Here is a 225,493-nt window from a genome sequence, read left to right as displayed (position 1 = left end):
GCGATGGTCCCTGTCCACATGCACGGTGGGAATCATGCCCAATGCGGGTGTAGTCCGCGAAGCTCCTTCCGTGGTCGAAGCCGAGGCCGGTCGGATTTCCTCGGCATGAGGCATCGATGCGTGGGATCGGACGTCCGTCCGAGCTGTTCGAGGTCGCGCCCGGGAGCCGAGGTCCGAGGGGCCGGCAGTCCGCCCTTGACCCGGACCCCGGGGTCCGGGTCTAGCGTCAGGGGGACGAGGAGGTGCCCATGCGTGCAGGTGAGGCGTCAGCGGCCGCCGGAGTGACGATCAAGGCGCTGCGGTACTACGAGGACTGCGGACTGATCAGCCCCGGCCGCTCGGCCAACGGCTACCGCGACTACACCGCGGAGGACGTCAGGCTGGCGGAGGAGATCCGCAGCCTCGGGGCGCTCGGGCTCGCCCCCGGGGAGACCCGGCCCTTTCTCTCCTGCCTGCGCGCGGGACATGACGAGGGCGACCACTGCGCCGAGTCGCTGGCCGCCTACCAGCGGAAGATCGACGCGCTCGACCTGCTCGTCACCCGGCTGACCCGCAGCCGGGACCGGCTGATCCGCCGCAGGGACGCGGCGGCCCGGCGAGGCTTCCCCACCACCACTGCCACCGAACCGCCCAAGGAGCTTGACGCGATGCTGCCCCAGGCCGACCCCCTGCCCGCCGACCTGCCCGCCCCGGTGGACGACGGCGCCGCCGCCCATCTGCCCGGCCGTGCCCTTCCCGCCCTGTCCTTCACCGCCACCGACGGCAGCGACATCCGCCTCGACGCGGTGTCCGAAGGGCGCTGGGTGCTCTTCCTGTACCCGCTCACCGGAGACCCGGCCGCCGACATCCCCGAGGGCTGGAACGACATCCCCGGCGCCCGGGGCTGCAGCCAGGAGGCCTGCGACTTCCGCGACAACCTCGACGCCCTCAGGGCCTCGGGCGTCGACCGGGTGCTGGCCCTGTCCTCGGACCGGGCCGACTACCAGCGAGCGCTCGTGGACCGGCTGCACCTGCCCTACCCGATGGTCTCCGACCCCCGGCTCACGCTCGCCGACGCACTGGGGCTCCCGACGTTCGAGGCCGACGGCCAGACGCTCTACCGGCGCCTCACCCTCGTCCTGCGCGGCGCCACGATCGAGCATGTCTTCTACCCGGTCTTCCCTCCGGACACCCACGCCCACGAGGTGGCGCGGTGGTTCCGCGGCCGCCGCGACGCGTGACCGGCGCCCGCCGGGGCGCCGGCACCGGCCGGGTGACGGCGCTTCAGGCCGCTGCCGCGCCCGCTGCGCCTGCGTCCGGCGGAGTCTCGGGGACGGGACGTCCCGCCGCGGGGAGCACCCCGGAGGGTTCCGCGGCGGCATCGGTTGTCATTCCCCGGGCCGAGAAGCGGAGGATCGTCCTCTACCTCAGGACGATGCCCGGGCCGGATCCCGCTCCGTAGTCTGGCACCGCCGCTGACCTGCCGCGGCGATGCCCAACCACGGACTCCGGATCGGTCACACGTGCTCACTCTTCCCAGGCGCCGCCGCGCCGTCTTTCTGGCCGCGGCGGCGGCCCTCGCCGCGGGTTCGCTGAGCGGCTGCACTCGCGACGCCTCCGAGGCGCATGCCGCCGACGACCCCGCCGCCCGCGCCGACCTGCGCGCCTTCTACGGCCAGAAGCTGACGTGGGAACCCTGCGGGGAGGAGGAGTGCGCCACGCTCAGGGTCCCCATGGACTACTCGGCGCCCGGCGACGGCAGGACGTTCACGCTCCCCCTGATCCGGGTCACCGCGACCGACGAGGACCGCCGCATCGGGTCGCTGGTCTTCAACCCGGGCGGGCCGGGGGAATCCGGGGTCGCCCTCCTCCAGGGCGGCGGGGCGGAGTCGTTCACCGAGCGGATACGGGCCCGCTTCGACATCGTCGGATTCGACCCGCGCGGTGTGGCGGGCAGTGAGCCCGCCGTGGACTGCGGCCCCGAGGACGAGGTCTACGCGGAGGACGGCGACACCGGACCCCAGCCGCTCCACCCCGCGACCGAGGAGCAGCGCCGCACCGCCCTGGCCACCGCGGGGAGCACGGTCGCCGCCTGCAAGAAGCACAGCGGCTCGATCCTGCCGCACGTGGGGACGGCCGACGCCGCGCGCGACATGGACGTGCTGCGCGCCGCGCTCGGCGACGACAGGCTGAGCTATCTCGGATGGTCCTACGGGACGTCGCTGGGCACCAGCTACGGCGAGCTGTTCCCGCGGCGGGTGCGCGCGATGGTGCTGGACGGGGCCGTCGACCCCTCGCTGGACTGGGCCGAGCGGGCCGGCAGCCAGGCCGCCGGATTCCGCAAGGCGGTCGACGACTACGCCGAGTACTGCGCCGAGGTGGTGGGGGACGCCTGCCCCGCGGACACCCCCGAGGGCATCCGCGCACTGCTCCGGGACCTCTACGCACGGACCGCGAAGGAGCCCCTGCCGGTCGCGGACAGCGAATGGGGCCTGGACGCGCCCACCCTGCACAGCGCCCTCGTGACGTCGATGTACACCCCGGAGGACCAGTGGGAGGCGCTGTCCAGGGCTCTGGGCGACGCGGCCGACGGTGACGGGACGGGGCTCGCGGGCATAGCCGCCGGCGAGGAGGAGGACCCCGGCGAGGAGGTCGCCGGGGAGGAGGAGACCGGGGAGGAGGTCGCCGGGGAGGGGGAGCAGGCCGAGGAGGAGGGCCACCCCGACAACTCCGACGTGGCCATCGCCGCGGTCGACTGCCTCGACATCCCCCACCCCGAGAACCCGCGCGAGTACTGGAAGGCCCTCGACCGGGCGCACCTCGCCGAGGGCGACTTCGGATCCGAGAGCGTGATCGCCGCGCTCGGCTGCCGGGGCTGGCCGCACCGCGGGCCCGGCCCGCACCGGGTGGCCGCCGAGGGGCTCCCTCCGGTCCTCGTCGTGGGGACCACCGGCGACCCGTCCACGCCGTACCACGAGGCACAGTCCCTGGCCCGCCAGCTGACCGGGGGCATGCTGCTGACCTTCGAGGGACTCGGGCACACCGCCTACGGGCGCGGCAGCAGCTGTGTGGACGACGCCGTGGACGGCTACCTCCTCGACCTCGCACCGGTGGAACCCGGAGCGACCTGCTGAGTCCGGGCACCGCCGCACGCGGCATGCCCTCGGGCGCGCAGGCCCCCGCCTTCCGGACGTCGTCCGGAAGGCGGGGGCCTGCGCGCCGACCGTCCGGCCGGCGTGCCCGCCCGGCCGCGGGGGCGCCCGCGGGTCAGGCGCCCACGTAGGCCGCGAGGTGCTCCCCGGTGACGGTGGAACGGGCCGCGACCAGGTCGGCGGGCGTGCCCTCGAACACGATCCGGCCGCCGTCGTGGCCGGCGCCCGGCCCGAGGTCGATGATCCAGTCCGCGTGGGCCATCACGGCCTGGTGGTGCTCGACCACGATCACCGACTTGCCCGCGTCGACGAGCCGGTCCAGGAGGCCGAGTAGCTGCTCCACGTCGGCGAGGTGCAGGCCGGTGGTCGGCTCGTCGAGCAGGTAGACGCCCCCCTTGTCCGCCATGTGGGTGGCCAGCTTGAGCCGCTGGCGTTCGCCGCCCGACAGGGTGGTCAGCGGCTGGCCGAGGGTCAGGTAGCCGAGTCCCACGTCCGCGAGCCGTGCGAGGACCCGCTGCGCGGCGGGCGTGCGGGCCTCGCCGTCGGCGAAGAAGGCGGCCGCCTCGGACACGGGCATGGCCAGCACCTCGCTGATGTCGCGGCCGCCCAGGCGGTACTCCAGCACCGCCGCCTGGTAGCGCCTGCCCTCGCACTCCTCGCAGGTGCTCGCGACGCCGGCCATCATCGCCAGGTCGGTGTAGACGACCCCGGCGCCGTTGCAGCCGGGGCAGGCGCCTTCCGAGTTGGCGCTGAACAGCGCCGGCTTGACGCCGTTGGCCTTGGCGAACGCCTTGCGGACCGGCTCCAGCAGGCCGGTGTACGTCGCCGGGTTGCTGCGCCGCGAGCCGCGGATCGGGGACTGGTCGACGGAGACGACCCCCGCCTCGGCCGGGATGGAGCCGTGGACCAGCGAGCTCTTCCCCGAACCTGCCACGCCGGTGACGACGGCCAGCACCCCGAGCGGGACGTCGACGTCCACCCCGCGCAGGTTGTGGGTGGTGGCGCCGCGGATCTCCAGCGCCCCGGTCGGTGTGCGGACGTCCTTCTTGACCGCCGCCCGGTCGTCGAGGTGGCGGCCGGTCGGGGTGTCCGACGCGCGCAGCCCCTCCACCGTGCCCTCGAAGCAGACCGCGCCGCCGCCCGTCCCGGCACCGGGACCGAGGTCGACGACGTGGTCGGCGATCGCGATGACCTCCGGCTTGTGCTCCACGACCAGGACCGTGTTGCCCTTGTCCCGCAGACGCAGCAGCAGCTTGTTCATGCGCTGCACGTCGTGCGGGTGCAGGCCCGCCGTGGGCTCGTCGAAGACGTAGGTGACGTCGGTGAGCGAGGAGCCGAGGTGGCGGATCATCTTGACCCGCTGCGCCTCGCCGCCGGAGAGGGTGCCCGCCGGGCGGTCCAGCGACAGGTACCCGAGGCCGATCTCCCCGAAGGAGTCCAGGGTGCCCTGGAGCGCGGCGAGCAGCGGGGCCACCGAGGGCTCGTCGAGGCCGCGGACCCACTCCGCGAGGTCGCTGATCTGCATCGCGCAGGCCTCGGCGATGCTGACGTCCCCGATCTTCGACGAGCGGGCGCCCTCGCTCAGCCGCGTGCCCCCGCACTCGGGGCACGGGGTGAAGGTGACGGCGCGCTCCACGAAGGCCCGGACGTGCGGCTGCATCGCCTCCTTGTCCTTGGACAGGAAGGACTTCTGGATCTTGGGGATCAGGCCCTCGTAGGTGAGGTTGACCCCCTCGACCTTCACCTTGGTCGGCTCACGGTGGAGGAGGTCGCGCATCTCCTGCTCGGTGAAGTCGCGGATCGGCTTGTCCGGGTCGAGGAAGCCCGACTCGGCGTAGACCCGCACCGTCCAGAAGCTGTCCGACTTCCAGCCGGGGATGGTGAAGGCGCCCTCGGCGAGCGACTTGGAGTCGTCGTAGAGCTGGGTCAGGTCGATGTCGGAGACCGTCCCGCGGCCTTCGCAGCGCGGGCACATGCCGCCGGTCCGGTTGAACGTCGCCTTCACGGCCTTCTTGTCGCCGCGTTCGACGGTGATCGCACCGCTGGCCCGGACGGAGGGGACGTTGAAGGCGTAGGCGGACGGCGGGCCGACATGGGGCCGGCCGAGGCGGCTGAAGAGGATGCGCAGCATCGCGTTGGCGTCGGTCGCGGTGCCGACCGTGGAGCGCGGGTCGCCGCCCATCCGCGACTGGTCGACGGCGATGGCCGTGGTCAGCCCTTCGAGGACGTCGACCTCGGGCCTCGACAGGGTCGGCATGAAGCCCTGGACGAAGGCGCTGTAGGTCTCGTTGATGAGCCGCTGGGACTCGGCGGCGATGGTGTCGAAGACGAGCGAGCTCTTGCCCGAGCCGGAGACCCCGGTGAACACCGTGAGGCGGCGCTTGGGGATCTCGATGCTGACGTCCTTGAGGTTGTTCTCCCTCGCTCCGTGCACACGGATGTGCTCGTGGCTGTCGGCGAGGTGCGGCGCGGACGGCCGTCCGTCCGTGCTCGCGGCCTTGCTCATCGTCTCTCCATCCGTCGTGACATCGGGTGGTGGTCGCCGGGGCCCGGGGCGGCCTCCGCGCCGTGGCGGGAGGCCGTTCGGGGCGGCCTGCCGCGGGGGGGCGCCGGGGCCCGCGGCCCGGAAGGCTACCCGAGGGGGCGCCCGGCGCGCGGGGATTTCCCGCCGTCTCAGGCCCCGGCCCGCTGGGTGAACCGCAGCATGTTGCCGGCCGGGTCGCGGAAGGCGCAGTCGCGGACCCCGTAGGGCTGGTCGATGGGCTCCTGGAGCACCTCGGCGCCGGAGGCCCTGACGCGCTCGAAGGTGGCGTCGCAGTCCTCGGTGGAGAAGATGACGGCGCGCAGCATGCCCTTGGCCAGCAGTTCCGCCATCGCCCGCCGGTCCGCGGGCGAGGCGTTGGGGTCGGCGAGCGGCGGTTCGAGGACGACCTCGACGTCCGGCTGGGCGGGCGAGCCGACCGTCACCCACCGCATGCCCTCGAAGGAGACGTCGTTGCGGACCTCCAGTCCGAGGACGTCGCCGTAGAAGGCGAGGGCCTTGTCGTGGTCGTCGACGGCGATGAAGCACTGCGAGAGTTTGATGTCCATGCCCCCGACGGTACGAGGGCGGACCGGTCTCGCGCTTCTCCGATCCTGACCGGTTGCCCGGTCCGGGTGGCGTGCCGGGCTACTCGGCCCCGGTCGCCGGCCTGGTGCGCACCGGACGGGTGTGGATCTTGGCGATGCAGGCGGGGATCGGGGCACCCGCGTCGTGGCGGCGGGCCCGGTAGGCGCTGGGGGTCTCGCCGACGAGTTGGGTGAAGCGTGAGCTGAAGGACCCCAGGGAGGTGCACCCGACGGCGAAGCACGCCTCGGTCACGCTCGTGTCGCCGCGGCGCAGCAGGGCCTTGGCGCGCTCGACGCGGCGGGTCATCAGGTAGTTGTAGGGCGTCTCACCGAAGGCGGCCCGGAAGCTGCGGGAGAAGTGCCCGGGCGACATGAGGGCGACGCGGGCGAGAGCGGGGACGTCCAGGGGCTGGGAGTAGTCGCGGTCCATGGTGTCGCGGGCGCGGCGCAGCCGGGCGAGGTCCTCCAGGTCCATGCCCCCAGGATCCCACGGCCCCGATCACGGCCCGACCGCGGCCGGGGCCCGGTGCGCCGGGCCGCCGTGGCCGGATTCCGACGCGGGGCCGGGGGCGGCGTTGCCGCATCCGGCCGGACCGGGGTAGCGTCCCGCCCCATGATCACCGGAACGGCTTCGCGCCACGCACGGACAGGCGATCCGGTGGAGCTCTGAGCCCACCGCGGGGGCGTGCACGGCCCCCGGCACCCGCTCCGCGCGGACCTCCCGTGCCCCTGCACCCGACGCCCTGCAGGAACCGCACGAGACAGCGAGGTCAGCGCTCCATGACAGCCACGTTCAACCACACCATCATCGCCGCCCGGGACCGCCACGAGTCCGCCCGCTTCCTGAAGGAGCTGCTGGAGCTCACGGAGGCGCCCTCCTGGGGGCCGTTCGCCAATCTCCTGCTCTCCGGGGGCGTACTGCTGCAGTTCGCCGAGCCGCCGGTGGAGGAGATCCAGATGCAGCACTACGCCTTCCTGGTCGACGACGAGCTGTTCGACCGCGCCTACGCCCGGCTCTGCGAGCAGGGGGTGGAGCACTGGGCCGACCCGCAGATGCGGCGCCCCGGGGAGACCAACGAGGGGCACGGCGGCCGGGGCGTGTACTTCAAGGACCCGGCCGGGCACGCGATGGAGCTGATCACCCGGCCCTACCTGTAGCGGGACCGCCCCGTCCCCGCGGCCCGTGCGGGGACCGCCCGTGGAGGCCGCGGGGACGCGGCGGCTCAGGCGGCGGACTCCAGGCAGAGGTTCCAGCGGCCCGGGGTGCCGGTCAGGGTGATCGTCGACAGGGGGCGGACCTCCACGTGCCAGTACATCGAGGGGTGCGCCCGCAGGGCGTAGACGAAGGCGGCCCGGACCACGGCCGGTTCCGCCACGGCGACGATCGCGCCGCCGACGTCCGCGGGCCGGGTGTCCAGCCAGCCCCCTATGCGGGAGATGAAGGCGAGCAGCGGCTCCCCGCCGTGCGGGGCGCTGCGGGGGTCGGTCAGCCAGGTGTCGACCGCGTCCGGCTCGCGGGCGGTGACCTCCGCGAGGGTCCAGCCCCGCCAGCGGCCCATGTCGCAGTCGCGCAGGGCGGGCTGGGCGAGCGGCGCGAAGCCGAGGGCGTCGCCGGTCGCCCGGCTGCGTGTGGTCGGCGAGCAGTAGCGCAGCTCGGCGGCGCTCAGCGGGACGAGGGCGTGCGCGGCGAGCTGGACCTCGTGCCAGCCTGACTGGTCCAGCGGCCGGTCGTCGTCGAACCGCTCGGTGAGCACCGTGGAGCTGCGCGCCGCGGCGACCAGGGTGACCCGGACACTCATGGCGTGATGGTGCTGGCCGCGAGGCCGCTGGTCAAGGGGTCGGGAGCGTCCTGGGCGGCCCGGCCCCGGCTGCGCCCGGCCGCCCGCTCAGTGCGGTGGCGCGCCGTGGGCCGCCTCCAGACGGTGCATGCCCTCCGCGATCTCGGCGGCCCCGGAGACGCCGGCGAAGCTCAACCGGACGTGCCCGGCGGGGGGTTCGGCACTGAAGTAGGGACGCCCGGGGGCGATCGCCACGCCCGCCCGCAGGGCTGCCCCGACGAGGGTGGCTTCGTCGGTCCCCTCGGGCAGCCGCAGCCAGAGGTGGAAGCCGCCGGAGGGGACGTGCGGCAGGTCGAGGCCGGGCAGCCGCAGCCGGAGCGCCGCGGTCATCGCGTCGCGCCGGGCCTTCAGCTCGGCGGAGACCGTGCGCAGGTGGCGGGTCCAGGCCGGTCCTCCGACGAGCTCCAGGGCGGCCTCCTGGAGCGGCCGGGGGACGAAGAAGGTGTCGACGACGTGGATGGCGCGCAGCCGCTCCAGGACGGGGCCGCGGGCGGCCAGCATGCCGACGCGCAGGCTGGGCGAGGTGACCTTGGTCAGGGAGCTGACGTGGACGACCACGCCGTCGGGGTCGTCGGCGGCCAGGGGCTCGGGCAGGGGCCCCGCGTCCTCGTGGGCGAGGCGGCGGGCGAAGTCGTCCTCGACGACGAAGGCGCCTGCCGCGCGGGCGATGCGCAGGACCTCGCGGCGGCGGGCGGGCGCGAGCACGGCCCCGGTCGGGTTCTGGAAGAGCGGCTGGCAGACGACGACCCGGGCGCCGGTGGCGTGGAAGGCCGCGTCGAGGAGTTCGGGGCGGAGCCCGTCGGCGTCCACCGGGACCGGGACCGGCCGCAGTCCGGCCGCGCGGGCGATGGCCAGCATGCCGGGGTAGGTCGGCGATTCGACGAGTACGGGGGCGCCGGGCGGGGCGAGCGCGCGCAGCGCCGCGGCGAGCGCCACCTGCCCTCCGGAGGTGACGAGGACGTCGGCCGGGCCGACGCCGCCCCCGACGGCGCGGGCGAACCACTCCCGCAGTTCCGGCAGTCCGTCCACCGGCGGGCGGGCCCAGGCGCCCGGGCGCCGCCCGGCCCGGCCGAGGGCCGCCGCCATGGCGCGTTCGGGCTGGAGCGCGGAGTGGAGGTAGCCGCCGTTGAACTCGACCACTCCGGGTGGCGGCGCGGCCAGGGTGACCAGCACACCGGAGGCGTCGACGGCGCGGGGCACGACCTCGGTGGCGGAGTCCGCGCTCAGGGCGACCTCCTGCCAGGAGGTGTCCCCCGGCGGCGGGGCGGAGGCGGGTTCGGCCCGGAAGGCGCCCGCCCCGGGCCGGGTGACCACGAGTCCCTCGGCGGCCAGGCGGGCCAGGGCCCGCGAGACGGTGACCGGGGAGACGCGATGGCGCTCGACCAGCACTCTGCTGGACGGCAGCTTCTCACCAGGTGAGTAGCGGTGAAGGTCGCTTTTCAGAATGTTCGCGAGCTCCACCACACTGCTACTCTCGTTCATGACAGTACAGAATAGCGCTATTGCTTCTCCCGGGATAGCGGTCGGCGGCGGTACCGCGCTCGCGGGCCTGGGGGTCCTCCTCTTCTCCCTGACCTTTCCCGCCACCGTCTGGGGCCTGGACGGCTTCGGCCCCTGGTCCCTGGTCCTGCTCCGCGGCGTCCTGGCCGCGCTGCTGGCGGGCGGCTTCCTGCTGGCCCTGCGGGTGCCGGTTCCCGAGCGGCGGCACTGGGGCGGCCTCGCGGTCGTGGGCGCCGGGGTCGTGATCGGCTTCCCGCTGCTGACCACGCTGGCCCTCCAGACCTCCACCTCCTCCCATGCGGCGGTCGTGGTCGGGCTGCTCCCCCTGACCACCAGCGTGATCGCCGTGCTGAGGACCCGGCGGCGCCCCTCGCGCGCCTTCTGGGCCGCAGCGGTCGCCGGCGCCGCCGCCGTGATCGCCTTCACCGTGCAGCAGAGCGGGGGCGCCCTGCACACGGGCGACGTCTACCTGTTCGCCGCGCTCCTGGTGTGCGCGGCCGGGTACACCGAGGGCGGCCGCCTGGCGGCGCTGATGCCCGGCTGGCAGGTGATCGGCTGGGCCCTCGTGCTCTGCCTGCCCCTGTCCGCCGTCGGCGCGGCCGCGGCCCTGGCCGTGGAGCCGGTCGCGCTCACGCCCCGGGGGGTGGCGGGGCTGCTCTGGGTCGCCGCGGTCTCCCAGTTCCTCGGCCTGTACGTCTGGTACCGGGGGATGGCGGGCATCGGGATCGCCCGCGCCAGCCAGCTCCAGCTGGCGCAGCCGCTGCTGACGCTCGTCTGGTCGGTGGCGCTGCTGGGCGAGGAGCTCTCCGCGGCGGCCCCGCTGACGGCGGGGGCCGTCCTGGTGTGCATCGTGGTCACCCAGCGCGCCCGCGCCTGAGCCCGCACGGCGTGCGGGCGCGCGGCCGCGGTACGGCCGGTTCGCGCCGGTACGGCCCGCCGCCGCCCCGGAGTGTCCGCAGGCCGGGGGCCCGGGGACCGGCCGGGGATGCGCCCTCCACCCCCGGCCGTAGACTCGAAACGACCCGCCGTTTTCCGACCCCCCGCTTCGAGGAGGGCGCTTTCGATGCAAGCGAACGTGGGCGACACGCTGCTGGTGCACGGCAGGATCGTGGGACAGCACGACAAGGTCGCCGAAGTCCTCGAGGTGCTCGGGCAGGAGGGGAACCCTCCCTTCCGTGTCCGCTTCGACGACGGCCACGAGGCCGTGCTGTCACCGGGCCCCGACTGCACCGTCCAGCACCACGAACACGCCTGAACCGCCGCACGGGGACCCCGGCAGGGGGCCTCGCACCTGACGGGCAGGGCGCCGCCGCGAGCGGTGCCCTGCCCGTTCAGCGCCTGCCGCGCGCCCGCCGGGTGTAGTGGTCCGCCACCACCCGGGACATCGCCCCGACCGGGTCCTCTCCGACCTCCCTGGCGGAGAAGAAGCAGTGGCCGCCCACTTCCGGGTACCGGGCCGCGAACTCCAGGTGGCGGGAGAGTTCCGCCGGGTCCTGCCATGCCGCCGGCTGCCCGGCGGCGCCGGCCTTGTACAGCGCCTCCCCGATGTACAGGTCGACCCCCGTGCCCGACACCGTCTCCGCCCACCAGGGCACCAGCACCTCGTAGTCGGCCGGGGCGAACCCCCGGTGCCAGTAGAGCTGCGGCACCACGTAGTCGATCCAGCCGTTGCGGACCCAGGCGCGGGTGTCGGCGTAGAGGTCGTCGTAGGTCTGCACCCCGGCCGCCGTCCGGGAGCCGAGCGGGTCGGTCGACGCGTTGCGCCAGACGCCGAAGGGGCTGATGCCGAAGCGGACGCCGCCGCGTACCGCACGCAGCCGTTCCGCCATGCCGCGCACCAGCAGGTCGGTGTTGGCGCGCCGCCAGTGCGCGCGGTCCGGGTGCCCCCGGCCGTGCAGGGCCCAGGCCTCGTCGTCGTCGAAGCGCTGACCGGCCACGGGGTAGGGGTAGAAGTAGTCGTCGAAGTGGACCGCGTCGACCTCGTAGCGGTGCACGGCGTCCGTCATCGCCAGCTGCACGAACTCCCGGACCTCGGGCAGGCCCGGGTTGTAGTAGAGCTTCCCGCCGTAGGGGACCACCCACTGCGGGTTGAGGCGCGCCGGGTGGTCGGGCGCCAGGCGCGAGAGGTCGGTGTGCACCGCCACCCGGTAGGGGTTGAACCAGGCGTGCAGCTCCAGGCCCCGCGCGTGCGCCTCCGCCACCGCCGTGCCGAGCGGGTCCCAGCCCGGGTCGCGCCCCTGGGTCCCGGTCAGGAAGCGGCTCCACGGCTCGTAGGGCGAGGGCCACAGGGCGTCGGCGCACGGCCTGACCTGGAGGACGACCGCGTTCAGCCGCCGCTCCGCGGCCGTGTCCAGGTGGGCGAGCAGCTCGGCCCGCTGGCGGGCGGCCGGCAGACCGGGCGCCGAGGGGTAGTCGCGGCCCGTGACGGTGGCCAGCCACATGCCCCGGAACTCCCGGCCCGCACCGCGCCCGCGCCGCCGGTGGCCGTGACCGTGCGCGTGACCGTCTCCGCGACCGTGCCCGGGCCCGGCGGCCGCGTCGCCCGCCGCCGCCAGGGCCGCGAGCGCGCCCACCGCCGCCACGAAGCCCCGTCTTCCGATGTGTGCCATCCGTCCGCCTCCGCCGTCCGCAGGGTGTCCCGTGCCAGGTTCCCCGCACTCCCCGGGGAGCATGCCCGCCCCTGGCGGCCTGTGATCCACACATCCGGAGTAACGTCAGGGGGTCGGCGGGCGCCGGAACCGTACGGGGGACCCGCTGGACGACGGACCATCGAAAGGCATGAGGTGACGGAGTCAATGGCTGACATCGCACGCGTCGGAGTGGTGGGCTGCGGCCAGATGGGCGCAGGCATCGCTGAGGTGTGCGCCCGCAGCGGCCTGGAGGTGCGGGTGGCCGAGACCACCGGCGAGGCGCTGGAGATCGGCCGTACCCGGCTGTACGGCTCCCTCTCCAAGGCGGCGGAGCGGGGCAAGATCACCGAGGAGGAGCGGGACGCCACGCTGGCGCGGCTGTCCTTCACCACCGACCTCGGCGAGTTCGCCGACCGCGACCTGGTGATCGAGGCCGTGGTGGAGAACGAGCAGGTGAAGACGGAGATCTTCCAGATCCTCGACCAGGTGGTCACCCGTCCCGACGCGATCCTCGCCTCCAACACCTCCTCCATCCCCCTGGTGAAGCTGGCCGTCGCCACCTCGCGGCCGGACCAGGTGATCGGCATCCACTTCTTCAACCCGGCCCCGGTGCAGCGGCTCGTGGAGCTGATCCCCGCGCTCACCACGTCCGAGGAGACCGTCAAGCGCGCCGAGGCCGTGGTGCAGCAGGTGCTGGACAAGCACCCGATCCGCGCCCAGGACCGCTCCGGCTTCGTGGTGAACGCCCTGCTCATCCCCTATCTGCTGTCGGCGATCCGGATGTTCGAGTCGGGGATCGCGAGCCGTGAGGACATCGACAACGGCATGGAGATGGGCTGCGCCCACCCCATGGGCCCGCTGAAGCTGTCGGACCTGATCGGGCTGGACACCGTGGCCTCGGTGGCGGACTCGATGTACGCCGAGTTCAAGGAGCCCCTGTACGCCGCCCCGCCGCTGCTGCAGCGCATGGTCGACGCCGGGCGCCTCGGCCGCAAGAGCGGCTCGGGTTTCTACGTCTACTCCTGAGCCCTCCGGCCCCCGCGCCCGCGGGCGCGCCGCCGCCCCCGGGGCGCCGCCACCGCACGGCGCCCCGGCGGTTCAGCCCAGCACGAGGTGGTGCAGCAGCAGGAGCCCGGCGGCGCTGTTCGCCGCCGGGACCTCGCCCCGTGCGACCAGCTCGGGCACGGCCTTGAGGGGCACCCAGTCCCTGCGGGAGGACTCGAAGGCGTCCTCCGGGCAGCCGATCAGGGCGGCCTCCTGGGTCCAGTAGAGGTGGTGCCGGGCGTCGCTGAGGCCGTTGGACGGCTCGACGGTCAGCAGGTGCCGCAGCGGACCGGGGCGCCAGCCGGTCTCCTCCTCCATCTCCCTCGCCGCCGCGGCGGCCGCGTCCTCGCCGTCCTCCACGACTCCGGCGGGGAGCTCCCAGCCCCAGCTGCCGGTGATGAAGCGGTGCCGCCACAGCATCAGCACCTCGTCGGCCGTGTTGACCGCCGCCGCCACGGCGACGGCGCGCTGCCGTATGACGTAGTGGTCGAGGTGCCGTCCGTCCGGGAGCACGACGTCGGCGAGGTTCACCCCGAACCAGGGGTTGCTGTACACAGTGCGTTCGCTTGCTTTCGTCCACTGCATGGTTCTGCCACCTTCCTGGAGGTCGGTGACAACATGGCAGCAGGACGGAGGTCAGAGCGGAACGCGCAATGTGGCCTCGATGGAATCGGCGGCGGCCGCGGCGGCGGCGGACCCGCTCCCGGCCAGTTGCTCCCGCACCGCCGTGAGCCGGTCCCGGAGCCGCCTGGACTCCATCCCGCGCGCCTGCTCCACCATCGCGGCGGCGGTCTCCGCGGCGCGGTCCGCCTCACCCCCGAGGAGCTCGATCTGGGTGAGCACGGCGAGCCGGTGCACCCGGCCGCGGTCGTGCGCCGGGGTGCGCACGGCGGCTGCCGCGTGCTCCCGGGCGGGCCCCAGCTCGCCCAGCCGGAGCAGGGCCTCGGCCACCTGCACGTCGACCAGCCCGGGCTGGACGTACCCCGTCTCGTCCGGCTCCCGGCCCGGCCGGATCCGGCCCGCCTCCGCCTCCGCCCGCCGGATGCACCGCGCCGCCTCGGCCGCGTCACCGAGGTGGGCGTACGCCTTGGCCTGCATCGCGTGGAGGTCGGCCGCCAGCGCGGGGGTGATCAACCGGCCCGCCGAGCGCAGCGCGGCCTCCGCGAAGGCCACCGCCTGGCGGTACTCCGCCGTGAACAGCGCCTGGTTGACCAGCAGGGCCACCACGTAGGCCCCCAGCCCCCGGTCCCCGCTCGCCTTGGCCAGCCGGAGGGCCTGGTGGAAGTAGCGCTGAGCCGGGCCCTGGGCGTCGGAGTCGTAGGCGCAGATCCCGGCCACGGCCACCAGCCCGCCGGCCGCACGGTGCAGGGCACGCCCCAGGGCGTCGTCGTAGGAGCCGCGCAGCAGCGGGGCGGTCTCCGCGTGGAGGAAGCCCACGACCCGGGCGCGGGTGGCGATGCCCCCGGCCCGCCGGTACATCGACTCGTAGTGGGCCCGGGCGGACCGGAGCAGCTCCACGTCGGCCGGGCAGACCCGCCGGGGCCCGTCGCCGGAGACGTCCGCGTCCTCCGGAGGGTTCTCCCACTCCCACACGGGCAGCACCGCCGGAGTGCCCGTCACCGCGGGGACCTCGTCGGTGTGCGCCCGGCGCTGCGCGTCCGAGCGCCACACCGCGCTCGCCCGCTCGACGAAGCCGGACAGGCGGGCGTCGCCGCCCGGTCCGGCTCCACCGGCCAGGCCCACGTCCGCGAGCGCGACGGGGCGTCCGAGCCGTGCGGCGAGTACCTCGCAGATCAGGTCCGGCACCTGGCCGCGCGGCCGCTGCCCCTTCAACCAGCGCGCCACGGCGGTGTGTTCGTAGCGCAGGGCCAGACCCCGCGCGCTGCCCGCCCCGTTGACGCGGGCGGCCAGACCGGCGTGCGAGAAGCCCGCTTCGGCGAGCAGGGCGTCGAGCAGGACGTTGGGCTGCATGGGCCCCTCCGGATCCCTCGGTCCGACTCAGCTTGACATCCTCCCGGGCCTGAAGGCCCGGGATTCCCGCCTGCTCCCACATTCGCTGTGTGGGTCGCCTCGGGCGGGTTCCTGCTTCGCTGCGCGGTGCGGGCACGGGTGCCCGTCTTACCTGCGCTCCGCAGGCTGACACCGCCAGTCCGGCGGCCTTGGCGACGTTGACCGCCGCGTTGATGTCCGGTCCAGGACCGCCCCACACGCCTGGCATGTCCACTCGCGGACGTTCAGCGGCTTGGGGCCGTCCTTGACACCGCACTGCGAGCACACCTGGGAGGTCGGCTCGAAGCGGCCGATCCGGATGAAGGTCCGCCCGTACCGGGCGGCCTTGTACTCCAGCATGGACACGAACGCCGACCAGCCGGCGTCGTGCACGGACTCGGCCAGGCGTGTGCGCGCGAGTCCCTTCACCGCCGGGTCCTCCACGGCGACCGCTTGGTTCTCGCGGATCAAGCGCGTGGAGAGCCGGTGGCGGAACTCGCGGCGTGCGTCGGCTACCCGCGCGTGTGCGCGGGCGACCTTGGTCCGGGCCTTGTTCCGATTGATATCCGCAGAGGCCGAGCAGTCGTCTACAACCTGCACGCGCACGTGGTGTTCGTCACGAAGTATCGGCGTGGCGTCATGAACGACGAGATGCCGACGCGCTGCGAGGAGGTCATGCGCAAGGTGTGCGAGGACTTCGGTGCGGAGCTGAAGGAGTTCAACGGCGAGGCCGACCACGTCCACCTGCTTGTGCACTGCCCGCCGAAGATCGCGCTCGCCAGCCTGGTCAACAGCCTCAAGGGCGTCTCGTCGCGCCGTCTGCGCGCGGAGTTCACCGGCCGGGTCAACCGGGCGATCACGCACGGCCGGTTCCGGTCGCCCCCGTACTGCGCCGGCTCGTGCGGCGGGGCGCCGCTCCAGGTGGTCAAGGACTACATCGCGCAGCAGAAGCGCCCGAACTGAGCGCGGCCGGCTGTGGGCTCGGGCAGGCAATGCAGACCCGTGCCCACAGCTGAGGTCAGAGCAGCCCTGAGACGCGATCCACCCCCGACCCGAAGGCCGGGGCACTCTCGCAAGATCAGAGGTAGGGGAGGACGATTCGCACGGGGTGTGAAACACCTGCCGGTTTCCGGCACTTGCGCACCCTCCCGCCGCGCGCGGGGCGGCGGTTGACTGGGTGCCCTCGCAAGAGGCAGCCGGGCCGCCCGCTCCCCCTCGTACAGCGGCGGCCTCCCCGCGCCGCCCGACCGCCGATCGGCCCGACACCCGGCGGCGGGCGGGGCGGCGCCGGCTGCGGGACCCGGGCGGTCCCCACCGGGGACGGGCACCCCTCCCTGCCCGCCCCCGCCGGAGGGGGAGCGCCCCGGCACGGCCTCGCCGGGTCCGCTCTCCCTCCGCATCCCCTCCGGCCGCGGGGCCGGCCGGCACGGCCCGGCGCGACCGCGACCGCGCGGGGCGCGTGCCGGGTGTCCGGACATGCCGGAGGGGGCGCGCCCGTGTACGGGCGCGCCCCCTCCACCGGTCTCCCGGGTCAGGCGCCGCGCAGCGACGCCCCCGTGCGCTCGGCCGCCAGGGCCACGGCGGCGTCACGGGCCGCCGACGCCTCGTCGACGGTCAGCGTGCGGTCCGCGGCGCGGAAGCGCAGCGCGTAGGCGAGGGACTTGCGGCCCTCGCCGATCTGCTCGCCGGTGAAGACGTCGAACAGCCGGAGGGACTCCAGCAGGGGGCCCGCGCCCTCGCGCAGCGCCGCCTCGACGTCCGCCGCCGGGACCTCGTCCGCGACGACGAGGGCCACGTCCTGGGTGGCCACCGGGAAGGTCGAGATGCCCGGCGCGCGCACCGCACCGCCCGAGGCCGACTCCAGCAGGTCCAGGTCCAGCTCCATCGCGCAGGTGCGCTCCGGCAGGTGCAGGGCCTTGACCACGCGCGGGTGCAGCTCCCCGGCGTGCCCGACGAGGACCTCCTCCCCGCCCCGCACCGCGTACAGGGCGGCGCATCGGCCGGGGTGCCAGGGCGCGTGCCGGTCGGCGCGCACCACCAGCTCCGCGCCCGCCTCCCGGGCGAGCAGGCGCCCCGCCTCGACCGCGTCGGCCCAGTCGGCCGGGCGGCCCGCGCCCCACCAGCCGTCCTGCTCGCGCGCGCCGGCCAGGACCACGGCGGCCCGTCGCGGCTGCTGCGGCAGGGCGGCGTCCAGCTCGGCGATCTCCGCCGCGGTGGGGCGGCGGTCCACGGAGGGCAGGGGCGCGCGGCGCTCCTCACCGGTCGGGCGGAAGACCAGGCCGGTCTCGAAGAGGGCCAGGTCGTGGCTGCCCCGGCCGTCGTTGCGCCGCAGGGCCCCGAGCAGGCCCGGCAGCAGCGTGGTGCGCAGCGCCGGCTCCTCGTCGGAGAGCGGGTTGACCAGGGTGACCACCCGGCGCCGGGCGTCGTCCGCCTCCAGGCCGAGCCGGTCGAAGACCTCCTCGCCCAGGAAGGGGTAGTTCGGCGCCTCGACGTAGCCGGCGCCCGCCAGGGCGCGGCCGGCCCGGCGGTGCAGGCGCTGGCGGGCGGTGAGCCCGCGGCCCGGCGGCGGGGTGGGCAGCGTGGAGGGCAGGTTCTCGTAGCCCTCCAGCCGGATGACCTCCTCCGCGAGGTCGTTCGGCGTGGCGAGGTCGGGGCGCCACGAGGGCACGGTCACCGCGAGCTCGTCCTGCCCCTGGACGTCGCAGCCGACCTCCTGGAGGCGGCGGACGACGGTCGCGCGGCCGTAGCCGAGGCCGGCGACGCGGTCCGGGTGGTCGGCCGGCATGGTGATCGTGCGGGGCGCGGTGGGCGCGGTGATCTGGGTGACGCCGCCCTCGGCCGTGCCGCCGGCGAGGAGCACCAGCAGGTCGACCGTGCGCTGGGCCGCGGCGGCCGCGGCCTCCGGGTCCACGCCCCGCTCGAAGCGCCTGGACGCCTCGGAGGAGAGACGGTGGCGGCGCGCGGCGCGGGCGACGGCGACCGGGTCGAAGTGCGCCGCCTCGATGACGACCTCGGTGGTGGCACCGGCGGTGCCCTCGTGGTCGGCGATCTCGGTGTCGGCGCCGCCCATCACGCCCGCGAGTCCGATCGGGCCGCGGTCGTCGGTGATGACCAGGTCCTCGGCGTCGAGGACGCGGGTGGTGCCGTCGAGGGTGGTGAGCTTCTCCCCCTGCTCGGCGCGGCGGACCCCGATCGGCCCCTGCACGAGGGTGCGGTCGTAGGCGTGCAGCGGCTGGCCGAGCTCCAGCATCACGTAGTTGGTGACGTCCACGGCGAGCGAGATCGGGCGCATGCCCGCCTTCTGGAGGCGGCGCTTGAGCCAGATCGGCGAGCGCGCCTCGGGCTCCAGGCCCACCACCGTGCGGGCGGTGAAGCGGTCGCAGCCCACGGGGTCGGCGACCGCGACCGGGTGCCCGTAGGCGTTGGGCGCGGGCACGTCGAGGAGCGCCGGGTCGCGCAGCGCCAGGCCGTAGGCGGTGGCGGTCTCGCGGGCGACGCCCCGCATCGACAGGCAGTAGCCGCGGTCCGGGGTGACGGCGATGTCGAGGACCTCGTCGACGAGCTCCAGCAGCTCGATCGCGTCCGTGCCGACCTCGGTCTCGGGCGGCAGCACGATGATGCCGTCCGTGCCGTCGTCGCCCATGCCGAGCTCGTCGCCGGAGCAGATCATGCCGTGGGACGTCTTGCCGTACGTCTTGCGCGCGGAGATGGCGAAGTCGCCGGGCAGCACGGCACCGGGCAGGACCACGACGACCTTGTCGCCGACGGCGAAGTTCCGGGCGCCGCAGACGATCTCCTGCGGCTCGCCGGTGCCGTTGGCCGCGCCGACGTCGACGGTGCAGAAGCGGATCGGCTTCTTGAAGCCCTCCAGCTCCTCGATGGTGAGCACCCGGCCCACGACGAGGGGGCCCTTGAGCCCGGTGCCGAGCTGCTCGACGGTCTCGACCTCGAGCCCGGCGGAGATGAGTCTGGCCTGGACGTCGCGGCCGGTCTCCGTCTCCGGCAGGTCGACGTACTCCCGCAGCCAGGAAAGCGGGACCCGCATCAGATCTCCATCCCGAAGGGCCGGGTGAACCGGACGTCACCCTCGACCATGTCTCGCATGTCTTCGACGTTGTGGCGGAACATCAGCATCCGTTCGATGCCGAAGCCGAAGGCGAACCCGCTGTAGCGCTCGGGGTCCACCCCGCAGGCGACGAGCACCTTGGGGTTGACCATCCCGCAGCCGCCCAGTTCGATCCAGCCCTCGCTGGAGCAGGTGCGGCAGGGGCGGTCCGGGTTGCCGACGGACTCGCCGCGGCACACGTAGCAGACCATGTCCATCTCCGCGGACGGCTCGGTGAAGGGGAAGAAGTTCGGCCGCAGCCGGGTCTTCATGCCCTCGCCGAACAGGGCCTGGACCATGTGGTCCAGGGTCCCCTTGAGGTCCGCCATCGTCAGGCCCTCGTCGACCGCGAGGAGCTCGACCTGGTGGAAGACCGGGGTGTGCGTGGCGTCCAGCTCGTCGGTGCGGTAGACGCGGCCCGGGCACACGACGTAGACGGGCGGTTCGCGGTCCAGCAGCGAGCGCGCCTGCACCGGGGAGGTGTGGGTGCGCAGCACGACGCCGGAGTCGGCGCCGCCCCGGGCGTCCTTCACGAAGAAGGTGTCGGCCTCCCCGCGGGCGGGGTGGTCGGGGCCGATGTTGAGGGCGTCGAAGTTGAACCACTCGGCCTCGGCCTGGGGGCCCTCGGCCACCTCGTAGCCCATGGCCGTGAAGATGTCCTCGATCCGCTCCATCAGCGTGGTGAGCGGGTGCCGGGCGCCGGCCGGTACGCGGTCGTACGGCAGGGTGACGTCGACGGCCTCCTCCACCAGCACACGGGCGTCGCGCTCGGCCTCCAGCTCGGCCTGGCGGGCGGCCAGCGCCTTGCTGACGGCGCCGCGGGCCTGGCCGACGCGCTTGCCGGCCTCGGCCTTGGCATGCGGCGGGAGGGCGCCGATCTCGCGGTTGGCGAGCGAGAGCGGCGAGGTGCCACCGGTGTGGGCGGTCTTGGCGTGGGCGAGCGCGTCGAGCGAGTCGGCGGCGGCGAAGGCGGCGAGCGCCTCGTCGCGCATGCGCTCGATCTCTTCCGGTTTCAGTGCCTCGACCTCGACAGGGTCGTACGACTTGTTGGGTGCGGACATCTCTTCCCGTACTTCCGAATGGGTGGCTGGGGACCCCGCACGTCGACCGGGGACGACCGAGGACGCAAAGGTGCCGAAGGCCGAGTCTAACGGGGTGGGGAGCTGCGGCTGAGCCCGCGGGCCGCCCGGCGCCTACTGGTGGAGGTGGGCCGGGGTGCCGACGGGCAGGGTAAATCGGAACTGGGCGCCGCCGCGGGGGGCGCGGCCCACGGTGATCGTCCCGCCGTGCGCCTCGACGATCCCCTTGACGATGTAGAGGCCCAGGCCGGTGCCGCCGCGCTTGCTGCCCCGCCAGAAGCGGGTGAAGACGCGGCTCATCGACTCCTCGGGGATGCCGGGGCCCTCGTCGCTCACGGTGACTGCCGTGCCCTTCTCGTGGTCGTCCGCCGCTGTCGGCGCCACCTCGATGGTGACGGTTCCCTCGCCGTGGCGCACCGCGTTTTCCAGCAGGTTGCCGAGGACCTGGTCGACCTTGTCCGGGTCGGCCCACAGTCCGGGCAGGCCGGGCCTGATGCGCAGCGCGAACCGGCCGGGGGCCTGGCCCCCGGCGAGGTGCGCCTGCACGTGGCGCTCCACGGCGGCGGGCAGGTCGACGATCTGCCGCCGCACCTCCAGGCGGCCCGAGTCGATGCGGGAGATGTCGAGGAGTTCGGCGATCAGGCGGGAGATGCGGCCCGCGTCGGCGTCGACGGTCTCCAGCATCAGGCGCTTCTGGTCGTCGGTGAACCGCTCCCACTTGGCGAGGAGGGTGGCGGTGAAGCCCTTGACGGAGGTCAGCGGGGAGCGCAGCTCGTGGGCGACGGTGGCGATCAGCTCGGCGTGGCTGCGCTCGGTGCGGCGGCGGGCCTCGGTGCCGCGGAGGCTGACCACCAGCCGGCGGAGCGGGCCGGTGGGGGTGTCGCGGACGTAGCGGGCGGAGACCAGGACCTCCCGGCCGCCGGGGAGCAGCAGGTTGCGCTCCGGCTGGGCGACGCGGGTGGCGAGGCCGCCGTAGGGGTCGGTGAGGGCCCACCAGCGGCGGCCCTTGAGGTCCTCCAGGGGGAGGGCGTGCTCCAGGGCCGCCCCGAGGGCCCTGGCCTTGGGCACGGCGGTGATCCGGACGGCCGCCTCGTTGAAGCAGACGACGCGCCCGGCCTCGTCGGCGACGACGAGCCCGTCGGGCAGGTCGTCGGGGTCGAGGCCGTACGCGGACGCCCCGGTGCGGACGGCGTCGCGGCACAGCACGGCGTCCGGCGTCGGACTGGGCCTGCTGGTCCCCACGGTCATGCCCCGTACCCCGCCTCTCCGCTGCCGAGTGGGCCCGAGTCCGTCACCCTACTAGCTGAAAGTGACCCGGCGGACCCCCTGAGCGAGTGGTCCCCCGAACGGTCCCGCGCCGCCGGTGTACGGCGGCGGCGCGTCGCGCGTCCCGGGGCACCCGTCGGGCCGGGTCCTACGCCCTGCGTCCGGCACGCTGGGCGCGCGCCGAGGCGTAGAGACATACGGCCGCGGCGGTGGCCAGGTTCAGCGATTCCGCCTTTCCGTGGATCGGGACGCGGACGACGGCGTCGGCCAGCGCCCGGGTCTCCTCGGGCAGGCCCCAGGCCTCGTTGCCGAAGATCCAGGCGGTGGGGCCCGCCATGGTCCCGGCGTCGAGTTCGTCGTCGAGGTCGTCCTCGCCCGCGCCGTCGGCGGCGACCACCCGTACGCCCGCGGCCTTGAGGCCGGCGACGGCCTGCTCCACGGGGACGCCGACGGCGACGGGCAGGTGGAAGTGCGAACCGACCGAGGCACGCACGGACTTCGGGTTGTAGAGGTCGACGGAGGCGTCGGTGAGGACGACCGCGTCGGCGCCCGCGGCGTCGGCGCAGCGCAGCACGGTGCCCGCGTTCCCGGGGTCGCGCACGTGGGCCAGCACGGCGACGAGCGCGGGGCGGGCGGCGAGGATGGACTCGAAGGGCGAGTCGAGGAAGCGGCAGACGCCGACGAGCCCCTGGGGGGTGACCGTCTGGGACACCTCGGCGAGCACCGTGTCGGCGGCGAGGTGGACGCGGGCGCCCTCGGCGCGCGCGGCGGCCACGATGTCGGCGTGGCGCTCGGCGGCCTCCGCGGTGGTGAAGAGCTCCACCAGGGTGGGCTCCCCGGTGGGTCCTCGGTGGGCGACGGCCTCGCGGACCGCCTGCGGCCCCTCGGCGATGAACAGCCGCTCCTTGGTGCGGAAGTTCCGCTTGGCGAGGCGCCGGGCGGCGGTGACGCGCGGGGACCGCGGGGAGATCGGCTCGGGGGTGGGCATGTGCGCCTGTGGCTCTCTGACTCGGTCGGCCGGGCGGGCGGCTGCCGGGGCCCGGTGCGCCGTCCGAGCGGGCGGACGGGCGCTGCGCGGGGGCGCGGGGCCGGCGCCGGCGGCCGTCGGCCGGGGCGGGCGGCGGATGGCGGCGGTGAAACGCGGCGGACCCGCAGGCCGTCGGGGGCCTGCGGGTCCGGTCGGCTCGACGAGCGTCAGGCGGCCTTGGGGGCGTTGACGTCGCTCGGGAGGGCCTTCTGGGCGACCTCGACCAGGGCGGCGAACGCGTTGGCGTCGTTGACCGCGAGCTCGGCCAGGATCTTGCGGTCCACCTCGATGTTGGCGGCCTTCAGACCCTGGATGAAGCGGTTGTAGGTGATGCCGTTGGCGCGGGCAGCGGCGTTGATGCGCTGGATCCACAGCTGACGGAAGTCGCCCTTGCGCTTCTTGCGGTCGTTGTAGTTGTAGACCAGGGAGTGGGTGACCTGCTCCTTGGCCTTGCGGTACAGGCGCGAACGCTGACCGCGGTAGCCGCTGGCCTGCTCGAGGATCGCCCGGCGCTTCTTGTGGGCGTTGACTGCCCGCTTGACGCGTGCCACTTGTTAACTCCTTGTAGCGGGGCCGTGGTCGGTTGTCACACGGCCCGGAAACGAATGGGTCCCGGTCCCGGCGTCCCGTCCCCCGGTGCGGGGGACGGAGGACGTCACTTGCCGAGAAGCTTCTTGATCTTCGCGGCGTCGCCCGGGGCCATCTCGGCGTTGCCGGTCAGGCGGCGCGTCAGACGGGACGACTTGTGCTCGAGCAGGTGGCGCTTGCCGGCGCGCTCGCGGAGCACCTTGCCGGAGCCGGTGATCTTGAAGCGCTTCTTGGAACCGCTGTGCGTCTTGTTCTTCGGCATCGCGCCGTTATCTCCTCATCAGTGGCGCTCCCCCGGTGCGTGCACCGGACAGCGGGAGCGTCAGATCGTCTATGGGGTTCCGGGGCGGAACCGCGGGGCCGCCGGGGCGGCCCCCTCGGGTCACGCCTCGGAGCTGGTGTCGTCCGGGGCGTCGGTGCTCTGGTCCTGCGAGCCCTGACGCTCCGCCTTGCGTGCGGCCTGGGCCTCACGCGCCTCGGCCATGGCCTCGGTCTTCTTCTTGTGGGGGCCCAGAACCATGATCATGTTCCGGCCGTCCTGCTTCGGGTTCGACTCGATGAAGCCGAGGTCCTCGACGTCTGCCGCGAGACGCTGGAGCAGACGGAAGCCGAGTTCGGGGCGGGACTGCTCACGACCACGGAACATGATCGTGATCTTGACCTTGTCGCCCTGCTTGAGGAACCGGACGACGTGACCCTTCTTGGTGTCGTAGTCGTGCGGATCGATCTTGGGCCGGAGCTTCATCTCCTTGATGACCGTGTGCGCCTGGTTCTTGCGCGCCTCACGGGCCTTCATGGCCGACTCGTACTTGAACTTCCCGTAGTCCATGAGCTTGCACACGGGCGGGCGGGCGTTCGCCGCGACCTCGACGAGGTCGAGGTCGTACTCCTGCGCAAGCTCCAGGGCCTTGGCAAGCGGAACAATCCCGACCTGCTCGCCGCTGGGACCGACAAGTCGCACCTCGGGAACGCGAATCCGGTCGTTGATGCGGGGCTCGGCGCTGATGGATCCTCCTCAGTAGCACCACACGACAGCCTGGCAGACAGCCGCGTACGTCTGTTTCGACAGACCAACCGCGCCGGAACACGAAAAATGCCCCGGACGGGACACAGGCGAATGCTCCGTCGGTACCGGAACACCGCCGCGGTCGCCGCGGGGCGTGCATCGGGCGGCGATCCATCGTCCGTACGGAACGATGGGCACCACCTGACCGGTGACCCGCCGCCCGGAGGGCGGCCAGGTGGGAGATCGGAGCCTCCACTTGTGGGCGGGACATGCAGATGTCCAGCCGGTCGTCACCCCAGGTTAGCAGTTCCCCGGGGAAGCTCCCAACCGGCGGCCGGGGGCGGCTGCCGGACGGCGGGGCCATATCGTGGCCCCATGAGCGACGCGACCTCCCCCAACGAATCCGCCGGATCCCCCGGGTCCCCCGACTTCGAGGCCATGGCCCGTGACATCGCGGAGGTCCCGGCCGTCGAGGTGATCGTCACGGTGGCGGTCAACCTGATGAGCGCCGCCGCGGTGAAGCTGGGCCTGACCGACGACGCCGAGGACCACAAGGACCTCGACGAGGCCCGCAAGCTGGTGCACGCGCTGGCCGGGCTGCTGGACGCCAGCACCACGGAGATCAGTTCCTTCCACGCGGCCCCGCTGCGGGACGGGCTGAAGTCCCTGCAGCTGGCCTTCCGCGAGGCCTCGATCGTGCCGGACGAGCCGGGCCGGGGACCGGGCGAGAAGTACACCGGCCCGGTCTACGGCTGAGGTCCGCCCGTGACGCGGCCGGGGCACCGCCCCGGCCGCGTCACGGGCGTGCGAACAGCGCGGTGCCCGGCGCGGACGTCCCCGGCGGCAGCAGGGCCAGGTCCAGGCCCCGCACCAGCCGGGCCCTCAGCACCTCGTGGGCGGCCAGCGCCCCGGCCACCCGGCGGCCCGCCTCCTCGGGCGCCGCGCCGTCGGCCAGCACGAGGGCGAGGGTGCCGTCCGCCTCCCGCGCGGGCACCAGATGGGCCCGTACCACGTCGGGCTCGGCCGCAAGGACCTCGCGCACGGCCCCGGTGACGGCCGGGTCGGCCAGCGGGTCGGCGCTGGTGCGCCCCTCCGCGAGCGCCAGCAGTGCGGGTCCGGTGAGCTGGTAGGCCACCGGGCCCGCCAGGTCGAGGACGAGCGTGTCGGCCTTCTCGTGGGCGGCTGCCGCCAGAGCCTGGTGCAGCGGCACCGCCACGGGGCGCGCGGACGGGTCCCAGCGGGCCAGGGAGGCGAGCGAGGTGAACGCGGGCAGGGCACGGCGGCCCTGGGCCGTCAGCGTCGGCACCGCCATGTCGCTGGTCTTCTCGCGGCGCAGCCCCTTGTCGTCCACCTCGACCTCGCCGAGCACGGCGACGACCGGGACCAGGAGCCGGGCGTCGCGGAGGGCGGCCAGCAGCCGCGGTTCGGCCGCCGGGTCCTCGGCCCAGGCGGCCAGCGCCGCCTCCAGGGCCGGATCGGCGGTGCCGTCGTCGTCGGGGAAACCGGGGTCCGGGATGTTCTTCAGCGCCACGCCACGAGCCTATCCCCCGGTACCCGGCGTCCCGCACGCGCCCGGCCGGCCCGCGCCACCGGTGGGGCGCCCGCCTCAGCCCTGCCGGCCGCTCCGCCAGAGGACCACGGCCGCGGCGAGCACGAGCACGCCGAGGGCGCCGGCGGCCGGGGCCAGCAGGCGGCCCGGGTGGCCGTCCTCGTCCTCGGGGTCGGGGCCCGGGCCGAAGTACCGCTCGCGGTAGCCGGAGGAGGCGGCGGAGGCGTTCCGGTCGCCGGGGCGGAGCGCGGCACCGGCCTCCAGGGCCGCGGCCGGGTCCACGAAGCCGTAGCCGCGGGCGTCGTCGCGTCCGCCCTCGGGGGCGTTGCGGGCGGTGTCCCTCAGCAGGGTCTTCACCTGCGCCGGGCTGAGGTCCGGGTACGCGGAGCGGACCAGGGCCGCGGCGCCCGAGACGAAGGCGGCGGCGGCGCTGGTCCCCCAGCCCTCGTAGTACTTGCCGTCCGGGTCGGCGATCACCACGTCCACCCCCGGTGCGCTGACGGTGGCGTACCAGCGGCGCGTGGAGAAGGAGGCGTGGGTGCCGAACCGGTCGACCGCGGTGACGGCGATGACCCCCGGATAGGCCGCCGGGTAGGAGACGCGGTCGCCCTTCTCGCCTCCGTTGCCCGCGGAGGCCACGACGACGGCCCCCTTGGCGAGCGCGTACTGCACGGCGGCGTCCTCGGCGGCCTCCGGGTGAGCGGACTCGCTGTCGTCGCCGAGGGAGAGGTTGATGATGTCCGCCCCCTGGTCGGCGGCCCACCGTATGCCCTCGGCGAGGGCGCTCCCGCGCGAGCTGCGCGCCCGGTCGCGGGCGTCGTCGGCGCCCTCCAGGATCACCCTCACCGGGAGGATCTTCGCCTCGGGGGCGATGCCCATGACACCGGAGGCCCCGTCGGGCCCGTGCCCGTGGGCCGCGATGATCCCGGCCATGGCCGTGCCGTGGCGCGCCCAGGCCCGGTCGCCCCGCTCCGCTCCGAAGCCGACGAAGTCCCTGCCCGGCAGCACGGAGCCGGCCAGGTCGGGGTGCCGGTCGTCGACACCGGTGTCGAGGACGGCCACGGTGACGCCCTCGCCCCGGGTGGTCTGCCAGGCGCGCTCGGTGTGCAGGGCCTCCAGGCTCCACTGCTGGGCGCGGACGGTGTCGGCGTGGGCGGGGGGCGCGGCCGGGAGCAGGGCGAAGGCCGCGGCCGCGAGCACCGCCGTGAGGCGCCGGGTGCGGGGGGCGGGACTCATCCGTCCTTCTCCGTGTCCGGGGCGGTGGTGGCGGTGCGCAGCCCGCCGCCGATGCGCTCGGCGATGCCCTGGGCGTCGTGGGCGAGCCCGGCCTGGGCCGCGGTGCTGGTCGCACCGGCCTCGGTGGCCTCGGTCGCGGGCCGGGGGTCCTCGATCCGCCGTCCGTCGGCGAAGCCCGAGACCGCGAAGACGACGACGGGGGCGTCGGTCTCGATCCGGATCGTCCAGCTGGCGCGCTGCCCGCTTCCGAAGCCCTCGGCGACGGTGCCCTCGGCGGGCAGCGTGCGGGGCATCAGGTCCCGCCGCTTGCCGAGCCCCTCGGTGGTGAAGCGGTTGTGGAGCGCGAGCATGGCCTCGCCGTCCGCCTCGGTGAAGACCATGCCGACGGTCGTCACGCTGCTCGCGGTGGCGTCGCTGTAGGTGGCCCGGACCACCCGCTCGCAGCCGACCGGCCGCAGCGCGGTGGCGAGCAGCGGGTCGAGCGCGGCGGCGCAGTCGGTGTCGGGGGCGACGGCGACGCGGTTCCAGACCCGGTCGGCCCCGCCCGGGCCTGCGTCGTCGCCCTTGAGGGTGGGCGGGAACAGCGCGTCCACCGGCCGGTTGTGCCACAGCTCGCGCACCCCGGCGTAGGCGTCCCGGCGGGCGGCCTCCGGTCCGGAGGCACCGGTCAGCCAGGTGCCGGCGGCCGCGCCGCCGAGCAGGCCGAGCCCGAGGACGACGCAGGCGACGGCGGCCGCCGTGCGGCCGGGGCGCCGGGAGGGCACCGGCCGCAGCCTGGTGGTCTGCTCCGCGGGGGTCTCGGGGGGCGGCCAGGCGTGGGCGGGCGGGCGGGGGGCGGCGGGCCAGGGGGCCGGGCCGACGGCCCCGACGGGATGGCGGGCGGCCTGGGGGTGCCCGGTGGGCGGGTGCGGACGGGCCGGGGCCGCGGCGCGGGGTGCCGGAACGGGGGCCGCGCCGGGCGGGGCCCACGGGGCGGGCGGGGCGGGGGCCGCATCGGGCGGCGTGCGCCGGGGCGGGGAGGCGGGCTGCGGGGACACGTGCGCCGGGCCGGCGTGCCCCGGGGCGGCTAGGCGCGGGGCCTCGGCGGCAGGGGGCGGCGCTGCGGGCGCAGGGGGCCCGGGCGGGGCGGCCGGGGAGGGTGCGGGGGACACGGGCGCGGATCCGGGGGCCGCGGCGGGCGGCACCGGACGCGCGGCCCGCGGGGCGGCCGGGCGCGGGGCCTGGGCGGCGGCCGGGCCTCCGTGCGGGGGGCCGGTGGGCCCGGCGGGCTCCCGGGAGGGTGCGGGGGGCGCCGGGGAGGGACGCGGCACCGCGGTGCGGCGGCGCAGCGGAGTGGTGGGGGCGGAGCGGACCTCCCCGGCGCCCCCGGCAGGAGGCGGCGCGGACGGGCGGGGCGGGAGCGGCGCGGCGTCGGCGGGGGCCGGGGGCTGCTCGCCCGAAGGGCGCTGCGCCTCCGTGCTCATGCCGCCCCCGTAGTCCTTCGCGTGCTCCCCGCCCCCGGACGACCGGTCGGCGCAGGCCCGTTCGCCAGCTCGTGCGGGTCACTCTAACGGGCTGCACCAGGGCGGTCGTCCATCCGGCCTGGTCCGGGCCGATCTGCCCCGAACATCCCCTCACGGCGTCCCTCGGGGCCCGTCCCGCGCTTCCCGCCGGGTCGGCGCGGAGGCCGTGGTCCGGTGCTCCGCACGGTGAGGGGCGGCCCCGCAGCGGGTGCGTGCGGGCGGCACGGCCGCCGGGATTGCGGGCGGGGCCTTACCCCCCGGTAACGGTGTCTGGCAAGCTCGGCCCATGACTCCCCGTTCCGCAGACCGGGCCCGCTACGACACGGCCACGGCGCATCTCGACGCCCCGCTCGCCCTCGTCGACCTCGACGCCTTCGACGCCAACGCCGCCGACCTCGTCCGGCGCGCCGGAGGGAAGCCGGTCCGGGTGGCGAGCAAGTCGGTGCGGTGCCGGGCGCTCCTGGAACGGGTGCTGGCCCGGGAGGGCTTCGCCGGGGTGATGGCCTTCACGCTCGGTGAGTCCCTGTGGCTGGCGCGCGCCGGGTTCCGCGACGTCCTGCTGGCCTACCCCTCCGCGGACCGGGCCGGCTTCGCCGAGCTCGCCGGGGACGCGGAACTCGCCGCCGAGGTGACCGTGGTCGTCGACGACCCGGCGCAGCTCGACCTGATCGACGCCTCCCGGCAGGGCGGGCGCGCGGAGGTCCGGGTGTGCCTGGAACTGGACACCTCCCTGCACCTGCTGGGCGGACGCCTGCGGGTGGGCGCCCGCCGCTCCCCGCTGCGCGGCCCGGCCGAACTGGCCGGACTCGCCCGCGCGGTGGCCCGCAGGCCGGGTTTCCGGCTGGTGGGCCTGATGGCGTACGAGGGCCATGTGGCGGGCGTCGGCGACGCGGTGCCGGGGGCGCCGCTGCGCTCCCGCGCCGTGCGGGTCCTTCAGCGGGCGGCCCGCAGGGAGCTGGCGGAGCGGAGGGCGGCCGTGGTGGCCGCGGTCAGGGCGGTGGAGCCGGGGCTGGAGTTCGTCAACGGAGGCGGCACGGGCAGTGTGCAGCACACGGCCGCCGAGGAGTGCGTGACGGAGGTCGCGGCCGGTTCGGGGCTGTTCCTCCCCCGGCTCTTCGACCACTACACGTCCTTCCGGGGCCGCCCGGCGGCCCTCTTCGCGCAGCCGGTGGTGCGCCGGCCCGGGGTGGGCGCGGTGACGGTGCTGGGCGGGGGCTACCCGGCGTCCGGCCCGGCGGGCGCGGACCGCTCCCCCGTCCCCTGGCTGCCGGAGGGGCTGCGCTACGACCCTCGGGAGGGCGCGGGCGAGGTGCAGACGCCGCTGCTGGGTCCGGCCGCCGACGACCTTCTGATCGGCGACCGGGTGTGGTTCCGCCACGCGAAGGCCGGGGAGGTGTGCGAGCGCTTCGGGACGCTCCACCTGGTGGAGGGCGACCGGGTGACGGGCAGCGTCCCCACCTACCGGGGCGAGGGGCGGACCTTCCTGTAGTGCCGCGGCACCACCGGGCGCGCCGGGCCGCACGGTGCGGCCCGGCGGCCGGGGCGGGCCCGCCGGGCCCGGAGCCGGGCTCCGGGCCCGGCGGGGCGGCCTACAACGGGGTGACGTAGGCCCCGGAGATACCGCCGTCGACCAGGAAGTCCGTGGCGTTCACGAACGAGGAGTCGTCGCTCGCCAGGAAGGCGACCGCGGCCGCGATCTCCTCCGCCTCGGCGAAGCGCCCGAGGGGGATGTGGACCAGCCTGCGGGCGGCCCGCTCGGGGTCCTTGGCGAACAGCTCCCGGAGCAGGGGGGTGTTGACCGGGCCCGGGCACAGGGCGTTGACCCGGATCCCCTCGCGGGCGAACTGCACCCCCAGTTCCCGGGACATCGCGAGGACCCCGCCCTTGGAGGCGGTGTAGGAGATCTGGGAGGTGGCGGCGCCCATCCGGGCCACGAAGGAGGCGGTGTTGATGATGGATCCGCGTCCCTGCCGGCGCATGTAGGGGATGGCGGCCTTGCAGCACAGGTACACCGAGGTCAGGTTGACCTCCTGCACCCGCTTCCACGCCTCCAGCCCGGTCTCCAGGATCGAGTCGTCGTCCGGGGGCGAGATGCCGGCGTTGTTGAAGGCCACGTCGACGCTGCCGTAGGTCTCGTAGGCGGTACGGAACAGTGCCTCGACCTGTTCCGCGTCGGTGACGTCCACACGGGCGAACGTCCCGCCGACCTCGTCGGCCGCGGCCTTTCCGGCGGTCTCGTCGATGTCGCCGCACACGAGGTGCGCGCCCTCGGAGGCGAGCCGGCGCGCGGCGGCCAGGCCGATGCCGCTGCCGGCTCCGGTGACGACGGCGGTGCGGCCGACCAGGCGGCGGCAGAGGGGTGTCTCGGTCAAGGGTCAGTCCTCCGTGCTGATGAAGACGTTCTTGGTCTCGGTGAACGCGGCGAGGGCGTCGGGGCCCAGTTCCCGGCCGATGCCGGACTGCTTGAAGCCGCCGAAGGGGGTCCAGTAGCGGACGCTGGCATGGGAGTTGACGGAGAGGTTGCCCGCGGCGACGGCCCGGCTGACGCGCAGCGCGCGGCCGACGTCCCGGGTCCAGACGGAGCCGGAGAGGCCGTAGTCGGTGGCGTTGGCCAGGCGGACGGCGTCGGCCTCGTCCTCGAAGGGCAGGACGGCGGCGACGGGTCCGAAGACCTCCTCGCGGGCGGCGGGGGCGTCCGGCGCCAGGCCGGTGAGCACGGTCGGGGGGAACCAGAAGCCGGGGCCCGCCGGGGCGGTGCCTCGGATGGCCTCGGCGTCCCCGGGCACGTAGGAGCGGACGCGTTCCAGCTGGCTCTTGGAGATCAGCGGGCCCATGTCCGTGCGCTCGTCCAGCGGGTCGCCCACGGTCACCGAGGCGACGGCGGGCGCCAGCAGGTCGAGGAAGCGCTCGTACACGGAGCGCTGCACCAGGATGCGGGTGCGGGCGCAGCAGTCCTGGCCGCTGTTGTCGAGGAAGGACATCGGGGCGGCGGCCGCGGCCTTCTCCAGGTCCGCGTCGGCGAAGACGATGTTGGGGTTCTTGCCGCCGAGTTCGAGGGTGACCCGCTTGGTCCGCTCGGCGCACAGGGCCATGATCCTCCGCCCGACGGCGGTGGAACCCGTGAACACGATCTTGGCCACGCCCGGGTGGCGGACCAGCGCCTCGCCCGCGATGTCGCCACGGCCGGGCAGCACCTGGAGGAGGTGCTCGGGCAGTCCGGCCTGGAGGGCCAGCTCCGCGAGCCGCTGCGCGGTCAGCGGGGTGGCCTCGGCGGGTTTGAGCAGCACGGCGTTCCCGGCCGCGAGGGCGGGGGCGGTGCCCCAGGCGGCGACGGGCATGGGGAAGTTCCAGGGCGCGATGACGCCCACCACGCCGAGGGGTTCGAGGAAGGTGACGTCGAGGCCGCCGGGGACGGGGATCTGGTGTCCGGTCAGGCGCTCGACGCCGCCCGCGCAGTAGTCGAGCAGGTCGCGGACGTTGCCGGCCTCCCAGCGGGCGTTGCCGAGGGTGTGGCCGGCCTCCGAGACCTCCAGGCGGGCCAGCTCCTCGGTGTGCGCGTCGACCACGGCGGCGAAGCGGCGCAGCAGCCGGGCGCGGTCGGCCGGTGCCGCCGCGGCCCAGGTGCGCTGCGCGGCCGCGGCGCGGGTGACGGCGGCGTCCACGTCGGCGGCGGTGGCGCCGGGGACGGTGGCCACGAGCTCCTCGGTGGCCGGGTTGAGGACGTCGAGGGTGTAGGGCTGGGACACGGGCTGCCTCACATGCGTTCGAAGGAGCGGCGGAGCTCCCAGTCGGTGACGGCGGCGTCGAAGGCGTCGAGTTCGACGCGGGCCATGTTGCGGTAGTGGGCGACGACCTCGTCTCCGAAGGCGGCCTTGGCGACGGCGCTGGTCTCCCAGAGTTCGGCCGCTTCGCGCAGGGTGGTGGGGACGTGGGCGTGGTCCTCCGCGTAGGCGTTGCCGGTGCAGGGCTCGGGGAGCTCCAGGCGCTGCTCCACCCCGTGCAGGCCGGCGGCGACGAGACCGGCCACGGCGAGGTAGGGGTTGACGTCGCCGCCGGGGAGGCGGTTCTCGAAGCGCATCGAGCGGCCGTGGCCGACCACGCGGAGCGCGCAGGTGCGGTTGTCGTGCCCCCAGGCGGCCGCGGTCGGGGCGAAGGATCCGGGCTGGAAGCGCTTGTAGGAGTTGACGTGCGGGGCGTAGAGGAGGGTGAACTCCCGCAGGGCGGCGAGCTGTCCGGCGAGGAAGTGGCGCATCAGGGGCGACATCCCGCCGGGGCCGTCGCCCGCCATGGCGTTGCGGCCGTCGGCGTCCTGGAGCGAGAGGTGGATGTGGCAGGAGTTGCCCTCGCGCTCGTTGTACTTGGCCATGAAGGTGAGGGAGTAGCCCTCCTGCGCGGCGATCTCCTTGGCGCCGGTCTTGTAGACGGCGTGCTGGTCGCAGGTGACCAGCGCCTCGTCGTACTTGAAGGCGATCTCGTGCTGGCCGGGGTTGCACTCGCCCTTGGCCGACTCCACGGTCAGCCCGGCACCCGTCATCTCGTTGCGGATGCGGCGCAGCAGCGGCTCGATGCGGCCGGTGCCGAGGACGGAGTAGTCGATGTTGTACTGGTTGGCCGGGGTGAGGTCGCGGTAGCCGCGGTCCCAGGCCTGTTCGTAGGTGTCCCGGAAGACGATGAACTCCAGCTCGGTGCCCACCTGGGCGGTGAGCCCCCGCTCGGCCAGCCGCTCCAGCTGGCGGCGCAGGATCTGGCGGGGGGCGGCCGCGACCGGGGCGCCGTCGTGCCAGGCGAGGTCCGCGACGACCAGGGCGGTGCCCTCGTGCCAGGGGGTGGGGCGCAGCGTGCCGAGGTCGGCGTGCATGGCGAAGTCGCCGTAGCCGCGCTCCCAGGAGGACATCGCGTAGCCGTCGACGGTGTTCATCTCGGCGTCGACGGCGAGGAGGTAGTTGCAGCCCTCCGTGCCGTGGTCGACGACCTCGTCGAGGAAGAAGCGCGCGGCGAACCGCTTGCCCTGGAGTCGGCCCTGCATGTCGGGGAAGGCGAGGACGACGGTGTCGACCTCCCCTCTGTCGACCCGGGCGCGGAGGTCGGATAGTGAGAGCGGTGGTGTGCGGTGTGCCACGGGGTGACGCCTCCTAGGGTCAGCCGGAGGTCATAAGGTATTGCGGAAGACCATTGATTGGGAAGGGGAACCGGCGAGGTGACCGAGAGCAGCGGAGCGGGTGCACCCCGCGCGGGCGCGGAGGCGGCGGGCGGCGGCGCGGACGGCGCACCCGACCGGCTCACCCCCGTGCTGAGGCCGGTGCGCGCGGGCAACGGCTTCGAGGAGGCGCTGGAGCAGATCCTCCAGCTGCTGCGCCTCGGCCTGGTCTCCGGCGGCGAGCGGCTGCCGGCCGAGCGGGAGCTGGCCGAGCGGATGGGGATCAGCCGGGTGACGCTGCGCGAGGTGCTGAAGGTCCTGACGGAGGAGGGCCTGGTCGAGAGCCGCCGGGGACGCTACGGCGGGACGTTCGTCCGGGAGCGGCCGGTGCGCCCCGGGGAGCAGGAGCTCCAGCGCCGGATGGCGGGCGTGGACGTGGAGGACACCCTGCGCTTCCGCGAGGTGCTGGAGGTCGGCGCGGCGGGACTGTGCGCCGCGCACGGGCTCACGGACGCGCAGGCCGGACGGCTGCGCGCGGCGCTCGCGGCCACGCACGACGCCCCCCTGGCCGACTACCGCAAGCAGGACACCCTGCTGCACCTGACGCTGGCCGAGCTGTCCGGTTCGGCCTCCCTGACGGCCGGGTACGCGGCGGTCCGCGCCTCCCTGAACGACCTGCTGGACTGCATACCCCTGCTGGTGCGGAACCTGGAGCACTCCCAGCACCAGCACACCGCGCTCGTGGACGCCGTGCTGGAGGGGGACGCGGACGCGGCGCGCGAGGTGATGCGGGAGCACTGCGAGGGGACGGCGGCGCTGCTGCGCGGCTTCCTGGGGCGCAGCTGAGCCGTCGCGCGCCCGGACCCCGGAGGGCGGCCGCGGGCCGCGGGGGAGCCGATCCGTAACGCCTCTTTTACGCACGGGTCTTGCGCCGCCGCACCACGACCGCAATGGTGTCCGCACGAACCTTTGAGTTGAGCCAGGAGCGTCCCATGGCGGAAGGCACCACCTCACCCAGCGCACCCCCCTCCCCCTCGCCCGCCGGAGTCCCCGGCCCGGAGGGGGACTCCTACCTCCGGCGGCGCGCCCTGCGCCGCGGCAGCGCCGGCTGGCTGCTGCTGACCGGTCTCGGCGTCGCCTACGTCGTCTCCGGCGACTTCTCCGGCTGGAACATCGGCCTGTCCAAGGGGGGCTTCGGCGGACTGGCCGTCGCGGCCCTGCTGATGGGCGCCATGTACGCCTGCCTCGTCTTCGCGCTCGCCGAACTCTCGGCGATCCTGCCCACCGCGGGCGGCGGCTACGGCTTCGCCCGGCGCGCGCTCGGCCCCTGGGGCGGGTTCCTCACCGGCACCGCGATCCTCATCGAGTACATCCTCGCGCCCGCCGCGATCTCCATCTTCATCGGCGACTACGTCGAGTCGCTGGGGCTGTTCGGTCTGGAGTCCGGCTGGCCGGTCTACCTGGCCTGCTTCGCGGTCTTCATCGGCATCCACCTGTGGGGCGTCGGCGAGGCCCTGCGCTTCAGCCTCGTGGTGACGGCCGTCGCCGTGGCGGCGCTGCTGATCTTCGCCGTGGGCGCCTTCACCGAGTTCGACGCCTCCGGCCTGAACGACATCCCCGCCGACCCGGACGCCTTCGGCTCCTCCTCCTGGCTGCCGTTCGGGCTGCTGGGCATCTGGGCCGCCTTCCCCTTCGGCATGTGGTTCTTCCTCGGGGTGGAGGGGGTTCCGCTCGCCGCCGAGGAGGCCAAGGACCCGGTGCGCTCCATGCCGAGGGCGCTGTCCATCTCGATGGGCGTGCTGGTGCTGCTCGCGGCCGTCACCTTCGTCGCGGCGAGCGGCGCACGCGGCTCGGCCGCCATCCAGGAGGCGGGCAACCCGCTGGTGGTCGCGCTCCAGGGCGACGGGGGGCCGACGGCGCTCAGCCGCTTCGTGAACTACGCCGGCCTGGCGGGCCTGGTGGCCTCGTTCTTCTCGCTGATCTACGCCGGCTCCCGGCAGCTGTTCGCCCTCTCCCGGGCCGGCTACCTGCCCCGGTTCCTGTCGCTCACCAGCCGCCGCAGGGCGCCCTACCTGGGGCTGCTCATCCCCGGGGCGATCGGCTTCGCCCTCGCCGCGGGGACCGGCAACGGCGCCCGGATGCTGAACATCGCGGTCTTCGGCGCCACCATCAGCTACGCCCTGATGGCCCTCTCCCACATCGTGCTGCGGCGGCGCGAGCCGCAACTGCACCGCCCCTACCGCACACCCGGCGGGATCGCGACCTCCTCCACCGCCCTCGTCCTGGCCCTGTCGGCGCTGGTGGCGACCTTCCTGGTGGACAGGGAGGCGGCCTTCACCGCGCTCGCCGTCTACGCCGTCGCCCTGGCCTACTTCGCCTTCTACAGTCGGCACCGGCTCGTCGCCGGCGCCCCCGAGGAGGAGTTCGCGGCACTCGCCCGGGCCGAGGCGGAACTGGAACGCAGCTGACCCGCACGTACAGGAGGATTCGTGGACCGACCGCTGATCGGAATCAGCACCTACCTGGAGACCTCCGCCCGCTGGGGCGTGTGGGACCTGCCCGCGGCGCTGCTGCCGGCCGCCTACCCGGCGCTCGTGGCGGCGGCGGGCGGGCTGCCCGTGATGCTCCCGCCCGGGCCGCCGGGGACCGCGGCGGAGGTGGTGGCCCGGATGGACGGCGTCCTCGTCGCGGGCGGTCCGGACGTCGACCCGTCCTGCTACGGCGCCGCCCGCTCCCCCCGCACCGGGCCGCCCGCACCGGAGCGCGACGCCTGGGAGCTGGCGCTCGTCCGGGGCGCGCTGGAGCGCGGCACCCCCCTGCTCGGCGTCTGCCGCGGAATGCAGCTGCTGAACGTGGCCCTCGGCGGAACGCTGGTGCAGCACCTGGACGGGCATGCGGGCGGGCCGGACGGCTCCACGACGGGCGTGTTCGGGGAGCACACGGTCACCCCGGTGCCCGGCACCCGCTACGCCGGGCTGGTACCGGAGCCCTTCGGCGTGCCGACCCACCACCACCAGGCCGTGGACCGCCTCGGCGAGGGCCTGGTGGCCTCCGCCCACGCGGAGGACGGCACGGTCGAGGCGGTGGAGCCGCCGCCCGGTTCCGGGCGGGGCTGGGTGCTGGGCGTGCAGTGGCACCCGGAGATGGGCGGGGACACCCGGGTGGCGGCCGCGCTGGTCGCCGCGGCCCGCGAGGCGGCGCCCGCCGCCGTGCGTCCGCAGGCGCCCGTCGGCCCCCGCTCCTGACCGACCCCGTCCGCAGGTGCCCGGCGTGCCGCCCGGGCATCTGCGGACGGCCGCCGCCCCGGCCGCCGCTACCCCCGGGTCAGGCCCAGCAGGTCCCTCGCCGGGCCCGTCGGCCGGTGCCCGTGCGGCCACACCGCGCGCAGGTCGCGGTCCAGGCGGACCCCCTCCACCGGGATCCCGACCAGACGGCGCGAGGCCCTCTCCTCGGCGACCGCCAGCTCGCTGAGGACCGCGGGGCCCGCCCCGCTCACCGCAGCGGCCTTCACGGCCGTCGTGGAGGCCAGTTCGAGCAGCGGCGCGGCCAGCCCCCCGTGGGAGGAGAGCGCCGAGTCCAGCACCTGCCGGGTCCCCGAGCCGCGCTCGCGCAGCACCAGCGGTGTGCCCGCCAGCTCCTCGGGGGTCAGGGGCGCCCGGCGCCTGCGCGCCCAGGGGTGGCCCGGCGCGGCCACGACGAGCAGCCGGTCGTGGCCGATGACGGTCCCGTCCAGCCCCTCCGGCACGGCGAGCCCCTCCACGAAGCCCAGATCGGCCTCACCCGCGAGCAGGCGCTCGGCGACCGCAGCGGAGTTGCCCGCCTGGAGCGAGACGGCCGTGTCGGGCCGCGCGGCGCGCAGGGCGATCAGCCAGCCGGGCAGCAGGTACTCGGCGATGGTCATGCTGGCGGCGACGCGCAGCCGGGAGTCGCGGCGTCCGCGCAGGGCCTGCGCCCCGGCGTCGAAGGCCTCCGCCGCCTCCACCACACGCCGGGCCCAGTCCGTGACGAGCGCCCCGGCCTCGGTGAGGCGGGAGCCCCGCGGAGAGCGCTCCACCAGCGCCACCCCGAGCTGCCGCTCCATCGAGCGGACGCGGCTGCTCGCCGCCGGCTGGGTGATGCCCACCTCGCGGGCCGCGCGCCCGAGGCTGCCGTGCCGGGCCACGGCGAGCAGCAGCTCCAGCGCCCCCAGGTCGGGTACGCGGTGGGCCAGCGGCACCCGCTCCTCTTCGCTCATAAGACCAGCTTATGAGGCGATAGCGACGGAGTCCCTGGTGGGGGCCCCGTCCGCCCGCGACAGTGGCCGTATGACCGCCCTCGCGCCCGCCTCCGCACGTCCGCTCCCCGCCCTGCCGAGGGCCTCCCGGTCGCCCTCGGTCCGCCATCTCAGCCCCCAGTGGTACGCCGCGGTGATGGGCACCGCGGCCGTGGCCGGGGCGGGGGCCGAGCTGCGGGGCGGCCTTTCCGGCGGCGGTTCCGTCCGCTGGGCTCCGGTGGCCTCCGCCCTCCTCGGCGGGGTGTGGGTGCTCGCCGCGGCGGCACTGTGCGTCCTGCTGGGCGCACGGGCCGTGCACTGGGCGCTCCACCGGGACCAGGCCCGGGCCCATCTGCTCGACCCGGCCGTCGCCCCGTTCCACGGCTGCCTGGCGATGGCGCTGCTGGCCGTCGGGGCGGGTGCGCCCACGGCCGGGCAGAAGGTGCTGGGACCGGCCGCGCTCCCGGTGGCGGCCGTGCTCTTCGCCACCGGCACGGCCGCCGCCCTGGTGGTCGCGGTCGCGGTGCCCTATCTGATGGTGGTACGGCACCGGGTGGCGCCCGAGGACGCCTCGCCCGTGTGGCTGCTCCCGGTGGTGGCGCCGATGGTGGCGGCCTCGTGCGTACCGCTGCTGGTGCCCCACGCCCCGCCCGGGCAGGGGAGGGAGGCGCTGCTGCTGGCGGGTTACACGCTGTTCGGGCTCAGCCTGCTCGCGACGGCGCTGATCCTTCCCGTGGTCTTCGCCCGCCTGCTGCACCACGGGCCCCCGGCGGCGGCCGCGGCGCCCTCGCTGTTCCTCGTCCTCGGCCCGCTGGGGCAGTCGACCACCGCGGTGAACAAGCTGGCCGACGTGGCCCCGGGCGCCGTGGACGCCTCCTACGCCCGGGCGCTGGAGGCCCTGGCGGTCGTCTACGGTGTGCCCGTCACCGGCTTCGCGCTGCTGTGGCTGGGGCTGGCCACCGCCGTGGTGGTGCGCGCGGTCCGCGGGGGGATGCCGTTCACGCTGGGCTGGTGGGCGTTCACCTTCCCCGTGGGCACCTGTGTGACGGCGGCGTGGGCGCTGGCCGGGCACACCGGGCTGGTGGCGTACCGGGGGCTGGCCGTGGCGCTGTACGGGGTGCTGGTGGCGGCCTGGGCCGCGGCGGGTGCGCTCACCCTCCGGGCCCTGCTGCGGGGCGAGCTGCCCGCAGCGCCTCCCCCAGCACCCGGGGAGCCTGCACCAGCGACGGCCCGTACCAGGTGAGGCACCTGCCGTCGACGAACGCGGCGGGCGTACCGGGGAACGCCTCGGGGCCGTCGCCGGGACCGAAGGCGTAGGGCTCGTCGGGCAGCACCACCAGCTCGGCACCGCAGGCCGCGAGCCCCTCGATCGGCACCTTCGGGTAGCGCTCGCCGTGGCCCGCGTAGACGTTGACCGCGCCGAGCCGGGCGAGCAGGTCCCCGGCGAAGGTGTCCCGGCCCAGGACCATCCAGGGCCGCCGCCAGATCGGGACGACCACGGGGACGGCAGGGGCGGCGGGAAGCGCGGACCAGGCGTCCTCGGCCCGGTCCAGCCAGGCGGACCGGGCCAGGCCGCAGCCCTCGACCAGGATGCGCTCCAGCTCCCGGAACGCCTGCTCCAGGGTGCGGACCTCGGTGACCGCCACGCGCAGGCCGGCCGCGCGCAGGGCGTCGAGGTCGGCCGGGCGGTTCTCCTCCTCGTTGGCGACGACCAGGTCGGGGCGGAGCGCGGCGACCGCGCGCACGTCGGGGTTCTTGGTGCCCCCGACGCGGACGACGTCCAGGGCGGCGGGGTGGGTGCACCAGTCGGTGGCGCCGACGAGCAGCCCGGGGCCGCTGACGGCGACGGCCTCGGTCAGCGACGGGACGAGGGAGACGACCCTCGGGGCGGCGCCGTGGCGGGCCACGTCAGGTCCGGGGCGCCGGGGCGGCGGCGAGGTGCCCGGCCACGGCGACGACCAGGATGCGGGTGTCGGCCGTGGTGGCGCGCCAGCGGTGGCGCACGCCCCCGGACAGGAACAGGGTGTCGCCTGGGCCGAGCCGGTAGGCGCGGCCCTCCGCCTCCACCTCGGCGGCGCCGTCGGCGACGTAGAGCAGCTCGTCGTTGCGGTGCTGGAACTCGCCCTCGCTCTGGTGGTCGCCGGTGTACTCCACCGCGTTCAGCTGGTGGCGCCCGCGGACCAGGGAGCGGACGCCCGCGGGCCCGCCGGGGTGGGCGTCGTCGGGGGCGCGGACCAGGTCCACGGTGCGGGTGGTGTCCGAGGCGGCGAGCAGCACGGCGACCGTCGTGTCCAGGGCGGCGGCCACCCGCTGGAGGGAGCGGTCGCTGGGGCGGGCCCGCTCGTTCTCGATCTGGCTGAGGAAGGGCACGGACAGGCCGCTGCGCGCGGAGACGGCGGCCAGCGTGAGCCGCAGCACCCGCCGGCGCTTGCGCACGGCCGCGCCCACCCGGAGAGGTTCCTCTCTCTCCTTGGTGTCCTTGCCGTCCTTGTCGTCCATCGCCGGGCTCCCCTCCCCTGGGTCCTGTCTCACCATACGCAGCAACCGCCCCCCGGCACTCGCCGAGAACGGAGCCGGATCGGCGGAGACGGGGGTGCGGGGGTCGCAGGGGGCGCACGGGCACCCGCGCGCCGGGGGCGCGGGTGCTCCGGCGGACGGCCGCGGGGCGGCCTCGCCCCGGCCGCGGCCGGGGCCGGGTGTCGGCGGGGTACGGCATCATCGTCCGTGTGACGCGACGCCTGATGCTCCTCGACACGGCCTCCCTGTACTTCCGCGCCTTCTACGGCGTCCCCGACTCGGTGCGCGCCCCCGACGGCACCCCCGTCAACGCGGTGCGCGGCCTGATGGACTTCATCGCCCGGCTGGTGCAGGACCACCGCCCCGACGACCTGGTGGCCTGCTGGGACAACGACTGGCGGCCGCAGTGGCGGGTGGACCTGATCCCCTCCTACAAGGCCCACCGGGTGGCCGAGGAGCAGCCGGGGGACCCCGACGTGGAGGAGGCACCGGACGCCCTGGAGGCGCAGGTGCCGGTGATCCGGGAGGTGCTGGCGGCGGTCGGCATCGCCCGCGTCGGCGCCGACGGCTACGAGGCGGACGACGTCATCGGCACCCTCACGGCGCGGGCCGAGGGCCCGGTCGACATCGTCACCGGGGACCGGGACCTGTTCCAGCTGGTGGACGACGCGCGGCGGCGCCGTGTGCTGTACCCGCTCAAGGGCGTCGGCACCCTCCAGGTGACCGACGAGGAGTGGCTGCGGTCCCGGTACGGCGTCGACGGCAGCGGCTACGCGGACCTGGCGCTGCTGCGCGGCGACCCCAGCGACGGGCTGCCGGGCGTGCCGGGCATCGGGGAGAAGACGGCGGCGAAGCTGCTGGACGCCTACGGGGACCTGGCCGGGATCCTCGCGGCCGCCGGGGACCGCACCTCCGCGCTCACCCCGGCGCAGCGCAGGCGCCTGGAGGAGGCGCGCCCCTACCTGGCCGTCGCTCCGGCCGTGGTCGGGGTGGCACGCGACGTCCCGCTGCCGGAGTTCGACCCGGCCCTGCCCGCCGCTCCGCGCGACCCGGCCGCCCTGGAGTCGCTCGCGGCCCGGTGGGGGCTGGGCGGCGCCGTCGTGCGGCTGCTCTCCGCCCTGGAGGGGTGAGGCCGCGCGGCTCCCGGGCGGGGCCCGGCCGGGGAGGCGGGGCGGGCCGGACGGCGCCCGCTCCGGCGGAGTGCTAACTTAGGCAAGCCTAAGCAGCTGCGCACCAGGGGAGAGAGCACGTGGCAGATCAGCCGGCCCGCAAGGCACCGCAGGTCCACGAGGCGACGGTGCTGCGCACCGAGCGGCTCACCCCGCACATGGTCCGGGTGGTACTGACGCTGCCCCCGGACACCGCCTTCGCCCTGGGCCCCTTCACGGACCACTACGTGAAGCTCGTCTTCGCGCCGGAGGGTGTGCGCTACCCCGAGCCCTTCGACCTGGACCGGATCCGCGCCGAGTTCCCCCGGGAGCAGTGGCCCGCCAACCGGACGTACACCGTCCGTTCGTGGCACGCCGCCCAGCGGGAGCTGGCCGTCGACTTCGTCGTCCACGGCGACGAGGGGCTGGCCGGTCCGTGGGCGGCGCGGGCCCGCGCCGGTGAGACGGTGCGCCTCCTCGGTCCGGGCGGCGGCTACGCCCCGGACCCGGAGGCCGACTGGCACCTGCTCGCGGGCGACGAGAGCGCCCTGCCCGCCATCGCGGCCTCGCTGGAGCGGATGCCGGACGGTGCGGTGGTGCACGCCTTCGTGGAGGTGGCGGGACCGGAGGAGGAGCAGAAGGTCGTCACCCCCGACGGGGTCGAGATCCGCTGGCTGCACCGCGGCACCCGCCCGGTGGGCGAGGCTCTGGTGGGCGCGGTGACGGCCCTGGAGGCGCCGCCCGGTGAGGGCTCGGCGTTCGTCCACGGCGAGGCGGGCTTCGTCAAGGAGCTGCGGCGGCACCTGCGCCGGGAGCGGGGGATCCCGCGCGAGCGGCTGTCGGTCTCCGGGTACTGGCGCCTGGGCCAGACCGACGAGGCGTGGCGGGCGGTCAAGCGCGAGTGGAACGAGCAGGTGGAGCGGGAGCAGGAGGCGGCCGGCTGAGCCGTGCGGGCCGCCCGGCCGCCGGGCGCCGCTGCGGGGGCCACCGCGTGGCGTGCTCGTGACACCATGCGCGGCAGTGGACCAATCCGTTCGGGGTCCGGCTCCGAATACGGGGTGACTCATGTCCGCAGCCGTGCGCACCGTGGAGGAACGCCCGCGTGAACGAACCCGCCCCCATCGGCGGCCCCGCCCTGGCGGGGCCCGATCTCCAGGAGCTGCTCGCCCTGGTGGCCCGCGGCGACCAGGACGCCTTCGCCGAACTCTACGACGCCGTGAGCGGCACGGTGCTCGGCCTGGTGCGCGCGGTGCTGCGGGACCCCGCGCAGTCGGAGGAGGTCACCCAGGAGGTGCTGGTCGAGGTGTGGCGCACCGCCGCACGCTTCAAGCCCTCCCTGGGGTCCGCCCGGACCTGGATCCTCACCCTGGCGCACCGGAGGGCGGTGGACCGGGTGCGCTCGGCGCAGGCGGCCACCGACCGGGAGCACCGGGCCGCGCTGCTGGAGCGGACGCCCGCCTACGACGAGGTGACCGAGCAGGTCGAGGCGCGCCTGGAGCGCGAGCAGGTGCGGCGCTGCCTCGGCGGCCTGACGGAGCTCCAGCGCCAGTCGGTGACCCTCGCCTACTACCGCGGGCTCGCCTACCGTGAGGTCGCCGAACTGCTGGCGGTGCCGCTCGGCACGGTCAAGACACGGCTGCGCGACGGGCTGATCCGGCTGCGCGACTGCCTGGGGGTGAGCGTGTGAACACGGCGGACCTGCACATGCTGACCGGGGCCTACGTGCTGCACGCACTGTCCCCCGAGGAGCACGCGGACTTCGAGCGGCACCTGCGCGCCTGCCCTTCCTGCGCGCAGGAGGTGCGCGAACTGGCCGCCACCGCCGGGAAGCTGGCCGCGGCGGTCGAGGCGACCGCGCCGGCCGAGCTCAAGCCGCGGGTCATGGCCCGGATCGCCGCCGAGCGGCAGGAGCCGCCGGTGGTGGCGCGCCAGGCGCGCCGGGTGACCCGCCTGGGGCGGCGGGCGGTGCCGCGCCTGGTGCTGGCCGCCTGCGTGGCCGCCGCCGCGGCCTTCGGCGGGATCGCCGTCTGGCAGCACCAGCAGGCCGAGGACGCCCGTGCGCAGGCGCAGCGGGCCGAGCAGCGGGCGGACGAGCTGACCGCGGTGCTGGCCGCTCCCGACGCGGTGGTCAGCGGAGGGGAGCTGGCGGACGGGGCCCGGGCCACGGTGGTGGTCTCCCGCAGCCGGAACCAGGCGGTGTTCGTGGCCTCGGGGATGCCCGAACCGCCGGCGGGCTCGGTGTACCAGCTCTGGTACGACGACGAGGGCGGCATGCGGCCCGCCGGGCTGATGGACCCCTCGCAGACGGCGCAGGTGCTGCTCATGGACGGTCCGCTCGACGGCGCCACGGGCATGGGGGTGACCGTCGAGCCCGCGGGAGGCTCGCCGCAGCCGACCTCGGCGCCCGTCGCGCTGATGTCCTTCCCCGCCTGACGGCGCCGGCCCCCGGCCGGGGCGGGCCCCCCGGCCGGGCCGCGGGGCCCGCCGGGATCACCTGCGGGCGGCGCCGCCCGCGGCCCGCCGCGGGGGCAGCGGGAGGAAACCGCTGGTCCGGGCGGCGTACGCGGCGTAGCCCGGCCGGTCGGCCATGTGCCGCTCCAGCAGCCGCTTGCCGCTCCCCCGGGTGAGCAGCAGGCTCATCACCACGGGGCTCACCAGGCAGGCGGCGGCCGCGGCGGGGGCGTCGGCCACGAAGAGGAACAGGCCCCACCAGAGGAGGAAGTCGCCGAAGTAGTTGGGGTGGCGCGTCCAGGACCACAGGCCGCGGTCCATGATCCTGCCCCGGTTGGCGGGGTCCGCCTTGAAGCGGGCGAGCTGGGCGTCGCCGACGGCCTCGAAGAGCAGGCCGGCCAGCCACAGCGCGCAGCCCGCCCACACGGCGGCCCCGGCCGGGCCCCGGACGTAGGAGGCCGCCTGCACCGGCAGGGAGACCAGCCACACCAGCCCGCCCTGGAGCAGGTACACCATCCGCAGCGCGTACAGGTTCCGGTTGCCCGGGGCGCGGGAGAGCAGGCGCTCGTAGCGCGGGTCCTCGCCGTGGCCCCTGCCCCGGCGGGCGATGTGCACCGCCAGGCGCAGGCCCCACACGCAGGTCAGGACGGTCACCAGCACCCGGCGCAGGGCGTCTCCCTCGCCCGCGGAGGCGGCGAGGGAGACCAGCGCCACGGCGGCGAAGCCGATCCCCCAGGCGACGTCCACGATCCGGTGCAGCCCCCGGCGCACGGCGACGGCGAAGGTGGTCAGCATCACCGCCAGAGCGGCGGCGGCACACAGTCCGAGTCCCTGGGCGAAGGCCGCCCACGCGAAGCCGTTCACGGCGCGTACCACTCCCCCGGCGTCGCGGGCATCCCGGAGCCGCCGTCCTCCGCCGGCCGGACCGCCAGGATCTGGTCGACCCCCATCCGCCGCTCCTCGAAGGCCAGCCCGCCGCCGACGAGGTAGAGCCGCCAGACCCGGGCGGTCTCCTCGCCGACCAGCGCGGAGAACTCCCCCCAGCGCTCCTCCAGCGTGTCCCGCCAGGCGCCCACCGTGCGCGTGTAGTGCTCCCGCAGCGACTCCACGGAGCGCACCTCCAGCCCGGCGCCCTCCAGCAGGGAGACCGTGTCGCCGACCGGACGCATGTGCATGTCGGGGGCGATGTACGACGCGATGAACGCACCGCCGCCGGGTGCGCGCGCGCCCCGGGACATCTGCTGCACCAGCACACGCCCGCCCGGCCGGAGCATCCCGTGCAGCAGGGCGGTGAAGGCGGGGTACTCGGCGTCGCCCACGTGCTCGCCCATCTCGATCGAGGAGACCGCGTCGTACCCGCCGCCGTCCAGGTCGCGGTAGTCGCGCAGACGGACGTCGACCAGCTCCCCCAGCCCCCGTTCGCGCACCTGGGCGCGGACGTGCTCGGCCTGTTCCGCGGCGAGCGTCACCGCGGTGACGCGGACCTTGTACCGCTCGGCGGCGTACAGCGTGAGGGATCCCCAGCCGCAGCCGACGTCCAGCAGGCGGTCGCCGCCCTGCAGCCCGAGCTTGCGGCACACCAGCTCCAGCTTGGCGTGCTGCGCCCCGGCGAGCGTCTGCTCCGGTTCCGTCTCGGACCAGTAGGCGCAGGAGTAGGCCAGGGTCTCGTCGAGCAGCAGGGAGTAGAAGGCGTTGGACAGGTCGTAGTGGTGGCTGATCGCCGCACGGTCGCGGGACCTGCTGTGCAGTGCCCCGGTGAGCCTGGCCTCCGCGGCGGGGGCGGGCGGACGGGGGCCGAGGGCGCCGAGGCGTGCGGCCGTGCGCAGGGCACGGGCGCGGTCGCCGGCGGAGAGCCGGGGCGGTGCGAGGGCGCGGTGCCGGGCGGCGGCCCACATCGTGCGCAGGGCCTCCGCCAGGTCGCCCTCGACATCGAGTTCCCCGGTGACATAGGCCCGGGCGAGGCCGAGTTCGTCGGGGTGCCACAGCAGGCGCCGCAGTGCCCTGCGGGAGCGGAGCACCACGACGGGGCCGTCGCCGGAGCCCGCGGTCGAGCCGTCCCAGGCGCGCAGCCGCAGGGGCAGGCGGCCGCCCAGGAACTCCTCCACCAGGGGCAGCAGCCGCTGCGCGGCCCCCTGCCCGGTGCCCGCGCGTGCCGTGGTGGTCGCGGTCATGCCGTCTCTCCCTTCGTGAGCCGGATCTGCTGCACATCGAGGTAGCCGGAGCGGAACCCGGCCTCGGAGTAGGCGAGGTAGAAGGTCCACATCCGCCGGAAGGTCTCGTCGAAGCCCAGTTCCCCGACCTGCTCGTCCCGTTCCGTGAAGCGCTCGCGCCACAGCCGCAGGGTCTCGGCGTAGTGGGCGCCGAAGCCGTCGCGGCGGGTGGTGCGCAGGGCGGTGGCCGCTGTGCTCTGCTCGACGGCCTCGACCGAGGGGATCTGCCCGCCGGGGAAGATGTACTTCTGTATCCAGGTGTGGGTGTCGCGGGAGGCCAGCATCCGCTCGTGGGGCATGGTGATGGCCTGGAGGGCCGCCCTCCCTCCGGGCACGAGGAGCCGGTCCAGGGTGGCGAAGTACTCGGGCCAGAACTCCGCGCCGACGGCCTCGATCATCTCCACGCTGACGACGGCGTCGTAGACGCCGGCCACCTTGCGGTAGTCGCGCAGCAGGACGGTGGCCCGGTCCTCGAGACCGGCCTCGCGGAGGCGGCGCTGCGCCAGCCGCTGCTGCTCCTCGGAGAGGGTGACGGTGACGACGCGCGCACCGCGGGCGGCCGCCCTCAGGGCCAGCTCGCCCCAGCCGGTGCCGATCTCCAGCAGCCGGGTCCCCTCGCCCACCTCGGCGAGGTCCAGCAGCCGGTCGACCTTGCGCCGCTGGGCCGCCGGGAGCAGCGCCGCCTCGGCGGGGAAGCCGCGGAAGAGCGCGGAGGAGTAGGTGAGGGTCTCGTCGAGGAAGAGCGCGAACAGCTCGTTCGACAGGTCGTAGTGGTGGCTGATGTTGGCCCGTGTGGCGTCCGCGGTGTTGCGGTGCCGGGCGGGCTGCTTCGGCGCCCAGGCGGCGCGCAGCCTCTGCAACTGCGGGGGCACCAGGGTCCCGGCGTTCCCGGCGAGCACGGTGAGCGCCGCGACCAGGTCGGGGGCGTCCCACTCCCCGGCCATGTACGACTCGCCGAAGCCGATGAGGCCCCCCGCACCGATGCGGCGGAAGAAGGCCCCGGGGTCGTGTACGTCGAGGAGCGGTCCGCCGAGGCCCAGCGGGCGGGAGCGGCCGGCCAGTCGCAGCCTCAGCGGAAGGGAGCGGACGGCATGGCGCACGATCCGCTCGGCGGCCGCCGTGCGCAGCCGGGACGCCTTCGGCAGCGTGGCGACGTCCGGCCACCGGGCCGCGTCGACGCGGTCGGTGCGCGCGGGCGCGGGGACGACGGGAACGGTCACTGGACACCCTCCTGGGGCAGATGGCGGGGACGGGGCCTGACGGGCAGGCCGCGCAGGTACAGGCGTATGCCGTGGAAGCGGATGGCGGCGGACACGGCGAGGGTCGACAGCGGGCGGCGGAGAAGACAGCGCAGCAGACCAGCGGCGGTACCCGGGGTCCTCCTGCCGCGCACGGTGGCGGTGAAGGGCCGCTCGGACCCCTGCTCCAGATGCACCGTCAGCTCCAGCTCCCGGCCGGGCTCGGGCAGCCGCATGCGGTAGCGGCCGTCCACGTCGAAGAAGGGGGAGACGTAGAACTCCTTGTCCACCGAGGCCCGGTGGGCTCCGTCGGCACGCAGCAGGTAGCAGTGGCGCTCCCCGTAGGTGTTGTGGACCTCGGCGACGGTGCACAGCGGCGTGCCGTCGGCGCGGCGGCACCAGTACAGGGTCAGCGGGTTGAAGACGTGCCCGAGGACCCGGCCGTGGGCGAGCATCAGCACCCGGGCGTCGCCGAGTTCGATGCCGCGGGCGGCGAGGAAGTCGGCCAGTCCGGCCCGGATGGTCGGAGCGGTCCCGCCGAAGTGGTCGCGGGCCTCGAAGCGGGCGAAGGGGCGCAGCGGCGGCGGCAGCCGGGGAGGCTCGTCGGGGTCGAGCAGCCAGAGGTAGGTGCGGTGGCGCAGGGCGTAGCGGGTGGGGCCGGTGCGCACATGGGTGACCGTGCAGGGGTAGAGGGCGGCGCTCACCAGGTGACACCCAGGGCCCGGGCAGCCAGGACCCCCGAGCGGCAGCCGTCCTCGTGGAACCCCCAGCCGTGGTAGGCCCCGGCGAAGGCGGTCACCGGGCCGCTGAGGCCCGGCAGCCGGCGCTGGGCGGCGACCGACTCGGGGGTGAAGACGGGGTGCTCGTACTCCATGCGGGCCAGTACCCGGTCGGCGGGGACGCCGTCGGAGCCGTTGAGGGTGACCACATGGCGCTCGGGGGCGTCGATCCGCTGGAGCCGGTTCATGTCGTAGCTGACCCGGACGGCACCCGCTCCGGCCTCGCAGCCGGGCATCGAGAAGTTCCAGCTGGCCCGGGCGCCGGGGGCACGGGGCAGCAGGGAGGCGTCCGTGTGGAGCACGGTGGTGTTCCGGGAGTAGGTGAACGCGCCGAGGGTGCGGCGCTCCTCCCCGCTCGCGTCGGCGAGCAGCCGCAGCGCCTGGTCGGGGTGGGTGGCGACGACCACGCCGTCGTAGGAGCGCGTCACGCCGTCGTCGGTGGTGACCTCGGCGCCTCCGGGGTACCGGCGCAGGACGCGCACGGGCGCACCGGTGCGCACGGCGGTCAGCTGCTTGGCGATCCGGTCGACGTACTCCCGCGAACCGCCGGTGACGGTGCGCCAGACCGGGGAGCCGGTAATGCCGAGCATCCCGTGGTGGTCGAGGAAGCGGAACAGGTGCAGGGCCGGGTAGCGCAGTGCGGTCTCGGCGTCGCAGGACCACACGCAGGAGACGACCGGGGCCATGAAGTGGGCCCGGAAGTACGGGGAGAAGCCGGCGTCCTCGATGAACCGGCCCACCGTCAGGCCCTCGTCGCCGCCGCCGTCGAGGAGGCGGCGGGCCCTTCGGTGGAAGCGCGGCACCTCGGTGAGCATCCTCAGGTAGCGGGGGCGCAGCGCCTGCCCGGGGCGGGCGAAGAGTCCGGCGGGGCCGCGCGCTCCGGCGTACTCCAGCCCGCAGCCCTCGCAGCGCACGGACATGCTCATCTCGGCGTCCTGGGTGGCCACTCCGAGCTCGGAGAAGAGCCTCAGCAGCAGGGGGTAGGTGCGCTCGTTGTGGACGATGAACCCCGAATCCACCCGGTGCAGCCGTCCTCCGGCGCCCGGCACCTCGTGGGTGTGGGCGTGCCCCCCGAGACGGTCGTCGGCCTCGAACAGGGTCACGTCGCAGGCGCGCTGGAGGACGTATGCCGCGGTCAGTCCGGCGACCCCTCCGCCCACCACGGCGACGCGCCGCCGCTGTGTCGCTGTCATTCCCGCTCCCTCCGGACGGCCGTCGGCCGCCCCTCTCCCCTTGTTCGGAGCGGGGCGGACGATCGGATTGGTCGGGAGGGGATCTTTTTGCGCCGCGCGGCCCGGGGGCCCGGGGATCCCGGGGTCCGGGGCGGGAGCCGCCGCCCTCGCGCGGAGGAGCGGGGCGCTCGTGGACAGCGTCCGGCAAGCGGCGGATGATGGAAGGAAACAGGACGAAGAGGAACGAAAGGCGCGTGTTCCGTGATGTCCGAACACCCTGACTGCGCCCTGGTCCGCCGGGGCTACGTAGCGTTCAGCGAAGGCGACATGGAGACGCTGAACTCACTGATGACCGCCGACGCCGTCTACCACGTGCCGGGGCACAACCCGCTCTCCGGGCACCACAAGGGCCGTGAAGCGGTCCTCGACCTCTTCCGCCGCATGGGAGAGGAGACCAAGGGCACCCTGCAGATCCAGGTGGAGGCCGTCCTCACCGACGGGCGGGGCCATGTGATGGCCTTCCACACGGCCCGCGCCGACCGGGGCGACCGGGGGATCGAGGTCCGCGAGGGCCTGTTCTTCACGATCATGGGCGGCAAGGTCACCGACGTCGACCTCTGCACCGAGGACCTCGACCAGGTCGACGCCTTCTGGAGCTGAGCCCCGCCGCACCCCGGGCTCCGGCGGCCGGGAGCGTCCCTCCGCCGCCGGGCGCACCCCGGCCCGCGGGCCGGGGTGCGCCCGGCGGGGACCGCGAAGCCCCCGCTCAGCCCACCGAGCTGTAGGCGACCACCCCGCGCAGCATGCCGTCGACGGCCTTGCGGGCGTTCTTCGCGACGGTCCCGCCGTCCGCCGGCGCGGCGGCGGCGATCTGGCCGAGCACGTCGATGACCTGCTTGCACCAGCGCACGAAGTCGCCCGCGGGCATCTCGGCCTCGCGCAGCACCTCGTCCAGGCCCCGGCCGGAGGCCCACTGGTGCGCGGCCCAGGCGAACCCGAGGTCGGGCTCACGCTGCCCGACCCCTTCGGCCTGGTTGATCCTGAACTCCTCCTCCAGCGCGTCCAGCCGGCCCCAGATGCGGACCATCTCGCCGAGCGCGGCCTTCGCCGCGCCACCGGGGACCTTGGGCGCCACGGCGTCGTCCGCCTGACGCGACTCGTACACCAGCGCGGAGACGCAGGCGGCGAGTTCGGCCGGGCCGAGGCCCTCCCAGATCCCTTCGCGCAGGCATTCGCTGGCCAGCAGGTCCAGCTCGCCGTAGAGGCGGGCCAGGCGCCTGCCGTGCTCCGTGACCTCGTCCGCGCGCAGGTAGTCCAGCTCGGTCAGCAGGGCGACGATCCGGTCGAAGGTCCGGGCGATGGTGTTGGTCCGGCCCTCGATGCGCCGTTCGAGCTGGCGGGTGTCACGCTGGAGGCGGTGGTAGCGCTCGGCCCAGCGGGCGTGGTCCTCGCGCTCGTCGCAGCCGTGGCAGGGGTGGGCGCGCAGTTCGCTCCGCAACCGGCCGATCTCCCGGTCGTCGGCCGCCGCCGCGCGGCCCCTGCGGTGGCGGTCCGGCACGATGTGGCCCGCCTTGGTGCGCAGCGCCGAGGCCAGGTCGCGGCGGGACTGCGGCGAGCGGGCGTTGAAGGACCGGGGGATGCGCATCCGTTCCAGCGCCTCCACCGGCACCGGGAAGTCCATCGAGGCCAGGCGCTTGACCTGACGCTCTGCCGTCAGCACCAGCGGGCGCGGGCCGTCGTGGTACTCGAAGCCGCGCTGGCCGCCCGTGCGCCCCGCGGGCAGGCCCGGATCGAGCACCAGCGCCAGGCCGGCGAACTTCCCGGTCGGCACGTGGATCACATCGCCCGGGCGGAGCTTCTCCAGCGAGGCGGCCGCGGCCGCCCTGCGCTGGGCCGCCCCCTGGCGGGCCAGCTCGTTCTCCCGGTCCTTCAGCTCGCGGCGGAGGCGGGCGTACTCCTCGAAGTCGCCCAGGTGGCAGGTCATCCCCTCGCGGTAGCCGGACAGCCCCTCCTCGTTGCGCTGGACCTGGCGGGAGATGCCGACGACCGAGCGGTCCGCCTGGAACTGGGCGAAGGAGGTCTCCAGCAGCTCGCGCGAACGGTGCCTCCCGAACTGGTGGACGAGGTTGACCGCCATGTTGTACGACGGGCGGAAGCTGGAGCGCAGCGGGTAGGTGCGGGTGCCCGCGAGGCCGGCGAGCGCCGCCGGGTCCATCGCCCGCTGCCACAGCACCACGGCGTGGCCCTCGACGTCGATGCCGCGCCGCCCGGCGCGGCCGGTCAGCTGGGTGTACTCGCCGGGGGTGATGTCCGCATGCTGCTCGCCGTTCCACTTCACGAGCTTCTCCAGGACCACCGAGCGGGCGGGCATGTTGATGCCCAGCGCCAGGGTCTCGGTGGCGAACACGGCCTTCACCAGGCCGCGCACGAACAGCTCCTCCACGACCTCCTTGAAGGTCGGGAGCATGCCCGCGTGGTGGGCGGCGATGCCGCGCTCCAGGCCCTCCAGCCACTCGTAGTACCCGAGGACGTGCAGGTCCTCGCCGGGTATGGCGGCCGTGCGCTCCTGGACGATCCGGCGGACCTCGGCGCGGGCGGCCTCGTCGTTGAGCCGCAGGCCGGAGTGGAGGCACTGCTGGACGGCGCTCTCGCAGCCGGCGCGGCTGAAGATGAAGGTGATCGCGGGCAGCAGTCCCTCGGCGTCGAGGCGGTCGATGACCTCCGCCCGGCCCGGGGTCCAGATGCGGCTGCGGGCGCGCCGCTCGCGCTCCCGGTCCGCCTCACGGACCACCCTGCCCCGGCGCCGGTCGCGGGGGTTGTAGGAGCGCGAGTTCTCCATCCGGGCCAGGCGCACCAGATCGGGGTTCACCTCGCGGCGGCCGCGCCCGCGGCCGCCGTGGTCGGTGCTCTCCTCGAAGAGGTCGTACATCCGGCGGCCGGCCATGACGTGCTGCCACAGCGGGACGGGGCGCTCCTCGGAGACGATCACCTGGGTGTCGCCCCGGACGGTGTCCAGCCAGTCGCCGAACTCCTCGGCGTTGGACACGGTCGCCGAGAGCGACACCAGGGTCACCGAGTCGGGCAGGTGGATGATCACCTCCTCCCAGACCGCGCCGCGGAAGCGGTCGGAGAGGTAGTGCACCTCGTCCATGACCACGTAGCCCAGGCCGCGCAGCGACTGGGAGCCCGCGTAGAGCATGTTCCGCAGGACCTCGGTGGTCATCACGACGACGGGCGCCTCGGAGTTGACGCTGTTGTCGCCCGTGAGCAGCCCGACCTTCTCGGCCCCGTACCGCTTCACCAGGTCCGTGTACTTCTGGTTCGACAGGGCCTTGATCGGGGTGGTGTAGAAGCACTTGCGGCCCTGCGCGAGGGCGAGGTGGACGGCGAACTCGCCGACGATGGTCTTGCCCGAGCCGGTGGGCGCCGCCACGAGGACGCCCTTGCCGGACTCCAGGGCCTGGCACGCCTCGATCTGGAAGGGGTCGAGGTCGAAGTCGTACAGGGCACGGAAGGGGGCCAGCGCGGTGGCCTCCTCCCGGGTACGGACGCGGGCGGCGGCGTAGCGCTCGGCGGGGGAGAGATCCTCGGTCATCTTGCTTCCGAGCCTACCCGCCACCTCGGACAGTCAGCGGATCTTTAACGACGTCCCGTCCGCCCCGGACGCGCACCGTTCCGGCACCGGCGGGGCGGGGGCCGCGACACGGCAGCCGGGAAGCGGTCTGGCGGTATCCGGCCAACGACGCCCGGATAGGCCGGAGACAGGCTGCACCCCCCTCGGCGAAGATCGTCTGTGACCGAACGAACTCACTGGCGGGACGACACGCCCCGCCACGAGGGGGAAACCATGCGTATCCACAGGAAGATCACCTCCGCCGCCGTTGCCGCAGGCGCGGCCCTGACGGGAGTGGTGGCCACTCCGGCGCCCGCCTCCGCGGCCGCAACGACCAAGTGCTCCTCCACACAGCACAGGGAAGTCGACACGGTCGGCCCGAACCTCGACATCTACGTCAAACTCTGCGTCGTCCGCGACGCGTCCAACCGCTACCACGCGCAGGCGGTCGTGAGCTGGAAGGACGGCGGCGGTGGCGCCTGCTGCGGTATGGAGAAGGTCCTCGTCGAGGTCCGGCTGGAGCGCCGGGACGCGGTCCAGCGGAGGACCTCGGGGAACCTGCAGGCGTCCATGAGCGGATTCTCCGACGGGACGATCCGGCTGAAGACGAGCACGTACACCTCAAGCTCGCCCGGCGGATGGACGGCCGACGGAAAGGTCGTCTACAACATCCAGAACGACGGCGCCGGCGACCGGACGTGGCAGCTCGGCGGATCACCGTCGATCTAGGAACCGCCGCAGCCTCCGCTGCACGGGAGGAGCCCCGGGCCCGCCGTGAGGGGCGGGACCCGGGGGTCTCTCAGGTCACGTCGTCGTAGCCGGTGGAGCGGCGCGGCTCGCCGCCCGGCTGCTCCGGCAGGGAGCGCTGCCCGGGCAGCGGCTCGGCTTCGCCGACGGCCACCGGGGCGAGGTCCAGCTGGGACGCCTCGTCGTCGGAGAGGCCCGCGTCGGGGTCGCTGCGGCGACGGCGCAGGTCGTTCACCAGGGAGACACCGACGGCCATGAAGTACAGCAGCGCGAGCGGGCCGGCCAGCAGGAGCATGGAGATCGGCTCACCGCCGGGCGTGGCGATCGCGGCGAAGGCGGTCAGGCCGATGATCATTCCGCGCCACCAGCCCAGCATCCGCCGACCGCTGAGGACTCCGGTGAAGTTCAGCAGAATGAGCAGGAGCGGGAGTTCGAAAGCGGCACCGAAGACCACGATCATCCGCGTGATCAGGTCGAGGTAGTCGTCCAGCGGAAGCAGGTTCTGGGCGTTGTCCGGCGTGAAGCTGAGCATGATCTCCGCGGTCTGCGGAAGGATCGAGTACGCCAGGTAGGAGCCCGCGGCGAACAGCGGGACACCGACGGAGGCGAAGACGAGGGAGTAGCGCTTCTCCTGCCGGTGCAGCCCGGGGGCGACGAAGGCCCAGAGCTGGTAGAGCCAGATGGGCGTGGCGAACAGCACGCCCGCCATCAGGGAGACCTTCAGCGTGATGGTGAACGGCGACAGCAGGCCGTTCGTCGTCATCATGGCGCACGGATCGCCGTTCTTGGTCGTCACGGCGCCGTCGACGCATCCCACCGATTCAAGGATCGGCCGCATCAGGAACTCGAAGATGTCCTTCTGGAAGAAGGCGGCGATCACCACCGCGACAACGATGGCAAGGACCGACCTCAGCAGGCGGTTTCGCAACTCACGCAGGTGATCCGCCAAGGGCATGCGGCCCTCGGCGTCCTCGTCCTGCTTGCGGGCAGACTTGAGCAACCCACGTTCCTCGTCTCGTGCGGTGGCGGAGGGCGGCTCAGCTCTGGGTCGTGCGGTTCGTCTCGCCGACCGGGCGGGAGCTGGTCACGTCACCGGGCGCGGCCTGGATCGTGCGGTGTGACGTCGACTGCTGGGAAGGGTCCTGCTCGGCAGTCTGCTGAGCAGTCTGCGACGGCTCGTCGTCCTTCTTCATCGCCTTGGCCTCGCTCTTGAGGATGCGCGCGGACTTGCCGAGCGAACGGGCCATCTCGGGCAGCTTCTTCGCACCGAACAACAGGAGGATGACGGCGATGATCAGAACGATCTCGAGAGGCTTCAGATTGCCGATCATGGGCGACTTCCTTCTAACCGTGGCGGCTTCGGCTGGTACCCGGCGGTCGGACGCCTGTCCGGTCACCGCGCATGCGCTGCGATCGTAACCCGTCGGGGTAAACGAGGGGCAATGCCCGCACGTCCTCCCGGCCTCCCCTCCCTGCAGGGGAGCGGAGAGCGACGCATTCAGCGTACCCCCCGCCCCACGCCCCCGAGGAGACCTCCTCCAGCCGGATCCGCGGGGCCCGGGGCGGAGGGGGTTCCCGCCGGAGGGTCAGCGCAGCGACTCGCCGGTGTGCGCGAGGTCCGTCGCGGCCCGCTCCAGGTCCTGTGCCGCGCGGTCGATGCGGGCGGCGGTCCGGGCGACCTCGTCGCCCAGGCGCCTGGCCTCGACGAAGACGCTGATACCGAGGACGCCGAGCACGGCGATCCCGAGGAAGCCGAGGGCGACGGCGAGCATGGGCCAGAACATGCGACGAGCCTAGACCCTGACCGTCCCGGGCCGCGCAGGGCACCGGACCGGGCGGCCCCGGAGAGGACGCGGGGGTCAGCCCGTGTGGAGCCGGAGCGTCCGCACCCCGCCGCCCGTGAGCAGCTCGACGATCCGCTCCCCCGCCGGCTTGCGGACGGCCGCACCGCACTCGGGGCAGGTGAAGGAGTAGAAGGTGGTGCGGCGGCTCCCGCCGATCGCCAGGCGCAGTGCCCCGGCGGACAGCTCGAAGCGCCCGCGGCAGTCCGGGCAGGCGGCCTTGAAGAGCACCGGGCCCACCGTCTGGGGCGCCTGGGCGGCACCGGGAACGAATGACATGCGCAACGCAGCTCCTCAATCCCGGTCGTCGTACGCCGCCAGCGCCTCCCGCGCCGCGGTACTGGCACTGGCCGCCAGCTCCGGCGGCGACACGATCCTGCCGTCCCGGCCGAGCCGCAGCGCCAGCCTGCGCAGCGAGGCGGGGGCCGGGGTGCGCAGCGTGATCCGCAGCCCGCCGTCGGGCAGCTCCTCGGCGCTGTCGTGCGGGTAGTACTCGGCGACCCAGCGGCCGCCGGGGCCGACCTCCACCACGACCTCCGGGTCCTCGGCCGAGGGCTGGACGAGCCCTTCGGACAGGTCCCGCAGCTCGATCTCGGGCGGTGCCGCCGCTTCGTCCAGCAGCCGGATCTCGGCGACCCGGTCGAGGCGGAAGGTGCGCCGCGCCTCGGACTGGCGGCACCACGCCTCCATGTAGGTGTGGCCCACGGCGAACAGCCGGATCGGGTCGACCTCGCGCTCGGTGAGCTCGTCCCGTGCCGGGGAGTAGTAGCGCAGCCACAGCCGGCGGCGCTCCGAGATCGCCCGGTCGACCTCGGCGAAGACGCCGCCCTCGGACTCGAAGGTCACCGAGAGCCGGGAGCTGGCGCCGGCCGCCTCGCCCGCGGCGCCCTCGATCTTGGCGGTGGCCCGCAGCAGGGCGTCGCGGTCGCCCTCGCGCAGGCCGGGCAGTGTGGCGACCGCGCGGGCGGCGACCAGCAGGGCGGTGGCCTCGTCGGCGGCCAGGCGCAGCGGCTCGGCGGTGGACTCCCCCGAGGCGTCGGGATTGCGCCACCAGATGCGCTCGCCGTCGGTGTCGATGTCGAGCAGGTCGCCGCCCCGGAAGCTGGTGCCGCACATCGGCAGCACGTCCAGGTCGGAGATGAGCTCGTCCTCGGTGATGCCGAAGGCGCGCGCGACGTCGGCGATGTACGCTCCGGGGCGCTCGCGCAGATAGGTCACCAGCGAGAGCATCCGCCGGGTCTGGTCGATGGCGTTGGCGGCCACGTCGTACGCCTCTCTCTCAGCCCTTGGCCACGGCGCGCAGCCGGTCGACCACGTCGGCCCGCAGGTCCGCGGGTTCCAGCACGACGGCGTCCGGCCCGAACTCCACCAGCCAGGCGTCCAGCCCGTGCCCGTACGGAATCTCCAACTCGTCCCACCCGCCGCCGAGTTCCCGGACCGCGACGGCACGGGCGCGCAGGGGGTAGCCGCAGCCGGAGCGCAGCCGGATCAGCGCGGTGCGGGTGGCGGTCTCGCCGGCCCAGGTCGCCACCGTCTCGCGGACCGTGACGACGTCGGGCACGGGTGCGGTGTACCCGCCCGTGCGGGCGCGGACCCTGCCGGTGATCCGGGACAGCCGGAAGACGCGCTCCGCACCGCGGTCGCGGTCGTGACCGGCCAGGTACCAGTGGCCGCGCCAGCACTCCAGGGCCCAGGGCTCGACGGTGCGCTGCTCGGGGCGGGCGGCGTTGGCCTTGCGGTAGGCGAAGACGACCGGGCGGCGGTCGCGGCAGGCCAGCATCAGCGGCTCGAAGGCGGCCTCGTGGACGGGGATGCGGGGCTCCAGGGCGCCGGGGCGCTCCTCGTAGGAGTCCTCGGTCTCGGGCATTCCCGCGGCGCGGAGCTTCTGGAGGGCCCCGCTGGCCGCTCCGGCGAGCCGGGCCTGCTGCCACACCCTGGCGGCCAGGCCGAGCGCGGCGGCCTCCTCGGCGTCCAGGGTGATCGGGGGGAGGCGGTTGCTGTCGCCGCGGGCGACGTAGCCGATCTCCCCGTCGAGGGCCTCCACCGTCTCGATGACGAGGCCCAGCTCGCGCAGGTCGTCCTTGTCACGCTCGAACATGCGGTTGAAGGAGTCGTCGGTGGACGCCTCCAGGTACGCCTCGATGGAGCCCCGCAGCTCGCGCTTGCTGAGCGGGCGCCGGGTCCCCAGCAGGCACAGCGCCAGGTTCATCAGCCGCTCGGCCTTGGCAATGGCCATCGACGCCCGCCACCTCTTCCGCTCACGTCCCCTACGAGCGACGACCGTACCGTCCCGGCGTGTCCGGACCAAAGCGAGGGCCCACGCCTGGGGCGTGGGCCCTCGTCGCGGTGCGCCGGCCCGCTCGACGGCCCGTCAGGGGCCCGTCGCCAGCGGTCAGACGGCGACCAGGTCGCAGACGAAGATCAGCGTCTCACCGGGGGCGATGGCGCTGCCGGCGCCGCGGTCGCCGTAGGCCAGGTGCGCCGGGATGGTCAGCTGGCGCCGGCCGCCGACCTTCATGCCCTGGACGCCCCGGTCCCAGCCGGCGATGACCTGGCCGGTGCCGAGCTGGAAGCGCAGCGGGGTGCCGCGGTTCCAGGAGGCGTCGAACTCCTCGCCGGTGGAGAAGGCCACGCCCACGTAGTGGACCTGGACGACGTCGCCCTTCTTGGCCTCCGGGCCGTCGCCCTCCCAGATGTCCTTGATCTCCAGGTCCTTCGGCGGCTCGCCGCCCGGGAAGTCGATCTCGGGCTTGTCGATGCTCACGGGAATGGTGCTCCTTGTGTCTCTCAGTTGAGCAGGCCCGGTCAGTCTCTCAGAAGCGGACCGGTGGCGCGTTGCGGTGCGCGGGGGTGGCGCGGACCCCGCCGTGCGCCCCCGCGGGCGGTACGCGCGGGGGCCACGGGGCCGGGCGCGGTGCTCGCGCCGTCGGGCCCCGTGGCCCCGGGGTTCAGGAGGCGGCCAGGATGTCCACCGAGAACACCAGCGTGGAACCGGCCGGGATGCCCTGCTGCTCCGCGTCGCCGTAGGCCTGGTCCGGCGGGATGACCAGCAGCACACGGCTGCCGACCTTCTTGCCCGCCAGGCCGTCCTGCCAGCCCGGGATCACCTGGGAGAGCGGGAAGCTCACCGGCTCGTTGCCGCGGGCGTAGCTGCTGTCGAACTCCTTGCCGCCCTTCCAGAGCACGCCCTTGTAGGCCACGGCCAGGGTGTCGGACTTCTTCACCTCGGGGCCGTCGCCCTCGATGACGTAGGTGGAGACCAGCTCGGTCGGGGCGTCCTTGTCCGGGACGGTGATCGAGGGCGCCTTGCCGTCGGTGTTGGTGCCCACCTTGGGCAGGTCGATGTTGTCCTGGGCGACCTCGGTGCCCTCGGCGACCTTGGGGATGGTGGTGGCCTTCAGGATGTCGACGACGAAGACCAGCGTGGCGTTCGGCTTGATCTGGCCCTGGCCCTGCTCGCCGTAGCCGAGCTCCGGCGGGATGGCCAGCTCGACGCGGCTGCCCACCTTCTGGCCCTCCAGGCCCTGGTCCCAGCCCTTGATGACCTGGCCCGCGCCGACGGTCAGGTTGAAGGGCTCCCCACGGTCGAAGCTGTTGTCGAAGGGCTCGTCGGAGTCCCAGGCCTGGCCGAGGTAGTTGACCTCGATCTGGTCGCCCTTCTTCACCACTGCGCCGTCGCCCTCGCTGATGACCTCGGTCTTCAGCTCCTCGGGCGGGTCGCCCTCCCCCTTGGCGAGGGTCGGCTTCTCGCCGAACGCGGCACCGGCGGTGATGGCGGGCAGGCCGCCCGCGGGCGAGACGGAATCGGATCCCTTGCCTTCGCTGCCGCACGCCACTGCCGACAGCAGCAGCAACGGGGCGACGAGAAGGCCGGCTAGTCGGCGCACGTGTTCCTCAGATCTCAGACGGCACGGTCGGTCGGTCCGGGACACTCTAGGACGTGCCAGGGGCCCCGCACGAGAAACGTACGGGGCCCGGGTGACGTTCCGACCCTGCGTGCTACATCCCGGCGATCAGCTTCTCCACGCGGTCGTCGACCGAGCGGAAGGGGTCCTTGCACAGGACCGTGCGCTGGGCCTGGTCGTTCAGCTTGAGGTGGACCCAGTCGACGGTGAAGTCCCGCCGCTGCTCCTGGGCGCGGCGGATGAAGTCGCCGCGCAGCCGCGCCCGGGTGGTCTGCGGGGGCACCGACTTCCCCTCGAAGATCTTCAGGTCGTTGCAGATGCGGGCGGCCTGGCCCTTGCGCTCCAGGAGGTAGTACAGCCCGCGGCGCCGGTGGATGTCGTGGTACGCGAGGTCTATCTGCGCCACCCTCGGGTGCGACATGGTCATGTTGTGCTTGGCGCGGTAGCGCTCCAGGAGCTGGTACTTCATGACCCAGTCGATCTCGGTCCCGATGCGGTCCAGGTCCTCGGCCTCGATGGCGTCGAGGGTGCGGCCCCACAGCTCCAGGACCTGGGCCACCGTCCCGGTGCGGATGCCCCGGCGGTCGACGAAGTCCACCGCCTTCTCGTAGTACTCGCGCTGCACCTCCAGGGCGGAGGCCTCCCGGCCGGAGGCCAGGCGGACCTTGCGGCGGCCGGTGGTGTCGTGGCTCACCTCGCGGATCGCCCGGATGGGGTTCTCCAGGGTGAGGTCGCGCATCACGGTGCCGGCCTCGATCATGCGCAGCACCAGGTCGGTGGCGCCGACCTTGAGCAGCATGGTCGTCTCCGACATGTTGGAGTCGCCGACGATCACATGGAGGCGGCGGTACCGCTCGGCGTCGGCGTGCGGCTCGTCGCGGGTGTTGATGATCGGCCGCGAGCGGGTGGTGGCCGAGCTGACGCCTTCCCAGATGTGCTCGGCGCGCTGGCTGACGCAGTAGACCGCGCCCCGGGGGGTCTGGAGCACCTTGCCCGCGCCGCAGATCAGCTGCCTGGTGACCAGGAAGGGAATGAGGATGTCGGCCAGCCGGGAGAACTCCCCGTGCCGGGCCACCAGATAGTTCTCGTGGCAGCCGTAGGAGTTGCCCGCGGAATCGGTGTTGTTCTTGAAGAGATAGACGTCGCCCGCGATTCCCTCCTCGTGCAGGCGGCGCTCGGCGTCCACGAGCAGGCCTTCCAGAATGCGCTCGCCGGCCTTGTCGTGGGTGACCAGCTCGGTCACGTTGTCGCATTCCGGCGTTGCGTATTCCGGATGCGATCCCACGTCCAGGTACAGGCGGGCGCCGTTCCGCAGGAACACATTGCTGCTGCGGCCCCATGACACGACACGGCGGAAGAGGTAGCGCGCCACTTCGTCAGGTGACAGTCGGCGCTGTCCCCTGAACGTGCACGTGACGCCGTACTCGTTCTCCAGCCCGAAAATGCGGCGGTCCATGTCTGAACATTACGCCTCACGGCCGGAGCTGAAACCGGGTTGGACGGCCCCGTTCCGATCAATTTGCGCTGCGCCTGCTCCGGCGGCCCCGTCCGGCGCGGGAAGGGCGGCCTCCCGGGCCGGGGCGGCCAGCACGCCCTGAGTGGCCGTCAGCACGAGCAGGGCCGCGAATCCGCCCGCCGCGGCGACCGCGAAGCTCCAGGGGGTGCCGCCGAGCTCGACCGCGGGCCCGGCGACGGCGGTGCCGAGCGCGGCGCCCACGCCGAAGGTGGTCACCAGCCAGGAGAAGGCCTCGGTGACCGTGCCGCGGGGCGCGTGCCGGTCCACGACGATGAACGCGCAGGCGATGGCCGGGGCCAGGAACACCCCGGCGAGCGCCGCGAGCGCGGTCATGGCCGCCACGCCCGGGGTGAGGACCAGGGGCAGGTAGCCGAGCGCCAGCAGGGCGGTGATGATCCGCAGCCGGCGCTCCGGCGGGCCGGCCCACTGCCGTGCCCCGTAGAGCACGCCGCCGACCAGCGCGCCGAGCCCCAGGGCCGCCATCAGCCAGCCGTAGACGCTCTGGCGGCCGTGGTCGTCGGCGTAGGCGACGCCCGCGACGGTGATCGAGCCGAGCGCGAGCCCGACGAAGAGGAAGGCGCCGAGGAGGGCGAGGAGGCCGGGCGAGCGCAGGGCGCCCAGCCAGTGCGCCTCGCGGGGCGCCGAGCGCCAGGTGCGCGAGGGCTCGGAGAGGACCACCGACAGGGCGCCGAGCAGGCCCAGGGCGTTGATGACCAGGAGGGCGGCCGCCGGCGACCAGAGCGATACCAGCAGGGTGACCAGCAGGGGGCCGACCGTGAACATGACCTCCTGGGCGACGGCGTCCATGGCGTAGGCCCGGTGGACGCGGTCCTCGCGCCCCAGGATGCCCGGCCACAGCGCCCGCAGCCCGCCCTCCAGCGGAGGGGTGAACAGGCCGGCCACCGCGACGGCGGTGTAGGCGAGGAGGAGGGAGCCGGTGCCGACGAGGGCGAGGAGCGCCATGCCGCACGCGGAGACCAGGGCGGCGGGGAGCTGCACGCGGGGCTGGCCGTGGAGGTCGACGGCCCGCCCGAGGAGCGGCTGGCCCACCGCGGTGGCCAGGCCGTAGACGGCCGCGAGGGCGCCGGCGAGGGTGTAGCTGCCGCCCTCGGCCCGGGTGAACAGCACGATCGCGATGTGCCCGGTGGCGTTGGGCAGGCGGCCCAGCAGCGTGCCCGCCAGCAGGCGCGCCGCGTGCGGCGCCCTGAGTATGTCCGCGTACCCGGCGGCCATCGGTCCTGCCCTTCTCCCCCGGACCACGCCGGAGTTTTACGTATAACGCGTTCCTTCATACGTACCATGACCCCAGTCCGCGGGTCCACCGCGCCGCCGCCCCGGACGAGCCGATCCCGCGCGGCCGAGGACGGGCACCCATGGCAGACTCCACCGGCCGCCCCCCTGCCGCCGGAGCGCCCGCACGCCCCACCAGCAAGGACGTGGCGCGGGCCGCCGGGGTCTCCCAGGCCACCGTCTCCCTGGTACTGGGCGAGAAGTGGCGGGGCCGGGTCTCGGAGCGGACCGCCGAGCTGGTGCGGGCCGCCGCCCGGGACATCGGCTACCGCCCCAACCTCGCCGCCCGCAACCTGCGCCTCGGCCGCACCCGGACCGCGCTGCTCGTGGTGCCCGCGCTGACCAACGAGTTCTTCGCCCGCGTCTACACCGGGGCCGCGGCCGTCGCGGCGCGCCACGGCTTCGGGGTGGTCCTCTACCCCTCGCCCCAGGGCACCGGCCTGGCCCGGGACCCCTTCGCCTCGGCCCGGGCGGCTCTGGACGGGGTGATCGCCTCCTCCATGGCCGCCGACGCCCTCAGCGCCATCCGCGGCACCGACCTGCCCCTGGTGATGCTGGACAGCGCCCCCGGAGCCACCGGTGCGGCCGCCCACGTCAACCTCGACGTCGCCGACGGCATGCGCCGGATCGCCGGGCACCTCCTCGGGCTCGGCCACCGGCGGATCGTGCACCTCGCCTCCGCCGTGCCCTCCTGGACCTTCGACGTCCGGGCCGCCGCCCTGCGCGAGGCGCTGGAGGGCGTGTCCGGCACCTCGCTCGGCACCGTCCGGGCGCCCCTCGAGGTCGACGCCGGCCGCCGGGCGGCGGAGCAGGCCCTGGCCTCCCCCGGAACACGGCCCACGGCTCTCGTCTGCGACGACGACATCCTCGCGGCGGGCGCGTGCAAGGCCGCCCGGCGGCTCGGGCTGCGGGTGCCCCACGACCTGTCGGTGACCGGCTTCGACGACGTGGCGCTCGCCCGCGCGCTGGAGCCGGAGCTCACCACCGTGCGGCTGCCCGCCGAGGAGGTCGGGGAGCGCGGTATGAAGGCCCTCCTGGACGTCCTGGAGGGCCGTCCCCCCGCCCTGGACCAGCTGCCGGTGAGCCTGGTCCCGAGGGGCTCCACGGCGCCGCCCCCGGCCCTCTGAGGGCTCCGCGGCCGGAGCCCGCCCGGGTGCGCGTGTGCCCCGGGCCCCGTACGTACGGGGCCCGGGGCACACGCGCACCCGGTGGGTGGGCCTACCGGGCCGACTCCCCCTCGTCCGGGTCGTCGGAGGGCGCGTCCGTCGGGGTGGTGGCCGCCTCCTCGGCCGCCAGCAGGCGCTCCAGCTGCCGGCCGACGATGCGCTTGAACTTCCGCTGCTGCGGCCGGGTGCGGTCCAGCACCGCGACCTCCAGGCGCTCCGCGGGGATCTCCCGGTCGCTGCCGTTGGCCTGGCTGGACAGCGCCTGGACCGCGAGCTTCAGCGCCTCCGCAAGGGACATCCCGTCGCGGTGGCGCTGGTCCAGGAAGCCGCTGATCTGCTCGGCGTTGCCGCCGACGGCCACCGAGCCGTGCTCGTCCACGATGGAACCGTCGTGGGGCAGCCGGTAGATCTGGTCGCCCTCGGGCTGGTCGCCGACCTCGGCCACCACCAGCTCCACCTCGTAGGGCTTCTCCCCCGCGCTGGAGAAGATGGTGCCCAGGGTCTGCGCGTAGACGTTCGCCAGGCCGCGGGCCGTCACGTCGTCGCGGTCGTAGGTGTAGCCCCGCAGGTCGGCGTAGCGGACGCCGCCGATCCGCAGGTTCTCGTACTCGTTGTACTTGCCCGCGGCGGCGAAGCCGATGCGGTCGTAGATCTCACTGAACTTGTGCAGGGCACGGGACGGGTTCTCGCCGACGAACACGATGCCGTCGGCGTATTGCAGCACCACGAGGCTGCGACCGCGCGCGATGCCCTTGCGGGCGTACTCCGCCCGGTCGGCCATCGCCTGCTGAGGCGAGACATAGAACGGTGTCGACACCGGCTATCCGTCCCTTTCTGTCGAAGGCGAAAACATCAGAGCAGCGCGGCGCGGGGGCCGTCGGGGTGTGCCAGGCGGCCGTCGAGGACGGCGCGTGCGAGGTCCGACGTCTCCGCGTCCGCCAGCCGGCGGTAGCCCTCGTCCGTGATCACCGTGACGATGGGGTAGATCCGCCGGGCCATGTCCGGCCCGCCGGTCGCCGAGTCGTCGTCCGCGGCGTCGTAGAGCGCCTGGACGACCAGCGTCGTCGCCTCCTGCTCGGTCAGGTCGTCGCGGAAGAGCTTCTTCATCGAGCCGCGGGCGAAGAGGGAGCCGGAACCGGTCGCCGCGTATCCCTGCTCCTCGGAGCGGCCGCCCGTGACGTCGTAGGAGAAGATCCGGCCGCGCTGCCGGTCGAGGTCCCAGCCGGCGAACAGCGGCACCACGGCCAGGCCCTGCATCGCCATCCCGAGGTTGCTGCGGATCATCGTCGACAGCCGGTTCGCCTTGCCCTCCAGGGACAGCTGCGCCCCCTCGACCTTCTCGAAGTGCTCCAGCTCCAGCTGGAAGAGCTTGACCATCTCCACGGCCAGGCCCGCCGTGCCGGCGATGCCCACCGCCGCGTACTCGTCGGCGGGGAAGACCTTCTCGATGTCGCGCTGCGCGATCATGTTGCCCATCGTGGCGCGGCGGTCGCCCGCGAGCACCACTCCGCCCGGGAAGGTGGCGGCCACGATCGTGGTGCCGTGCGGGGCCTCGATGGCGCCCTGCACCGGCGGCAGCACGCGCCTGCCGGGAAGCAGCTCGGGCGAGTGCTCCCCCAGGAAGTCCATGAAGGACGACGAGCCGGGCGTCAGGAAGGCAGCCGGTAGACGCCCGGTGCTACGAGTGTTGGCTTCCACGCGTTTCCCTCCAGGTGTGCGATGGCCCGCCGCAGGGCGCCGGGGTCGTCCCCCCACGTGCCGCCGGCCGGATTGCAGTCGATGCACCGTATGCCACGGACCCTACCCGCCCCGTGGCGGTGATCCACATGTTCGGACGAAGCCGCGGGAAGCGGTCCGCGGACGGTGCCGAAACGGTTCGGAGACCGGGCGCGACCGATCGGACCGGCACCGGGAAGCGGTCCGGATCCGACACGGTCCGGGAGCCCGCGCACACGGCGCGGGCCGGGGCCCGGATACGCCGCGCGGCCTGGACCCGCCAGGCCGCGCGCCGTGTACCGCACCCTCGGAGGAGCCGCCCGTGGGCGCCCTCCGCTACTCGCCGCCCTTCTGCACGAAGGAGCGCACGAAGTCCTCGGCGTTCTCCTCCAGGACGTCGTCGATCTCGTCGAGGACCGAGTCCACGTCGTCCGAGAGCTTCTCCTGGCGCTCCTGGAGGTCGCCCGCCGCCTGCGCCTCCTGCGCCTGCTCGTCGGTCTCCTCGGTGGAACGCGTGGCCTTCTGCTGTCCGCCGCCGGTGTCCTTGGTCGCCATGTCCCTCACCCCGCTCGTTTCGCCCTGACGTGGGTTCGTTTCGGTCAAGATCAGACCCTACAAGCCGGGCCCGGTGCCGGCCCCGCGCTTCACTCAACGTCCGGGGACCACCATGGTCATTCCCGGTTCTGAGCGTCTTCAGCCCCGGATCAGCTGCCCGAGAGGACCTTCACCAGGTCCTCGGCCGTGCGGCAGCGGTCCAGGAGGTCCTTCACGTGCTCGCGGGTGCCGCGCAGCGGCTCCAGCGTGGGCACCCGCTGGAGCGAGTCCCGCCCCGGCAGGTCGAAGATCACGGAGTCCCAGGAGGCCGCGGCCACGTCGTCGGCGTACTGCTCCAGGCAGCGGCCCCGGAAGTAGGCGCGGGTGTCCTCGGGAGGGCTGCTCTCGGCCCGCCGGACCTCGGGCTCGTCGAGCAGCCGCTTCATCCGCCCCCGGGCCGCCAGCCGGTTGTACAGGCCCTTCTCCGGGCGCACGTCCGCGTACTGGAGGTCGACGAGGTGGAGGCGGGCGGCGTCCCAGTCGAGGCCGTCCCGGCGCCGGTAGCCCTCCATCAGCTCCCGCTTGGCCACCCAGTCCAGCTCGCCGGCGAGGCTCATGGGGTCGCTCTCCAGCCGGTTGAGGGTGTCCTCCCAGCGGGTGAGCACGTCCATGGTCTGCTCGTCGGCGTCGGCCCCGTAGCGTTCCTCCACGTACTTGCGCGCGAGCTCGAAGTACTCCATCTGGAGCTGCACCGCGGTCAGCATCCGGCCGCTGCGGAGCGTGACCAGGTGCCGGAGGTCCGGGTCGTGGGAGACCTGGTGCAGGGTGCGCACCGGCTGCTCCACGGCCAGGTCGACGGTGACGAAGCCGTCCTCGATCATGGACAGCACCAGCGCCGTGGTGCCCAGCTTGAGGTAGGTGGAGATCTCCGAGAGGTTGGCGTCGCCGATGATCACATGGAGGCGCCGGTACTTCTCCGCGTCGGAGTGGGGCTCGTCGCGGGTGTTGATGATCGGCCGCTTCAGCGTGGTCTCCAGCCCCACCTCGACCTCGAAGTAGTCGGCGCGCTGGCTGATCTGGAAGCCGTGCTCGTGGCCGTCCTGGCCGATGCCGACCCGGCCCGCACCGGTGACGACCTGCCGGGAGACGAAGAAGGGCGTCAGGTGGCGCACGATGTCCGAGAAGGGCGTCTCCCTCTTCATCAGGTAGTTCTCGTGCGTGCCGTAGGAGGCGCCCTTGTTGTCGGTGTTGTTCTTGTAGAGGTGGATCGGCTGGGCGCCGGGCAGCTGGGCCGCCCGCTCGGCCGCCTCCGCCATGATCCGCTCCCCCGCCTTGTCCCAGAGCACGGCGTCGCGCGGGTTGGTCACCTCGGGCGAGCTGTACTCCGGGTGGGCGTGGTCGACGTAGAGGCGGGCGCCGTTGGTGAGGATCACGTTGGCGAGGCCGATGTCCTCGTCGGTCAGCTGGCTGGAGTCGGCCGCCTCCCGGGCGAGGTCGAAGCCGCGGGCGTCCCGCAGCGGGTTCTCCTCCTCGAAGTCCCAGCGGGCTCGCCGCGCCCGGTGCATCGCCGCCGCGTAGGCGTTGACGATCTGGGACGAGGTGAGCATGGCATTGGCGTTCGGGTGGCCGGGGACGGAGATCCCGTACTCCGTCTCGATGCCCATTACTCGCCGTACGGTCATGCGGCCCTCCTTGCCCGGCGGCGCCCCCTTCGCGGGGTGACGCTCAGATACCGCTGCTCTCCGGTGCGCGTGCGGAGCTCTTCCCCGCCGCGCCGCTCGGCGATACCGGAGAGCCTATTGCGCCGCTGCACGGGAGGGGAGATCGATTGCGTCATTGCTGGTGGTACGGGGTCACCTGGCCGGAAAGCGGCCGGCTGCGGATGCTGGGAGTCCTCCCGCCCCCGCGCGAGCGGGGACGGGGGACGGGCATCCGCAGCCGCCGTCGCCCTACAGGTACTGGCCGGTGTTGGCCACCGTGTCGATGGACCGGCCGGTGTCGGCGCCCTGCTTTCCGGTGACCAGGGTGCGGATGAACACGATCCGCTCGCCCTTCTTTCCGGAGATGCGGGCCCAGTCGTCGGGGTTGGTGGTGTTGGGCAGGTCCTCGTTCTCCTTGAACTCGTCCACGCACGCCTGGAGCAGGTGCGCGACGCGGATGCCCTTCTGGTCGTGGTCGAGGAAGGCCTTGATCGCCATCTTCTTGGCCCGGTCCACGATGTTCTGGATCATCGCGCCGGAATTGAAGTCCTTGAAATAGAGGACTTCCTTGTCACCGTTGGCGTAGGTGACCTCCAGGAAGCGGTTCTCCTCGGATTCCGCGTACATCTGCTCCACGACCGACTGGATCATGGCGCCGGCGGCCGCCTCCCGGGACCCGCTGTGCTCGCCGAGGTCGTCGGCGTGGAGCGGGAGGCCCGGGGTGAGGTACTTGGCGAAGATGTCCTTGGCGGCCTCCGCGTCCGGACGCTCGATCTTGATCTTCACGTCGAGCCGGCCGGGGCGCAGGATCGCGGGATCGATCATGTCCTCGCGGTTGGAGGCACCGATCACGATCACGTTCTCCAGCCCCTCGACGCCGTCGATCTCGGCGAGGAGCTGGGGGACGATGGTGTTCTCCACGTCCGAGCTGACGCCCGAGCCGCGGGTACGGAAGAGGGACTCCATCTCGTCGAAGAAGACGATGACGGGCGTGCCCTCGCTCGCCTTCTCCCTGGCCCGCTGGAAGACCAGGCGGATGTGCCGCTCGGTCTCGCCGACGTACTTGTTGAGCAGCTCGGGGCCCTTGATGTTCAGAAAGTAGCTCTTGCCCGCGGGCTGTCCGGTGACCTCGGCGACCTTCTTGGCAAGGGAGTTGGCCACCGCCTTGGCGATGAGCGTCTTGCCGCAGCCGGGCGGGCCGTAGAGCAGGATGCCCTTGGGCGGCCGCAGCTCGTGCTCCTTGAACAGGTCGGGGTGGAGGTAGGGGAGCTCGACCGCGTCCCGGATCATCTCGATCTGGCCGCCGAGGCCGCCGATCCGGTCGTAGTCGACGTCGGGGACCTCCTCGAGGACCAGCTCCTCGACCTCGCTCTTGGGGATGACCTCGTAGACGTATCCCGAGCGCGGCTCCAGCAGCAGGGCGTCGCCGGGGCGGATGGTGGTGTCCAGCAGCGGCTCGGCGAGCCTGACCACCCGCTCCTCGTCGGTGTGCCCGATCACCAGGGCGCGCTCGCCGTCCTCCAGGATCTCCTTGAGGGTGACGATGTCGCCGGCGCGCTCGAACTCCATGGCCTCGACCACGTTGAGCGCCTCGTTGAGCATCAGCTCCTGGCCGCGCCGGAGCTCGTCGAGCTCCACCCCGGGGCTGACGTTCACCCGGAGCTTGCGGCCCCCGGTGAAGATGTCGCACGTGCCGTCCTCGTTGGCCTGGAGGAAGACGCCGAAGCCCGCGGGGGGCTGCGCAAGGCGGTCCACCTCCTCCTTGAGGGCCACGATCTGGTCACGGGCCTCACGGAGCGTGTTGGCGAGCCGCTCGTTCTGCGCGGACACGCCGGCCAGGTTGGTCTGCAGCTCGACGATCCGCTCTTCGAGAATCCTCGTATGACGCGGAGAGTCGGCGAGCTTGCGGCGCAGGACGGCGATTTCCTGCTCGAGATAGGCAACCTGACCGGCGGGGTCCTCGGACCCGCGACCGGGCCGGATGCCGCGGTTGATGTCGTCGTCGTGGGCTGCCACGGTCCTCACCTCCTCCAAGGGGAGCTGGACGCTTCCTGACCCTACCTGTGTGGGTGGTGATTGAAACCCCTAGATCACAAAGACGGAAGGGGTGTGTCCGATCTTCACCCTTGCGCTCTCCCCGTGTCAGGGGGAATACCCAGGAGATACCCACCCCGCACCACCGGAAAGCCGTCGGTTGTATGGTCGAAGCGTTCAACACCCGTCAGAGCTGGCGCGACTTGCTTCGTTTCGCCGCACCGACGAAGGAAACGGCAGGAGAGATGACCGTGCAGCACGAGGTTCCCACCGACGGCGCCCAGGAGGCGCTCGAGGTCTGGATCGACCAGGACCTGTGCACCGGGGACGGTATCTGCGCGCAGTACGCGCCCGAGGTCTTCGAGCTGGACATCGACGGGTTGGCCTATGTGAAGTCCGCCGACGACGAGCTGCTCCAGGCCCCCGGCGCCACGACGCCCGTCCCGCTCCCGCTGCTCACGGACGTGGTGGACTCGGCCAAGGAGTGCCCGGGCGACTGCATCCATGTGCGTCGGGTTTCGGACAGGGTCGAGGTCTACGGCCCCGACGCCGGCTGAGACCCCGCGGCGGACGGGCGCACCGGCCCGTCACCGGGCGTGAGGCGTCACTCCGCGTGAGCTCTCAGACACCGAGCGCCGCGGGCCCGGCGGCGCGTATGAACGTCCCGCCCCGCCAGCTCCATTCCGCCTCCTCGCGTATGTCCGGGCAGCAGCCGGGCACGGCGGCCGAGGAGTAGCCGAGCAGGGTCGCGGTGACCGATCCGCCGTCGACCGCGAGCGCGTCGACGCTGAACTTGTCGGCGGGCGGCACCAGGGTGGCCACGGTCCGGGGTGTGCCGTCCCGGGTGGCGGCGAGGACGTACAGGCCGTGCGGCGGGGTGCCGGAGCCCGCGTCGCAGCGGGCCGCCACGACCGTCTCCGGCCGGCCGTCCCCGTCCAGGTCCCCGGTGGCCCGCGCGGTCACGACACTGCCCAGGTCCCCGCAGACGAGCGGCAGCTCGACGGCGTCGGGGTCGGGTGCGGCCGGTGCCGCGGCACCGGGCGCGGTCCCCGCGGCGGCCGCGAGGGGCTCCGGGGACGCGGTGGCGGCGTGGGGCTGGAACAGCCCCGCGGCCGCCACGACCGCGGCCATGGCCGTCGCCGTGAGGAGCCAGTGCGCCGGGCGGGCGTGGGTGTGCGCGAGGTCCGGGACGACGGGGGTCTGCACGCCGGGGGTCTCCTGAGGGGTCGTGCGGAGGGGGTGGCCAGCATCGTGCCACACGTCACACGCCCGCGGAACAGGGGGGTCCGTGTCCGTTCGGAAGGGCCGCGGCGCCGTCCCCGGTCCGGCGGCGGCGCCAAGACGGCGGCGCCGCAGCCGAGTTCCCCCGGTTCGGGCGGAACCCGGCGGCGGCGCCGGGGGGTTGTGCGTCGGTCTGCGGAGGCGTCAGCCCTTGTTCGGGCCCTCGTAGTCCTCGCCGTAGGCGCCCTTGGCCGGGCGGCGGCGGCGCATCGGCGGCTCCACCCCGTCGGCGAGGCGGCGGGCGGTCACCAGGAACCCGGTGTGCCCGATCATCCGGTGGTCCGGCCGCACGGCCAGGCCCTCGACGTGCCAGTTGCGGACCATCGACTCCCAGGGCTGCGGCTCGGCGAAGCAGCCGATCTCCCGGATGGACTCCACGGTGCGCGCCAGCTGGGTCGTGGTGGCCACGTAGCAGCAGAGGATGCCGCCGGGCACCAGGGCCTTGGAGACGGCCTCCAGGCACTCCCAGGGGGCGAGCATGTCCAGGATGACCCGGTCGACGTCGGCGTCGCTGAGGTTGTCCTGGAGGTCGCCGACCGTGAGCTGCCACGCGGGGTGCGGGCCCCCGAAGTAGCGCTCCACGTTCTGCTGCGCGATCTCGGCGAAGTCGGCACGGCGCTCGTAGGAGTGGAGCATGCCGTGGTCGCCGATGGCGCGCAGCAGGAAGGCGCTCAGCGAGCCGGAGCCGACACCGGCCTCCACGACGCGCGCGCCGGGGAAGATGTCGGCGAAGGCCAGGATCTGCCCCGCGTCCTTGGGGTAGACCACGGCGGCGCCGCGGGGCATGGACAGGACATAGTCGGGGAGCAGGGGGCGCAGCGCGAGGTAGGCCACGTTTCCCGTGGTACGGACGACACTGCCCTCGGGAGCGCCGATCAGCTCGTCGTGCGGGAAGGAACCCTTGTGGGTGTGGAAGTTCTTCCCGGCTTCGAGCGTGAACGTGTAGTGGCGTCCCTTGGGGTCGGTGAGCTGGACCTGGTCCCCGACCTTGAAGGGCCCGCGACGGCGGGCGGCACCGGTCGGTTCGGACATGTGACCAGAGTACCGGGGTCAGGACGAGGGTCGTGCCATGGCCTGGACGAAGGCCCGCTCGACGTCCGCGGTGGAGAGCACCCCGTAGATGGCCCCGTCCTCCTCGACGACCAGGTACTCGGTGGCCGGGGTCGCACGCAGGTGGTCCAGGAGCGCCTCGCCCGCGAGGCCGGCGGGCACCCGCATGCCCTCGGCGAGGTCCTGGGCGAGGGTCCCGGCGGCCACCCACGGGCGCCGGTGCTCGGGAACGCCCACGATGCCCGACTCGCGCACGATGCCGGTGGCCTCGCCCTGGCCGTCGACCACCACCAGGGCCCGCGCGCCGGCCTCGTTGGCGCGGCGCAGGGCCTCGGACAGGGGCGTGCCCGTCTCCACGGGCACGGCACGGCGGGTGAGCGCGCGGGCGGCCAGCTCGGGCAGGTGCTCGCGCAGCCGCGCCATGCGCAGGCTGTTCCCGGCTCCGGTCCAGATGATCGCGGCGAGGATCGCGGCGAGCAGGGCGTCGGTGACGGTCTCCATGCCGCCGACCTCCTGCCCGCCCCCCAGGGCCCCGGTGTGGGTGACCAGGGGCAGCCCGACGAGCACGGCGACGGCCAGCGCCCGGCCGACCCAGGCGGCGGCGACGGTGCCCGCCATGGGCTTCCCGGTGATCTTCCACACCACGGCGCGCAGCATCCGGCCCCCGTCCAGCGGGAGGCCGGGGAGCAGGTTGAAGGCGGCGACGATCAGGTTGGAGATCATCAGCCCCGCGAGCAGCACCCCGGGGACGGTGCCGGGCTCCACGGCGGCCATGGCGAGGTAGAAGACCCCGGCCAGGACGAGGGAGAGCAGCGGCCCGACGAAGGCGAGGACGAACTCGCGCCCCGGTGTCTCGGTCTCCTTCTCGATCTCGGAGACGCCCCCGAAGAACTGGAGCTGGATCCGGCGGACGGGCAGCTTGAAGCGCAGCGCGGCGACGGTGTGCGCGAGTTCGTGGACGAGGACCGAGGCGTAGAAGGCGACGGCGAAGAAGAGCGAGACGAGGTAGCGGGCGCCCCCGAGGTCGGGGAGCACGCGGTCGAGCTGGCCGCCGAAGACCCAGGTGATCAGTGCGGCGACGACGAACCAGCTGGGTGCCACGTACACGGGCACGCCGAAGGGGCGGCCCATGAGGATGCCGCCTCCGGGGGCGGCCCGGCGCTTGGCGCCGCCGTCCGGTGCCGCGCCGCCCTCGCCGCTCGCGGCGCCCGACCGGGCCCGCGGCCGCTCGCGCTCGCCGCCGGTGTCGTCCTGTTTCACGGGGTCCCTTCGTCGGTGGTGCTGATCGCCGGGTCGGTGGTGCCCGCCGCCGGTCGCCGCCGCTGCGGCCGGGTCTGCTCCTTCGAGCATGCCCGGGCGAAGGGCCTGTCATCGATGGTATGCCGATCGCTGTCGTCGGCGGGCCGTAGGGTCTTACCCCATGAGTACGAGTCAGCCGTCCACCGGCGGCCTCCCCGCGGAGGGCGGGGAGCAGGAGCAGCAGGCCGGGCCGCCGTCGGTCCCGGCGCAGCAGGGCGGCGGCACCGCCCCGGCGGCCCCCGGCCGGGCCCCGGCCGGGCCGACGTCGCTCTCGCCGTCGCGCGCGAACGACTTCATGCAGTGCCCGCTGCTGTACCGGTTCCGGGTCATCGACCGGCTCCCGGAGCGGCCGAGCGAGGCCGCGACCCGCGGCACGCTGGTGCACGCGGTCCTTGAGCGGCTGTTCGACGATCCGGCCGCGGAGCGGACGGCGGTGCGGGCGCGGGAGATGGTTCCGGGCCAGTGGGACCGGCTGCTGGCCTCGCGGCCGGAGCTGGCCGGGCTCTTCGCCGAGGACGCGGGGGGCGAGCGGCTCGCGCGCTGGCTGGGCGAGGCCGAGCGGCTGGTGGAGCGCTGGTTCTCGCTGGAGGACCCGACGCGGCTGGAGCCGGCCGAGCGGGAGCTGTTCCTGGAGGCGGAGCTGGACTCCGGCCTGCGGCTGCGCGGGGTGATCGACCGGGTCGACGTGGCGCCGACCGGCGAGGTGCGCATCGTGGACTACAAGACCGGCAAGGCGCCGCGCCCGGAGTACAGCGAGGGCGCGATGTTCCAGATGACCTTCTACGCGCTGGTCGTCTGGCGTCTCAAGGGGGTGCTGCCGCGTCGGCTCCAGCTGGTCTACCTGGGCAGCGGCGACGTGCTGACGTACGACCCGGTCATGGCCGACCTGGAGCGGATGGAGCGCAGGCTGCTGGCGCTGTGGGAGGCGATCCGGGAGGCCACCCGCACGGGCGACTGGCGGCCCCGGCGGACGAAGCTGTGCGGCTGGTGCGACCACCAGACGTTCTGTCCCGAGTTCGGCGGCACTCCCCCGGTCTATCCGCTGGGTGTCTCCCCGGCCGGATCCGCCCGGGACGGTGAGGGCAGAATGGGCCCGGTCTAGAGAAGGAGTTCCCGTGGCGATCCGCGTCCTGCTGGTGGACGACCAGCCGCTGCTGCGCACCGGCTTCCGCATGATCCTGGAGGCGGAGCCGGACCTCGCGGTGGTCGGCGAGGCCGGTGACGGCCTGCAGGCCCTCGACCAGGTGCGGGCGCTCCAGCCCGACGTGGTGCTGATGGACATCCGCATGCCGCGGATGGACGGGGTGGAGGCGACCCGCCAGATCACCGGGCCCGGCCGGGACGGCCCGGCGAAGGTGCTGGTCCTGACCACCTTCGACCTGGACGAGTACGTGGTGGAGGCGCTGCGCGCCGGCGCCAGCGGGTTCCTGCTCAAGGACGCCCCGGCCAACGAGCTGGTGCAGGCGATCCGGGTGGTCGCCGCGGGCGAGGCGATGCTGGCGCCCAGCATCACCCGGCGGCTGCTCGACAAGTACGCGGACCACCTGCCCTCGGGCGAGGAGGCCGTGCCGGACACGCTGAACACGCTGACCGACCGCGAGGTGGAGGTCCTGAAGCTGGTGGCGCGGGGCCTGTCGAACGCGGAGATCGCGGCGGACCTCTTCGTCAGCGAGACCACGGTCAAGACGCACGTCGGGCATGTGCTGACCAAGCTCGGCCTGCGCGACCGGGTGCAGGCGGCGGTCTACGCGTACGAGAGCGGGCTGGTGCGTCCCGGAGCCCAGTGAGGCGCCGGGGCACGGGCAGGGGAGCGAAGCCGGGGCCCGGCGGGGAAGGTGTCCTTCCCCGCCGGGCCCCGGCTCTGTGCGGGAGGCCGTTCAGCTCTTGCGGATCTCCCAGAAGCGGAAGATCGTCGACGCGTCCAGGGTCCACTCCAGCCCGGTGACGCCCGCGCGGGCCACCGCGTACTGCTTGCCCTGCCACAGCGGCAGCAGCGGGACGTCCTCGGCGACGATGTCCTGCAGCCGGCCGAAGTCCGCCTCGATCGCGGTCCGGTCCGTCATGGCGGAGGTCCGGGGGATGATGTCCCCGGTGATCTTCTTGTTCTCGTAGCGGTTGGCGAGCACGTTGTCCGGGCCGAAGAACGGCTGGGTGAAGTTGTCCGGGTCCGGGTAGTCGGGGACCCAGCCCTTGACGTAGACGCCGTACTTCCCGGCCTGGACGTCCTTCTCGTACTGCTTCAGAGGCACGGATTCGACCGAGGCGTCGAAGAGCCCGCTGGCGTTGAGCTGCTCGGCGAGCGTGCGGAGCGTCTGGTCGGTGGCCGGGCCGTAGCGGACCGGGGTGGACCAGAGGGTCAGCCGCACCTTCTCGGTGATGCCGGCGTCCCGCAGCACCTCGCGGGCCTGGTCGGGCTGCGGGGTGCCGCCGTAGCGGTCGAAGAAGGCGGTGTTGTGGGTGCCGATACCGGCCGGGACGATCGAGTACAGGGAGGTGGCCGTGGACTGGTGGACGTCCCTGACCAGGGCGTCGCGGTCGACGAGGTAGGCCACGGCCTGCCGCACGGCCGGCTGGCCGGCGATCGGGTCGTCCATGTTGAACACCAGGTGCTGGACCTCGGCGCTGGTGCCCTCCACGATCGAGATCCGGGTGTCGCCCGCGGAGCGGGAGCCCTGGAGCTCGGCTATCTGGCCGGCCCCGAGGCCGCGGTAGGCGACGTCGACGTCGCCGTTCGTCAGCGCTTCGGCGAGGCGCTCCTGGTCCCCGTGGAAGAAGCTGAGCGTGATGCCGCCGTTCTGCGGCTCGGCGCTGCCCTTGTACTCGGGGTTGACCGAGAAGACGGCGCGGTCCTCGTCGAAGGAGTCCAGCCGGTACGGCCCGGATCCGACGGCCTTGCGGTCGGTGCGCAGCTCTCCGGCCTCGTACTCGCGGTGGTCCACGATGGAACCCGCACCCGAGGCGATCTTGCTGGGGAAGGTGGCGTCCGGTGCCTTCAGGTGGAAGACGACCGTCCTGTCGTCGGGCGTCTCGATGCGGTCGATGGAGGTGAGCAGCGGCACGGGGCCGCTGTCGCTGTCGATGCCCAGCGCGCGCTCGAAGGAGAACTTCACGTCTTTCGAGGTCAGCTTGTTGCCGTTGCTGAAGGTGAGGCCCTCGCGGAGCGTGCACTGGTAGACCGTGCTGCCGCCGGCCTCGAAGGAGCAGGTCTCCGCGGCCTCCGGCTGCGGGGTGGTGCTGCCCTTGGGGAAGCTCAGCAGCGACTGGAAGACGTTGTTGAACAGCAGCCACGAACCGGGGTCGTAGCCGTCCGCGGGGTCGGTGGCCAGGACCTCGTCGGACATGCCGACGACGATCCGGGACTCTCCGCCGCCCGCGTCGCCGCCGCGGTCGGTGCCGCAGCCGGCCAGCAGGACGGCGGACAGGCCGACGGCGAGGGGCGCGGTGCCCTTTCTGAATGTTGCCTTCACAGAACGTGCCTCTTGGTCTCTCAAGCCGGCCGCCCGGTTCGCGCGGCCGCGTGACGGGGGGTCAGACCTCGCCGCGAGCCAGCTCCCACAGCTGGAGGTCGGAGCTCGCGTTGAGGGTCCACTCGACGCCCGTGAGGTCGTCACGGGCGGCGACGTACTGCTTGCCCTGCCACAGCGGCAGCACCGGGACCTCGTCGGCGACGATGTCCTGGATGCGCTGGAACGCCGGGGCCGCGGCGGCGCGGTCCGCCTCTCGGCGGGACTGCGGGATGAGCGTGCGGATCTCCTGGTTCGCGTAGGGCGAGTTGAGGAAGTTGCCCTCGTCCAGGAAGGGGGCGGTGTAGTTGTCCGGATCCGGGAAGTCGGGGAACCAGCCGAGCCCGTAGACGGCGAAGTCGCCGCGCTTCTGGGCCGCGCGGAACGTGGACCAGTCGGAGCCCTTGACGGTCACGTCGAAGAGCTTGGTGGCGTTCAGCTGGTCGCGCAGGGTCTCGAACTCCTTGGCGGTGCCGTCACCGTAGTGGTCGGTGGTGAAGTTCAGCTCCAGGCGGACCGGGGTGTCGACTCCCGCCTCGGCGAGGAGGGCGGCGGCCTTCTCGGGGTTCGGGTCGCCGTAGGTGTTGTAGAAGGCGTTGGTGTGGGCGCCGATGGTGCGGGGGATCAGCGAGTACAGCGGCTCGGCGGTGGAGCCGTAGACCTGGCTGACGAGCCGTCCCCGGTCGACGACGGCGGCCATCGCCCGGCGGACCGCCTTGTCCTTCACCGAGGGGGCCTCGGTATTGAAGGCCAGGTAGCGGATCTCCAGGCCGGGCACCTCGGTCAGCTCGACGCCCTCCTTCGGGCTGAGCGACAGGTTCTTGATCATCTCGGGCGACATGGAGCGGGTCATCATGTCGATCTCACCGGCCTCCAGGGCCCGGCCCATCGCCTCGGCGCTGTCGAAGGAGCGCAGCTCGACGCGGTCGTTGCGGAGCTTGACGTCGCCCTTGTAGTGCTCGTTGCGGGTGAAGACGATCCTGGTGGCCCGCTCGCCCTCGGTCTCGGCGCGCATCGTGTAGGGGCCGCTTCCGTCGACGGCCAGGCCCTCGCGCAGCCTCTGCCCGTCGTACTTCTCCGGGCTGACGATGGCGGCGACCGGCGTCGACAGCTTGTAGGGGAAGGTGGCGTCGGGGGTGGAGAGGTGGAAGACGATCTCGTCGTCGCCCTTGGTCTCGATGGTGTCGATGGTGGACAGCAGGGCCGCGGTCCCGTTGCCGGCGTCGATGTCGAGGACGCGCTCCAGGGAGAACTTCACGTCCTCGGCGGTGACGGGGGTCCCGTCGGAGAAGCTGAGGCCGGGGCGGAGCTTGCAGCGGTAGCTCTCGCTGGCGGTGTCCGTGAAGGAGCAGGACTCCGCGGCGTCCGGGACGGGAGCGCCCCCGCCGCGCGGGGTGTGCATCAGGGTCTGGACGCTCTGCCGCAGCACGTTCCAGGCCCCGGTGTCGTAGGCGTAGGCCGGGTCCAGGGGAGCGGGCGAGTCGGCATCCGCCGTGAAGCGGTCGGTGGTCCCCACCACGATGGTGTCACCGCCACCGGAGCCGGCGCCCTCCGTACTGCCGCAGGCGACGAGCACGGGGGCGAGCAGGCCGGTCAGGGCCAGCGGCACCAGGGTCTTGCGGTTCATCGTGGACTTCTCTCCTCGTCCGTCCGGCACTGGGTGCAGCGCCATGCGCAGATCGCTCCACCGTCTCCGCCCGGTCGGGGCGGCACGATCGGGCCGGTTGCACAAGCGATCGGGCCGGTGTTCTCCGGTGGCCTGGTGGGCCTTCGGGACGCCACGGCATGGCGGCGGAGTTCTCGCGACGAGATTAGTAGGCGGCGCCAGGAAAGCGTGAACGGGCCCGAGTTGGCCCGTAATCGCTGAGTGATCACGCCCGCCTACCCGGAGACACCCGCGACGAGGATGATTCATACGCTCACCCATCAAAACGGTCACCCGGCGGCCCCCGGATCCCCGGACAACGCCCTCGTGGACGTACCACGGATGCACGGGGAGTGAGCAATGTCACGCCCATGGGCTCGTACGGTGATTACCTATCGGCCATCTGGAAGATGGCGGAAATCCCATGGCGGCCGCCCGGAGTTCCCGGTGAATTCATCCTGCACGGACCGTGTGCTTTCAGCGCCGGGCGGTGATGAGGGTCCGCAGGAACAGCAGGTCCACTTCCTCCAGGGACGCCACGACGGTGCGGCCCGCCGCGGGCTGGATGGGCGCGAGGGAGGGCACCGCCACGACCCGGCACCCGGCCGCCTCGGCCGAGGCCACCCCGGTGGCCGTGTCCTCGACCACGGCGCACCGCGCGGGCTCCGCGCCGAGCCCGCGGGCCGCGAGGAGGTAGGGGTCCGGGTGGGGCTTGGTGCGGGGCACCTCGTCGCCGGCCACGGAGAGCGCGAAGCGGTCCGCGCCGAGCGAGTCCAGGACCCGGTCGATGATCCGCCGGTGCGAGGCGGAGACCAGGGCCGTGGGGACGTTGTGGCGGGAGAGCTCCCCGAGCAGCCGCTCGGCACCCGGCATCAGGGGCACGCCGAGGCCGATGCGCTCCTCGAAGCGGTCGTTGAGCAGCACGGTCAGCTCCGGGAGGGTGATGTCCGCGCCGGTCGCCTCGATCAGGTAGCCGGCACTGCGGGTCATCGGCCCGCCGACCACCACGTCGCGCCATGCCTCGTCCAGCCGGTGCCCGAGGCCGGCGAAGACCTCGACCTCCGCCTCCCACCAGAAGCCCTCGGTGTCCACGAGGGTCCCGTCCATGTCGAGCAGGACGGCCTGCAGGGCCGCCCCGTCCGCGGGACGGGTCAGGGACGCGGGGACCGTGCTGGTCATAGGCACACCTCCGGGAGGGACGAGAAGGCCGGCCACCCTCCCCCGCGGCGTGACCGCGGTGGCAGGTGACCGGCCTGCACTGGACCGACCAGTGTACGACTCGTCCGATCAGCGTGCGTTGAAATACTTCGCCTCGGGGTGGTGGATGACGATGGCGTCGGTGGACTGCTCGGGGTGCAGCTGGAACTCCTCGGACAGGTGGACGCCGATGCGCTCGGGCCCCAGCAGGGAGGCGATCTTGGCGCGGTCCTCCAGGTCGGGGCAGGCGCCGTAGCCGAGGGAGAAGCGCGCCCCGCGGTACTTCAGGGCGAACATGTCCTCCACCTGGTCCGGGTCCTCCCCCGCGAAGCCGAGTTCGGCGCGCACCCGGGCGTGCCAGTACTCCGCGAGCGCCTCGGCGAGCTGCACGGACAGGCCGTGGAGCTCCAGGTAGTCGCGGTAGGCGTCGGCGGCGAACAGCCGGGCGGTCTCCTCGCCGATCCGGGAGCCGACCGTCACCACCTGCAAACCGACCACGTCCGTCTCCCCGCTGTCCTCGGGGCGGAAGAAGTCGGCCAGGCACAGCCGCCGTCCGCGGCGCTGGCGGGGGAAGGTGAAGCGGGTGCGCTCGGCCCCGCTGTCGTCCAGGATGATCAGGTCGTCGCCCTTGGAGACGCAGGGGAAGTAGCCGTGCACCACGGCGGCCTCGAGGAGGTTGTCGGTCTGGAGCCTCTCCAGCAGCCCCCGCAGCCGCGGGCGCCCCTCGGTCTCGGCCAGCTCCTCGTAGCTGGGCCCGTCGCCCTTGCGGTTCTGCTTCAGCCCCCACTGCCCCTTGAACAGGGCGCCCTCGTCCAGCCAGGACGCGTAGTCCCTCAGCTGGATGCCCTTGACCACCCGGGTGCCCCAGAAGGGCGGGGAGGGGACCGGGTTGTCGGTCGCGACGTCGGACCGCCCCGGGCTCTCCGGCTCGCCCTCCTCCGCCACCGCGGCGCCGCCGGCCCGCACCCGGCGCTGCTTCAGCTCCGGCAGTGCGGCACCGGGGGTGCCGCGCTTGACGGCGATGAGGGCGTCCATCAGGCGCAGGCCCTCGAAGGCGTCGCGGGCGTAGCGGACCTCCCCCTCGTAGATGTCGTGGAGGTCCTGCTCCACGTAGGCGCGGGTGAGGGCGGCTCCGCCGAGGATGACGGGGTAGTCGGCGGCCAGGCCGCGCTGGTTGAGTTCCTGGAGGTTCTCCTTCATGATCACCGTGGACTTCACCAGCAGGCCGGACATGCCGATGACGTCCGCCCGGTGCTCCTGCGCGGCGTCCAGGATCGCCGAGACGGGCTGCTTGATGCCCAGGTTGACCACGGTGTAGCCGTTGTTCGACAGGATGATGTCGACCAGGTTCTTGCCGATGTCGTGCACGTCCCCGCGCACCGTGGCCAGCACGATGGTGCCCTTGCCCGCGTCGTCGGTCTTCTCCATGTGCGGCTCCAGGTGGGCCACCGCGCTCTTCATCACCTCGGCCGATTGCAGCACGAACGGGAGCTGCATCTGCCCCGACCCGAAGAGCTCGCCGACGACCTTCATCCCCTCCAGCAGGGTGTCGTTGACGATGTCCAGCGCCGGCCGCCCGGTCAGCGCCTCGTCGAGGTCGGCCTCCAGGCCGTTCTTCTCGCCGTCGATGATCCGGCGCTGCAGCCGCTCCTCCAGCGGCAGCGCGGCCAGCTCCTCGGCCTTGCCGGCCTTCAGGGAGGTGGCCGTGGCCCCCTCGAACAGCGCCATGAGCTTCTGCAGCGGGTCGTAGCCCTCGGAGCGCCGGTCGTAGATCAGGTCCAGGGCGGTGTCGACCTGCTCCTTCTCGAACCGGGCGATCGGCAGGATCTTCGAGGCGTGCACGATCGCGGAGTCCAGACCCGCCTTGACGCACTCCTCCAGGAAGACGGAGTTGAGCAGGATCCGGGCGGCCGGGTTCAGCCCGAAGGAGATGTTCGACAGCCCCAGGGTGGTCTGCACCGCGGGGTGGCGCCGCTTCAGCTCCCGGATCGCCTCGATCGTGGCGATGCCGTCGCCGCGGGACTCCTCCTGCCCGGTGCAGATCGTGAACGTCAGGGTGTCGATGAGGATGTCCGACTCCTCGATGCCCCAGTTCCCCGTCAGGTCCGCGATGAGCCGCTCGGCGATCGCGACCTTCGCCTCCGCCGTCCGGGCCTGGCCCTCCTCGTCGATCGTCAGCGCGATCAGCGCCGCGCCGTGCTCCTGCGCCAGCCGGGTCACCCGGGCGAACCGGGAGTCGGGGCCGTCGCCGTCCTCGTAGTTGACGGAGTTGATGACGGCGCGGCCGCCCAGCTTCTCCAGCCCCGCCCGGATGACGTCGACCTCGGTGGAGTCCAGGACGATCGGCAGGGTGGAGGCCGTCGCGAACCGGCCCGCCAGCTCCTCCATGTCGGCCACCCCGTCCCGGCCGACGTAGTCCACGCACAGGTCCAGCATGTGCGCGCCCTCGCGGATCTGGTCGCGGGCCATCTCGACGCAGTCGTCCCACCGGCCCTGGAGCATCGCCTCGCGGAACTTCTTCGACCCGTTGGCGTTCGTCCGCTCCCCGATCGCCAGGTAGGCGGTGTCCTGGCGGAACGGCACCGACTGGTACAGGGACGCGGCGCCCGGCTCGGGACGCGGGTCGCGGCCGCCGGGAGCCACCCCCCGGACCCGCTCGACCACCTGCCGCAGGTGCTCCGGCGTCGTGCCGCAGCACCCGCCCACCAGCGACAGGCCGTACTCGCGCACGAAGCCCTCCTGCGCGTCCGCCAGTTCGGCGGCGGTCAGCGGGTAGTGCGCCCCCTGCTTCGTCAGCACCGGCAGACCGGCGTTCGGCATGCACGACAGCGGCACGCGGGCGTGGTGCGCGAGGTACCGCAGGTGCTCGCTCATCTCCGCGGGGCCCGTCGCGCAGTTCAGGCCGATCATGTCGATCCCCAGCGGCTCCAGGGCCGTCAGCGCCGCGCCGATCTCCGAGCCCAGGAGCATCGTCCCGGTGGTCTCCACGGTCACCGAGCAGATCAGCGGCAGCTCCAGGCCCAGGGCCTCCATCGCCCGCCGCGCTCCGATGACCGAGGACTTCGTCTGGAGCAGGTCCTGGGTGGTCTCCACCAGCAGGGCGTCCGCCCCGCCCGCGATCAGGCCCTCGGCGTTGCGCTGGTAGGCGTCGCGCAGCGTCGTGAAGGCGGCGTGGCCGAGCGTGGGGAGCTTGGTGCCCGGCCCCATGGATCCCAGCACCCAGCGCTGCCGCCCCGTCGAGGCGGTGGCGGAGTCGGCCGCCTCCCGGGCGAGGCGCGCACCGGCCTCGGACAGCTCCAGCACCCGCTCGGGGATGTCGTACTCGGCGAGGGCGGCGAAGTTCGCGCCGAAGGTGTTGGTCTCCACGCAGTCGACGCCGGCGGCGAAGTACTCCTCGTGGACCGAGCGGACGATGTCCGGCCGGGTGACGTTCAGGACCTCGTTGCAGCCCTCCAGGTTCTGGAAGTCCTCCAGGGAGGGGTCCTGCGCCTGGAGCATGGTGCCCATCGCCCCGTCGGCCACCACCACCCGGGTGGCGAGCGCTTCGCGCAGCGCGTCGATGCGGCTGCGGCTGTCGGCGGACGGGGTCGGCAACGAGGCCATGGATGTACTCCCTGGGATGCGACGGCTGTCGGCTTTGCGCCCTCGGCGGGAGGACGCACGCAGCCAGAGTAGCCGCGGCGTCCCGTTCGTCGTCGATGCGTCCCACGAGACGGACGGAACCAATCATTCCGGCTTTCCGTCGGCCACTGCGGCGGGGGATACTCGCCATGCGGCGACCAAGGTCGACATCGACCGATAGTGTTCAGCATTGTCGAACGCTGCTTGTCGCACCCCACGCGGCGCACCGAAGTGGAGAGAAGGGCCGGTCCCGATGGCGAAGAACATCCAGTCCCTGGAGCGGGCGGCCGCGATGCTGCGGCTCCTCGCGGGCGGCGAGCGCCGGCTGGGGCTGTCGGACATCGCCTCCTCGCTCGACCTCGCGAAGGGGACCGCCCACGGCATCCTGCGCACCCTCCAGGCCGAGGGCTTCGTCGAGCAGGACCCGGCGTCCGGCCGCTACCAGCTGGGGGCGGAACTGCTGCGCCTCGGCAACAGCTACCTCGACGTCCACGAGCTGCGGGCGCGCGCCCTGGTCTGGACGGACGACCTGGCGCGGTCCAGCGGCGAGAGCGTGCACCTCGGCGTGCTGCACCAGCACGGGGTCCTCATCGTCCACCACGTCTTCCGGCCCGACGACAGCCGCCAGGTCCTGGAGGTCGGGGCCATGCAGCCGCTGCACTCCACCGCCCTCGGCAAGGTCCTGGCCGCCTACGACCCCGTCGCCCACACGGAGGCCGTCGAGGTGGAGCGCGAGGCCTTCACCCCGGCGACCGTCACCGGCCTGGACGACTTCGAGTCGGTGCTGGACCTCACCCGCGCCAAGGGGTGGGCCTCGGACGTGGAGGAGACCTGGGAGGGCGTGGCCTCGGTCGCCGCCCCCATCCACGACCGCCGCCGGATGCCCGTCGGGGCGGTGGCCGTCACCGGCGCCGTGGAGCGGGTCTGCAACGGCGGGGAGCTGCGTTCGGAGCTGGTGGCCGCGGTGCGCGACTGCGCCCGCGCGGTCTCCCGCGACCTGGGCGCCGGCCGCTTCTGACCTGCGGCGCCGCCGGCGCGACCACCGTCCACCAGGCCCGCCCCGGGATGCCGGGGGCGGGTCTGGCGTGTTTCGGGCGGGCGCCCGCACCCCGGCGGGCGCATCATCGGATAACGATCCGGGTTTCGGCCGTACAACCCTTGACGTTGTCTTCACCCCAGGGCAAAACTGCCGTTCATCGGTCGGCATTGTCGAACACCTAACGGCAATACGCGTTAGAGTGTGACGGCGCCAAGGGCCGGAAATCGCCCTCACCTGAGGGCGCGGACCACCGGAGGGACCCGGGGTTCGCCTTCCCCTGGACGAAGGACAAAGGAGTCGCGGGTGTCCAGCTCCGACATCTTCATCGGCGAGACCATCGGTACCGCCGTACTCATCCTGCTCGGTGGCGGCGTGGTCGCCGCCGTCGTACTCAAGCGCTCCAAGGCGCAGAACGCGGGCTGGCTGGCCATCACCTTCGGGTGGGGCTTCGCGGTCATGACCGCCGTCTACATGACGGGAGCGCTCTCCGGCGCCCACCTCAACCCGGCCGTCACCCTCGGTATCGCGATCAAGGACAACGACTGGGGCAACGTCCCGGTCTACTTCGCCGGACAGCTGCTCGGTGCCATGATCGGTGCGGTCCTGGTCTGGCTCGCCTACTACGGCCAGTTCCGCGCGCATCTCACCGACCCCGAGGTCATCGGCGAGCCGATCGACGAGAAGGCCATCGAGGGACCGCACGACGAGAGCGCCTCCGCGGCCGGTCCGGTCCTCGGCGTCTTCTCCACCGGTCCCGAGATCCGCAACGTCTGGCAGAACCTCGCGACCGAGATCATCGGCACCCTGGTGCTGGTCCTCGCCGTGCTCACCCAGGGCCTCAACGACAGCGGCAAGGGCCTCGGCCCGGTCGGCGGGCTCATGGTCGCCCTGGTCGTCGTCGGCATCGGCCTCTCGCTCGGCGGCCCCACCGGCTACGCCATCAACCCGGCGCGAGACCTCGGACCGCGCATCGTGCACGCCCTGCTCCCGCTGCCGAACAAGGGCGGCTCCGACTGGAGCTACTCGTGGATCCCCATCGCCGGACCGCTGGTCGGCGCGGCGCTCGCAGCGGGTATCTACAACCTCGCGTTCGCCTGACGCACAGCAGCCGTACGAGCCCCACACCACGAGACCTGAGCAGGAGCACACCGTGACCGACGCACACACCACCGGCCCCTTCATCGCGGCCATCGACCAGGGCACCACCTCCAGCCGCTGCATCGTCTTCGACAAGGACGGCCGCATCGTCTCCGTCGACCAGAAGGAGCACGAGCAGATCTTCCCGAAGCCGGGCTGGGTCGAGCACGACGCCACCGAGATCTGGACCAACGTCCAGGAGGTCGTGGCGGGAGCGATCGAGAAGGCCGGCATCACCTCCGCCGACGTGAAGGCGATCGGCATCACCAACCAGCGCGAGACCACGCTGCTGTGGGACAGGAACACCGGCGAGCCCGTCCACAACGCCATCGTCTGGCAGGACACCCGCACCGACGCCCTCTGCAAGGAGCTCGGCCGCAACGTCGGCCAGGACCGCTTCCGCCGCGAGACGGGCCTGCCGCTGGCGTCCTACTTCGCCGGTCCCAAGGCCCGCTGGCTGCTGGACAACGTCGAGGGGCTGCGCGAGCGCGCGGAGCGCGGCGACATCCTCTTCGGCACCATGGACTCCTGGGTCATCTGGAACCTCACCGGCGGCACCGAGGGCGGCGTCCACGTCACCGACGTGACCAACGCCTCGCGCACCATGCTGATGAACCTGCACACCATGGAGTGGGACGACAAGATCCTCCAGTCCATGGAGCTGCCCGCCGCGATCCTTCCGGAGATCCGCTCCTCGGCCGAGGTCTACGGCCTCGCCAAGGGCGGCGCCCTCGACGGCGTGCCCGTCGCCTCCGCCCTGGGCGACCAGCAGGCCGCGCTCTTCGGGCAGACCTGCTTCGCCGAGGGCGAGGCCAAGTCCACCTACGGCACCGGCACCTTCATGCTGATGAACACCGGCGACACCCCGGTGAACTCCTACAACGGCCTGCTCACCACCGTCGGCTACCGCATCGGCGACCAGAAGCCCGTCTACGCCCTGGAAGGCTCCATCGCCGTCACCGGGTCCCTGGTGCAGTGGATGCGCGACCAGATGGGCCTGATCAACTCCGCCGCCGAGATCGAGACCCTGGCGCTCTCCGTCGAGGACAACGGCGGCGCCTACTTCGTCCCCGCCTTCTCCGGCCTCTTCGCCCCCTACTGGCGCTCCGACGCCCGGGGCGTGATCGCCGGACTGACCCGGTACGTCACCAAGGCGCACATCGCCCGTGCCGTGCTGGAGGCCACCGCCTGGCAGACCCGCGAGATCACCGACGCAATGACCAAGGACTCCGGCGTCGAGCTCACCGCGCTCAAGGTCGACGGCGGCATGACCTCCAACAACCTGCTGATGCAGACCCTCTCGGACTTCCTGGACGCTCCCGTGGTGCGCCCCATGGTCGCCGAGACCACCTGCCTCGGCGCCGCCTACGCCGCCGGCCTGGCCGTCGGCTTCTGGCCCGACACCGACGCGCTGCGCGCCAACTGGCGCCGTGCCGCCGAGTGGACCCCGCGCATGGACGCCGAGACGCGTGAGCGCGAGTACAAGAACTGGCTCAAGGCCGTGGAGCGGACCATGGGCTGGCTCGACGAGGAAAACTGACGAGGAGCAGCAACAATGACCACCCTGCAGAGCGCCCCTTCCGGGGCGCGCCCGGCCTCCGGCTCGGTGTCCTCCTTCAAGGCCGCGAGCCGCGCCGAGACCCGGGAGCAGCTCTCCACGGCGACCTACGACCTCCTGGTGATCGGCGGCGGCATCCTGGGCATCTCCACCGCCTGGCATGCGGCGCAGTCCGGGCTGCGGGTGGCTCTGGTGGACGCCGGCGACTTCGCCGGCGCCACCTCCTCCGCCTCCTCCAAGCTCCTCCACGGCGGCCTGCGCTACCTCCAGACGGGTGCCGTGAAGCTGGTGGCGGAGAACCACTTCGAACGCCGCGCGGTCTCCCGCCAGGTGGCGCCGCACCTGGCGAACCCGCTCACCTTCTACCTGCCCGTCTACAAGGGCGGCCCGCACGGCGCCGCCAAGCTGGGCGCGGGCGTCTTCGCCTACTCCGCGCTCTCCGCCTTCGGCGACGGCGTCGGCCACCTGCTCAGCCCGGCGAAGGCGGCCGCCGACGTACCGGAGCTGCGGACCGACGGCCTGAAGGCCGTGGCCGTGTACGGCGACGACCAGATGAACGACGCCCGCATGGCGCTGATGACGGTCCGCGCGGCCGTCGAGGCGGGCGCCACGGTGCTCAACCACGCCGAGGTCACCGGTCTGCGGTTCACCCGCGGGCGGGTGACCGGCGCGGAGCTGAAGGACCGCACGGACTCCACCGAGTTCGGCGTGGACGCCCGGCTGGTGCTCAACGCGACCGGTCCCTGGGTGGACCACCTGCGCAGGATGGAGGACGCGGGCGCCGCGCCGTCCATCCGGCTCTCCAAGGGCGCGCACCTGGTCCTGAAGCGCACCTCCCCGTGGCGGGCCGCGCTCGCCACGCCGATCGACAAGTACCGCATCACCTTCGCCCTGCCGTGGGAGGACATGCTGCTGCTGGGCACCACGGACGAGGAGTTCGAGGGCGACCCGGCGGACGTGTCGGTCACGGACGGGGACGTGACCCAGATCCTGGACGAGGCCGCGTTCTCCATCCGCGACCAGCAGCTGTCCCGTGACCTGATCACCTACTCCTTCGCCGGGCTCCGGGTACTGCCGGGCGGCCCCGGCGACACCTCCAAGGCCAAGCGGGAGACCGTGGTGACCGAGGGCCGCGGCGGGATGCTGTCGGTGGCGGGCGGCAAGTGGACGACCTTCCGCCACATCGGCCGGACCGTCATGAACAAGCTGGCGGCGCTGCCCGGACGCCCGCTCGCCGAGGACATGGAGCCGGTCTCCCGGCTGCCCCGCAAGCTCCCGCTGCCCGGGATCGCCAACCCCGACGCGGTCGCCCACCGCCTGCTCGTCGACGGCGGCACGCCCGGCCCGCGGATGGCCGCCGACACGGCCCGCCACCTGGCCACGCACTACGGGTCGCTGTCCTTCGACATAGCCCGGCTGGCCTCCGAGGACCCGGCGCTGGCCGAACGGATCCACCCCGACGCGCCCGAGATCTGGGCGCAGGTGGCCTACGCCCGCGACCGGGAGTGGGCCGAGACGGCGGACGACGTGCTGCGCCGCCGCACCACGCTCACGATCCGGGGCCTGGCCACGGACGAGATCCGCGGCCGGGTGGAGGGGATGCTCGCCGGGAAGTAGGGTCCGGCCGCCCCGTCGGAGGGCGGGGCGGCCGGCGCGCGGCCGGGCCGCGGGGTGGACGCCCCCGCAGCCCGGCCGCAGGGCCGTCCCCGTGGCCCGTCCGGCCCGCGCCGCTCATCCGCCCGCCGGGCCGAACTCCCCGCCGCCCGGCGGCGTTCGCCCACCTCGCGCCGCAGCGCATACGGGGAGGACGCCGTCCGGGCCGCCGGCGTTCAGCCCCCGGCCGAAGTTCACCCGGCTGTGCAAGGGGGCTGCGGCGGGGTACCCGGAAAGCCGTAAGGTTGGGGCCGTACACGAGGGAACTTCGGAAGGAGGCCTGGGTGATCGAGCTCGAGGGGGTACCCGAGCTGATCGACCCGGTCATGGTGGCCGCGTTCGAGGGCTGGAACGACGCCGGCGACGCCGCCTCCACTGCGGTCGCGCACCTGGACAGGGAGTGGAAGGGAGAGGTGTTCGCGGCGCTCGACGCCGAGGACTACTACGACTTCCAGGTCAACCGGCCGACGGTGTACCTGGACGGCGGGGCGCGGAAGATCGTCTGGCCGACGACCCGGCTGTCCGTGGTGCGGATCGGCGGGGACAAGCCGCGCGACCTGGTCCTGGTCCGGGGCATCGAGCCGTCCATGCGCTGGCGCTCGTTCTGCAACGAGATCCTGGGCTTCGCCCACGAACTGGGCGTGGAGATGGTCGTGATCCTCGGCGCGCTCCTCGGCGACACGCCGCACACCCGGCCGGTACCGGTGAGCGGCATCACCTCGGACCCGGCCCTCGCCCGCACCATGGACCTGGAGGAGACCCGCTACGAGGGCCCGACGGGCATCGTGGGGATCCTCCAGGAGGCGTGCACCCACGCCGGCGTGCCGGCGGTGAGCCTGTGGGCCGCGGTGCCGCACTACGTGTCCCAGCCGCCGAACCCCAAGGCGACCCTGGCGCTGCTGAACCGCCTGGAGGACCTGATCGGCCTGCGCATCCCGCTCGGCGAACTGCCCGAGGACGCCCGCGCCTGGCAGCTGGGCGTCGACCAACTGGCCTCCGAGGACAGCGAGGTGGCCGAGTACGTGCAGACGCTGGAGGAGGCGCGGGACACCGCGGACCTGCCCGAGGCGTCCGGCGAGGCGATCGCCCGCGAGTTCGAGCGGTACCTGAGGCGCCGTGACGGCGGCGGACCCGGGGGCGGCCCGGGGGGCCACGCCACGGACGGCACGGACGCGGGCGGATCGTACCTGCGGGACCCGTCGAGCGGTCGCACGAGGCCGCCCTCGCCGCCCCGGCCGGACACCGGTCCGGGCGGCGGGCAGGAGCCGGGCCCCGCACGCTCCGACCGGCCCGGCACCCCCTCCGAGGGGCCGGAGGCACCGGAGGACGGCGGGACGGACGCGGATCCCCCGGCCGAGGACTGAGGCCGCGCGCCGGGCACGAGCGCCCGGGAACGCACGGTCCCGACAGCACTGTGGGGCGGCACCGTCGACGGTGCCGCCCCACAGTGCTGTCGGGACCGTGCCCGGCGGATCCCGCTCGGCGCCCCCGCCCCGAGGGCGGGGGCGCCGTGTGCCGGACACGAGCTAGAGCGCCACCCCGAGCAGGGCGTCGACCGTCCGGGAGACGACTCCCGGAGCGCCCTCGTCGGTGCCGCCCCCGCGCTCCTGGAGCGCGGCCCAGCGGTCCACGGCCCGGAGCGCCGCCGGGGCGTCCAGGTCGTCGGCGAGCGCCGCGCGGACCTCCTCCACCAGGGCGTCCGCGGGCGGTCCGTCCGGCCGGGACACGGCGGCGCGCCAGCGGGCGAGGCGCTCCACGGCCTCGTCCAGCACCGCGTCCGTCCACTCCCAGTCGGAGCGGTAGTGGTGGGCGAGGAGGGTCAGGCGGATGGCCGCCGGGTCCACCCCCTGGCGGCGCAGCGCGGAGACGAAGACCAGGTTTCCCTTGGACTTCGACATCTTCTCGCCGTGCAGCGCCACCATCCCGGCGTGCACGTACGCCTTGGCGTAGGGGTGCTCGCCGGTCAGGGCGTGGGCGTGCGAGGCCCCCATCTCGTGGTGCGGGAAGGCGAGGTCGGAGCCGCCGCCCTGCACGTCGAAGCCCATGCCGAGGTGGTCCAGGGCGATGGCGACGCACTCGATGTGCCAGCCCGGCCGGCCCGGGCCAAGGCTGCGGCCGTCCCAGCGGGGCTCGCCCTCCCGGGCCGCCATCCAGAGCATCGGGTCGAGGGGGTTCTTCTTGCCGGGGCGCTCGGGGTCGCCGCCGCGCTCCGCGGAGAGCAGCCGCATCGCCTCGGCGTCGAGGTGGGAGACCCCGCCGAAGTGCGGGTCGGACTCCACGGAGAAGTAGACGTCGCCGTCGAGTTCGTAGGCGGCGCCCGCGTCCCGCAGCCGCTCCACGAGCGGCACGATCCCGGGTATCGCCTCGACGGCGCCGATGTAGTGCTGCGGGGGGAGCATCCGCAGAGCGGTCATGTCCTCGCGGAACAGGGAGGTTTCACGCTCGGCGAGTTCCGTCCAGTCCTGCCCGTCGCGGTTCGCGCGTTCGAGGAGGGGGTCGTCGACGTCCGTCACGTTCTGGACGTAGTGGACCTGCCGCTTGGTGTCGAGCCACACGCGCTGTACGAGGTCGAACGCGTTGTAGGTCGCCGCGTGCCCCATGTGCGTGGCGTCGTACGGCGTGATGCCGCACACGTAGATACGGGCGACGGGACCGGGGTCGAGGGTCACAGGACCGCCGGTCGCGGTGTCGTGGATCCTGAGGTCGCGGCCCTTGCCGGGCAGGGCGGGGACCTCGGAAGCGGGCCAGGCATGCATGCGTCGAGCCTAACCGGACGGATGTTCCGGATACGAACCGGATCTCTGCTCTTGGCCGGTTGGGCGTCCTTGCGCCGGGTGCCCGCGTGTGCATCGGCTCCGCGGCCCCCCGCGGGCGCCTCAGACCGGCGGCCAGGGGATCGCCGGCCACCTCCCGGAAGGCACCGGATGGGTGCCCGAGGACAGCAGCTCCGCCACGCGCACCCGTACGGCGGCGGTCTCCGCCTCGGTCAGCAGCTCCGCCAGACGGGTGGCGAGAGGTGCCTTCCCCGCCAGGTTCGCCGCGAGGGACTCCAGCACGCCGCGGGCCTCGCCCGTCAGCGGCTCCCCCGCCCAGCCCCACAGCAGGGTGCGCAGCTTGTCCTCGGCGTTGAAGGTCACCCCGTGGTCGATGGCGTACAGGGCTCCGTCCGCGGCCGGGAGCAGGTGGCCCCCCTTGCGGTCGCCGTTGTTGATCACGGCGTCGAGAACCGCCAGGCGGCGCAGCCTCGGGTCGTCGGCGTGGACCAGCAGCGCGGTGCGGCCCTCGCCGACGTCGGCGAAGCCGACGGCCCTCCAGCCCTCCCCCGGCTCCTCGCCCTCGACGAGCGCCAGCAGCTCGGCCGCGGGGTCCGCCTCCACCCAGAGCTGGACCATGCCCTGTCCGTAGGGTCCGTCGCGGAGCACGGTCGGCGGCACCAGGCCCCACCCGGTGGCCTCGGAGAGCTCGTAGGCGGCCACCTCGCGCTGCGCCAGGGTGCCGTCGGGGAAGTCCCACAGCGGGCGCTCTCCGGCGACCGGCTTGTAGACGCAGTGCGCCGTGCGCTCCTCGTCGGAGACCGAGCAGTAGAGCACCGCGTTGGACGCCTCGCGCACCCGGCCGAGGACGGTCAGCTCGCCCTTCGCGAGCAGCGTGAGCGCGTCCGCGCCGCTCACGCCCCCCGTCGGTATCCGTTCTGGCGCGGGCATACGTGTCCTTCCGGATCCAGGGGCAGACTGCACAGGGGGCACGGCGGGCGCCCGGCGTTCACCACGTCCAGGGCGCGCTTGGCGAAGGCGCGGGCCTGGGCCCCGGTCAGCCGGACCCGCAGCATCGGCGGGCCGTTCTCCTCGTCCTGGAGCAGCCGCTCCTCGGCCTCCGCGAGATCCTCCTCGGAATCCGCGTCCAGCTCGACGAGCGCCTGCGCCTCGACGATCATGCGCTGCTCCTCGCCGTCCCAGGCGAGTGCCATGGTGCCGACCCGGAACTCCTCCTCGACCGGGTTGTCGAGCGGAGCGGTGTCGGCGACGTCCGCGGGAGCCATCGCGGGCACCGGCGCGTTCCCGCCGGTGCGGCGGACCACCTCGTCCAGGAGCTCGTCGATCCGCTCGGCCAGCGCGGCCACCTGCGTCTTCTCCAGGGCGACGCTGGTCACGCGCCCTGCGGCCGATGCCTGCAAGAAGAACGTACGGCGTCCAGGCAGACCGACCGTGCCGGCCACGAAGCGCTCCGGCGGGTCGTAGAGGAACACCTGACGGGACACGTCCTGTCTCCCTTGGGGTCGGTGTGCGGATTCGGTCTTCGGTCGGCCGCGGCCGTCCGGTCACGGATGGTACGAGGGCACCCGCCCCCTGGGGACCGCGGCCCGTCCACCCTACTGCGGGGAGCGATCACGGTGCGCCCGCGCCGCCCCCGACGACGGCCTGGCCCCGCTCCTCGGTGCGCGTCTCGGCGCGGTCGTCGCCCGGGGCGAAGGAGGACAGGTCACCGGTGTCCCCGAGACGCAGCAGGAAGGGCCGGGTGCGGGTGTAGCGCACGGCGGTCACCGAGCAGGGCTCCACGTGCAGCCGCTGGAAGAGGTCGAGGTGCATGCCGAGGGCGTCGGCCACCAGGGACTTGACGATGTCGCCGTGGGAGCACATCAGGTACACGGCGCCCTCGCCGTGCGCCGCCTCGACGCGGGCGTTCCAGTCGCGGACGGCGTCGACGGCGCGGGCCTGCATGGCCCGCATCGACTCGCCGCCGGGGAAGGCGGCCGCGGAGGGATGGTGCTGCACGACCTCCATCAGCGGCTCGTCGGAGAGTTCCGCGAGCTTGCGGCCGGACCAGTCGCCGTAGTCGCACTCGCCGATGCGCTCGTCGGTCTCCAGGGTGAGCTCCGGCCGGGCGTCGAGCAGCGGCCGGAGGGTCTCCCGGCAGCGCTCCAGGGGGCTGGAGACCGCGGCGGCGAGCGGGACTCCGGCGAGCCGCCCGGGGAGGGCGGCGGCCTGCGCGGCGCCGCGGGCGTCGAGGTGGACGCCGGGCATCCGCCCGGCGAGCACTCCCTCGGTGTTGGCGGTGGAGCGTCCGTGCCGTACGAGGATCAGCGTGGCCATGGCCGCCAGCCTAAGGCTTCGGGCCCGGCGGGTGGTGCCGGGTCCGCCTCCGGGCGGGGGCGGACGCGCCGCGGGGGCCGGGGTGTGCCCAGCGGGAGGCGGGGGAAGAATGCGTCGGGTGATCGTGGACTGCGCCATCTACCGGGACGGACGCCGCACCGAGGGCCCGTCGGACCTCGCCGCCGCACTGGCGGACGCCCGGGCCGCGGGCGACGCCTTCCTCTGGATCGGGCTGCACGAGCCGACGGAGGACGAGTTCGACCACGTCTCCGCGGAGTTCGGACTGCACCCGCTGGCCGTGGAGGACGCCCTGAAGGCGCACCAGCGGCCGAAGCTGGAGGTGTACGACGACTCCCTGTTCGTGGTGCTGAAGCCGGTGGTCTACGAGCCCGAGGGCGACACCGTCCGCGCGGGCGAGCTGATGGTGTTCATAGGCGACTCGTTCGTCGTCACCGTCCGGCACGGCGAGGGGGCGCCGCTGCACGCGGTGCGGGAGCGGCTGGAGGCCGAGCCCGCCGTGCTCCGGCACGGGCCCACGTCCGTGCTGTACGCGATCAGCGACGCGGTGGTCGACCACTACATCGACGTCGCCGCGGAGCTCCAGGTGGACCTGGAGGAGATGGAGGCGGAGGTCTTCGCCCCCGGCAGCAAGGACGCCAAGAACACCGCGGCCCGCATCTACACCTTCAAGCGCCAGGTCCTGGAGTTCCGCCGGGCCGCGGGGCCGCTGGCCTCGCCGATGGACCGTCTCGCGGGTGCGGGCGTGCCCTTCGTCCACGAGCACGCCCAGCCCTTCTTCCGGGACGTGAGCGACCACCTGACGCGGGCGAACGAGCAGGTGGAGGGGCTCGACCGGCTGCTGTCGGACATCCTGTCCGCCCACCTCGCGCAGATGGGGGTGCGGCAGAACGACGACATGCGCAAGATCTCGGCCTGGGCGGCCATGGCCGCCGTGCCGACGATGGTCGCCGGGGTGTACGGCATGAACTTCCGGCACATGCCGGAGCTGGACGAGGGGTGGGGCTACCCGGCGGTGCTGCTGCTGATGGCGGGCGCCGTCGTCGGGCTCCACCGGCTGTTCAAGCGCCGCGGCTGGCTGTGACGCCGTGCGCGCTCACGCCCGGGAGCGCGCACGGGTCCTGCCCCGGCGGGGCTCCGTCCTCAGACGGCGGGGGCCGGGGTCGGGGGTCCGTCCAGGGCCCCGCGCCGCTCGGGCATGGCGAGGGAGACCATCCGGTGCCAGCCGCCCAGGCGCTCGTAGGCGTACATCGCCTGGATGCCGGCCGCCAGGGCCGCCGACTTGGCGCGGGGCCACGTCAGCAGCCGGCCGAGGTGCGCCATGGTCGCCAGGCTGACGTCCCGGTAGATCCGGATCTCCGCCAGTGCGCTCTCCCGCAGGACCCGCTGGATGGTGCGCCCGTGGCCCGCGGCTGCCAGGCGCAGCAGCTCCTCGTGGCAGTAGGCGAGGTGGTTGTCCTCGTCGGCGGAGATCTGCCGGATGGCCTTGCCGACCTCGGGGTGGTCGCCGAAGTGGCGCACCAGCATGACCATCTGGTCGGCCGCCCGCTGCTCGGTGACGCGGCTGTGCGAGAGGTAGACGACGATGTCCTCCTCGCTCAGGGGCTCGTCCCTGCGGAGCTTGTCGTGCGCCAGACCGATGCCCCGGCGCTCCAGCAGCCTCGTGTAGTCGGTCTCCGGGGGGACGGGCACGGGTTCGAGGTGCCGCTTCCGCAGCAGCGCGTTGAAGATGCGTCCGTGCTTGTCCTCGTCCGCCCCGTGGCGGGCGATCTTCGGCGCGAGTTCGCGCATGCTCTCGGGGACGAGGGCGGCGATCCGCGCGTTCTCCCAGCCGCCCTGCGCCTCGCCGCTCGCGGCGATCGAGCAGAAGAGCCGGTAGCTGTCGTCGTTGTCGACGATCTCCTGGAACAGACTGCGTGCCGAGAGCATCCGTGCCACCTCCAACAAGGCCGTTGCAGGCCGAGTCAACGGCGGCTCGGGCGGCGCGGCAACAGGGGAGGCGGCGGCTCTCGGCCGAACGGGTGAGAGCCGCCCCGGTCCGGGCAGTAACCCCGAGGGGCGTCGCGCGTTGTACCGCGTGACGGCCGTGGCGGGGAAGACCCCCGAGCCCCCACCACGGCCGCTGAGACCTCAGGCCACCCCGGCCCGCTCCAGGGCCTCGACACCGGCCCGCAGCGCGGTGACCCGCTCGTCGAGGGTGAAGCCCGCGGGGGCGAGCGTCAGCGTGGTGACGCCGGCCTCCGCGTACGCCTGCATCCGGTCCGCGATGCGCTCCACGGGTCCGAGCAGCGAGGTCTGGTCGATCAGCTGGTGGGGGACGGCCGCGGCCGCCTCCGCCTTCTCGCCCGCCAGGTAGCGGTCCTGGATCTCGGCCGCCTCCTTCTCGTACCCCATGCGCCGGGCGAGCTGGTTGTAGAAGTTCTGCTTGCGGCTGCCCATGCCGCCGACGTAGAGGGCCGTGTACGGACGGAACATGTCGGCCAGGCCGGGAACGTCGTCCCCGACCGCGAGGGGCAGGGTCGGGCAGACGTCGAAGCCGTCCATCGTCAGCCCGGCCTTCTCCCGGCCCGCGCGAAGCGGCCGCAGCGCGGTCTCCTCCAGGTGCTCGGCGGAGGGGAAGATCAGCAGCGCACCGTCGGCGATCTCACCGGTCTGCTCCAGGTTCCTCGGCCCGATCGCCGCGATGTACAGCGGGATGTGCTCGCGCTCGGGGTGGACCGTCAGCTTGATGGGCTTGCCCGGTCCGTCGGGCAGCGGCAGCGTCCAGTGCTCGCCCTGGTGGGTCAGCCGCTCGCGGCTCATCGCCCGGCGCACGATCTCCACGTACTCGCGGGTGCGGGCCAGCGGCTTGTCGAACCTGACGCCGTACCAGCCCTCGGAGACCTGGGGGCCGGAGACGCCGAGGCCGAGGCGGAAGCGGCCACCGGAGAGCGAGTCGAGCGTGGCGGCGGTCATCGCGGTCATCGCGGGCTGGCGGGCGGGGATCTGCATGATGGCGGAGCCGACGTCGATGCGCTCGGTCTGGGCGGCGACCCAGCTGAGCACCGTGGGCGCGTCGGAGCCGTAGGCCTCCGCCGCCCAGCACACGTCGTAGCCGAGCCTGTCCGCCTCCTGGGCGACGGCGAGGTTGTCACCGTCCATCCCCGCGCCCCAGTAGCCGAGGTTGATGCCGAGCCGCATGACCGCTCCCTCTTACTGATCAGTAGGATCTCTCCCCGGGGACTGTAGCGCGCCGCACCGGTGACCGGCAGGGGGACGTTGTCCACAGGGTCTCTCAGCGTGCGCCCCTGGCCAGTAATCTCAGCGCCCATGGAGCAGAGGCATCTCGGCCGCACCGGCCTGCGCGTGTCCCGGATCGGGCTCGGCACCCTCACCTGGGGCCGGGACACCGGCGAGCACGACGCCGCCGACCTGTTGAAGACCTTCTGGGAGGCCGGCGGGACGCTCGTCGACACCGCGGACGTCTACGGCGGCGGCGAGGCCGAGTACCTGCTGGGCAGGCTGGTGGAGCGGCTCGTCCCGCGCGAGGACCTCGTGATAGCGACGAAGGCGGGCAGCGTGCGCGACCCCGACCGGCGCTTCGACGGCTCCCGCGGCCATCTGCTCGCCGCACTCGACGCCTCCCTCGCCCGGCTGGGCACCGACCATGTGGATCTGTGGCAGGTGCACGCCTTCGATCCCGGGACACCGCTGGAGGAGACCCTCCAGGCACTGGACATCGCGGTCACCACGGGGCGCGCCCGGTACGCGGGCGTGTCGAACTTCTGCGGCTGGCAGCTTGCCAAGGCCGCGACCTGGCAGCTGGCGGCCCCCGGCGCCCGGACCAGGCTGGCGAGCACGCAGATGGAGTACTCGCTCCTCCAGCGCGGGGTGGAGCGGGAGGTGCTCCCGGCCGCGCTGGACCTGGGTCTGGGGCTGCTGCCGTCGTCGCCGCTGGGGCGCGGGGTGCTGACCGGCAAGTACCGCACCTCGGTCCCGGCCGACTCGCGGGGCGCCTCGGAGCACCTGGCCCCCTTCGTCGAGCCCTATCTCGACGAGGCGGCGGCGGGCGTCGTGGACGCGGTGGCGACGGCCGCGGACGGACTCGCGGCCACCCCCCTGGAGGTCGCGCTGGCGTGGGTGCGGGACCGGCCCGGGGTGGCGGCCCCGATCGTCGGCGCGCGCAACGCGCGGCAGCTCGCCGCGGCGCTGTCGGTGGAGGCGCTTAGTCTTCCTGACGAGATCCGCCGGGCGCTGGACGATGTCTCGGCCCCCGTGCACCGCTATCCCGACCAGGACTGGAGCACGCTGTGACCGCGTCCACCCCGCACTCCGCCGACGCGAGCGGCGCCGACGGCGACCCGCCCCCCGGCGGCCCCGCTCCCGACGCGGCGGGCGCCGTCGCCGGGGAGGACGGCGGCGGACCGGGCTCCGGGACGGCCGGTGCCTCGGCCGGCTCCGGCGCGCCGGAGCCGGCCGGGGCACCGGAGGCCGGGCCTCCCGCGCCGGACGGCGCCGGGGACACTCCGGGCCCCGGGGCGGCCGAGACCGGGAGCGAGGGCCCCGGGGCGGACCCGGACCCCGCCGGTGGCGGCACCGAGGGCACCGGCAGTGAGGCGCAGGCCGAGCTCGCCGCCCAGCGCGCCCTGCGCGAGCGCATCGCCCGGCGGAAGGCCGAGCGCGGCGGGCCCGTGGAGAGCGGGGCGAAGCTCAGCGGCCAGGCCGCCGACCTGCTCGCCGCCGTCCGGGCGGTGGAGGGCGGCACCTCCTCCGGTTCTGACTTCTTCGACGACGCCCCCGCGGCCGCCGCACCGCGGCCCGCCGCGGAGGCGCCCCGGCCGTCCGTCCCGCGCGCCGCCCCGGCCGCTCCGGGACGGACGCCCCCGGAGGCGCTGGAGGCCGTTCGTGCGCTGCTGGCCCGCGGCGGCGCCCCCGAGACCCTGGCCGGACCGGTCGCCGAGACCCTCGGGGACGGCGCCGCGGGGCTGCTCGCCGAGGACCCCTGGCTGGTGCTGTCCGTGCCCGGGGTACGCCCCGAGCAGGCCGACGCCTTCGCCCGGGCGCTGCTGGGCCCCGGCTGCGGACCGGACGACGAGCGGCGTGCCGCCGCGCTGGTGGCCTGGCTGCTGGAGCGGGCCGCCGCGCACGGGCACACCGTGCAGGAGGTCTCCGCGGTCCGCGCGGGGCTCGCCGGGCTCGGCGTGCCGGACGAGGACGCCGCGGTCGCCGCGGCGGTCGAGGCGGGTGCGGCGCTCGTCCTGCAGGACGGAACGGGCGCCGACACCGCAGAGGAGCCGGAGGAGGCGCACCCGACGGCACCGGAGGACCGGCAGGAGGACCGGCCCCCCGTCCCGGTGCTGCTCGGGCTGGACCGCTACGCCATGGCCGAGGAGAGCCTCGCCGACGGTCTGGCCCGGCTGGTGCGCACCGGGCCCGGCGATGCCTGGGAGGGCCCCGACCTGGTCCGCGCGGCCGCGGGCAGCGGCCTGGTCGTCCACACCGGCGGGGAGGCCGCCCGGGCCGAGCCCGTGGCCCTGGTGGCGGGCGCCCGGGAGCGGGGGCTGCGCGCCCTGGTCGCCGTCCACAGCCGCAGCGGCTGCCGCCGTCTGGGCCCGCGGGACGGTGCGGTGACCGTCGCGGACCTGCTGAGCGGTGCCGCCGGCCCCGGGCGGGACGAGGACGGCGCGCTCGCCCTGGACCTGCTGGCCGTCCTGGACGCGCCCCTGCTCGACGTGGAGAGCGCGGCCGCGCTGGTGGAGGCGCTGCCGGACGGCTGCCGACTCGTGCTCAGCGGCGATCCGCACGTCCTGGGCGCGGCGGGCCCGGGGCGCGTCTTCGCGGATCTGCTGGCCGCCGGGGTCTGCCCCCGGGTCGACTCGCGCGTCCCGGACCCGGGGCCGCTCGGCGAGCTGGTGTCGGGCATCGGGATCGGCGAGCTGAACCAGGTCGACGCCCCGGGGAAGGAGATCGCGATCGTGCCCGTGCGGGAGGCGGCCGAGGCCGTGCACCGCACGGTGCAGCTGGTCGCCGACTCGGTCCCCCGGGCGATCGGCGTCCCCGCGGACCGGACCCAGGTGCTGACGGTGGGGCACGGCGGCCCGGCCGGGACCAGGGCGCTGAACACGGCGCTGAAGCAGCACCTCAACCCCGGTCCGGGCAGGTTCGGCGGCTTCGACCCCGGGGACCGGGTCGCGCTCGCCGAGGCACCCGGGCGGACGGTCGCCGCCACGGTCGTCTCCGCCTCCCCCGAGGGCCTCCGGCTGGACGGCGAGGGGGGCGCGGTGACGGTCCCGAGGGACCGGGTGGCGTCGGTGCTGCGCCACGGGTGGGCCATGACGGTCCACCAGGCGGCCGGGATGCGGTGGCCCGCGGTGGTCGTGGTGCTGCCGGGCGACGCGGCGGCGGGGCTGAGCAGGCCCTGGGTCTACACGGCCTTCGGGCGCGCGGAGCGGCATCTGTCCGTGGTGCACGGGGTCGACCGGGCGCTCCCCGGCGCGGTGGCCGACGTGGCCGCCGAGCCTCGCCGGACCCGCCTCGGCGTGCTGCTCCGGGGCCTGCTGGCGGCACCCTCCCCGTCCTGACGTCCGGCCGCCGGGCGGGTGCGGGCGCTGGCCCGGACCCGCCACGCGGACACCCGCCCCCGGCGCCGGGCGGGTGCGGGGCACTGCCCGGGGCCGGGGGCGGGTGGGCGCGAGGGGTTCAGCCGGCTTCGCCGTCGTCCTCGTAGCCGGCCGCCTCCTCCTCGTCGAACACGGCGCTCACGTCGAAGCGGCACACCACCCGTTCCGGATCGGCCTGGTCGAAGGGGGTGGTCAGCCACTCCCCCGGCTCGGGGAGGTCGTCCGCCGCGCAGACCCAGAGCGTCGAGTCGCCCTCCTCCAGGCCGAACTCCCGGTGGCGGGAGGCGATCTCGTCCGGCTCGAACTCCCCGAAGAGCACCCCCAGCGCCGCGTGGACGCTGGCACCGACGACCGGCGCTCGGCCGGGGCGGTCCTGGGCGTCGGGGTCGAGGTCGGCGATGCGCTGTGCCTGCGCCAGCAGCCTCTTGGACTCGACCACCGCGTAGTCGCGGCGGATGAGGACGCTGAGCGCGTTCGGCTCCTCAGGCCCCCCGTAGGGCGGAAGCGAGTCGTCCGCGCCGGGGATCTCGAAGGGGGTCACCTCGTCGTAGCGGTCGTAGAGCCTCTCGTCGTACGCCTCCGCCGCCGTGGCGAGCGCGTTGAACGCGTCGTAGACGGCCGGGTCGTCGTCGCCCGTGCGGTTCTCGACCGCCTCCAGGTGGCGGTCCAGTGCGGCTTTGACCGCCTCGGCGGCGGCGCGTACCTCGGCAGCGGTGGGCTGCGCAGCATCAGACATAGTGCGCACGCTATCCGTACCGGGCCGCTGCCCGCACAATAGATGCGATGCCGGAATACGAATTTACCGACGTGTACGTCCCGCGCGGGGTGTCCCGCAAGGAGGCGACGCGGCTGCTGACCGACCATGCGGAATACGGACACTGGGAGTTGGACAGACTGACGCTGCTGCGCAACGGCAGCCGCCGTGTGCGGCTGCGGCGCCGCATCATCCGCCAGGTGCGCGGCATCTGGTGATCCCGCCCGGCCCCGGAGCCGGGCCGGAGCGGGCCCCCACCTGCGGGGACCCGCTCCTTGCCGTGTCCGGCGCGGTGGGGTTACGCGGCGGAGCGGGCGCGGCGGTACAGGATCGCACCGGCCAGCAGCAGGCCCGCACCGACGGGGGCGGCGACCCCCAGGGTGTCCATGCCGGTGGAGGCGAGCTGCTCGTCCCCGTGCGGCGTGACGGTCTGCGCGCCCGGGGTGTTCGGGACGCCCGGCGCCTCCGGTGTGACGGGGGTCTCGGGCGTCCCCGGGTTGCCGGGGGTGCCCGGCTCACCGGGGGTGCCCGGGTTGCCCGGAGTACCCGGCTCGCCCGGCTCACCGGGGTTGCCCGGAGTACCCGGCTCACCGGGGTTGCCGGGGGTGCCCGGGTTACCGGGGTTGCCCGGCGTGGTCCCCCCGGGAGCATTGGCGCAGTCGTTGCCGAACGCCGGGTTCAGCAGGCCGCCGATGGTGATGCTGTTCCCGCAGGCGTTGACGGGGACGTCCACCGGTGCCTGGACGTTGTTGCCCGAGCCCACGCCCGGCGAGTTGCTGGTGGAGCCCTCCGCGTGCGCACCGCCTCCGTGGCCGCCCGCCCCGGAGCCGCCCCGCGAGACGTTGGCGCACGAGTTGCCCATGGCGGGGTTGAGGAGCCCCACCACGCTGACCGTGTTGCCACAGGCGTTCACCGGCACGTGGACCGGAGCCTGGACCGAGTTGCCGGACAGTACGCCCGGCGAGTTCGACGCCCCGCCCGTCGCGCTCGAGTCCGCCTGCGCGTACCCCCCGCCGAGCGCGAGCACGCCGCCCGCGGCCGCCACGGTGATCAGGCCCTTGCGCGTGACCTGTCGCATGTCTGATGCCCTGCCTTCCGACTGTCAGGAATCCCCCGGTCCCTGTCCGGGGAGGAACAAGCGGGCGGCTCCGGGGTGCATGGCACGCACTCCGAAGCCGCCCGCGGACCGGACCCGGGCACCTTCGGAGGCCGGGCCGGAACGTCTGACGAACGTCAGGCGTTGACGCAGGTGTTGCCGAAGGCGGGGTTCAGCAGGCCGATCACGTTGACCGTGTTGCCGCACACGTTCACCGGAACGTGGATCGGCGCCTGGATGGCGTTGCCGGAGAGCACGCCGGGGGAACCGACGGCGGCACCGTGGGCACCCGAGTCGGCCATGGCCACACCCGCACCAGCGAGCACCAGACCACCGGTGGCAGCCGCAGCAGCGACGACCTTCTTGATCATTATTCCTCCTTGTTGGCAAAACGGCCCCAACCTCGGACCGCACCACCTGTAACGAGGAGGCCGGAGGGGAGCTACGAGCCGAAACCTCCTTTCACTCTTTCCGGTGGGTGATGAACAGGTGGACGAAGCGCGCTCAGCACTGGTCGATGAAGCGGTCCAGGACGCGCACCCCGAAGGTCAGGCCGTCGACGGGGACGCGCTCGTCCACGCCGTGGAACATTCCGGCGAAGTCCAGCTCGGGCGGGAGCTTCAGCGGGGCGAAGCCGAAGCAGCGGATGCCCAGGTCGTCGAAGGACTTGGCGTCCGTGCCGCCGGAGAGCATGTACGGCACGGCACGGGCGATCGGGTCCTCGGCCCGCAGCGCGGTCTGCATGGCGTCCACGAGGTCGCCGTCGAAGCTCGTCTCCAGCGCCTTGTCGGCGTGCACGTCCTCGCGGCGCACCCGGGGTCCGAGCAGCCGGTCGAGGTCGGCGAGGAACTCCTCCTCGTAGCCGGGCAGGAAGCGGCCGTCGACATGGGCGGTGGCCTGCCCGGGGATGACGTTCACCTTGTAGCCGGCGCCGAGCATCGTCGGCGCCGCGGAGTTGCGCAGCGTGGCGCCGACCATCTTGGCGATGCCGCCCAGCTTGGCGAGGGTGGCGTCCATGTCCTCCGGGTCGAGCGGGGTGCCGAGGGCGTCGGACAGCTCGTCCAGGAAGGAGCGGACGGTCTTGGTGACCCTGATCGGCCACGTGTGGCGCCCGAGGCGGCCCACGGCCTCGCAGAGCTCGGTGAGGGCGTTGTCGTCGTTGGTCATGGAGCCGTGGCCGGCGGTGCCCTCGACGGTGAGGCGCATCCAGTGCATGCCCTTCTGGGCGGTCTCGACCAGGTAGAGCCGCAGGTTCTCGTTGACGGTGAACGAGAAGCCGCCCACCTCGCCGATCGCCTCGGTGACCCCCTCGAAGAGGCCCGGGTGCTTGTCCACCAGGTACCGGGCCCCGTAGGTGCCGCCGGCCTCCTCGTCGGCGAGGAAGGCGAGCACGATGTCCCGGGGCGGCTTGCGGCCGCTGCGCAGGCGGTCCCGCACCACGGCCAGGGTCATGGCGTCCATGTCCTTCATGTCCACCGCGCCGCGGCCCCAGACGCAGCCGTCGGCGATCTCGCCCGAGAACGGGTGGTGCGTCCAGTCCTCGGCGTTGGCGGGGACGACGTCGGTGTGGCCGTGGATGAGCAGAGCGGGCCGGGAGGGGTCCTCGCCCTCGATACGGGCGACCGTGGAGGCCCGGCCCCGGTGCGACTCGAGGATCTGCGGTTCGAGGCCGACCTCGGCGAGCTTCTCCGCCACGTACTCCGCGGCGGCGCGCTCGCCGGGACCGGAGTGGTCGCCGTAGTTGCTGGTGTCGATCCTGATCAGCTCGCGGCAGAGGTCGACGACCTCGTCCTCCCCCGAGACCGCCCGATCCGTGCTGGACTCGCTCACGCTGTTCCTCCCACTGTCGCTGCTGGTGGTCCGCTCCCCATCCTCCCGCTCCCGGGGCACCGGGCCCAAGGGCCTCCCCGGCAGTCCCGGGGGTGTGATCGGGGGCGCGGAATGTTTGCTATGGTTTTCCACGTCGGAGCGGCCCGGGGCCGCACGGCAGACACCTGGTCCGGGTGGCGGAATGGCAGACGCGCTAGCTTGAGGTGCTAGTGCCCTTTATCGGGCGTGGGGGTTCAAGTCCCCCCTCGGACACCAGCAGAGACCCCAGGCGATCTGGGGTTTTTTGCGTTTCTGGGCGGTGGCGGGACCGGCCACGTGACCAGCAACCCAGCGAATCCCCAGGTCAGACCAGGGATGACAGGCCGAGTCGGCCCGCACCGGAGGCGGCGGGCTTCCGCGCTCCGTCCTTACGTGAGTGGCCGTACCGGGCCATGGTGGAGCCCGGCGAGTGGTGCCGGACGTTCGCGGAGACCTGCGCGGGAAAGGGACCGCGCTACGGGCAGCGCTTCACGTCCTGGACCCTTCCTCGGGGCGGTTCCTCGCTATTCACGCCCCATCCGGAATCACCTCCGGCGCCAGCCTGGTCCATCACCTGTGGGAACAACAGGAGGCGACGGCCGAGACGGAGCACCGGCGCGACGTCCCGGCCTGGGCCCTGGTGGTCGAGGAGGAATGGACGGAGGTCTTGAAGCGGGTCACACGCGACCCGTCGTTCACCACCAAGCTCCGGGCTTCGTGGGACGGGGCGACGCTCCGCATGGGCGGGGCCATGACCGCCCTCACCCGGGCCTACGGCCAGCAGGCCACCGACCACATCCTGTGGTGCGACAAGGGCTCCCATGAAGCCGTGCCCGTCGGCGACGTGGAGGAGATCATCCGCCGCACCGCGCACCTCGCGAATGCGGTGCGATCCCTGTGACCACGATGCGCCCGGCCACACCCGTGCCGTCCGCGCGCCCGCCCCGGGCTCCCCGTGACCCTCCCGAATCCGCCGCCGTCCATCTCGACCCCCGAGGAACTGCTCGCGGGTGCGGACCGGTTGCTCGACACTGCCACCGCCTCCACCACGGGCGTCGGGCCGCGCGCCGTGGCCCTGCCGCTGCGCCACGCCCTCGAAGAGGCCCTGGGTCGCCACTGGCAAACCCGCAGACCGCACCCGCCGCACGCCCAGGCCCTGCGCCCGGAGTCCTACGCCGGACCGCAGGCCCGTCGCGCGGGGCGGGCGGGCAGACGTCGACCGGTGGTCCGGGGGCGGCACGGAGCAGGGTGCCGGGGAGGGAGCGTGCCCGGTTGCCCACCTCGCCCAGCCGCACTCGCACCGTCGTCATACGCGTATTACGATGTCTTCGTGGCGAAGACGCGCATCAGCATCAGCTTGGAGCAGGACCAGGCCGAACGCATCAGGCAGCACGCGGAACGGGCGGGCATGGACGTCTCGGCCTATCTGGTGCATGCCGCAACGCGCCAGATGGCCGAGAGCGATGCCATAGAGGAACAGTTCGCCGCGGTGGACGCACTCATCGCCCGGGCGGAGCGAGCGGCGGACGGGCTGCCCGAAGAACCCGCCCCGGAGACGGCCGCGGAGCTGACGGAGCAGGAACGCCGCGAGGTGGAGGAGGCCCTGGGCCTCGTCCACGGCCGCGACCGGCAAGGCCGCCGTCCGGGACACGCCGCGTGAGCGCACGGGTGCCGGTCTACGACACCGGCATGCTCATCGCACTGGCCGACCGCAAGGCGAAGGCGGTGGCCCTCCATGAGGGACTGATCACGGTCCCTCACCGGGCGCTGGTGCTCGGACCGGTCCTCGCCCAGGTGTGGCGCCCCCGGCCGGCGCTGGTGCATGCCCTGTCCGGCGTCCTGAAGGACTGCACCGTCCCCCAGGCCCGTACGTCCGAGCCGCCCGTGCGCGAGACGAAGGCGGGCCGTCCGGAGTGTCTGGCCTGTGCGACGGGCCCGGACCTCGCGGACTGGCGGCGCATCGGGACCGCTCTGGGGCGGGCGGCCCTGCCGGCGAAGAAGCGGCCGGACGCGGTGGACGCCTGGGTGGCCCTGGCGGCGGCACGTCACGGCAGCTCGGTGATCTTCACCACCGACCCGGGGGACATCCACGCCTACCTCACGATTCTCGCGCCCTCGGACGTCCACGTGGTCGCTGTCTGATGACCGGGAGCCGGTCTCGGCCCCGTCCAGGCGTCGCGCAGGCGGTGAACAAGCCGTCGGCCGGAGCGGGGCACGGAGCTCGGCCCGGCCCAGACTCGCTTCGCGAGCGGATGCCGAGGTAATCAGCCACCAACGGCAACGGCCATCCAGTGCCACGGCCTCCCCACGCGCCGCGAGTGACCCGAGGCATAGCAGGGGATGCCTGCTGCCGTGTCCTGCCGGTCTCGGCTCGCATCACGTGGGATATCGCGGACGGGACGTTCCGCGTGAACTCGCAGACCCCCGGGCTGCCCGGCCGCGCCGGGCATTCCGCCCCGACACGGCGCACTCCACATCTGGCTTCCCGTCCGGCTTCCCCTTGTCCTCGTCCATCCATACAGTGGGGGAACCCTGCCGCCCCGTGTCTGGATCAATCCCGGTGCACCGCAGTGCCATGACTGCCTCCGGCGTCGAACGGCTTACGCCAGCGTGCAGGAGTTTGGCTCCGGCGGCATCCGAGCGTCGCGGCTGATGGCCGTTCGCAGGCCCCTTGTGGGGCGGTTCTCGGCCACGTGGAAGGCTCGGCCCGGGGGTTGGCCACGTGGCCAGCGCATGACCGACAACGCGCGGGAACGGGGATGACGGGGCGGACCGCCGTCGCTCTCGCCCTCCTGTCCGTGGCCGCCGAGGAGAAGGATCGATGAGAGTGCTGCCCACCGTCACCAGGCGTGATGAGTTCGCTGTCCTGGTCGTCAGGACCGACTACGACGACGACCATGCGTGGCAGGACGTGGCGGCGGCACTGACGGAGCCCCGGGGCGGCGAGCGGGACGAGGCGCACATCCACTTCGTCGACGATCCGGTCTGGGCGGGGGCGACCCTCGACGAGGTGCTGACCGCGGTCCGCAGCGACGACGACCTGGCGGTGGTCTTTCTCGCCGACCGTAAGACGATGCAGGCCGAGGGTCACGCACTGCAGGCGGTCACCACGCTGACGCGGGAGGAGTGCGTGGACGACGAGGACTACGAGCAGCTGACCGAGTTCGGCCGCGCGTTCCGCACCGACCCCGCCGGGGTTCATGACGTCCACGCGAACCTGACCATCGGCAACCTGGGCTTCGAGGAGTACGCGGCACGGGCTCACGACGATCCCGAAGGGATCTTCCGGTCTTTCTGAACGGGGCTCGCCGAACTGCGGCAGGAGCCCCGCGCTTCCGGTGGTGCCGCTCGACCACGCGCCGCACGGTACGGGCCGACCCCGCGGGCGGAGTCCGGGTCCGCCGGTCACCGGATGCCCTCGTCGCACGAACGCCCGCCCCTTTCCGAACCCCGCGCGGTCGCGGTGGTGCCGCTCCGTTCCCGGACGGTCGACGGACCCCGCCCGCCGGAGCGGGAGGAGCCGTCGGTGGGGGCCGTGCAGGCCGGGACGGGCGCAGCCGCTCGGGGGCCGGCGTCCGCCGGGCCCCGCTCCGTCGTGCCGGACCGGGGCGGCCCTCCCCGGGGCCGGGCATAGAGTCGTACCCGTGCCCCGCAGACGCTCCTCCCGGCCGGTGTCCCCCCTCCCCCAGCGCGAGGGCGTGGACCCGGTGCGGTTGCGGCTGCCGCCGGATCCCGAGGGAGCGTGGACGACGGTGCGCGACCACCTGGTGGCGCGGTACGGCCGGGCCGTCGGGGTGGAGTGGGTCGACGCCCTGCTGGCCGGCGGCGGATTCGTCGGCGAGGACGGCCCCGTGCGGCCGGACGACCCCTACACCGAGGGGCGGTCCGTCTGGTTCCACCGCGCGCTGCCCGCCGAGCCCCGGGTCCCCGCCGAGGTGGGGATCGTCCACCGGGACGCGCACCTGGTGGTGGCCGACAAGCCGCACTTCCTGGCCACGATGCCGCGCGGGGGGCATGTCGCCGAGACGGCGCAGGCCCGCCTCCGGCGGGACCTGGGGCTGCCCGCGCTCCAGCCCGCCCACCGGCTGGACCGGGTGACGGCGGGGCTGGTGCTGTTCGTGGTACGCCCCGAGGAGCGGGGGGCGTACCAGACGATGTTCCGGGACCGGGCGGTGCGCAAGGAGTACGAGGCGCTCGCGGTGCACGACCCGTCCGTGGAACTGCCCACGACCGTGCGCAGCCGCATCGTCAAGGAGCGGGGGGTGCTGGCGGCCCGCGAGGAGCCCGGCGAGCCGAACAGCGAGAGCCGGGTGGAGCTGATCGGGGTGCGCGACGGGATCGGCCGGTACCGGTTGCTGCCGCGTACCGGCCGGACCCATCAGCTGCGGGTGCACATGAACGCGCTGGGGCTGCCGATCCTGGACGACCCGCTGTACCCCGTGGTGCGCGAGGCGGGGTCGGAGGACTTCGGCCGCCCGCTGCAACTGCTCGCGCGGGTGCTGGAGTTCACCGACCCCGTGACGGGTGGGCCGCGCCGGTTCACCAGCCGGCTGCGGCTGGCTCAGTGGCCCCGGTCGATCCACTCCTGAAGGCCCGGGGCCTCCCGCCCGATGGTGGTGGCGTCCCCGTGGCCGGTGCGCACCACGGTCTCCGGCGGAAGGGTGAGCAGCCGCTCGCGGATGGAGTCGATGATCGTCGGGAAGTCGGAGAAGGACCTCCCGGTGGCCCCCGGACCGCCCTGGAACAGCGTGTCCCCGGTGAACACCGTGCCGAGTTCCGGTGCGTACAGGCAGACGGCCCCGGGTGCGTGGCCGGGGGTGTGCAGCACGGTCAGGGCCGTGCCGGCGACGGTGAGCACCTGGCCGTCGGCGAGTTCGCCGTCGGGGTCGCGCTCGGGGTGGGTCCGCTTCCACAGGGGCAGGTCGTCGGGGTGGAGCAGGACCGGTGCCCCGGTGGCCTCGGCGAGTGCCGGGGCGGCGCCGACGTGGTCGTCGTGGGCGTGGGTGCACACGATCGCGCGCAGGCGCCGCCCGCGGAGCGCCGCCTCGATGGCCACGGCGTCGTGTGCGGCGTCGATGACGACGGCCTCGGTGTCGTCGCCGACGATCCAGACGTTGTTGTCGACGTCCCAGGTGCCGCCGTCGAGGGAGAAGGTGCCGGAGGTGACCAGGTGGTCGATGGCCGCGGGCATCAGAGCACCACCACCGAGCGCAGGACGTCGCCCTCGTGCATCCGGGCGAAGGCCTTCTCCACGTCGCCCAGGCCGATGGTCTCGGTCACGAAGGCGCCGAGGTCGATGCGGCCCTGCTGGTGGAGGTCGATCAGCATGGGGAAGTCACGCGAGGGAAGGCAGTCGCCGTACCAGGAGGACTTCAGGGACCCGCCGCGGCCGAACACGTCGAGCAGGGGGAGTTCAAGGGTCATCTCGGGCGTGGGGACGCCGACCAGGACGACGGTGCCGGCCAGGTCGCGGGCGTAGAACGCCTGCCGGTAGGTCTCGGGGCGGCCGACGGCCTCGATGACGACGTCGGCACCGAAGCCGCCGGTGAGGGCGCGGATCGCCTCGACGGGGTCGGTGGAGCGCGAGTTGACCGTGTGGGTGGCGCCCATGGCCTTGGCGGTCTCCAGCTTGCGGTCGTCGATGTCGACGGCGATGATCGCGGCCGCTCCGGCGAGGCGGGCGCCCACCACGGCGGCGTCGCCGACGCCTCCGCAGCCGATGACGGCGACCGTGTCCCCGCGGCCGACCCGGCCGGTGTTGACCGCGGCGCCGATGCCCGCCATGACGCCGCAGCCGAGGAGCCCCGCGACGGCCGGGGAGACGGCCGGGTCGACCTTGGTGCACTGGCCGGCGGCGACCAGGGTCTTCTCGGCGAAGGCCCCGATGCCCAGGGCGGGCGAGAGTTCGGCGCCGGTCTCGGCCAGGGTCATCCTCTGCCGGGCGTTGTGGGTGTCGAAGCAGTACCAGGGGCGGCCGCGGCGGCAGGCACGGCAGCGGCCGCACACGGCACGCCAGTTGAGGACGACGAAGTCCCCGGGGGCGACGTCGGTGACGTCGTCGCCGACGCTCTCCACGACGCCGGCGGCCTCGTGGCCGAGCAGGAAGGGGAAGTCGTCGTTGATGCCGCCCTGCTTGTAGTGCAGGTCGGTGTGGCAGACCCCGCAGGCCTGGATCCGCACCACCGCCTCTCCGGGGCCGGGGTCGGGGACGATGATCGCCTCCACCCGGACCGGCTCGTCCCTGCCGGGTGCGATCACGCCGTTCACCTGCTGCGGCATCCTCGGACCTGCCCTTCCTCTCACGGTGGTGTCGCCCCCCACTATGGCCCGTCGGCGGGTCCCGCGGGGACGGTACGCCCGCGGGCCGCGCCGCGGGCGCGCGCCATGCGGCCGGCCCCGCGCCCGCCGCGGACCGCGGGACGCGGAGCGGCCGGGTGGCGGTGCGTCAGCGCCCGCTGCCCGCGGCGAGTTCCCGGACCCGGCCGCGGACCAGGAACCACCCGCCGACGAGCGCCGCGGCGATCAGCGGAAGGCAGTTGACGGTGGTGCGGGCGATGCCGCCGTCCAGCCACATCAGGACCAGGACGGAGGCCAGGAACAGCAGGGTGGCGAGCTGGGTGAAGGGGGCGCCCGGCAGTCGGTAGCCGGGGCGGGTGAGCGCACCCTCCTGGGAGCGGATCCAGAAGACCAGGGAGCACACCATGATCATGGCCCAGGTGCCGATGATGCCGACGGAGGCGAGGTTGAGCACGAGCTCGAAGGCCTCGCCGGGCATGACGTAGTTGAGGACGACGCCCGCGACGCCGAAGCCCGCGGTGAGCAGGATGCCGCCGTAGGGCACGCCTCCCCTGTTCATGACGCCGGTGAAGCGGGGCGCGGAGCCCGCCAGCGACATGGAGCGCAGGATGCGGCCGGTCGAGTAGAGGCCGGAGTTGAGGCTGGAGAGGGCGGCGGTGAGCACGACGAGGTTCATCACCCCGGCCGCGCCGGGGACGCCGAGCCGGTCGAAGACGGTGACGAAGGGGCTCTCGTCGGCCGAGTAGGCGGTGTAGGGCAGCAGCAGCGCGAGCAGGATCACCGAGCCGACGTAGAAGAGGCCGACGCGCCACATGATGGAGTTGATCGCCTTCGGCATGATCTTCTCCGGGTTCTCGGTCTCGCCCGCGGCGACGCCGCAGAGTTCGACGGAGGCGTAGGCGAAGACGACGCCCTGGATGAGCAGCAGCATCGGCATCACGCCCGAGGGGAAGATGCCGCCGTTGTCGCCGATGGTGGCGAGGCCGGCGGTGTGTCCGCCGACGTCGTGCGAGGTGGCGACCAGGAAGATGCCGACCACCATGAACACGACGAGGGCCGCGACCTTGACGATGGCGAACCAGAACTCCATCTCGCCGAAGTACTTCACCGAGATGAGGTTGGCGGCCAGCACCACGGCGAGGGCGATCAGGGCGAGCACCCACTGGGGGACGTCGCTGAACATGGACCAGAAGTGGGCGTAGGTGGCGGCCGCGGTGATGTCGGCGACCGCGGTGGTCGACCAGTTGAGGAAGTAGAGCCAGCCGGCGGTGTAGGCGCCCTTCTCGCCCATGAACTCCCGGGCGTAGGAGACGAAGGCACCCGAGGAGGCGCGGTAGAGGACGAGTTCGCCGAGCGCGCGGACGACGAGGAAGGCGAAGACGCCGCAGACGGCGTAGGCGAGGAAGAGCGAGGGTCCGGCGTCCGCCATCCGGCCTCCGGCCCCGAGGAAGAGGCCGGTGCCGATGGCGCCGCCGATGGCGATCATGTTGATGTGCCGGGACTTGAGGTCCTTGCGGTACCCGGCGTCGCCCGCGTCGACATGGGGCGCGCCCGGGGCGCCGGCAGGGGTCTCGGCCGCAGCGGTGGCGCGGTCACTCATAGGGGGTGTTCGCCTTCGTGAGGGGATGAATCCGGTCAGCGGCCGAGAGTCGACGGCCTGCCGGACCGGGGTGGGGCGGTCACCGGGCAGGCCGCGCCGGAGTGTGGGCCTCCAGCGGGTGATCAACGGCAACCCTGGGATCTTGGCAGTGCTGAGGCCCAGTCAGATAGCCATCTGAGGTATTTCAGAGGTTTCACAGTGATGAACCAAGGTCGTCGGCCCACTCGCCCCGAGACGAGGACGCTCAGGGAGCCGACGCGTCCAGCTCTCCGGGTGCGGCCCGGCGATCCGCCGGGTGAGCCGCGCCGCCCGCCCCCGCATCGCCTTCGCGAACGACCTCGGCGCATGCACGCGCAGGGTGGCGGCGGCCGGGCCCGGATGCTCGGCCACCACCCGGTGGCGGGTGCGCCGGGCGCGGCGGCGGGGCTCGACCGGGCGCACGGACTCCGGCGCCCGGACCGCCTCGCGCACCGTGCGGCGCCTGCGCTCGGCCCCGGCGGAGGAGCTTCGGGGAGCGCCGCGGACCCGTCCGGCCGTGGCGACGCCCGTCCGTGTCGTCGGCAGCGCGGGGGTCCTGCTGCCGGCCCCCGTGCTGCGACGACGGGCCGGGTGGGCCGGGTGGGCCGGGTGCCAGAATGCCGCCATGGAGAACCAGCGCCCGTCCGCCGCCCCGCCGCCCGGCCCGCGGGCCGCTCCCCCGCCCGGCCGTCCGGGCGACCCCGCCGAGGAGGTGCTGGACGTCGTCGACGCCGAGGACCGGGTCGTCGGCAGCGCCCCCCGCGGGGAGGTGTACGCCCGGGGGCTGCGCCACCGCTGCGTGTTCGTGCTCGTCCGCGACGGGCAGGACCGGATCTTCGTGCACCGCCGCACGGCCTCCAAGCTGGTCTTCCCCTCCCGGTACGACATGTTCGTCGGCGGGGTCGTCGGCACGGGAGAGGGCTACGACGAGGCCGCGCTGCGCGAGGCGGAGGAGGAACTGGGGGTGAGCGGACTGCCCCGCCCCCGTCCGCTGACGCGCTTTCTGTTCACCGGCGGCGAGGGCGCCGGCGAGTGGTGGTCCGCGGTCTACGAGGTCCGCTGCACCCTGCCGGTGCGCCCCCAGGCGGAGGAGGTCGCCTGGCACGCCTTCCTCACCGAGGAGGAGCTGGCGGCCCGGCTGGAGACCTGGCCGTGGGTGCCGGACGGACTCGACGCCTACCGGCGGGTGCGCGCGCTGCCGGAGGTGTGAGCCGCCCGCCGCCCGCACGGCGGAGGGGGCTCCCGGAGGGCCACCGGTAGGGTGCGCAGCGTGAGTGATCTGGTTCGGAGTCTGCGCCTGTGGTTCTCTCCCGGCCGCGTCCGGGACGAGGGCGAGACACCCGACTACCGCTTCTCCCTCGCCAACGAGCGGACCTTCCTCGCCTGGATCCGCACCGCGCTCGCGCTGATCGGCGGGGGGTTCGCGGTCGACCAGTTCCTTCCCGACCTGCGCTGGGGCGTCCGCGCGGGCCTGGCGCTCGCCCTGATCGGCACCGGCGCGGTCTGCGCGGTGCGGGCCGTCGACCACTGGGTGCGCTGCGAGCGGGCGATGCGCCGGGGCGAGGACCTGCCCGGCTCGCGGTTCCCTGCGCTGCTGGCCGTGATGGTGGCCGTGGTGTCGGTGGTGATGGTGGTCATCGTGGCGCTGGGGGACGCGTGACGGCGCCCGGTGACCGGGACCCGGGGCTCCAGCCGGAGCGGACCCGGCTGGCCTGGCGACGCACCACCCTCACCTGGGTGGTCGTGGCCGTGCTGGCGGTGCGGGGGGTGCTCGACGCGGGGCGGCTGGGACGACCGGGCGCCCTGGCCCTCGGCGCGGGGGCGGTGGCGCTGATCGGCTTCCTCGCCGTGGCCCACCGCAGGATCGCCGCGATGTCCGCGCCCCGCCCCGTGGTGCTGACCCCGGCGGGGGCGGTCGCCGCGGCGGTGTGCACGCTGGCGCTGGCCGCCTTCGCGGTGACCGTGGTGACCTGAGGGGCCCGGGGTCGGGTGGGCACCGCCGCGGACCCCCGGCACGGCGGCCGCTCCGAGGCGCCGCGGCCCTCCTCGTGCGCCACCGGGAAACGGGGCGCCCCACCTGCCACGCCCCTCCGGCCGGGCACGGTGGCCGCCCCGCGCTCCCGCGGCGCGGGCAACTGCCCCCACGCCCGGGAGCCCGGGCACCCTCGCGCCGGAGGACTCCCCGGGCACCCCCGCCTCCGGTCCGGCAGCTCACCTCCGCCGACCGGCCGACCCGGCACCTCGGGGAGACGGAGGTGCGCCTGCCGCACTCCGTGGGCGTGGCGCACACGGCGGGCGACACGGTGGTGCACCTGCCGGAGCGGGGCGTCGTCATCGCCGCGCGCCCCGGGGCCGGTGGCCTGCCGCGCCTGATCGCGGGCAGGGCGGCCGCTGCCCGGCCCGGAGCGCGCACCGGCACTGGACGACATACCGACTGGTCGGTCATGATGGGTCGCGTCCAGGACCGACCCCCGAACCACCCCGGAGGTGCGCACCATGAGCCCAGCCCCGCAGGGACTCGACCCCGAGAGGCTGCGCGGACATCTGGACCGCGCACGGCCCGGGACGGTGCGCGGCCCGCTCGACGCGACGCTCCTCCAGGGCGGGCGCTCCAACCTCACCTACCTGGTCACCGACGGCACCGACCGGTGGGTGGTGCGCCGCCCGCCGCTCGGCCACGTCCTCGCCACGGCCCACGACATGAAGCGCGAGCACCGCGTGATCAGCGCCCTCGCCCCGACGGCGGTACCCGTGCCGGAGCCGCTGCTGCTGTGCGAGGACGCGTCGGTGCTGGGGGCGCCCTTCTACGTGATGGAGTTCGTCGAGGGCACCCCGTACCGCACCGCCGAACAGCTCGCCCCGCTCGGCCCCGGGCGCACCCGGGGCGCGGTGCTCTCGCTCGTCGACACCCTGGTCGACCTGCACGCCGTCGAACCGGACTCCGTCGGCCTGGGCGACTTCGGCCGCCCGGACGGCTTCCTCGACCGCCAGCTGCGCCGCTGGGGCAAGCAGCTGGACGCCTCGCGCGGCCGGGAGCTGGCGGGGATCGACGAGCTGCACGCCGCCCTCGGCAGGAGCCTGCCGCGCTCCCCCGCACCCGCCGTCGTCCACGGGGACTACCGGCTGGACAACGTGCTCATCGGCGAGGACGACCGGATCACCGCCGTCCTCGACTGGGAGATGTCCACGCTCGGCGACCCGCTGACCGACCTCGGTCTGCTCGTGATGTACAGCAGGCGCCTGGAGCTGCCGGACTCCCCCGTGAGCACCACGGCGGCGGCAGCGGGCCATCCCGGACCGCAGGAACTCGTCGACCGCTACGCCGAGCTCTCCGGCCGGGACACCTCCGCGATCTCCTGGTACACCGCCTTCGCCTGGTTCAAGCTGGCCGTGATCCTGGAGGGCATCCACTACCGGCACACCCTGGGCCAAACGGTCGGCCCCGGCTTCGACCGGATCGGCGACCTCGTCCCCGTCTTCATCGGCCACGGACTGTCCACCCTCCAGGAAGGCTGAGCACCCATGGACTTCGCGTTCGACACCCGCACCGAGGAGCTCCGGGGCCGCCTGCTGGCCTTCATGGAGGAGCACGTCCACCCGGCCGAGGCCGTCGAGCAGGAGCAGCGGTCACGGCTGGCCTCGCCCTGGGACACCCCGCCGATCGTGGAGGAGCTCAAGGCCGAGGCGCGCCGGCAGGGGCTGTGGAACCTGTTCCTGCCCGACGCGGAGCACGGGGCGGGCCTGACCAACCTGCAGTACGCGCCGCTGGCCGAGATCACCGGCCGCAGCCCGCACCTGGCCCCCACGGCCCTCAACTGCGCGGCTCCGGACACCGGGAACATGGAGCTGCTGGCCCAGTTCGGCGACGGGGAGCAGCGCAAGCGGTGGCTGGAGCCGCTGCTCGCCGGCGAGATCCGCTCCGCCTTCGCGATGACCGAGCCCGAGGTCGCGTCCTCGGACGCGACCAACATCCGCACCCGGATCGACCGCGACGGCGACGACTACGTGGTCAACGGGCGCAAGTGGTACATCTCCGGGGCGATGAACCCCCGGTGCGAGGTCTTCGTCGTCATGGGCCGGACGGACCCCGAGGGCGAGGACGTCCGGCGCCGGCAGTCCATGGTGCTCGTGCCCCGGGACACCCCGGGCGTGGAGGTGCGCCGGGCGATGCGGGTCTACGGCTACGAGGACCACTCCCACGGCGGCCACGCCGAGATCGTCTTCACCGACGCGCGCGTCCCGGCGTCGAACCTGATCGGCGGGGAGGGCGAGGGGTTCGCCATCGCCCAGGCGCGGCTGGGCCCCGGGCGCATCCACCACTGCATGCGGCTGATCGGCATGGCGGAGCGGGCGGTCGAGCTGATGTGCCGGCGGGCGGTGTCCCGCGAGGCCTTCGGCGTCCCGCTGGCGCGGCAGGGCGTGGTGCACAACTGGATCGCGGACGCCCGGGTGACGGTGGAGCAGCTGCGGCTGCTGGTGCTGAAGACGGCCTGGCTGATGGACACGGTGGGCAACCGGGGGGCGCACACCGAGATCCAGGCCATCAAGATCGCGACACCGCGCGCGGTGGTGGACATCCTGGACTCGGCGGTCCAGCTGCACGGGGCGGGCGGCGTGAGCCAGGACTTCCCGCTGGCCGAGCTGTGGGCGGCGGCGCGGACGCTGCGGCTCGCGGACGGCCCGGACGAGGTGCACCAGCGCTCCCTGGCCCTGCGGGAGTTGAAGCGCCACCGCTGAGCGGCGCCCTGACGCCCCGGGGCCGACCCGCCCGGCCCCCGGGGCGTCAGTAGCCGGCCGGTGGTGTGTGGTCGGCGAGTGCGAGGGCGCGGACGAAGCGCAGCACCCTCAGCGCGGCCCGGGCGGCGCACCGCCTCAGCCGGCCCGTGCGCGAGCCGTAGGCGGCGGCCCACAGCCGCGGCAGGCCCTCGTTCATACCTCCAGGCTGGCCCCGCGGGCGGTCGGCCGCCACCGCCACCCGGGCCGGCGCGCGGCCCTCAGGGCCGCAGGGCGCGCAGCAGCAGGTCGGCGAGGTGGTCGGCCACCTGCTGCTTGCTCAGCGGACCGTCCGCGCGGTACCAGGTCGACAGGTGGTGCACCGACCCGAAGTGGTAGTCGACGACCAGGTCGGCGGGGGTGGCGGTGGAGAACACGCCGGTGCGCTGGCCCTCCTCCACCAGGGCCCGGAAGCGCTCGTGGTAGCGGCGCCGCTCGGCACGCACCTGCTTGTGCTTCTCCGGGCTGAGGTGGTGCATGGAGCGGAAGAAGATGGCCGCGTCGTCGAGGTTGTCGATGGTGGTGACGACCACGTCCGCGGCGGCGGCGCGCAGGCGCTCCTCGACGGGCGCGTCGGCTCCCGCGAAGGCGTCCAGGCGCTCCTGCTGCACGCGCAGGACGCGGGAGTAGACCTCCTGGAGGAGATCCTCCTTGGAGCCGAAGTAGTGGTAGAGGGCGCCCTTGGTGACCCCCGCCGCCTCGACGATCTCCTGGACGGAGGTGCGGTCGTAGCCCTGCTCGGCGAACAGGCGGGTGGCGGTGGCCAGCAGCCTCTGCGGTACGGGGGTGCCGCCCCCGTCCGTCGTCCTGGCCATCGCCGCCACCCGCCCTTCCTGCCGGTTCCGTCCGGTCTCGTCCGTGCCGCCGCGCGGGGTGCCGCGCGTCCCCGGGGCCGGGCCCCGGAGCGGGGCGCCGGCCCCGCGACCGGGTGGGCCCGCGTCCGGGGAGTCGTGTTCCCGCCCGCAGATCTTCCCATTCCCCGGCGGCCCGGGGCGCGCGGGGCCGCAGCCGGCCTCCGGGTGCTCAGGCGCCGCCCTGCTCCCACTTCTGCTGGAGGTGGTTCATCCCGGCGAGCCAGCGGCCGTTGTCGGCGGCCCTGGCGCGGTAGAAGCCCGCCACCTCGGGATGCGGCAGGACGAGGAAGCGGTCCTCGGCCATGGCCAGGAACAGGGCGTCCGCGACGTCCTCCGGCTCGATCGCGGTGGGCTTGAGCACCAGGTCCCCGGCGGTGCCGGTGGCCGCCAGCATGTCGGTGCGCACACCCTGGGGGCAGACGGCGTGGACCTTGAGGCCGCGGTGGGCGTAGGTCAGCTGGAGCCACTCGGCGTAGGCGAGCGCCCCGTGCTTGGTCACGCTGTAGGGGGCGGCACCGATCATGGTGAGCAGCCCGGCCGCCGAGACGGTGGACACGAAGCGGCCGCTGCCGCGCTCCAGCCACTCGGGCAGCAGGGCCCGGCTCGCCCGGACGTGCGCCATGACGTTGACGTCCCAGGCGGCGGCCCACACGTCCTCCTCGGCGAAGGCGTCGCCTCCGGAAGCCAGTCCGGCGTTGGCGCAGTAGACGTCGACGCGGCCGCCCAGGGCGTCCCGGGCCGCGTCCACGGCCTCGGAGGCGTCGCCGGGCACGGCGGTGCCCCCGCACTCGGCCGCGACGGCTTCGGCCCTGGCGGCGTCCAGGTCGTTGACGGCCACGCGCGCCCCCTCGGCGGCGAACCTGCGGGCCAGTGCCGCACCGATCCCGCCGCCCGCGCCGGTGACGACCACTCCCGCGCCCTCAAGCGTCTCCATCGCTTCCCAGCCCTTCCCCTCGTCCCGGTCGACGAGAGCAGACTAACCGGTCGGTATGCACCGGGGGAAGGACTCTCCGCGCCCCTCGCGCGCGGCCGTGCCCGGCACGCCCCGGCGGCACGCCCCGGCGGCGCGCCCCGGGGTCGTTCCCGGCGGGCCCCGGCCGCGCTAGCCTGCGTGGCCATGACAGACCGCACCCCGGAGACACACCGCACCCACGGAGGCAGTCCCTTGAGCCTGTCCAGACGGGGTCTGCTGGCCGCGGGCGGCGCCGCGGCCGGCGCGCTGGCCGGCGCCCCCTCCCCCGCCGCGGCCCGCGGGCACGGGCGGACCGTGCGCACCGGGTTCGAGCGGCTCGCCGCCGAGGGCTACGCGCGGCTCGCCGGGGAGCGGGTCGGGGTGGTCACCAACCCGACCGGCGTCACCCGGGACGTACGCCACGTCGTCGACGTGATGCACAGCGACGAACGGGTGAACCTGGTGGCCGTGTTCGGGCCCGAGCACGGGTTCCGGGGCACTGCCCAGGCGGGCGGCTCCGAGGGCCGCCACGAGGACCCGGCCACCGGCCTTCCCGTCTACGACACCTACCGCACGAGCGGCCGGGACCTCGCGGAGATCTTCACCGCCTCGGGCGCGGACACCGTGCTGTTCGACATCCAGGACGCGGGGGCCCGCTTCTACACCTACATCTGGACGCTCTACGACTGCATGGAGGCCGCCGCCCTGGCCGGGAAGCGCTTCGTCGTCCTGGACCGGCCCAACCCCGTCACCGGCCGGACCGCCCTCGGCCCGGTCCTGGACAGGCGGTTCGCGAGCTTCGTCGGGCGGGAGCCGATCGCCCAGGTCCACGGCATGACCGTCGCCGAACTCGCGCTGCTGTTCAACGCCGAGTTCCTGCCCTCCCCCGTCGCGCTGGAGACGGTGGCCATGAGGGGCTGGCGGCGCTCCGACTTCTTCGACCGGACCGGCCTGCCGTGGGTCTCCCCGAGCCCCAACATGCCCACCCCCGAGACGGCGCTGGTGTACGCGGGCACCTGCCTCTTCGAGGGCACCAACCTCTCGGAGGGGCGCGGCACCACCCGCCCCTTCGAACTGCTGGGCGCGGAGGGCATCGACCGGCACTGGGCCGCCGCCGCGAACGCGCTGGGGCTTCCCGGTGTGCATCTGCGCGAGGCGTACTTCACCCCGACCTTCTCCAAGTTCCAGGGACGCACCGTCGGCGGGGTCCAGGTCCACGTCCACGACCGGGAGGACTTCGACCCGGTGCGCACCGGCATCGCACTGCTGGCGACCGCCAAACGGACCTGGAGCGGCTTCGCCTGGCGGCCGGACCACTGGATCGACAAGCTCACCGGGTCGGCGACGGTCCGCACCCTCCTCGACGCGGGCGCGGACACCGACGAGGTCGTCGGGGCCTGGTCCGGCGACCTGGCCGCCTTCCGGGCGGTCCGCCGCCGCCACCTGCTGTACTGAGGAACCCGCGCCCGCGGGGCACCCGCCACGCCGGGCGGCCCCACCGCGGCCGCGGGGGCGCACCGGCTCGCCACCACCCCCGCCTGCTCCCCGAGGCCGAGCGCCGCTACCGCGCCTCCCGGCCGACCGGTGGCGTGCGGGAGACGATCAGGGCCCGGCTCGCCCTGCCGCTCGGCGAACGCAGGGCCATGGCGCGGGACGTGCGCGCGGTGCTCGACCTGCTGGAGCGCCCTGCACACGGGCGCGGACGCCCGCCGCCACGCCTTCGTGCTCCGGCATGCACGGGCCATCGTCCAGAACGCGACCGAGTTCGCCCACGACCTGGACGACCCCGGGCAGGGCCGGGAGGCGATGCGGTACCGCGACCGGATCATGGCCGAGAACACCCTGTGGTGGCAGCGGCAGACGGGGCACCGGATCCTGGTCTCCGCGCACAACGGCCACATCCGGCTGAAGACCAGCGACCCCGCGCGTCACCCCGTGGTGCAGGGGACCTACCTGCGCGAGGCGATCGGTGCGGACTACGTCGCCGTCGGGTTCACCTTCGGCCGGGGCTCGTTCAACGCCCTGGACCTGACCGACCCCGGGGAGACGCCGGGGACCTTCCGTGCCGGCCCGCCCGCACCGGGTTCCCACGAGCACACCCTGGAGCGGGTCTCGCCACGGGACTACGTCCTGGACCTGCGCACCGCGCCCGCGGCGGCCCGCGACTGGCCGGCGGTGGAGCGCCCCGCCCGGGACATCGGCAACGCCTGGCCCGCCGCCCCCGCTCCGCTCCGGCCGCTCGACTCCTACGACGTACTGGTCCACCTCCACCGGGTTCGCGCCGCCCACCGGCTCTGACCGGTTCCGAGGTATGGCCGTTTCCCCTCTTGCGCAGGATGCTGGGACCAGGGCGAGGGGAGGGTCTGCCATGACCGGGGTGGGTGTGCAGCCGTACCGGGAGATCGTGTTCGACGCGGACGGCGACGTGCTGGGCCCGGGACCGGAGCCGGTCCCGGAGGACACCACCGACCTGGTGGTCCTCGCCCACGGCTGGCAGAACTCCCCCGCGGTCGCGCGCGCCCTGACCGCGGCCTTCCTCGCGCCCTTCCCCAAGTCGGCCGCGCAGGCGCCGGGGGCCCGGCTGGCCTACGCCGGGGTCCGGTGGCCCGCGATGCGCTTCGGGGACGAACCGATACCCGACGTGGCACCGCCCGCCCCGGGGGCGCAGCCTGCGGGCCCCGGCCTGGACCCCTCGACCCGGGAGGTGCTGGCGTCGCTGCACCCGGGGCACCACGCCACCGTGCGGCGGCTCGCCGCGCTGCTGGACGAGCGGCCCGAGAGCCGCGCGGCGGTCGGCGAGTTCGGCCGCCTGGCACGGCAGTTGGCGGCGGCGCCGACCGGGAGCCTGGAGTCGCCCTTCGCCGAGGACCTCCCGCACGAGGAGCAGGGCCCGCCCGCCCTGTTCTTCGAGGAGCCGATCGAACTGTGCGAGAGGCTGGCGGCGGCGCTGGAGGAGTCGGCCGACGGCGCGGGCCCCGTGCGCCCGGACACCGCGCCCCGCACGGCCCGGGGCGGGCTCGCACCCGTGTGGCGGGGCGCCAAGGAGCTGCTGCGGCAGACCACGTACTACGCCGTGAAGCGCCGGGCCGGTGCCGTCGGGGAGCTGGGGCTCGGGCCGCTGCTGGGGCGGCTGGCCCGGTCGGCGCCGGGGGTGCGGGTGCATCTGGTGGGCCACAGCCACGGGGCCCGGCTGGTGGCCTTCGCGCTGCGGGGGCTGCCGGAGGGTGCGGAGAACGTCGGGTCCGTGACCCTCCTCCAGGGCGCCTTCTCGCACTACGCCTTCGCCGACGGACTGCCGCACGCCCCGCACAGCCCCGGAGTCCTGGCATCGGTCCAGGAGCGGGTGGACGGACCGGTCGTGGCCTGCTTCTCACGCCACGACAGCGCCCTCGGCGTGTTCTACCCGCTCGCTTCCGGCCTCGCGGGCGAGCCGCCGTCCGCGGCGGGCACGGACCCGCGGTGGTGGGCGATGGGCCACGACGGGATCCGGGCCGTGCCGGGGGCGGTACGGGTGTCCCTGGACCAGGCGCTCCGGGGACCCCTGCCGCGCCGGGGCTGTGTCAGCGTGGACGCGGCCCGGGTGGTGCGCCGAGGCGGTCCGCCCGCGGGCGCGCACAGCGACATCTGCCACGAGGAACTGGCCAGGCTGGTGCTGGCAGCGGGCCGCGTGGGCGACTGAGGGGGCCGACGGGATCCGGACGAAACGCCACCCCCGCCTTTTGGATGGAGCCGGAACGGGCACTGCTACGTCCATTCTTCAACGCCGATCCACGAGCGACGGAGGTGGCGACACGATGGCCGGATTCCGGAGTCTTGCCAGACAGGTGCGTGATCCGCGGTGCGACCTGGCGCTGCGGCGGTACTCGCTGCGCAAGTGCCTGGAGCGCTTCGCGCCCTACGGTCACCGGGCGACCTGGGCGCACCTGTGCGCCCGGCACGGCATCGGCCCCGAGGACCGCTCCCCCGATCCGGTGCGTCTGGTGGCCGCGCTGGAGGAGCTGGAGGAGGCACGGGCCGTCTGGCTCGCGTACGAGGAGGGCTTCGCGGACCGCCGAAAACAGGAGAAGTCCGCGGGGCTGCGGCGCCCCGGCCACGTCGACGACTGGCACCGCCGCACCTGGGGCGGCCATGGCGTCGCGCGCTGCCCCAGCCCCGCGGCACACCCCCCGCAGCCGCTCGCCGAGGTGCTGCGCCGGCTCATCGGCGCCCTGGAGCGGGGACCGGGCCGGACCTGCCCGGTCTGCCTCGGCTCCCGGCTGGAGTGGCGGCAGGACCTGCGGCAGGCTCCCTGGTCGGGGCCGCTGTGCCGGGACTGCGGCATCCTGGTGCCCCCGCCGGCCCTGACCCCGGAGGCCGTCACCGCGGCCCGGCGTGCGGCCCGGCACCGGCTGGCCCCGGTGGCCTGACAGCCAGAGCGCGGCACCGGCACCGGTCCGCGTGCACCGTGTCAGCCCTCGCCGCCCCGCTCCTGCTCCGGCAGCAGCCGGGAGCCGGTGAGCCGCTCGCCGAAGACGTCGTCGGGGTTGGAGAGCACGCAGTTCTCCAGCGAGAGGCAGCCGCAGCCGATGCAGTCGGTGAGGTGGTCGCGCAGGCGCCCCAGCTGCTTGATCCGCGCGTCGAGCTCGCTGCGCCAGGCGGCCGACAGGCGCGCCCAGTCCTCGCGGTCCGGCGTCCGCTCCTCGGGGAGTTCGGCCAGTGCCTCGCGGATCGTGGCCAGCGGGATGCCCACCCGTTGGGCGGCCCGGATGAAGGCGACCCGCCGCAGGGTGTCCCGGGTGAAGCGGCGCTGGTTCCCGCTCGTGCGCCGACTGCGGATCAGGCCCTTGGCCTCGTAGAAGTGGAGCGCGGAGACGGCCGCCCCGCTGCGCGCGGAGACCTGGCCGACGGTGAGTTCGTGGACCTTCTCGGGAATCTTGGGCACTCCCCGGAGCCTACGCCGCACCGGGCGGTCCGTTGACAGGACGTCCCGCCCACCAGCATGCTGAGCAAGCGCTTAGACACGGGACGGGACACGAGAGGCAGGGACCAGCGACATGGCGGAGCCCAGGATCTTCACCTCCCCCGGGGAACTGCGCGCCGGAGTCGGCGAGCAGCTCGGGTACAGCGACTGGCTGGAGGTCGACCAGAAGCGGATCGACCTGTTCGCCGAGGCGACCGGCGACCACCAGTGGATCCATGTGGACCCCGAGCGCGCGGCGGGCGGCCCGTTCGGGACCACCATCGCCCACGGCTACCTGACGCTCTCGCTGCTGCCCGTGCTCGTCCCCCAGGTGCTGCGCGTCGAGGGCGTGCGCATGGGCCTCAACTACGGCTCCGACAAGGTCCGCTTCCCCGCCCCCGTCCCCGCGGGCTCCCGGGTCCGCGCCACCGCCGTGCTCACCGGGGTCGAGGAGGCGGGCGGCGGGGTGCAGGTGACCGCGCGGGTCACCGTGGAGCGGGAGGGCGGCGACAAGCCCGTGTGCGTGGCGGAGGCGGTCTCCCGCTACTTCTTCTGATCCGGCCCCGGGCCCGCGGGCCGGGCCCCCACCATCCGCAGCACGAGGTCGGCGTAGAACGCGCCGACCTCGTCGGGCGTGCGGCGCCCCTGGGTGTTGAACCAGCGGGCCACGTCGATGCAGAGCGAGAGCACGGCCACCGTGGTGCCGGGGACGTCCGGGACCTCGAACTCGCCCGCGGCCACGCCCTCGTCGAGGATCCTTCGCACCACGGCGTCCGTCTCGCGGCGCAGCTCGATGATCTCCGCCCGGTGGGCGTCGCTCAGGGCGTCCAGCTCGTACTGCACCACCCGGGCGGTCGCATGGCGCCCCGCGTGCCAGCGGACGAAGGAGCGCACGGCGTCGGCGAGCCGCTCGCTCGGGGTGCCGTCCTTGCGGTACGACCGCGAGAGGATCTCCAGCGCCTTGTCGTGGCCGATCCGGCTGATCCGGTGGAGCAGCTCCTCCTTGGTCTTGTAGTGGATGTACAGGGCCGCGGGGCTCATGCCCGCCCGGCTCGCGATGTCGCGGGTGGTCGTGGCGTGGTAGCCGCGCTCGGCGAAGGCCTCGACCGCGGCGACCAGGAGCTTGCGGGCCGCCTCGGGGGTGACCTCGTCCCACGGCTTCTCGTCGTCGGGCGCGCCGCAGGGCATGTCGCCGCCCGCCCACTGGTCCGCCGCTGTCATCGCTCGCCCCTTCCCTGGCACAGGACGAACACCATACCCCGGGGATGAGCGGCCGCTTAGCCGGACGCGTCAGAGCTTCTGGAAGGGGTCGTGCTCGGCGAGCAGCTTCTCCAGGCGCGCCTGGTCGACCCGGCTGACGATCTGCCCGGCCTCCTGCCGGTCGCGGACGACCTTGGCGAGGGTGAAGGCGGAGGTGGTCAGGTAGAGGACGGCGATCCCGAGGAAGGCCCGCACCCAGGCGTCCGCCTCCATGTGGTAGAGCCCGAGGACCACGGCTCCCAGGGCGATCGCGAAGGAGAGGACGGCCTGACCGTAGTAGGCCGCGGTGTTCTGCTGCTTGACCGGTGTCTCACTCATGGCCCCAGCATCCGGGGTGGTGGCACGTGCCACATGGGCGCGGGTACTCACTCCGGGTACTCACTCCGGGCGCCCGCCGCGGGCCCGGGGGCACGCCCGCGGGTCCGCAGCGCCCCTCAGAAGGCGGACACCCCGGTCAGCGCCCGGCCGATGATCAGCTTCTGGATCTGGCTGGTGCCCTCGTACAGGGTCATCACCCGCGCGTCGCGCAGCAGCTTGCCGACGGGGTACTCGTCGATGTAGCCGTAGCCGCCGAAGACCTGGAGGGCGTTGCCGGCGGCGCGCACCGCCGCCTCGGAGGCGAACAGCTTCGCGGTGGAGGCGGCGGTGGCGAACTCCCGGCCCCGGTCGACGAGGTCGGCCACCCGCCAGGTGAGCAGCCGGGCCGCGTCCACGTCGACGGCGATGTCGCTGAGCAGTTCCTGGACCAGCTGGTGGTGGGCGATGGAGCGGCCGAACTGCTCGCGCTCCCCGGCATAGCCGACCGCGGCGTCCAGCGCGGCCTGCGCGATGCCGACGCACCCGGCGGCGACCGACATCCGCCCCTTGGCCAGGGCCGACATCGCGACGGCGAACCCCTTGCCCGCGGGCCCGAGCATCGCCGAGGCGGGGACGCGGACGCCCTGGAGCACCAGTTCCGCCGTCGCCTGGCCGCGCAGACCGAGCTTCCCGTGCACCGGGCGGCGGGTCAGCCCGGGGGTGCCGGCCGGGACCAGGAAGGCCGAGACGCCCCGGTGACCGGGGGCCTCGCCGGTGCGGGCGAACAGCAGCACCACGTCCGCCCAGGTTCCGTTGGTGATGAACATCTTGGTGCCGTCGATGACGAAGTCATCGCCGTCGCGGACCGCGCGGGTGGCCAGGTTGCCCGCGTCCGAGCCGGTGCCGGGCTCGGTGAGGCCGAAGCAGCCGAGCGCCTCGCCCGAGGTCAGGCGGGGCAGCCAGGCCCGCTTCTGCGCGTCGGTGCCGTGGGCGGCGATGGTCTTGGCCACCAGCCCGAGCGAGACGGAGACGATTCCGCGCACGGAGGAGTCCCCGCGTCCGAGCTCCTCGGTGACCAGGCAGTAGGAGAGGTGGTCGCCGCCGGAGCCGCCGTACGCCTCGTCGACGGTGAGCCCCAGGAACCCCAGAGCGCCCAGCTTCCGCACGAGGGCGCGGTCGACGCTCTCGGCCCGGTCCCACGCGGCGGCATGGGGGGCCACCTCGCGGACGACGAAGTCCCGGGCCAGCCGCCGGACGGCCTCCTGCTCCTCGCTGAGCTCCAGGTCCATGCGCGGGCACTCCCCCGTTAACTACCACCGCTAGTTTATTGTGGGCAGGCCCTACTATGTGCCGCATGGCCCGACCGCGCAAGCCCCTCCTCAGCCGCGACCTGATCGTCGAGACGGCCGGCGCACTCGTGGACGCGGAGGGCCTGGACGCGGTCTCCACCCGCCGGATCGCGGCCGAACTCGGTGTCAGCGGGCCCTCCCTGTACAACCACTTCCGCAACAAGGACGAGATCCTGGACGCCGTCGCGGACGCGGTCAGCGCCCGGATCGACCTGTCGATGTTCGACGCGGACGACCCCCGCGACTGGCGCACCGCGCTGCACGACTGGGCGCTCTCCTACCGGGCCGCCCTGCGCGCCCACCCCAACGCCGTCCCGGTGCTCGCCCGGGGCCCCGGACGGCGGCCCGCCGGCCTGCGGGTCGCCGACGCGGTCTTCGGGGCGATGGTCCGCGCCGGATGGCCGCCCGCCCAGGCGACCAGCATCGGCGCCCTGATGCGCTACTTCGTCACGGGCTCGGCCCTCGGCTCCTTCGCCCGCGGCTTCGTGGACGACGCGGCCGCCTACGACCCGGCGGACTACCCCCACCTCGGCCAGGCGCATCTGCTGGCGGAGCGCCAGGAGCAGGTGGACGAGGGCGCGTTCGCCACCGGCCTGACCGCCCTGCTCGACGGCCTGGCCCTCCAGTACGAGGCGGGCGTGCGCGGCGGCTGGAGCACCAGGGGCGACTAGTGCCCCGTCAGGCAACGTTCGCCCCGTCGCGACGCCCGGCACGGCGACTCGCCGCGTTGCCGAATCAACCGAGTAGGCCCACGGGAGACACCGGCCTCGGCGGTGACGTGCGCGATCGGACGGGTACGGCAGCGCGCCGCGCGCCTTCGGCGCCCCTCAACGTCCAAAGGGGCGTTCGCGTGTGTCACCGGAGCACCTCGGCGCTCCGGCCGGCCGTGATGGTGGTGAGGAGAGGGAACGCGATGAGCAGCGCGACCGCGACGAGGAGTCCGCTTGCCCAGAGCGGCCCGAGGTCCCCGGCTTCGGTGCTGAGGGTCGCCGCAGCGATGACGGGGCCGACGGCGGCGCCCACGTTGAGCGCCGCGGTCGCGTACGAGCCGGCCATGGTGGGGGCTCCCGTGGCCTCGTAGAGGACCCGCGTGATCAGCGTGCTGCCCAGCGCGAACGACAGCGCGCCCTGTACGAACACGAGGAGGAACAGGGCGACCGGCTCGTCGGCCAGCATCGCGAGGGCCGGCCAGCCGACGAGCAGCAGCGGGCCGCCGACTGCGATGACCGGACCGGGACGCCGGTCGGACAGTCGGCCGGCGAGGGTGATGCCCACGAAGGAACCGGCGCCGAAGAGCACCAGGGCGACGGAGACCCACAACTCGCCCAGCCCGGCGCTGTCGGTCACCACGGGGGCGAGGAAGGTGAGGCTTCCGAAGGTTGCCGCGTTCACCAGCGCGCCGAGCAGCATCACCAGGATCAACCGCGGCCGTGTGAGCTGGGTGAACTCCGCTCGCAACGCCGGCCTGCCAGTCGCCTCATCCTCGTCACGCCCTGCGGGGATTCCCTTCAGGATGCCGAGGGCCGCGGGCAGGCAGAGAGCGGCGACAGCCCAGAACGTGGCCCGCCAGCCGAGCAACGTGCCGAGCACCGAGCCGCCGGGGACACCGGCGATCGTGGCCACCGTCGTGCCTGACAGCAGCACGGCCAGTGCACGTCCCTTCCTGTCGGGTGAGACCAGTGTGGCGGCAGCCGTCAGAGCGACGGCGAGGAACCCTGCGTTCGCGAGCGCGGCGACGACCCGGGTGGCGAACAGGACCGGGAAGCCCGTGGTCATGGCGCCCAGGGCATGAGCTGCGGCGAAAGTGAGGATGAACCCGAGAAGGGTGGAGCGCCTGGGCCGGTTGCGGGCAAGCGCGGCCACGAGTGGGGCACCGACGATCATGCCGACCGCGAAGGCCGACGTGAGCGTTCCGGCGGTCCCGACCGTGACGTCGAGGTCCGAGGCGATGTCCGGCAGGAGGCCGGCAAGCATGAATTCCGAGGTGCCCATGGCGAAAACCGCCATGGCAAGCAGGTACAGCGGGAGAGGCATCGAGTGGCTCCGGGGTGAGGAGAAGCACGAGAAGGTCATCTCGTCACCGCGGCCAGCCCCAAGGGCACACTCGCCCGGCCGCGGAACGCGGCGGGACGACAGGGCTACGAGCTCAGTGGTCCAGGGGGCTGACGGCGTGACCGAAAGCCCCCACCTCGTCTGACTCAGGACTCGACATGGCCCGCACGCTACCCGACCGATGCCCGTCGGAGCATCTCGGTTCCACTGGCATCGGCCGGTGTCACCGACTCATGCCCCGCAACACCCGGACCCGCGCCCGCGGCATCCCCGGGCGGGTCAGCGGGCCCCGCGTCGCAGGCCGCCGACGAACACCGCCCACGCCCCCGCGCCCACCACCACGACGGGCCCCTCGGGCCGCGTGGAGTCCCGCACCGGGACGGAGCCGGAGACCCCGTCGGCCACTTCGAGGCAGTCTCCGCCGGAGGTGTTGCTGTAGCTGCTCTTACGCCAGCCTGTGGTCACGTCCACCAGCTTGCCCGCCTTGTCCGCAGTCTTCGGCCGCCTTCTCCAGAAGCGCCAGGGACGCGTCCAGTGGCAGGGCGGCAGCCCTCAGCAGATCGTACGACCTCCGGTACCGCTTCACGAGGGCTGGATCGTCATGAGTGCTGCCGTGGTGCTGGGACTCCACGTACACCAGGGGTGGAGCGTCGGCGAACTCCAGGATCATCGCGTTCCCCTGCATGAGCGGATACGCCCCGGCGCTCCACGGCAGAACCTGCACGAAGATGCGCTCGTCCCGGGCGAACTGGGCGATGTGGTCGAGTTGCACGGCCATCTCACCGGGCGGCAGCACGGAGTGGCGGACCAGGGCCTCGTGCACCACGACCCAGTACTGCGGGGTGCCGGTGGACGCCCGGAGCACATCGGCGCGGGCCAGGCGCGCGCCCACCCTCTCCTCCAGTTCCCGTGAGGAGAGCGGCGAGCGCTCCGTCTTGAACAGCGCACGCATGTACGCCTCTGTCTGGAGCAGACCGGGAACGACGGCGGGCGACCACTGCTCGATGGCCGAGGCATGGGCTTCCGCGTCCAGGACGCGCTCGAAGTACTCGGCGTGTCCACGGTGCTTGGCCCTGCGCACGTCCTCGCAGCGGCGCTCGAAGAAGCCGTCCGTCGCGAGCAGCCGGTCCACGTGCCGGGCCAGATCCGCGGGCATCCGCCGCGAGCCCCGCTCGATCTCGCTGAGCAGGCTCGCGCCGTAGAAGCTGCCCTCCACCGTCTGCTGGAGCGTCAGCCCGGCGGCCTCCCTCCGGTGGGTGGCGGAGCTCCGCCCCGTAGAGGGCCGGGACACTCGCGGAGCCGTCGACGTCCTTGCGTGCGGCCATGGTTCACCGTTCCACGATCCGGGGCCTGGAGGACCTCGGCCGGGCCCCCGCCCGCGACCGTACCGACCGCGGCCATCGCCCGAAGCGCGGACACCGCGCACATCACCCGGAGGGGTAGGGGCTGCCCGGCGGCGCATACGATGGCCGGCCGCAACGGGAGGGACACCAGCACGATGAGCCAGTTCTACGACCTCGGCGACGAGACCCTGTGGAACCCGTCCAACGGCGCCTCGCGGCTGTTCCTGCGCCAGGTGAGGCTCTTCGAGGAGGAGCTGGAGCTGCCGTCGGGACTGGGGCCGATGGAGATGGACGAGTGCGCGATCGACCCGGTGGCCTTCGCCGCCTTCGTCGAGGCCCTGCTCGACCGGCACCGCAGGACGGGCCACGCCGTCGTCCTCGCGCTGTCCGAGGGCTTCACCGCGACGGTCCTCGTCCTCGCCGAGCGCGCCGGGATCGAGCCGGACTGGGCCAGGCTCGGTCTCCCGCCCGGGGAACCACTCACCGACGTGCAGGTCTCCCAAGGCACGGGGGCGCACCTCCCGCCGGACGGCGCCCACTGGGCCGAGGGGCTGCGTGCCCGGGCCCGGGAGCTGGGGCGGCGGATGGCCCGCTGACACCCGCCCGGTCCACGCCCTCGGGCGGGCGCGCCGCCCCGGCGCGTCAGAAGACGACCAGTGAACGCGCGCCCCGCCCCCGGCGCATCGCGTCGAAGGCGGCCGGGATCCCGTCCAGCGGGATGCGGTCCGTCACCAGCGCGGAGAGGTCGAGGCGGCCTTCGCGCACGTGCTCCGCGAGGACCGGGAGGTCGGCGGCGGGGTCGGAGTTGCCGTAGACGCAGCCCGAGAGGGTGCGGCCGAAGTGGAAGATCTCCAGCGCGTTGAAGGTCACCTGCTGGTCCTTGCCGCCGATGCCGACGACCGTGGTGCGCCCGCCGCGCCGGGTGGCGTCCCAGGCGGCGCGGATGGTGGCGGCGCGGCCGACGCACTCGACCGCCACGTCCGCGCCCCGGCCCCCGGTGAGGCGGCGGACCTCCTTGGCCGTGGCGTCGGAGGCGAGCACGTAGTCGGTGGCGCCCGCTCGCCGTGCCAGCTCCTCCTTCTCCGGGGACACGTCCACGGCGACGATCGTCCCGGCGCCCGCGATCCGGGCGGACTGGAGCGCGGCGAGGCCGACGCCCCCGACGCCGAGGACGGCCACGGACTCCCCCTCGCGCACCCGGGAGGCGTGGTGGACCGCGCCGTAGCCGGTGAGCACGGCGCAGCCGAGCAGGGCCGCGTCGGCGAGGTCGACGCCCTCGGGGGCGGGCAGTACGCAGCCGGCGGGGACGACGGTCTCCTCGGCGAAGGCGGCCACGTTCAGGCCCGGGTGGAGCGCGGTGCCGTCGGCCGCGGTGGCGTGCACGCGGCCCACGCCGGCCAGCGCCTCGGTGCAGAGCCACACCTCGCCCAGGGAGCAGTGGTGGCAGGTTCCGCAGGAGGGCGCCCAGTTGAGGACGACGCCGTCGCCGACGGCGACGTGTTCGACGCCCTCGCCGACGGCGAGCACGGTCCCGGCACCCTCGTGGCCGAGGACGGCCGGGACGGGCACCCGCATGGTGCCGTCGGAGAGCGACAGGTCGGAGTGGCAGACCCCCGCGGCGGCCAGCCGGACCCGGACCTGGCCGGGGCCGGGCTCGGGCAGGGAGATCCGGGTGATCTCCAGGGGGGCGCCGACGGAGGGCAGGACGGCTGCACGGACCACGATGCGTTGCTCCCGGATCAGAACTGGAGGGACTTGGTCTGAAGGTACTCGGCAAGGCCGTGCGGCCCGAGTTCCCGGCCGACGCCCGACTGCTTGTAGCCGCCGAAGGGGGCGCGGGGGTTGAAGCGGCCGCCGTTGATGTCGACCTGGCCGGTGTCCATGCGGCGGGCGAAGGCGACGGCCTCGGCGTCGTCGGCCGCCCACACCGCTCCGGCCAGACCGTAGACGGTGCCGTTGGCGAGGGCGAGGGCGTCCTCCTCGTCCTCGTACCGCATCAGGCAGACGACCGGGCCGAAGATCTCCTCCTGGGCGATGGTCATGCCCGGGGTGACGTCGGCGAAGACGGTGGGGCTGACGTAGTAGCCGGTCGGCAGCGGCGGCCGGGTGCCGCCGGCGACGAGCCGGGCGCCCTCGGCCACGCCCCGGTCGATGTAGCCGCGCACGCGCTCGCGCTGGCGGGCGTTGACCAGCGGGCCGACCCGCTCGCCGGGGACGTACCTGGCGACGGCCGCGACCGCCAGCTCCACGGCCTCCTCGTAGCGGTCGGTGTGCACGAGGATCCTGGTCCAGGCGCTGCACGTCTGGCCGGAGTTGGCCATCACGTTGGCGATTCCGGCGTTGACGGCCGCGGCGAGGTCGGCGCTCGGCAGGACGACGTTGGCGGACTTGCCTCCGAGTTCGAGGGCGACCCGCTTGATCGCGGCGCCCGCGGTGGCGGCGACCCTGCGGCCCACGGCGGTGGACCCCGTGAAGGAGACCAGGTCCACGTCCTCGTGCCCGGCCAGGGCCTCCCCGGCGACCGCCCCGACGCCCGTGACCAGGTTGAACACACCTGCCGGCACACCCGCCGCGTCGACCGCCTCCGCGAAGAGCTGCGCGGTCAGCGGGGTGTCCTCGGCGGGTTTGAGCACCACGGTGCACCCGGCGGCCAGGGCGGGCGCGACCTTGGCGACGATCTGGTGGAGCGGGTAGTTCCAGGGCGTGATGGCGCCCACGACGCCGACCGGCTCCCTCAGCACGGTCGAGTTCCCGATGGTCTCCTCGAAGGCGCAGGTGGCGGCCAGCTCCGCGAAGGATCCGGCGACGGTGACCGGGAGGGAGGCGTGGACGGCGAGGGCGAGCTTCGGCGGGGCGCCCAGCTCGGCGGTGACGGTCTCGGCGATCTCCTCGGTGCGGCGGCCCAGTTCCTCGTGGAGGGCGGACAGCACGGCGGCCCGCTCGGCGGGCGGGGTGGCCCGCCAGGCGGGGAACGCGGCCCGGGCGGCACGCACGGCGGCGTCCACGTCGGCCTCCCCGCCGTCCGGGACATGGGCGATGATCTGCTCGTCGGCCGGGTTCACCACGGCGATGGCGCCCGTCGCGAGGGCGGGCCGCCAGGCGCCGTCGATGTACAGGCCGTCGTGAGCCTTCATGGCACTCCTCCGCACGGGTAGCTCCGGCCCACCAAACTAGCGATGTTAGTTTTCGAGCGCCAGGGCCCCCCTCCCCCCACCGCGGCCGTTCCGGCCACCGGCGGGCGCGCACCACCCCGGCCGCGGGCGGCGCGCGGCCGGGCGGGGCCGACGCCGGCGCGCGGCCTCGGGAAACCGGGCCGTCAGACGTCGAAGCCGGGGAGCTCGGCGGGTGCCGGGCACACCCGGCGGCCGTGGTGGTCGAAGACGTACAGGTGGGCCACGTCCACCAGCAGCGGCACCTGCGCACCCCGCCGCAGGCGGACGTCGGGTCCGGTGCGGACCACCAGGTCGCCCGGGGCCGTGGCGGGGCGCTCGCCCTCGCCCGGCGCCTCGGGGGCGTCCAGGACGGCGAGCGGGCGGGCGAGCCGGCCGGCGGCCCGGTTCTTCAACCGGGTGAGCGTGCCGGGCCCGCCGGCGCGGCGGCGGACGGGCGACACGGGCCGGGCGGCCTCCAGCTCGCCCACGGGGGCGGGGCGCGAGCCGGTGGCGAAGTGCACCAGGGCCTCGTGGCCCTGGTACTCCATGTGCTCCACCGTGCCGGTGAGCGGGGCCTCGCCGGGCCGGGCCCGGCTCGGCGGGGCGATGCGCACCCCCTCGAAGCGCAGCCCGAGGACGAGCCGCCGCCCCTGCTGGATGCGGAGCAACTGGTGGTCGGGGCTGAGGGGTTCGGGCAGCCGGATGCGCTGGCGCCCGAGGTCGAGGGTCATCGGTCCGTCGAGGGGGGCGTGCACGACGGCCTCCAACAGGTTGATCCGGGGCGTGCCGATGAACGCGGCGACGAAGACGTTGGCAGGAAGGGCGTAGGTGTCCCGGGGGGCGCCGACCTGCTGGAGGACGCCCCCGCGCATCACGGCCACCCGGTCGCCGAGGGACATCGCCTCGGCCTGGTCGTGGGTGACGTACACGGTGGTGACGCCGAGTTCGGCGGTGAGGCGGGCGATCTCGGCACGCAGGTGGCCGCGGAGCTTGGCGTCGAGGTTGGAGAGCGGCTCGTCCATGAGGAAGGCGGAGGGGCGACGGGAGATCGCCCGCCCCATGGCCACCCGCTGGCGCTCGCCGCCGGAGAGCTGGCCGGGGAAGCGGTCGAGGAGGTCCTCGATCCCGAGCATCCGGGCGGTGGCCTCGACGCGGGGGTTCCGGTCGGCCCGCGGGTTCTCCAGCCGGAGCGGGAAGCCGATGTTCTCGCGGTTGGTCATGCTCGGGTAGAGCGCGAAGTTCTGGAAGACCATGGCCATGTCCCGCTCGCGGGGCGGGATGTGGTTGGCGGGCTCGCCGTCGAGCAGCAGCCGGCCCTCGGTGATGTCCTCCAGCCCGGCGATCATGCGCAGCACCGTGGACTTGCCGCATCCGGACGGCCCGAGGAGCACCAGGAACTCGCCGGGTTCGACGGTGAGCGTGAAGCGGTCGACGGCACGCGGGCCGCGCCCGTATCTCTTGCCGACGTCGTGCAGAGCGATGGCGCGCGTCATGAGGTCCCGCCCGGAGGTGAGGAAGGCAGCCGAGTGGCTGAAGGTAGCCCACCGCACGCGCCGGGGGAATGCCTTGTGCACGAGCCCGAACGGCCGGGATTCCCGCCGCCGCCCGGGGCCGTGCGGGGGCGGGACCCTGGCCGGAACACGCCCTCCGGGGGCGGCGGACGGGCGGGGCGCCGGGTCGGCGCCGGTCCGGGCGGCGACCGGGCGGGCCCGAGCCGGGTGCGGGGATCAGGGCGCGGGGGGCGCGGGCGGAAGGGCGGTCACCGTGACGGGGAAGCCGTTGAGCACCGCGGTGCCGGACAGCGGGTCGAGCCGGGAGCCGTCGAGCAGCTGGTTGACGTTGGCCCCGGGGACGGCGGACGCGACCGACAGCCGCGTCCCGGCCCGGTCGTGCCCCCAGCCGTGCGGCAGGCTGACGACACCCCGGCGGACCTCCTCGGTGACCTCCACCGGGGCCTCGATGCGGCCGCCGTCGGAGGAGACCGCGGCCCGGCCCCCGTGGCGCAGGCCGAGCCGGGCCGCGTCCTCGGGGTGGACGTGCAGGGTGCAGCGGTTGGAACCACCGTTCAGCGCGGGCAGGTTGTGCATCCAGCTGTTGTTGGAGCGCAGATGGCGGCGGCCGACCAGCACCAGCGCGTGCTCCGCACGGCCGGTGAGTGCCGCGCGCAGCCGGGGCAGGTCGCCGGCGATCGGCTCCGGCAGCAGCTCGACCCGCCCGCTGCGGGTGCGCAGGATCCCCGGCACACGGGGGGCGAGGGGGCCGAGGTCGATGCCGTGGGGGTGCTCGCGCAGCTCGTCGAGGGTGAGGTCGTAGGGGCCGAGGCGCAGCATCAGGTCGAGGCGGCGCTCGGCGCCCGTGGTGCCGGTGAGGCGTGCGGCCAGGGCGTCGGCGTCCTGCCCGTGGACGGGCGAGTGGGGGTCCCGGACCGCCGCGGCCAGGGTCCGCCGGATGGCCAGGTCGTCGACGGTGCCGGGCTCGGCGCCGTGCATCCCGGAGACGGCCAGCACCAGGCGCGCGTGGATCTCGCACTCGTCCATCAGGCCGGGTGCCAGGGGAACGGCGGGCGGGGTGTAGCGGACCTGGTTGCGCACCGCGAGGGCGTTGAAGGCGAAGTCGTAGTGGGCGCTCTGGGAGGGCGGGGGCGGCGGGAGCACCACGTCCGCGTGGCGGGAGGTCTCGTTGAGGTAGGGGTCGACGCTGACCATGAAGTCCAGCTCCTCCAGGGCCCGGTCGAGGCGGTCGCCGTCGGGGGCGGAGAGGACGGGGTTGGCGGCGATGGCGACCAGGGCGCGGACGCGGCCCTCGCCGGGCGTCTCGATCTCCTCCGCGAGGGCGGCCATGGGCAGTTCGCCCTTGGCCTCGGGACGGCCGGAGACCCGGCTGCTCCAGCGGCCGAGCACGAAGCCCCTGCCCGGAGCCGCGGGGCGGGGTGCGCGCTCGGTCGCGGAGAGGGGGAAGAGGGCGCCGCCGGGGCGGTCGAGGTTGCCGGTGAGGATGTTGAGGACGTCGACGAGCCAGCTGGCGAGGGTCCCGTGGTCGACGGTGCAGCTGCCGATGCGCCCGTACACGGCGGCCGACTCCGCGGCCGCCAGTTCCCGGGCGACCTCCCGTACGGTCCCGGGGTCCGTGTCGCAGGCGGCGGCCACGGCCTCCGGGGTGAAGTCCGCGACGGCCTCGCGCACCGCGTCGACGCCCTCCACGTGGTCGGCGAGGCCCCCGAGGTCGGTGAGCTTCTCCTCGAACAGGACGTGGACCAGGCCCGCGAGCAGCAGCGCGTCCGTGCCGGGCCGGAGGGCGAGGTGGCGGTCGGCGAGGCGCGCGGTGCGGGTGCGGCGCGGGTCGACCACGGTGAGGGTGCCGCCGCGGCGGCGGAGTGCCTTGAGGCGGCCGGGGAAGTCGGGTGCGGTGCAGAGGCTGCCGTTGGACTCCAAGGGGTTGGCGCCGAGCAGCAGCAGATGCCGGGTCCGGTCGAGGTCGGGCACGGGGATGGCGGCGGCGCTGCCGAACAGGAGCCCGCCGGACACGTGCTTGGGCATCTGGTCGAGGGTGGAGGCGGTGAAGAGGCTGCGGGTGCCCAGTGCCGCGAGCAGCAGGGGCGGGTAGAGGCCCCCGGCCATGGTGTGGACGTTGGGGTTGCCGAGGACCACGCCCACGGCGTTCGGGCCGTGGGCGGCGGCGATCCCGGGGATGCGGCGGGCGATCCGGTCGAAGGCCTCGTCCCAGGTGGCGGGGCGCAGGACACCCGCGGTCCGGACCAGGGGGGTGCGCAGCCGGTCGGGGTCGGAGTCGAGTTCCGCGAAGGCGGCGCCCTTGGGGCAGACGAACCCGGAGCTGAAGACGTCGTCGCGGTCGCCGCGCGCGCGGGTGACGCGGTCGCCTTCCACGGTGAGGACCAGCCCGCAGGTCGCCTCGCAGAGCGGGCAGATGCGCAGGGCGGTGCGGGCGGTGGGTGACGTGCGGGACACGGGGCCTCCCGGGAGCGGGGGTGCGGCGGCACGGGACCCCGGCAGCATACCGACCGGTACGGATGCGGGGCAGCCCCCGGAAGGCACGGCCCCGGCGGCGCACCCCGCCGTTCAGCCGCGCCCGGCGCCGTCCGGCAGCACGTGGGCCAGGTAGGCGCACACCAGGCGCCTCGCCTCGGCCACGATCGCCCCGTCACCGGACTCGTCCACCCGGAAGGCGAGCTGGAGCACGGCGTCGGCCGCCTCGACCGCGACGAGCACGGCCCGCCGCAGTTCCCCGTCCGCCGAATCGCGGCCCAGGTGCGCCGCGAGCAGGCCGGCGAGCCGGTCGGCCACCTCGCTGCCGACGCGGGCGCCCCGCGAGCCGAGCGGCACCTGCACCCCGAAGTCGATCAGCCCGAAGCCCGGCACCGTGCGCTTCATGGCGAGGTACTCGTCGAGGACCACGTCCACCGCTCCGCGCCAGCACCCTGCGGGCACCCGGGCCAGGCACTCCTCGACCCGGGCGGCGTAGCGGTCGAGGTTGCGCCGCCCGAGGGCCTCGACCAGGGCGCGCTTGTTGCCGAAGAAGCGGTAGACGGAGCCGATCGGGACGCCCGCGCGGGCCGCCACGTCGCGCGTGGACAGCTCCTCGTAGCCGCAGGCGTCGAGGAGTTCGGCGCAGGCGTCCAGGATCCGGGCGAGCCGGTCGGCGCTGCGCCGCTGCACGGGGACGCGCCGCAGCGGGGACGAGGACACGCGCCCATCATGCCCGGCCGCAGCCGTTGACGGACCCGACCTGGAATCCTACGGTTGTCCATAGGAATCGGAAACGCGGGCGTCGGCGGCAGGCCGACAGGCACAGGAGCGGCGATGAGCGGCAGTGAGCAGGCGCGGAAGATCGCGGAAGGTCTGACGGAGCGGTCCTTCTCCCCGGGCTTCGGGAACGAGCACAGCTCGGAGGCGGCGGCCGGCGCCCTCCCGCACGGGCGCAACTCCCCCCAGCGGGCGCCCCTGGGCCTGTACGCGGAGCAGCTCAGCGGCAGTGCCTTCACCGAGCCGCGGGCCGACAACCGGCGCTCCTGGCTGTACCGGATCCGCCCCTCGGCCGCGCACCCCGCCTTCGTGCGCACCGACAACGGAACGCTGCGCAGCGCCCCGTTCACCGAGGCCGTGCCCGACCCCAACCGGCTGCGCTGGAACCCGCTGCCGGAACCGGAGCCGGGCACCGACTGGCTCGCCGGACTGTGGACGCTCGGCGGCAACGGCGACGTCACCCAGCGCTCGGGCATGGCCGTGCACCTCTACCACGCGGACACGTCGATGCGGCGGGTCTTCGGGAACTCCGACGGCGAGTTGCTGATCGTCCCCGAGCGCGGCGGCCTGCTGCTCGTCACCGAGCTGGGCCTGCTGCCGGTGCGCCCCGGGGAGGTGGCGCTCGTCCCGCGCGGGGTGCGCTTCCGCGTCGAGCTGCTGGACGCGACCGCCCGCGGCTACGTGTGCGAGAACTACGGACGGCCCTTCCAGCTGCCCGACCTCGGCCCGATCGGCGCCAACGGCCTGGCCAACGCCCGGGACTTCCTCGCGCCGGTCGCCGCCTTCGAGGACGTCGAGGGCCCGGTGGAGGTGGTCAACAAGTACTGCGGCAACCTGTGGACCGCGACCTACGGCCACTCTCCGCTCGACGTGGTCGCCTGGCACGGCAACCACACCCCCTACGTCTACGACCTGCGCCGCTTCAACGTCATCGGCAGCATCTCCTACGACCACCCGGACCCGTCGATCTTCACCGTGCTGACCTCGCCGTCCGACACCCCGGGGCTCGCGGGCGTCGACTTCGTGGTCTTCGCACCGCGCTGGCTGGTCGGCGAGGACACCTTCCGCCCGCCGTACTTCCACCGCAACGTGATGAGCGAGTACATGGGTCTGATCGAGGGCGCCTACGACGCCAAGGCGGAGGGCTTCGTCCCGGGCGGCGGCTCGCTGCACACCATGATGTCCGCGCACGGCCCGGACCGGGAGACCTTCGACAGGGCCAGCGCGGCGGAGCTGAGGCCCCAGAAGATCGACGACGGCCTGGCCTTCATGTTCGAGACCCGCTGGCCGGTGACCACCACCGCCCAGGCGGCTTCCGCGGGACACCTTCAGACCGGGTACGACTCCGTGTGGGAGGGTCTTGAGCGCCACTTCCGGCCGTAGTCAGCAGATGCCGTGTACGGAGACGCCGTGACCTCCTCCTTCGCCCCGGACTCCCTGGTCCTCAACCGCAAGCTCCCGCTGTGGTACCAGGTGTCGCAGTCGCTGCGCGCCTCGATACTGGGGCGCTCCCCCGAGGCGTCGCTGCGGCTGCCCACCGAGGAGCAGCTGGCCCGGCACTACGGGGTCAGCGTGCTGACCATGCGGCAGGCGCTGAAGGAGCTGGAGGAGGAGGGGCTGATCAGCCGGCACCGCCGGCGCGGCACCTTCATCGAGCCGGGCGCGCGCCGGGGCGCGCCCCGGCGGCTGCTGGGCTCGATCGACGCGGTGGTCGCCCAGCAGTCGGGCGAGCGGACGACCGTCCTCGGCCACGGGCCGTGCCCCGTCCCCGCCGACCTGGCGGAGTACTTCCCCAGCGCGGAGGAGGTCGTGCTGTTCCGGCGGCTGCGCCGGGACGGCGACAGCGAGGAACCCACCAACTGGGCCGAGAACGCGCTCCGGACCGAGCTGGCGGACCGGGTCGACATCGCGGACCTGGAGCGCTGGCCGATGACCAAGGTCCTGCGGGACGTCCTCGGCGTGCGGATCAGCCGGATCACCGACACCGTGGAGGCGCGGCTCGCCGACCCCGAGACCGCGGAGCTGCTGGACGTCCCGCTGCTCAGCCCGATCCTGCACTACACGGGCGTCACCTACGACGAGGACGGCCGCGTCGTGGACGTCGCCCGCATCCGCTACCGCGGGGACCGCTTCTCCTTCTCGGTGACCCTCGACGCGGCGGACTGAGCCGCCGGGCACCGCGGGCGGCGGCCACCGGACGGGGGCGGCGAGGAGCACTACCATGCGCACGGTGAGCGAAGCACCCGAGTCCGCCTCCGAGGACGTGCCGCTGCTCGACGACCTCATGCCCTGGTCGGTCCGGCCGCTGCGGCCGGGCCGCGGCTGGGTCATGGCTCCGGACGCGGCCTCGCTGCGCCGCCGCTGGGAGGCCCTGACCGGGGCGGAGGACGCCGCCCGGCGCGAGGAGCTGTTCCGGCCCACCCGCTCCCGGACGCCGCACAGCACGGTCGCCCAGCTCCCCGGGCAGCCCGCCGGCACCGGGCGGATCGCCCGCGAGACGGGGCCCTGCCCGGAGCCCGTCCGGGTCCTGCACGGGGCCTACGACCAGCAGTGGCTGATACCCGACCAGCGCCTGCTCGACGACGCCCGCCCCGAACTGTGGCGGGTGCGCGACGCCCGGCAGGTCTTCGTCGTCGAGCAGGGGCGCGTCCCGGGTGCGGACGGGCCGGCCCTGGTGGCCACCGCCCACCTCCCGGACGGGCGCTCCCCCGCGGGGCGACCGGGCCGCATCCGGCCCCTGTACCGCAGGCCCGGCGGACGGGAGGCGAACATCGCCCCGGGGCTGACGGACCTGCTCGCCGACCGCTACGGCCACCCGGTGACGGCCGAGGAGCTGCTGTGCTGGACGATGGCCGCCGCCCGCCCCGGGCAGCGGGGTGCGGCGGTCCCGCTGACGGCCGACGCCGGGCAGTGGGCCCGGGGCGTCGCGCTGGGCCGCCGGATACTGGACGTCCAGCTGCGCGGCGCCCACGGCGGCGAGCGGCCCCGGCTGCCGGGCGGTCGGCGCCCCTACGTCCGTGCGGCGCTGCCCCGGCTGCCCGACTCCCTCGCCTACGAGGAGGACGGCGAGGTGCTGCTGGTCGGCGGCACCGGGCGCATCGCGCCGGTCCCGCGCGGGGCCTGGGAGTCCGCGGTCGCGGGCGAACGGGTGCTGGAGCAGTGGTTCCGGCGACGCACCGAGGCCGGCGAGGCGGGCACGCTGGAGGCGCTGCGCCCGGCGGCGTGGCCGCAGGAGTGGACCTCCGAGCTGCTGGAGCTCGTCACGGTGCTGGCCCTGCTGGCGGAACTCCGCCCGCAGGGCGCCGCGCTGGGCGGCGGCCCGCTCGTCCCCGCGTCCGCCCTGCGCGCCGCGGGCGTCCTGCCGCCCCCACCCGCCTCCCGGCGCCCGGCCTCGGTCCTGGAAGCCCGCGAGGAGGGGCCGGAGGGGCAGCTGGCGCTGCTGTGAGGGAGCACCGGGCGGGCGCGGTCCGGCAGGTCCCGAGCCCACCGGGTACGGACGACGGCGGAGCCGGCGGGGAGTTCCCGGACCCGGCATGACGGGCGACCACCGGGTCCGAGGAGAATGCCAGCGTCTCCCGGCCCGGATGCTGCTCGCGTTCCGGGCCCTCCCCGGGTCAGAGCGGAGCGACACCCATGGCATGGGTCGCAGGAACGGGCGCCTTCCCGGGGCTGCTCCTGGTCATCGCGGGAGTCGTCACGCCATGGAAGGGGGTGGCGGGTCGAGCACTGCGCGAAGGCGCGTGAGTGTGCCTCGCCACTGCTTCGAGTCCTCCGGGTCGACCCAGTTCGAGGCTGGCCCGTCCTCGTCCCTGACGATGCGGGCGAGGGCTTCGTCGGCGAGTGCCCGAAGGTCGGAAGGGAAAACGGGCATGGGTGTTTCGGGACCGTAGGTCATGTCGACGGGTTCGCCTCCCGGACATTGCGCCGCGATCAAGGCGGCGGCGGCCACCGCCTCTCCTGCTTCCGTGACATGACCGGTGGCGTCGATCGTCCGGATGAGGACGCCTCGGATCAGGGCTTCGCGCGCTTCGGGCTCGGCATCGTCGAGGGTGTTGGCGAAGTCCGCCGCTGTGTCGTTGTCGAAGGGACCGGTATCCCAGGTGCCCATGCTGATCTCCTTGCGTGTGGTCGCCCGGATCCTCGCATCAGGGACTGACAACACGACTACGGCGCGAGCAGGACCCGTTTGCGCAGGAGGATGCACACGGCCTCGCTGCGACGTCCGATCGCTGTTCTCTCGGCGGAGTGCAACGGCAGACGGTTTCACAGGGTTCGGCGAACTCGTGGAAGCAGCTCACGCAGAACCACGGCTGCGGCAGCTCCACGTCTTCTCCAGCCACTGGACGCTCGGCTTCAGCTCCTGCACTGGATACCCGTTCCGCGACGAGGTGGCCATCGTCCCGTCGCACGGGGGCAGCCCGTTCCGCGTGAAGAGGCATCCGCTCTCCGGCGACGTTCCCGAAGAGGCCGCCACGGCCGAGGAAGCCGTCGCCCTGGCAGTGCGCCGCCTCCCCACCGACCTCGGTCCGGCTGTCGCGGGAACCGCCGGACAGGATGGAAGACACGCGCGAACCAGATCACTGACCGTCACCGATCCCGTGCCCGGTTGGGCGGCTCGCAGCCGCGGTGACCCTACCGGGAAGGATGCAGGCCCGCTTGCCATGGCGGGGGGCCATGGCCGGGAGTCCCCGAGGCGGCCGGTCGCGTGCTCGGCCCGTGTGCGGCGCTGCGGGGCGTGGCCGGGTGCGATCCGCGTCCACGGCCCGTCGGGGCCGGTGGACAGGGTCGAGCCGCACACGCGACGGGCGGATCGAGCGGCCGGGGCCCGGGTCCCGGCATCCCCTGCCGGGCCGGGCCGGCACCGGCCCGGCCTGGGGCCCCGGGGTGACAGATCCGCCGGTCGCACAGTAGACACGCCCCATGAGCCTTCAGCCACTCCCCCTCGACGGGATCACCGTCGTCGCCGTCGAGCAGGCCGTCTCCGCGCCGTTCGCCACGCGGCAGCTCGCCGACCTCGGGGCCCGGGTGATCAAGGTGGAGCGTCCGGACGGCGGGGACTTCGCCCGCGGGTACGACACCGCGGCGAAGGGGCTCGCCTCGCACTTCGTGTGGTGCAACCGCGGCAAGGAGTCCCTCGCCGTGGACCTGAAGGACCCGCGCGGCCGGGAGCTGGTCGGGCGCCTGGTGGCGGACGCCGACGTGTTCGTGCAGAACCTCGCCCAGGGGGCCGCCGCCCGGCTGGGGCTGGACGCGGCCACGCTGTGCGCGGCGCACCCGCGGCTGGTCGCGGTGGACATCTCCGGCTACGGCTCCGGGGGGCCGTACGCGCACAAGGCCGCCTACGACATGCTCGTCCAGTGCGAGGCCGGACTGGTGTCGGTCACGGGCACCTCGGAGCAGCCGGTGAAGGCCGGGATCCCGGCCGCCGACGTGGCGGCCGGGATGTACGCGTTCTCGGGGGTGCTGGCCGCCCTGGTGCGGCGGGGCACCACGGGGCTCGGCGGGCCGGTGGAGATCTCGATGCTGGAGTCCCTGGCGGAGTGGATGGGGCATCCGCTGCACCACGGGATGCACGGCTCGCCCGCGCCGGTGCGCACCGGGCTCGCGCACGCCGTCATCGCCCCGTACGACGCCTACCGGACCGCGGACGGGGGCCGGGTGCTGCTGTCGGTGCAGAACGACCGCGAGTGGCGGCGGCTCGCCGAGCAGGTGGCCGGGCGCCCCGAGCTGGCGGACGACCCGGACTTCGCGACCAACACGGCCCGCACGGCGAACCGGGAGCGGACGGACGAGGTGGTCGGCGCGGCACTCGCGGAGCTGAGCACGGCGGAGGCCGTCGCCCGGCTGGAGGCGGCCAGGATCGCCTGCGCGCGGCTGAACTCGGTGGGCGACGTGGCCGGCCACCCGCAGCTCGCGGCACGTGACCGGTGGCGCGAGGTCGGGTCCCCGGCCGGTCCGCTGCGGGCCCTGCTGCCCCCGATCACGCTGCCGGGAGGGGTCCCGGCGCGGATGGGCGCGGTCCCGGCACTGGGCGAGCACACGGACGCGCTGCTGAAGGGCCTGGGACTGTCGGAGGCGGAGGTGGACGCGCTGCGCGGCAAGGGCGTGGTGGCCTGAGGGCCGTCCGCGGCGTCCGGTGGACCGGTGCGCGGCGCCGGACGCGGTTGCGCGGCGGAGGGCCGCCTTCGGACCGGGCCCGTGCGTGCGCCGGGGCAGGGCCGCCGGGGCCTGGCAGCCCCGGGCCGTCTCCTTCGGATCACCGGGGAGGTGGTGGGGCCGGCCTGCCACGGCACCGGTCCCGACCACGCCCGGGCCCGCCGCCGGCCCCCGACGGCATCGCCGGAGGACCGACGGCGGGATTCACGCGGTGGCCGCGCCGCCCGCCGCGCGGCGGCACCTCGTCGCGAGGCGGTCGAACGCCGCCGCGAGCTCGTCTCCGTCGATCACCTCGATGTCGACGTCGAGCTGCGTCATCCACAGCGCGAGCCGGTCCGGGTCGTCGGAACCCAGCTCCACACGGCAGGTGGACCCGTCCACCTCCTCGATGTCGACCGGGACGGGGATCTTCGCGGCGACCGTGGCGGCGGGAGCACGCACGAGCACCCGGGCGCGGTACTTCCAGGCCCCCTTGCTGACGCGCCCGACGACGTACGCGACGGCATCGCCCCCCGGGACCGCGCGCGGCCGGAACCGCGCACCCGTCGGCGGGCGGGGGGCCATGCGGTCGACGCGGAAGACCCGCCAGTCGTCACGGTCGAGATCCCACGCGAGCAGGTACCAGAGCGGCCCCCAGCCCACCAGCCGTTGCGGTTCGGTGTGGCGGGCCGCTTCGCTGCCCCCGGGTTTCGTGTAGCCGAACCGGAGCCGTTCGCGGCCGCGGATCGCGGCAGCGACCGCGCCGAGCACGGAGAGGTCGAGCGGCGGTGCGGCCCCGGGAACGACGCTCGTCGCCTCGCGTACCGCCTCGACGCGCCGACGCAGGCGCGAGGGCAGCACCTGCTCCAGCTTCGCGAGCGCGGTGAGCGACGTCTCCTCGACGCCGAGCCCCTGGGTCGCGACCGCACCCAGTCCGACCGCGACGGCGACGGCCTCGTCGTCGTCGAGCAGCAGCGGGGGCATCGCCGTCCCGGCGGCCAGCCGGTACCCGCCCGCGACGCCCGGGCGCGCGTCCACGGGGTAGCCGAGCGACCGCAGCCTGCCGATGTCGGCGCGCACGGTCCTCGTGCTCACGTCGAGCCGGCCGGCGAGCTCGGAGCCCGTCCAGTCGCGCTTGAGCTGGAGCAGTGACAGCAGTTCGAGCAGGCGGGCCGAGGTCTCCAGCATGCTCTCCATCATCCCCGCAATCGCGGAAGCAATCCTGCCGCGATTGCTGGGAGCGTCGATGCCATGAACGAGGACAACGCACTCACACCGTTCCGGATCGACGTCCCGCAGGCCGATGTCGACGACCTGCGCAACCGGCTGGCGCACACGCGCTGGCCGGTCCCGGTGCCGGGCCGCGACGACCGCACCGACTTCAGCCGCGGCATTCCGCCGGTGTACCTGAAGGAACTCGCCGAGTACTGGCGTGACGGGTTCGACTGGCGCGCGCAGGAGGAGAAGCTCAACGCGTACGAACAGGTCACGACGGTCGTCGACGGCCAGACCTTCCACGTCGTCCATGTCCGGTCGGCGAACCCGGAGGCCGTCCCGCTGGTCCTGAACCACGGCTGGCCGGGGTCGTTCGTCGAGTACCAGCGGATCATCCCGCTGCTGACCGACGAGTTCCACGTGGTCGTCCCGTCGCTGCCCGGTTTCGGGTTCTCGACCCCGCTGTCGGGGACCGGCTGGGAGCTGGCGCGGACGACGGAGGCCTACGCCGAGATCATGACGCGTCTGGGCTACGAGAGGTTCGCGGCCCACGGCACCGACGTCGGCGCGGGCACCGTCGGCCGCCTCGCGGCGCTCTGCCCGGAGCGCGTCATCGGGACGCACTTCGGCGCCGACCCCCGGTGGCTCGGGCTGATCGGCGAGAAGTTCCCCTACCCCGAGGGCCTGTCCGACGAGGAGACCGCCCAGCTCGAGGCCGTGCGCGCCGAGGACGCGACCGACCGCGGGTACCTCCTGATGCAGAACCACCGCCCGGACACGATCGGCGCGGCGCTCACCGACTCGCCGGTCGGTCAGCTCGCTTGGATCGCCGAGAAGTTCAGGCCCAGGTCCGGCGGCGCCCACCGGACGCCGGACGAGTCGGTCGACCGCGACCAGCTGCTCACGAACATCAGCCTGTACTGGTTCACCCGCAGCGGCGCCACCAGCGCGCAGTTCTACTACGAGAACGAGCACTCCGGTCTCGACGTGGTCATGGGTTCGGGCGTGCCGTCCGGATGGGCCGTGTTCGACACGCACCCGCTCATGCGCCGTGCGATCGACCCGGGGAAGGTGATCGGCCACTGGAGCGAGTTCACCGAGGGCGGTCACTTCCCGGCGATGGAGGAGACGGAGCTGCTGGCGGACGACATCCGGACCTTCTTCCGCGGCATGTCCTGACGTAGCGCCGGGGCCGGCGGCGCGCGGAGACCCGCTCGGGGGCCCGGCCGGTCGGCCCCAGCCGTGACGCCGTCGGGCTCGAACCGGCGCCGTTCGGCGGGTCCTCGGCCCCGTCCCGCCCGCAGAGCGGCAGGGGCGGGGCGACGGCCTCGCCGCCGGGCGGGAGGCGGCAGTACCCGTCGAAGGGCGGCGGGCGGGAGCGTGGCCTGCGGGAGGGCGCTCGGCACAGGGCGCTGCATCAGCCGGGGCTCGTGCAGGGCGGGTTGGAGCGGCCGCCGGTCCGGGCCGGCGGCGAGCCTGCCGTGTCCGGGCGGGACCCGGCTCCGCGGGAGCCTCGCCGCCGTCCCGGTCCGCGGGGCGGGGCACCACCGAGGAGGGCGGCGGCGAAGGCGCTGGTACCGCTCCCGGCCGTGTCCGCCGTCCTTGTCGTGCCGGCCTCCCCGGTCCGGCCGCCGGAAGCGCGCACGGGTCCCCACGACCGGGTGCCGGACGTGTTCCCGACGGCCGGGCGGCAGACCGTGCGCGTCGGCGGGAGCCCGGCCGTGCGGGCGCAGACGCTCCTGCCAAGAAGAAGGCCGCGGTAAGGCCGCAACCGGCCCCGCCGTGCGCGCGCAGGCGCTCCCGCCTCCCGGGATCCCGCCCTGACACGGCACACGCGCCACGCCCGTCCCGCACCACGTCCCGCCCGGGGCCTTCGGCACCCGTGCGGGCGGAGAGCCGGGGCCGGGGCCGGCCGACCGGCCGGACGCCACAGGGGGGTTGCGGACCGCAGCCGGCACCTCCCCGGCGGCGGCGAAGGCCGCCGCCCCCCGTACCGCGCCGCCGACGCGCTTGACCGTGGCCGCCTCACCGGGGACGCACGGGAACGCCGGGCAGGCGCCCGTGCGGAACCGGTCCGGCCGGACGGGCGCCGGGCCCGCAACCCCGCAGCCGACTGAAACGGTTGTGCGAGTGTCGGTCACTCGTGATAGGCACTACCTCCACCAGGGGGTGATCATCAGCCCCCGTCAGGGCAGGCACACAAGGGGTGGGGACATGGCGTTGCTCCGTGATCGGGGGCTCACGCTGGGGAGATGGGCGGTGCGGCCCGTCGCGCGGCTACAGAAGGACTCCGGGGACCCGGCCGTGCCCCGCGTACGGAAGGCGGCCGCCGCGGCGGACTGGAGCACCGTGCGCGAGGTCCTGGAGGCGTGCCCCGAGAGCGGGAACCGGGTCGAGCTGCTGTGGGCGGTCGCCGACACCCCCGGCGTCGAGCGGTGGATCGCCCCCGTACTCGAAGCGGATCCCGAGGCGCCGCTGCCGCGCCTGGTGGCGGCCATACGGCACATCTCGTGGGGCTGGGAGGCCCGGACGGCCGCCCTGGCCCGGCACGTCTCGCGGGAGCAGTTCGAGACCTTCCACTCGCGGCTGCGCACGGCCGAGACGTGGCTGTACGAGGTGGCCGAGCGGGAGCCCGGGTGGACCTCGCCCTGGTACGGCCTCCAGGTCACCGGCCGCGGTCTCCAGGTCGGCCAGGCGGTCGCCCGTCGGCGGTTCGAGGCGACGGTCCGGCGCGACCCCCACCATCCGGGCGCGCACCACCAGCAGTTGCAGCAGGTCTGCGACAAGTGGGGCGGCTCGCACGAGGAGATGCACTCCTTCGCGCGGCAGGCCGCCCTGGAGGCTCCCCCCGGAACCCTGCTGGGCGGCCTGGTCGCGACCGCCCACATCGAGCACTGGCTCGCCCTCGGCGACGGCGAGGACGCCGCCTACATGCGCCTGCCCCGGGTGACGGAGTCGCTGCGGGAGGCCGCCGACCACTCCGTCCTGCACCCGGACTTCGTCCGCGAGGGCTCCTGGGTGGCCGCCCTCAACGCCTTCGCCATGGCCTTCTCGCTGGCCGGCGACCGCTCCTCCGCACGGGAGTGCTTCCGCGCCACGGAAGGCCGTGTGAGCGAGTCCCCGTGGGACTACCTGGGCGGCCACCCGGTGGCGGCCTACCGCAAGCACCGGCTCTCGGCCGGACGCTGAGCCCGGCACCGCCGCCTCCGCCGCCCGGCCCGCCGCACCGGCGCCGCCCGCGTCCCGGGACGGCCCGCCGCCCCCACCGGCGGCCGCGGCGCCCGGTGGGGCGCCGCCCCCGCGCGTCCAGAGCACATCCGTCCGCAACCCGCCCGCGCCGACACGGTGCGGGCGCCCACCGAAGGCTTCGCCCGTGCACCCTTCCGAGACGTCCCACACCTTCCAGGTCGACCTGCGCGGTCTGGTCGACCTGCTCTCCCACCACCTGTACTCCAGCCCCCGCGTCTACCTGCGCGAGCTGCTCCAGAACGCCGTGGACGCCATCACGGCACGTCAGGCCGCGGACCCCGGCGCGTCCGGCCGCATCACCGTGCGCACGGGCGGGACGCTCACCGTCACGGACACGGGTGTCGGCCTGACGGAGGCCGACGTCCACCGGTTCCTGGCCACCATCGGCCGGAGCTCCAAGCGGACGGCCGGCGGCGGGCTGGACGGCGCCGGGCTCGACGAGGCCCGCGGCGAGTTCATCGGCCAGTTCGGCATCGGGCTGCTCGCCTGCTTCGTGGTGGCGGACGAGATCACGGTACTCAGCAGGTCGGCGGCGGACCCGGCCGCGCCCGCCGTGGAGTGGCGGGGCCGCTCGGACGGCGCCTACACGATCCGGACCCTGCCCGCGTCGGCCGTGCCCGAACCGGGTACCACGGTGCGGCTCACACCGCGCGCCGACAACGCGGACTGGACGAGCCCGGAGCAGGTCCTCGCCCTGGCCCGGCACTACGGCGGACTGCTGCGGCACGAGGTCACCGTCGTCACGCCGGACGGCGGGACCCACCGCGTCAACGAGACGCCCCCGTGGGAGCGGGCCCACCGCTCGCCGCTCGCCCGCCGCGAGGCGCTCACCGCCCACTGCAGGGAGTTGTTCGACTTCACCCCGCTGGACACCATCGAGCTCGATCTGCCGGCCGCCGGGCTGCGCGGCGTCGCCTATGTGCTGCCCACGGCCGTCAGCCCCGCCCAGCGCGCGGGCCACCGGGTGCACCTCAAGGGCATGCTCCTGACCGACCGGGCGCCGGAACTGCTCCCCGAGTGGGCGTTCTTCGTGCGCTGCGTGGTCGACACCACCAGTCTGCGCCCGACCGCCTCCCGGGAGGCGCTGTACGAGGACGGGACGCTCTCGGCGGTGCGGGACGCGCTGGGCGAGCGGATCCGCGACTGGCTCACCGGGCTGGCCGCCAGCGACCCGTCCCTGCTGCACCGCTTCATCGACACGCACCACCTCGCGGTCAAGGCCCTCGCCCGCTACGACGACGAGCTGCTGCGGATCGTGCTGCCCTGGCTGCCGTTCGAGACCAGCGACGGCAACGTCACCCTGGAGGAGTTCGCGCGCACGCACCCGACGCTGCTGGTCACCCGGAGCGTCGAGGAGTTCCGCCAGGTGGCGCCCATCGCCGCGGCGGCCGGGCTGGGGGTCGTCAACGGCGGCTACACCTACGACCGCGACCTGGTGCACCGGCTGCCCGAACTGCGTCCCGGGACGGCGGTCGCCGACCTCGACCCGGCCACGGTCACGGCCCATCTCGACGCCGTGGACCCGGCGGCGGAGCTGCGGGCGGCCGCCTTCCTCGCCGTGGCGCGCGAGACGATCGGGGTCCACGACTGCGACGTCGTCCTGCGCGACTTCCAGCCGGTCACCGCCCCGGCGCTGCTCCTGGACAACCGGGAGGCGCGGCACGAGCGCACCCGGTCCGGCCTGGCCGCGGAGAGCGACGGCCTGTGGGCCGACATCCTGGGCTCGCTGCGCCACGACACCCCCCGCGCGCAGCTCGTCCTGAACCACCTCAACCCGCTGGTCCGCCAGGCGCTCACGGTCGCCGAGCGCGGGCTGGCCGTCACCACCGCCGAGGCCCTGTACGGCCAGGCCCTGCTGCTCAGCCGACGCCCGCTGCGGGCGGGCGAGAGCGCCCTGCTCAACCGGGCCTTCATCGGCCTGCTCACCCACGCCATGCACCACACCGGCACGGCGGCACCCGGCTCCGAGCCCCGGAAGGAACTGTAGATGCTGGACACACCCGAGGCCGTGGTCGAGGCGCTGCGCGAGAACAACGAGCGCCCCCACGGGCTCCAGCGGACCATCACCGCCGAGGAGCTGGCCGAGGCCGCCGAGCCCTTCGAGGAGCCGGACGTCCTCGTCACCGCCCTGCTGGAGCTGATGGCGGCGTACGAGTTCACCGGCGAGCACCGCAAGTCGCCGGTGGTCTTCGCCCGCCTGCTGAAGCTGTGGGAGGACTCGCCCGAGGCGTTCAGCCAGTGGGAGGCCCACCAGGTCTTCTGGCGCTTCAAGTGGGTGACCACCTCGCTGCTCCAGGTGCCCGACGTGCCGCTGGCCACCGTCCAGGGCTGGATCGACCGGATGGGCGGCTTCTACGAGGCCGCCGGGCACGAGGTGCAGCCGGTGGCCGCGATGCGCTACCACCTCGCGGCCCACACGGGCACCGGGGCCGACGACGCCTTCGACCTCTGGGCCACCCGCCCGCGCAGCGAGCTGAGCGACTGCGAGGCGTGCGAGACCCGGTACCTGGCGTGGCACCGGGTGTCGGCGGGCGACGACGCCGGGGCGCTCGACTCCTGGCGGCCGGTCCTCGAGGGTGCGCAGGCGTGCACCGAGGAACCGCAGATGAGCCAGGCGCGGGCGCTGCTCCCGCTGCTGCGCACGGGGCGCGCGGACGAGGCACGCTCCCACCACCTGACCGGTTACCGCCGGGTCCGCGGCAACACGGGTATGCTGGACGAGGTCGGCCTGCATCTGGAGTTCTGCGCGCTGTCGCGCAACGAGGGCCGGGGGCTGGAGATCCTCGCGGAGAACCGCCCGCTGTTCGGGGCCACGGGCGCCCCGCTGTCGCTGCTGGGCTTCCTCACCGGCGTGGAGGTCCTGCTGGCCCGCATCGTCGCAGACGGCCACGGCGCGGCGGCGGTCGCGGGCCCGCCCGGACGGAACTGGACGGCGGGCGAGCTCCTCGCCCACGTCCGGGGCGAGGCGGAGCACCTGGCCGCCGCCTTCGACGGGCGCAACGGGACCACGGCGGTCGGCGACCGGCGGCGCGCCCGGCTGGCGCAGCTCCCGCTGCGCGAGGAGCCCCTTCCGCTGGGGCTGCGGAGCCCGGTGGTCGGCTCCGCGGCGCCGGAGTCGGGCCCGGCGGCCATGGCGGGCGCCGCGGTGCCGGAGGTCCCCGAGGACTTCGCCGGGCTGGTGCGTGAGGCCCGGCGCCTGGGGGCGACGGGGCATCCGGGCGCGGCGCGGCTGTGGACCCGTGTGGAGGACCGGCTGGCGGCCGGGGAGCACCCGGGCGAGGGCCTCGGTCCCGGGGAGCTGCTGTCCGCGGAACTCGCCGAGCACCGGGCGCTGGTGCTGTCGCGGGAGGACCGCGGGGGGCGTTCCGTCTCCGAACTGAGGCAGGCCGCCGAGCTGTTCGGCCGGGCGGGTGCGCCCTGGCGCATGCTCTCCGCGCGTGCCCGGGCCCTCGCCTGGGAGTCCGTTCCGGACGAGGACGAGGAGGCGGGCGGGTCCGCCGAAGGCGCCGGGCCGGACGGCCCCGGCGCCTTCCGCGCGGCCCTGGACGAGGTGCTGCACGAGGCCGAGCTCCTGAAGGAGCGGGAACCGCTCACCGGGGGTTCGTCGGCGGGCGCGGACGGCACTGCGGGCGGACCGGGGCAGGAGCGCGTCCTGGAGTACCTCACGGTGCTCTTCTCCCGGGCCTTCGCCGCCTACCAGGAGGTGACCGCGGCCCCGGAGGATGCCCAGGCCGCCGCCATGGAGCGGTTCGAGGAGTGCGTGGGTGCCCTGCGCTCCGAGGCGGAGGGCCTGGCGGTCCCGCACCAGGTGGCCAATGCACGCCAGTTCGCGGCCGACCTGGCCTTTCGGCGGGGTGACGCGGCGGAGGCGGAGGCGGAGCTGCGGGCGGCGCTGGCGGACGTGGAGTCCTCCGCGCGGCCCTGGCGCGGTTCGCGTCCGCGGGTGCTGCTCGCCCAGGCGCTGCTGGCCCGGAGCGAACCGGGCGAGGCGTCCGAGCTGCTGCACCGGGCGATCGGCGACGCGGTCCGGTACGACGACACGGAGTTCCCGCTCGCACCGGCGTACGCGCTGCTGGGCCATGCGGCCACGCACCTCGGCGACGCTGCCGGCGCCGTGCGCCACCTCTCGGAGGCGGCGGCGCGGTTCGACCGGGACGGGGCACTCGCCGAGGCCGCCGACCTCCGGCTTCAGCTCGCCGACGTCCTGGCGCGGGACGGGCAGCTGGCGGACGCCGTCGCCGTCCTGGAGTCCGTGCTCGCCGGCGGGGCGGACGGCGTCCTCGACGAGCGGATGCTCGCACAGGCCCGGCTGACGCTGGCGCGGGGGCTGCGGGAGCTGGGCGAGCACCTGGCCGCCGCGGAGGAGTTCCTGCTGCTGGCCGACGTCGTCGCGGGCTGGGAGGAGGACGGGCCGATCCTCACCATGGTGGCGGCGGACGCGGCCACCGCGCTGGCCGAGGCCGAGCGGTGGGAGGCGGCCGAGGCCGCGTACGAGCGCGCCGTGGACGCACATGCGCAGGCGCCGAACCCGGCGGCCGTCACCGCCATGATGGGGGAGTTCGCCCGGCTCGTCATGGCGGGGCGCGGGCCCGGGGGGCTGGACGCGGCACTGGGGCACCTGGCGCGGGCGGACGAGGTCCGCAAGGCGGTGCCCGAGGGCGCGGAGGACTTCGCGCCCTGGTACGTCGCGGGCATGGTCCACTACCGCAGGGCCCGGGTTCTCGCCGAGTGCGAGCGCTTCGCGGAGGCCCTGGCCGAGGCCGAGGCGTCCGTCGCCGCCCACGAAGGGGGCGGGGAGAACGGCGAGGAGCCGCGCGCGGAGGCGGTCCGGATCGCGGCCCTGATCGAGGGGAACGGCCTGGGCAGATACGCGCAGGCCGTCACGCGGCTGACGGAGGCGGCACGCCGGTGCCGCCACGCCGGACTGGAGGAGGCGGCCCGGATCCTCGGGGCGCTCCGCCAGGACTTCCTGAACCGGGAGGGCTCCTGACGGCCCGCCGGGGTCCGGCCCGTGCCGGGCCCCGGCTCCCGGTGCTCCGGGCCCTCCGGGACGGGGCCGGCGCGGGGAGCCCGCTCCCGGGAGGAATCGGGGTGGGCGCGGGGCTGCGGAAAGGGGTGGTGGGCCCGCACGGGGCAGTGTCCTCAGGGGTCGTTCCGGAGCTGCCGTGGGCCGTCCCCTGGTGCCGGTCGGTCGCGGTGGATGCCCGCGGCCGTGCGGGGTGATGCCCGTTCCACGGGGGCGCCGACGGGGCGAGCGGGTGCCGAGTCGAACGGAGTGCGGGTGGCGGTGGGCCGCCAGGATCCCGGGGAGAGGATCCTGGCGCGGTGCCGGTCTTCCGTGCGTGGTCCGGTGCCGGGGAGGAGCGCCGGTGGCGGGTCGGTCAGCCGCGGCTGCCGAAGAGCGAGCGGCGCAGCCGCCGCAGCGGGGCGAAGAGCGAGACGCGGGCGGTGCCGTTCGGGCGCGCGTGGGACGCGTCGCGCGAGGTCAGCTCCCGCATCAGCAGGGTCGCCTCGGCGGCCTCCCGCTGCGGTACGGCGGGACCGCCGAGGACCGCGAGATGGCGGTCGAGGCGCGTACTGGCGGCGCCGCTCCCGCAGGTGATGGCAGGCACGCGCGGCCTGCTGCGAACTGTTATCTGATCCATGTCTCTCCCCACCCGTACGATGCACCCGGCCCGGGCAGATTAACCCTATCGCTCCCGGGGGGCACCCGTGTATCCCGCCTCCCCGCTCCGACGCACCCGCACACCCCTGCTCCGTCACTCTCCGAATACGACTGGACTCAGGGCGAGTTGACCGCCGAAACGGTCCGCCTGCCCCGGGGGCATCATTTGACGCAGCGTCATCACAGGCTCTCACCGGGTGAGTTGATCGCCGCCGAAGGGGTATGCACCACATTTCGACGTGAGTTGCGGTCAGGGGGACGGCATGGACGAGACGCCCGTCACAGGGCGCGTGATTGCGGAGCGCTACCGCCTGATCGGGCCCCTCGGCGAGGGCGGGACGGGCGTGGCGTGGCTGGCCCGCGACGAGCTGCTCCGGCGCGAGGTGGCGGTCAAGGAGATCCGGGTGCCGCCGGACCTGGACCCGACGGCCGCCCGCCTGCTCTTCAGGCGCCTGGAGGACGGCGCGCGGTCCGCGGGGCGGATCTCCCACCGCAACGTGGTCGCGGTGCACGAGGTCGTCGCCCACGGCGGGCGGCCGTGGATCGTGATGGAGCCCGCCCGCGGACTGGCGCTGTCGGAGCTGCTGGAGGCCGACGGTCCGCTGCCTGCGCGGCAGGTGGCGCGCATCGGGGCCGAGGCGCTGGCCGGACTGCGGGCGGCCCATGCGGCGGGGGTCCCGCACGGGAACGTGACGCCGTCGAAGGTGCTGCTCGTGAACGACGGCCGGGTGCTGGTGACGGGCTTCGGCACGGGCTCGGGCGCCGCGGGCGTGCCGCCGGTGACGCAGGGGGCGGCGGCCGACCTGCGGGCGCTGGGGGCGGTGCTGTTCACCGCGGTGGAGGGCCGGGGTCCGCGCGGGGACGCACCCCGCGCCGGGCGGGCGGGCGCCGCCCTGGCCGAGGTGGTCGAGGGGCTGCTGCGGCGGGACGCCGCGGGGGCGATGTCGGCCGCGGAGGCCGAGCACCGGCTGCGCCTTGCGGGTGCGGGCGGTGCGGTGCCGCCCGCACCGGCCGCGGGGGCGCACGGTCCGCCCCCCGCGGGGGCCGCGGGCGCCCGCGCCGGGAGCGGGGCGGCCGCCGGCCGGGGCAGCGGGCCGGCGGCGGGCTCCGCGGGCCCGCCGGAGACGGCACCCCCGGGGGGCGGGCGGACTCCGGCGGGGCCGGGGCGCACGGCCGGGCCACGGCGCTGGCGGCCGGGGCCGTGGTGCTGCTCGTCCTGGCCGTGCTGGTGTGGGCGGTGGCACTGTCCCGCTGACCGGGACCGGACCCGGCGGCCGAGCGGCGGCGGACGCGTGCGCGACCGGCCCCGGGAGCGGCGCAGGAGACGCCGGGACCGGCCGCGCGGGCCCGGGGGCCGTCAGTCGTTGGCGTTGAGCGCCGGCAGGTAGCCCCCGGACTGCCCGGCGGCCGTCGGGTGGTAGGACTCTCCGATGTTGAACCAGTTGAGGCTGTGCAGCCAGGAGCTGCCGGAGCAGATCTCGTGGCCGGTGAAGGTGCCGACCACGTCGGCGAAGGTGAAGCCGTGGTCGGCCGCCCGCTTGGCGATCGCCGCGTTGAGATGGTCGGCCGCACCGTTGATGGCGGATCTCTCGGTCTCGCTGAGCCCTGCGATGCAGCTGCCGTTCAGCTTGTAGAAGCGGGGGTACCCCAGGACCACCACGCGGGCGGCGGGGGCCTTGCCGCTGATGGCGTCGTACACGGAGTCCAGGCGTCCGGGCAGGGTGGTGTCGACATAGGACTTCGCCTGGGCGATCCGGCTGAGGCAGGTGGACTCGGACTGCAGGACGCAGGTGGTCATGACGTCCGCGAAGCCCGCGTCGTTGCCGCCGATGGTGAGGGAGACCAGGTCGGTGCCCGAGTTGAGCGGCCCGAGCTGACCGGCGGTCACATCGTTCGTCCGCGCCCCGGAGCAGGCGGTGAACGCGAAGGAGGAGGGTGCGTTGGCGTTGGCCCACAGCCGGGGGTAGGCGCGGGTGCTGCGCTTGCAGCTCCCGCTGGAGCTCTCGTAGCTGCCGGCTCCCAGCCCGGAGGAGTAGGAGTCGCCCAGGGCGACGTAGTCGACGGCCTGGGCGGAGTCGGCCTGCGCGGTACCGGCTCCGGTGAGAGCGAGGACGGCGCCGAGCACGAGCGAGGACGAGAATGCGGCAATGCGGGACAGCTTCATGGAACCTCCCAGTCACAGCAGGATCTCTGCTGCAACTGTCGTAGCAGCGGGCTTGGTTGACTGGAAGTGTCCATGCCAAATGTGTTACTGACGGGTTTCCGCCAAGTCACTTCCCGTCCGGGGTGCGCCGTCCGGACGCGCCCCTCCCCCCTGCGCGGCTCTCAGCCGGCCGCGCCGCCCCCCTCGTAGACCGTGCGCAGCGCCTCGGCGGCGGCCGCTCCGGCCTCCTCGCGCGTGAGCCCCAGCCGGTGCGCCCGGGTGGCGAAATCCGCTGCGGCGGACGCCGCCTGACGCGCCGCCGCATCACCCGCGGCCGCCACGACCGTGCCGTGGCGGCCCCGGGTCTCCACCACTCCGTCACCCTCCAGCGCACGGTAGGCCTTGGCGACCGTGTTGGCGGCGAGGCCCAGTTCCCCGGCGAGGGCCCGGACCGTCGGAAGGCGGTAGCCCACGGGCAGCTCCCCGGAGCGCGCCTGCTCGGAGATCTGCGCGCGGACCTGTTCGTAGGGCGCGTCGGCGCTGTGCGGGTCGATGGCGATGGTGAAGGTCACGGGGCGGATTCTTCCCCACCGCCCGGCATATCGGGAGGCGCGGCCCGCAGGTTCGCCCCTATGGTCGTCGCGCGGGCCGCGGCGGTTGACGCCCGCTCGCTCCGGGGCCGGAGCCCCGCCGCCGGCCGGCTTGGACCCCGCCACCACCCGGGAGAGGTACACCGTGCCCGACGGCTTCACCGCACTGCACGTCCGTCTCGTCAAGAGGGGCAGGACCAAGATCCGCTACCCGGCCGCCGAGCTGTTCGACGACGGGACGCACCTGGCGGTGCGCGCCGCCTGGGCGGCCCCGGGCGTACGGGACTTCGGCTTCGTGCGCTTCGAGCCGGGCGACGTGTTCACCGAGCACTACCGGCGCGACCGCTGGTACGCCGTGAAGGAGGTGCGCGCGGGCACGGGAGAGCTCAAGGGCTGGTACTGCGACATCGCGCGGCCCGCGGTGCGGGAGGGTGCCGACGTGGTCGTGGAGGACCTGGACCTCGACCTGTGGGTGTCGGCGGACGGGCGGACGGTGCTCCGCCTCGACGAGGACGAGTTCGCCGCGAGCGGACTGCGCGAGCGGGACCCCGGAGCCGCGCGGGAGGCGGAGCGCGCGCTCGACGCACTCGAACACCTCGTGCGCGAAGGCGGGCCGGCAGCCCTGGCGCACATGTTGCGGGGGCCGGTCTGACGAGGTGTCCGGGCCGGGGCGGAGGAGTGCGGCCCCTCCCCCGCAGGACGGCCGCGACCGCCCGCGCGGCCCTCAGGCCGCGGGCGGGGCCTCGCGTGCCTGCGGGGGCTCGTGGAGGCCGAAGGGGGAGCCCTGGTCGTCCTCGCAGATCCGGAAGCGCCCGAACCGGGCCACCGACGCCTCGTCACCGCCGAGCTCGGTCTCGTCCACCCGGCCGCCGAGTTCGCGGACCCGGTCGAGGGCGGCGTCCATGGCGTCCACCCGGAAGAAGACGTACGGCCGGGCGCCGGGATCGCCTCCGTGCACTCCACCGGGAGCTCCGTCGGTGCGGATCGCGTAGCCGCTCCCCGGGTCCGCGTCCCCCTCGCGGGCCGCGCCGTCCTCGAAGAGCCATCCGAACAGGCCCCCGTAGAAGGCGCGGGCCCGGTCCGGGTCGCCCACCCCGAGCTCGAAGAAGGTGATCTCGCCGGCCATGCTCGCTCCTGGCGTCGGGGGCGGACGGTGGTCCCACCGTAGGCCGGGCGCCCCGGACCCGCACGCGACCCGCGGCCGGGCGGGTCGGTCCCGGCCGCGGCGCGGCCGTCAGCGCCTGCCGGGCGGAGGAAGCAGGCCGCGCACCCAGCCGGGGTCGGGGTTGACGTACGAGCGCCCGGCGAGGACGACGGTGGGCACGGTCTCGTTGCCGTGGGCGGCGGTCCTCACCGCCGCGGCTCCCGCCGGGTCCCTGCGGATGTCGACCCAGTGCGCCCCGCGGGCCCTGCGGCCCAGCCGGACGCGGAGCCGCAGGCAGTAGACGCAGCCCGGCCGCCAGTACACGACCGGACGGCCGTCGGCCGCGCTGCGGCGCTGCGCCTCCAGCGCTCCGATCGACCGCGGGAAGGGCAGGGGCGAGTTCAGGGCCGCGAGCGCCGGGAAGGCGAGCAGGACCGCCACGGCCGCACCCGGGTCCCCCCGGGAGAACAGCACCGCGGCCAGGACGGCGCCGCAGATCGCATAGAGGGCCGGCAGGAACCAGACGCGTGGCATGACGGCCAGGGTAGGCGGTGGCCCGCGGGGTGCGCCCCGCCGGGCTCGGTCGCGGACGGGGCGGCGCGCGGCGGCGCCGCCTCCGCCGGCACCCGGCCGGGCGGTCCGGCGGCGGGCCGCCCAGACCGCGGCGAGTGCCGTGCCGGGCGCGGGCGGACGGTTCCGGGGCGATCCTCAGCCCGCTCTTAGACGCGGCTTAAGCCGACCATAAGGATCGCCGTTCTCCGTCCCGCGCAAGGGATTCGGGCGCCGCGGCGGGCTAGCTTGCAGAGCGTCCCGCACGGTTGCGAGCCGTCGGTCGCCGCCGCTCCCCCGGAGCGCGCCGTGCCCGCCCGCACCGTCCGGGCACCCTGCACCCGTTCGAAGGAGAACCCCCCTCATGACCGCTCGCCGCACGGCCGCCGCCGTCGCCTCCCTCGGCCTCGCGCCCCTGGCGCTGCTCTCCCTGGGCACGGCGCCGGCGTCCGCCCACGGCTCGATGACGGACCCGGTCAGCCGCGTGTCCGCGTGCTTCGCCGAGGGCCCGGAGAACCCGCGGTCGGCCGCGTGCAAGGCGATGGTCGCGGCCGGGGGCACCCAGCCGCTCTACGACTGGAACGAGGTCAACATCGCCAACGCCGCGGGCAACCACCGGCAGCTGATCCCGGACGGCAAGCTGTGCAGTGCCGGCCGTGACAAGTACAAGGGACTGGACCTGCCGCGCGCCGACTGGCCCTCCTCCCCGCTCGCCTCGGGCAGCCACACCTTCCGGTACAAGGCGACCGCCCCGCACAAGGGCAGCTTCGCGCTGTACATCACCAAGGACGGCTACGACCCGTCGAAGCCGCTGAGCTGGGCGGACCTGGAGGCCGAGCCGTTCGCCACGGCGACCGACCCGAAGCTGGAGAACGGTGCGTACACCTTCACCGGCGACGTCCCCGCCAGGTCCGGCCGCCACCTGGTCTACTCGGTCTGGCAGCGCTCCGACTCCCCCGAGGCCTTCTACACCTGCTCCGACGTGGTGTTCGGCAAGGACGACGGCGGCAGCCCGGCGGCCCCCACCGCCTCGGCCCCCTCCGAGCAGGAGATCGAGAAGGGCGCGGAGCAGTCGACGGTGGACCACGGCGGCCACGGCGGGGACGGGCACAGCCCGGAGCCGGGCCCGGCGGCCGCGGAGGCGGAGACCAAGGCGGACGGGCCGGAGGCCGGGCACGGCGAAGGCGGCCACGGGCAGTCCGGGGACGCTGACGGCGGCGGCGCCCCCGAGGTCCTGGGCGGGGGCGGGCCGGCCCCGGTGGCGCAGGCGGGCGGCGAGGAGCACCTCGCGGAGACGGGCGGCGGGACCGGGGCCGCGTACCTGGCCGGCGGCGGCGCGGCGGTGCTCGCCGCGGGCGCCGGGACCCTCTTCCTCCTGGGCCGCCGCCGGCCCTCCCGCGCGGGGGCGCGGCACGGCGGCTGACCTGCGGCACGGGCGGGAACGGGCCGCCGTGCGCCTCTGCTGCGCGCGGCGGCCCGCTCCTGTGCGGCCGCTCCGGTCCGCCCCCGTGCACCGGGAGGGACCGGAGCGGCCCCGTGCGAGGCCCTCCGCTCAGCCGAAGACCGAGGCGCAGGTGGTCCGCCGGGCGTTGGCCGGGTCGAGGGCGTTGGCGACCTCGTGGGCCGCGACGAGGTCGAGGACGCCGATCGCCACGTGCTCCGAGAAGTCGAGCGGGCACAGGTCCTGGAGCAGGACGTTGCGGACGTTCGGGCCGCTCAGGAACTGGGTCCGGTAGGGGGTGACGACCTGGTCGTAGCGGGTGGCGATGACGGTGTACCGCACGCCCGGCACGGTGTCCCCGCCCTCGTTGAGCCGGGTGAGGAAGTCCGACCCGGCGACCTGGGCGGCGAGGGCGGGCGTGTGCTTGTCGAGCAGGTCGGAGGCGCCGGGGAAGTAGGGCAGGAGCCTGGTGAGCCCGAGCAGGGTGGTGCCGTGGTTGCTGGGCGCGAGTCCGACCAGGGCGTTCACCTCGGACGCTCCGCCGAGGTACTTGAGGTAGTAGCGGGGCATCATGCCGCCCTGGGAGTGCCCGACGATGTCGACCTTGGCGGCTCCGGTGGAGGTGCGCACCCTCTCCACGAAGGCGTCCAGCTGTGCGGCCGACTCCTCGATGGGGCCGAGCCCGTGGAAGAAGGGGACGCCGGGCAGTTGGCCGTAGTCGAGGGAGAAGACGCAGTAGCCGCGCTTGACCAGGTAGGGGGCGAGGACGAGCCAGTTGTCGATCTTGTTCCCGAGCGTTCCGTGGACGAGGACGACGGGGCGGGGGTGGGCGCTGGAGGGCTGGCAGGAGAAGTCGTTCCAGCCCCTGCTCGGGGCGGAGGCCGTCTGCGCCGTGGCGGTGGCGGCGGAGGTGAGGGCCAGCACGATGGCGAGGACGAGGGCCGACAGCGGTCTGAGCACACGGTTCCAGGGCGGCATCGGTCAGTCTCCTTGCGGCTCAAGGGGAGTGGGGGATGACGGAACGCAGGGCGAGCTATGTCGCGCTCACGACAAATCTACGAACCGGTAACCAGCGGTGGGAAGTTACGCGTCGGTAAAACTTGACGATTCTTTGGGACTTACGCTACGGAGTGGAGCGCTCGGCGCCCCGGCGGACCGCCGCCCCGCCCGCCCTGCCGGTCCGTCAGGCGGCCGTCGCGCCCCGGACCACCGCGCCCGGACCGAACCGCGCCCGGACCCGGTCGGCCGCCGCCTCCAGGAGGCGCGCCCGCTCGTCGGCCGGGTCGAAGGTCAGCTGGCGCGAGGCCCGTTCCGCGGCCACCAGGCCCTCGGCCCGCAGCGCCAGCCCGCGCACCCTCGCCCGCTGCAGCCCGAGCGCCCCGTGCAGCGCGTACGCGGTGGCGGTGAGCGCCCCGGAGTACGCGGTCGGCTCCCGCAGCGTGCGGCTGCGGGTGGTCACCGACCGGTCGGCACAGCGCACGGAGAGGGTCAGCGAGCGGCACACCTGCCGTTCGCCCCGCATCCGGGCCCCCAGTTCCTCCGCCAGGGAGAGCAGCGCCCGGCGCTGCTCCGCCCGGTCCAGTTCGTCGCGGGGGAAGTGCCGCTCGCCGGTCATCGACCGGGCGAGGGCGCCGGGGACGACCCTGCTCCGGTCGGCACCGCGCGCCCGCTCCCACACCTCGCGGCCCGCCCGGCCGCCCAGCAGGCGCTGGACCACGCCGAGCGGCGCGGCGGCGACCTTGCCCGCGGTGTCCAGGCCGTAGCCGCACAGGGTGCGGGCGGTCGCCGCCCCCACCCCGGGGAGGGCCGCGACCGGCTTGTCCGCCAGGAAGGCGGCCGCCTCCTCCTCGGCGACCACCCGCACCGCGCCGGGAGCCGCCTCGCGGGCGGCCATCCTGGCGAGCATCGGGCCGGGGCCGGCCCCGATCACGCAGTCGACGCCGCAGTGGGCGAGCAGGCGGACCCGCAGCAGGGCCGCCAGACCGGCGGGGCCGCGGCCGAAGTACCGCTCCGCGCCCGCGGCGTCGACCAGGACCGCGTCGGGCGGAAGCGCCTGGACGACGGGGCTGATGTCCTCGGCGACGGCGAGCAGTGCGGGCAGCGCCGCCTCGCGCACCGGCGGCAGGAAGCGTGCGTACAGGATCATCCGGCGCTCCCGGGGCTCTGGTGCCACAGCTTCCGTCCGGTGGCGGCGGGCGACCCGGCCGGGCGGAGGTCCGCCCAGGGGTTCATCCGGTAGCCGGTCGGCAGCTCGATCCGCCGCCCGGCGCCGGCCTCCTCCCCACCGCCCCCGGCCTCCCCGGCGGCCTCGTCCGGACCCGGGGCGGCGAGGCGCGCCGCGACCGCGTCGAGCCCGCCGGTACGGCGCAGCTCCACCAGTTCGGCCAGGTTCCAGGCGGCGGCCCCGACCACGCTGAGGCTGCGCGGCCCGCGCCGCTGCACCACCCCGCGCACCAGCAGCAGCCAGGAGTGGAAGACGGTGTGGGCGCATGCCTCGTGGCTGTCGTCGAAGAAGGCCAGGTCGACCAGGCCGGTGCCGTCGTCGAGGGTGGTGAACACCACCCTTCTGCCGGACCGGATCGGCGGTGTCTGGGTGGCCGCCTTGGCGCCGGCGACCAGCACGCTCTGCCCGTGCCGGGCGCCGCGCAGCCGCCGTGCCGAGAGGACGCCCAGCTCGGCGAGGAAGTCCTGGTGGTCGGTCATCAGATGGCGGGAGGCGTCCATGCCGAGCACGCCGAGTTCGGCGCTGAGGCGTTCGGCGTCCCCCAGGTCCGGCAGGCCCACGGGCGCGGTGGCGCGCCCCTGGGCGAGGGGGAGCTGCCCGTCGTGGGCGGCGGGGCCGCGGCGGCCGCGGTGGAGTTCGGCGAGGTGGAGCAGCAGGTCCCGGCGGTTGGCACCGAAGGCGTCGAGCGCGCCGACCTGGGCGAGCCGTTCGGCGACCGGGCGGGCGGGGCGGGCCCGCTGCCAGAAGTCGAGCAGCGAGGCGTACGGGCGGCCCGCCTCGATGCGCGCCGCCTCGGCCTCCGTGATGCCGTGGACGTCCGCCAGGGCCAGCCGCAGCCCCCAGCGGCCCGGGCCTTCCGCCTCTCCCCCCTCACCATCAGACACCAGTTCGATTCGATGGGCGGCCGCCGACCGGTTGACGTCCAGCGGGAGCACGGGCACCCCCCGCCGCCGTGCGTCGGCGAGCAGCAGCCGCTTGGGGTACATGCCCGGGTCGTGGGTGAGCAGCCCCGCGTAGAAGGCGGCCGGGTGGTGGGCCTTGAGCCAGGCGGACTGGTAGGTGGGAACGGCGAAGGCGACCGCATGGGCCTTGCAGAAGCCGTAGGAGCCGAAGGCCGCGACGATCTCCCAGGTGCGGGCGACCGTCTCCGGGCCGTAGCCGCGCGCCGCGGCCCGCTCGGCGAACCAGACCCGGATCCGGTCTTGCGAGCCGGGGTCGGACAGCCCCCGGCGCACCCGGTCGGCCTCGTCCCGGCCGCAGCCGGTCATGGTGTGCACGATCTCGATGACCTGCTCGTGGAAGACGACCACGCCATGGGTCTCCCGCAGCGCGTCCTCCAGGTCGGGATGGGGGTAGCGGGCGGGCGCCCGGCCGTGCCGCGCCTCGATGAACGGGCGCACCATGTCGGCGGCGACCGGACCGGGCCGGAACAGCGAGATGTCCACGACCAGGTCGTGGAAGTCCTCCGGCTGGAGCCGCCCCACCAGGTCCCGCTGGCCCGGCGACTCGATCTGGAAGCAGCCCAGCGTCTCGGCGGACCGGATGAGGCGGTAGGTCTCCGGGTCGCCGGGCGGCACGGCGTCCAGGTCCACCTCCTCCCCCGTCGCCCTGCGCACCTCGGCGACCGCGTGCGCCATCGCCGACTGCATCCGCACACCGAGCACGTCCAGCTTGAGCAGGCCGAGCTTCTCCACGTCGTCCTTGTCGAACTGGGCCATCGGAAAGCCCTCGCCGCTGGTGGGCACCAGCGGTGTGCGGGTGGGCAGGGAGGCGTCCGAGAGCAGCACGCCGCAGGGGTGCATGGCGGTCCCCCGGGGCAGCGCGTCCAGGGCCTCGACCAGGTCCCACAGCCGCTCGTGCTTCTTCAGCCCGTCGGCCACGGAGCGCAGTTCGGGCAGCTCCCCGAGGGCCGCGCGGGCGTCGCGGGCCCGGATGTGCGGGAAGGACTTGGCGATCCGGTCGATCTCCGCGGGGTCCATGGACAGGGCGGCCCCCACGTCGCGCACCGCGTGGCGCACCCGGTAGGTCTCCGGCATGGCGACGGTGGCGACCCGCCGGGGGCCGAAGCGGCCGAGGATCGCGCGGTAGACGTCGAGGCGGCGGGCGGACTCGACGTCGATGTCGATGTCCGGGAGCACCCGGCGGCGCTTGGACAGGAAGCGCTCCATCAGCAGCCCGTGCTCGACCGGGTCGGCGTGCGCGATGCCGAGGAGGTGGTTGACGAGGGAGCCCGCACCGGAGCCGCGGGCGGCGACCCGCACCCCCATCGCCTTCACGTCCCGCACCACCTGGGCGACCGTCAGGAAGTAGGAGGCGTAGCCGTGGTGGGCGATGATGTCCAGCTCGCGGTGCATCCGCTCCCAGTAGGCGCGGCGGCCCTCGTAGCCCAGCAGCACCATGCCCGCGGCGGCGCGGGAGGCGAGCACCCGCTGCGCGGTGCGGTGCTCCGCTCCGACGAGGGCGGGTTCCGGGAAGTGGACGGAGCCGATGCCCAGGTCCGCCTCGGGGTCGACGAGGCACTCGGCGGCCGTCTCCCCGGTCATGGCGAGCAGCCGGGCGGCGGTGTCCCGGCGGAAGCCCGCCGCCTCCGCGACCCGCTCGGCGAGGCGGGCCATGGCCTGCGGGTCCTTCAGCCAGCGCTCCCCGCCGTCGAGGCCCCTGCGGGGGTCGACGGGCACCAGCCGGCGGGCGGCGTCGAGGACGTCGGCGACCGGCCCCAGCCCGGGATCGGCGTAGCGGACGGCGTTGCCGAGGACGGCCCGCACCCCCTGCTCCGCGGCGAGGCCGAGGGTGCGGGCGGCGTGGCGCAGCGATCCCGGGCCGGTGCCGGTGCGGCCGTGGTGGACGACCTCCAGGCGCAGCCGGTCCCCGTACCGCTCGCGCCAGGGGGCCAGCAGCCTCGCGGCCCGGTCGGGCCGGCCCTGGGCCAGTGCGGTGCCCACCTCGGAGGCCGGGCCGAGGAGGACGGTGAGGCCGTCGCCGTGGTTGGCGGACCAGGGCAGCAGCGGGGGGCCGTCCCCCGCGGCATGGGCGGCGGTGACCATGCGGCACAGGTCGGCCCAGCCGCCGCGGTCACGGGCGAGGAAGACGGCCCGGGGCGCGGACTCGTCGAGGAAGGCACCCCCGCGCACCGGGGTGCGCGGGCGGGCGGCAGGGCCCCGGGGAGGAGGCTCACGCTCCGCCAGGGCGAGGTCCGCCCCGAACAGCGGCCGCACACCGTGCCCGGCGCACGCCTCGGCGAAGCGCACCGCGCCCGCGAGGGTGTCGCGGTCGGTGAGGGCGAGGGCCTCCATGCCCCGCTCGGCGGCGCGCTCGGCGAGCCGTTCCGGGTGCGAGGCGCCGTAGCGCACGGAGAACCCGGAAACGGTGTGCAGATGCGTGAACCCTGGCACCCGCGCCTCCTGGATCAGTCCCGTCTCACCTCCCCCGCCTTCCACCATAGACCAAAGTTCGAACACTCGTACGATACATCTCGGCGGGGTGCCGCCACCCGGCCGCTCAGCCATTCGGACCCGTCCCACCTGCACGGACACCGGTCCGCGCCGAGCGTTGGGCCATGCCTCAGACATACGACGGACCCCCGGGCGGCGGCCCCCGCGCCGCCGCGGGCACCGGGGGCGGCAGGCCGGGCCCGGAGCGGCCCACCGGCTTCCTCGGGGAGGTCAGGAGCGCCGTGAGCCTGCGGGCCGCGCTGCTCGTGATCGGCGTACTGGCACTCCAGGTGGCCTTCATCACGTCCTACATCGGGGCGTTCCACCAGCCGGCCCCCCACCGGATCCCGCTCGCGGTCGCCTCGCCCTCCCCGCAGGCGGTCGACCAGGCCCTGTACCGGCTGGAGCGCCTGCCGGACGAGCCCCTGGACCCGCGAGGGGCGGCCGACGAGGAGGCCGCCCGGCGCCAGATCGAGGACCGGGAGGTGGACGGCGCCCTGATCGTCGACCCCCGGGGCACCACCGACCGGCTGCTGGTCGCGGGCGGAGCCGGCTCCTCCCTGGCGCAGGCCCTCGCGGAGGTCGTCACCCGCGCCGAGGAGGCGCAGGGACGCACGGTGCGGGTGGTCGACGTCGTACCCGAGGCCCCGGGCGACGCCCGCGGGCTCTCCTCGTTCTACCTGGTCGTCGGCTGGTGCGTGGGCGGCTACCTGTGTGCGGCGGTCCTGGCCGTCAGCGCGGGCGCCAGGCCCGCGAACACCTCCCGCGCCCTGGTCAGACTCGGGGTGCTCCTGCTGTACGCGGTCGCCGCGGGCCTGCTCGGGACGGTGATCGCGGGCCCGGTGCTCGACGCGCTGCCGGGCGGCGTCTGGGCCCTGTGGGGCCTCGGCACACTGCTGGTCTTCGCGGTCGGCGCGCTCACCCTCGCCTTCCAGGGGCTGGCGGGGATCGTCGGCATCGGGCTGGCCATCCTGGTGGTCGTCATCGCCGGCAACCCGAGCGCGGGCGGGGCCTATCCGTACCCCCTGCTCCCCCCGTTCTGGCGGGCGATCGGGCCGGCGCTGCCCCCGGGAGCCGGGACCTACGCGGCGCGGTCGATCGCCTACTTCCAGGGCAACGGGGCGGCCGGGCCCCTGTGGGTGCTGTCCGCCTGGGCGGTGGGCGGGGCCGCCGTCACCGTGGGCCTCGCCTCGCTGCGCCGGGGCCGGCGCGGCCCCGGACCGCAGGGGGCGTGAGGAGACCTGAGCGGCGAGGGGCGGGTCCCGTGCACCCCGGGCCCCGCCCCTCCCGGACGGGGAGGGCGCGGGGCACGGGTGCGGGGCCCTGCGGTGGGGCGGTTCAGTAGACGCTCACCCCGTAGGCGGCCAGCGCCTCGGTGACCGGCTGGAAGAACGTGGTGCCGCCGACGAAGCAGTTGCCGCTGCCCCCGGAGGTCAGCCCGATGGCGCGGCTGCCCGAGTAGAGCGGTCCGCCGGAGTCGCCGGGCTCGGCGCACACGTCGGTGCGGATCATGCCGTGCACGATGTCGCCGCCGCCGTAGTTCACGGAGGCGTTGAGTGCGGTGACGGTGCCGCTGCGGGTACCGGTGGTCGAGCCGCGGCGGGTGACGGACATGCCGACGACCGCGTCGGCGGCGCCGGTGATGTCCACCCCGCCGACGGTGCCGGGGCGCGAGAGCAGGAGGCCCGTATAGCGGATGAGGCCGAAGTCGTCGCCGGGGTAGCTCGACCCCGCGGTGGCCCCCATGGGCCGGGTGCGCGAGGAGTTGGTGAACCAGAGGCCCGCACCGTCGGTGCAGTGCCCGGCGGTCAGCGCGTAGTAGGTGCTGCCGCGGCGCACGTTGAAGCCGAGCGAGCAGCGCCAGCCGGAGGAGTAGACGGCGTCCCCGCCGGAGATGAGCTTGGACAGGGTGCCGGGTGTGCGCTCGACGCGCAGGGCGCCGGCGTTCCTCCCGGCCCGGCGCTCGATACGGGCGAGCTCCGCCGTGGTGACGGTGCTGTCCGCGACGACGACCAGGGTTCCGGTGGCCTCGTCGACGTGCCAGGCGGTGCCCGCCACATCGGCACCGAGCACGGCCTCCCCGGCGGCCGCGAGCCGGTCGGCGCCGTAGGTGCGGGCCTCCTCGGCGCCGGCAGCGGCGGTGGGGAAGAGCAGCGCGGCGGCGGCGGCCAGGCCGGTGGACAGGGCCACGAGGCGGCGGTGTCCGGAGGCGGTGCGGGGGATGGTGCGCGTGATCCTCACGGTCGTTCCTCCCGAAGGGAAAGGGGTCCCTGCGTGGGGCCGGTACCCGGTGAGGCGCAGTCAGGAGGCGCTCAGAGCATCCGTGTTCCGGCCAGGCCGTGCTCCCGACAGGCGCTGGTCGGAAGTATTCGCGCCGTCAACCCGCGCTACAAGGGCGCCTTTCGGCCGCCGCGCGCCGCCCACCGGCACCGCACCGAGGAGGCACGGCCCCACCGCGGGGAAGGACCGGGACCGGGTGCCGCCCGGGGTGGCGCACCGGCGCCTGAGCTCCCGTCAGGACCGCCCCCCGCAGGGCCCCGCGGGCACGCTCCGGGACCGCGGGGCGGCACGGCCCGGCCCCTCGGGACACGACGGTCCCGCCCGGAGTCGGGCGGCGCATCGGGGGCATCGTAGCGACAGGGGCGTTCACCCGTACGCCCTGGCCGTCACCCGTCTGGTCCGACTTTTATATTTTGATCCCCTCATGCCCCCTACACAGGAAGAACCTTGACGAATCGCCACATCCTCTGCACCAGTACCGTCACGAATCCCCTGCGCGGCGGCTATCCACTTGGCGCGCGATCCGCATGATGGACGACCATAGGGGTGCGGATACGACAGAGACCGCAGTGGGACCACTGCATCAGCGGAAGGAGGCGTCCATGGGTTCGGTACGCAAGGCGAGCGCCTGGCTGGGACTCGTCGAGGACAACGACGGGCGTTACTACGACGACGAGTACGCCGAGGGTGCGGAGACCGGTGACGCCTGGGTCACCGACCCCCGTGTGCGTGTGGCCTCCGAATCCGCCCAGGAGGAGGGCCGCCGGATCGCGACGGTCTCCCCTGACGGCTTCCGCGACGCCCGGGGCATCGGCGAGCTGTTCCGCGACGGCGTGCCCGTGATCGTGAACCTGACGGCGATGGAGCCGGGCGACGCCAAGCGCGTGGTGGACTTCGCCGCCGGGCTCGCCTTCGGGCTGCGCGGGTCGATCGAGCGCGTGGCGCAGCGGGTGTTCCTGCTGACCCCCGCCGACACCCGGATCGTCACCGGGGACCCCGCCGGCCGCTCGCAGGACGGCTTCTTCAACCAGAGCTGAGCGGTCCCCGCGCCCGGCCCCGCCGGACCGGCCCGCCGAGGCGGCCCGGCGTCGGCGGGGTGCCCCCGCCCGCCGGACCGGCGGGCGCACCACGACCGCCACGGCACCACGCCGCACCACCCGGGCGCACCCGGCACGAGGGCGGCCCCCGCCCGTCGACGCACCGGGGCCGACAGCGCGCGCCGATCCGCCGGGGACCGCGGGACGGCGCTCAGCGGAAGGCGTCGAGGCCGGTCAGCGCCTTGCCCAGCACCAGCTGGTGCATCTCGACCGTGCCCTCGTAGGTGAGCACCGACTCCAGGTTCGTGGCGTGGCGCATCACGGGGTACTCCAGCGAGATCCCGTTGGCCCCGAGGACGGTGCGCGCCGTGCGGCAGATCTCGATGGCCTCGCGCACGTTGTTGAGCTTGCCGAAGCTGACCTGCTCCGGGCGGAGCGTACCGGCGTCCATCCGCCGGCCGAGGTGGTGCGCGAGCAGGATGCCCTTGTGGAGTTCGAGGGCCATGTCGGCGAGCTTCGCCTGGGTGAGCTGGAAGCCGCCGATGGGGCGCCCGAACTGCTCGCGGCTGCGGGCGTACTCCCGCGCCGACTCGAAACTGGCGCGGGCGGCACCCATCGCGCCCCACACGATGCCGTAGCGCGCGTGGTTGAGGCAGCTGAGCGGGCCGCGCAGCCCGCTGACCCCGGGGAGCACGGCGTCGGCGGGCAGGCGCACGTCGTCCATGACCAGTTCGCTGGTGACCGAGGCCCGCAGCGACCACTTGTGCCGGATCTCGGGGGCGGAGAACCCGGGCGTGTCCGTGGGGACGGCGAAGCCGCGGATGCCGTCGTCCGTCTGCGCCCAGACGACCGCCACCCCGGCGGCCGATCCGTTGGTGATCCACATCTTGCGCCCGGTGAGCACCCAGTCCCCGCCGTCGCGCTTGGCGTAGGTCCGCATACCGGCGGGGTCGGAGCCGTGGTCGGGTTCGGTGAGGCCGAAGCAGCCGATGGTCTCGCCCGCGGCCATCCCCGGCAGCCAGCGCTGCTTCTGCTCCTCGGAGCCGTAGCGGTGGATCGCGTACATGGCGAGCGAGCCCTGTACGGAGACGAGGGAGCGGATGCCCGAGTCGGCGGCCTCCAGCTCCAGGCAGGCGAGGCCGTACTGGACCGCGGTGGCGCCGGCGCACCCGTAGCCGTCGAGGGACATCCCGAGGGCGCCGAGGGAGCCGAGTTCCCGGGCGAGGTCGCGCAGGGGGAGCTCGCCGCGCTCGTACCAGTCGGCGATCTCCGGCAGGACGCGGTCGGCGGCCCAGGAGCGGACGGTGTCGCGGACCGCCAGGTCCTCGGGCCCGAGCAGGTCGTCGATGCCGAGCGGGTCGACCGGGTCGAAGGAGGGGCGCTTCGCGGGTGCGGACAAGGGATGCCTCCGGCGGCTCTCGCACGGTGCCCGCCGCGGAGCGGCCGGGCGGTGGTGACGTGTCGGCGACAGCAGGAAAACCTGCGGTGCTCATGACCGCGTCCGACGGTACGGCTCAGTGCGCCGCCCGTCCAGACCCGGCTGCTTCGGCGCGCTCGTGGCCGCGGTTCCTGCCGGGATCGGCGGGTCGTGGCACGGTCGGCGCGGCATCGACCGGCGGCGCGGCGGCGGTGCCCGCCGTGCGGGCGGCGCCTGCGGCGGGCTCCCCGGAGCCGGGGCGGCGCGTCGCCGGGAGCGCGGGCTCGGCCCGGTGCGGGGCGTCCGGGCCCTGCGGTCCGGGCCGGTGGTGCGCGCCGTGCGCCGCGAGTGTCTCCATCCTCCGGGGCAGGCGCAGCGCGGCGGCGGCGCCGAGCAGCAGCAGGCCCGCGCTCACCACCAGGGCGAGGTGCAGCCCGCCGACGAAGGAGGTGCGGGCGGTGGTGCGCAGCAGCTCGCCGGCCTCCCCGCCGAGCCGGTCGGCCACCTGGTACGCCTCGCCCAGGGAGTGCGAGGCGGCGGAGCTCGCCGCGGCGGGCACACCGTCCAGCGCGGCCACCGGAGGCCCGTAGGCCGCGTTCATCACGCTGCCGAGCAGGGCGATGCCCATCCCCGCGCCGAGCTGGTAGGAGGTCTCGCCGATGGCGGCCGCCCCGCCGGCCTGCTCGGGCGGGGCCTCGCTCAGCATCGACTCGTAGGCGCCGAAGAGGGTGGTCTGGAGCCCGAAGCCGAGCAGCACGAAGCCGGCGGTGAGCAGCAGGGGGCGGTCGTGCTGGCCCATCAGCAGGAGCAGCAGCACCGCGGCGGCGGTGAGGACGAAGCCCCAGCCGACCATGCGGCGCGGGCCGAGCCGGCGCAGCGTGAAGGAGCCCGTGGCGCCGGCGGCCATGGCGGCGAAGGTGAGGGGCAGCAGGCGCAGCCCCGTCTCCAGCGGGGTCAGGCCGAGGACGAGCTGGAGGTACTGGACGGCGATCAGCTCAAGGCCGACCAGGGCCAGCATGGCCAGGACGATGCAGCCCACCGAGGTGGAGAACGCGGCCCGCGCGAACATGCGCATGTCGATCAGAGGGTGCGGCCGCCGCTTCTGGCGCCGCACGAAGAGCGCGAGCAGGACGCACCCGGCGCCCACACTGAGCGTGGCGGCGGGGTCCAGGAGGGCCGCGCCGGCGCCGAGGCGCTTCACCCCGAGGACCACGCCGAGCACGCCGCCCGCCGCGGCCAGCGCGCCCACCACGTCCCAGGGCCCGTCGGATCCGCCGCGCGACTCGGGCAGCAGCCACCGGCCGACGGGCAGCACGAGGGCCATCAGCGGGATGTTGATCAGGAAGACCGAGCCCCAGTGGAAGTTCTCGACCAGGAAGCCTCCGAGCACGGGCCCGGTGGCGGCGCCCACGGCGGCCACGGCGGTCCAGATGCCGATGGCGGTGGCCCGCTCGGCCCGGTCGGGGAAGACCGCCCGCAGGATCGACAGGGTGGCGGGCATGATCATGGCGCCGCCCACGCCGAGCAGGACACGCGCGGCGATCAGCACCTCGGGGGTGGGGGCGAAGGCGGCGACGGCGGAGGCGAGCCCGAACACCGCGTAGCCGATCAGCAGCAGTCTGCGGCGCCCGACCCGGTCGCCGAGCGTACCGAACATGATCAGCAGGGAGGCGCAGACCAGCGGGTAGGCGTCGACGATCCACAGCAGTTCGACGCCGCTGGGGCGGAGGTCCTCGGTGACGGCGGGCACCGCGACGTGGAGCACCGTCGCGTCGAGGGCGACCAGGAGGAGGCTCACGCACAGGACGACGAGGACGACCCAGCGGTTGGCACCGCCGCCGACGGCGCGCAGGCGTGCCCCGGCCGTGGTCGTCACGGTCATGTACGAACCTCCCGTAGATTCCTCGCGCTCGGCGGACCGGCCGGGGACGGTGCCGTTCGGGTCCCGCGGGCGGCCCGGCATCGACGGGCGAGTGAGCGCCAGCGTACGCGAGTTCCCGCGCAGTGCGCGTGGTCGATCTCTCACCGCCGCGCCGCCCCCGTGTGGCGTACGCCACTCGCCTGCCCCGGGGGCGGCGGATCATGGGGGCCGTGAACGCGGCGCGAACGGCGTCCGTAATACCGGTGAACCCCGCCCGGGTGCCCCGGAATGAACCTCCCGGGAAACCCGGACGAATTCCCCCCGGCAGCACTTCGGCCTATTTTCGGAACGGCTCGAATTCGAGTGGATCAGAGACGAACTCCACATCACGTAGGCATCACGAATGGAGTGGATCGACCGGACCACCCGCTCACTCGCTGTAACGTCGATTGGGTGCGTACCGACATCTTTGCCCGGCTGGACCGGGAGCCGGAACCGCCGAAGATAGAGATCCCGCGGATGAGCCGCACGCGTCTCGCCCTCTTCGGCGGGACCTCCGCGTTCTACGCGGCCATCGTCGTCGCCGTGCTGGCGTCGACCTGGCTCGTGGCCCTCGACTGGAAGGTCATGCTCTTCCGGCCGTTCGAGCAGTGGCCGCAGCCGCACGCGTTCCTCGACTACTTCGTGGTCCTCGGTCAGCGCGGCCCCACGGCCGTGATGGTCGCGGCATGGCTGGGCTGGCGCTCCTGGCGGCAGCACACGCTCCGGCCCCTGCTGGCCCTCGGCGCGGCACTGCTGCTACTCAACGTCACCGTGGGCGCGGTCAAGATCGGACTGGGCCGGCTGGGACCCCACTACGCGACGGAGATCGGCTCGGCCGAGCTCTTCGCCGGCGGCGATATATTTCCCTCCGGCCACACCGCCAACGCGGTCGTGACCTGGGGAATCCTGGCCTATCTGGCGACCACCCCGCGGGCCCGCAGATATCTCTCGGCCCTGTCCGCGGTGGTCTCCCTGGGCGTGGGCCTGACGACCGTCTACATCGGCACACACTGGCTCAGCGACGTGCTGCTGGGCTGGGCTGCGGGGCTGCTGATCCTTCTGGGGCTGCCCTGGTGCGAGCCGGTGATCGCCCGCACCGAGGTCTGGCTCCTCGGGCTCCGGGACCGCTGGCGCGCCCGCGCCCCGGAGCCGCCGCGGCCGGTCGCGGCGGGCGCTCCGCAGCCGGGCCCGGTCCCGCAGCGCGAGCTGGTCTCGCAGCTGGAAAGCGGCACCGCGGCGCACGAACACGCGCCCCGGCACGCCGGAGCCCGGCCGGGCAGCGCCTCCCGCACCGCGACGCACACCCCCGTGCGCCCGCACACGGGCCGCCCGGAGCGTTCGCCGGTGTCGCCCACCGGCAGCAGGCGCCCGCCGCACTCGCGGCCGCTGCCGGGAGCCTGAGCGCCCGGCAGAGGCGGGCGAGGAGCGCGCCGAGGGCCCCGGAGCCGCGGCTCCGGGGCCCTCGGCGCGCCCGCCCTGTTCCGCGGCCGCCCGCCGCACTCAGCCCTTCCAGCAGCGGATCACGGTGCCGTCGCGCACCTCGAAGTTGAGGCGGCCCTCCAGGTACTCCATGGTGATGATCGCGCCGGGAGGCAGCTCGCGGACCGTCGTCCAGCCGCGCCGGCGGGCGAGCCGCCCGGCCTCCCCGGCGCCGAGGCCGACGTAGGAGTCGGGGGCGTCGTCGGGCTGTTCCCGGTGGGTCGGTATCGGTGCCATGACTCCCACGGTAGGGGCCTGCGGGCGGTCGCGGAAGCTCGGAATGTGATCTTCCGCATCGCGCCCGGATACCTTCGCGGTCACGCTTCTGTCACAGGATCCCGACAGCGGCCGAGACCTGCGTCACTCGAACTGCTTCACCCGAACGGGCAATACCGGGCGGCCGCGCGGATAGCGGTCCGGTAATTCACGGGACCCGGAAAACGCAATGCGCGCAGGCGGCGGGAAGCGCCATTCGATGAAACCGGTCACCCCGGCGGGGAGAATGGAGGCAGCGCCGCCGCTTTCACCGTTCCCCCACAACTCCGCCATCGGTTCCGTCCACTCGCCCCGCCTCCGCGCGCCCTCCCGTGCACCCGTCGCCCCCCTGGCCCGCGGCGAGCGCCCGGCAGAGCCGGTCCCGCAGATGCCCCGTCGGCCGGCCGGCTCCACCACCTCGAAGTCGACGCCCAGCAGCAGCACGGGGACCACCAGCGCGTCCAGGCCGTCCGCACCGGTCCGCAGCAGGCAGGTGCGGTCGTCGACCGCCTCCAGCACACCGTCGGACGGTCCGGCGAAGCCCGCCGCCTCCTCCGCCGAGCGGTGCGGCCGGACCACCGCGCGCCGGGTAGGCCCGGACGGCGATCCCCTGGGAGACAGGGGCGGCGAGGTCCTCGGAGGGCGGGGTGCGGGGTGCGAAGCGGGGCCCGTGCGGCGGCCCGGGGACGAGCCGGTCCACGCGCAGGGTGCGCCGGCTCCGGCGGTCGGTGTCCCAGGCCACCAGGTACCAGCGCCGCTCCGTGCACACCGGGCGGTGGGGCTCCGGCGTGCGCCGGGTCGGCACTCCGCGGTGGTCCCGGTACTCGCAGCGCAGCACCTCCACGTCGCGGCAGGCGTGGGCGAGCTCCGTCAGCACCGCCGGGTCGACGGCCGGGCCCCGGTGGCCGCGGAGCACGGGCCCGGGCCCACGGCGCCGGGGCGCTCAGCGCCGGGCGCCCCGCAGGCGGTCCGCCACCGCGTAGCGCAGGGCGTACCCGGCGTCGTAGAGCGCGCTTCGCCCCCGGTGGACGGCCTCGCGCACGTCGCCGCCGGAGCGCCCGTGCGCCCCGGCGGCGACGAGTTCGGCGCACAGCTCCTCGTGGCTCCGGGCGATCCTCGCCGGATCGAAGCGCGCCGAGGCCGCGAGGGCCGCCCGCCCCGCCCGGCGCCGCAGCCCCTCGTCCTCGATCAGCTCCAGCAGGGCCCCCGCGAAGGCGTCGCCGTCCCCGACGGGCACCAGCCGCCCGTCCACACCGTCCTCGATGATCTCGCGCGGGCCGAGCGGGCAGTCGGTGGCGACCACCGGCAGGCCGCAGCGCATCGCCTCGACGATGCTCATCCCGAAGGACTCGCGCTCCGAGGTGACGGCGGCGAGCGAGCCCTTGGCCCACTCCCGGTCCATCGGCTGCGCGGTGCCCATGAGGAACACGTGCTCCGCGAGCCCGCGGCGGTCGATCAGCTCGCGCAGGGCGTCCTTCTCGTTCCCGGTGGCGTCCCCGCTGCCGTAGATGCGCAGTCGCCAGTCCGGGCGGACCGCGACCACCTTCGCGAATGCCTCGACGAGCACGTCGTAGCGCTTGACCCGGGTCAGCCGCCCGGCGGCGACCACGCAGCGGGCCGCGGGATCGGCCGGTCCCGCGGCGGGCTCGGGAACGCTGTTCGGCAGCGCCTCGATCCGGACGCCGGGCAGCCGCAGGCGCTCCCGGTAGGCCCGGGCGTCGGCCTCGGTGACGGTGGTGACGGCGTCGAGCATGGTGTAGCGGTGCCCGATCTCGCGCCGGAGGCGGTAGCCGTGGCTGTCGAGCGTCAGGTGCTCCTGGCCGATGCGGACGACGCCCCGGGGAGCCTGCCGGGCGATGTGGACGTTGAGCCCGGGCCGGGTGCCGATCACCACGTCGGCCCGCAGCCCCGCCAGGTGCGCGGCGATCCGCGCGTCGGTCAGCCTGCTGTACTGCCGGTGGCGCCCGTCGCCGCGCGGGAAGACCCGGGCGGGCCTGCGGGCCAGCGGGTCGTCGCCGTCGTAGCCGGGGCTCTTCTTCCGCAGGTCGACCAGGTGCCGCAGCGCGACCCCGGACGGCGCCCCCATCGTCGGCTCGTCGCGGTGGCGGAAGACCGAGACGATCTCGACCTCGTGGCGCTCGGCGAGGGCCTGGGCGAGATTGAAGGTCGTGCGGATCGTCCCGCCGATGCCGTACGCGTTGTGCAGCAGAAACGACATGCGCATACGGCGCCGCTGCCTCCGTTCCCTGTGCCCGTGGCCGCTCCCCCGGCGGGGAGCCCGTCCGTGAGGAGCGTACTCGCCGGTCAGGGCCGGTACGGAAGCTGGGGCACGGTGAAGCAGTCGCGGGTCATGTCCCGGCCCTGGTCCACCCAGCCGCGTCCGTCCTGCCAGCGGACCACGGACAGGCAGGTGCGCCGCGTCGCCGGCGGTTCGGCGAGTCGCTCGAAAGAGACCGGGAGCAGCAGCCCCCCGGCGGTGTAGGGGGCGGACTCCCGCACGGCGCGGTCCACGCAGGCCCGCGTCGGGTCGCGGCCGCAGGAGGCGGCCGCGTCGGCGAACCACCGGGCGGCGGCCCAGCCCTCCAGCTGCCACTGGGACAGCGGGCCGGCCGAGGCGCCGTGGCGGCGCATCCCCTCGCGGAACTCCGCCACGGCCGGGTGCGCGGCCTCGTCGTGGTTGCGGCTGGACCCGGTGGCCCACAGCGCGTTGCGGCAGCGGGGCGCGTCCGCGTAGTCGTCGGCCACCGCGTCGTTCCAGTTCTGCACGTTGGTGACCTTGGCGGTGAAATCCGCCCCCGCGCCGTCCAGCGCCTGGCACAGGCGGACGTTGCCGTGCGTGTCCAGGGCGTCGAAGACGAGGTCGGCACCGCTGCGGGCGATGTCGGCGGCGGCCGCGCGGAAGTTGGGCAGGGCGAAGTCCACCTGCTCGCGGACGACGGTGTAGCCCTCCTCCTCCAGCCCCCGCGCCATCAGCCGGGCGTACGCGGCGGAGGCGGCCTGGTTGTAGGACACCACGGCCGCGGTACGGGCGCCCTGCTCCTCGCGGAACCACCGGTAGACCTCCGTGCCGCCGTAGAGCGTGCCGTCCCAGCCCGGGGACCGGCCGGTGCGGGGGGCCGCGCTGCCGTAGATGCCGTAGAGGTGCGGATAGGTGTCGTACGCGGGCCCGAGGGGCTGCCCTCCGATGTCCGGCACCCCCGCCCGGGCCACCCTGGCGGCCCCCGCGTAGTCGAAGGCGGTGGTGGCGACGAGGGCGACCACCCCGTGCTCGTCCACGAGCCGGTGCACGCACGCGGTGTTGCCGGGGCCGCTGCCCCCGTCGTCGCAGCCGACCACCTCCACGGGGCGGCCGTGGATGCCGCCCCGGGCGTTCAGGGCCGCGAAGTAGGCCCGGGCGCCCTCACCGGGCGCGTCGAAGGCGCCGCCTCCGACCGGGCTGGTGGAGCTGGCGATGACGCCGACGCGGATCGGTTCCCCCCGGGCCGGGGTGCCGGACGCGGTGGGGCGGGGGAAGTCCGCCTCGGGCAGGCGGCTGCCGCACGCCGCGGAGGCCGCGAGGAGGGCCGCGCCGAGCAGCGCGCCCGCGGTGCGCGCCCGGCGGTGCCGGACCGCCCGGCGGGCGGACGCCCACACCGGCGCCGTGCCCGTGCCGCCCCCGCCCGCCGCGCGGGCGCAGCACGCGCGGGCACGCCGTGCGCCGCGGGCCACGACCCGGTCCTTCGGCGGTCGCCCGGCCCGCTCAGCAGCCCGGCACGGACGGGGCCTCGGCGCTCAGGGAGACCAGCCCGCACAGGGCGTTCTGGGAGACCTTCCAGACCCCGTCCTCCTCGACCGCGGTGCCCCGGGTGTCGGGCAGCACCACGACGCCGTCCACCAGGAGGTCGTAGGTGACCTCGGCCTCGGTCGGCGAGGTGAACTCCACGCCGGTGACCTCCGCCCCGACGGCCGCCGCGTTCTGGTCGCCGGAGAACGCGGCCAGCGCGGGCCTCAGCTCCTCGCCGTTCTCCAGGACGGCCACCTTCTGCTCGGTCGTCGTGGAGGGGTCGAAGAACACGTCCCAGCTCTCCTCGATCTGGTCCTCGGCCGCCGCCGGGTCCGCCGGTCCCGCGCCCTCGGTGGGCGAGGCCGGGGAGGTGGCGGCCGGGGTCGGCGAGGTGGCGGAGCCGGAGCCGGAGTCGTCGGAGCAGCCGACGGCCAGCGGCCCGAGGACGAGGACCGCCGCAGCCGCCCAGACCGCCCCGCGGGAGTGCCTTGTGTGAGCCATCGCGATCACCACCGGTTCTCGGCTTCCAGCGTCCGCCGCTTCGGGGCATAGTGCAAGAAAGGAGGCATCGCGATGCCGACGTCCCGACTGCTGTGGTGGGGTGCTCTCGCGGCCCTGGCCTGCGGCGTCCTGCTGTGCGTACTCGGCTGGTACGGGGTCTCGGGCGAGCGTGTCGCCGAGCGGCAGCTCCCCTACCTCGCCTCCTCCACGGTGCCGGGGGCCGCGCTGCTCGTGGTGGGTGCCGTCCTGGCCGTGGGGTCGGTGCGCGAGGCCCGTGAGGAGGCGGCCGGGCAGGACGCCGGGGGACCGCGGGACCGGGCGGCGCGGCCCGCTCCGGAGGCGCCGTGGGAGGCGGGGGCGCACGGCCCGCCGGCCGCCGTCTCCGAGGAACCGCCGGTCCGGGTCCCGGGTGGCCGGCTCGCCCACCGGCCGGACTGCCCGCTGGTCGCGGGCAGGCCCGTTGAGCCCGCGGAGGCGGCGGGGGCGGAGGGCGGAGGGGAGAGCGGGGAGCCCCCGCAGGCGGGCGGCGACGGCGCACCGGTCCCCTGCCCGGTCTGCGAACCGTGGACGCGGCCGTGGCCTCGCTGACCTACGACCTGACCCTCGCCGGGCTCGCCGTCGGCAGTGCCGCCGCACTCACCGGGATCGGACTGGTCGTCACCTACCGGACCACCGGGGTGCTCAACCTCGCCCACGGTGCCGTGGCGATGGTGTGCGCCTTCGTGCTGCGCCAGTTCACCGTCGGCTGGGGCTGGCCGCTCGCCGCGGGGGCGGCCGTCACGCTGCTCGTCGTCGCGCCGGGCATCGGCCTCCTCCTCGACCGGGCCGTCTTCCGGCCGTTGTCCTCGCCCTCCCCCGACCCCGCGCGGACCCTTGTCGCCTCCATCGGCGTGTTCGTCCTGCTGGTGGGCGCCGCGGCCGTGCTGTGGGGCACCGGTGCGCGGACCGACGCCCCCGTGCTCGTGCCGGACGAGCCCTGGGCCCAGGTGGCGGCCGCCGTGCTGCTGGCCGCGGCGGTCGCGGCCGCCGTCCGCCGGACCGGGTTCGGACGGCAGGTGCGGGCGGTCGTGGACGACCGGGAGCTGGCCGGGCTGGGGGGTGTGGACGCGGACCGGGTCGCGGCCGCGGGCTGGGCCTTCGGCTCGTTCACGGCCGGGCTCACCGGTGTCCTGCTCGCCCCCTACCTGCGGCTCGACCCCTTCGGCCTGCCCCTGCTGGTGGTCGAGGTGCTCGCGGTCGCCGTCATCGCGCGGATGCGCAGCCTCGCGGTCGCCGTGGCCGCGGCCCTGGCCATCGGTGTGGCGCAGGCGCAGATGACCCGCCTGCACCCCGGGGGCGAGGCCGGGACCCTGGTGCAGGCGCTGGGGGCGAACCTGTTCGTGGTGGCCCTGCTGGTCGCCGCGCTGGTACTGCCGGGGCCCGGCGGGGCGGGCGGCTGGGTCGGCCGGGCGGCCGCCCCGCCGGTGCGGATCCCCCGGGGGGTCGTCGCCGCGGCGGCCGTGCTGCTCCTGCTGCCCCTGGGCCTGGCGGGAGACGACCTGAGCAGCGCCGTCCAGGTCCCCGCCCTCGCGGTCGCCCTGCTGTCCCTGGTGGTCGTGACCGGGCGGGGCGGTCAGATCTCCCTGTGCCAGGCGGCGTTCGCGGGGCTCGGCGCCCTGGGCACCGCCCTGCTGGCCGCGGGCCGCTTCCCCGGGCTGCCCGCCCTGCCCGGGCTCCTCGCGCCGGCGGCGGCGGTGCTGCTGGTCGTCCCCCTGGGGCTGCTCACCGGCTGGCCCGCGATCCGCCGCCACGGCCTGGCGGTGGCGCTGGCGACCCTCGCCGTGGGCGTGGCGGTCAGCCGGTTCGTGCTCGACCAGCCCTACGCGACGGCGGGACTGACGGTGTCCCGGCCGGCCGGCCTGGCGGCCGACCGCGCCTACTACGCGGTCGAACTCGCCGTGCTGGCCTGCGCCCTGGCGGCCGTCGCCGCGCTGCGCCGGGGCCGGGCGGGGCGCACCCTGGCCGCCCTGCGCGACCACGAGGCGGGGGCGGAGGCGGCGGGGCTCGCCGTCCGCCCCCTGAAACTCCTGGTGTTCACGGCGGGGGCGGCACTGGCCGCCCTCGGGGGCGGGCTCCTCGTCCTGGGGACGGGGGCCTTCGACCCGGCGGCCTTCGACCCGGTCCGCAGCCTGCTGTGGTTCGCGGCCGTGTTCGTGCTCGGCGCCGACAACCCGCTGTCACCGCTGATCGCGGCGGTGCTCCTGGTCGGCCTGGACGCGGGGGCGGCGGCCGTGGTGGTGGGCCTGCTGGCCGCCTTCTCCGGCGTGCTGCCCTCGTGGTCGGCCGTGCGGGAGCGGCTCGTGGCGGGCCCGGGCCGGGCCCCGCGCCCGGCGCCCGCGCGGCGGGGGGCGCGGGCCGCGGGGGGCGGTGCGGCCGGACGCTCCCCCGCGCGCTCCGGGACGGCCCGGCGCTCCGAGACGCCCGCGCGGGCCGTGCCGCCCGCGGCCGGTCCGCTCCCCGCCGCGGGCGGGCTGGCCGCCCACGGGGTGCGGAAGTCCTACGACGGCCTCCCGGTGCTGCTCGGGGTGGACCTGGGGGTGCCCCCCGCCCGCGTCACCGCCCTCGTCGGGGCGAACGGCGCCGGGAAGAGCACGCTGTTCGACTGCCTGTGCGGCACACTGCGGCCCGACGCGGGGCGCGTCGAACTCGACGGGGCGGACCTCACACGCAGCCCCGCGCACACCCGTTTCCGGCTCGGTGTCGCACGCACCTTCCAGGAGCCCGCCGTGTTCGGCTCGCTGACGGTCGAGGAGAACGTCCGGGTGGGTGCGGAGCACGGCCCGGGCGGTGCCCCCGGCACCGAGGCCGCCCTGCGGCTGCTCGGACTCGCCGGCCCCGTGCGCGCGCTTCCCGCGGCGGGGCTTCCGACGGGCGTGCTGCGCCGGGTCGAGCTGGCCCGCGCCCTCGCCTCCGGCCCGCACACGCTGCTGCTGGACGAGCCTGCCGCGGGCCTGGACCCCGTGGAGGCCGAGGCCCTGGCCAGGCTGCTCGCGGCCCTGGCCGCCGACGGCACCGCGGTGCTGGTGGTCGAGCACGACCTCGACCTGGTGGAGCGGATCGCCGACGCGGTGGTCGTGCTGGAGGGCGGGAGGATCCTGCGGTGACGGCGGCCATGCGGGCGCTGGGCGTGCGGGTCCGCTACGGGCCCCTGGAGGCGCTGCACGGTGTCGACCTGACGGTCCCCTCCGGTGCCGTCACGGTGCTCCTCGGCCGCAACGGCTCGGGGCGCACCACGCTGCTGCGGGTGCTGGCGGGGACCGTGCGCCCCGCCGAGGGGACCGTGCTGCTGGGGGGCCGCGACGTGACCGCGCTGGCCGCCCACCGCCGGGCGCGTGCCGGGGTGCTGCTGGTGCCGGAGGCGCCCGCGGTGCACGCCGGCCTGACGGTGCGCGACAACCTGGAGCTCGTGCGCCCCGGCGCCGACCAGGGCCCGGCCCTGCGGGCCTACCCCGCCCTGGAGCGGCTGCTCGACCGCCGCGCGGCCACGCTGTCGGGGGGTGAGCGGCGGATGCTCGCGGTGGGCCGGGCCCTGCTGTCGGCCGCCGGGGTCCTGCTCCTCGACGAACCGGTCGTCGGCATGGCGCCCGGGGCGGCGGCCTCGACGTACCGGCTGCTGGGCGAGCGGGCGGCCGCCGGAGCGGCCGTGGTTCTCGCCGAGCAGCGGCTGCCCGGCGCACTGGCCCGGGACACGGGACCCCCGGTCGTGGTGGCGGTGCTGCGCCGGGGGGCGGTGGTGTTCCGCGGGGAGGCGGCAGAGGTCCGCTGAGGGGCGCACCCGGTCGGGGCGGCACGGCGGCGGTGCGGCACGGGCCGCGCGGCCGCCGCGCCCGGATTTCGTTCCCCCCGGGCGCGTGACCCCCGCCGTGCGTCGCCCGTTGACCCTTTACGAGCCGGGACCCGCCCGGCGCACCCGATCAAGTCCGAGGAGCCCCCCGTGCCGCGCATGCTCGACGTCAGCGAGGACGTACGTGCCGAGATCGGCGACGAAGAGGCCGAGCGGCTGCTCGCCGGCCACAACGCACCCGGCAGCTACGACTGCACCTCCTGCCGCACCCCGGGCGACTCCGAGCAGGAGCGCACCAGCACGGTGCTGTTCGTCGGCGAGGAGACCGCCGTCCTGGCGTTCGCCCACGCCACCTGCATCCCCTCCCAGGTCGTCCACGTGGCCGAGGACCAGTTGCAGGGGGCCGTCCGTTCCATCACCGGCGAGGAGCCGCAGATCCCGGGGGCCGCTCCGCAGCAGGCCGTGCTCGGGGTCACCAGCGGCCTCGTCCTGATCGGCGGGGAGCTGCACCCGGCGCTCGTCGTCGAGCCCACGGCACCCATCGCCCGCCCGGGGACCGCGGGCAACGGCGGGGACGACTTCCTGCCGCTGCTCATCGAGCACGGCTTCCAGCCCGTCATGGACGTCAACCAGGTGCCGGCCCAGCTTCCGGGCTGGTCCGTGCTGGTGGCCATGGGCCAGCTGCACGCGGTGCTCCAGCCCGCCGCGGGCGGAGGCAGCCCGGTCGCCTGGTGGCAGGCGCACCAGCCGCTCCAGGTCACCGACGGCTGGCGCACGGCGGCCAACAAGACGCAGAACGTGCTGGTCTTCGCGGCCCCGGTGGGCTCGATCGGCCAGCAGCCGCGCGAGGACCTGCTGCGCGAGGCCCTGGAGAAGGCGGCCGCGAACGGGCGCCTGGTGGCGGCGACCATGCCGCTGGCCGGTACCTGAGGCCCCCGGACCGGCGAGAGCCGGTCCGCTCCGCGCCGGGCGCCCGCGGGGGCGGCCCCGCTCGCGGCGGTGCGGGCGCGGAGCCCGATCCGGGGCGGTGCCGGGGGCCCCTCCCTCCCGGTGCCGCCCGCCGCCGTGCGCCCGGGCCCCTACCGCCGCGTCGGACTTCCGCGGCGGTGGCCTGGGGCTTTGCCATGCCACGGGAACAGGGCGGGGCGCCGACCGCATCCGCAGGGCCGTCCCGTCGTTGCAGGTACGTGCACACATACGACCCAGCCCGCCAGCCGCACCAGAGCCAGATCCCCTCGATGCGCCCCGTCCGTGACGGTTCGTCCGGCATGTCGCCGACGCCGATCTACGACGCGCTCTACTCGGAGTACCTGAGAGCCTTCAAGACGCTCCCGGGCGACCGCAGCGGCGAGGAGCACATCGGGTTCCGGGCGTTCGGAACCACCGGACTGCACAGCACCCGGCCCGGGACGACCGGCCCGGGGCACCAGCAGGGCCACTGGCAGCCGTACCACCAGGTGGTACGGCCCCCGGGCGGCTACCAGCCCGCCGCGCTGCCCCCCGCCCCCCGCCGGGGGCTGTGAGCGGGCAGCGCCCCGCCCGGCGCCCGGGCGCGGGACGGCCCTCGCCCGGGTGCCCGGGACCGCTGCGGCGGTCCCGGGCACCCGGGCTGCGACCTGTCAGCGCGTCACTTCTTGCGGCCGCGCTTCTCGCGCACCCGGACGGAGATGTGCAGGGGCGTGCCCTCGAAGCCGAACTCCTCGCGCAGCCTGCGCTCCACGAAGCGGCGGTAGCCGTGCTCCAGGAAGCCCGAGGCGAAGAGCACGAAGCGGGGCGGCTTGGTGCCCGCCTGCGTTCCGAAGAGGATGCGGGGCTGCTTGCCGCCCCGGATCGGGTGCGGGTGGGCGGCGACCAGCTCGCCGAGGAAGGAGTTCAGCCGACCGGTGGGGACGCGGGTCTCCCAGCCGGCGAGGGCCGTCTCGATGGCCGGGACGAGCTTCTCCATGTGGCGGCCGGTGCGCGCCGAGACGTTGACCCGGGGGGCCCAGGCGACCTGGCCGAGCTCGGTCTCGATCTCGCGCTCCAGGTAGTAGCGCCGCTCCTCGTCGAGGGTGTCCCACTTGTTGTAGGCGATGACCATGGCACGGCCCGCCTCCACTGCCATGGTGATGATGCGCTGGTCCTGCACGCTGATGCTCTCGCCCGCGTCGATCAGGACGACGGCGACCTCGGCCTTCTCGACGGCGGCCGCGGTGCGCAGCGAGGCGTAGTAGTCGGCGCCCTCCTGGAGGTGGACCCGGCGGCGGATGCCCGCGGTGTCGACGAACTTCCAGGTGACCCCGCCGAGTTCGATGAGCTCGTCCACCGGGTCGCGGGTGGTGCCGGCGAGCTCGTTGACCACCACGCGCTCCTCGCGGGCGACCTTGTTGAGCAGCGAGGACTTGCCGACGTTCGGGCGGCCGATCAGGGCGATGCGGCGCGGACCGCCGACGGGGGTGCCGAAGGTCTGCGCCGGGGCGTCGGGCAGGGCCTCCAGGACCGCGTCGAGCATGTCGCCGGTGCCGCGGCCGTGGAGCGCGGAGACCGGGTGCGGCTCACCGAGGCCGAGGGACCACAGGGCGGTGGCGTCGGCCTCGCCGCTGGGCCCGTCGACCTTGTTGGCGCAGAGCACCACGGGCTTGCCCGCACGGCGCAGCAGCTTGACGACGGCCTCGTCGGTGTCGGTGGCCCCCACGGTGGCGTCGACGACGAAGACGACCGCGTCGGCGGCCTCGATGGCGTACTCGGCCTGCGCGGCGACGGAGGCGTCGATGCCGAGGACGTCCTGCTCCCAGCCACCGGTGTCGACGACCTTGAAGCGGCGGCCCGCCCACTCGGCCTCGTAGGTGACGCGGTCGCGGGTGACGCCCGGCCGGTCCTCCACGACCGCTTCGCGGCGGCCGATCACGCGGTTCACCAGGGTCGACTTGCCGACGTTGGGGCGGCCGACGATGGCGAGGACGGGGAGCGGGCCGTGGCCGGCCTCCTCGATCGCGCCCTCCACGTCCTCGGCGTCGAAGCCCTCTTCCGCGGCGAGCTCCATGAACTCCGCGTACTCGGCGTCGCCGAGTGCTCCGTGGTCGTGCTGGTCGTTCATGAAGTCCGTTCCTCGTTCGTCACCAGGCCGCGTCGGGCGGCCCGTCACTCGGGTCAAGTCTCGCTCAGCGCCCGGTCAGGCGCCTGGCGTTTTCCAGGTGGGAGGTGAGGCGCTCCTGGATGCGCACGGTCGCCTCGTCGAGCGCCCTGCGCGTGCGGCGGCCGCTGCCGTCGCCCGCGGCGAAGGGGTCGCCGAAGACGAGGTCGACGCGGCTGCGCAGCGGCGGGAGCTGCGGCACCAGGCGGCCGCGGCGGTCCGTGCTGCCCAGCACCGCGACGGGCACGATCGGGGCACCGCTGCGGACGGCGAAGTACGCCAGCCCGGCCCGCAGCGAGGCGAAGTCGCCCTCGCCCCGGGTGCCCTCGGGGAAGATCCCGAGGACCCCGCCGCGCTCCAGGATGCCGAGGGCGCTGCCTATCGCCGTGCGGTCGGCCGCCGTCCGGTCCACGGGTACCTGGCCGATACCGGACAGGAAAGGCCCCAGGGGCCCGACGAAGGCCTCCTTCTTGATCAGGAAGTGCACGGGGCGCGGCGCGGTGCCCATGAGCATCGGGCCGTCGATGTTGTGCGCGTGGTTGACGGCGAGGATCATGGGCCCCTCGGCCGGTACGCGCCAGGCGCCCAGGACGCGGGGGCGCCACAGGCCCCGCATGAGCCCTATGCCGATCCGTCTGCCGACGGCCGCGCCCTTCAGGGAGGGAGCGGTCACCGGGCGGCCGTCCGCTCCCCGGCACCCGGCAGCGCGTCGCGGCGCTCCTCGACCAGGGCCACCACGCGCTCCACCACCTGCTGGAGGGTGAGCTCGGTCGTGTCGACCTCGACCGCGTCGTCGGCCTTGGCCAGCGGGGAGGTCTTGCGGCCGGAGTCGGCCGCGTCCCGGGCGACCAGCGCGGCGCGCGTGGCGGCCACGTCCGAGCCCTTGATCTCGCCGCTGCGCCGGGCAGCGCGGGCCTCCGGCGAGGCGGTGAGGAAGATCTTCAGGTCGGCGTCGGGCAGCACGGTGGTGCCGATGTCCCGCCCCTCCACGACGATGCCCCGCGCGGCCGCCGCGGCGATGGAGCGCTGCAGCCCGGTGATGACCTCCCGCACCTCGGGCACCGCGCTGACGGCGCTGACCTTGGAGGTGACCTCCTGGGTGCGGATGGGCCCGGAGGCGTCGACACCGTCGACGGTGATGGCGGGGGCGGCCGGGTCGGTGCCGGACTCGATCACGGGCTTGCCCGCGGCGCTCGCGATCGCGAGCGGGTCGGCGGTGTCGACACCGTTGGACAGCATCCACCAGGTGATGGCGCGGTACTGGGCGCCGGTGTCCAGGTAGCTGAGCCCGAGGGCCGAGGCGACGGCCTTCGAGGTGCTCGACTTGCCCGTGCCGGAGGGGCCGTCGATGGCGACGATCACGGATTCCACGGTGTCGGACACCTTTCAGGTCTGCGGGAGGATCGGCGGCGGGACCGCCGAGGGCACAGCACAAGGTTACCGAGTGCCGGAGGTCCCTCCTGCACGCGGAGCGGGCCCCCGGAGCCCGGGGCTCCGGGGGCGGCGGCGCGGGGCGCCGCGCGCTACGGGCGCAGAGCCCAGCCGCGCTCCCGCAGGGCGGCTCCGAGGACCTGCGCCGCGGCGGGTTCCACCATCAGCTGCACCACGCCCGCCTGCTGCCCGGTGGCGTGCTCGATGCGGACGTCCTCGATGTTCACGCCGATCCGGCCGGCATCGGCGAAGATCCGCGCCAGCTCGCCGGGCTGGTCGCTGATCAGCACCGCGACCGTCTCGTACGCCGCCGGGGCGGCGCCGTGCTTGCCGGGGACCCGGGCGCGGCCGGCGTTGCCGCGGCGCAGCACGTCCTCCACGCCCCGGGCCGCTCCGGGGCGCTCGGTCGCGTCCCCGGTGTGCAGGGCGCGCAGCGCGCGCACGGTCTCGTCCAGGTCGGCGGCGACCTCGGCGAGCACGTCGGCGACCGGGCCGGGGTTGGCGGCGAGGATGTCGACCCACATCCGGGGGTCGGAGGCCGCGATGCGGGTGACGTCCCGGATGCCCTGGCCGCAGAGCCGGACGGCGGTGTCGTCGGCCGCCTCCAGGCGCGCGGCCACCAGCGAGGAGACCAGCTGCGGGGTGTGCGAGACGAGGGCGACGGCCCGGTCGTGGGCGTCGGCGTCCATGACGACCGGCACGGCCCGGCACAGGGCCACCAGCTCCAGAGCGAGGTTGAGCACCTCGGTGTCCGTGCCGGGGGTCGGGGTGAGCACCCAGGGCCGCCCCTCGAAGAGGTCGGCGGTGGCGGCGAGGGGGCCCGAGGTCTCCTTGCCGGACATCGGGTGCGTGCCGATGTAGGCGGACAGGTCGGCACCGAGCCGCTCCAGCTCGCGGCGCGGACCGCCCTTGACGCTGGCGACGTCGAGGTAGCCGCGGGCCCGTCCGGCCTTCATCGCCTCGGCGAGCGCGGCGGCGGTGCGGGCGGGCGGGACGGCCACCACCGCCAGGTCAACGGGGCCCTCCGGCGCCTCCTCGGTGCCGGCGCCGAGCGCGGCGGCGGTGCGGGCCTGTGCCGCGTCGTGGTCGACGAGGTGGACCCGGACGCCGCGGCCCGCGAGGGCGAGCGCGGCCGAGGTGCCGATCAGTCCGGTTCCGATGACGAGCGCGGTTCTCACGGGTGGGCGTCCTAGGGATGCGGGCGGGTGCGGGCGGGTGGTGCCGTCGGTGGGGGCGGCGGGCCCGCGCTCAGCGTACGGGCTGCCCCGCGCGCCTGCCGGTCCCGCCCCGGGCCCGTTCCGCGGTCCGCCCGCGCGGTGGGCCGCCTCTGGCGCGCCTGCGCCGGAGGCGGCCGGCGGCGGGGGATGCTCGGAGGCGGTGCAGGCGGACACGAGGGAGTCACGGCATGGGCACGCAGCGCAGAACGGTCCTGGCGGCGGGCGCGGCGGCCGCCGTCTCGCTGACGGCGGGCTGCGGGGACGGGGACGGCGGGACCCCGGAGCCCACCGCGTCCCCCACCGGGGCGCCCGCCTCCCCCACACCCTCCGACGGCGCCTCGGGCTCCGCCCCGGCGTCCCCGGCGGGCGAGGAACTCACCGCCGCCGCCGAGGTGCCGGTCGGGGGCGGAGTCGTCCTGGCGGACCAGGAGGTGGTGGTCACCCAGCCGGAGGAGGGGGAGTTCCGCGCCTTCTCGGCGATCTGCACGCACCAGGGCTGCACGGTCGCATCGGTCAGCGACGGGCTGATCGCCTGCCCCTGCCACGGCAGCAGGTTCCGTGTCGCGGACGGCTCCGTGGCGGTGGGTCCGGCGACCCGGCCGCTGCCGCCGAAGCAGATCGCGGTCTCCGGCGGCTCCGTCCGGCTGGTCTGAGCGGCCCGCCCGGGGCGGCTTCGCACGGCGCCGGGGGGGTCCGGCCGGTCAGGAACCGCCCGGGGCGAAGGGGCCCGGGGGGGGCGAAGCGCTCCCCGATGAGCCGGTGGGTCGCCGCGTCCGGGTGCAGGCCGTCCGGCAGCGGCAGCTCCCCGGCGTCGGCGGGCCCGTACAGCTCCCTCCCGTCCAGCAGGTGCGGACGCGGGTCCGCCCCGGCCCGCCCGGCGACGATCCGGGCAAGTTCCCGGCGGATGACGGAGAGGGTGAGCTTGCCCGAGGCACGCTCGGCAGGGTCGCTCCGCGCCCGGAACACCGGTCGCCCCTCGCCCAGCGCGGCCGGGACGGGGGCTCGGACCGGGCGTGTCCTCGTGGAGGGGGCACAGGAGCGGGGAGACGACCGGCAGGGGTGCCGTCGGTGCTTCTCGCGGATGGTGTCGAGGCAGGTCACGGGCCGGCTCCCGGCCGCGCGGCGGGGCGGCGTAGCCTCGGGCCGTGAACACCGCGTCCCCTCCCGGCCCGCAGGACCCCGCAGCCCTCGTGCTCGACCACACCGTGTACGCCTGTGTGACGGGATCGCGGGCCTTCGGGCTGGCCACCGAGGACAGCGACACGGACCGCCGCGGTGTGTTCCTCGCTCCGGCCCCGCTGTACTGGGCGTTCGACAAGCCGCCCACGCATGTCGAGGGACCGGCCGAGGAGCAGTTCTCCTGGGAGCTGGAGCGCTTCCTGTCGCTGGCGCTGCGCGCCAACCCGAACGTGCTGGAGTGCCTCCACTCCCCCCTCGTCGAGCACGTCGACGACATCGGGCGCGAACTGCTCCTCCTGCGCGGGGCCTTCCTCTCCCGGCAGGCGCACGCCACCTTCGTCCGCTACGCGCACGGGCAGCGCCGGAAGCTGGAGGCGGATCTGCGCACCCGCGGCGCGCCCCGCTGGAAGCACGCCATGCACCTGGTGCGGCTCCTCGCGTCCTGCCGGGACCTGCTGCGCACCGGCAGGCTGGTGGTCGAGGTGGGCGAGGAGCGGGAGGCGCTGCTCGCGGTCAGGCGGGGCGAGGTCCCCTGGGAGCGGGTGGCCGCCTGGATGGCCGGCTGGCCGACGAGGCGGACGCGGCCCTGTCCGGCACCCCGCTGCCCGCGGAGCCCGATCGGGCCCGGGTCGAGGACTTCCTCTTCCGGGCCCGGCGCGCCTCAGCCGAGTCGTACGCGGACCAGCAGGTCGTGCAGCGCCGCTCCGGCTGAGGGCTGCCCGGGGAGGCGGGTCGCGGCCTGCGCCGCGTCGAGCACGGTGTGCAGGCGCTCGACCTCGGACCGGACCGCCTCGGTGTCCAGGCCCGCCTCCACCACGCCGTGCTCGGCCCCCTCCTTGGCGGCGATCAGCTCGGGCAGGCGCTCGGGCGCCTCGGCGACCTCGCCGTGGAGGGTGGGCAGATGGGCCTCCACCCGGCCGCTGCGCAGGAGGTGGATGCCGGTGAGCAGGGCGCGGTAGGTGTAGAGCAGCGGCTTGAGCTCCCCCGTCCTGCCGAACAGGCGCCACTGGGTGGTGGCGAACCCCCGGTAGTGGTGGGCGTGGTGGGAGGTCAGCACGCCGGGGGCGTGGGAGGCGAGTTCCCGGTGCGTCTCGCCGGTGCGGACGACGAGCGGGGAGAGCAGCTGCTCCAGCACGTAGCCGTTCCGCCGCAGCAGCAGCCGGACGAACTTGCGCAGGTCGTGGGTGACCAGGTCGAGTTCGGTGTCGTCGGCGTCCCGCATGGCGGTGCGGGTCTCCTCCGGCTCGCGCAGGCCGACGAGGTCGGCGGCGGGCAGGAGGTGCGCGCCGCGCAGGTCCACGTCGGAGTCCCGGGAGGGGAAGCCGTACAGGTGGGCCCCCGAGACGGTCGCGAAGACCAGCGGATGGGGCTGTTCGGCGGTGACGGCGGAGAGGTCGGCGTGGACTCCGGCGCGGCGCAGCGCGGTCATCGCTCAAGCGTCCCAGAGCGCTCCGAGCTCCAGGAGTTCGGGCCGGTACTCGATCCGAGCGGCCCAGTCGGCGGGCCAGGCGTCCGCGCCCAGGTGGGCGCCCGCGAAGGCACCCGCGAGGGCGGCGATCGAGTCGGAGTCGCCGCGTGTGCAGGCCGCACGGCGCAGGACGGTGAGCGGCTCCCCGGGGAACATCAGGAAGCACAGCAGCGCCGTCGCCAGCGCCTCCTCGGCGATCCAGCCGTCGCCGGTGGACAGGCAGGGGTCCGCTTCCGGATCCGGTGCGCGCAGCGCGGCCTCGAGGCGGTCCAGGACGGCCAGGCACTCGTCCCAGCCGCGGGCGATGAAGGCCCCCGGGGAGGGGTCGGCGGTGGCGTGCCGCCACAGGTCGCCGAGCCAGCGCTCGTGGTAGCGGGTGCGCGCCTCCAGGGCGTAGGAGCGGAGCAGGGCGACCAGGCCGGAGGGGTCCTCGCCCCGGGCGAGCAGGTGGACGGCCCGCGCCGTCAGGTCGCTCGCCGCCAGCGCGGTGGGGTGCCCGTGGGTGAGGGCGGACTGGAGCTGGGCGGCGCCCGCGCGCTGCCCGTCGTCGAGGCCGGGGGCCAGGCCGACGGGGGCCACCCGCATGTTGGCGCCGCACCCCTTGGACCCGGTCTGGCTCGCCTGCTGCCAGGGCGCGTCCCCGTCGAGCAGGCGGCAGGCGACCAGGCAGGTCCGCCCGGGGGCGCGGTTGTTGTCCGGGGAGTGGTACCAGTCGACGAACTCCTCGCGCACCGGGCGGACCAGCCGCGAGCCGACGAGCAGGCCCCGGGACATGGCCGTGCGCAGCCCGCGGCCGAGGGCCAGGGTCATCTGGGTGTCGTCGGTGACGTGGGCGGGTGTGGGCAGGGGCATCCCGCGCCAGGGTCCCCAGGTCGCGAGGATGCGGGGGACGTCGCTGAACTCGGTGGGGAAGCCGAGGGCGTCCCCGAGCGCCAGTCCGAGCAGCGCGCCGGTGGCGGCCCGCTTCCCGGGCGGGGTGGAGGCGTCGCGGGCGGGTGCGGTGAGGGTCATCGGGGCCGTCCTTCCGGGCGCAGCAGCGGAGGGTGGAGCGAGCGGGCGGGGCCCGCCGTGTACAGGGCCGCGGGCTTGCCCCGGGCGCCGGTGCGCCGGGGGCCGCCGGCCACCGGTTCGACGAAGCCGGGCGTCGCGAGCACCTTGCGGCGGAAGTTGGGCCGGTCCAGGGCCACGCCCCAGACGGTCTCGTAGACCTGCCGGAGTTCGCCGAGGGTGAAGGCGGCCGGGCAGAAGGCGGTCGCCAGGCAGGTGTACTCCAGCTTGGCGCCGATGCGTTCGTGGGCGTCCGCGAGGATGCGGTCGTGGTCGAAGGCGAGGGGCGAGGCCTCGTCGCGCGGGGTCCAGCGGGCCCGGGCCGCGTCGCCGCCGCCCCGGGGTTCGGGGAGGTCGGGCAGCAGGGCGGTGAAGGCGACGGAGACGACGCGCATCCGCGGGTCGCGGTCGGGGTCGCTGTAGGTGCGCAGCTGCTCCAGGTGGAGCCCCTCGGTGGTGTCGCAGGACAGCCCGGTCTCCTCCGCGAGCTCCCGGCGGGCGGCCTGCTCGGCGGCCTCGTGGGGCAGCAGGAAGCCGCCGGGCAGGGCCCAGCGGCCCCTGTGGGGGTCCTGGCCCCGCTCGACGAGGAGGACGTGCAGCCGCATGGCGCGGACGGTGAAGACGGCGAGGTCCACGGTCACGGCGAACGGCGGGAAGGCGGAGGGGTCGTAGCCCTGCATCAGCGGCCCCCGGGAGCGGGCGGGGCCTGGGCGGGCAGCGGGTCGGCGAAGGTCAGCCCCTCGCGCAGGCAGGCGTCGACCGCCTCGACGGCCGCGGCCAGCCGCTGCTCGTGCGGGCCGGTGACCTCCACGAAGGGGCGGCCGGTGCGCCGGAGTCCGTCGCGGAAGCGCTCGGTCATCCAGGGGCGCAGGTGCTCGCCGTCGCGCAGGCCGTCGTCCTCGAAGGGGACCCCGGTGTGGTCGGTGAGGATCCACAGGTGCTGGGTGCGGGGTTCGGGTTCGCCCGGGTAGGGGGTACCGAGGTAGCGCTCGTGCCAGACCGTGGTCGCGAACGCGTCGGTGTCGCAGACGAGGAGGGGCGAGCCGTCCCGGGCCGCGGCCTCCTCCCGGGCCGCCTGCTCCCGGGCGATCAGGGGGAACTCCCCTGAGGCGAAGGCGACCTCGGAGAAGTCGGCCTCCGGTCGCCGGGCCCGGAGCTCGGCGAGCCGCAGCTCGCTGTGGGCGCGGCCGTACTCGGCGACCCACCGGGTGCGGCCCCAGACCCCGCCGCGGGCGCGGTAGTGCTCGGCGAGGGCCGTGGAGAGCGTGGTGGTACCGGTGGACTCCGCGCCGAGGACGACGACGCGGCGGGTCAGCGCGGCGCGCACGGGCGCGGCGAGGAAGTCCCAGCAGCCGGCCGCGTCGCGGCGCACGGCGGTGCCGGAGACCGGGAAGGCCGCACGGTCCGGGTCGACGCACACGTGGACCGCGCCGAGGCGCCGGGCGAGTTCGTCGCCGTACTCCTCGGAGGTGTAGACCGCGTCGACCGGTTCGGGCACGGCCGTGGTGAAGACCGACATGTGTGCGTCCCACACGGCCTCGTCGTACAGGTCGACGGGGTGGTCGTCGACGGCGCCGACCACCCGCACCCCGGGGTGGACCTCGCGCATCCAGGCGACCCGGTCGGCGAGCGGGACGCTCTCCACGGAGGCGGCGCAGACCAGCACGGTGAGCCGCTCGCAGCGGGCCGCGGCGGTGCGGACGAGGTGGTGGTGGCCCGCGTGCGGCGGATAGAACTTGCCGAGCACCAGTCCGTGTCCGTGGCGGCTCATGCGGCGGCCTCCAGGGCCGGGCGGGCGTCGCCCGCGGCGAGGTCGCGCCGCCAGTTCCGCAGCCCGGCCAGGCACAGGGTCAGGAAGCCCGCGTACAGCAGTGAGGTCAGGTAGAGCTCCTTGTGGGCGTAGAGCGGGATGTAGACCACGTCGGCCGCGATCCACAGCCACCAGGACTCCACCAGCTTCCGGCACTGCCCGTACGTCGCGGCCAGGGACAGCACGGTGGTCAGGGCGTCCCAGAAGGGCACGGTGGAGTCCGTGGCCCGGGCCAGCAGCAGGGTGAGCGCCGTGGTCCCCACCGCCCCCGCCGCGAGCAGCGCGAGCCACTCGGTGCGCGTGGTGCGCCGCACCGGCAGCCGGTCGGAGCCTGGTCCACCCCCGTGGGTCCAGGTCCACCAGCCGTAGGCGGCGAGGGCGATGAAGACGATCTGGAGGCCGGCGTCGGCGTAGAGCCCGGCCTGGGTGAAGAGCACGAGGAACAGCAGGGTGTTGGCGATGCCGACGGGCCAGTTGGCGACGTGCTGCCGGGCCACCAGCCAGACGCACAGCGCACCGCTGCCGAAGCCGAGGACCTCGACCCAGGCGACGGGCGTGCCGAGCAGCGTGAAGAGCGGCTGCTGGAGAAGGCGGAGCAGGTCCGCGGGATTCATCCCGACCCCCTTAAAAGTCAGTGTGACTATAAAAGTTTCCGCCGCTCCGCACAAGGAGGTTCGGTCAGCGGCCCCGGGGGCGCGACGCAAGGAGCCCGCGACCCCGAGGGGGTCGCGGGCTCCTGCGAGTGCGGGCGGGAAGGCCTCCCGTACCGTCCTAGAGGCCGACCTCCTTCATCAGCATCCCGACCTCGGTGTTGGTCAGGCGGCGCAGCCAGCCGGACTTCTGGTCGCCGAGCGAGATCGGCCCGAAGGCCGTGCGCACCAGGCGTTCCACCGGGAAGCCCGCCTCGGCGAGCATCCGGCGCACGATGTGCTTGCGGCCCTCGTGGAGGACGACCTCGACCAGGTAGTTCTTCCCGGTCTGCTCGACCACGCGGAAGTGGTCGGCGCGGGCGTAGCCGTCCTCCAGCTGGATGCCGTCCTTCAGGCGCCGGCCCACCTCGCGCGGCAGGGGGCCCTGGACGGCGGCGAGGTAGGTCTTCTTCACGCCGTACCGGGGGTGCGTGAGGCGGTGGGCGAGCTCTCCGTGGTTGGTGAGCAGGATGATGCCCTCGGTCTCCGTGTCGAGCCGGCCCACGTGGAACAGGCGGGTCTCGCGGTTGGTGACGTAGTCGCCCAGGCACTGGCGGCCGTCCGGGTCCTCCATCGTGGAGACCACCCCGGCGGGCTTGTTCAGCGCGAAGAAGAGGTAGGACTGCGTGGCCACGGTGAGGCCGTCGACCTTGATCTCGTCCTTCTCCGGGTCCACGCGCACACCCTGCTCCACGACGATCTCGCCGTTGACCTCCACGCGGCCCGCGTCGATGAGCTCCTCGCAGGCGCGGCGGGAGCCCATGCCCGCCCGGGCGAGCACCTTCTGCAGCCGCTCGCCCTCCTGGTCGCCGAAGGTCTTCGGCGTCTTGATCACGGGCTTGCCGGCGTAGCGCTCCCGGTTGCGCTCCTCGGTACGGGCGTCGTACTCGCGGGAGCGGGCCGGGGCCGTACGGCCGCCGCCGCGCTGGGGCGACTGCCGCGGGCCTCCCTTGGCACCGCCGCGCGCCGCGCCGCCGCGGCCCTTGCGGGCCTCGGGGGCGTCCCCCACGTCGTAGCGGCGCTCCTCGGGACGGGGCCTGCGCGGCCTGCTCCCGCCCTGCCGCTCGTCGCGGCCGTTGCCGGCGCCGCGGTAGTTGCCGCGCCCCCCGCCGCTGCTGCCGCGGCCGCCGCTGTTGCCACCACGGCTCCCGCCGTTGTTTCCGCTGCTGTTCCTGCCGCTGCTTCGCATCACAGTTCCGTCTTTGTGTCGTCTGCGTCCATGCGATCCGGCTCGTCCGGATCGAACGACGGGACCGCCTCCTGCGACTCCGCCTCGACCGCGTCCGCCTCGGGGAGGAAGGGCGCGAGCTCCGGCAGCTCGTCCAGGCCGCGCAGGCCCAGCCGCTCCAGGAAGTAGTTCGTCGTCCTGTACAGGATCGCACCTGTTTCGGGTTCCGTGCCCGCCTCCTCCACCAGGCCCCGCTGGAGGAGGGTGCGCATCACGCCGTCGCAGTTCACGCCGCGGACCGCCGAGACCCGCGAGCGGCTGACCGGCTGCCGGTAGGCGACGACCGCCAGGGTCTCCAGGGCGGCCTGGGTCAGCCGGGCCTGCCGGCCGTCGAGGACGAAGCGCTCGACCGCGGCCGCGTGCTCGGGCCGGCTGTAGAAGCGCCATCCACCGGCGACGAGTCGCAGCTCGAAGCCCCGGCCCTGCACGGTGTACTCGTCGGCCAGCTCGCGCAGCGCGTCCGCCACGGCCCGGCGGGGCTGCTCCAGGACCTGGGCGAGGTGCTCTACGGTCGCGGGCTCGTCCACGACCATCAGCACGGCCTCCAGCGCGGGCTTGAGCTCGCTCACGGCTTCTCCTCCACGGCTCGGTCGAACTCGTCGGTGACCGCGACCCCCTCGCCCGCCTCGGGCGACCAGGTCACGGTCAGCTCCCCCAGCGCCTCGGGCTGCTCCAGGGTGAGCGCCTTCTCCCGGTAGAGCTCCAGCAGGGCGAGGAACCGCGCGACCACGGTCAGGGTGTCCCCGACGCCCTCGGTCAGCTCCCGGAAGGTGGCGGTGCCGCGCTCGCGGAGCAGGGCGACGAGGACCGCCGCCTGCTCGCGGACGCTGACCAGCGGCGCGTGGATGTGGTCCACGTACACCTGCGGCGCGGGCCTGGGCAGCATGGCCTTGACCGCCAGCCGGGCGAAGCCCTCGGCTCCGATGCCGATGACCACCTCGGGGAGCAGTGCGGCGTGGTGGGGCTCCAGCCCGACGGTGCGGGGGTGGCGGCGCGCCTCGCCCTCCAGCCGCTCCTCCAGGATGCGGGCGATCTCCTTGTAGGCGCGGTACTGCAGCAGCCGGGCGAAGAGCAGGTCGCGCGCCTCCAGGAGTGCGAGGTCCGCCTCGTCCTCCACCTCGGCGGCGGGCAGCAGCCGCGCGGCCTTCAGGTCGAGGAGGGTGGCGGCGACGACCAGGAACTCGGTGGTCTGGTCGAGGTCCCAGTCGGGCCCCATGGCCCGGATATGGGCCATGAACTCGTCGGTGACCTGCGAGAGGGCGACCTCGGTGACGTCCAGCCGGTGCTTGGCGATCAACTGGAGCAGCAGGTCGAAGGGGCCTTCGAAGTTCGCCAGCCGGACGGTGAACCGGCCCTCGGGGCCCGTGCCGCCGGCCGCCTCGTGCGCCGCGGCGCCCGGGCCGGCCGGCCCAGGGGCGCCGGGGGCCTGCGGCGGGGCCGCGGAGGCGGCCACGGGCGCCGAGGGCCCGGGGGGAGGCGGGACGGCGGTTCCGGCCGGTTCCGCGTCCCGGACGGCGGCCTCGCCGACGGGGGCCGCGTCGGGCGCGTCCTGGACGGCGGCGGGCCCGGCGTCCGACGGACGTGCGGGCCCGGGCGCCTGCGCCCCGGTGGCGTCGGCCGCGCCCGGTCCCCGTCCGAGCGCACGGCGGTGGCGCGGCGTACGGGGGGAGTCGTCGGTCGGAGGCATGGCGGTCCAGGGGAGCGGCGCAGGCGGGGCAGCCGCAGGCTACCGCGCGCACCGCCTCACCGGCCGCGCAGGCGCCTCACGAGGACGCTCGCGTCGCAGGGCCTCACCGGCCGCGCAGGCGCCTCACGAGGATGCTCGCGTCGCCCCGCTGCTCCAGGTCCGCCAGCACCACGGCCACCGCCTCGCGGACGATGCGTCCGCGGTCGACGGCGAGCCCGTGCTCGCCGCGCAGGACCAGCCGCGCGTGCTCCAGGTCCATCAGTTCCTCGGCGGAGACGTAGACGGTGATCTTCTCGTCGTGGCGCTCGCGCCCGCTGGGGCGGCGGTTGACCCCGCGGCCCCGCCGCCGGGGCGCCGCCGCGGCCTCCGCGGCGGCGGGCGCCCGGCGGGTCCGGGGCGCTCCGGCGGAGGGAGCCGCCGGGGTTCCCGCCTGGTCGGCGGCCTCACCCCGGCTGCGCTGCTCCCCGGCGGTCTCGGCGTCGGCGGCGGTGTGCTCGCGGGCGCCCTCGGGAGTCTGGCCCTGGGCCGGGTCGCCCTCCCCGGCCGGGGCGGGCACCCGGGGCTCACCGGCGGCCTGCTTGCGCGGGCCGGACGCCTGGAGCGGCATGCCACCGGTCGTACGGAACAGCTCGTCGGCTCCGGGCAGACTCACTCGGCGTGACACCGGGCGAGCACCTCCCTGGCGAGCTGGCGGTAGGCGGCGGCGCCGACGGAGTTGGAGGCGTAGGTGGTGATCGGCTCACCGGCGACCGTGGTCTCCGGGAAGCGCACGGTCCGGCCGATGACCGTGTGGTAGACGTGCTCGTCGAACGCCTCCACGACCCGGGCCAGCACCTCGCGGCTGTGCACGGTGCGCGAGTCGTACATGGTGGCGAGGATCCCGTCGAGCTCCAGCTCGGGGTTGAGCCGCTCCTGGACCTTCTCGATGGTCTCGGTGAGCAGGGCGACGCCGCGCAGGGCGAAGAACTCGCACTCCAGCGGGACGATGACCTTGTGAGCCGCCGTCAGGGCGTTCACCGTCAGCAGGCCGAGCGAGGGCTGACAGTCGATCACGATGTAGTCGTAGTCGGCCAGCAGGGGCTTGAGGGCGCGCTGGAGCGTGGACTCGCGGGCGACCTCGCTCACCAGCTGCACCTCGGCGGCGGAGAGGTCGATGTTGCTCGGCAGCAGGTCCATGTTGGGCACGGCGGTCTTCAGCAGGACCTCGTCCGCCGACATCCCCCGCTCCATCAGGAGGTTGTAGACGGTGAGGTCGAGCTCCATCGGGTTCACCCCGAGGCCCACGGACAGGGCGCCCTGCGGGTCGAAGTCGACGAGCAGCACCCGGCGGCCGTACTCGGCGAGCGCGGCCCCCAGGTTGATGGTCGACGTGGTCTTGCCGACGCCGCCCTTCTGGTTGCACATCGCGATGATCTTCGCGGGGCCGTGGTCGGTCAGCGGGCCCGGGATCGGGAAGTACGGCAGGGGCCGTCCGGTGGGGCCGATGCGCTCACGGCGCTGGCGCGCGGCGTCGGGCGCCAGGGTGGCCGCGTACTCGGGATCGGGCTCGTACTCGGCGTCGGGGTCGTAGAAGTGCCCTTCGGGGACTTCCTCGTAGGCGGCGAAGTGGGTGGACTCTCGGCCACTCTCGTTGCCGGCCATGGCGTTCACGTGTGGGCCGTCCATCGTCTTCATCGTGTGGGGTGTCGTCATGTGCGTCGTGTGCCGGTGGGGCGCGGAGGGGCGGACGGCGACGGAGCCGACGGCGCCGAGGGCGGTCTGCGGGTCCTGTCCCGCACCCGTTCCTGGGTGACCGCCCTCCGGAGTAATTGTCGACTCATTCACAAGTCGTCTTACCTCCTTGGACGTGACCAGGAAACTTATCGATAGGTCAGCGTGGCACCATGCCGACGGTTTGCGACTCTATGGCGTGTCACCGGTCCGCAGCAACACAATCCGCCGGACCCGGCCCGATGTGTCGGCAACTCCACCCCGCCCTGTCAAGGGCGCGCGCCCCTCCGTACGCGCCCCGATGCGCCCGTTTCAGGGGGGAGCGAAACGGTTAAAGGGTTACGTTCGGCGCGAGTTGAGACCGCCGGGCGGGGCGGGGCGGAACGCGTCCGGCCGGACCCTGGCGAGCAAGGTCCGGCCGGACACGTGATGTTGACGACGTCGGTTGACCGTCAGCCGAGGAGCGAGGCGAGTTCGACGCCCTCCAGGCCGTGGGCCTCCGCGACCTCCTGGTAAACGACCTTGCCGTCATGGGTGTTGAGGCCCTTGGCGAGCGCGGCGTCCCGGCGCAGCGCCTCGACCCAGCCGTTGTTCGCCAGCGACACGATGTACGGGAGCGTGGCGTTGGTGAGGGCGTAGGTGGAGGTGTTGGGGACCGCGCCGGGCATGTTGGCGACGCAGTAGAAGACCGAGCCGTGAACCGGGAAGGTCGGCTCGGCGTGGGTGGTCGGACGGGAGTCCTCGAAGCAGCCGCCCTGGTCGATCGCGATGTCGACAAGGACACTTCCGGGCTTCATCTTGGCGACCAGCTCGTTGGTGACCAGCTTCGGGGCCTTGGCGCCCGGGATGAGCACGGCGCCGATGACGAGGTCGGCCTCGACGACGGCCTTCTCCAGCTCGAAGGCGTTGGAGACCACGGTCTGCACCTTGGTGCCGAAGACCTTGTCGGCCTCGCGGAGCTTGTTGACGTCCTTGTCGAGCAGGGTCACGTGGAAGCCCATGCCGACGGCGATCTGGGTGGCGCTCCAGCCGGAGACACCGCCGCCGATGACCACGGCGCGGCCGGCGTGGGTGCCGGGGACGCCGCCGGGCAGCACGCCGCGGCCGCCCGCGGAGCGCATCAGGTGGTAGGCGCCGACCTGCGGAGCCAGGCGGCCCGCCACCTCGGACATCGGGGCGAGCAGCGGCAGGGCGCGGTTCGCGGTCTCGACCGTCTCGTAGGCGATCGCGGTGGTGCCGGAGGCCAGCAGGGCGTCCGTGCACTCGCGGGAGGCGGCGAGGTGCAGGTAGGTGAAGAGCGTCTGGTCCTTGCGGAGGCGGTGGTACTCCTCCGCGATGGGCTCCTTGACCTTCAGCAGCAGGTCCGCGGCGGCCCAGACCTCGTCGGCGGTCGGCAGGATCTGCGCACCGGCGGCGACGAACTCCGCGTCCGTGATCGAGGAGCCCTCACCGGCCCCCTGCTCGATGACGACCTGGTGGCCGTGGCGCACGAGCTCGTGCACACCGGCGGGGGTGATGGCCACCCGGAACTCGTTGTTCTTGACCTCGCGGGGGATGCCGACCTTCACGTCGATCACGGTCCTTGGCTCAGAGGGAAAAGTACGGTCAATGCCATGGATACCCAGACGCACCTGGGCGCACCGGGACACACCACGCGAACACGCGGCATCGACCAGTCTAATGAAGGACTTCCCGCTGTCTAGCCTTGCAAAGCATCAATCTTCTTCAGAACCACCACGGATTTCGTAGGCGGAACTGGGCTCTCCGAGGAGTCTTTCCGCAGCGTGACGGTGCAGTTGCGCAGCCGAGGGGTCCCCGAGCCGGTCCAGGGTGTCGGCCAGCCGCAGCTGGAGTGCGGCCTGCAGGCGGCCGTCGCCCGCCTGCCGCGCCCACTCGACGGCCTCCCGGCAGGTCCGCACGCACTCCTCGGGGCGGCCCGCGTACTCCTGTACCCGGGCCATCTCGCTGAGCGCCCGCGCCCGGCCCGGCACGTCGCCGAGCCTGCGGTAGCCCGCCACGGCCGCCCGCCAGCTGCGCAGCGCCTCCCCGTAGCGGCCCGCGTACGTCTGCACACTGCCGAGCCTGCCGTACAGCCGGGCCTCGTCCTCCCGCTCCCCGCGGGCCTGCCGCTGGGCCAGGGCCCTGCCGTACCAGTCGGCGGCCCGCTGCCAGTCCTCCCGCTCCTGGTGGGCCCCGCCCACCGACTCCATGGCACGCCCGGTGGCATAGGCGTCCCCGGCGAGCCGCCCCGCGTCCAGCGCGGCCCGGTAGCGGGCCAGCGCCTGCTCGACACGGCCGGTCCGGGCGTCCAGGTCGCCCAGGTTGAGCAGGGCGGCGGCGCGCTCGCGGTGGAGCCCGCGACGCTCGGCGACGTCCAGGACGAGGTGGTGCAGCCCGTACAGGTCGGGGGCCGCCGCCTCGGTGCCCCGGTGCGCTGCCAGAGCTCTGACCAGCGCGGACACCAGGCGTCGGGCGAGGGTGTCCAGTCCGCCGTCGTCGACGGCCAGCCGGGCGGAGGCCAGCAGGGCGGGGCGTGCCGCGGAGAGCCAGGCGGCCGCCTCGGGCACGGAGGCGAAGCGCAGCGCGCGCGGCAGGGCGGCGAGCTTGCGGCGGGCCGGGCTGCCCTCGGGTTCGGTGACCGCACGGCAGGCCTGGAGCCTGCGGACGGTGCGTTCCAGCATCCGCGCCCGGGCCAGCTGCACCTCGGCGGGGCGGTCCACCGCCTCCGACTCGGCCCGCAGCAGCCCGGCCAGGCAGCCCGGCACCTCGTACCCCCCCTCGGCCACGTGCAGCAGACCGAGGCGGACGAGGTCGTCGAGGGTGGTGCGGGCGGCGGAGACGGTGCAGCCGGCCAGCGCGGAGGCGGTGTGGGCGTCGACGCGTCCGGCGGGGGCGAGGGCCAGCAGCCGCAGTATCCGCGCGGCGGGGGCCGGGAGCGAGGTGTAGGCGAGGCGGAAGGCGCGGGTCAGCGGCCGGGTGGTCGGCGGCTGCGTGCCGTCCTCGGGGACCGCGCGCAGGTGGCGGACCGCGTCGGCCACCGAGGCCGCGGGACGGGCCGCGAGCCAGCCGCCGACCAGCGCCAGCGCCGCCGGCTGGCCGCCGCACTCCTCGGCCACGGCCTCGGCGGCCTGCGGGTCGACCGTGACGCGCACCTCGCCGGTGTGCAGGGTGAGCAGTTCGATGGCGGACTTGGCGTCCATGCCCCCGAGGGTGCAGGGCCGTACGCCGCTGACACCGGTCAGGGGCCCCTGCGCGACGGCGAGGACGAGGACGCCGGGCGCGTCGGGGATCAGCAGGTCCACGTCCTCGGCACGGAGGGCGTCGTCGACCAGGAGCAGCGCCCGACGGCCGGCCAGGGCTCCGCGGACGGCCTCGGTGAGCTCGTCGTCACCGGCTCCGGGAGACGGCGCGATCCCGAGCTCCTCCAGCAGGCCGCGGGCGGCCTCCTCCAGGGGGACCGGGCGTCCGCCGGGCTCGGTCAGCCGGACGCGAAACACCCCGTCCGGGTAGCGGTCGGCGACGTCCCGGACGAGCTCCTCCGCGAGTGACGTGCGCCCCGAGCCCGGGCGTCCGGCGATCAGCAGCACCCGGGCGCGGCCCGCGGCGCGGCCGGCGAGGGTGTCGAGTCCGGCCCGCTCGATGTCCGCGTGCAGCGATTTCAGCTCGCGCTGCCTGCCGAGGAAGGCGCCCGGCCGCCGAGGCGGGGGCGCCGGGTCACCGGCCGCCCGCGTACCGCCGGTGCCGGTCCGGACGGGCTCCTCCGTCCGGTCGGGGCCGATCGAGTCAAGCGCCTGATCCGCCACGGGCCACGCTCCAGTCCGTCCGCGCACGAGCCGAGCCCGCCGGGGCTCCGTACGGGCGATGGAGGCGAGCCTAGTTGACCGGCGGGGGCCTTCCCGGTGGCGCGGGCGGGGCGGACGGCCACTCCGCCCGATCGGATCAACCGATGGTCACATCACCTGGCTTGCGCGGCCGTCGCGGCGGTGGCGGGCGGTGCCCCGGGGCACCGCCCTCACGCCTCGAAGGGCCTCGCCGGCCAGGGGGCGTCCGCGGGGCGCAGCGCCTGCACACCCTCCCCGGCCAGGGCGGCGGTCAGAGAGAGCACGCCGACCACGAGGCAGGTGTTGTGCAGGTCCCCCGCGAGCGCCCCGCGCACCAGCTCCGCGAGCGGCACCCGCGCCAGCTCCATGTCGGCCTCCTCGTCGGAGACCTCGAAGCGCTCGCCCTCGGCCTCCGAGAGCCCCCGGGCCAGGAAGATGCGCACCGCCTCGTCGCACCCGCCGGGGGTGGTGTAGACGTCGGTCAGCACCCGCCAGTCCTCGGCCTTGACGTGGGCCTCCTCGTACAGCTCCCGCTGTGCGGCGTGCAGCGGGTTCTCGCCGGGGACGTCCAGCAGGCCCGCCGGGATCTCCCACAGCCGGTGCCGTACCGGGTGCCGGTACTGGCGCAGCACCAGGACCCGGTCCCGCGCGTCCAGGGCGACCACGGCGACCGACCCGGGGTGGACCTGGTAGTCGCGGGTGGCGACCGTGCCGTCGGGCATGACGACGCGGTCCGTGCGGACGCTCGTCTTGGCACCGCGGAACGGCGTTCCGGTCTCGTTGACCGGCCACTCCTCGGGGGTGTCCTTCAGGGGCATCGGTGCGTCCTTCCACCAGCGCGCGGAAACGGGAAGACCGGGGTGCGCACCCTGGGCGCGCACCCCGGCCAACGGTATCCCGGGAAGATCAGCTCCCGGCGCGGCGGCGTTCCACCGCGGCCTTCACCAGCCCGGCGAAGAGCGGGTGGGGGCGGGTGGGACGGGACCGCAGCTCCGGGTGGGCCTGGGTGGCCACCAGGTAGGGGTGCACGTCGCGCGGGTACTCGACGTACTCGACCAGCTTGTTGTCCGGGGAGGTGCCGGAGAAGCGGAGGCCCGCCTTCTTCTCCAGCTCCGCGCGGTAGGCGTTGTTCACCTCGTAGCGGTGGCGGTGGCGCTCCTCCACGTAGGGCTGGTCGTCGTAGACCTCGCGGACGATCGAGCCCTCGGCGAGCTTGGCCGGGTAGAGGCCGAGCCGCATGGTGCCGCCCAGGTCACCCGCACCCTCCACGTAGGCCAGCTGCTCCTCCATGGTGGAGATCACCGGGTGGGCGGTGGCCGCGTCGAACTCGGTGGAGTTGGCGTCCGGGATCTCGGCCAGGTTGCGGGCGGCCTCGATGACGATGCACTGGAGTCCGAGGCAGAGGCCCAGCAGCGGCACCCCGTGCTCGCGGGCCCAGCGGATCGCCCCGACCTTGCCGTCCACCCCGCGCTCGCCGAAGCCGCCCGGGATGACGATCGCGTCGACGTCGGCGAGCTGCTTCTCCGCCCCCGCCTGCGTCTTGCAGTCGTCCGAGGTGACCCACTTGACCTTGACCCGGGCCCGGTTGGCGAAGCCGCCGGCCCGCATCGCCTCGGTGACCGAGAGATAGGCGTCCGGGAGGTCGATGTACTTCCCGACGAGGGCGACCGTGACCTCGTGCTCCGGCTGGTGCACCCGCTCCAGCAGGTCGTCCCACACCGTCCAGTCGACGTCCCGGAAGGGCAGGTCCAGCTTGCGCACCACATAGGCGTCGAGGCCCTCGGTGTGCAGGACCTTGGGGATGTCGTAGATCGACTTGGCGTCGATGGCGGCGACCACGGCGGCCTCGTCCACGTCGCACATCAGCGAGATCTTGCGCTTGATCGCGGTGGGCACGTCGCGGTCGGCGCGCAGCACGATGGCGTCCGGCTGGATGCCGATGTTCCGCAGCGCGGCGACCGAGTGCTGGGTCGGCTTGGTCTTCAGCTCGCCCGAGGGCCCGATGTAGGGGAGCAGGGAGATGTGCACCACGAAGACGTTGTCCCGGCCCACCTCGTGGCGGACCTGGCGGACGGTCTCCAGGAACGGGAGCGACTCGATGTCGCCGACCGTCCCGCCGACCTCCGTGATGACGACGTCCACGTCGTCGGTGGCCATCCGGCGGATGCGGGACTTGATCTCGTTGGTGATGTGCGGGATGACCTGCACGGTGTCGCCCAGGTACTCGCCGCGGCGCTCCTTGGCGATCACCTGCGAGTACACCTGGCCGGTGGTGACGTTCGCCGAGCCGTCCAGGTCCACGTCGAGGAAGCGCTCGTAGTGGCCGATGTCCAGGTCGGTCTCGGCTCCGTCGTTGGTGACGAACACCTCGCCGTGCTGGAACGGGTTCATGGTGCCCGGGTCCACGTTGAGGTAGGGGTCGAGCTTCTGCATCGTGACCCGCAGGCCCCGGGCCTTGAGCAGCGCGCCGAGGCTGGAGGCCGTCAGGCCCTTGCCGAGGGAGGAGGCGACACCCCCGGTGACGAAGATGTGCTTGGTCGTCATGGATTTGGGCGGCATCGCCAAGAGGGGGCTCCCGTGGTCGCGTGGTGGTGTGCGTACCGGCGTCCGACCCGGTGCGGGAGGTGCCGTCGCTGCGGTGTCGGCGGCTTCCGAAGCTGGAGTCGGCCACCGGTCCACGGGGTACCAGGGTATCAGCGGTACGGGACGGCTGCTTCCGGCCGCTTCCCTGGCCGGAAGCAGCCGTCCCGTAGCCGGGTGCGGACGGCGGTCCGCCCTTCGCCCCCGCGGCCCCGGCCCGGAACCGGGGGGCGAAGGGTACGCGGACCGTCCGCCGCGCCGCGGCGCCCGCTCGACCGTTCGGCGCAATCTCGTTGCCGGGACACCTGCGCGGAGGCCGCCCCCGCGTCGTATCCTGCTCGGACACTCGCTGCCGAGCAGGGCGGGCGACGGCGTACCCAGCCCGCCGCCCGGGTGCCGGCGTCCCCCACATCAGTCGAGTGGCAACGCCGCCACGAAGGTGTTGGGGTCGCCGCTGCTCGTCAACGACCCTTGACCCGAAGTAAGCGCCCCGCGGGGCGGACGTGGCCGTTCGACTGGAGATGCACGTGGCCGGGCGCATCGAGGATTACGCACTCATCGGAGACATGCAGACCGCAGCCCTGGTCTGCCGGGACGGGACGGTCGACTGGCTGTGCCTGCCCCGCTTCGACTCGCATGCCGTCTTCGCCGGCCTCCTGGGCACCGAGGAACACGGGTTCTGGCGGCTGGGCCCGGCGCACGGCGCCGACACCGCCCCGCCCGCCGCGGACCGCCGCCGCTACCGCGGCGACTCGCTGATCCTGGAGTCGGAGTACGACACCTCCCGCGGCACGGTCCGGGTGACCGACTTCATGCCGCCCCGCGACGGCGCACCCCAGCTGATCCGCATCGTGGAAGGCGTCAGCGGCCGGGTGCCGATGCGCTCGGAGCTGCGGATGCGGTTCAGCTACGGGCGGGTGGTGCCCTGGGTGCACAAGGTGGACGGGCGCACGGTCGCCGTCGCCGGCCCCGACTCCGTCTGGCTCGACACCGAGGCCCCCACCTACGGGCGGAACCTGACCACCTACGCCGACTTCACGGTCTCCCCGGGCGAGCGGATCGCGTTCACCATCAGCTGGCAGCCCTCGCACCGGGAGCCCCCGGCGCTGCCCGAGCCGGAGTCCTCGCTGGAGGCCACGGCCGAGTTCTGGCGCGAGTGGGTGGACCACTGCACCTACCACGGGCCCTACCGCGAGGCGGTGGTGCGCTCGCTGATCACGCTCAAGGCGCTCACCTACGCCCCGACCGGCGGGATCGTGGCCGCCCCGACCACCTCCCTGCCGGAGGAGATCGGCGGCGTGCGGAACTGGGACTACCGCTACACCTGGCTGCGGGACGCCGCGATCACCCTGTCCTCGCTGCTGCGCACCGGCTACCGCGAGGAGGCCCGCGCCTGGCGGGAGTGGCTGCTGCGCGCGGTGGCCGGCGACCCGGAGAACCTGCAGATCATGTACGGCATCGCGGGCGAGCGGGAGCTGGGCGAGGCCGAGCTGGACTGGCTGCCGGGCTACGAGGGCTCCCACCCGGTCCGGGTCGGCAACGGAGCCGCCCACCAGCTCCAGCTGGACGTCTACGGCGAGGTCACCGAGGCCCTGCACCTGGCGCACATGACCGGCCTGAACCGCAACGACTACGCCTCGCTCCTCCAGCTGAAGCTGATCCAGTACCTGGAGAAGCACTGGGACCAGCCCGACGAGGGCATCTGGGAGGTGCGCGGGCCGCGCCGGCACTTCGTGCACTCCAAGGTCATGGCCTGGGTCGCGGTCGACCGGACGATCAAGCTCATCGAGTCCGGGGACGCGGACGGCCCGCTGGAGCGCTGGCGGGAGCTGCGCGACGACATCCACCGGGACGTCTGCGAGAAGGGCTACGACCGCGAGCGCAACACCTTCACCCAGTCCTACGGGTCCCGGGAGCTGGACGCCTCCCTGCTGCTCATCCCTCAGATGGGCTTCCTGCCCCCGGACGACAAGCGCGTCATCGGGACGATCGAGGCGATCCAGCGGGAGCTGTCCACGGAGGACGGCTTCATCCTGCGCTACCCCACCGAGGGCTCCGAGGAGGGCGTCGACGGCCTCCCCGGCGACGAGGGCGCCTTCCTCGCCTGCTCGTTCTGGATGGCCGACGACCTGGCGATGATCGGACGGGTGGACGAGGCGCGCAAGCTGTTCGAGCGGCTGCTCGCCCTGCGCAACGACCTGGGGCTGCTGGCCGAGGAGTGGGACCCGCGCCTGCAGCGGCAGGTGGGCAACTTCCCGCAGGCCTTCAGCCACGTGCCGCTGATCGACACCGCCCTGCGCCTGACCGCGTCGGGCGCCTACGGAGGCTGACCGCCCCGGCCGCCGGTGCCCGCGCCGGGCACCGGTGGCGCGCCCCGAGGGGCGGCCGGTAGCGTCCGGCACCATGGACAACCAGGGCGGGATCACCGTACAGCGGGCCCTCGAACTGCCGGGTCTGCGCAGCGGCCTGCCCGAGGTCGTCGCGGGTGCCGACCGCCTCCAGCGGACGGTGCGCTGGGTGCACGCGGGCGAGGTCCCCAACATCGCCTCGCTCCTGAAGGGCGGCGAGCTGCTGCTGACGACCGGGCTGGGGCTCGGCACCCGGCCCGCCGAGCAGCGGGCCTTCGTCCGGCAGCTCGCCGAACGCGGGATCGCCGCCCTGGTGGTCGAACTCGGTCCCCGTTTCGCGCGGCTGCCCGCCGCCATCGTGGAGGCGGCCCGCTCGGCCGGACTGCCGCTCGTCCAGCTCCACCGCGAGGTCCCGTTCGTGACGGTGACCGAGGAGATCCACACCGAGATCGTCAACCACCACTACGCGCTGCTGCGCCGGGCGGAGGAGGTGCACCGGCAGTGCACCCGGGCCCTGCTGGGCGGCGGCGGGGTGCCCCAGGTGCTGCACATCCTGTCCGGCTTCACGGGCAACCCGGTCTTCCTGGAGGCCCCCGACGGGCGGCTGCTGTACGCCGCGGAGTCCGGCGGGGCCGGGGCCTCCCCCGCGGACCCGCTCCAGGTCTGGGAGGGGCTGCGCGGCCAGCGCGACGCCCGGGAGAGCGGGCCCCCGGCCGGCGCGGTGCTGGTGGACGTCCCCGGCGGGGGGCCCGACGGCGCCTCGGTCCGCGCCCGGCTGGTGCTGCTGGCGGTGTCGGGGCCGCTCTCGCCGGTGCACCGGATGGCCGCGGAGCGTGCGGCCGCGATCCTGGCGGTGGTGCTGATGCAGGCGCGCCAGGAGGAGGAGCTGGCCGCACACGGCAGGGGCGACTTCCTGACCGACCTGGCGGAGGGCCGTGTCGGCCCGGACGACGCGCCGGGACAGGCCCGGGTGCTGGGCTTCAAGCCGGGTGACGGCCCGATCCTGCCCGTGGTGATGCGCCTGGCCCCCGCGCACGCCCCGTCGGGGGGCTGGGCGCTGCTGGCGCGTGCCGTGGCCGAGGAGCTGTCGTCGGTGGGTGCGCCGGTCCTGGTGGGCGTGCGCCCGGTCGAGGGCCGTGTCCCGCTGCTGGTGGCGCTGCGCACGGAGGCGGAGCGGGCGGCGGTGGCGGACCGGGTGGCGGCGGCCCTGCGGGCGGGCGCGGAACGGGCGGGGCTCGCGGGTCCCGCGTCCGAGGGGGCCTGGGGGCGTGGGGGCACCCACCCGCCGGTGGTGGTGGTCGGGGTGGCGGGCGGCTGGGCGGCCGCCTCCGCGGGGCTGCGGCACGCCGCGGAGACGGCCACGGCGGCGGGGGGCCTGGCGGACCGGCCCTGGTACGACGCCCGGCGCCTCGACATCGACCTGCTGCTGTGGCGGCTGCGCGACCACCCGGACCTGGCGGCCTTCGTGGAGCGCGCGATCGGCCCGCTGCGCGCCCACGACGCCGTCTCGCGCCCGGTGCTCCTCCCGACGCTGGAGTGCTATCTCGCCCATGCGGGGCGCAAGGCGGAGACGGCGCGCGAGCTGCACCTCAACCGCCAGACCCTGTACAACCGCCTCGCCCGGATCGGCGAGTTGCTGGGGACGGACCTGGACGACCCCGAGGCGGTGCTGTCGCTGTCGCTGGCCCTGCGGGCGCGCCGCCACACGCCGGGAGCCTCGGCCGGGTAGCGGGGCGGCCCCGCCGGTTCAGCAGGATGCGCCGGGGGCGTTCGGTGCCGCGCGGTCGGCGATGCGCAGGGCCTCCACCAGCTCGCGGTAGAGGCGGTCACGCTCCAGCAGCTCCCCGTGGGTGCCGCGGGCGCGCACCCGGCCCGCCTCCATGACCACGATGGTGTCCGCGTCCAGCACGGTCGACAGCCGGTGGGCGATGGTGACCACCGCGCCCCGCTCGGCGCGGGCCCGCACGCACTCCTGGACGGCCGCCTCGGTCAGGCCGTCGAGCTGCGCGGTCGCCTCGTCGAGGAGCAGCACCTCGGGGGTGCGCAGCAGGGCCCGGGCCAGGGCGATGCGCTGGCGTTCGCCACCGGAGACGGCCGTGGCGGACAGCGGGGTGTCGAGGCCCTCCACCAGGGCGTCGACCTTCTCCTCCAGCCGCACCTCGCGCAGGACCCGGCGCAGTTCCTCCTCCGTGGCGTCCGGGCGCGAGAGCAGCAGGTTGTCGCGGACGGTCCCGGGCGCGAGGGGGGCGTCCTGCTCCACGTAGGCGAGTCGCTCGCGGACCTCGCCGGGGCTGTGGTCGCGGTACGGGCGGCCGTCCAGGAGCAGGTGACCGCCCGTCGGCTCCAGGAAGCGCAGGACGAGGGAGAACAGCGTGGTCTTGCCGGCGCCCGACGGGCCGACGATCGCGGTGTGTCCGCGCCGGGGGACGGCCAGGGTGACCCCGCGCACCGCCGGTTCGGCGTCCGGACCGTAGGCGGCCGTGACGTCCCTCAGCTCCAGGACGGGGTGCGCACCGGCCGGCCCGGGGCGGTGCGGCGCGGCAGGCCGCACCGCGGCGCTCGCCGGTGCGGTGCCCGTGCCGGCCGCCCCCGGCTCCGTCCGCATGTCGTCCGTCTCGCGGATCCGCTCGGCCGCGGCCAGCCCGGCCTGCAGCGCGGTGACGTTCTGGCTGAGTTCGCCGATCGGCTGCATCAGGCCGAACGCGTACAGCAGGAAGGCGATCAGAGCGGACACGGCCAGCTCGCCCTCGGCGACCCGCCAGGCACCCAGGCCCAGGATCGCGATGATGGCGAGCTGGATGCCCGAGCCCGCGACGGTCCACGCCAGCGCCTCGCGCCGCACCGCGCGCACCCCGTGCTCGGCCGACGCCCGCGCCTCGGCCAGGATCCGCTCGGCGGTGCGCTCCTCGGCGCGGCTGACCTTCACCGTCCGGACGGCGCGCAGCGCGCCCTCCAGCACTCCGCCGAGCCGGCCGATGTGCTCCTGGGCGCGCTGCTGCGCCGCGGCTATGCCCGGCATCAGGACGGCGAAGAGCACGCCGACCGCCACCACCGCCACCAGTGTGGTGCCGAGCAGCACCAGGTCGAGCACGGCCATCAGGGCCAGGGTGCCGACCAGCATCACGGCGCCGTTGATCAACCCGACGAGTGCGCCGGTGGCCGCCTCGCGCAGCAGCACGGTGTCGGAGGTGACGCGGGTGACGAGCTCGCCGGCCGGGCGGCGGGTGACGGCGGGCACCGTGGACGTCAGGAAGCGCCGCACCATGGAGGACCGGGCGTCCAGCACCACGCGTTCGCCCAGTGCGCCGAGCAGCGTCCACTGCCAGAACCAGACGGCACTGCCGATCACGAGCAGGACGAGCAGCCCCGCGACGGGGCGGCTCAGCGGCTGCGATCCCCCCAGGGCGTCGAGCACCCACTTGGTGACCATCGGTGTGGCGAGCCCCACCGCCGATCCCACCAGGGCCAGGAGCAGCCCCAGGGCGAGGGTGCGGGTGTGCGGGCGGGCGAAGGACCAGAGGACTCCGAGCCGTGGGGCGCGCGGGGCCTTCGGGGGAGCGTGCACGCCGCCCGGGTCGGCCGGTGGGGTGTCCGGCGGCCGCTCGGTCGTGGTGCCCCGGGAGGAATGAGGAGCATTCATGAACCTGAGTGGAACACGACTGTTCCACTCAGGGCAAACGAGTTCCTTCTCAGATCACGGGGTACCGTAAGGGGCATGGTTGAGCAGCAACGGGCCGCGGTGGCCGACAGCGGCACGCGCACCCGCACCCGGCGCGCCATCGTCGACGCGGCCGTCGCCCTGCTCGCCAGGGACTCGGGAGCTTCGCTGGCCGACGTGGCGGCGGCGGCCGGGGTCGGGCGGACCACGGTGCACCGGTACTTCCCCGAACGCTCCGACCTGCTGGCCGCGATCGGCGCGGACGTGCTGGAGAAGGTCGAGGCGGCGACCGCCGCGGCCCGGCTGGACCAGGGCCCGGCGCCCGAGGCGCTGGAGCGGCTCTGCCAGGAGTACTTCGAGCTCGGCGCGGGGCTGACCCTGATGTTCGACTCGCCCCAGCTCATGACCTGGTCGGGCTGGGACGAGGAGACCCCGGCGGACCGCGCGCTGTCCCGGCTGGTCGAACGCGGCCGCGCCGAGGGCACCCTGGACGCGGAGCTGACACCCGAGTGGGTGCAGAGCGTGCTGTGGTCCCTGCTCTACTCGGCCTGGGAGCTCTCCCGCAGGCGCGAGGCGTCCAAGCACACCGCCCTCACCCTGTGCCTGCGCACCCTGGGCAAGGCCCTCGCCCCCTGAGGCACCCGGCCGCCGGTCGGCCGCGTCCCGCCGGAGGACGGCCGGGCGGCGGCCGGGTGCCGCTCCGGTCCCGGAGGCCGACCGCCCGTCAGCGACCCGTCAGCTCGTCGTAGACGCTGAGCACATGGGCGACCGTCGCGTCCTCGGACGGCCAGGTCGCCGCCTGGACACGGCCGGCCGCGGCGAGGGAGGAGCGGCGGTCGGGATCCGCGAGGAGTCGCCCGACGGCACGGGCGAGGGCCGGGGCGTCCCCGTAGGGCACCAGCTCCGCCGCGTCGCCCACGAGTTCGGGAACGCCGCCGACGGCGGTCGCCACCAGGGGCACGCCGAGCCGGAGCGCCTCCTGCGCCAGGACGGCGCGCGCCTCCCAGCGGGAGGGCAGCACCGCGACGTCGGCGGCGGCGATCAGCTCGGCGAGGTCGCCGCGGTGGCCGACCAGGCGCACCGGGAGGTCCTCCTCCGCGATGCGCCTGCGCAGCACGGGCCGTGCCGGGCCCTCCCCCGCGATCACCAGCAGCGGGGCCGGGTCGAGCTCCCGCCACCGCCCCGCGGCGTCGAGCAGGGTCCGGTAGCCGCGGCCGGCGGACAGCGAACCCGCCGCGATCAGCAGGGGGCGCTCCACCGCGCCCAGCTCGGCCCGGGCCTTGCCGTCCTGGAGGCACAGGGGGGTGCGGGGGACCGGGACGGACACCGGCGCGAGCCGGGCGTCGCGGGCGCCGCGGGCGCGCGCCCGGTCGACCAGCTCGGAGCAGGTGCCCAGGACGACGGTCGCGGCACGCGCCGTGCGGCGCTCCAGCAGCCGTGCCAGCCCCGCCCGGGGGCCCTCGGTGGGGCGGCGGGTGTGCCACGTCATCACGAACGGGGTGTACGGGGAGGCTGCCAGTGCCAGGGCGGTGCGTACCCCGGCGGCCAGTCCGTGGGCGTGGACCAGGTCGGCTCCGATGCACGCGTGGCGCAGCGCCGCCACGCCCGCGGGGTCGGCCGGCGGCGGGAGGGGCACCAGGCGGGCTCCGGCGCCGGTGAAGTCGTACTCGTGGTCGAGCGCGGCGGGGGCGCAGACCGTCACGCGCACTCCCCGGGCCGCCAGCCCGGAGGCGAGCAATCTGACGTGTGCGCTGCTTCCCGCGCTGCCCCCGCCCAGTACCTGGACCGTACGCAGCTGTGTCACCCGCCCAAGGATGCCAGCCCGCACGCGCGTTCCGGCACCGCCAGGGCGTGCGCCGCCTGACGCGCGCCCCCGCGCACCCTCTCGCATCACCCGCACGAGTGATGTGGCGTTCCGCGCGCGGGGAGCGCGCCCGTCGGCGGGGCGGCACGTCCCCGAGGAGCCGGGAGGCCGGGTGGGACGGCCTCGGCCCCCGGGGCACCGGCCCCGGGGGCCGGGGCGTCAGACGTCGGCGCGTGCCGCGGCCAGCAGTTCCTCCGCATGGGCCCGTGCCGTCTCGGAGTCCTCCTGCCCGGCGAGCATGCGGGAGAGCTCGCGCACCCGGTCCTCACCCTCCAGGACCGTGACGCCCGAGCGGGTCACCGACCCGTCGTGGGTCTTCTCCACCAGCAGCTGGCGGTCGGCGAAGGCCGCCACCTGCGGCAGGTGGGTGACGACCACGACCTGCGCCGTACGGGCCAGCTTCGCCAGCCGCCGCCCGATCTCGACCGCCGCCTTGCCGCCGACACCGGCGTCGACCTCGTCGAAGAGATAGGTCGGCACCGGGTCCGTTCCGGCGAAGACGACCTCCACCGCGAGCATCACCCGCGACAGCTCGCCGCCCGAGGCGCCCTTGGCGATCGGGCGCGCGGGAGCGCCGGGGTGCGGGGCGAGCAGCAGCTCGACCTCGTCGGCACCGTGGGGCCCGTAGGCGACGGTCCGGCCGCCGACCTCGATGCCGTCCGGGTCGGGGCTCTGGCGGATCGCGAAGGACACCCGGGCGTGCGGCATGGCCAGCGAGGTCAGCTCCCCGGTGACCGCCGCGGCGAACCGGTCGGCCGCCTCGGTGCGGATGTCCGTCAGCGCCTGGGCGAGCGCGGACAGCTCGGTGCGCAGTGCCTCGCGCTCCTCGGCCAGGCGCCCGATGCGCTCGTCGTCGCCGTCGAGTTCGCCCAGGCGGGCGGCGCTCTCCTCGGCCCAGGCCAGCACGGCCGCGACGTCCTCGCCGTACTTGCGGGTGAGGCCGGTGAGGGCCGCGCGGCGCTCCTCCACGGCCGCCAGCCGCAGGGGATCGGCGTCCAGGTCGTCTGCGTACCCGGCGAGTTCCCCGGCGACATCGCCGAGCAGGATGGAGATCTCGCCCATCCGGTCGGCGAGGGCGGCGAGCGCCGGGTCGTGGGAGCGGACCGCCTCCAGCGCGCGGTTCGCACCGGCGACCAGCGTCGTGGCGTCGACGGCCTCCGGGTCCTCGGGGTTGCCCGCGAGGGCCGCGTGGGCGAGGGCCGCGGCGGAGGCGAGCGCCTCGGCGTGGCCCAGCCGCTCGGCCTCCGCGGCGAGTTCGGCGTCCTCCCCGGCACGCGGTTCCACCGCCGCGACCTCGTCCAGCCCGAAGCGCAGCAGGTCGGCCTCCTGGGCGCGCTCGCGGGCCCGCTCGGTCAGCTCCTCCAGCTCCGCCGAGACGGCGCGCAGCCGACGGTAGGCGTCCCCGTAGGCGGCGAGCGGGGCGGAAAGCGCGCCCCCGGCGTACCGGTCCAGGGCCGCGCGCTGGCGGGCGGGGCGCAGCAGCCCCTGCTGGTCGGTCTGGCCGTGGACGGCGACGAGTTCGTCGGACAGCTCCGCGAGCATGCCGACCGGCACGGAGCGGCCGCCGAGGTGCGCGCGGGAGCGCCCCTCGGCCGAAACGGTGCGGCTGATCAGCAGCGCCCCCTCGTCGAGTTCGGCTCCCGCCTCCTCGGCCCGCCGGGCGGCCGGGGCACCCGCGGCCACCCGTACCCGCCCCTCGACGACGGCCGACTTCGCGCCGATCCGCACCAGCGCGGGGTCCGCCCGTCCGCCGAGCAGCAGTCCGAGACTGGTGACGACCATCGTCTTGCCCGCGCCCGTCTCGCCGGTCACCGCGGTGAAACCGGGCGACAGCTCGACCACCGCGTCGTCGATGACCCCGAGCGACCGTATCCGCATCTCCTCCAACACGGACACGACCATACGAGGTCCGGGGGCCGCGGCGCGACGGACCCCGGTCCCGGGTTCACTCTCCCGAGGGCCCGGGCGCTCTCGCACACCCGTGCGACCCCCGCCGCGGGGTGCCGCGCCACGGGACGGTCCGGGGGCCGGCCGGCGCGCGGCTCAGTGCGGGGCGCCCCGCCAACCCGACACCGGCAGCGCGAACTTGGCCACCAGACGGTCGGTGAAGGAGGCGTGGTGCAACCGGGCGAGCCGCACCGGCACGGCCCCGCGGCGCACCTCGACCCGAGCCCCCGACGGCAGCTCCACCGTGCGCCGCCCGTCGCACCACAGGACGCCGTGCGGAGTGTGCTGCTGCACCTCGACCGCCAGCGTCGAGGTCGGCGAGGTCACCAGCGGCTTGGCGAAGAGCGCGTGGGCGCTGATCGGCACCATCAGCAGGGCCTCCACCTCGGGCCACACCACCGGCCCGCCGGCCGAGAAGGCGTACGCCGTCGAACCGGTGGGCGTGGCGCAGACGATGCCGTCGCAGCCGAAGCCGGTCACCGGGCGGCCGTCGACCTCCAGCACGACCTCCAGTATCCGCTCCGGGGACACCTTCTGGACGGCGGCCTCGTTCAGCGCCCAGTCGCGGTGCACGACGTCGCCGTTGCTGTGCACGACCACGTCCAGGGTCATGCGTTCCTCGACCTCGTAGGCGCGGGTCACGACCCGGTCGACCACCTTGTCGAGGTCGTCCCGCTCGGCCTCGGCGAGGAAGCCGACGCGCCCCAGGTTGACGCCGAGCATCGGGACGCCGGAGGCGCGCGCGAACTCCGCGCCCCGCAGCAGGGTCCCGTCGCCGCCGAGCACGATCAGCAGCTCGCAGCCGTCGAGGACCTCCGGTGTCGCGTCCGGCACCGTCTCGACGGTCCCGGGCAGCGGCAGGTCCGCCGCCTCCGCCTCCAGCACCCGTACTCCGAGCCCGCTGCGGAGCAGGCCCTGCACCACCAGTTCGGCGCTGCGGATCGCGGCCCTGCGGCCGGTGTGCGCGAGGAGGAAGACGGTGCGGTTCTCCGTCGCTCCCGTGGTCCTCGCGGTCGCTTCTGTCGTGGTCAACGCGGTCCCTCCGCCACTGCCCTGTCGACGTCGGCCGGATCGAGTGCGGGCGCACCGGCCCGGAGCCACAGAAAGTACTCGACGTTCCCGGACGGCCCCGGCAGCGGGCTGGCGGTCACCCCGCGCACCCCGAGCCCCAGTTCCGCCGCGCGCGCGGCGACCGCCGTGACCGCCTCGGCGCGCAGTTGCGCACTGCGCACCACGCCCCCGCTGCCCAGCCGCTCCCTGCCGACCTCGAACTGCGGCTTCACCATCAGCACCAGGTCCGCCCCGGGCGCGCTGCACGCGACCAGAGCCGGGAGCACGAGACCCAGCGGAATGAAGGAGAGGTCCCCCACCACCAGATCCACCGGCACTCCGTCGATCGTCTCCAACGTCATCTCTCGCACGTTGGTACGGTCCTTGACGGTGACCCGTTCATCGCTCTGCAGCGACCAGGCCAGCTGCCCGTAGCCGACGTCCACCGCGACCACGTGGGAGACCCCCGCGCGCAGCAGCACGTCGGTGAAGCCCCCGGTGGAGGCTCCGGCGTCGAGCGCCCGGCGCCCCTCGACGGCCAGCCCGAGCGGCGCGAAGGCGGCCAGCGCGCCCGCCAGCTTGTGGCCGCCGCGGGAGACGTAGTCCGGGTCGTCGTCGTCCGCGCTGACCACGATGGCGGCGCTCGTCTCCACCTGGGTGGCGGACTTGGCCGCGGTGTTGCCTCCGACGGTGACGCGGCCCGCCGCGATCAGCTGGGCGGCGTGCTCGCGCGAGCGGGCCAGTTTGCGGCGCACCAGCTCGGCGTCGAGACGGCGTCGGGCGACTCCTGCCACGGTCGGTTCAGCTCCTGTGGTCGTGCGGTCGGGCGGGGCGGTCCTGGGACCCCGTCTCGGGGGGCCGCGGGCCGGGCGGGGAGTCGAGCGCGGTCAGCGCGTCGCGCAGCCCCCGGTGCACATCCTCGTACACCTCGGTGTGGCCGTCGGCGGCGAGGTGGTCGAGGTCGGCGAGCCGTGCGACCAGCCCGTCGACGGCGGTGTTCCCGGTCGGCGTCCGCGCCACGCCCAGCGGGGCGGGAGCGGCCGGATCGGTCTGCTCCCCGGGGGCCGCCGGGGCGCCCGCGGCCCCCGTCTCGCGGACCGCGGACGGCAGCACGCCGGAGGGGGGCCCGCCGTCCGGGTCGCCCGGCGCCCCGGCCCCGACCGGAGGCGGGGCGGGGACGCCGCGGGTGCCGGGCGGCGGCGCCGGGAGGGGGCCGGAGGTGGAGTCGGTCATGCCCAGACGCTACCGCGAGGGCCTGCGGTACCGTCGATCACGATGGCCACGACGCAGGAGTGCCGCGGCGCGCTCGACAGACTCTCGGACAACCTGGCGAAGACCGACGGGGGCGTCCCCGCCACCACCGGTCTGGACAGGTCCCTCAGCTGCCATGTGACGGACCTGGACACCACGTTCACCGGACGCCTGTCCGGCGGGCGGATCGCGGTGGACGGCACCCACCAGGGGCCGCCTCCCGGGAAGGCGCAGATCCGGCTGGCGATGTCGGGGGACGACCTGGTGGCGCTCGTCGACGGCCGGCTGGAGTTCGCCAGGGCCTGGGCCTCGGGGCGCGTCCGCCTGGAGGCCGGCTTCCGCGACCTGCTGCGGCTGCGCTCCCTGCTCTGACCGGCTGCGCACCCCTCCCGGGGACGGGGCGGGCGCAACCGGGCCCGCCGTCAGGCGGCCTTCGCTCCCCGGGCCCGGGCCACCGGCACCACCAGCGGGGTGCCCGACTCGGGGTCCTCGATGATCTGGCTCCTCACCCGGAAGACGTGCTCCACCAGCTCGGCCGTCACCACGTCCCCGGGCGGCCCCTCCGCCACGACCCGGCCGTCGCGCAGTGCGATCAGATGGGTGGCGTAGCGCGCCGCCTGGTTGAGGTCGTGCAGGACCGCGACCAGCGTCCGGCCCTGGGACTCGTGCAGATCGGCGCAGAGGTCCAGCACCTCCAGCTGGTGCTGGATGTCCAGGAAGGTGGTCGGCTCGTCGAGGAGGAGCAGCGGCGTCTGCTGTGCCAGGGCCATGGCGATCCACACCCGCTGGCGCTGACCGCCCGACAGCTCGTCCACATAGCGCTCGCCGAGCTCCCGTACGCCCGTCGCCGCCATCGACTCCTGCACGATCCGCTCGTCCTGGGGGGACCACTGGCGCAGCAGCCCCTGGTGCGGGTAGCGGCCGCGGGCGACCAGGTCGGCCACCGTGATGCCGTCCGGCGCGACGGAGGACTGGGGCAGCAGCCCGAGGGTGCGGGCCACCTTCCGGGCGGGCAGCGCATGGATCGCCTGCCCGTCGAGCAGCACCCGCCCCCGCGTCGGCCGGAGCATCCGGGACAGGGCGCGCAGCAGGGTGGACTTGCCGCAGGCGTTGGGGCCGACGATCACCGTGAAGGAGTTGTCGGGTATCTCCACCGAGAGGTTCTCGGCGATGACCCGCTGGTCGTAGGCGAGGGTGACCTGTTCCGCGGTGAGGCGCTGCATGCCGCTCGTACTCCTGGGGTGCCGGGTGGGGTTCTGCGGGGTCGTGGGGCCGGTCATCGCCGCCCCACGGGGGTGTCGTCGTCGTCCCGTGGCAGCCGTCCCACGGCGCGGGGGCGCCTCACAGGCGACCGGCCCTGCGCTCGGTGACGAGCAGCCAGAGCAGGTAGCAGCCGCCGAGGACGCCGGTGACCACGCCCACGGGCAGCTGCCGTCCGGGGAACGCCTCGGTGGCGATCCAGTCGGCGGCGAGGAGCAGCGCGGCGCCCATGACGGCGGCCGCTGCCAGGTTGGGTCCGGGCGCCCGGGTGAGGCGCCGGGCGAGCTGCGGGGCGCTGAGGGCCACGAAGGCGATGGGGCCGGCCGCGCCGGTGGCCACGGCGATGAACAGCACGCCGCAGCCGATCAGCACGATCCGGGTGCGCTCCAGGGGGACGCCGAGGGCGTACGCGGCGTCGTCCCCCATCTCCAGCATCCGCAGGGGTCTGCCGTGGACCAGGGTCACGGGCACGAGCACGGCCAGGACGAGGGCCAGCGGACCGACCTGGGCCCAGTCCCGGCCGTCGAGCGAGCCGGTCATCCACAGGGTGGCGCGGGTCGCGTCGACCAGGTTGGCCTTGGTGACCAGGAAGTGGATCACCGCGCTGAGCATGGCGGCGACGCCGATGCCGACGAGGACCAGCCGCAGCCCGTGCACCCCCCGCCTCCAGGCCAGGGTGTAGACCAGGGCACCGGTGGCCAGGCCCCCGGCGACGGCCCCGAGCGAGACGGTGAGGGCGCTCCCGCCGGAGAGGACGATCACGCTCAGCGCGCCGACGCTCGCCCCGTGGCTGAAGCCGATGACGTCCGGGCTGCCGAGGGGGTTGCGGGACAGCGACTGGAAGATCGCACCGCTGAGTGCGAGCGAGGCGCCGACGAGCACGGCGACCAGCGCCCGGGGCAGCCTCAGGTCCCGGACGACGAACTCCTGCGCCGCGGTGCCGTTGCCGAGCAGGGTGTCCACGACCTGGCCGAAGGACAGGGGGTAGTCGCCGCTGCCGATGAGCACCACGCCGACCGCGACGGCCGCGGCGCCGACGAGCACGGTGACGAGCGCGGCCCGCGGGTCGACCCGGACGGAGAGGCCGCCGGGGGTGCGCAGCGCCCGCACGGAGCGGGTCGCGGTGTCCGCGGAGGTGGTGGTCGGGGCCGTCACAGCTGGGCCATCCTCTTGCGGCGGACGAGTTGGACGAACACCGGGCCGCCGATCAGCGCGGTGACGATGCCGACCTGGAGCTCGGCGGGGCGGGTCACGACGCGGCCCAGCACGTCCGCCCCGAGCAGCAGCACGGGGGCGAGGACGGCGCAGTAGGGCAGCACCCACCGCATGTCGGGGCCGGTGACGGCACGGACGACATGGGGCACCATCAGCCCGACGAAGACGATCGGGCCGCAGGCGGCGGTGGCGGCACCGCACAGCAGCGTCACGCAGACCATGGCGAGCACCCGGGTGCGGGTGAGGTGGGCGCCCAGCGCCCGTGCGGTGTCGTCGCCCATCTCCATGGCGTTGAGCGGCCTGGCCAGCAGCAGCGCGAGCAGTGCGCCCGCGGCGACGAAGGGCAGGATGGTCAGGACGGTCCGCAGGTCGGCGGTCGACAGCGAGCCGACGGTCCAGAAGCGCAGCCGCTCCAGCGCCGCCGCGTCCAGCAGCTGGACGGCGTTGATGTAGCCGTAGAGCGCGGCGGTCGCGGCGGTCCCCGCGAGGGCGAGCCGGACGGGGGTGGCACCGCGGCTGCCGCCGAGCACGTAGACGGCGGCGGAGACGACGGCGGCCCCCGCGAAGGCGAACCACACGTAGCCGCCGAGCGAGGTGACTCCGAGGAAGGTGATCGCGGACACGACGGCTGCGGAGGCGCCCGCGTTGATGCCCAGCAGGCCGGGGTCGGCGAGCGGGTTGCGGGTCAGGGCCTGCATGACCGCCCCGGCGAGCCCGAGCCCGACGCCGGCGACCAGCCCGAGGAGCGTCCGCGGCACGCGCACGTCGCGGATGACGACGTCGTTGGCGGTGCCGGAGTAGTGGAACAGCCCGTGCCACACCTCGGACACCGGGACCGGTTTGGCGCCGACGGCGATGCTCGCGACGCACAGCAGCAGCAGGACGGCGACGGCGACCGCCAGCCCCGCGGTGCGCAGGGCTCGGCGCCCGGGGACGGCCGGGGCCGCCGCGGGCTCCGCGCTCTCTCGGGGAGGACTCTCGACCAACACCCGGTTAGGTTAGCCTACCCTCGCGATCCGGCCCGCTGGTGCGTCACCGGCGGGAACCCACCGCACCGGGCCCGCACGGCAGAGCTCCCTGGCCCCGCCGGACCGGCCCGGCGCGGTGTCACCAGCCCAGCAGCGCCAGCGCCTTGCCCGCGTCGAGGCCGCAGCGGCCGTCGCCCGCATCGCTCCAGGCCGCCCCGCACAGGGCCCGCAGGCCGTCCAGCGGATCCCCCTCGCCCTCCAGCAGCAGCGCCCCGCCACGGGCGGCGGCCCTCCAGCCGCCGCAGCGGAACCCGCCGTCCGCGGGGACCACCTCGGGCTGCGCGAGGAGCAGGCCGCGCAGGTCGGCGTCCACATAGGTGGGCCGGTGCCTCGGCTCTGCCGCGAGGAGCAGGGCCGCGTCCGTGACCCCGGTCAGCACCAGCAGCGAGTCCACTCCCCCGTTGAACGCGCCCTCGATGTCGGTGTCCAGGCGGTCGCCGACGACGAGCGGACGGCGCGCCCCGGTCCGCAGGACCGTCTCGCGGTGCATCGGGGGAAGCGGCTTCCCGGCCACCTGGGGCTCGGCGCCGGTGGCGATGCGCACCACCTCGACCGCGGCCCCGTTGCCCGGCCCGATGCCGCGGGCTCCCGGGATGGTCAGATCGGTGTTGGAGGCGAACCAGGGCACCCCGCGCGCCACCGCGTAGGACGCCTCCGCGAAGCGGCTCCAGGCCAGCTCCGGGCCCCCGTAGCCCTGCACCACGGCCGCGGGGTCGTCGTCGGCGGACTCCACCGGCACCAGTCCGCGCTCCCGCAGGGCGGTCCGCAGCCCCTCGCCCCCGACGACCAGCACCCGCGCCCCGGCGGGGACCTGGTCGGCGATGAGCCGGGCCACGGCCTGCGCCGAGGTGACGACGTCCTCCGCTTCGGAGGGGATACCGAGCTCGGTCAGGTGCGCGGCGACGGCGTCCGGGGTCCGCAGGGCGTTGTTGGTGACGTAGGCGAGGCGCATACCGCGGCCGCGGGCGGCCGCGAGGGAGTCCACGGCATGGTCGATCGCCGCGCCGCCCGCGTACACGACCCCGTCCAGGTCGAGCAGGGCCGTGTCGTACGCCTCGGCCGGCGCGACCCCGCTCGCGCCCGGCCGTCCGATGCCCTGCCTGCTCATGCCTGTCCCGTCCTCGTGCCGCTCCCGGGCCGCTCCCGGTCGCTCCCCCGATCATCCCTCATGGCGCGGGCCGCATACGATGCCCTGATGAACACCGACGGTCCTGCGGCCGATGGCGGCCTGCACCTGATCCCGTTCCGCGGACTGCGCTACGTCCCCGACCGGGTGGGCAGCCTCGCCGCCGTGACCTCGCCGCCCTACGACGTCGTGGTCCGGCCCGACGGCCTGCACCACCTGGAGTCGGCGGACCCGCACAACATCGTGCGCCTGATCCTCCCCCAGGCCGACTCCGCCGAGGCACGTCACCGTCAGGCGGCCGAGACGCTGTCGCGGTGGCTGTCCGAGGGGGTCCTGGCCGCGGATCCGGAGCCCGCGCTCTACGTGTACGAGCAGCGGCGGGGAGAACTCCTCCAGCGCGGGGTGATCGGCGCACTCGCGCTCTCCACGCCCTCGGAGGGAGTCGTCCTCCCCCACGAGGACGTGATGCCGGACATCGTCGCCGACCGCGCCGCCCTGATGCGCAGCACGGCCGCCAACCTGGAACCCCTGCTGCTGACCTACCGCGGTGAGCCCGGGCCGGTGGAGGCGGAGACGGTCGTCGAGCGCGCCGCGCAGACGCCCCCGCTCATCCGGACCACCACGGAGGACGGGTTCGCGCACCGGCTCTGGGCGGTCACCGACCCCGGCGAGATCGCGCGGGTCCAGGAGGAGCTGACACAGCGCCAGGCACTGATCGCCGACGGCCACCACCGGTGGGCCACCTATCTCCGCCTGCACCGGGACCGCCCCCCGGCAGCCGGCGCCGACGACCCGTGGGCCTACGGCCTGGTCCTGCTGATCGACACGGCCCGCTACCCCCTCCAGGTCCGCGCCATCCACCGGGTGCTGCAGGGCCTGCCGACCGCCGGGGCGCTGGCCGCGCTCGGGGACTCCTTCCGCGTGCGGAGACTCGACGGTCCGCTGGCCGCGGCGCTCGACGGGCTCGCGGAGGCGGCGGCCGAGGGCAACGCCTTCCTCCTCGCGGGCGACGGCGGCTTCCACCTCGTCGACCGTCCGGACACGGACCTGCTGGACCGCACGGTGCCGCAGGGCCCGCCGGAGGCATGGCGGTCGCTGGACGCGACGGTGCTGCACTCGACGCTGCTGGAGCACCTGTGGCAGGTCCCGGACGACCCCGGGCACATCGCGTACATCCACGACACCGCGGCCGCGGTGGAGCAGGCCGAGCGCCGGGGCGGCACGGCGGTGCTGATGCACCCCGTGCGCGAGGAGGTCGTCCGCGACCTGGCTCGGGCCGGGGTGACGATGCCCCGCAAGTCGACCTCGTTCGGCCCCAAGCCGGCGACCGGGCTGGTGCTGCGGAGCCTGCTGCTGGACTGACGCCCCTCCTGCCCCGCGCGTCGCCGGCGGGGCCGGGCCGGAGCGGAACGCACGGGGGGGGCGGCACCCCGTCCGGGGTGCCGCCCTCCGTGTGCCGGGGCCGGGGCCCCCTACTCCGCCGAGCGCTCCGACGGGTCGGCGGCGGTGTCGGCGCCGTCCGCGTCGGAGGACCGGGGCTCCTCGCGGTCGCCTGCGGCGTCCGACGTGCCGTTCTCCGCGCCGGTTCCGTCCTCGGACCCGGTCTCGGGCCGCGGACCGGCTTCCGACTCGTGGTGCGGGGCGTCGCCGTCGAGGGCCTCCATCACGTCCACGAACTCCACCCCGTCGAGTTCGGCGAGGCGGTCCGAGGCGTCGGTGGTGCCGTCCTTGTCCGCTTCGAGGGCCTTGGCGAACCACTCGCGCGCCTCGTCCTCCCGCCCGGCCGCCATCAGGGCGTCGGCGTAGGCGTACCGCAGGCGGGCCGTCCACGGCTGGACCGACTGGGAGGCGAGTTCGGGGCTCTGCAGCGTCACGATCGCCGCGTCGAGCTGGTCCATGTCGCGACGGGCACCGGCCGCGACGAGACGCATCTCGACCTGGCCCGCCTTGTCCAGCTTCTGCACCTCCGGCTCACCGGCCATGGCGAGAGCGCGCTCCGGCCGGCCCAGGCCGCGTTCGCAGTCGGCCATGACGGGCCACAGCTCCACGGTCCCGGTCATCCGGCGGGCGGCACGGAACTCGGCCAGTGCCTCGGAGTACTTCTGCGTGGCGTACGCGGCGAAGCCCGCCGCCTCGCGCACGGCGGCCACCCTGGAGGCGAGCCGCAGTGCCACCCGGGAGTACTCGTACGCCTTCTCCGGCTCCTCGTCGATCAGGTTGGCGACCATGACGAGGTTGCGCGCGACATCCTCGGCGAGCCCCTTCGGCAGGCTCTGGAGCTCCTGCCGGACATCCTTGTCGATCTCGTCACCGGTGACGTCGTCCGGGATGGGAAGCCTCTTGACGGGCTCGCGGTCGTCGCGGCGGAAGCCGCCGCCCTGGCGGTCGTCCCGGCGCCCGTAGCCACCGGAGCGCTCGTCACGGCCGCGGCGGGGGCCGCGGTCCCGGTCGTCCCGTCCCCCGCGGAAGCCGCCTCCCGGACGCCCACCACGGTCGTCGTCACGGCGGAAACCACCACGCTCGTCACGCGGACCACGGTAGCCACCGCGATCGTTGTCACGGCGATCGTCACGGCGGAAGCCGCCGCGGTCGTCGCGCGGACCACGGAAACCACCACGGTCATCACGGCGATCGTCACGCGGGCCACGGAAACCACCGCGATCGTCACGGCGATCGTCACGCGGACCACGGAAGCCGCCACCCTGGCGGTCGTCGGAACGGCCGTAGCCACCGGAACGCTCCTCGCGCGGACCACGGAAACCACCACGGTCATCACGGCGATCGTCACGCGGGCCACGGAAACCACCGCGATCGTCACGCGGACCACGGAAGCCGCCACCCGGACGCCCACCACGGTCGTCGTCACGACGGAAACCACCACGGTCATCACGGCGTCCCTCGCCGGCACCGCCGCGTCCACCGCGGTCGTCGCGGCGATCGTCACGCGGGCCACGGTGACCACCACGGTCATCACGGCGGTCGTCACGCGGACCACGGTAGCCACCGCGATCGTTGTCACGGCGATCGTCACGGCGGAAGCCGCCGCGGTCGTCCTGACGGTCGTCGCGCGGACCACGGTAACCGCCGCGGTCATCACGGCGATCGTCACGCGGACCACGGAAGCCGCCACCCTGGCGGTCGTCGGAACGGCCGTAGCCACCGGAACGCTCCTCGCGCGGACCACGGAAACCACCGCGATCGTCACGGCGATCGTCACGCGGACCGCGGAAACCACCGCGATCGTCACGGCGATCGTCACGCGGACCGCGGAAACCACCACGGTCGTCACGCGGACCACGGAAGCCGCCACCCGGACGCCCACCACGGTCGTCGTCACGACGGAAACCACCACGGTCATCACGGCGGTCGTCACGCGGACCACGGTAGCCACCGCGATCGTTGTCACGGCGATCGTCACGCGGGCCCCGGTAACCACTGCGATCGTTGTCACGACGGGGGCCGCGGTCCCGGTCGTCCCGTCCCCCGCGGAAGCCGCCCCTGTCACCACCGTCCCTGCGACGCGGCTCGCGATCCGGACGGTCGTCGGGAGAGTTGGCGGTCATCGGGTGACTCCTGTCTTCGGGTACCACAGGTCATTCTCGCGCAGCCGGGGTTCGGTCGCGCTTCGGCATGGGAAAAACAAAAAGGACCCGTGGTCCAGCGTGAACGCTGGACCACGGGTCCTTTGAAAGATTGTTCGGCGGCGTCCTACTCTCCCACAGGGTCCCCCCTGCAGTACCATCGGCGCTGAAAGGCTTAGCTTCCGGGTTCGAAATGTAACCGGGCGTTTCCCTAACGCTATGACCACCGAAACTCTATCGGGCCGCCTCGCGGACGAGGCATCGGCACTTAGCGAACAAGCACACTCTTCAATTGATGAAGTGAAACTGGTTCAACCGGTGCGACTGTTCGCAACCCGGGAACC

202 protein-coding genes, 1 tRNA gene, 1 rRNA gene and 6 pseudogenes (1 of these 210 cut by a window edge) are annotated in these 225,493 nt (G+C 74.5%); 77 read left to right on the top strand and 133 right to left on the bottom strand.

Annotated elements, in window-relative coordinates:
* On the bottom strand, window positions 1-36 hold the 5' portion of the coding sequence (locus NPS70_RS13770; RefSeq protein ID WP_256524493.1) for a barstar family protein. It extends 1,059 nt beyond the left edge of the window; the window shows 36 of its 1,095 coding nt (coding positions 1-36); its start codon is at window positions 34-36; its stop codon lies beyond the left edge, outside the window.
* 212 nt (window positions 37-248) lie between these two features.
* Between NPS70_RS13770 and NPS70_RS13765 the strand changes: the two genes are divergently transcribed.
* Both NPS70_RS13765 and NPS70_RS13760 read left to right on the top strand, forming a co-directional pair.
* On the top strand, window positions 249-1,220 hold the full coding sequence (locus NPS70_RS13765) for a redoxin family protein (RefSeq protein ID WP_256524492.1): 972 nt from the start codon (window positions 249-251) through the stop codon (window positions 1,218-1,220).
* Window positions 1,221-1,502: 282 nt separating this feature from the next.
* Window positions 1,503-3,113, top strand: a complete 1,611-nt coding sequence (locus tag NPS70_RS13760) for an alpha/beta hydrolase (protein ID WP_256524491.1) — start codon at window positions 1,503-1,505, stop codon at window positions 3,111-3,113.
* 133 nt (window positions 3,114-3,246) lie between these two features.
* Here the strand turns inward: NPS70_RS13760 and NPS70_RS13755 are convergent, their stop codons facing one another.
* The 3 genes from NPS70_RS13755 to NPS70_RS13745 all read right to left on the bottom strand — a co-directional run bounded on the left by NPS70_RS13755 (window position 3,247) and on the right by NPS70_RS13745 (window position 6,714).
* A complete protein-coding gene (locus tag NPS70_RS13755; protein ID WP_256524490.1) occupies window positions 3,247-5,637 on the bottom strand; it encodes an excinuclease ABC subunit UvrA in 2,391 nt (796 codons plus the stop codon).
* Window positions 5,638-5,804: 167 nt separating this feature from the next.
* A complete protein-coding gene (locus NPS70_RS13750) occupies window positions 5,805-6,221 on the bottom strand; it encodes a VOC family protein (protein ID WP_256524489.1) in 417 nt (138 codons plus the stop codon).
* A 79-nt stretch (window positions 6,222-6,300) separates the two neighbouring features.
* The gene (locus NPS70_RS13745) at window positions 6,301-6,714 is read right to left on the bottom strand and encodes a helix-turn-helix transcriptional regulator (protein WP_256524488.1); all 414 of its coding nucleotides are present in this window, start codon (window positions 6,712-6,714) and stop codon (window positions 6,301-6,303) included.
* 305 nt (window positions 6,715-7,019) lie between these two features.
* Between NPS70_RS13745 and NPS70_RS13740 the strand changes: the two genes are divergently transcribed.
* Window positions 7,020-7,397 (top strand): VOC family protein, encoded by a 378-nt coding sequence (locus NPS70_RS13740; protein WP_256524487.1) that lies wholly within the window; start codon window positions 7,020-7,022, stop codon window positions 7,395-7,397.
* Window positions 7,398-7,462: 65 nt separating this feature from the next.
* Here the strand turns inward: NPS70_RS13740 and NPS70_RS13735 are convergent, their stop codons facing one another.
* Both NPS70_RS13735 and NPS70_RS13730 read right to left on the bottom strand, forming a co-directional pair.
* A complete protein-coding gene (locus NPS70_RS13735) occupies window positions 7,463-8,038 on the bottom strand; it encodes a histidine phosphatase family protein (protein WP_256524486.1) in 576 nt (191 codons plus the stop codon).
* Between the two features lie 87 nt (window positions 8,039-8,125).
* The gene (locus NPS70_RS13730; RefSeq protein WP_256524485.1) at window positions 8,126-9,559 is read right to left on the bottom strand and encodes a PLP-dependent aminotransferase family protein; all 1,434 of its coding nucleotides are present in this window, start codon (window positions 9,557-9,559) and stop codon (window positions 8,126-8,128) included.
* Between NPS70_RS13730 and NPS70_RS13725 the strand changes: the two genes are divergently transcribed.
* Both NPS70_RS13725 and NPS70_RS13720 read left to right on the top strand, forming a co-directional pair.
* On the top strand, window positions 9,558-10,454 hold the full coding sequence (locus NPS70_RS13725) for a DMT family transporter (protein ID WP_256524484.1): 897 nt from the start codon (window positions 9,558-9,560) through the stop codon (window positions 10,452-10,454). The two genes, NPS70_RS13730 and NPS70_RS13725, sit on opposite strands and share 2 nt — an antisense overlap.
* A gap of 186 nt (window positions 10,455-10,640) precedes the next feature.
* On the top strand, window positions 10,641-10,832 hold the full coding sequence (locus NPS70_RS13720; RefSeq protein WP_256524483.1) for a DUF1918 domain-containing protein: 192 nt from the start codon (window positions 10,641-10,643) through the stop codon (window positions 10,830-10,832).
* A 76-nt stretch (window positions 10,833-10,908) separates the two neighbouring features.
* Here the strand turns inward: NPS70_RS13720 and NPS70_RS13715 are convergent, their stop codons facing one another.
* Entirely contained in the window at window positions 10,909-12,186 is a 1,278-nt protein-coding gene (locus NPS70_RS13715) for a glycoside hydrolase family 10 protein (RefSeq protein WP_256524482.1), read from the bottom strand.
* A gap of 186 nt (window positions 12,187-12,372) precedes the next feature.
* Here NPS70_RS13715 and NPS70_RS13710 point away from each other — a divergent pair, with 186 nt between their 5' ends.
* Window positions 12,373-13,233, top strand: a complete 861-nt coding sequence (locus tag NPS70_RS13710) for a 3-hydroxybutyryl-CoA dehydrogenase (protein WP_256524481.1) — start codon at window positions 12,373-12,375, stop codon at window positions 13,231-13,233.
* A gap of 72 nt (window positions 13,234-13,305) precedes the next feature.
* Here NPS70_RS13710 and NPS70_RS13705 read toward each other — a convergent pair whose 3' ends face one another.
* From NPS70_RS13705 to NPS70_RS13695, 3 genes and pseudogenes are all read right to left on the bottom strand, one after another.
* Entirely contained in the window at window positions 13,306-13,836 is a 531-nt protein-coding gene (locus NPS70_RS13705) for an NUDIX domain-containing protein (protein ID WP_256524480.1), read from the bottom strand.
* A gap of 51 nt (window positions 13,837-13,887) precedes the next feature.
* A complete protein-coding gene (locus NPS70_RS13700; protein WP_256524479.1) occupies window positions 13,888-15,222 on the bottom strand; it encodes a transcriptional regulator in 1,335 nt (444 codons plus the stop codon).
* 64 nt (window positions 15,223-15,286) lie between these two features.
* Window positions 15,287-15,801: pseudogene (locus NPS70_RS13695) on the bottom strand (RNA-guided endonuclease InsQ/TnpB family protein); the annotation flags it as partial.
* Here NPS70_RS13695 and tnpA point away from each other — a divergent pair.
* Window positions 15,799-16,203, top strand: a complete 405-nt coding sequence (gene tnpA / locus NPS70_RS13690) for an IS200/IS605 family transposase (RefSeq protein WP_256524570.1) — start codon at window positions 15,799-15,801, stop codon at window positions 16,201-16,203. The pseudogene NPS70_RS13695 and the gene tnpA sit on opposite strands and share 3 nt — an antisense overlap.
* Window positions 16,204-16,771: 568 nt before the next feature.
* Here the strand turns inward: tnpA and pheT are convergent.
* From pheT to infC, 7 genes are all read right to left on the bottom strand, one after another.
* On the bottom strand, window positions 16,772-19,285 hold the full coding sequence (gene pheT / locus NPS70_RS13685; RefSeq protein ID WP_256524478.1) for a phenylalanine--tRNA ligase subunit beta: 2,514 nt from the start codon (window positions 19,283-19,285) through the stop codon (window positions 16,772-16,774).
* A complete protein-coding gene (gene pheS, locus NPS70_RS13680; protein WP_256524477.1) occupies window positions 19,285-20,406 on the bottom strand; it encodes a phenylalanine--tRNA ligase subunit alpha in 1,122 nt (373 codons plus the stop codon). The genes pheT and pheS overlap by 1 nt, the downstream gene beginning before the upstream one ends.
* Before the next feature lie 132 nt (window positions 20,407-20,538).
* A complete protein-coding gene (locus tag NPS70_RS13675; RefSeq protein ID WP_256524476.1) occupies window positions 20,539-21,672 on the bottom strand; it encodes an ATP-binding protein in 1,134 nt (377 codons plus the stop codon).
* A gap of 166 nt (window positions 21,673-21,838) precedes the next feature.
* Complete coding sequence (locus NPS70_RS13670; RefSeq protein WP_256524475.1) at window positions 21,839-22,678, bottom strand: RNA methyltransferase; 840 nt, start codon at window positions 22,676-22,678, stop codon at window positions 21,839-21,841.
* A 206-nt stretch (window positions 22,679-22,884) separates the two neighbouring features.
* Complete coding sequence (gene rplT / locus NPS70_RS13665) at window positions 22,885-23,268, bottom strand: 50S ribosomal protein L20 (RefSeq protein WP_016642495.1); 384 nt, start codon at window positions 23,266-23,268, stop codon at window positions 22,885-22,887.
* Between the two features lie 104 nt (window positions 23,269-23,372).
* On the bottom strand, window positions 23,373-23,567 hold the full coding sequence (gene rpmI / locus NPS70_RS13660) for a 50S ribosomal protein L35 (protein ID WP_215182940.1): 195 nt from the start codon (window positions 23,565-23,567) through the stop codon (window positions 23,373-23,375).
* Between the two features lie 120 nt (window positions 23,568-23,687).
* Window positions 23,688-24,311 (bottom strand): translation initiation factor IF-3, encoded by a 624-nt coding sequence (gene infC, locus NPS70_RS13655; protein WP_256524569.1) that lies wholly within the window; start codon window positions 24,309-24,311, stop codon window positions 23,688-23,690.
* Between the two features lie 375 nt (window positions 24,312-24,686).
* Here infC and NPS70_RS13650 point away from each other — a divergent pair, with 375 nt between their 5' ends.
* Window positions 24,687-25,067 (top strand): DUF1844 domain-containing protein, encoded by a 381-nt coding sequence (locus NPS70_RS13650; protein WP_256524474.1) that lies wholly within the window; start codon window positions 24,687-24,689, stop codon window positions 25,065-25,067.
* Between the two features lie 40 nt (window positions 25,068-25,107).
* Here NPS70_RS13650 and NPS70_RS13645 read toward each other — a convergent pair whose 3' ends face one another.
* From NPS70_RS13645 to NPS70_RS28525, 3 genes are all read right to left on the bottom strand, one after another.
* Complete coding sequence (locus tag NPS70_RS13645) at window positions 25,108-25,842, bottom strand: SseB family protein (RefSeq protein WP_256524473.1); 735 nt, start codon at window positions 25,840-25,842, stop codon at window positions 25,108-25,110.
* A gap of 75 nt (window positions 25,843-25,917) precedes the next feature.
* Entirely contained in the window at window positions 25,918-27,096 is a 1,179-nt protein-coding gene (gene mycP, locus NPS70_RS13640) for a type VII secretion-associated serine protease mycosin (protein ID WP_256524472.1), read from the bottom strand.
* On the bottom strand, window positions 27,093-27,860 hold the full coding sequence (locus tag NPS70_RS28525) for a hypothetical protein (protein ID WP_308315011.1): 768 nt from the start codon (window positions 27,858-27,860) through the stop codon (window positions 27,093-27,095). The genes mycP and NPS70_RS28525 overlap by 4 nt, the downstream gene beginning before the upstream one ends.
* A 1,024-nt stretch (window positions 27,861-28,884) precedes the next feature.
* Between NPS70_RS28525 and NPS70_RS13630 the strand changes: the two genes are divergently transcribed.
* Window positions 28,885-30,087 carry an amino acid deaminase/aldolase gene (locus NPS70_RS13630; protein ID WP_256524471.1) on the top strand — a complete coding sequence of 401 codons (1,203 nt, stop codon included), beginning with the start codon at window positions 28,885-28,887 and terminating at the stop codon, window positions 30,085-30,087.
* 100 nt (window positions 30,088-30,187) lie between these two features.
* Here NPS70_RS13630 and NPS70_RS13625 read toward each other — a convergent pair whose 3' ends face one another.
* The 3 genes from NPS70_RS13625 to NPS70_RS13615 are packed head-to-tail and all read right to left on the bottom strand — an operon-like array spanning window position 30,188 to window position 33,717.
* Window positions 30,188-30,970: a 3-oxoacyl-ACP reductase gene (locus NPS70_RS13625; protein ID WP_256524470.1), complete on the bottom strand. Its 783-nt coding sequence runs from the start codon at window positions 30,968-30,970 to the stop codon at window positions 30,188-30,190.
* 3 nt (window positions 30,971-30,973) lie between these two features.
* Entirely contained in the window at window positions 30,974-32,344 is a 1,371-nt protein-coding gene (locus NPS70_RS13620) for an aldehyde dehydrogenase family protein (RefSeq protein WP_256524469.1), read from the bottom strand.
* Window positions 32,345-32,352: 8 nt separating this feature from the next.
* Window positions 32,353-33,717, bottom strand: coding sequence for a glutamine synthetase family protein (locus NPS70_RS13615; RefSeq protein WP_256524468.1), 1,365 nt, complete (start codon window positions 33,715-33,717; stop codon window positions 32,353-32,355).
* Between the two features lie 78 nt (window positions 33,718-33,795).
* On the opposite strand from NPS70_RS13615, the gene NPS70_RS13610 reads away from it, so the two are divergent.
* From NPS70_RS13610 to NPS70_RS13600, 3 genes are all read left to right on the top strand, one after another.
* Entirely contained in the window at window positions 33,796-34,581 is a 786-nt protein-coding gene (locus tag NPS70_RS13610; protein WP_374211996.1) for a FadR/GntR family transcriptional regulator, read from the top strand.
* Between the two features lie 146 nt (window positions 34,582-34,727).
* On the top strand, window positions 34,728-36,203 hold the full coding sequence (gene eat, locus NPS70_RS13605; protein ID WP_256524467.1) for an ethanolamine permease: 1,476 nt from the start codon (window positions 34,728-34,730) through the stop codon (window positions 36,201-36,203).
* A gap of 21 nt (window positions 36,204-36,224) precedes the next feature.
* On the top strand, window positions 36,225-36,980 hold the full coding sequence (locus tag NPS70_RS13600; RefSeq protein WP_256524466.1) for a gamma-glutamyl-gamma-aminobutyrate hydrolase family protein: 756 nt from the start codon (window positions 36,225-36,227) through the stop codon (window positions 36,978-36,980).
* 68 nt (window positions 36,981-37,048) lie between these two features.
* On the opposite strand, the gene NPS70_RS13595 is transcribed toward NPS70_RS13600, so the two are convergent.
* Window positions 37,049-37,969: a LysR family transcriptional regulator gene (locus NPS70_RS13595; protein WP_256524465.1), complete on the bottom strand. Its 921-nt coding sequence runs from the start codon at window positions 37,967-37,969 to the stop codon at window positions 37,049-37,051.
* Window positions 37,970-38,039: 70 nt separating this feature from the next.
* Between NPS70_RS13595 and NPS70_RS13590 the strand changes: the two genes are divergently transcribed.
* On the top strand, window positions 38,040-39,230 hold the full coding sequence (locus NPS70_RS13590; RefSeq protein WP_256524464.1) for a C4-dicarboxylate ABC transporter: 1,191 nt from the start codon (window positions 38,040-38,042) through the stop codon (window positions 39,228-39,230).
* Here NPS70_RS13590 and NPS70_RS13585 read toward each other — a convergent pair.
* Entirely contained in the window at window positions 39,139-39,894 is a 756-nt protein-coding gene (locus tag NPS70_RS13585; protein WP_256524462.1) for a helical backbone metal receptor, read from the bottom strand. The genes NPS70_RS13590 and NPS70_RS13585 overlap by 92 nt on opposite strands.
* Before the next feature lies 1 nt (window position 39,895).
* Window positions 39,896-40,486, bottom strand: coding sequence for a helix-turn-helix domain-containing protein (locus tag NPS70_RS13580; protein WP_256524461.1), 591 nt, complete (start codon window positions 40,484-40,486; stop codon window positions 39,896-39,898).
* A gap of 242 nt (window positions 40,487-40,728) precedes the next feature.
* Between NPS70_RS13580 and NPS70_RS13575 the strand changes: the two genes are divergently transcribed.
* The 4 genes from NPS70_RS13575 (at window position 40,729) to NPS70_RS13560 (ending at window position 44,085) form a co-directional block, all read left to right on the top strand.
* A complete protein-coding gene (locus tag NPS70_RS13575; protein WP_256524567.1) occupies window positions 40,729-41,634 on the top strand; it encodes a 5'-3' exonuclease in 906 nt (301 codons plus the stop codon).
* Between the two features lie 119 nt (window positions 41,635-41,753).
* Window positions 41,754-42,596, top strand: coding sequence for a siderophore-interacting protein (locus NPS70_RS13570; protein ID WP_256524460.1), 843 nt, complete (start codon window positions 41,754-41,756; stop codon window positions 42,594-42,596).
* A gap of 158 nt (window positions 42,597-42,754) precedes the next feature.
* Window positions 42,755-43,339, top strand: a complete 585-nt coding sequence (locus NPS70_RS13565) for a sigma-70 family RNA polymerase sigma factor (protein WP_256524459.1) — start codon at window positions 42,755-42,757, stop codon at window positions 43,337-43,339.
* Window positions 43,336-44,085, top strand: coding sequence for an anti-sigma factor (locus NPS70_RS13560; RefSeq protein ID WP_256524458.1), 750 nt, complete (start codon window positions 43,336-43,338; stop codon window positions 44,083-44,085). Before NPS70_RS13565 ends, NPS70_RS13560 begins: the two co-directional genes overlap by 4 nt.
* Before the next feature lie 57 nt (window positions 44,086-44,142).
* Here the strand turns inward: NPS70_RS13560 and NPS70_RS13555 are convergent, their stop codons facing one another.
* From NPS70_RS13555 to NPS70_RS13535, 5 genes are read right to left on the bottom strand one after another with little or no spacing between them, the layout of a single operon-like run.
* Window positions 44,143-44,967, bottom strand: coding sequence for a DUF1295 domain-containing protein (locus NPS70_RS13555; protein ID WP_256524457.1), 825 nt, complete (start codon window positions 44,965-44,967; stop codon window positions 44,143-44,145).
* Complete coding sequence (locus tag NPS70_RS13550; RefSeq protein ID WP_256524456.1) at window positions 44,964-46,274, bottom strand: cyclopropane-fatty-acyl-phospholipid synthase family protein; 1,311 nt, start codon at window positions 46,272-46,274, stop codon at window positions 44,964-44,966. Before NPS70_RS13550 ends, NPS70_RS13555 begins: the two co-directional genes overlap by 4 nt.
* Window positions 46,271-47,533, bottom strand: a complete 1,263-nt coding sequence (locus NPS70_RS13545; protein ID WP_256524455.1) for a class I SAM-dependent methyltransferase — start codon at window positions 47,531-47,533, stop codon at window positions 46,271-46,273. Before NPS70_RS13545 ends, NPS70_RS13550 begins: the two co-directional genes overlap by 4 nt.
* Window positions 47,530-48,255, bottom strand: coding sequence for a DUF1365 domain-containing protein (locus tag NPS70_RS13540; protein ID WP_256524454.1), 726 nt, complete (start codon window positions 48,253-48,255; stop codon window positions 47,530-47,532). Before NPS70_RS13540 ends, NPS70_RS13545 begins: the two co-directional genes overlap by 4 nt.
* Window positions 48,252-49,523 (bottom strand): NAD(P)/FAD-dependent oxidoreductase, encoded by a 1,272-nt coding sequence (locus NPS70_RS13535; protein ID WP_256524453.1) that lies wholly within the window; start codon window positions 49,521-49,523, stop codon window positions 48,252-48,254. The genes NPS70_RS13540 and NPS70_RS13535 overlap by 4 nt, the downstream gene beginning before the upstream one ends.
* Before the next feature lie 243 nt (window positions 49,524-49,766).
* On the opposite strand from NPS70_RS13535, the gene NPS70_RS13530 reads away from it, so the two are divergent.
* Window positions 49,767-50,162 (top strand): nuclear transport factor 2 family protein, encoded by a 396-nt coding sequence (locus NPS70_RS13530; RefSeq protein ID WP_256524452.1) that lies wholly within the window; start codon window positions 49,767-49,769, stop codon window positions 50,160-50,162.
* A gap of 106 nt (window positions 50,163-50,268) precedes the next feature.
* Here NPS70_RS13530 and NPS70_RS13525 read toward each other — a convergent pair whose 3' ends face one another.
* Window positions 50,269-53,097 (bottom strand): RNA helicase, encoded by a 2,829-nt coding sequence (locus tag NPS70_RS13525; protein WP_256524451.1) that lies wholly within the window; start codon window positions 53,095-53,097, stop codon window positions 50,269-50,271.
* A 252-nt stretch (window positions 53,098-53,349) separates the two neighbouring features.
* Here NPS70_RS13525 and NPS70_RS13520 point away from each other — a divergent pair, with 252 nt between their 5' ends.
* Window positions 53,350-53,844, top strand: a complete 495-nt coding sequence (locus tag NPS70_RS13520; protein WP_256524450.1) for a hypothetical protein — start codon at window positions 53,350-53,352, stop codon at window positions 53,842-53,844.
* A 70-nt stretch (window positions 53,845-53,914) separates the two neighbouring features.
* Here the strand turns inward: NPS70_RS13520 and tatC are convergent, their stop codons facing one another.
* The 10 genes from tatC to NPS70_RS13470 form a co-directional block, all read right to left on the bottom strand.
* On the bottom strand, window positions 53,915-54,862 hold the full coding sequence (gene tatC / locus NPS70_RS13515; RefSeq protein ID WP_256524449.1) for a twin-arginine translocase subunit TatC: 948 nt from the start codon (window positions 54,860-54,862) through the stop codon (window positions 53,915-53,917).
* 37 nt (window positions 54,863-54,899) lie between these two features.
* Entirely contained in the window at window positions 54,900-55,193 is a 294-nt protein-coding gene (gene tatA / locus NPS70_RS13510; protein ID WP_256524448.1) for a Sec-independent protein translocase subunit TatA, read from the bottom strand.
* Between the two features lie 255 nt (window positions 55,194-55,448).
* Window positions 55,449-55,646: a hypothetical protein gene (locus NPS70_RS13505; protein WP_256524447.1), complete on the bottom strand. Its 198-nt coding sequence runs from the start codon at window positions 55,644-55,646 to the stop codon at window positions 55,449-55,451.
* Window positions 55,647-55,721: 75 nt separating this feature from the next.
* Window positions 55,722-55,982, bottom strand: coding sequence for a CpXC domain-containing protein (locus NPS70_RS13500; protein WP_256524446.1), 261 nt, complete (start codon window positions 55,980-55,982; stop codon window positions 55,722-55,724).
* A gap of 15 nt (window positions 55,983-55,997) precedes the next feature.
* On the bottom strand, window positions 55,998-56,966 hold the full coding sequence (locus tag NPS70_RS13495; protein ID WP_256524445.1) for a WYL domain-containing protein: 969 nt from the start codon (window positions 56,964-56,966) through the stop codon (window positions 55,998-56,000).
* A gap of 16 nt (window positions 56,967-56,982) precedes the next feature.
* A complete protein-coding gene (locus tag NPS70_RS13490; protein WP_256524444.1) occupies window positions 56,983-57,939 on the bottom strand; it encodes a YafY family protein in 957 nt (318 codons plus the stop codon).
* 156 nt (window positions 57,940-58,095) lie between these two features.
* Window positions 58,096-58,467, bottom strand: a complete 372-nt coding sequence (locus NPS70_RS13485; RefSeq protein WP_256524443.1) for an FKBP-type peptidyl-prolyl cis-trans isomerase — start codon at window positions 58,465-58,467, stop codon at window positions 58,096-58,098.
* Window positions 58,468-58,651: 184 nt separating this feature from the next.
* Window positions 58,652-59,590, bottom strand: a complete 939-nt coding sequence (locus NPS70_RS13480) for an FKBP-type peptidyl-prolyl cis-trans isomerase (protein WP_256524442.1) — start codon at window positions 59,588-59,590, stop codon at window positions 58,652-58,654.
* Between the two features lie 112 nt (window positions 59,591-59,702).
* Entirely contained in the window at window positions 59,703-61,064 is a 1,362-nt protein-coding gene (gene pafA, locus NPS70_RS13475) for a Pup--protein ligase (RefSeq protein WP_256524441.1), read from the bottom strand.
* 9 nt (window positions 61,065-61,073) lie between these two features.
* Window positions 61,074-62,357 carry an MFS transporter gene (locus NPS70_RS13470; protein ID WP_256524440.1) on the bottom strand — a complete coding sequence of 428 codons (1,284 nt, stop codon included), beginning with the start codon at window positions 62,355-62,357 and terminating at the stop codon, window positions 61,074-61,076.
* 140 nt (window positions 62,358-62,497) lie between these two features.
* Between NPS70_RS13470 and NPS70_RS13465 the strand changes: the two genes are divergently transcribed.
* On the top strand, window positions 62,498-63,541 hold the full coding sequence (locus tag NPS70_RS13465) for a LacI family DNA-binding transcriptional regulator (RefSeq protein WP_256524439.1): 1,044 nt from the start codon (window positions 62,498-62,500) through the stop codon (window positions 63,539-63,541).
* Window positions 63,542-63,632: 91 nt separating this feature from the next.
* Here the strand turns inward: NPS70_RS13465 and prcA are convergent, their stop codons facing one another.
* The 6 genes from prcA to arc all read right to left on the bottom strand — a co-directional run bounded on the left by prcA (window position 63,633) and on the right by arc (window position 69,546).
* Window positions 63,633-64,397, bottom strand: a complete 765-nt coding sequence (gene prcA / locus NPS70_RS13460) for a proteasome subunit alpha (RefSeq protein ID WP_256524438.1) — start codon at window positions 64,395-64,397, stop codon at window positions 63,633-63,635.
* Window positions 64,398-64,432: 35 nt separating this feature from the next.
* Window positions 64,433-65,278 carry a proteasome subunit beta gene (prcB, locus tag NPS70_RS13455; protein WP_256524437.1) on the bottom strand — a complete coding sequence of 282 codons (846 nt, stop codon included), beginning with the start codon at window positions 65,276-65,278 and terminating at the stop codon, window positions 64,433-64,435.
* Window positions 65,230-65,406, bottom strand: a complete 177-nt coding sequence (locus NPS70_RS13450) for an endonuclease domain-containing protein (RefSeq protein WP_308315010.1) — start codon at window positions 65,404-65,406, stop codon at window positions 65,230-65,232. The genes prcB and NPS70_RS13450 overlap by 49 nt, the downstream gene beginning before the upstream one ends.
* Window positions 65,407-65,632: 226 nt before the next feature.
* Window positions 65,633-65,851 (bottom strand): ubiquitin-like protein Pup, encoded by a 219-nt coding sequence (locus NPS70_RS13445; RefSeq protein ID WP_256524436.1) that lies wholly within the window; start codon window positions 65,849-65,851, stop codon window positions 65,633-65,635.
* 149 nt (window positions 65,852-66,000) lie between these two features.
* Window positions 66,001-67,512 carry a depupylase/deamidase Dop gene (gene dop, locus NPS70_RS13440; protein WP_256524435.1) on the bottom strand — a complete coding sequence of 504 codons (1,512 nt, stop codon included), beginning with the start codon at window positions 67,510-67,512 and terminating at the stop codon, window positions 66,001-66,003.
* Window positions 67,513-67,779: 267 nt separating this feature from the next.
* Window positions 67,780-69,546: a proteasome ATPase gene (gene arc / locus NPS70_RS13435; protein ID WP_256524434.1), complete on the bottom strand. Its 1,767-nt coding sequence runs from the start codon at window positions 69,544-69,546 to the stop codon at window positions 67,780-67,782.
* Between the two features lie 263 nt (window positions 69,547-69,809).
* Here arc and NPS70_RS13430 point away from each other — a divergent pair, with 263 nt between their 5' ends.
* Window positions 69,810-70,121 carry a ferredoxin gene (locus NPS70_RS13430; protein ID WP_256524433.1) on the top strand — a complete coding sequence of 104 codons (312 nt, stop codon included), beginning with the start codon at window positions 69,810-69,812 and terminating at the stop codon, window positions 70,119-70,121.
* 64 nt (window positions 70,122-70,185) lie between these two features.
* Here NPS70_RS13430 and NPS70_RS13425 read toward each other — a convergent pair whose 3' ends face one another.
* The 3 genes from NPS70_RS13425 to NPS70_RS13415 all read right to left on the bottom strand — a co-directional run bounded on the left by NPS70_RS13425 (window position 70,186) and on the right by NPS70_RS13415 (window position 73,155).
* On the bottom strand, window positions 70,186-70,770 hold the full coding sequence (locus NPS70_RS13425) for a hypothetical protein (protein ID WP_256524432.1): 585 nt from the start codon (window positions 70,768-70,770) through the stop codon (window positions 70,186-70,188).
* A gap of 219 nt (window positions 70,771-70,989) precedes the next feature.
* The gene (locus NPS70_RS13420; RefSeq protein WP_256524431.1) at window positions 70,990-71,877 is read right to left on the bottom strand and encodes a tRNA (adenine-N1)-methyltransferase; all 888 of its coding nucleotides are present in this window, start codon (window positions 71,875-71,877) and stop codon (window positions 70,990-70,992) included.
* Between the two features lie 18 nt (window positions 71,878-71,895).
* Window positions 71,896-73,155 carry a site-2 protease family protein gene (locus NPS70_RS13415; protein ID WP_256524430.1) on the bottom strand — a complete coding sequence of 420 codons (1,260 nt, stop codon included), beginning with the start codon at window positions 73,153-73,155 and terminating at the stop codon, window positions 71,896-71,898.
* Window positions 73,156-73,315: 160 nt separating this feature from the next.
* Between NPS70_RS13415 and NPS70_RS13410 the strand changes: the two genes are divergently transcribed.
* Together NPS70_RS13410 and NPS70_RS13405 are read left to right on the top strand one after the other, a co-directional pair.
* A complete protein-coding gene (locus NPS70_RS13410) occupies window positions 73,316-74,296 on the top strand; it encodes a RecB family exonuclease (RefSeq protein ID WP_374211995.1) in 981 nt (326 codons plus the stop codon).
* A 13-nt stretch (window positions 74,297-74,309) separates the two neighbouring features.
* On the top strand, window positions 74,310-74,981 hold the full coding sequence (locus NPS70_RS13405; protein WP_256524429.1) for a response regulator transcription factor: 672 nt from the start codon (window positions 74,310-74,312) through the stop codon (window positions 74,979-74,981).
* 90 nt (window positions 74,982-75,071) lie between these two features.
* Here the strand turns inward: NPS70_RS13405 and NPS70_RS13400 are convergent, their stop codons facing one another.
* The 4 genes from NPS70_RS13400 to metH form a co-directional block, all read right to left on the bottom strand.
* Complete coding sequence (locus NPS70_RS13400; RefSeq protein WP_256524428.1) at window positions 75,072-76,661, bottom strand: ABC transporter substrate-binding protein; 1,590 nt, start codon at window positions 76,659-76,661, stop codon at window positions 75,072-75,074.
* A 61-nt stretch (window positions 76,662-76,722) separates the two neighbouring features.
* A complete protein-coding gene (locus NPS70_RS13395; RefSeq protein WP_256524427.1) occupies window positions 76,723-78,324 on the bottom strand; it encodes an ABC transporter substrate-binding protein in 1,602 nt (533 codons plus the stop codon).
* A gap of 495 nt (window positions 78,325-78,819) precedes the next feature.
* Window positions 78,820-79,521 carry an HAD family phosphatase gene (locus NPS70_RS13390; protein WP_256524426.1) on the bottom strand — a complete coding sequence of 234 codons (702 nt, stop codon included), beginning with the start codon at window positions 79,519-79,521 and terminating at the stop codon, window positions 78,820-78,822.
* A gap of 108 nt (window positions 79,522-79,629) precedes the next feature.
* Window positions 79,630-83,142 (bottom strand): methionine synthase, encoded by a 3,513-nt coding sequence (gene metH, locus NPS70_RS13385; RefSeq protein ID WP_256524425.1) that lies wholly within the window; start codon window positions 83,140-83,142, stop codon window positions 79,630-79,632.
* Window positions 83,143-83,413: 271 nt separating this feature from the next.
* Here metH and NPS70_RS13380 point away from each other — a divergent pair, with 271 nt between their 5' ends.
* From NPS70_RS13380 to NPS70_RS13360, 5 genes are all read left to right on the top strand, one after another.
* On the top strand, window positions 83,414-84,178 hold the full coding sequence (locus NPS70_RS13380; protein ID WP_256524424.1) for an IclR family transcriptional regulator: 765 nt from the start codon (window positions 83,414-83,416) through the stop codon (window positions 84,176-84,178).
* Window positions 84,179-84,502: 324 nt separating this feature from the next.
* Entirely contained in the window at window positions 84,503-85,297 is a 795-nt protein-coding gene (locus tag NPS70_RS13375) for an MIP/aquaporin family protein (protein WP_256524423.1), read from the top strand.
* 52 nt (window positions 85,298-85,349) lie between these two features.
* Window positions 85,350-86,876, top strand: a complete 1,527-nt coding sequence (gene glpK / locus NPS70_RS13370; protein WP_256524422.1) for a glycerol kinase GlpK — start codon at window positions 85,350-85,352, stop codon at window positions 86,874-86,876.
* Window positions 86,877-86,891: 15 nt separating this feature from the next.
* On the top strand, window positions 86,892-88,511 hold the full coding sequence (locus tag NPS70_RS13365; RefSeq protein ID WP_256524421.1) for a glycerol-3-phosphate dehydrogenase/oxidase: 1,620 nt from the start codon (window positions 86,892-86,894) through the stop codon (window positions 88,509-88,511).
* 320 nt (window positions 88,512-88,831) lie between these two features.
* Window positions 88,832-89,911 (top strand): PAC2 family protein, encoded by a 1,080-nt coding sequence (locus NPS70_RS13360; RefSeq protein WP_256524420.1) that lies wholly within the window; start codon window positions 88,832-88,834, stop codon window positions 89,909-89,911.
* Window positions 89,912-90,073: 162 nt separating this feature from the next.
* Here NPS70_RS13360 and mshC read toward each other — a convergent pair whose 3' ends face one another.
* The 4 genes from mshC to NPS70_RS13340 all read right to left on the bottom strand — a co-directional run bounded on the left by mshC (window position 90,074) and on the right by NPS70_RS13340 (window position 93,637).
* A complete protein-coding gene (mshC, locus tag NPS70_RS13355) occupies window positions 90,074-91,303 on the bottom strand; it encodes a cysteine--1-D-myo-inosityl 2-amino-2-deoxy-alpha-D-glucopyranoside ligase (protein ID WP_256524419.1) in 1,230 nt (409 codons plus the stop codon).
* A 120-nt stretch (window positions 91,304-91,423) separates the two neighbouring features.
* On the bottom strand, window positions 91,424-92,251 hold the full coding sequence (locus NPS70_RS13350; protein ID WP_256524418.1) for an SCO1664 family protein: 828 nt from the start codon (window positions 92,249-92,251) through the stop codon (window positions 91,424-91,426).
* Window positions 92,215-92,805: a DUF3090 domain-containing protein gene (locus NPS70_RS13345; protein ID WP_256524417.1), complete on the bottom strand. Its 591-nt coding sequence runs from the start codon at window positions 92,803-92,805 to the stop codon at window positions 92,215-92,217. Before NPS70_RS13345 ends, NPS70_RS13350 begins: the two co-directional genes overlap by 37 nt.
* Before the next feature lie 127 nt (window positions 92,806-92,932).
* Window positions 92,933-93,637 (bottom strand): histidine phosphatase family protein, encoded by a 705-nt coding sequence (locus tag NPS70_RS13340; RefSeq protein WP_256524416.1) that lies wholly within the window; start codon window positions 93,635-93,637, stop codon window positions 92,933-92,935.
* Window positions 93,638-93,746: 109 nt separating this feature from the next.
* Between NPS70_RS13340 and corA the strand changes: the two genes are divergently transcribed.
* A complete protein-coding gene (gene corA / locus NPS70_RS13335) occupies window positions 93,747-94,739 on the top strand; it encodes a magnesium/cobalt transporter CorA (RefSeq protein ID WP_256524415.1) in 993 nt (330 codons plus the stop codon).
* 59 nt (window positions 94,740-94,798) lie between these two features.
* Here corA and NPS70_RS13330 read toward each other — a convergent pair whose 3' ends face one another.
* Together NPS70_RS13330 and NPS70_RS13325 are read right to left on the bottom strand one after the other, a co-directional pair.
* Window positions 94,799-95,584 carry a ferritin-like domain-containing protein gene (locus NPS70_RS13330; protein WP_256524414.1) on the bottom strand — a complete coding sequence of 262 codons (786 nt, stop codon included), beginning with the start codon at window positions 95,582-95,584 and terminating at the stop codon, window positions 94,799-94,801.
* Window positions 95,585-95,785: 201 nt separating this feature from the next.
* A complete protein-coding gene (locus NPS70_RS13325) occupies window positions 95,786-96,835 on the bottom strand; it encodes an LLM class F420-dependent oxidoreductase (protein WP_256524413.1) in 1,050 nt (349 codons plus the stop codon).
* A 129-nt stretch (window positions 96,836-96,964) separates the two neighbouring features.
* Here NPS70_RS13325 and NPS70_RS13320 point away from each other — a divergent pair, with 129 nt between their 5' ends.
* Window positions 96,965-97,948 carry an aldo/keto reductase gene (locus NPS70_RS13320; RefSeq protein ID WP_256524412.1) on the top strand — a complete coding sequence of 328 codons (984 nt, stop codon included), beginning with the start codon at window positions 96,965-96,967 and terminating at the stop codon, window positions 97,946-97,948.
* A complete protein-coding gene (locus NPS70_RS13315; RefSeq protein WP_305885848.1) occupies window positions 97,933-100,215 on the top strand; it encodes an ATP-dependent RecD-like DNA helicase in 2,283 nt (760 codons plus the stop codon). The genes NPS70_RS13320 and NPS70_RS13315 overlap by 16 nt, the downstream gene beginning before the upstream one ends.
* A gap of 118 nt (window positions 100,216-100,333) precedes the next feature.
* On the opposite strand, the gene NPS70_RS13310 is transcribed toward NPS70_RS13315, so the two are convergent.
* Entirely contained in the window at window positions 100,334-100,990 is a 657-nt protein-coding gene (locus NPS70_RS13310) for a hypothetical protein (RefSeq protein ID WP_256524410.1), read from the bottom strand.
* A gap of 47 nt (window positions 100,991-101,037) precedes the next feature.
* Here NPS70_RS13310 and NPS70_RS13305 point away from each other — a divergent pair, with 47 nt between their 5' ends.
* Complete coding sequence (locus tag NPS70_RS13305) at window positions 101,038-101,226, top strand: DUF5703 family protein (RefSeq protein WP_256524409.1); 189 nt, start codon at window positions 101,038-101,040, stop codon at window positions 101,224-101,226.
* A gap of 80 nt (window positions 101,227-101,306) precedes the next feature.
* On the opposite strand, the gene NPS70_RS13300 is transcribed toward NPS70_RS13305, so the two are convergent.
* The 3 genes from NPS70_RS13300 to NPS70_RS13290 all read right to left on the bottom strand — a co-directional run bounded on the left by NPS70_RS13300 (window position 101,307) and on the right by NPS70_RS13290 (window position 103,934).
* Window positions 101,307-102,086, bottom strand: coding sequence for a chaplin family protein (locus NPS70_RS13300; RefSeq protein ID WP_256524408.1), 780 nt, complete (start codon window positions 102,084-102,086; stop codon window positions 101,307-101,309).
* 155 nt (window positions 102,087-102,241) lie between these two features.
* Window positions 102,242-102,475 (bottom strand): chaplin, encoded by a 234-nt coding sequence (locus tag NPS70_RS13295; RefSeq protein ID WP_256524407.1) that lies wholly within the window; start codon window positions 102,473-102,475, stop codon window positions 102,242-102,244.
* 133 nt (window positions 102,476-102,608) lie between these two features.
* Window positions 102,609-103,934 carry a M20/M25/M40 family metallo-hydrolase gene (locus NPS70_RS13290; protein ID WP_256524406.1) on the bottom strand — a complete coding sequence of 442 codons (1,326 nt, stop codon included), beginning with the start codon at window positions 103,932-103,934 and terminating at the stop codon, window positions 102,609-102,611.
* Between the two features lie 167 nt (window positions 103,935-104,101).
* Between NPS70_RS13290 and NPS70_RS13285 the strand changes: the two genes are divergently transcribed.
* From NPS70_RS13285 to NPS70_RS13260, 6 genes are all read left to right on the top strand, one after another.
* Window positions 104,102-104,189, top strand: a tRNA-Leu gene (locus NPS70_RS13285).
* A gap of 430 nt (window positions 104,190-104,619) precedes the next feature.
* Window positions 104,620-104,853 carry a hypothetical protein gene (locus NPS70_RS13280; RefSeq protein WP_256524405.1) on the top strand — a complete coding sequence of 78 codons (234 nt, stop codon included), beginning with the start codon at window positions 104,620-104,622 and terminating at the stop codon, window positions 104,851-104,853.
* Between the two features lie 429 nt (window positions 104,854-105,282).
* Window positions 105,283-105,612, top strand: coding sequence for a ribbon-helix-helix protein, CopG family (locus tag NPS70_RS13275; RefSeq protein ID WP_256524404.1), 330 nt, complete (start codon window positions 105,283-105,285; stop codon window positions 105,610-105,612).
* Window positions 105,609-106,094 carry a hypothetical protein gene (locus NPS70_RS13270; RefSeq protein ID WP_256524403.1) on the top strand — a complete coding sequence of 162 codons (486 nt, stop codon included), beginning with the start codon at window positions 105,609-105,611 and terminating at the stop codon, window positions 106,092-106,094. The genes NPS70_RS13275 and NPS70_RS13270 overlap by 4 nt, the downstream gene beginning before the upstream one ends.
* A gap of 679 nt (window positions 106,095-106,773) precedes the next feature.
* A complete protein-coding gene (locus NPS70_RS13265) occupies window positions 106,774-107,250 on the top strand; it encodes a hypothetical protein (RefSeq protein WP_256524402.1) in 477 nt (158 codons plus the stop codon).
* 346 nt (window positions 107,251-107,596) lie between these two features.
* Window positions 107,597-108,541, top strand: a complete 945-nt coding sequence (locus NPS70_RS13260; RefSeq protein ID WP_256524401.1) for a pseudouridine synthase — start codon at window positions 107,597-107,599, stop codon at window positions 108,539-108,541.
* Here NPS70_RS13260 and NPS70_RS13255 read toward each other — a convergent pair.
* From NPS70_RS13255 to NPS70_RS13245, 3 genes are all read right to left on the bottom strand, one after another.
* On the bottom strand, window positions 108,514-109,143 hold the full coding sequence (locus NPS70_RS13255) for an MBL fold metallo-hydrolase (protein WP_256524400.1): 630 nt from the start codon (window positions 109,141-109,143) through the stop codon (window positions 108,514-108,516). The genes NPS70_RS13260 and NPS70_RS13255 overlap by 28 nt on opposite strands.
* A complete protein-coding gene (locus NPS70_RS13250; protein ID WP_256524399.1) occupies window positions 109,143-110,231 on the bottom strand; it encodes an S-(hydroxymethyl)mycothiol dehydrogenase in 1,089 nt (362 codons plus the stop codon). The genes NPS70_RS13255 and NPS70_RS13250 overlap by 1 nt, the downstream gene beginning before the upstream one ends.
* A gap of 166 nt (window positions 110,232-110,397) precedes the next feature.
* Window positions 110,398-111,849: an amino acid permease gene (locus tag NPS70_RS13245; RefSeq protein WP_256524398.1), complete on the bottom strand. Its 1,452-nt coding sequence runs from the start codon at window positions 111,847-111,849 to the stop codon at window positions 110,398-110,400.
* Between the two features lie 643 nt (window positions 111,850-112,492).
* Here NPS70_RS13245 and NPS70_RS13240 point away from each other — a divergent pair.
* The 5 genes from NPS70_RS13240 to NPS70_RS13220 all read left to right on the top strand — a co-directional run bounded on the left by NPS70_RS13240 (window position 112,493) and on the right by NPS70_RS13220 (window position 116,604).
* Window positions 112,493-113,077 carry an NUDIX domain-containing protein gene (locus NPS70_RS13240; RefSeq protein ID WP_256524397.1) on the top strand — a complete coding sequence of 195 codons (585 nt, stop codon included), beginning with the start codon at window positions 112,493-112,495 and terminating at the stop codon, window positions 113,075-113,077.
* Between the two features lie 60 nt (window positions 113,078-113,137).
* Window positions 113,138-113,527 (top strand): DUF202 domain-containing protein, encoded by a 390-nt coding sequence (locus NPS70_RS13235; RefSeq protein WP_256524395.1) that lies wholly within the window; start codon window positions 113,138-113,140, stop codon window positions 113,525-113,527.
* Window positions 113,524-113,841 carry a DUF202 domain-containing protein gene (locus NPS70_RS13230; RefSeq protein ID WP_256524394.1) on the top strand — a complete coding sequence of 106 codons (318 nt, stop codon included), beginning with the start codon at window positions 113,524-113,526 and terminating at the stop codon, window positions 113,839-113,841. The genes NPS70_RS13235 and NPS70_RS13230 overlap by 4 nt, the downstream gene beginning before the upstream one ends.
* Before the next feature lie 522 nt (window positions 113,842-114,363).
* Window positions 114,364-115,383, top strand: coding sequence for a phosphotransferase family protein (locus NPS70_RS13225; protein ID WP_256524393.1), 1,020 nt, complete (start codon window positions 114,364-114,366; stop codon window positions 115,381-115,383).
* A 6-nt stretch (window positions 115,384-115,389) separates the two neighbouring features.
* A complete protein-coding gene (locus NPS70_RS13220; protein ID WP_256524392.1) occupies window positions 115,390-116,604 on the top strand; it encodes an acyl-CoA dehydrogenase family protein in 1,215 nt (404 codons plus the stop codon).
* A gap of 46 nt (window positions 116,605-116,650) precedes the next feature.
* On the opposite strand, the gene NPS70_RS13215 is transcribed toward NPS70_RS13220, so the two are convergent.
* The 3 genes from NPS70_RS13215 to NPS70_RS13205 form a co-directional block, all read right to left on the bottom strand.
* A complete protein-coding gene (locus tag NPS70_RS13215; protein WP_256524391.1) occupies window positions 116,651-116,800 on the bottom strand; it encodes a hypothetical protein in 150 nt (49 codons plus the stop codon).
* Window positions 116,801-116,861: 61 nt separating this feature from the next.
* Entirely contained in the window at window positions 116,862-117,455 is a 594-nt protein-coding gene (locus NPS70_RS13210) for a TetR/AcrR family transcriptional regulator (RefSeq protein ID WP_256524390.1), read from the bottom strand.
* 208 nt (window positions 117,456-117,663) lie between these two features.
* Window positions 117,664-118,428 (bottom strand): SDR family oxidoreductase, encoded by a 765-nt coding sequence (locus tag NPS70_RS13205; protein WP_256524389.1) that lies wholly within the window; start codon window positions 118,426-118,428, stop codon window positions 117,664-117,666.
* Window positions 118,429-118,659: 231 nt separating this feature from the next.
* Between NPS70_RS13205 and NPS70_RS13200 the strand changes: the two genes are divergently transcribed.
* The 4 genes from NPS70_RS13200 to NPS70_RS13185 all read left to right on the top strand — a co-directional run bounded on the left by NPS70_RS13200 (window position 118,660) and on the right by NPS70_RS13185 (window position 122,852).
* Window positions 118,660-119,901: an exo-beta-N-acetylmuramidase NamZ domain-containing protein gene (locus NPS70_RS13200; RefSeq protein WP_256524388.1), complete on the top strand. Its 1,242-nt coding sequence runs from the start codon at window positions 118,660-118,662 to the stop codon at window positions 119,899-119,901.
* Between the two features lie 267 nt (window positions 119,902-120,168).
* Entirely contained in the window at window positions 120,169-120,744 is a 576-nt protein-coding gene (locus NPS70_RS13195; RefSeq protein WP_256524387.1) for an erythromycin esterase family protein, read from the top strand.
* A 70-nt stretch (window positions 120,745-120,814) separates the two neighbouring features.
* On the top strand, window positions 120,815-122,125 hold the full coding sequence (locus NPS70_RS13190; protein ID WP_256524386.1) for a serine-threonine protein kinase: 1,311 nt from the start codon (window positions 120,815-120,817) through the stop codon (window positions 122,123-122,125).
* Window positions 122,126-122,240: 115 nt separating this feature from the next.
* Window positions 122,241-122,852, top strand: coding sequence for a hypothetical protein (locus tag NPS70_RS13185; RefSeq protein WP_256524385.1), 612 nt, complete (start codon window positions 122,241-122,243; stop codon window positions 122,850-122,852).
* 41 nt (window positions 122,853-122,893) lie between these two features.
* On the opposite strand, the gene soxR is transcribed toward NPS70_RS13185, so the two are convergent.
* Complete coding sequence (gene soxR, locus NPS70_RS13180; protein WP_256524384.1) at window positions 122,894-123,367, bottom strand: redox-sensitive transcriptional activator SoxR; 474 nt, start codon at window positions 123,365-123,367, stop codon at window positions 122,894-122,896.
* Between the two features lie 112 nt (window positions 123,368-123,479).
* On the opposite strand from soxR, the gene NPS70_RS13175 reads away from it, so the two are divergent.
* Window positions 123,480-123,941 carry a MaoC family dehydratase gene (locus tag NPS70_RS13175; protein ID WP_256524383.1) on the top strand — a complete coding sequence of 154 codons (462 nt, stop codon included), beginning with the start codon at window positions 123,480-123,482 and terminating at the stop codon, window positions 123,939-123,941.
* On the opposite strand, the gene NPS70_RS13170 is transcribed toward NPS70_RS13175, so the two are convergent.
* The 3 genes from NPS70_RS13170 to NPS70_RS13160 form a co-directional block, all read right to left on the bottom strand.
* Complete coding sequence (locus tag NPS70_RS13170; RefSeq protein ID WP_256524382.1) at window positions 123,929-124,606, bottom strand: TetR/AcrR family transcriptional regulator; 678 nt, start codon at window positions 124,604-124,606, stop codon at window positions 123,929-123,931. The genes NPS70_RS13175 and NPS70_RS13170 overlap by 13 nt on opposite strands.
* 69 nt (window positions 124,607-124,675) lie before the next feature.
* Window positions 124,676-124,963: a YiaA/YiaB family inner membrane protein gene (locus NPS70_RS13165; protein WP_256524381.1), complete on the bottom strand. Its 288-nt coding sequence runs from the start codon at window positions 124,961-124,963 to the stop codon at window positions 124,676-124,678.
* Between the two features lie 116 nt (window positions 124,964-125,079).
* A complete protein-coding gene (locus NPS70_RS13160; RefSeq protein WP_256524380.1) occupies window positions 125,080-126,231 on the bottom strand; it encodes an acyl-CoA dehydrogenase family protein in 1,152 nt (383 codons plus the stop codon).
* A gap of 65 nt (window positions 126,232-126,296) precedes the next feature.
* Between NPS70_RS13160 and NPS70_RS13155 the strand changes: the two genes are divergently transcribed.
* On the top strand, window positions 126,297-126,962 hold the full coding sequence (locus NPS70_RS13155; protein ID WP_256524379.1) for a TetR/AcrR family transcriptional regulator: 666 nt from the start codon (window positions 126,297-126,299) through the stop codon (window positions 126,960-126,962).
* A gap of 184 nt (window positions 126,963-127,146) precedes the next feature.
* On the opposite strand, the gene NPS70_RS13145 is transcribed toward NPS70_RS13155, so the two are convergent.
* The 3 genes and pseudogenes from NPS70_RS13145 to NPS70_RS13135 all read right to left on the bottom strand — a co-directional run bounded on the left by NPS70_RS13145 (window position 127,147) and on the right by NPS70_RS13135 (window position 129,668).
* Entirely contained in the window at window positions 127,147-128,325 is a 1,179-nt protein-coding gene (locus NPS70_RS13145) for a Cmx/CmrA family chloramphenicol efflux MFS transporter (protein WP_256524378.1), read from the bottom strand.
* 297 nt (window positions 128,326-128,622) lie between these two features.
* On the bottom strand, window positions 128,623-128,814 hold the full coding sequence (locus NPS70_RS13140) for a DUF397 domain-containing protein (RefSeq protein ID WP_256524377.1): 192 nt from the start codon (window positions 128,812-128,814) through the stop codon (window positions 128,623-128,625).
* Window positions 128,789-129,668: pseudogene (locus NPS70_RS13135) on the bottom strand (DUF5753 domain-containing protein). Before NPS70_RS13135 ends, NPS70_RS13140 begins: the two are co-directional and overlap by 26 nt.
* A 173-nt stretch (window positions 129,669-129,841) precedes the next feature.
* Between NPS70_RS13135 and NPS70_RS13130 the strand changes: the two are divergent.
* Window positions 129,842-130,282 carry a DUF6086 family protein gene (locus NPS70_RS13130; RefSeq protein ID WP_256524376.1) on the top strand — a complete coding sequence of 147 codons (441 nt, stop codon included), beginning with the start codon at window positions 129,842-129,844 and terminating at the stop codon, window positions 130,280-130,282.
* 46 nt (window positions 130,283-130,328) lie between these two features.
* Here NPS70_RS13130 and NPS70_RS13125 read toward each other — a convergent pair whose 3' ends face one another.
* The 5 genes from NPS70_RS13125 to NPS70_RS13105 form a co-directional block, all read right to left on the bottom strand.
* Window positions 130,329-131,408 (bottom strand): zinc-binding dehydrogenase, encoded by a 1,080-nt coding sequence (locus NPS70_RS13125; RefSeq protein WP_256524375.1) that lies wholly within the window; start codon window positions 131,406-131,408, stop codon window positions 130,329-130,331.
* A gap of 17 nt (window positions 131,409-131,425) precedes the next feature.
* Complete coding sequence (locus tag NPS70_RS13120) at window positions 131,426-132,820, bottom strand: aldehyde dehydrogenase family protein (protein ID WP_256524374.1); 1,395 nt, start codon at window positions 132,818-132,820, stop codon at window positions 131,426-131,428.
* 182 nt (window positions 132,821-133,002) lie between these two features.
* Window positions 133,003-134,331, bottom strand: a complete 1,329-nt coding sequence (locus tag NPS70_RS13115) for an ABC transporter ATP-binding protein (RefSeq protein WP_256524373.1) — start codon at window positions 134,329-134,331, stop codon at window positions 133,003-133,005.
* A 234-nt stretch (window positions 134,332-134,565) separates the two neighbouring features.
* Window positions 134,566-136,851: a molybdopterin-dependent oxidoreductase gene (locus tag NPS70_RS13110; protein ID WP_256524372.1), complete on the bottom strand. Its 2,286-nt coding sequence runs from the start codon at window positions 136,849-136,851 to the stop codon at window positions 134,566-134,568.
* 63 nt (window positions 136,852-136,914) lie between these two features.
* Window positions 136,915-137,541, bottom strand: a complete 627-nt coding sequence (locus tag NPS70_RS13105; RefSeq protein ID WP_256524371.1) for a TetR/AcrR family transcriptional regulator — start codon at window positions 137,539-137,541, stop codon at window positions 136,915-136,917.
* 114 nt (window positions 137,542-137,655) lie between these two features.
* Here NPS70_RS13105 and hmgA point away from each other — a divergent pair, with 114 nt between their 5' ends.
* From hmgA to NPS70_RS13090, 3 genes are read left to right on the top strand one after another with little or no spacing between them, the layout of a single operon-like run.
* On the top strand, window positions 137,656-138,981 hold the full coding sequence (gene hmgA, locus NPS70_RS13100) for a homogentisate 1,2-dioxygenase (RefSeq protein WP_256524370.1): 1,326 nt from the start codon (window positions 137,656-137,658) through the stop codon (window positions 138,979-138,981).
* 27 nt (window positions 138,982-139,008) lie between these two features.
* Window positions 139,009-139,764, top strand: a complete 756-nt coding sequence (locus tag NPS70_RS13095; RefSeq protein ID WP_256524369.1) for a GntR family transcriptional regulator — start codon at window positions 139,009-139,011, stop codon at window positions 139,762-139,764.
* Window positions 139,765-139,819: 55 nt separating this feature from the next.
* A complete protein-coding gene (locus NPS70_RS13090) occupies window positions 139,820-141,043 on the top strand; it encodes a type ISP restriction/modification enzyme (protein WP_256524368.1) in 1,224 nt (407 codons plus the stop codon).
* A 249-nt stretch (window positions 141,044-141,292) separates the two neighbouring features.
* Here NPS70_RS13090 and NPS70_RS13085 read toward each other — a convergent pair whose 3' ends face one another.
* Window positions 141,293-141,706: a DUF4259 domain-containing protein gene (locus NPS70_RS13085; protein ID WP_256524367.1), complete on the bottom strand. Its 414-nt coding sequence runs from the start codon at window positions 141,704-141,706 to the stop codon at window positions 141,293-141,295.
* Between NPS70_RS13085 and NPS70_RS28890 the strand changes: the two are divergent.
* Window positions 141,594-142,082, top strand: a pseudogene (locus NPS70_RS28890) (DUF6193 family natural product biosynthesis protein); the annotation flags it as partial. The gene NPS70_RS13085 and the pseudogene NPS70_RS28890 sit on opposite strands and share 113 nt — an antisense overlap.
* 436 nt (window positions 142,083-142,518) lie before the next feature.
* Complete coding sequence (locus tag NPS70_RS13080; protein ID WP_256524366.1) at window positions 142,519-143,715, top strand: CaiB/BaiF CoA-transferase family protein; 1,197 nt, start codon at window positions 142,519-142,521, stop codon at window positions 143,713-143,715.
* 243 nt (window positions 143,716-143,958) lie between these two features.
* Here NPS70_RS13080 and NPS70_RS13075 read toward each other — a convergent pair whose 3' ends face one another.
* Window positions 143,959-144,921, bottom strand: a complete 963-nt coding sequence (locus NPS70_RS13075; protein WP_256524365.1) for a YafY family protein — start codon at window positions 144,919-144,921, stop codon at window positions 143,959-143,961.
* Window positions 144,922-144,984: 63 nt separating this feature from the next.
* Here NPS70_RS13075 and NPS70_RS13070 point away from each other — a divergent pair, with 63 nt between their 5' ends.
* From NPS70_RS13070 to NPS70_RS13055, 4 genes are all read left to right on the top strand, one after another.
* Window positions 144,985-146,127, top strand: coding sequence for an epoxide hydrolase family protein (locus tag NPS70_RS13070; protein ID WP_256524364.1), 1,143 nt, complete (start codon window positions 144,985-144,987; stop codon window positions 146,125-146,127).
* 1,125 nt (window positions 146,128-147,252) lie between these two features.
* Window positions 147,253-148,137 (top strand): hypothetical protein, encoded by an 885-nt coding sequence (locus tag NPS70_RS13065; RefSeq protein ID WP_256524363.1) that lies wholly within the window; start codon window positions 147,253-147,255, stop codon window positions 148,135-148,137.
* 184 nt (window positions 148,138-148,321) lie between these two features.
* Window positions 148,322-150,184 (top strand): HSP90 family protein, encoded by a 1,863-nt coding sequence (locus tag NPS70_RS13060; protein WP_256524362.1) that lies wholly within the window; start codon window positions 148,322-148,324, stop codon window positions 150,182-150,184.
* Window positions 150,185-153,187, top strand: coding sequence for a hypothetical protein (locus NPS70_RS13055; RefSeq protein WP_256524361.1), 3,003 nt, complete (start codon window positions 150,185-150,187; stop codon window positions 153,185-153,187).
* Between the two features lie 391 nt (window positions 153,188-153,578).
* Here the strand turns inward: NPS70_RS13055 and NPS70_RS13050 are convergent, their stop codons facing one another.
* Window positions 153,579-153,842, bottom strand: a complete 264-nt coding sequence (locus tag NPS70_RS13050; protein ID WP_256524360.1) for a hypothetical protein — start codon at window positions 153,840-153,842, stop codon at window positions 153,579-153,581.
* Window positions 153,843-154,125: 283 nt separating this feature from the next.
* Between NPS70_RS13050 and NPS70_RS13045 the strand changes: the two genes are divergently transcribed.
* Window positions 154,126-155,250 carry a serine/threonine-protein kinase gene (locus NPS70_RS13045; protein WP_256524359.1) on the top strand — a complete coding sequence of 375 codons (1,125 nt, stop codon included), beginning with the start codon at window positions 154,126-154,128 and terminating at the stop codon, window positions 155,248-155,250.
* On the opposite strand, the gene NPS70_RS13040 is transcribed toward NPS70_RS13045, so the two are convergent.
* A complete protein-coding gene (locus tag NPS70_RS13040; protein ID WP_256524358.1) occupies window positions 155,220-156,026 on the bottom strand; it encodes an SGNH/GDSL hydrolase family protein in 807 nt (268 codons plus the stop codon). The genes NPS70_RS13045 and NPS70_RS13040 overlap by 31 nt on opposite strands.
* 161 nt (window positions 156,027-156,187) lie before the next feature.
* Window positions 156,188-156,577, bottom strand: coding sequence for a GntR family transcriptional regulator (locus NPS70_RS13035; protein WP_256524357.1), 390 nt, complete (start codon window positions 156,575-156,577; stop codon window positions 156,188-156,190).
* Between the two features lie 163 nt (window positions 156,578-156,740).
* On the opposite strand from NPS70_RS13035, the gene NPS70_RS13030 reads away from it, so the two are divergent.
* A complete protein-coding gene (locus tag NPS70_RS13030) occupies window positions 156,741-157,247 on the top strand; it encodes a DUF402 domain-containing protein (protein ID WP_256524356.1) in 507 nt (168 codons plus the stop codon).
* Window positions 157,248-157,319: 72 nt separating this feature from the next.
* Here the strand turns inward: NPS70_RS13030 and NPS70_RS13025 are convergent, their stop codons facing one another.
* Entirely contained in the window at window positions 157,320-157,721 is a 402-nt protein-coding gene (locus NPS70_RS13025) for a VOC family protein (protein ID WP_256524355.1), read from the bottom strand.
* Window positions 157,722-157,829: 108 nt separating this feature from the next.
* Entirely contained in the window at window positions 157,830-158,273 is a 444-nt protein-coding gene (locus NPS70_RS13020; RefSeq protein WP_256524354.1) for a glutaredoxin domain-containing protein, read from the bottom strand.
* A 379-nt stretch (window positions 158,274-158,652) separates the two neighbouring features.
* Here NPS70_RS13020 and NPS70_RS13015 point away from each other — a divergent pair, with 379 nt between their 5' ends.
* Complete coding sequence (locus tag NPS70_RS13015) at window positions 158,653-159,711, top strand: lytic polysaccharide monooxygenase (RefSeq protein WP_256524353.1); 1,059 nt, start codon at window positions 158,653-158,655, stop codon at window positions 159,709-159,711.
* Between the two features lie 129 nt (window positions 159,712-159,840).
* Here NPS70_RS13015 and NPS70_RS13010 read toward each other — a convergent pair whose 3' ends face one another.
* The 3 genes from NPS70_RS13010 to NPS70_RS13000 all read right to left on the bottom strand — a co-directional run bounded on the left by NPS70_RS13010 (window position 159,841) and on the right by NPS70_RS13000 (window position 165,345).
* Window positions 159,841-160,707 (bottom strand): triacylglycerol lipase, encoded by an 867-nt coding sequence (locus tag NPS70_RS13010; protein ID WP_256524352.1) that lies wholly within the window; start codon window positions 160,705-160,707, stop codon window positions 159,841-159,843.
* 205 nt (window positions 160,708-160,912) lie between these two features.
* The gene (locus tag NPS70_RS13005) at window positions 160,913-161,875 is read right to left on the bottom strand and encodes a hypothetical protein (RefSeq protein ID WP_256524351.1); all 963 of its coding nucleotides are present in this window, start codon (window positions 161,873-161,875) and stop codon (window positions 160,913-160,915) included.
* On the bottom strand, window positions 161,872-165,345 hold the full coding sequence (locus tag NPS70_RS13000; RefSeq protein ID WP_256524350.1) for a DNA polymerase III subunit alpha: 3,474 nt from the start codon (window positions 165,343-165,345) through the stop codon (window positions 161,872-161,874). Before NPS70_RS13000 ends, NPS70_RS13005 begins: the two co-directional genes overlap by 4 nt.
* 164 nt (window positions 165,346-165,509) lie before the next feature.
* Here NPS70_RS13000 and NPS70_RS12995 point away from each other — a divergent pair, with 164 nt between their 5' ends.
* Entirely contained in the window at window positions 165,510-166,619 is a 1,110-nt protein-coding gene (locus tag NPS70_RS12995; protein WP_256524349.1) for a DUF3533 domain-containing protein, read from the top strand.
* Between the two features lie 103 nt (window positions 166,620-166,722).
* Here NPS70_RS12995 and NPS70_RS12990 read toward each other — a convergent pair whose 3' ends face one another.
* Complete coding sequence (locus tag NPS70_RS12990; RefSeq protein WP_256524348.1) at window positions 166,723-167,625, bottom strand: S1 family peptidase; 903 nt, start codon at window positions 167,623-167,625, stop codon at window positions 166,723-166,725.
* A gap of 641 nt (window positions 167,626-168,266) precedes the next feature.
* Between NPS70_RS12990 and NPS70_RS12985 the strand changes: the two genes are divergently transcribed.
* Window positions 168,267-168,701, top strand: a complete 435-nt coding sequence (locus NPS70_RS12985; RefSeq protein WP_256524347.1) for a cell division protein SepF — start codon at window positions 168,267-168,269, stop codon at window positions 168,699-168,701.
* 211 nt (window positions 168,702-168,912) lie between these two features.
* On the opposite strand, the gene NPS70_RS12980 is transcribed toward NPS70_RS12985, so the two are convergent.
* Both NPS70_RS12980 and NPS70_RS12975 read right to left on the bottom strand, forming a co-directional pair.
* Complete coding sequence (locus tag NPS70_RS12980) at window positions 168,913-170,100, bottom strand: acyl-CoA dehydrogenase family protein (RefSeq protein WP_256524346.1); 1,188 nt, start codon at window positions 170,098-170,100, stop codon at window positions 168,913-168,915.
* A gap of 115 nt (window positions 170,101-170,215) precedes the next feature.
* Window positions 170,216-172,000: an MFS transporter gene (locus NPS70_RS12975; protein WP_256524345.1), complete on the bottom strand. Its 1,785-nt coding sequence runs from the start codon at window positions 171,998-172,000 to the stop codon at window positions 170,216-170,218.
* A 432-nt stretch (window positions 172,001-172,432) separates the two neighbouring features.
* Between NPS70_RS12975 and NPS70_RS12970 the strand changes: the two genes are divergently transcribed.
* Complete coding sequence (locus tag NPS70_RS12970; protein WP_256524344.1) at window positions 172,433-173,422, top strand: phosphatase PAP2 family protein; 990 nt, start codon at window positions 172,433-172,435, stop codon at window positions 173,420-173,422.
* Window positions 173,423-173,521: 99 nt separating this feature from the next.
* Here the strand turns inward: NPS70_RS12970 and NPS70_RS12965 are convergent, their stop codons facing one another.
* The 5 genes and pseudogenes from NPS70_RS12965 to NPS70_RS12945 form a co-directional block, all read right to left on the bottom strand.
* Window positions 173,522-173,737: an I78 family peptidase inhibitor gene (locus tag NPS70_RS12965; protein ID WP_256524343.1), complete on the bottom strand. Its 216-nt coding sequence runs from the start codon at window positions 173,735-173,737 to the stop codon at window positions 173,522-173,524.
* Between the two features lie 286 nt (window positions 173,738-174,023).
* Window positions 174,024-174,674, bottom strand: a pseudogene (locus tag NPS70_RS12960) (helix-turn-helix transcriptional regulator); the annotation flags it as partial.
* Between the two features lie 24 nt (window positions 174,675-174,698).
* Window positions 174,699-175,979: a glycosyltransferase gene (locus NPS70_RS12955; RefSeq protein ID WP_256524342.1), complete on the bottom strand. Its 1,281-nt coding sequence runs from the start codon at window positions 175,977-175,979 to the stop codon at window positions 174,699-174,701.
* Between the two features lie 80 nt (window positions 175,980-176,059).
* Window positions 176,060-177,388: an ABC transporter substrate-binding protein gene (locus NPS70_RS12950; RefSeq protein ID WP_374211998.1), complete on the bottom strand. Its 1,329-nt coding sequence runs from the start codon at window positions 177,386-177,388 to the stop codon at window positions 176,060-176,062.
* Between the two features lie 106 nt (window positions 177,389-177,494).
* Window positions 177,495-178,019: a hypothetical protein gene (locus tag NPS70_RS12945; RefSeq protein ID WP_256524341.1), complete on the bottom strand. Its 525-nt coding sequence runs from the start codon at window positions 178,017-178,019 to the stop codon at window positions 177,495-177,497.
* A 72-nt stretch (window positions 178,020-178,091) separates the two neighbouring features.
* On the opposite strand from NPS70_RS12945, the gene NPS70_RS12940 reads away from it, so the two are divergent.
* From NPS70_RS12940 to NPS70_RS12920, 5 genes are all read left to right on the top strand, one after another.
* On the top strand, window positions 178,092-178,607 hold the full coding sequence (locus NPS70_RS12940) for a hypothetical protein (RefSeq protein ID WP_256524340.1): 516 nt from the start codon (window positions 178,092-178,094) through the stop codon (window positions 178,605-178,607).
* Entirely contained in the window at window positions 178,595-181,162 is a 2,568-nt protein-coding gene (locus NPS70_RS12935; protein ID WP_256524339.1) for an ATP-binding cassette domain-containing protein, read from the top strand. Before NPS70_RS12940 ends, NPS70_RS12935 begins: the two co-directional genes overlap by 13 nt.
* Window positions 181,159-181,824: an ATP-binding cassette domain-containing protein gene (locus tag NPS70_RS12930; protein ID WP_374211994.1), complete on the top strand. Its 666-nt coding sequence runs from the start codon at window positions 181,159-181,161 to the stop codon at window positions 181,822-181,824. Before NPS70_RS12935 ends, NPS70_RS12930 begins: the two co-directional genes overlap by 4 nt.
* Before the next feature lie 168 nt (window positions 181,825-181,992).
* On the top strand, window positions 181,993-182,772 hold the full coding sequence (locus tag NPS70_RS12925; protein WP_256524338.1) for a hypothetical protein: 780 nt from the start codon (window positions 181,993-181,995) through the stop codon (window positions 182,770-182,772).
* 338 nt (window positions 182,773-183,110) lie between these two features.
* Window positions 183,111-183,365, top strand: a complete 255-nt coding sequence (locus tag NPS70_RS12920) for a hypothetical protein (RefSeq protein ID WP_374211993.1) — start codon at window positions 183,111-183,113, stop codon at window positions 183,363-183,365.
* A gap of 104 nt (window positions 183,366-183,469) precedes the next feature.
* On the opposite strand, the gene der is transcribed toward NPS70_RS12920, so the two are convergent.
* From der to NPS70_RS12900, 4 genes are all read right to left on the bottom strand, one after another.
* Complete coding sequence (gene der / locus NPS70_RS12915; protein ID WP_256524336.1) at window positions 183,470-184,918, bottom strand: ribosome biogenesis GTPase Der; 1,449 nt, start codon at window positions 184,916-184,918, stop codon at window positions 183,470-183,472.
* A gap of 64 nt (window positions 184,919-184,982) precedes the next feature.
* A complete protein-coding gene (locus tag NPS70_RS12910; RefSeq protein ID WP_256524563.1) occupies window positions 184,983-185,570 on the bottom strand; it encodes a 1-acyl-sn-glycerol-3-phosphate acyltransferase in 588 nt (195 codons plus the stop codon).
* 53 nt (window positions 185,571-185,623) lie between these two features.
* Window positions 185,624-186,337, bottom strand: coding sequence for a (d)CMP kinase (gene cmk, locus NPS70_RS12905; protein ID WP_256524335.1), 714 nt, complete (start codon window positions 186,335-186,337; stop codon window positions 185,624-185,626).
* 140 nt (window positions 186,338-186,477) lie between these two features.
* On the bottom strand, window positions 186,478-187,563 hold the full coding sequence (locus NPS70_RS12900; RefSeq protein ID WP_256524334.1) for a prephenate dehydrogenase: 1,086 nt from the start codon (window positions 187,561-187,563) through the stop codon (window positions 186,478-186,480).
* Window positions 187,564-187,790: 227 nt separating this feature from the next.
* On the opposite strand from NPS70_RS12900, the gene NPS70_RS12895 reads away from it, so the two are divergent.
* On the top strand, window positions 187,791-188,255 hold the full coding sequence (locus tag NPS70_RS12895) for a Rieske (2Fe-2S) protein (protein WP_256524333.1): 465 nt from the start codon (window positions 187,791-187,793) through the stop codon (window positions 188,253-188,255).
* A 67-nt stretch (window positions 188,256-188,322) separates the two neighbouring features.
* Here NPS70_RS12895 and NPS70_RS28885 read toward each other — a convergent pair.
* Window positions 188,323-188,694: pseudogene (locus NPS70_RS28885) on the bottom strand (lipase); the annotation flags it as partial.
* A gap of 53 nt (window positions 188,695-188,747) precedes the next feature.
* On the opposite strand from NPS70_RS28885, the pseudogene NPS70_RS12885 reads away from it, so the two are divergent.
* Window positions 188,748-189,493, top strand: a pseudogene (locus NPS70_RS12885) (DNA polymerase beta superfamily protein).
* Here NPS70_RS12885 and NPS70_RS12880 read toward each other — a convergent pair.
* The 14 genes from NPS70_RS12880 to NPS70_RS12815 all read right to left on the bottom strand — a co-directional run bounded on the left by NPS70_RS12880 (window position 189,443) and on the right by NPS70_RS12815 (window position 204,800).
* Window positions 189,443-190,210, bottom strand: coding sequence for a DNA polymerase beta superfamily protein (locus tag NPS70_RS12880; protein WP_256524332.1), 768 nt, complete (start codon window positions 190,208-190,210; stop codon window positions 189,443-189,445). The pseudogene NPS70_RS12885 and the gene NPS70_RS12880 sit on opposite strands and share 51 nt — an antisense overlap.
* 3 nt (window positions 190,211-190,213) lie before the next feature.
* Window positions 190,214-191,260, bottom strand: a complete 1,047-nt coding sequence (locus NPS70_RS12875) for an ADP-ribosylglycohydrolase family protein (protein ID WP_256524331.1) — start codon at window positions 191,258-191,260, stop codon at window positions 190,214-190,216.
* A complete protein-coding gene (locus NPS70_RS12870; RefSeq protein ID WP_256524330.1) occupies window positions 191,257-191,976 on the bottom strand; it encodes an NUDIX domain-containing protein in 720 nt (239 codons plus the stop codon). Before NPS70_RS12870 ends, NPS70_RS12875 begins: the two co-directional genes overlap by 4 nt.
* Window positions 191,976-193,067 (bottom strand): AAA family ATPase, encoded by a 1,092-nt coding sequence (locus NPS70_RS12865; RefSeq protein ID WP_256524329.1) that lies wholly within the window; start codon window positions 193,065-193,067, stop codon window positions 191,976-191,978. Before NPS70_RS12865 ends, NPS70_RS12870 begins: the two co-directional genes overlap by 1 nt.
* The gene (gene pnuC, locus NPS70_RS12860; protein ID WP_256524328.1) at window positions 193,064-193,720 is read right to left on the bottom strand and encodes a nicotinamide riboside transporter PnuC; all 657 of its coding nucleotides are present in this window, start codon (window positions 193,718-193,720) and stop codon (window positions 193,064-193,066) included. The genes NPS70_RS12865 and pnuC overlap by 4 nt, the downstream gene beginning before the upstream one ends.
* Window positions 193,721-193,877: 157 nt before the next feature.
* Window positions 193,878-194,984: a pseudouridine synthase gene (locus NPS70_RS12855; RefSeq protein ID WP_305885816.1), complete on the bottom strand. Its 1,107-nt coding sequence runs from the start codon at window positions 194,982-194,984 to the stop codon at window positions 193,878-193,880.
* Window positions 194,984-195,592, bottom strand: coding sequence for an SMC-Scp complex subunit ScpB (gene scpB / locus NPS70_RS12850; protein WP_256524326.1), 609 nt, complete (start codon window positions 195,590-195,592; stop codon window positions 194,984-194,986). The genes NPS70_RS12855 and scpB overlap by 1 nt, the downstream gene beginning before the upstream one ends.
* Window positions 195,589-196,710: a ScpA family protein gene (locus NPS70_RS12845; RefSeq protein WP_256524325.1), complete on the bottom strand. Its 1,122-nt coding sequence runs from the start codon at window positions 196,708-196,710 to the stop codon at window positions 195,589-195,591. The genes scpB and NPS70_RS12845 overlap by 4 nt, the downstream gene beginning before the upstream one ends.
* A 103-nt stretch (window positions 196,711-196,813) precedes the next feature.
* The gene (locus NPS70_RS12840; protein WP_256524324.1) at window positions 196,814-197,374 is read right to left on the bottom strand and encodes a hypothetical protein; all 561 of its coding nucleotides are present in this window, start codon (window positions 197,372-197,374) and stop codon (window positions 196,814-196,816) included.
* Window positions 197,359-198,402, bottom strand: coding sequence for a ParA family protein (locus NPS70_RS12835; protein ID WP_308315009.1), 1,044 nt, complete (start codon window positions 198,400-198,402; stop codon window positions 197,359-197,361). The genes NPS70_RS12840 and NPS70_RS12835 overlap by 16 nt, the downstream gene beginning before the upstream one ends.
* Window positions 198,403-198,872: 470 nt before the next feature.
* The gene (gene ald / locus NPS70_RS12830) at window positions 198,873-199,997 is read right to left on the bottom strand and encodes an alanine dehydrogenase (protein ID WP_256524323.1); all 1,125 of its coding nucleotides are present in this window, start codon (window positions 199,995-199,997) and stop codon (window positions 198,873-198,875) included.
* 138 nt (window positions 199,998-200,135) lie between these two features.
* Entirely contained in the window at window positions 200,136-202,223 is a 2,088-nt protein-coding gene (locus tag NPS70_RS12825) for a tetratricopeptide repeat protein (RefSeq protein ID WP_374211992.1), read from the bottom strand.
* A 209-nt stretch (window positions 202,224-202,432) separates the two neighbouring features.
* Complete coding sequence (locus NPS70_RS12820) at window positions 202,433-203,059, bottom strand: NUDIX hydrolase (RefSeq protein ID WP_256524322.1); 627 nt, start codon at window positions 203,057-203,059, stop codon at window positions 202,433-202,435.
* Between the two features lie 88 nt (window positions 203,060-203,147).
* Entirely contained in the window at window positions 203,148-204,800 is a 1,653-nt protein-coding gene (locus tag NPS70_RS12815; RefSeq protein WP_374211991.1) for a CTP synthase, read from the bottom strand.
* Window positions 204,801-205,348: 548 nt separating this feature from the next.
* Between NPS70_RS12815 and NPS70_RS12810 the strand changes: the two genes are divergently transcribed.
* Together NPS70_RS12810 and NPS70_RS12805 are read left to right on the top strand one after the other, a co-directional pair.
* Window positions 205,349-207,151 carry a glycoside hydrolase family 15 protein gene (locus NPS70_RS12810; protein ID WP_256524560.1) on the top strand — a complete coding sequence of 601 codons (1,803 nt, stop codon included), beginning with the start codon at window positions 205,349-205,351 and terminating at the stop codon, window positions 207,149-207,151.
* A 73-nt stretch (window positions 207,152-207,224) separates the two neighbouring features.
* Entirely contained in the window at window positions 207,225-208,898 is a 1,674-nt protein-coding gene (locus NPS70_RS12805; protein ID WP_256524320.1) for a PucR family transcriptional regulator, read from the top strand.
* An 18-nt stretch (window positions 208,899-208,916) separates the two neighbouring features.
* On the opposite strand, the gene NPS70_RS12800 is transcribed toward NPS70_RS12805, so the two are convergent.
* Complete coding sequence (locus NPS70_RS12800) at window positions 208,917-210,809, bottom strand: ABC transporter ATP-binding protein (protein WP_256524319.1); 1,893 nt, start codon at window positions 210,807-210,809, stop codon at window positions 208,917-208,919.
* Between the two features lie 75 nt (window positions 210,810-210,884).
* Here NPS70_RS12800 and NPS70_RS12795 point away from each other — a divergent pair, with 75 nt between their 5' ends.
* Window positions 210,885-211,463, top strand: coding sequence for a TetR/AcrR family transcriptional regulator (locus tag NPS70_RS12795; RefSeq protein WP_256524318.1), 579 nt, complete (start codon window positions 210,885-210,887; stop codon window positions 211,461-211,463).
* Window positions 211,464-211,551: 88 nt separating this feature from the next.
* On the opposite strand, the gene NPS70_RS12790 is transcribed toward NPS70_RS12795, so the two are convergent.
* The 5 genes from NPS70_RS12790 to NPS70_RS12770 all read right to left on the bottom strand — a co-directional run bounded on the left by NPS70_RS12790 (window position 211,552) and on the right by NPS70_RS12770 (window position 216,921).
* On the bottom strand, window positions 211,552-212,631 hold the full coding sequence (locus tag NPS70_RS12790; protein ID WP_256524317.1) for a glycosyltransferase family 4 protein: 1,080 nt from the start codon (window positions 212,629-212,631) through the stop codon (window positions 211,552-211,554).
* Window positions 212,632-212,850: 219 nt separating this feature from the next.
* Window positions 212,851-214,593 carry a DNA repair protein RecN gene (gene recN, locus NPS70_RS12785; protein WP_256524316.1) on the bottom strand — a complete coding sequence of 581 codons (1,743 nt, stop codon included), beginning with the start codon at window positions 214,591-214,593 and terminating at the stop codon, window positions 212,851-212,853.
* A gap of 141 nt (window positions 214,594-214,734) precedes the next feature.
* Entirely contained in the window at window positions 214,735-215,670 is a 936-nt protein-coding gene (locus NPS70_RS12780) for an NAD kinase (protein ID WP_256524315.1), read from the bottom strand.
* The gene (locus NPS70_RS12775; protein WP_256524314.1) at window positions 215,667-216,482 is read right to left on the bottom strand and encodes a TlyA family RNA methyltransferase; all 816 of its coding nucleotides are present in this window, start codon (window positions 216,480-216,482) and stop codon (window positions 215,667-215,669) included. Before NPS70_RS12775 ends, NPS70_RS12780 begins: the two co-directional genes overlap by 4 nt.
* Before the next feature lie 7 nt (window positions 216,483-216,489).
* Window positions 216,490-216,921, bottom strand: a complete 432-nt coding sequence (locus tag NPS70_RS12770) for a hypothetical protein (protein WP_308315008.1) — start codon at window positions 216,919-216,921, stop codon at window positions 216,490-216,492.
* A 42-nt stretch (window positions 216,922-216,963) separates the two neighbouring features.
* Here NPS70_RS12770 and NPS70_RS12765 point away from each other — a divergent pair, with 42 nt between their 5' ends.
* Window positions 216,964-217,311: an SCP2 sterol-binding domain-containing protein gene (locus tag NPS70_RS12765; protein WP_256524313.1), complete on the top strand. Its 348-nt coding sequence runs from the start codon at window positions 216,964-216,966 to the stop codon at window positions 217,309-217,311.
* Between the two features lie 50 nt (window positions 217,312-217,361).
* On the opposite strand, the gene NPS70_RS12760 is transcribed toward NPS70_RS12765, so the two are convergent.
* The 4 genes from NPS70_RS12760 to NPS70_RS12745 all read right to left on the bottom strand — a co-directional run bounded on the left by NPS70_RS12760 (window position 217,362) and on the right by NPS70_RS12745 (window position 221,550).
* Complete coding sequence (locus NPS70_RS12760) at window positions 217,362-218,162, bottom strand: ABC transporter ATP-binding protein (protein WP_256524312.1); 801 nt, start codon at window positions 218,160-218,162, stop codon at window positions 217,362-217,364.
* A 118-nt stretch (window positions 218,163-218,280) separates the two neighbouring features.
* Window positions 218,281-219,354, bottom strand: a complete 1,074-nt coding sequence (locus NPS70_RS12755; protein WP_256524311.1) for an iron chelate uptake ABC transporter family permease subunit — start codon at window positions 219,352-219,354, stop codon at window positions 218,281-218,283.
* A complete protein-coding gene (locus tag NPS70_RS12750) occupies window positions 219,351-220,403 on the bottom strand; it encodes an iron ABC transporter permease (protein ID WP_256524310.1) in 1,053 nt (350 codons plus the stop codon). The genes NPS70_RS12755 and NPS70_RS12750 overlap by 4 nt, the downstream gene beginning before the upstream one ends.
* Before the next feature lie 118 nt (window positions 220,404-220,521).
* Complete coding sequence (locus tag NPS70_RS12745) at window positions 220,522-221,550, bottom strand: HAD-IIA family hydrolase (RefSeq protein WP_256524309.1); 1,029 nt, start codon at window positions 221,548-221,550, stop codon at window positions 220,522-220,524.
* An 87-nt stretch (window positions 221,551-221,637) separates the two neighbouring features.
* Here NPS70_RS12745 and NPS70_RS12740 point away from each other — a divergent pair, with 87 nt between their 5' ends.
* Entirely contained in the window at window positions 221,638-222,930 is a 1,293-nt protein-coding gene (locus NPS70_RS12740; protein WP_256524308.1) for a DUF1015 domain-containing protein, read from the top strand.
* Between the two features lie 110 nt (window positions 222,931-223,040).
* Here the strand turns inward: NPS70_RS12740 and NPS70_RS12735 are convergent, their stop codons facing one another.
* The 3 genes from NPS70_RS12735 to rrf form a co-directional block, all read right to left on the bottom strand.
* Window positions 223,041-223,796, bottom strand: coding sequence for a tetratricopeptide repeat protein (locus NPS70_RS12735; protein ID WP_256524307.1), 756 nt, complete (start codon window positions 223,794-223,796; stop codon window positions 223,041-223,043).
* The gene (locus tag NPS70_RS12730; RefSeq protein ID WP_256524305.1) at window positions 223,781-224,986 is read right to left on the bottom strand and encodes a hypothetical protein; all 1,206 of its coding nucleotides are present in this window, start codon (window positions 224,984-224,986) and stop codon (window positions 223,781-223,783) included. Before NPS70_RS12730 ends, NPS70_RS12735 begins: the two co-directional genes overlap by 16 nt.
* Window positions 224,987-225,263: 277 nt before the next feature.
* Window positions 225,264-225,380: ribosomal RNA gene (rrf, locus tag NPS70_RS12725) — 5S ribosomal RNA — on the bottom strand.
* Between the last annotated feature and the right edge of the window lie 113 nt (window positions 225,381-225,493).

This window comes from Streptomyces sp. C10-9-1 (assembly GCF_024497955.1).
Classification (GTDB): domain Bacteria; phylum Actinomycetota; class Actinomycetes; order Streptomycetales; family Streptomycetaceae; genus Streptomyces; species Streptomyces sanyensis.
Note: the sequence above shows the minus strand (reverse complement) of the source record. Positions and strands in the feature narration are given on the sequence as shown.

Excerpts from the sequence above, each read along its gene's own strand:
- NPS70_RS13550 (WP_256524456.1), bottom strand. The coding sequence starts at position 46,274 with ATGACCGCGACCACCACGGCACGCGCGGGCACCGGGCAGGGGGCCGCG.
- NPS70_RS13750 (WP_256524489.1), bottom strand. The coding sequence starts at position 6,221 with ATGGACATCAAACTCTCGCAGTGCTTCATCGCCGTCGACGACCACGAC.
- NPS70_RS13420 (WP_256524431.1), bottom strand. The coding sequence starts at position 71,877 with ATGTCCGAACCGACCGGTGCCGCCCGCCGTCGCGGGCCCTTCAAGGTC.
- NPS70_RS12735 (WP_256524307.1), bottom strand. The coding sequence starts at position 223,796 with ATGGTCGCCAACCTGATCGACGAGGAGCCGGAGAAGGCGTACGAGTAC.
- NPS70_RS12945 (WP_256524341.1), bottom strand. The coding sequence starts at position 178,019 with ATGGCTCACACAAGGCACTCCCGCGGGGCGGTCTGGGCGGCTGCGGCG.
- NPS70_RS13430 (WP_256524433.1), top strand. The coding sequence starts at position 69,810 with ATGACCGTGCAGCACGAGGTTCCCACCGACGGCGCCCAGGAGGCGCTC.
- NPS70_RS13190 (WP_256524386.1), top strand. The coding sequence starts at position 120,815 with ATGACCGGGGTGGGTGTGCAGCCGTACCGGGAGATCGTGTTCGACGCG.
- NPS70_RS13205 (WP_256524389.1), bottom strand. The coding sequence starts at position 118,428 with ATGGAGACGCTTGAGGGCGCGGGAGTGGTCGTCACCGGCGCGGGCGGC.
- NPS70_RS13115 (WP_256524373.1), bottom strand. The coding sequence starts at position 134,331 with ATGACGCGCGCCATCGCTCTGCACGACGTCGGCAAGAGATACGGGCGC.
- NPS70_RS13245 (WP_256524398.1), bottom strand. The coding sequence starts at position 111,849 with ATGAGTGACCGCGCCACCGCTGCGGCCGAGACCCCTGCCGGCGCCCCG.
- NPS70_RS13525 (WP_256524451.1), bottom strand. The coding sequence starts at position 53,097 with ATGACCGAGGATCTCTCCCCCGCCGAGCGCTACGCCGCCGCCCGCGTC.
- NPS70_RS12835 (WP_308315009.1), bottom strand. The coding sequence starts at position 198,402 with ATGACGACACCCCACACGATGAAGACGATGGACGGCCCACACGTGAAC.
- NPS70_RS13715 (WP_256524482.1), bottom strand. The coding sequence starts at position 12,186 with ATGGCACACATCGGAAGACGGGGCTTCGTGGCGGCGGTGGGCGCGCTC.
- NPS70_RS13010 (WP_256524352.1), bottom strand. The coding sequence starts at position 160,707 with ATGCCGCCCTGGAACCGTGTGCTCAGACCGCTGTCGGCCCTCGTCCTC.
- NPS70_RS13395 (WP_256524427.1), bottom strand. The coding sequence starts at position 78,324 with ATGAACCGCAAGACCCTGGTGCCGCTGGCCCTGACCGGCCTGCTCGCC.
- corA (WP_256524415.1), top strand. The coding sequence starts at position 93,747 with ATGCGTCGGGTGATCGTGGACTGCGCCATCTACCGGGACGGACGCCGC.
- NPS70_RS12975 (WP_256524345.1), bottom strand. The coding sequence starts at position 172,000 with ATGACCGTGACGACCACGGCCGGGGCACGCCTGCGCGCCGTCGGCGGC.
- NPS70_RS13165 (WP_256524381.1), bottom strand. The coding sequence starts at position 124,963 with ATGAGTGAGACACCGGTCAAGCAGCAGAACACCGCGGCCTACTACGGT.
- mshC (WP_256524419.1), bottom strand. The coding sequence starts at position 91,303 with ATGCATGCCTGGCCCGCTTCCGAGGTCCCCGCCCTGCCCGGCAAGGGC.
- NPS70_RS13675 (WP_256524476.1), bottom strand. The coding sequence starts at position 21,672 with ATGACCGTGGGGACCAGCAGGCCCAGTCCGACGCCGGACGCCGTGCTG.
- NPS70_RS12870 (WP_256524330.1), bottom strand. The coding sequence starts at position 191,976 with ATGCAGGGCTACGACCCCTCCGCCTTCCCGCCGTTCGCCGTGACCGTG.
- NPS70_RS13005 (WP_256524351.1), bottom strand. The coding sequence starts at position 161,875 with ATGATCCTGTACGCACGCTTCCTGCCGCCGGTGCGCGAGGCGGCGCTG.
- NPS70_RS13470 (WP_256524440.1), bottom strand. The coding sequence starts at position 62,357 with ATGGCCGCCGGGTACGCGGACATACTCAGGGCGCCGCACGCGGCGCGC.
- NPS70_RS13080 (WP_256524366.1), top strand. The coding sequence starts at position 142,519 with ATGAGCCTTCAGCCACTCCCCCTCGACGGGATCACCGTCGTCGCCGTC.
- NPS70_RS13045 (WP_256524359.1), top strand. The coding sequence starts at position 154,126 with ATGGACGAGACGCCCGTCACAGGGCGCGTGATTGCGGAGCGCTACCGC.
- NPS70_RS13465 (WP_256524439.1), top strand. The coding sequence starts at position 62,498 with ATGGCAGACTCCACCGGCCGCCCCCCTGCCGCCGGAGCGCCCGCACGC.
- NPS70_RS12800 (WP_256524319.1), bottom strand. The coding sequence starts at position 210,809 with ATGAATGCTCCTCATTCCTCCCGGGGCACCACGACCGAGCGGCCGCCG.
- NPS70_RS13705 (WP_256524480.1), bottom strand. The coding sequence starts at position 13,836 with ATGCAGTGGACGAAAGCAAGCGAACGCACTGTGTACAGCAACCCCTGG.
- NPS70_RS12795 (WP_256524318.1), top strand. The coding sequence starts at position 210,885 with ATGGTTGAGCAGCAACGGGCCGCGGTGGCCGACAGCGGCACGCGCACC.
- NPS70_RS12745 (WP_256524309.1), bottom strand. The coding sequence starts at position 221,550 with ATGAGCAGGCAGGGCATCGGACGGCCGGGCGCGAGCGGGGTCGCGCCG.
- pafA (WP_256524441.1), bottom strand. The coding sequence starts at position 61,064 with ATGGACCGCCGCATTTTCGGGCTGGAGAACGAGTACGGCGTCACGTGC.
- NPS70_RS13160 (WP_256524380.1), bottom strand. The coding sequence starts at position 126,231 with ATGGACCTGGAGCTCAGCGAGGAGCAGGAGGCCGTCCGGCGGCTGGCC.
- NPS70_RS13720 (WP_256524483.1), top strand. The coding sequence starts at position 10,641 with ATGCAAGCGAACGTGGGCGACACGCTGCTGGTGCACGGCAGGATCGTG.
- NPS70_RS13650 (WP_256524474.1), top strand. The coding sequence starts at position 24,687 with ATGAGCGACGCGACCTCCCCCAACGAATCCGCCGGATCCCCCGGGTCC.
- NPS70_RS13500 (WP_256524446.1), bottom strand. The coding sequence starts at position 55,982 with ATGTCATTCGTTCCCGGTGCCGCCCAGGCGCCCCAGACGGTGGGCCCG.
- NPS70_RS13145 (WP_256524378.1), bottom strand. The coding sequence starts at position 128,325 with ATGCCTCTCCCGCTGTACCTGCTTGCCATGGCGGTTTTCGCCATGGGC.
- NPS70_RS12760 (WP_256524312.1), bottom strand. The coding sequence starts at position 218,162 with ATGCAGCGCCTCACCGCGGAACAGGTCACCCTCGCCTACGACCAGCGG.
- NPS70_RS13700 (WP_256524479.1), bottom strand. The coding sequence starts at position 15,222 with ATGCAGCCCAACGTCCTGCTCGACGCCCTGCTCGCCGAAGCGGGCTTC.
- pnuC (WP_256524328.1), bottom strand. The coding sequence starts at position 193,720 with ATGAATCCCGCGGACCTGCTCCGCCTTCTCCAGCAGCCGCTCTTCACG.
- NPS70_RS12880 (WP_256524332.1), bottom strand. The coding sequence starts at position 190,210 with ATGACCGCGCTGCGCCGCGCCGGAGTCCACGCCGACCTCTCCGCCGTC.
- NPS70_RS13765 (WP_256524492.1), top strand. The coding sequence starts at position 249 with ATGCGTGCAGGTGAGGCGTCAGCGGCCGCCGGAGTGACGATCAAGGCG.
- NPS70_RS13185 (WP_256524385.1), top strand. The coding sequence starts at position 122,241 with ATGGCCGGATTCCGGAGTCTTGCCAGACAGGTGCGTGATCCGCGGTGC.
- metH (WP_256524425.1), bottom strand. The coding sequence starts at position 83,142 with ATGGCCTCGTTGCCGACCCCGTCCGCCGACAGCCGCAGCCGCATCGAC.
- NPS70_RS12845 (WP_256524325.1), bottom strand. The coding sequence starts at position 196,710 with ATGCCTCCGACCGACGACTCCCCCCGTACGCCGCGCCACCGCCGTGCG.
- NPS70_RS13055 (WP_256524361.1), top strand. The coding sequence starts at position 150,185 with ATGCTGGACACACCCGAGGCCGTGGTCGAGGCGCTGCGCGAGAACAAC.
- NPS70_RS13130 (WP_256524376.1), top strand. The coding sequence starts at position 129,842 with ATGAGCCAGTTCTACGACCTCGGCGACGAGACCCTGTGGAACCCGTCC.
- NPS70_RS13630 (WP_256524471.1), top strand. The coding sequence starts at position 28,885 with ATGACTCCCCGTTCCGCAGACCGGGCCCGCTACGACACGGCCACGGCG.
- NPS70_RS12875 (WP_256524331.1), bottom strand. The coding sequence starts at position 191,260 with ATGACCCTCACCGCACCCGCCCGCGACGCCTCCACCCCGCCCGGGAAG.
- NPS70_RS13710 (WP_256524481.1), top strand. The coding sequence starts at position 12,373 with ATGGCTGACATCGCACGCGTCGGAGTGGTGGGCTGCGGCCAGATGGGC.
- NPS70_RS13325 (WP_256524413.1), bottom strand. The coding sequence starts at position 96,835 with ATGCGGCTCGGCATCAACCTCGGCTACTGGGGCGCGGGGATGGACGGT.
- NPS70_RS13490 (WP_256524444.1), bottom strand. The coding sequence starts at position 57,939 with ATGGCCATTGCCAAGGCCGAGCGGCTGATGAACCTGGCGCTGTGCCTG.
- recN (WP_256524316.1), bottom strand. The coding sequence starts at position 214,593 with ATGGTCGTGTCCGTGTTGGAGGAGATGCGGATACGGTCGCTCGGGGTC.
- rpmI (WP_215182940.1), bottom strand. The coding sequence starts at position 23,567 with ATGCCGAAGAACAAGACGCACAGCGGTTCCAAGAAGCGCTTCAAGATC.
- NPS70_RS13520 (WP_256524450.1), top strand. The coding sequence starts at position 53,350 with ATGCGTATCCACAGGAAGATCACCTCCGCCGCCGTTGCCGCAGGCGCG.
- NPS70_RS13250 (WP_256524399.1), bottom strand. The coding sequence starts at position 110,231 with ATGCCGCAGCAGGTGAACGGCGTGATCGCACCCGGCAGGGACGAGCCG.
- NPS70_RS13755 (WP_256524490.1), bottom strand. The coding sequence starts at position 5,637 with ATGAGCAAGGCCGCGAGCACGGACGGACGGCCGTCCGCGCCGCACCTC.
- NPS70_RS13595 (WP_256524465.1), bottom strand. The coding sequence starts at position 37,969 with ATGAGCGAAGAGGAGCGGGTGCCGCTGGCCCACCGCGTACCCGACCTG.
- dop (WP_256524435.1), bottom strand. The coding sequence starts at position 67,512 with ATGACCGTACGGCGAGTAATGGGCATCGAGACGGAGTACGGGATCTCC.
- NPS70_RS13410 (WP_374211995.1), top strand. The coding sequence starts at position 73,316 with ATGAGTACGAGTCAGCCGTCCACCGGCGGCCTCCCCGCGGAGGGCGGG.
- NPS70_RS12920 (WP_374211993.1), top strand. The coding sequence starts at position 183,111 with ATGTCGCCGACGCCGATCTACGACGCGCTCTACTCGGAGTACCTGAGA.
- NPS70_RS13210 (WP_256524390.1), bottom strand. The coding sequence starts at position 117,455 with ATGGCCAGGACGACGGACGGGGGCGGCACCCCCGTACCGCAGAGGCTG.
- NPS70_RS13300 (WP_256524408.1), bottom strand. The coding sequence starts at position 102,086 with ATGCGACAGGTCACGCGCAAGGGCCTGATCACCGTGGCGGCCGCGGGC.
- NPS70_RS13745 (WP_256524488.1), bottom strand. The coding sequence starts at position 6,714 with ATGGACCTGGAGGACCTCGCCCGGCTGCGCCGCGCCCGCGACACCATG.
- NPS70_RS13535 (WP_256524453.1), bottom strand. The coding sequence starts at position 49,523 with ATGACAGCGACACAGCGGCGGCGCGTCGCCGTGGTGGGCGGAGGGGTC.
- eat (WP_256524467.1), top strand. The coding sequence starts at position 34,728 with ATGGCGGAAGGCACCACCTCACCCAGCGCACCCCCCTCCCCCTCGCCC.
- NPS70_RS12770 (WP_308315008.1), bottom strand. The coding sequence starts at position 216,921 with ATGACCGACTCCACCTCCGGCCCCCTCCCGGCGCCGCCGCCCGGCACC.
- NPS70_RS13340 (WP_256524416.1), bottom strand. The coding sequence starts at position 93,637 with ATGGCCACGCTGATCCTCGTACGGCACGGACGCTCCACCGCCAACACC.
- pheS (WP_256524477.1), bottom strand. The coding sequence starts at position 20,406 with ATGTCCGCACCCAACAAGTCGTACGACCCTGTCGAGGTCGAGGCACTG.
- NPS70_RS13740 (WP_256524487.1), top strand. The coding sequence starts at position 7,020 with ATGACAGCCACGTTCAACCACACCATCATCGCCGCCCGGGACCGCCAC.
- NPS70_RS13155 (WP_256524379.1), top strand. The coding sequence starts at position 126,297 with ATGGCCCGACCGCGCAAGCCCCTCCTCAGCCGCGACCTGATCGTCGAG.
- NPS70_RS12815 (WP_374211991.1), bottom strand. The coding sequence starts at position 204,800 with ATGCCGCCCAAATCCATGACGACCAAGCACATCTTCGTCACCGGGGGT.
- NPS70_RS12940 (WP_256524340.1), top strand. The coding sequence starts at position 178,092 with ATGCCGACGTCCCGACTGCTGTGGTGGGGTGCTCTCGCGGCCCTGGCC.
- NPS70_RS12895 (WP_256524333.1), top strand. The coding sequence starts at position 187,791 with ATGGGCACGCAGCGCAGAACGGTCCTGGCGGCGGGCGCGGCGGCCGCC.
- NPS70_RS13505 (WP_256524447.1), bottom strand. The coding sequence starts at position 55,646 with ATGTTCTGGCCCATGCTCGCCGTCGCCCTCGGCTTCCTCGGGATCGCC.
- NPS70_RS12910 (WP_256524563.1), bottom strand. The coding sequence starts at position 185,570 with ATGCGGGGCCTGTGGCGCCCCCGCGTCCTGGGCGCCTGGCGCGTACCG.
- NPS70_RS13670 (WP_256524475.1), bottom strand. The coding sequence starts at position 22,678 with ATGCCCACCCCCGAGCCGATCTCCCCGCGGTCCCCGCGCGTCACCGCC.
- NPS70_RS13590 (WP_256524464.1), top strand. The coding sequence starts at position 38,040 with ATGACCGCCCTCGCGCCCGCCTCCGCACGTCCGCTCCCCGCCCTGCCG.
- NPS70_RS13070 (WP_256524364.1), top strand. The coding sequence starts at position 144,985 with ATGAACGAGGACAACGCACTCACACCGTTCCGGATCGACGTCCCGCAG.
- mycP (WP_256524472.1), bottom strand. The coding sequence starts at position 27,096 with ATGAGTCCCGCCCCCCGCACCCGGCGCCTCACGGCGGTGCTCGCGGCC.
- tatA (WP_256524448.1), bottom strand. The coding sequence starts at position 55,193 with ATGATCGGCAATCTGAAGCCTCTCGAGATCGTTCTGATCATCGCCGTC.
- NPS70_RS13725 (WP_256524484.1), top strand. The coding sequence starts at position 9,558 with ATGACAGTACAGAATAGCGCTATTGCTTCTCCCGGGATAGCGGTCGGC.
- NPS70_RS13310 (WP_256524410.1), bottom strand. The coding sequence starts at position 100,990 with ATGTCTGATGCTGCGCAGCCCACCGCTGCCGAGGTACGCGCCGCCGCC.
- NPS70_RS13575 (WP_256524567.1), top strand. The coding sequence starts at position 40,729 with ATGCTCCTCGACACGGCCTCCCTGTACTTCCGCGCCTTCTACGGCGTC.
- NPS70_RS12965 (WP_256524343.1), bottom strand. The coding sequence starts at position 173,737 with ATGGCACCGATACCGACCCACCGGGAACAGCCCGACGACGCCCCCGAC.
- NPS70_RS13110 (WP_256524372.1), bottom strand. The coding sequence starts at position 136,851 with ATGCTGCCGGGGTCCCGTGCCGCCGCACCCCCGCTCCCGGGAGGCCCC.
- NPS70_RS12855 (WP_305885816.1), bottom strand. The coding sequence starts at position 194,984 with ATGCGAAGCAGCGGCAGGAACAGCAGCGGAAACAACGGCGGGAGCCGT.
- NPS70_RS13330 (WP_256524414.1), bottom strand. The coding sequence starts at position 95,584 with ATGCTCTCGGCACGCAGTCTGTTCCAGGAGATCGTCGACAACGACGAC.
- NPS70_RS13175 (WP_256524383.1), top strand. The coding sequence starts at position 123,480 with ATGGCGGAGCCCAGGATCTTCACCTCCCCCGGGGAACTGCGCGCCGGA.
- pheT (WP_256524478.1), bottom strand. The coding sequence starts at position 19,285 with ATGCGGGTCCCGCTTTCCTGGCTGCGGGAGTACGTCGACCTGCCGGAG.
- NPS70_RS13240 (WP_256524397.1), top strand. The coding sequence starts at position 112,493 with ATGGAGAACCAGCGCCCGTCCGCCGCCCCGCCGCCCGGCCCGCGGGCC.
- NPS70_RS13365 (WP_256524421.1), top strand. The coding sequence starts at position 86,892 with ATGACCACCCTGCAGAGCGCCCCTTCCGGGGCGCGCCCGGCCTCCGGC.
- NPS70_RS13390 (WP_256524426.1), bottom strand. The coding sequence starts at position 79,521 with ATGACCAGCACGGTCCCCGCGTCCCTGACCCGTCCCGCGGACGGGGCG.
- NPS70_RS12985 (WP_256524347.1), top strand. The coding sequence starts at position 168,267 with ATGGGTTCGGTACGCAAGGCGAGCGCCTGGCTGGGACTCGTCGAGGAC.
- NPS70_RS13320 (WP_256524412.1), top strand. The coding sequence starts at position 96,965 with ATGGAGCAGAGGCATCTCGGCCGCACCGGCCTGCGCGTGTCCCGGATC.
- NPS70_RS13020 (WP_256524354.1), bottom strand. The coding sequence starts at position 158,273 with ATGCCACGCGTCTGGTTCCTGCCGGCCCTCTATGCGATCTGCGGCGCC.
- NPS70_RS13255 (WP_256524400.1), bottom strand. The coding sequence starts at position 109,143 with ATGCCCGCGGCCATCGACCACCTGGTCACCTCCGGCACCTTCTCCCTC.
- hmgA (WP_256524370.1), top strand. The coding sequence starts at position 137,656 with ATGAGCGGCAGTGAGCAGGCGCGGAAGATCGCGGAAGGTCTGACGGAG.
- NPS70_RS13220 (WP_256524392.1), top strand. The coding sequence starts at position 115,390 with ATGGACTTCGCGTTCGACACCCGCACCGAGGAGCTCCGGGGCCGCCTG.
- NPS70_RS13090 (WP_256524368.1), top strand. The coding sequence starts at position 139,820 with ATGCGCACGGTGAGCGAAGCACCCGAGTCCGCCTCCGAGGACGTGCCG.
- NPS70_RS12740 (WP_256524308.1), top strand. The coding sequence starts at position 221,638 with ATGAACACCGACGGTCCTGCGGCCGATGGCGGCCTGCACCTGATCCCG.
- NPS70_RS12805 (WP_256524320.1), top strand. The coding sequence starts at position 207,225 with ATGGACAACCAGGGCGGGATCACCGTACAGCGGGCCCTCGAACTGCCG.
- NPS70_RS13305 (WP_256524409.1), top strand. The coding sequence starts at position 101,038 with ATGCCGGAATACGAATTTACCGACGTGTACGTCCCGCGCGGGGTGTCC.
- NPS70_RS13015 (WP_256524353.1), top strand. The coding sequence starts at position 158,653 with ATGACCGCTCGCCGCACGGCCGCCGCCGTCGCCTCCCTCGGCCTCGCG.
- NPS70_RS13445 (WP_256524436.1), bottom strand. The coding sequence starts at position 65,851 with ATGGCGACCAAGGACACCGGCGGCGGACAGCAGAAGGCCACGCGTTCC.
- NPS70_RS13170 (WP_256524382.1), bottom strand. The coding sequence starts at position 124,606 with ATGACAGCGGCGGACCAGTGGGCGGGCGGCGACATGCCCTGCGGCGCG.
- NPS70_RS13225 (WP_256524393.1), top strand. The coding sequence starts at position 114,364 with ATGAGCCCAGCCCCGCAGGGACTCGACCCCGAGAGGCTGCGCGGACAT.
- NPS70_RS13735 (WP_256524486.1), bottom strand. The coding sequence starts at position 8,038 with ATGAGTGTCCGGGTCACCCTGGTCGCCGCGGCGCGCAGCTCCACGGTG.
- NPS70_RS13215 (WP_256524391.1), bottom strand. The coding sequence starts at position 116,800 with ATGAACGAGGGCCTGCCGCGGCTGTGGGCCGCCGCCTACGGCTCGCGC.
- NPS70_RS12955 (WP_256524342.1), bottom strand. The coding sequence starts at position 175,979 with ATGCGCATGTCGTTTCTGCTGCACAACGCGTACGGCATCGGCGGGACG.
- NPS70_RS13580 (WP_256524461.1), bottom strand. The coding sequence starts at position 40,486 with ATGGACGACAAGGACGGCAAGGACACCAAGGAGAGAGAGGAACCTCTC.
- NPS70_RS13380 (WP_256524424.1), top strand. The coding sequence starts at position 83,414 with ATGGCGAAGAACATCCAGTCCCTGGAGCGGGCGGCCGCGATGCTGCGG.
- NPS70_RS13730 (WP_256524485.1), bottom strand. The coding sequence starts at position 9,559 with ATGAACGAGAGTAGCAGTGTGGTGGAGCTCGCGAACATTCTGAAAAGC.
- NPS70_RS12995 (WP_256524349.1), top strand. The coding sequence starts at position 165,510 with ATGCCTCAGACATACGACGGACCCCCGGGCGGCGGCCCCCGCGCCGCC.
- der (WP_256524336.1), bottom strand. The coding sequence starts at position 184,918 with ATGAACGACCAGCACGACCACGGAGCACTCGGCGACGCCGAGTACGCG.
- NPS70_RS13265 (WP_256524402.1), top strand. The coding sequence starts at position 106,774 with ATGAGAGTGCTGCCCACCGTCACCAGGCGTGATGAGTTCGCTGTCCTG.
- NPS70_RS13075 (WP_256524365.1), bottom strand. The coding sequence starts at position 144,921 with ATGCTGGAGACCTCGGCCCGCCTGCTCGAACTGCTGTCACTGCTCCAG.
- NPS70_RS12820 (WP_256524322.1), bottom strand. The coding sequence starts at position 203,059 with ATGCCCCTGAAGGACACCCCCGAGGAGTGGCCGGTCAACGAGACCGGA.
- NPS70_RS13530 (WP_256524452.1), top strand. The coding sequence starts at position 49,767 with ATGTCCGAACACCCTGACTGCGCCCTGGTCCGCCGGGGCTACGTAGCG.
- NPS70_RS12865 (WP_256524329.1), bottom strand. The coding sequence starts at position 193,067 with ATGAGCCGCCACGGACACGGACTGGTGCTCGGCAAGTTCTATCCGCCG.
- NPS70_RS13025 (WP_256524355.1), bottom strand. The coding sequence starts at position 157,721 with ATGGCCGGCGAGATCACCTTCTTCGAGCTCGGGGTGGGCGACCCGGAC.
- NPS70_RS12765 (WP_256524313.1), top strand. The coding sequence starts at position 216,964 with ATGGCCACGACGCAGGAGTGCCGCGGCGCGCTCGACAGACTCTCGGAC.
- NPS70_RS13295 (WP_256524407.1), bottom strand. The coding sequence starts at position 102,475 with ATGATCAAGAAGGTCGTCGCTGCTGCGGCTGCCACCGGTGGTCTGGTG.
- NPS70_RS13120 (WP_256524374.1), bottom strand. The coding sequence starts at position 132,820 with ATGAAGGCTCACGACGGCCTGTACATCGACGGCGCCTGGCGGCCCGCC.
- NPS70_RS13350 (WP_256524418.1), bottom strand. The coding sequence starts at position 92,251 with ATGCCCGCGCCAGAACGGATACCGACGGGGGGCGTGAGCGGCGCGGAC.
- NPS70_RS13040 (WP_256524358.1), bottom strand. The coding sequence starts at position 156,026 with ATGAAGCTGTCCCGCATTGCCGCATTCTCGTCCTCGCTCGTGCTCGGC.
- NPS70_RS13085 (WP_256524367.1), bottom strand. The coding sequence starts at position 141,706 with ATGGGCACCTGGGATACCGGTCCCTTCGACAACGACACAGCGGCGGAC.
- NPS70_RS13050 (WP_256524360.1), bottom strand. The coding sequence starts at position 153,842 with ATGGATCAGATAACAGTTCGCAGCAGGCCGCGCGTGCCTGCCATCACC.